211 protein-coding genes, 3 tRNA genes and 1 pseudogene (2 of these 215 only partly in view) are annotated in these 228,049 nt (G+C 73.0%); 81 read left to right on the forward strand and 134 right to left on the reverse strand.

Features of this window, described 5'->3' with window-relative positions; translation table 11 throughout:
* A protein-coding gene (gene mfd / locus MJ876_RS04925; protein WP_240234959.1) for a transcription-repair coupling factor crosses the window boundary here: on the reverse strand, positions 1–943 show its start. Its footprint begins 2,678 nt before the window's first position; only the first 943 of its 3,621 coding nucleotides appear in the window; the start codon lies at positions 941–943; the stop codon falls past the left edge of the window.
* Positions 944–1,064: 121 nt separating this feature from the next.
* Here mfd and MJ876_RS04930 point away from each other — a divergent pair, with 121 nt between their 5' ends.
* Positions 1,065–2,015: a lytic transglycosylase domain-containing protein gene (locus MJ876_RS04930; RefSeq protein ID WP_240234960.1), complete on the forward strand. Its 951-nt coding sequence runs from the start codon at positions 1,065–1,067 to the stop codon at positions 2,013–2,015.
* Between the two features lie 521 nt (positions 2,016–2,536).
* Here the strand turns inward: MJ876_RS04930 and MJ876_RS04935 are convergent.
* Together MJ876_RS04935 and MJ876_RS04940 are read right to left on the reverse strand one after the other, a co-directional pair.
* Complete coding sequence (locus MJ876_RS04935; RefSeq protein ID WP_240234961.1) at positions 2,537–3,304, reverse strand: 3'(2'),5'-bisphosphate nucleotidase CysQ; 768 nt, start codon at positions 3,302–3,304, stop codon at positions 2,537–2,539.
* Positions 3,305–3,338: 34 nt separating this feature from the next.
* Positions 3,339–4,193 carry a glycoside hydrolase family 16 protein gene (locus MJ876_RS04940; protein ID WP_240234962.1) on the reverse strand — a complete coding sequence of 285 codons (855 nt, stop codon included), beginning with the start codon at positions 4,191–4,193 and terminating at the stop codon, positions 3,339–3,341.
* Positions 4,194–4,312: 119 nt separating this feature from the next.
* Here MJ876_RS04940 and MJ876_RS22120 point away from each other — a divergent pair, with 119 nt between their 5' ends.
* Positions 4,313–5,530, forward strand: coding sequence for a phosphotransferase (locus MJ876_RS22120; RefSeq protein ID WP_240234963.1), 1,218 nt, complete (start codon positions 4,313–4,315; stop codon positions 5,528–5,530).
* A gap of 13 nt (positions 5,531–5,543) precedes the next feature.
* Here MJ876_RS22120 and MJ876_RS04950 read toward each other — a convergent pair whose 3' ends face one another.
* From MJ876_RS04950 to MJ876_RS04985, 8 genes are all read right to left on the reverse strand, one after another.
* On the reverse strand, positions 5,544–7,241 hold the full coding sequence (locus MJ876_RS04950; RefSeq protein WP_240234964.1) for a hypothetical protein: 1,698 nt from the start codon (positions 7,239–7,241) through the stop codon (positions 5,544–5,546).
* A 127-nt stretch (positions 7,242–7,368) separates the two neighbouring features.
* Positions 7,369–8,985 carry a WD40 repeat domain-containing protein gene (locus tag MJ876_RS04955; RefSeq protein ID WP_240234965.1) on the reverse strand — a complete coding sequence of 539 codons (1,617 nt, stop codon included), beginning with the start codon at positions 8,983–8,985 and terminating at the stop codon, positions 7,369–7,371.
* A gap of 202 nt (positions 8,986–9,187) precedes the next feature.
* Positions 9,188–10,804: a hypothetical protein gene (locus MJ876_RS04960; protein WP_240234966.1), complete on the reverse strand. Its 1,617-nt coding sequence runs from the start codon at positions 10,802–10,804 to the stop codon at positions 9,188–9,190.
* 121 nt (positions 10,805–10,925) lie between these two features.
* Positions 10,926–11,813, reverse strand: a complete 888-nt coding sequence (locus MJ876_RS04965; RefSeq protein ID WP_240234967.1) for a sulfotransferase domain-containing protein — start codon at positions 11,811–11,813, stop codon at positions 10,926–10,928.
* On the reverse strand, positions 11,810–13,381 hold the full coding sequence (locus MJ876_RS04970) for an oligosaccharide flippase family protein (RefSeq protein WP_240234968.1): 1,572 nt from the start codon (positions 13,379–13,381) through the stop codon (positions 11,810–11,812). Before MJ876_RS04970 ends, MJ876_RS04965 begins: the two co-directional genes overlap by 4 nt.
* A gap of 1 nt (position 13,382) precedes the next feature.
* A complete protein-coding gene (locus MJ876_RS04975; RefSeq protein ID WP_240234969.1) occupies positions 13,383–14,321 on the reverse strand; it encodes a glycosyltransferase family A protein in 939 nt (312 codons plus the stop codon).
* Complete coding sequence (locus MJ876_RS04980) at positions 14,318–15,454, reverse strand: hypothetical protein (RefSeq protein WP_240234970.1); 1,137 nt, start codon at positions 15,452–15,454, stop codon at positions 14,318–14,320. The genes MJ876_RS04975 and MJ876_RS04980 overlap by 4 nt, the downstream gene beginning before the upstream one ends.
* Positions 15,454–16,848, reverse strand: a complete 1,395-nt coding sequence (locus tag MJ876_RS04985) for an O-antigen ligase (RefSeq protein WP_240234971.1) — start codon at positions 16,846–16,848, stop codon at positions 15,454–15,456. Before MJ876_RS04985 ends, MJ876_RS04980 begins: the two co-directional genes overlap by 1 nt.
* 32 nt (positions 16,849–16,880) lie before the next feature.
* Here MJ876_RS04985 and MJ876_RS21535 point away from each other — a divergent pair, with 32 nt between their 5' ends.
* Positions 16,881–17,426 (forward strand): DapH/DapD/GlmU-related protein, encoded by a 546-nt coding sequence (locus MJ876_RS21535; protein WP_275694449.1) that lies wholly within the window; start codon positions 16,881–16,883, stop codon positions 17,424–17,426.
* 153 nt (positions 17,427–17,579) lie between these two features.
* Here the strand turns inward: MJ876_RS21535 and MJ876_RS22420 are convergent.
* The 3 genes and pseudogenes from MJ876_RS22420 to MJ876_RS05000 all read right to left on the reverse strand — a co-directional run.
* Positions 17,580–18,047, reverse strand: a pseudogene (locus tag MJ876_RS22420) (glycosyltransferase); the annotation flags it as partial.
* The gene (locus MJ876_RS04995; RefSeq protein WP_240234972.1) at positions 17,990–18,469 is read right to left on the reverse strand and encodes a UDP-N-acetylglucosamine transferase subunit ALG14; all 480 of its coding nucleotides are present in this window, start codon (positions 18,467–18,469) and stop codon (positions 17,990–17,992) included. The gene MJ876_RS04995 and the pseudogene MJ876_RS22420, both read right to left, overlap by 58 nt.
* Positions 18,469–19,986 (reverse strand): sugar transferase, encoded by a 1,518-nt coding sequence (locus MJ876_RS05000; RefSeq protein WP_240234973.1) that lies wholly within the window; start codon positions 19,984–19,986, stop codon positions 18,469–18,471. Before MJ876_RS05000 ends, MJ876_RS04995 begins: the two co-directional genes overlap by 1 nt.
* A gap of 294 nt (positions 19,987–20,280) precedes the next feature.
* Here MJ876_RS05000 and MJ876_RS05005 point away from each other — a divergent pair, with 294 nt between their 5' ends.
* Positions 20,281–21,021: a TetR/AcrR family transcriptional regulator gene (locus MJ876_RS05005; RefSeq protein WP_240234974.1), complete on the forward strand. Its 741-nt coding sequence runs from the start codon at positions 20,281–20,283 to the stop codon at positions 21,019–21,021.
* 15 nt (positions 21,022–21,036) lie between these two features.
* Here the strand turns inward: MJ876_RS05005 and pth are convergent, their stop codons facing one another.
* The 4 genes from pth to glmU form a co-directional block, all read right to left on the reverse strand.
* Positions 21,037–21,633 carry an aminoacyl-tRNA hydrolase gene (pth, locus tag MJ876_RS05010; RefSeq protein ID WP_240234975.1) on the reverse strand — a complete coding sequence of 199 codons (597 nt, stop codon included), beginning with the start codon at positions 21,631–21,633 and terminating at the stop codon, positions 21,037–21,039.
* A complete protein-coding gene (locus tag MJ876_RS05015) occupies positions 21,630–22,340 on the reverse strand; it encodes a 50S ribosomal protein L25/general stress protein Ctc (RefSeq protein ID WP_240234976.1) in 711 nt (236 codons plus the stop codon). The genes pth and MJ876_RS05015 overlap by 4 nt, the downstream gene beginning before the upstream one ends.
* Before the next feature lie 328 nt (positions 22,341–22,668).
* Positions 22,669–23,640 (reverse strand): ribose-phosphate diphosphokinase, encoded by a 972-nt coding sequence (locus MJ876_RS05020; RefSeq protein ID WP_240235471.1) that lies wholly within the window; start codon positions 23,638–23,640, stop codon positions 22,669–22,671.
* Between the two features lie 100 nt (positions 23,641–23,740).
* A complete protein-coding gene (gene glmU, locus MJ876_RS05025; RefSeq protein ID WP_240234977.1) occupies positions 23,741–25,189 on the reverse strand; it encodes a bifunctional UDP-N-acetylglucosamine diphosphorylase/glucosamine-1-phosphate N-acetyltransferase GlmU in 1,449 nt (482 codons plus the stop codon).
* 106 nt (positions 25,190–25,295) lie between these two features.
* Between glmU and MJ876_RS05030 the strand changes: the two genes are divergently transcribed.
* Both MJ876_RS05030 and MJ876_RS05035 read left to right on the forward strand, forming a co-directional pair.
* The gene (locus tag MJ876_RS05030; protein ID WP_308192562.1) at positions 25,296–26,816 is read left to right on the forward strand and encodes an FAD-dependent oxidoreductase; all 1,521 of its coding nucleotides are present in this window, start codon (positions 25,296–25,298) and stop codon (positions 26,814–26,816) included.
* Positions 26,813–28,888, forward strand: coding sequence for a neutral/alkaline ceramidase (locus tag MJ876_RS05035; RefSeq protein ID WP_240234978.1), 2,076 nt, complete (start codon positions 26,813–26,815; stop codon positions 28,886–28,888). The genes MJ876_RS05030 and MJ876_RS05035 overlap by 4 nt, the downstream gene beginning before the upstream one ends.
* Before the next feature lie 97 nt (positions 28,889–28,985).
* On the opposite strand, the gene ddaH is transcribed toward MJ876_RS05035, so the two are convergent.
* The 3 genes from ddaH to MJ876_RS05050 are packed head-to-tail and all read right to left on the reverse strand — an operon-like array spanning position 28,986 to position 31,606.
* A complete protein-coding gene (gene ddaH / locus MJ876_RS05040) occupies positions 28,986–29,774 on the reverse strand; it encodes a dimethylargininase (protein WP_240234979.1) in 789 nt (262 codons plus the stop codon).
* Positions 29,775–29,783: 9 nt separating this feature from the next.
* Positions 29,784–30,455, reverse strand: a complete 672-nt coding sequence (locus tag MJ876_RS05045; RefSeq protein ID WP_240234980.1) for a response regulator transcription factor — start codon at positions 30,453–30,455, stop codon at positions 29,784–29,786.
* Entirely contained in the window at positions 30,452–31,606 is a 1,155-nt protein-coding gene (locus MJ876_RS05050) for a sensor histidine kinase (RefSeq protein ID WP_240234981.1), read from the reverse strand. The genes MJ876_RS05045 and MJ876_RS05050 overlap by 4 nt, the downstream gene beginning before the upstream one ends.
* 173 nt (positions 31,607–31,779) lie before the next feature.
* Here MJ876_RS05050 and MJ876_RS05055 point away from each other — a divergent pair, with 173 nt between their 5' ends.
* Positions 31,780–32,442, forward strand: coding sequence for a hypothetical protein (locus MJ876_RS05055; RefSeq protein ID WP_240234982.1), 663 nt, complete (start codon positions 31,780–31,782; stop codon positions 32,440–32,442).
* A gap of 47 nt (positions 32,443–32,489) precedes the next feature.
* On the opposite strand, the gene MJ876_RS05060 is transcribed toward MJ876_RS05055, so the two are convergent.
* Positions 32,490–32,571: transfer RNA gene (locus MJ876_RS05060), tRNA-Gln, on the reverse strand.
* Positions 32,572–32,602: 31 nt separating this feature from the next.
* Entirely contained in the window at positions 32,603–34,756 is a 2,154-nt protein-coding gene (locus tag MJ876_RS05065; protein ID WP_240234983.1) for an acyltransferase family protein, read from the reverse strand.
* 72 nt (positions 34,757–34,828) lie between these two features.
* Here MJ876_RS05065 and MJ876_RS05070 point away from each other — a divergent pair, with 72 nt between their 5' ends.
* The 4 genes from MJ876_RS05070 to MJ876_RS05085 all read left to right on the forward strand — a co-directional run bounded on the left by MJ876_RS05070 (position 34,829) and on the right by MJ876_RS05085 (position 38,767).
* On the forward strand, positions 34,829–35,947 hold the full coding sequence (locus MJ876_RS05070) for an ATP-dependent DNA ligase (RefSeq protein ID WP_240234984.1): 1,119 nt from the start codon (positions 34,829–34,831) through the stop codon (positions 35,945–35,947).
* Positions 35,944–36,540, forward strand: a complete 597-nt coding sequence (locus MJ876_RS05075) for a hypothetical protein (RefSeq protein ID WP_240234985.1) — start codon at positions 35,944–35,946, stop codon at positions 36,538–36,540. Before MJ876_RS05070 ends, MJ876_RS05075 begins: the two co-directional genes overlap by 4 nt.
* Positions 36,541–36,623: 83 nt before the next feature.
* Positions 36,624–37,835: a sulfotransferase family protein gene (locus MJ876_RS05080; protein WP_240234986.1), complete on the forward strand. Its 1,212-nt coding sequence runs from the start codon at positions 36,624–36,626 to the stop codon at positions 37,833–37,835.
* On the forward strand, positions 37,832–38,767 hold the full coding sequence (locus tag MJ876_RS05085) for a hypothetical protein (protein WP_240234987.1): 936 nt from the start codon (positions 37,832–37,834) through the stop codon (positions 38,765–38,767). Before MJ876_RS05080 ends, MJ876_RS05085 begins: the two co-directional genes overlap by 4 nt.
* A gap of 160 nt (positions 38,768–38,927) precedes the next feature.
* Here the strand turns inward: MJ876_RS05085 and MJ876_RS05090 are convergent, their stop codons facing one another.
* Both MJ876_RS05090 and MJ876_RS05095 read right to left on the reverse strand, forming a co-directional pair.
* Positions 38,928–40,022: a DNA polymerase domain-containing protein gene (locus MJ876_RS05090; RefSeq protein ID WP_240234988.1), complete on the reverse strand. Its 1,095-nt coding sequence runs from the start codon at positions 40,020–40,022 to the stop codon at positions 38,928–38,930.
* A gap of 55 nt (positions 40,023–40,077) precedes the next feature.
* Complete coding sequence (locus tag MJ876_RS05095; RefSeq protein ID WP_240234989.1) at positions 40,078–40,929, reverse strand: sulfotransferase; 852 nt, start codon at positions 40,927–40,929, stop codon at positions 40,078–40,080.
* A gap of 92 nt (positions 40,930–41,021) precedes the next feature.
* On the opposite strand from MJ876_RS05095, the gene MJ876_RS05100 reads away from it, so the two are divergent.
* From MJ876_RS05100 to MJ876_RS05110, 3 genes are all read left to right on the forward strand, one after another.
* Positions 41,022–42,299: a GNAT family N-acetyltransferase gene (locus MJ876_RS05100; RefSeq protein WP_240234990.1), complete on the forward strand. Its 1,278-nt coding sequence runs from the start codon at positions 41,022–41,024 to the stop codon at positions 42,297–42,299.
* Between the two features lie 70 nt (positions 42,300–42,369).
* Complete coding sequence (gene msrB, locus MJ876_RS05105) at positions 42,370–42,774, forward strand: peptide-methionine (R)-S-oxide reductase MsrB (RefSeq protein WP_240234991.1); 405 nt, start codon at positions 42,370–42,372, stop codon at positions 42,772–42,774.
* Between the two features lie 36 nt (positions 42,775–42,810).
* Positions 42,811–43,455 (forward strand): sulfotransferase family 2 domain-containing protein, encoded by a 645-nt coding sequence (locus MJ876_RS05110; protein ID WP_240234992.1) that lies wholly within the window; start codon positions 42,811–42,813, stop codon positions 43,453–43,455.
* On the opposite strand, the gene MJ876_RS05115 is transcribed toward MJ876_RS05110, so the two are convergent.
* The gene (locus MJ876_RS05115) at positions 43,452–44,141 is read right to left on the reverse strand and encodes a uracil-DNA glycosylase (protein ID WP_240234993.1); all 690 of its coding nucleotides are present in this window, start codon (positions 44,139–44,141) and stop codon (positions 43,452–43,454) included. The genes MJ876_RS05110 and MJ876_RS05115 overlap by 4 nt on opposite strands.
* Positions 44,142–44,194: 53 nt before the next feature.
* On the opposite strand from MJ876_RS05115, the gene pdxY reads away from it, so the two are divergent.
* Genes pdxY through MJ876_RS05130 form a run of 3 tightly spaced genes read left to right on the forward strand, consistent with a single transcriptional unit; the run spans position 44,195 to position 46,662 of the window.
* Positions 44,195–45,076: a pyridoxal kinase PdxY gene (gene pdxY / locus MJ876_RS05120; RefSeq protein ID WP_240234994.1), complete on the forward strand. Its 882-nt coding sequence runs from the start codon at positions 44,195–44,197 to the stop codon at positions 45,074–45,076.
* 48 nt (positions 45,077–45,124) lie between these two features.
* Positions 45,125–45,754: an MOSC domain-containing protein gene (locus MJ876_RS05125; RefSeq protein ID WP_240234995.1), complete on the forward strand. Its 630-nt coding sequence runs from the start codon at positions 45,125–45,127 to the stop codon at positions 45,752–45,754.
* A complete protein-coding gene (locus MJ876_RS05130) occupies positions 45,751–46,662 on the forward strand; it encodes an AraC family transcriptional regulator (protein WP_240234996.1) in 912 nt (303 codons plus the stop codon). Before MJ876_RS05125 ends, MJ876_RS05130 begins: the two co-directional genes overlap by 4 nt.
* A 150-nt stretch (positions 46,663–46,812) precedes the next feature.
* On the opposite strand, the gene ppsA is transcribed toward MJ876_RS05130, so the two are convergent.
* The 3 genes from ppsA to MJ876_RS05145 all read right to left on the reverse strand — a co-directional run bounded on the left by ppsA (position 46,813) and on the right by MJ876_RS05145 (position 51,641).
* Complete coding sequence (gene ppsA / locus MJ876_RS05135; protein WP_240234998.1) at positions 46,813–49,221, reverse strand: phosphoenolpyruvate synthase; 2,409 nt, start codon at positions 49,219–49,221, stop codon at positions 46,813–46,815.
* Positions 49,214–50,131 carry a pyruvate, water dikinase regulatory protein gene (locus MJ876_RS05140; protein WP_240235000.1) on the reverse strand — a complete coding sequence of 306 codons (918 nt, stop codon included), beginning with the start codon at positions 50,129–50,131 and terminating at the stop codon, positions 49,214–49,216. The genes ppsA and MJ876_RS05140 overlap by 8 nt, the downstream gene beginning before the upstream one ends.
* Positions 50,132–50,225: 94 nt before the next feature.
* Positions 50,226–51,641 carry a M14 family zinc carboxypeptidase gene (locus MJ876_RS05145; RefSeq protein WP_240235002.1) on the reverse strand — a complete coding sequence of 472 codons (1,416 nt, stop codon included), beginning with the start codon at positions 51,639–51,641 and terminating at the stop codon, positions 50,226–50,228.
* Between the two features lie 141 nt (positions 51,642–51,782).
* Between MJ876_RS05145 and MJ876_RS22125 the strand changes: the two genes are divergently transcribed.
* Complete coding sequence (locus tag MJ876_RS22125) at positions 51,783–52,988, forward strand: MFS transporter (RefSeq protein ID WP_240235005.1); 1,206 nt, start codon at positions 51,783–51,785, stop codon at positions 52,986–52,988.
* A gap of 124 nt (positions 52,989–53,112) precedes the next feature.
* Here MJ876_RS22125 and MJ876_RS05155 read toward each other — a convergent pair.
* A tRNA-Thr gene (locus MJ876_RS05155) sits at positions 53,113–53,185 on the reverse strand.
* Between the two features lie 132 nt (positions 53,186–53,317).
* On the opposite strand from MJ876_RS05155, the gene soxR reads away from it, so the two are divergent.
* A complete protein-coding gene (soxR, locus tag MJ876_RS05160; protein ID WP_240235007.1) occupies positions 53,318–53,764 on the forward strand; it encodes a redox-sensitive transcriptional activator SoxR in 447 nt (148 codons plus the stop codon).
* A 67-nt stretch (positions 53,765–53,831) separates the two neighbouring features.
* On the opposite strand, the gene MJ876_RS05165 is transcribed toward soxR, so the two are convergent.
* Complete coding sequence (locus tag MJ876_RS05165) at positions 53,832–54,740, reverse strand: amidohydrolase family protein (protein ID WP_240235009.1); 909 nt, start codon at positions 54,738–54,740, stop codon at positions 53,832–53,834.
* A gap of 22 nt (positions 54,741–54,762) precedes the next feature.
* Here MJ876_RS05165 and MJ876_RS05170 point away from each other — a divergent pair, with 22 nt between their 5' ends.
* Positions 54,763–55,986 carry a DUF4032 domain-containing protein gene (locus MJ876_RS05170; protein ID WP_240235010.1) on the forward strand — a complete coding sequence of 408 codons (1,224 nt, stop codon included), beginning with the start codon at positions 54,763–54,765 and terminating at the stop codon, positions 55,984–55,986.
* A gap of 6 nt (positions 55,987–55,992) precedes the next feature.
* On the opposite strand, the gene MJ876_RS05175 is transcribed toward MJ876_RS05170, so the two are convergent.
* Positions 55,993–56,409, reverse strand: a complete 417-nt coding sequence (locus MJ876_RS05175; RefSeq protein WP_240235012.1) for a DUF3052 domain-containing protein — start codon at positions 56,407–56,409, stop codon at positions 55,993–55,995.
* 101 nt (positions 56,410–56,510) lie between these two features.
* On the reverse strand, positions 56,511–57,659 hold the full coding sequence (locus tag MJ876_RS05180; protein WP_308192563.1) for an acyl-CoA dehydrogenase family protein: 1,149 nt from the start codon (positions 57,657–57,659) through the stop codon (positions 56,511–56,513).
* Positions 57,660–57,723: 64 nt separating this feature from the next.
* On the opposite strand from MJ876_RS05180, the gene MJ876_RS05185 reads away from it, so the two are divergent.
* Entirely contained in the window at positions 57,724–59,424 is a 1,701-nt protein-coding gene (locus tag MJ876_RS05185) for a sulfatase (RefSeq protein ID WP_240235013.1), read from the forward strand.
* Here the strand turns inward: MJ876_RS05185 and MJ876_RS05190 are convergent.
* Genes MJ876_RS05190 through cysS form a run of 3 tightly spaced genes read right to left on the reverse strand, consistent with a single transcriptional unit; the run spans position 59,415 to position 63,453 of the window.
* Positions 59,415–61,067, reverse strand: a complete 1,653-nt coding sequence (locus MJ876_RS05190; protein WP_240235014.1) for a metallophosphoesterase — start codon at positions 61,065–61,067, stop codon at positions 59,415–59,417. The two genes, MJ876_RS05185 and MJ876_RS05190, sit on opposite strands and share 10 nt — an antisense overlap.
* A 32-nt stretch (positions 61,068–61,099) precedes the next feature.
* Entirely contained in the window at positions 61,100–62,050 is a 951-nt protein-coding gene (rlmB, locus tag MJ876_RS05195; RefSeq protein ID WP_240235015.1) for a 23S rRNA (guanosine(2251)-2'-O)-methyltransferase RlmB, read from the reverse strand.
* A complete protein-coding gene (gene cysS / locus MJ876_RS05200; protein WP_240235017.1) occupies positions 62,050–63,453 on the reverse strand; it encodes a cysteine--tRNA ligase in 1,404 nt (467 codons plus the stop codon). Before cysS ends, rlmB begins: the two co-directional genes overlap by 1 nt.
* A 103-nt stretch (positions 63,454–63,556) precedes the next feature.
* On the opposite strand from cysS, the gene MJ876_RS05205 reads away from it, so the two are divergent.
* Positions 63,557–64,867 carry a C39 family peptidase gene (locus MJ876_RS05205; protein WP_240235019.1) on the forward strand — a complete coding sequence of 437 codons (1,311 nt, stop codon included), beginning with the start codon at positions 63,557–63,559 and terminating at the stop codon, positions 64,865–64,867.
* Positions 64,868–64,946: 79 nt separating this feature from the next.
* On the opposite strand, the gene MJ876_RS05210 is transcribed toward MJ876_RS05205, so the two are convergent.
* Positions 64,947–66,554, reverse strand: a complete 1,608-nt coding sequence (locus MJ876_RS05210; RefSeq protein ID WP_240235022.1) for a molybdopterin-dependent oxidoreductase — start codon at positions 66,552–66,554, stop codon at positions 64,947–64,949.
* Between the two features lie 42 nt (positions 66,555–66,596).
* Between MJ876_RS05210 and ispF the strand changes: the two genes are divergently transcribed.
* Entirely contained in the window at positions 66,597–67,088 is a 492-nt protein-coding gene (ispF, locus tag MJ876_RS05215) for a 2-C-methyl-D-erythritol 2,4-cyclodiphosphate synthase (RefSeq protein WP_308192564.1), read from the forward strand.
* A 160-nt stretch (positions 67,089–67,248) separates the two neighbouring features.
* On the forward strand, positions 67,249–68,184 hold the full coding sequence (locus MJ876_RS05220; RefSeq protein ID WP_240235023.1) for an alpha/beta fold hydrolase: 936 nt from the start codon (positions 67,249–67,251) through the stop codon (positions 68,182–68,184).
* Here MJ876_RS05220 and nirD read toward each other — a convergent pair.
* From nirD to MJ876_RS05240, 4 genes are all read right to left on the reverse strand, one after another.
* Positions 68,181–68,534, reverse strand: coding sequence for a nitrite reductase small subunit NirD (gene nirD / locus MJ876_RS05225; RefSeq protein ID WP_240235025.1), 354 nt, complete (start codon positions 68,532–68,534; stop codon positions 68,181–68,183). The genes MJ876_RS05220 and nirD overlap by 4 nt on opposite strands.
* Before the next feature lie 130 nt (positions 68,535–68,664).
* Positions 68,665–69,768: a ring-opening amidohydrolase gene (locus MJ876_RS05230; protein ID WP_240235027.1), complete on the reverse strand. Its 1,104-nt coding sequence runs from the start codon at positions 69,766–69,768 to the stop codon at positions 68,665–68,667.
* A gap of 25 nt (positions 69,769–69,793) precedes the next feature.
* Entirely contained in the window at positions 69,794–70,732 is a 939-nt protein-coding gene (locus MJ876_RS05235) for a carbamate kinase (RefSeq protein ID WP_240235029.1), read from the reverse strand.
* Positions 70,733–70,817: 85 nt separating this feature from the next.
* On the reverse strand, positions 70,818–71,144 hold the full coding sequence (locus tag MJ876_RS05240; RefSeq protein ID WP_240235031.1) for a hypothetical protein: 327 nt from the start codon (positions 71,142–71,144) through the stop codon (positions 70,818–70,820).
* 62 nt (positions 71,145–71,206) lie between these two features.
* Here MJ876_RS05240 and MJ876_RS05245 point away from each other — a divergent pair, with 62 nt between their 5' ends.
* Positions 71,207–72,133, forward strand: coding sequence for an SMP-30/gluconolactonase/LRE family protein (locus tag MJ876_RS05245; RefSeq protein ID WP_240235032.1), 927 nt, complete (start codon positions 71,207–71,209; stop codon positions 72,131–72,133).
* Between the two features lie 180 nt (positions 72,134–72,313).
* On the opposite strand, the gene MJ876_RS05250 is transcribed toward MJ876_RS05245, so the two are convergent.
* From MJ876_RS05250 to MJ876_RS05260, 3 genes are read right to left on the reverse strand one after another with little or no spacing between them, the layout of a single operon-like run.
* Positions 72,314–73,006 (reverse strand): SDR family oxidoreductase, encoded by a 693-nt coding sequence (locus tag MJ876_RS05250; protein ID WP_240235038.1) that lies wholly within the window; start codon positions 73,004–73,006, stop codon positions 72,314–72,316.
* Positions 73,003–74,958, reverse strand: coding sequence for a hydantoinase B/oxoprolinase family protein (locus MJ876_RS05255; protein ID WP_240235040.1), 1,956 nt, complete (start codon positions 74,956–74,958; stop codon positions 73,003–73,005). Before MJ876_RS05255 ends, MJ876_RS05250 begins: the two co-directional genes overlap by 4 nt.
* Positions 74,955–77,054, reverse strand: coding sequence for a hydantoinase/oxoprolinase family protein (locus MJ876_RS05260; RefSeq protein WP_240235042.1), 2,100 nt, complete (start codon positions 77,052–77,054; stop codon positions 74,955–74,957). Before MJ876_RS05260 ends, MJ876_RS05255 begins: the two co-directional genes overlap by 4 nt.
* A gap of 174 nt (positions 77,055–77,228) precedes the next feature.
* Here MJ876_RS05260 and MJ876_RS05265 point away from each other — a divergent pair, with 174 nt between their 5' ends.
* Both MJ876_RS05265 and MJ876_RS05270 read left to right on the forward strand, forming a co-directional pair.
* Positions 77,229–77,462: a superinfection immunity protein gene (locus tag MJ876_RS05265; RefSeq protein WP_240235044.1), complete on the forward strand. Its 234-nt coding sequence runs from the start codon at positions 77,229–77,231 to the stop codon at positions 77,460–77,462.
* A 15-nt stretch (positions 77,463–77,477) separates the two neighbouring features.
* A complete protein-coding gene (locus tag MJ876_RS05270; protein ID WP_240235046.1) occupies positions 77,478–78,026 on the forward strand; it encodes a 2'-5' RNA ligase family protein in 549 nt (182 codons plus the stop codon).
* Positions 78,027–78,050: 24 nt separating this feature from the next.
* Here MJ876_RS05270 and MJ876_RS05275 read toward each other — a convergent pair whose 3' ends face one another.
* The 7 genes from MJ876_RS05275 to MJ876_RS22130 all read right to left on the reverse strand — a co-directional run bounded on the left by MJ876_RS05275 (position 78,051) and on the right by MJ876_RS22130 (position 86,673).
* Positions 78,051–79,433, reverse strand: coding sequence for an amidase (locus MJ876_RS05275; protein WP_240235047.1), 1,383 nt, complete (start codon positions 79,431–79,433; stop codon positions 78,051–78,053).
* Positions 79,430–80,065: a carbon monoxide dehydrogenase subunit G gene (locus MJ876_RS05280; protein ID WP_240235048.1), complete on the reverse strand. Its 636-nt coding sequence runs from the start codon at positions 80,063–80,065 to the stop codon at positions 79,430–79,432. The genes MJ876_RS05275 and MJ876_RS05280 overlap by 4 nt, the downstream gene beginning before the upstream one ends.
* A 13-nt stretch (positions 80,066–80,078) precedes the next feature.
* Positions 80,079–82,481, reverse strand: a complete 2,403-nt coding sequence (cutA, locus tag MJ876_RS05285) for an aerobic carbon-monoxide dehydrogenase large subunit (protein WP_240235049.1) — start codon at positions 82,479–82,481, stop codon at positions 80,079–80,081.
* Entirely contained in the window at positions 82,478–83,050 is a 573-nt protein-coding gene (locus tag MJ876_RS05290; RefSeq protein WP_240235051.1) for a (2Fe-2S)-binding protein, read from the reverse strand. The genes cutA and MJ876_RS05290 overlap by 4 nt, the downstream gene beginning before the upstream one ends.
* On the reverse strand, positions 83,047–83,877 hold the full coding sequence (locus tag MJ876_RS05295) for a xanthine dehydrogenase family protein subunit M (RefSeq protein WP_240235053.1): 831 nt from the start codon (positions 83,875–83,877) through the stop codon (positions 83,047–83,049). Before MJ876_RS05295 ends, MJ876_RS05290 begins: the two co-directional genes overlap by 4 nt.
* Complete coding sequence (locus MJ876_RS05300) at positions 83,874–85,232, reverse strand: uracil-xanthine permease family protein (protein ID WP_240235055.1); 1,359 nt, start codon at positions 85,230–85,232, stop codon at positions 83,874–83,876. The genes MJ876_RS05295 and MJ876_RS05300 overlap by 4 nt, the downstream gene beginning before the upstream one ends.
* Before the next feature lie 184 nt (positions 85,233–85,416).
* A complete protein-coding gene (locus MJ876_RS22130; protein WP_240235057.1) occupies positions 85,417–86,673 on the reverse strand; it encodes a CdaR family transcriptional regulator in 1,257 nt (418 codons plus the stop codon).
* 101 nt (positions 86,674–86,774) lie between these two features.
* Between MJ876_RS22130 and MJ876_RS05310 the strand changes: the two genes are divergently transcribed.
* The 4 genes from MJ876_RS05310 to MJ876_RS05325 are packed head-to-tail and all read left to right on the forward strand — an operon-like array spanning position 86,775 to position 91,012.
* Positions 86,775–87,452, forward strand: coding sequence for a DUF2877 domain-containing protein (locus tag MJ876_RS05310; protein ID WP_240235059.1), 678 nt, complete (start codon positions 86,775–86,777; stop codon positions 87,450–87,452).
* Positions 87,449–88,900: an FdrA family protein gene (locus tag MJ876_RS05315; RefSeq protein ID WP_240235060.1), complete on the forward strand. Its 1,452-nt coding sequence runs from the start codon at positions 87,449–87,451 to the stop codon at positions 88,898–88,900. Before MJ876_RS05310 ends, MJ876_RS05315 begins: the two co-directional genes overlap by 4 nt.
* Positions 88,897–90,285: a DUF1116 domain-containing protein gene (locus MJ876_RS05320; protein WP_240235061.1), complete on the forward strand. Its 1,389-nt coding sequence runs from the start codon at positions 88,897–88,899 to the stop codon at positions 90,283–90,285. Before MJ876_RS05315 ends, MJ876_RS05320 begins: the two co-directional genes overlap by 4 nt.
* Before the next feature lie 31 nt (positions 90,286–90,316).
* Entirely contained in the window at positions 90,317–91,012 is a 696-nt protein-coding gene (locus MJ876_RS05325) for a 2-C-methyl-D-erythritol 4-phosphate cytidylyltransferase (RefSeq protein ID WP_240235062.1), read from the forward strand.
* Here MJ876_RS05325 and MJ876_RS05330 read toward each other — a convergent pair.
* The gene (locus tag MJ876_RS05330) at positions 90,998–91,633 is read right to left on the reverse strand and encodes a 2-C-methyl-D-erythritol 4-phosphate cytidylyltransferase (protein ID WP_240235064.1); all 636 of its coding nucleotides are present in this window, start codon (positions 91,631–91,633) and stop codon (positions 90,998–91,000) included. The genes MJ876_RS05325 and MJ876_RS05330 overlap by 15 nt on opposite strands.
* A gap of 53 nt (positions 91,634–91,686) precedes the next feature.
* Positions 91,687–92,172: a CarD family transcriptional regulator gene (locus MJ876_RS05335; protein WP_240235067.1), complete on the reverse strand. Its 486-nt coding sequence runs from the start codon at positions 92,170–92,172 to the stop codon at positions 91,687–91,689.
* A gap of 258 nt (positions 92,173–92,430) precedes the next feature.
* Between MJ876_RS05335 and MJ876_RS05340 the strand changes: the two genes are divergently transcribed.
* From MJ876_RS05340 to MJ876_RS05350, 3 genes are read left to right on the forward strand one after another with little or no spacing between them, the layout of a single operon-like run.
* Positions 92,431–93,636, forward strand: coding sequence for a UbiA family prenyltransferase (locus MJ876_RS05340; protein WP_240235068.1), 1,206 nt, complete (start codon positions 92,431–92,433; stop codon positions 93,634–93,636).
* Between the two features lie 53 nt (positions 93,637–93,689).
* Positions 93,690–94,247: a hypothetical protein gene (locus tag MJ876_RS05345; RefSeq protein WP_240235070.1), complete on the forward strand. Its 558-nt coding sequence runs from the start codon at positions 93,690–93,692 to the stop codon at positions 94,245–94,247.
* The gene (locus tag MJ876_RS05350; RefSeq protein ID WP_240235072.1) at positions 94,244–95,011 is read left to right on the forward strand and encodes a phosphoglyceromutase; all 768 of its coding nucleotides are present in this window, start codon (positions 94,244–94,246) and stop codon (positions 95,009–95,011) included. Before MJ876_RS05345 ends, MJ876_RS05350 begins: the two co-directional genes overlap by 4 nt.
* A 277-nt stretch (positions 95,012–95,288) precedes the next feature.
* Here the strand turns inward: MJ876_RS05350 and phoU are convergent, their stop codons facing one another.
* Positions 95,289–95,939 carry a phosphate signaling complex protein PhoU gene (phoU, locus tag MJ876_RS05355; protein ID WP_240235073.1) on the reverse strand — a complete coding sequence of 217 codons (651 nt, stop codon included), beginning with the start codon at positions 95,937–95,939 and terminating at the stop codon, positions 95,289–95,291.
* Between the two features lie 143 nt (positions 95,940–96,082).
* On the opposite strand from phoU, the gene MJ876_RS05360 reads away from it, so the two are divergent.
* The 3 genes from MJ876_RS05360 to MJ876_RS05370 all read left to right on the forward strand — a co-directional run bounded on the left by MJ876_RS05360 (position 96,083) and on the right by MJ876_RS05370 (position 99,405).
* Positions 96,083–97,201 carry a cell wall metabolism sensor histidine kinase WalK gene (locus MJ876_RS05360; protein ID WP_240235074.1) on the forward strand — a complete coding sequence of 373 codons (1,119 nt, stop codon included), beginning with the start codon at positions 96,083–96,085 and terminating at the stop codon, positions 97,199–97,201.
* Between the two features lie 73 nt (positions 97,202–97,274).
* On the forward strand, positions 97,275–97,958 hold the full coding sequence (locus MJ876_RS05365) for a response regulator transcription factor (protein ID WP_240235076.1): 684 nt from the start codon (positions 97,275–97,277) through the stop codon (positions 97,956–97,958).
* Positions 97,959–98,448: 490 nt separating this feature from the next.
* Entirely contained in the window at positions 98,449–99,405 is a 957-nt protein-coding gene (locus tag MJ876_RS05370; protein ID WP_240235079.1) for a DMT family transporter, read from the forward strand.
* Here the strand turns inward: MJ876_RS05370 and MJ876_RS05375 are convergent.
* Genes MJ876_RS05375 through mshA form a run of 3 tightly spaced genes read right to left on the reverse strand, consistent with a single transcriptional unit; the run spans position 99,388 to position 101,895 of the window.
* Positions 99,388–100,047: a maleylpyruvate isomerase N-terminal domain-containing protein gene (locus MJ876_RS05375; RefSeq protein WP_240235081.1), complete on the reverse strand. Its 660-nt coding sequence runs from the start codon at positions 100,045–100,047 to the stop codon at positions 99,388–99,390. The two genes, MJ876_RS05370 and MJ876_RS05375, sit on opposite strands and share 18 nt — an antisense overlap.
* Before the next feature lie 21 nt (positions 100,048–100,068).
* Positions 100,069–100,614 carry a YbjN domain-containing protein gene (locus tag MJ876_RS05380; protein ID WP_240235082.1) on the reverse strand — a complete coding sequence of 182 codons (546 nt, stop codon included), beginning with the start codon at positions 100,612–100,614 and terminating at the stop codon, positions 100,069–100,071.
* Between the two features lie 18 nt (positions 100,615–100,632).
* Positions 100,633–101,895 carry a D-inositol-3-phosphate glycosyltransferase gene (gene mshA / locus MJ876_RS05385; protein ID WP_240235084.1) on the reverse strand — a complete coding sequence of 421 codons (1,263 nt, stop codon included), beginning with the start codon at positions 101,893–101,895 and terminating at the stop codon, positions 100,633–100,635.
* A gap of 147 nt (positions 101,896–102,042) precedes the next feature.
* Between mshA and MJ876_RS05390 the strand changes: the two genes are divergently transcribed.
* Both MJ876_RS05390 and MJ876_RS05395 read left to right on the forward strand, forming a co-directional pair.
* Entirely contained in the window at positions 102,043–102,804 is a 762-nt protein-coding gene (locus tag MJ876_RS05390) for an SDR family oxidoreductase (protein WP_240235085.1), read from the forward strand.
* Between the two features lie 217 nt (positions 102,805–103,021).
* Entirely contained in the window at positions 103,022–103,708 is a 687-nt protein-coding gene (locus MJ876_RS05395) for a hypothetical protein (protein WP_240235086.1), read from the forward strand.
* A 15-nt stretch (positions 103,709–103,723) separates the two neighbouring features.
* Here MJ876_RS05395 and MJ876_RS05400 read toward each other — a convergent pair whose 3' ends face one another.
* A complete protein-coding gene (locus tag MJ876_RS05400) occupies positions 103,724–105,106 on the reverse strand; it encodes a protealysin inhibitor emfourin (RefSeq protein ID WP_240235087.1) in 1,383 nt (460 codons plus the stop codon).
* Between the two features lie 41 nt (positions 105,107–105,147).
* Complete coding sequence (locus tag MJ876_RS05405) at positions 105,148–105,441, reverse strand: Dabb family protein (protein ID WP_240235089.1); 294 nt, start codon at positions 105,439–105,441, stop codon at positions 105,148–105,150.
* Between the two features lie 101 nt (positions 105,442–105,542).
* Between MJ876_RS05405 and typA the strand changes: the two genes are divergently transcribed.
* The 5 genes from typA (at position 105,543) to MJ876_RS05430 (ending at position 110,700) form a co-directional block, all read left to right on the forward strand.
* Positions 105,543–107,441: a translational GTPase TypA gene (gene typA, locus MJ876_RS05410; RefSeq protein ID WP_240235091.1), complete on the forward strand. Its 1,899-nt coding sequence runs from the start codon at positions 105,543–105,545 to the stop codon at positions 107,439–107,441.
* Positions 107,442–107,660: 219 nt separating this feature from the next.
* Positions 107,661–108,317, forward strand: coding sequence for a hypothetical protein (locus tag MJ876_RS05415; protein WP_240235093.1), 657 nt, complete (start codon positions 107,661–107,663; stop codon positions 108,315–108,317).
* A gap of 47 nt (positions 108,318–108,364) precedes the next feature.
* On the forward strand, positions 108,365–109,948 hold the full coding sequence (locus MJ876_RS05420) for a fatty acyl-CoA synthetase (RefSeq protein ID WP_240235094.1): 1,584 nt from the start codon (positions 108,365–108,367) through the stop codon (positions 109,946–109,948).
* Positions 109,949–109,970: 22 nt separating this feature from the next.
* Positions 109,971–110,288, forward strand: coding sequence for a hypothetical protein (locus MJ876_RS05425; protein ID WP_240235096.1), 318 nt, complete (start codon positions 109,971–109,973; stop codon positions 110,286–110,288).
* Between the two features lie 28 nt (positions 110,289–110,316).
* Entirely contained in the window at positions 110,317–110,700 is a 384-nt protein-coding gene (locus tag MJ876_RS05430; RefSeq protein ID WP_240235097.1) for a hypothetical protein, read from the forward strand.
* 9 nt (positions 110,701–110,709) lie between these two features.
* Here MJ876_RS05430 and MJ876_RS05435 read toward each other — a convergent pair whose 3' ends face one another.
* The 3 genes from MJ876_RS05435 to MJ876_RS05445 form a co-directional block, all read right to left on the reverse strand.
* Complete coding sequence (locus MJ876_RS05435; protein WP_240235099.1) at positions 110,710–113,919, reverse strand: M12 family metallo-peptidase; 3,210 nt, start codon at positions 113,917–113,919, stop codon at positions 110,710–110,712.
* 119 nt (positions 113,920–114,038) lie between these two features.
* Positions 114,039–115,052: a hypothetical protein gene (locus tag MJ876_RS05440; protein ID WP_240235100.1), complete on the reverse strand. Its 1,014-nt coding sequence runs from the start codon at positions 115,050–115,052 to the stop codon at positions 114,039–114,041.
* Positions 115,049–115,366 (reverse strand): hypothetical protein, encoded by a 318-nt coding sequence (locus MJ876_RS05445; RefSeq protein WP_240235101.1) that lies wholly within the window; start codon positions 115,364–115,366, stop codon positions 115,049–115,051. The genes MJ876_RS05440 and MJ876_RS05445 overlap by 4 nt, the downstream gene beginning before the upstream one ends.
* 105 nt (positions 115,367–115,471) lie before the next feature.
* On the opposite strand from MJ876_RS05445, the gene MJ876_RS05450 reads away from it, so the two are divergent.
* From MJ876_RS05450 to MJ876_RS05465, 4 genes are all read left to right on the forward strand, one after another.
* On the forward strand, positions 115,472–115,999 hold the full coding sequence (locus tag MJ876_RS05450; protein ID WP_240235103.1) for a MarR family winged helix-turn-helix transcriptional regulator: 528 nt from the start codon (positions 115,472–115,474) through the stop codon (positions 115,997–115,999).
* A gap of 248 nt (positions 116,000–116,247) precedes the next feature.
* On the forward strand, positions 116,248–119,448 hold the full coding sequence (gene icmF / locus MJ876_RS05455; protein ID WP_240235105.1) for a fused isobutyryl-CoA mutase/GTPase IcmF: 3,201 nt from the start codon (positions 116,248–116,250) through the stop codon (positions 119,446–119,448).
* Positions 119,449–119,560: 112 nt separating this feature from the next.
* Entirely contained in the window at positions 119,561–120,256 is a 696-nt protein-coding gene (locus MJ876_RS05460; protein WP_240235107.1) for a histidine phosphatase family protein, read from the forward strand.
* A complete protein-coding gene (locus MJ876_RS05465; RefSeq protein ID WP_240235109.1) occupies positions 120,256–121,005 on the forward strand; it encodes a helical backbone metal receptor in 750 nt (249 codons plus the stop codon). Before MJ876_RS05460 ends, MJ876_RS05465 begins: the two co-directional genes overlap by 1 nt.
* Positions 121,006–121,112: 107 nt before the next feature.
* Here MJ876_RS05465 and MJ876_RS05470 read toward each other — a convergent pair whose 3' ends face one another.
* From MJ876_RS05470 to MJ876_RS05500, 7 genes are read right to left on the reverse strand one after another with little or no spacing between them, the layout of a single operon-like run.
* Positions 121,113–121,727 (reverse strand): rhomboid family intramembrane serine protease, encoded by a 615-nt coding sequence (locus MJ876_RS05470; protein ID WP_240235110.1) that lies wholly within the window; start codon positions 121,725–121,727, stop codon positions 121,113–121,115.
* A 48-nt stretch (positions 121,728–121,775) separates the two neighbouring features.
* On the reverse strand, positions 121,776–122,543 hold the full coding sequence (locus MJ876_RS05475; protein WP_240235114.1) for an enoyl-CoA hydratase-related protein: 768 nt from the start codon (positions 122,541–122,543) through the stop codon (positions 121,776–121,778).
* Complete coding sequence (locus tag MJ876_RS05480) at positions 122,540–123,157, reverse strand: dihydrofolate reductase family protein (RefSeq protein ID WP_240235116.1); 618 nt, start codon at positions 123,155–123,157, stop codon at positions 122,540–122,542. The genes MJ876_RS05475 and MJ876_RS05480 overlap by 4 nt, the downstream gene beginning before the upstream one ends.
* Before the next feature lie 16 nt (positions 123,158–123,173).
* A complete protein-coding gene (locus MJ876_RS05485) occupies positions 123,174–123,746 on the reverse strand; it encodes a hypothetical protein (RefSeq protein WP_240235118.1) in 573 nt (190 codons plus the stop codon).
* Complete coding sequence (folP, locus tag MJ876_RS05490; RefSeq protein WP_240235119.1) at positions 123,743–124,603, reverse strand: dihydropteroate synthase; 861 nt, start codon at positions 124,601–124,603, stop codon at positions 123,743–123,745. Before folP ends, MJ876_RS05485 begins: the two co-directional genes overlap by 4 nt.
* A complete protein-coding gene (locus MJ876_RS05495) occupies positions 124,600–125,550 on the reverse strand; it encodes a glucosyl-3-phosphoglycerate synthase (RefSeq protein ID WP_240235121.1) in 951 nt (316 codons plus the stop codon). Before MJ876_RS05495 ends, folP begins: the two co-directional genes overlap by 4 nt.
* A gap of 10 nt (positions 125,551–125,560) precedes the next feature.
* Positions 125,561–127,081 (reverse strand): DHA2 family efflux MFS transporter permease subunit, encoded by a 1,521-nt coding sequence (locus MJ876_RS05500; protein WP_240235123.1) that lies wholly within the window; start codon positions 127,079–127,081, stop codon positions 125,561–125,563.
* A gap of 225 nt (positions 127,082–127,306) precedes the next feature.
* Between MJ876_RS05500 and MJ876_RS05505 the strand changes: the two genes are divergently transcribed.
* The 4 genes from MJ876_RS05505 (at position 127,307) to MJ876_RS05520 (ending at position 131,060) form a co-directional block, all read left to right on the forward strand.
* Complete coding sequence (locus MJ876_RS05505) at positions 127,307–129,487, forward strand: ATP-binding protein (RefSeq protein WP_240235124.1); 2,181 nt, start codon at positions 127,307–127,309, stop codon at positions 129,485–129,487.
* 66 nt (positions 129,488–129,553) lie between these two features.
* The gene (locus MJ876_RS05510) at positions 129,554–130,084 is read left to right on the forward strand and encodes a pyruvoyl-dependent arginine decarboxylase (protein WP_240235125.1); all 531 of its coding nucleotides are present in this window, start codon (positions 129,554–129,556) and stop codon (positions 130,082–130,084) included.
* Positions 130,081–130,674, forward strand: a complete 594-nt coding sequence (locus MJ876_RS05515) for a hypothetical protein (RefSeq protein ID WP_240235127.1) — start codon at positions 130,081–130,083, stop codon at positions 130,672–130,674. The genes MJ876_RS05510 and MJ876_RS05515 overlap by 4 nt, the downstream gene beginning before the upstream one ends.
* Positions 130,671–131,060 carry a response regulator gene (locus MJ876_RS05520; protein WP_240235129.1) on the forward strand — a complete coding sequence of 130 codons (390 nt, stop codon included), beginning with the start codon at positions 130,671–130,673 and terminating at the stop codon, positions 131,058–131,060. The genes MJ876_RS05515 and MJ876_RS05520 overlap by 4 nt, the downstream gene beginning before the upstream one ends.
* An 18-nt stretch (positions 131,061–131,078) precedes the next feature.
* On the opposite strand, the gene galE is transcribed toward MJ876_RS05520, so the two are convergent.
* From galE to MJ876_RS05560, 8 genes are all read right to left on the reverse strand, one after another.
* Positions 131,079–132,083: a UDP-glucose 4-epimerase GalE gene (galE, locus tag MJ876_RS05525; RefSeq protein ID WP_240235130.1), complete on the reverse strand. Its 1,005-nt coding sequence runs from the start codon at positions 132,081–132,083 to the stop codon at positions 131,079–131,081.
* Between the two features lie 192 nt (positions 132,084–132,275).
* The gene (locus MJ876_RS05530; protein ID WP_240235132.1) at positions 132,276–132,572 is read right to left on the reverse strand and encodes a DUF4235 domain-containing protein; all 297 of its coding nucleotides are present in this window, start codon (positions 132,570–132,572) and stop codon (positions 132,276–132,278) included.
* A gap of 12 nt (positions 132,573–132,584) precedes the next feature.
* The gene (locus tag MJ876_RS05535) at positions 132,585–133,682 is read right to left on the reverse strand and encodes a YihY/virulence factor BrkB family protein (protein WP_240235134.1); all 1,098 of its coding nucleotides are present in this window, start codon (positions 133,680–133,682) and stop codon (positions 132,585–132,587) included.
* Complete coding sequence (locus tag MJ876_RS05540; RefSeq protein WP_240235135.1) at positions 133,679–133,990, reverse strand: DUF3618 domain-containing protein; 312 nt, start codon at positions 133,988–133,990, stop codon at positions 133,679–133,681. The genes MJ876_RS05535 and MJ876_RS05540 overlap by 4 nt, the downstream gene beginning before the upstream one ends.
* A complete protein-coding gene (locus MJ876_RS05545; RefSeq protein WP_240235136.1) occupies positions 133,987–134,397 on the reverse strand; it encodes a phage holin family protein in 411 nt (136 codons plus the stop codon). Before MJ876_RS05545 ends, MJ876_RS05540 begins: the two co-directional genes overlap by 4 nt.
* 144 nt (positions 134,398–134,541) lie before the next feature.
* Positions 134,542–135,180: a hypothetical protein gene (locus tag MJ876_RS05550; protein ID WP_240235137.1), complete on the reverse strand. Its 639-nt coding sequence runs from the start codon at positions 135,178–135,180 to the stop codon at positions 134,542–134,544.
* Positions 135,181–135,238: 58 nt separating this feature from the next.
* A complete protein-coding gene (locus MJ876_RS05555; RefSeq protein ID WP_240235139.1) occupies positions 135,239–135,610 on the reverse strand; it encodes a phosphomannose isomerase type II C-terminal cupin domain in 372 nt (123 codons plus the stop codon).
* A 32-nt stretch (positions 135,611–135,642) separates the two neighbouring features.
* Entirely contained in the window at positions 135,643–137,505 is a 1,863-nt protein-coding gene (locus MJ876_RS05560; protein WP_308192565.1) for a nucleoside-diphosphate sugar epimerase/dehydratase, read from the reverse strand.
* Between the two features lie 204 nt (positions 137,506–137,709).
* Between MJ876_RS05560 and MJ876_RS05565 the strand changes: the two genes are divergently transcribed.
* Positions 137,710–139,179, forward strand: a complete 1,470-nt coding sequence (locus tag MJ876_RS05565; RefSeq protein ID WP_240235143.1) for a polysaccharide biosynthesis tyrosine autokinase — start codon at positions 137,710–137,712, stop codon at positions 139,177–139,179.
* Positions 139,180–139,185: 6 nt separating this feature from the next.
* Here MJ876_RS05565 and MJ876_RS05570 read toward each other — a convergent pair whose 3' ends face one another.
* The 4 genes from MJ876_RS05570 to MJ876_RS05585 form a co-directional block, all read right to left on the reverse strand.
* Positions 139,186–139,473 carry a DUF2516 family protein gene (locus MJ876_RS05570; protein ID WP_240235144.1) on the reverse strand — a complete coding sequence of 96 codons (288 nt, stop codon included), beginning with the start codon at positions 139,471–139,473 and terminating at the stop codon, positions 139,186–139,188.
* Between the two features lie 361 nt (positions 139,474–139,834).
* Positions 139,835–140,617: a hypothetical protein gene (locus MJ876_RS05575; protein ID WP_240235146.1), complete on the reverse strand. Its 783-nt coding sequence runs from the start codon at positions 140,615–140,617 to the stop codon at positions 139,835–139,837.
* Positions 140,618–140,664: 47 nt separating this feature from the next.
* On the reverse strand, positions 140,665–141,066 hold the full coding sequence (locus MJ876_RS05580; protein ID WP_240235148.1) for a helix-turn-helix domain-containing protein: 402 nt from the start codon (positions 141,064–141,066) through the stop codon (positions 140,665–140,667).
* A gap of 132 nt (positions 141,067–141,198) precedes the next feature.
* The gene (locus MJ876_RS05585; protein ID WP_240235150.1) at positions 141,199–142,173 is read right to left on the reverse strand and encodes an asparaginase; all 975 of its coding nucleotides are present in this window, start codon (positions 142,171–142,173) and stop codon (positions 141,199–141,201) included.
* A 243-nt stretch (positions 142,174–142,416) separates the two neighbouring features.
* Here MJ876_RS05585 and MJ876_RS05590 point away from each other — a divergent pair, with 243 nt between their 5' ends.
* The 5 genes from MJ876_RS05590 to MJ876_RS05610 all read left to right on the forward strand — a co-directional run bounded on the left by MJ876_RS05590 (position 142,417) and on the right by MJ876_RS05610 (position 145,786).
* Positions 142,417–142,767: a hypothetical protein gene (locus MJ876_RS05590; protein ID WP_240235152.1), complete on the forward strand. Its 351-nt coding sequence runs from the start codon at positions 142,417–142,419 to the stop codon at positions 142,765–142,767.
* On the forward strand, positions 142,764–143,954 hold the full coding sequence (gene cysC, locus MJ876_RS05595; protein ID WP_240235154.1) for an adenylyl-sulfate kinase: 1,191 nt from the start codon (positions 142,764–142,766) through the stop codon (positions 143,952–143,954). Before MJ876_RS05590 ends, cysC begins: the two co-directional genes overlap by 4 nt.
* Positions 143,955–143,958: 4 nt before the next feature.
* The gene (locus MJ876_RS05600) at positions 143,959–144,513 is read left to right on the forward strand and encodes a hypothetical protein (protein ID WP_240235156.1); all 555 of its coding nucleotides are present in this window, start codon (positions 143,959–143,961) and stop codon (positions 144,511–144,513) included.
* Positions 144,513–145,493 carry a sulfite exporter TauE/SafE family protein gene (locus MJ876_RS05605; protein ID WP_240235158.1) on the forward strand — a complete coding sequence of 327 codons (981 nt, stop codon included), beginning with the start codon at positions 144,513–144,515 and terminating at the stop codon, positions 145,491–145,493. Before MJ876_RS05600 ends, MJ876_RS05605 begins: the two co-directional genes overlap by 1 nt.
* Before the next feature lie 98 nt (positions 145,494–145,591).
* Positions 145,592–145,786 carry a hypothetical protein gene (locus MJ876_RS05610; RefSeq protein ID WP_240235166.1) on the forward strand — a complete coding sequence of 65 codons (195 nt, stop codon included), beginning with the start codon at positions 145,592–145,594 and terminating at the stop codon, positions 145,784–145,786.
* 470 nt (positions 145,787–146,256) lie between these two features.
* On the opposite strand, the gene MJ876_RS05615 is transcribed toward MJ876_RS05610, so the two are convergent.
* Positions 146,257–148,362 (reverse strand): acyltransferase family protein, encoded by a 2,106-nt coding sequence (locus MJ876_RS05615; RefSeq protein WP_240235168.1) that lies wholly within the window; start codon positions 148,360–148,362, stop codon positions 146,257–146,259.
* 146 nt (positions 148,363–148,508) lie between these two features.
* On the opposite strand from MJ876_RS05615, the gene cysD reads away from it, so the two are divergent.
* From cysD to MJ876_RS05630, 3 genes are all read left to right on the forward strand, one after another.
* Complete coding sequence (gene cysD / locus MJ876_RS05620) at positions 148,509–149,423, forward strand: sulfate adenylyltransferase subunit CysD (RefSeq protein ID WP_240235176.1); 915 nt, start codon at positions 148,509–148,511, stop codon at positions 149,421–149,423.
* A 56-nt stretch (positions 149,424–149,479) separates the two neighbouring features.
* On the forward strand, positions 149,480–150,730 hold the full coding sequence (locus MJ876_RS05625; RefSeq protein ID WP_308192573.1) for a GTP-binding protein: 1,251 nt from the start codon (positions 149,480–149,482) through the stop codon (positions 150,728–150,730).
* Between the two features lie 999 nt (positions 150,731–151,729).
* Positions 151,730–152,824 carry a glycosyltransferase family 2 protein gene (locus MJ876_RS05630; RefSeq protein ID WP_240235180.1) on the forward strand — a complete coding sequence of 365 codons (1,095 nt, stop codon included), beginning with the start codon at positions 151,730–151,732 and terminating at the stop codon, positions 152,822–152,824.
* A gap of 22 nt (positions 152,825–152,846) precedes the next feature.
* Here the strand turns inward: MJ876_RS05630 and MJ876_RS05635 are convergent, their stop codons facing one another.
* The 13 genes from MJ876_RS05635 to MJ876_RS05695 form a co-directional block, all read right to left on the reverse strand.
* Positions 152,847–154,370 carry a lipopolysaccharide biosynthesis protein gene (locus tag MJ876_RS05635; protein ID WP_240235181.1) on the reverse strand — a complete coding sequence of 508 codons (1,524 nt, stop codon included), beginning with the start codon at positions 154,368–154,370 and terminating at the stop codon, positions 152,847–152,849.
* Positions 154,367–156,538: a glycosyltransferase gene (locus MJ876_RS05640; protein ID WP_240235182.1), complete on the reverse strand. Its 2,172-nt coding sequence runs from the start codon at positions 156,536–156,538 to the stop codon at positions 154,367–154,369. The genes MJ876_RS05635 and MJ876_RS05640 overlap by 4 nt, the downstream gene beginning before the upstream one ends.
* On the reverse strand, positions 156,525–157,628 hold the full coding sequence (locus tag MJ876_RS05645) for a glycosyltransferase (RefSeq protein WP_308192566.1): 1,104 nt from the start codon (positions 157,626–157,628) through the stop codon (positions 156,525–156,527). The genes MJ876_RS05640 and MJ876_RS05645 overlap by 14 nt, the downstream gene beginning before the upstream one ends.
* A gap of 1 nt (position 157,629) precedes the next feature.
* Entirely contained in the window at positions 157,630–158,718 is a 1,089-nt protein-coding gene (locus MJ876_RS05650; protein ID WP_240235186.1) for an EpsG family protein, read from the reverse strand.
* Positions 158,715–159,503, reverse strand: coding sequence for a glycosyltransferase family 2 protein (locus MJ876_RS05655; RefSeq protein ID WP_240235187.1), 789 nt, complete (start codon positions 159,501–159,503; stop codon positions 158,715–158,717). The genes MJ876_RS05650 and MJ876_RS05655 overlap by 4 nt, the downstream gene beginning before the upstream one ends.
* A gap of 32 nt (positions 159,504–159,535) precedes the next feature.
* Positions 159,536–160,792 (reverse strand): glycosyltransferase, encoded by a 1,257-nt coding sequence (locus tag MJ876_RS05660; protein ID WP_308192567.1) that lies wholly within the window; start codon positions 160,790–160,792, stop codon positions 159,536–159,538.
* Positions 160,735–161,379, reverse strand: a complete 645-nt coding sequence (locus MJ876_RS05665; protein ID WP_240235190.1) for a NeuD/PglB/VioB family sugar acetyltransferase — start codon at positions 161,377–161,379, stop codon at positions 160,735–160,737. The genes MJ876_RS05660 and MJ876_RS05665 overlap by 58 nt, the downstream gene beginning before the upstream one ends.
* Entirely contained in the window at positions 161,372–162,016 is a 645-nt protein-coding gene (locus tag MJ876_RS05670; RefSeq protein WP_308192568.1) for a sugar transferase, read from the reverse strand. The genes MJ876_RS05665 and MJ876_RS05670 overlap by 8 nt, the downstream gene beginning before the upstream one ends.
* 12 nt (positions 162,017–162,028) lie before the next feature.
* Positions 162,029–163,165, reverse strand: coding sequence for an aminotransferase class I/II-fold pyridoxal phosphate-dependent enzyme (locus MJ876_RS05675; RefSeq protein WP_308192569.1), 1,137 nt, complete (start codon positions 163,163–163,165; stop codon positions 162,029–162,031).
* Between the two features lie 642 nt (positions 163,166–163,807).
* Complete coding sequence (locus MJ876_RS05680) at positions 163,808–165,505, reverse strand: DUF4012 domain-containing protein (RefSeq protein ID WP_240235196.1); 1,698 nt, start codon at positions 165,503–165,505, stop codon at positions 163,808–163,810.
* A 124-nt stretch (positions 165,506–165,629) separates the two neighbouring features.
* Positions 165,630–166,049: a hypothetical protein gene (locus tag MJ876_RS05685; protein WP_240235197.1), complete on the reverse strand. Its 420-nt coding sequence runs from the start codon at positions 166,047–166,049 to the stop codon at positions 165,630–165,632.
* Between the two features lie 207 nt (positions 166,050–166,256).
* Positions 166,257–167,216, reverse strand: coding sequence for a folate-binding protein YgfZ (locus MJ876_RS05690; RefSeq protein WP_240235198.1), 960 nt, complete (start codon positions 167,214–167,216; stop codon positions 166,257–166,259).
* A gap of 37 nt (positions 167,217–167,253) precedes the next feature.
* Positions 167,254–167,676: a Fur family transcriptional regulator gene (locus MJ876_RS05695; RefSeq protein ID WP_240235200.1), complete on the reverse strand. Its 423-nt coding sequence runs from the start codon at positions 167,674–167,676 to the stop codon at positions 167,254–167,256.
* 96 nt (positions 167,677–167,772) lie between these two features.
* Between MJ876_RS05695 and MJ876_RS05700 the strand changes: the two genes are divergently transcribed.
* The gene (locus tag MJ876_RS05700) at positions 167,773–169,068 is read left to right on the forward strand and encodes an FAD-dependent monooxygenase (protein ID WP_240235202.1); all 1,296 of its coding nucleotides are present in this window, start codon (positions 167,773–167,775) and stop codon (positions 169,066–169,068) included.
* Between the two features lie 117 nt (positions 169,069–169,185).
* Here the strand turns inward: MJ876_RS05700 and MJ876_RS05705 are convergent, their stop codons facing one another.
* From MJ876_RS05705 to MJ876_RS05715, 3 genes are all read right to left on the reverse strand, one after another.
* Positions 169,186–169,635, reverse strand: coding sequence for a VanZ family protein (locus tag MJ876_RS05705; protein ID WP_240235203.1), 450 nt, complete (start codon positions 169,633–169,635; stop codon positions 169,186–169,188).
* A 134-nt stretch (positions 169,636–169,769) separates the two neighbouring features.
* Positions 169,770–171,548, reverse strand: a complete 1,779-nt coding sequence (locus tag MJ876_RS05710) for a sulfatase-like hydrolase/transferase (protein ID WP_240235204.1) — start codon at positions 171,546–171,548, stop codon at positions 169,770–169,772.
* Positions 171,549–171,714: 166 nt separating this feature from the next.
* The gene (locus MJ876_RS05715) at positions 171,715–173,505 is read right to left on the reverse strand and encodes a sulfatase-like hydrolase/transferase (protein WP_240235206.1); all 1,791 of its coding nucleotides are present in this window, start codon (positions 173,503–173,505) and stop codon (positions 171,715–171,717) included.
* A 208-nt stretch (positions 173,506–173,713) separates the two neighbouring features.
* On the opposite strand from MJ876_RS05715, the gene MJ876_RS05720 reads away from it, so the two are divergent.
* The gene (locus MJ876_RS05720) at positions 173,714–174,499 is read left to right on the forward strand and encodes a DUF3626 domain-containing protein (RefSeq protein WP_240235208.1); all 786 of its coding nucleotides are present in this window, start codon (positions 173,714–173,716) and stop codon (positions 174,497–174,499) included.
* 13 nt (positions 174,500–174,512) lie between these two features.
* On the opposite strand, the gene MJ876_RS05725 is transcribed toward MJ876_RS05720, so the two are convergent.
* Genes MJ876_RS05725 through MJ876_RS05735 form a run of 3 tightly spaced genes read right to left on the reverse strand, consistent with a single transcriptional unit; the run spans position 174,513 to position 178,677 of the window.
* On the reverse strand, positions 174,513–175,715 hold the full coding sequence (locus MJ876_RS05725) for a glycerate kinase (protein WP_240235209.1): 1,203 nt from the start codon (positions 175,713–175,715) through the stop codon (positions 174,513–174,515).
* Positions 175,712–177,211, reverse strand: coding sequence for an ATP-binding protein (locus tag MJ876_RS05730; protein ID WP_240235210.1), 1,500 nt, complete (start codon positions 177,209–177,211; stop codon positions 175,712–175,714). Before MJ876_RS05730 ends, MJ876_RS05725 begins: the two co-directional genes overlap by 4 nt.
* Positions 177,208–178,677: an SLC13 family permease gene (locus tag MJ876_RS05735; protein WP_240235212.1), complete on the reverse strand. Its 1,470-nt coding sequence runs from the start codon at positions 178,675–178,677 to the stop codon at positions 177,208–177,210. Before MJ876_RS05735 ends, MJ876_RS05730 begins: the two co-directional genes overlap by 4 nt.
* A gap of 266 nt (positions 178,678–178,943) precedes the next feature.
* On the opposite strand from MJ876_RS05735, the gene MJ876_RS05740 reads away from it, so the two are divergent.
* The gene (locus MJ876_RS05740) at positions 178,944–179,993 is read left to right on the forward strand and encodes a serine protease (protein WP_240235213.1); all 1,050 of its coding nucleotides are present in this window, start codon (positions 178,944–178,946) and stop codon (positions 179,991–179,993) included.
* Between the two features lie 104 nt (positions 179,994–180,097).
* On the opposite strand, the gene MJ876_RS05745 is transcribed toward MJ876_RS05740, so the two are convergent.
* On the reverse strand, positions 180,098–180,604 hold the full coding sequence (locus tag MJ876_RS05745) for an FABP family protein (protein ID WP_240235214.1): 507 nt from the start codon (positions 180,602–180,604) through the stop codon (positions 180,098–180,100).
* Positions 180,605–180,627: 23 nt separating this feature from the next.
* On the opposite strand from MJ876_RS05745, the gene MJ876_RS05750 reads away from it, so the two are divergent.
* Both MJ876_RS05750 and dtd read left to right on the forward strand, forming a co-directional pair.
* Positions 180,628–180,990, forward strand: a complete 363-nt coding sequence (locus tag MJ876_RS05750; RefSeq protein WP_240235215.1) for a DsrE family protein — start codon at positions 180,628–180,630, stop codon at positions 180,988–180,990.
* 17 nt (positions 180,991–181,007) lie between these two features.
* The gene (dtd, locus tag MJ876_RS05755; RefSeq protein WP_240235216.1) at positions 181,008–181,436 is read left to right on the forward strand and encodes a D-aminoacyl-tRNA deacylase; all 429 of its coding nucleotides are present in this window, start codon (positions 181,008–181,010) and stop codon (positions 181,434–181,436) included.
* 55 nt (positions 181,437–181,491) lie between these two features.
* On the opposite strand, the gene MJ876_RS05760 is transcribed toward dtd, so the two are convergent.
* The 7 genes from MJ876_RS05760 to MJ876_RS05790 form a co-directional block, all read right to left on the reverse strand.
* On the reverse strand, positions 181,492–182,253 hold the full coding sequence (locus tag MJ876_RS05760) for a hypothetical protein (protein ID WP_240235218.1): 762 nt from the start codon (positions 182,251–182,253) through the stop codon (positions 181,492–181,494).
* A gap of 127 nt (positions 182,254–182,380) precedes the next feature.
* The gene (locus MJ876_RS05765) at positions 182,381–182,686 is read right to left on the reverse strand and encodes a DUF1416 domain-containing protein (RefSeq protein WP_240235220.1); all 306 of its coding nucleotides are present in this window, start codon (positions 182,684–182,686) and stop codon (positions 182,381–182,383) included.
* Positions 182,686–183,534 carry a sulfurtransferase gene (locus MJ876_RS05770; protein ID WP_240235222.1) on the reverse strand — a complete coding sequence of 283 codons (849 nt, stop codon included), beginning with the start codon at positions 183,532–183,534 and terminating at the stop codon, positions 182,686–182,688. Before MJ876_RS05770 ends, MJ876_RS05765 begins: the two co-directional genes overlap by 1 nt.
* Positions 183,535–183,598: 64 nt before the next feature.
* A complete protein-coding gene (locus MJ876_RS05775) occupies positions 183,599–184,069 on the reverse strand; it encodes a DUF4395 domain-containing protein (RefSeq protein ID WP_240235224.1) in 471 nt (156 codons plus the stop codon).
* A 218-nt stretch (positions 184,070–184,287) separates the two neighbouring features.
* Complete coding sequence (locus MJ876_RS05780) at positions 184,288–184,734, reverse strand: thioredoxin family protein (RefSeq protein WP_240235225.1); 447 nt, start codon at positions 184,732–184,734, stop codon at positions 184,288–184,290.
* Positions 184,735–184,811: 77 nt separating this feature from the next.
* A complete protein-coding gene (locus MJ876_RS05785) occupies positions 184,812–186,077 on the reverse strand; it encodes a metallophosphoesterase (protein WP_240235227.1) in 1,266 nt (421 codons plus the stop codon).
* Between the two features lie 68 nt (positions 186,078–186,145).
* Entirely contained in the window at positions 186,146–186,463 is a 318-nt protein-coding gene (locus tag MJ876_RS05790) for a MoaD/ThiS family protein (RefSeq protein WP_240235228.1), read from the reverse strand.
* Positions 186,464–186,531: 68 nt separating this feature from the next.
* On the opposite strand from MJ876_RS05790, the gene MJ876_RS05795 reads away from it, so the two are divergent.
* Genes MJ876_RS05795 through MJ876_RS05805 form a run of 3 tightly spaced genes read left to right on the forward strand, consistent with a single transcriptional unit; the run spans position 186,532 to position 188,606 of the window.
* A complete protein-coding gene (locus MJ876_RS05795) occupies positions 186,532–187,254 on the forward strand; it encodes a response regulator transcription factor (RefSeq protein WP_240235230.1) in 723 nt (240 codons plus the stop codon).
* A complete protein-coding gene (gene mshD / locus MJ876_RS05800) occupies positions 187,251–188,135 on the forward strand; it encodes a mycothiol synthase (RefSeq protein ID WP_240235232.1) in 885 nt (294 codons plus the stop codon). The genes MJ876_RS05795 and mshD overlap by 4 nt, the downstream gene beginning before the upstream one ends.
* A gap of 42 nt (positions 188,136–188,177) precedes the next feature.
* Positions 188,178–188,606 carry a hypothetical protein gene (locus MJ876_RS05805; protein ID WP_240235234.1) on the forward strand — a complete coding sequence of 143 codons (429 nt, stop codon included), beginning with the start codon at positions 188,178–188,180 and terminating at the stop codon, positions 188,604–188,606.
* A gap of 33 nt (positions 188,607–188,639) precedes the next feature.
* On the opposite strand, the gene MJ876_RS05810 is transcribed toward MJ876_RS05805, so the two are convergent.
* From MJ876_RS05810 to MJ876_RS05820, 3 genes are read right to left on the reverse strand one after another with little or no spacing between them, the layout of a single operon-like run.
* Positions 188,640–189,701, reverse strand: a complete 1,062-nt coding sequence (locus MJ876_RS05810; RefSeq protein ID WP_240235237.1) for an alpha/beta hydrolase — start codon at positions 189,699–189,701, stop codon at positions 188,640–188,642.
* Positions 189,702–189,735: 34 nt separating this feature from the next.
* Complete coding sequence (locus MJ876_RS05815) at positions 189,736–190,575, reverse strand: ABC transporter permease (RefSeq protein WP_240235238.1); 840 nt, start codon at positions 190,573–190,575, stop codon at positions 189,736–189,738.
* On the reverse strand, positions 190,572–191,561 hold the full coding sequence (locus MJ876_RS05820) for an ATP-binding cassette domain-containing protein (protein WP_240235239.1): 990 nt from the start codon (positions 191,559–191,561) through the stop codon (positions 190,572–190,574). Before MJ876_RS05820 ends, MJ876_RS05815 begins: the two co-directional genes overlap by 4 nt.
* Positions 191,562–191,691: 130 nt before the next feature.
* Here MJ876_RS05820 and MJ876_RS05825 point away from each other — a divergent pair, with 130 nt between their 5' ends.
* The 3 genes from MJ876_RS05825 (at position 191,692) to MJ876_RS05835 (ending at position 195,621) form a co-directional block, all read left to right on the forward strand.
* Positions 191,692–193,881, forward strand: coding sequence for an RNA degradosome polyphosphate kinase (locus tag MJ876_RS05825; protein ID WP_240235240.1), 2,190 nt, complete (start codon positions 191,692–191,694; stop codon positions 193,879–193,881).
* Between the two features lie 89 nt (positions 193,882–193,970).
* On the forward strand, positions 193,971–194,594 hold the full coding sequence (locus MJ876_RS05830; protein WP_240235242.1) for a DUF47 domain-containing protein: 624 nt from the start codon (positions 193,971–193,973) through the stop codon (positions 194,592–194,594).
* A 22-nt stretch (positions 194,595–194,616) separates the two neighbouring features.
* Positions 194,617–195,621: an inorganic phosphate transporter gene (locus tag MJ876_RS05835; RefSeq protein WP_240235243.1), complete on the forward strand. Its 1,005-nt coding sequence runs from the start codon at positions 194,617–194,619 to the stop codon at positions 195,619–195,621.
* A gap of 147 nt (positions 195,622–195,768) precedes the next feature.
* Here the strand turns inward: MJ876_RS05835 and MJ876_RS05840 are convergent, their stop codons facing one another.
* From MJ876_RS05840 to MJ876_RS05865, 6 genes are all read right to left on the reverse strand, one after another.
* Entirely contained in the window at positions 195,769–196,725 is a 957-nt protein-coding gene (locus MJ876_RS05840) for a hypothetical protein (RefSeq protein ID WP_240235245.1), read from the reverse strand.
* Positions 196,726–196,948: 223 nt separating this feature from the next.
* A complete protein-coding gene (pstB, locus tag MJ876_RS05845; RefSeq protein WP_240235247.1) occupies positions 196,949–197,728 on the reverse strand; it encodes a phosphate ABC transporter ATP-binding protein PstB in 780 nt (259 codons plus the stop codon).
* A gap of 48 nt (positions 197,729–197,776) precedes the next feature.
* Positions 197,777–198,856 carry a phosphate ABC transporter permease PstA gene (pstA, locus tag MJ876_RS05850; RefSeq protein ID WP_240235248.1) on the reverse strand — a complete coding sequence of 360 codons (1,080 nt, stop codon included), beginning with the start codon at positions 198,854–198,856 and terminating at the stop codon, positions 197,777–197,779.
* A complete protein-coding gene (gene pstC / locus MJ876_RS05855; RefSeq protein ID WP_240235250.1) occupies positions 198,853–199,782 on the reverse strand; it encodes a phosphate ABC transporter permease subunit PstC in 930 nt (309 codons plus the stop codon). The genes pstA and pstC overlap by 4 nt, the downstream gene beginning before the upstream one ends.
* 145 nt (positions 199,783–199,927) lie before the next feature.
* Entirely contained in the window at positions 199,928–201,031 is a 1,104-nt protein-coding gene (gene pstS, locus MJ876_RS05860) for a phosphate ABC transporter substrate-binding protein PstS (protein ID WP_240235251.1), read from the reverse strand.
* A 215-nt stretch (positions 201,032–201,246) separates the two neighbouring features.
* Entirely contained in the window at positions 201,247–202,143 is an 897-nt protein-coding gene (locus tag MJ876_RS05865; protein ID WP_240235253.1) for an NUDIX hydrolase, read from the reverse strand.
* Positions 202,144–202,187: 44 nt separating this feature from the next.
* On the opposite strand from MJ876_RS05865, the gene MJ876_RS05870 reads away from it, so the two are divergent.
* Positions 202,188–203,270: a hypothetical protein gene (locus MJ876_RS05870; protein WP_240235255.1), complete on the forward strand. Its 1,083-nt coding sequence runs from the start codon at positions 202,188–202,190 to the stop codon at positions 203,268–203,270.
* Between the two features lie 92 nt (positions 203,271–203,362).
* Here MJ876_RS05870 and MJ876_RS05875 read toward each other — a convergent pair whose 3' ends face one another.
* Positions 203,363–203,566 (reverse strand): cold-shock protein, encoded by a 204-nt coding sequence (locus tag MJ876_RS05875; protein WP_240235256.1) that lies wholly within the window; start codon positions 203,564–203,566, stop codon positions 203,363–203,365.
* Positions 203,567–203,864: 298 nt separating this feature from the next.
* On the opposite strand from MJ876_RS05875, the gene MJ876_RS05880 reads away from it, so the two are divergent.
* The gene (locus MJ876_RS05880; protein ID WP_240235258.1) at positions 203,865–204,437 is read left to right on the forward strand and encodes a MarR family winged helix-turn-helix transcriptional regulator; all 573 of its coding nucleotides are present in this window, start codon (positions 203,865–203,867) and stop codon (positions 204,435–204,437) included.
* Positions 204,434–206,161: an MDR family MFS transporter gene (locus MJ876_RS05885; RefSeq protein ID WP_240235259.1), complete on the forward strand. Its 1,728-nt coding sequence runs from the start codon at positions 204,434–204,436 to the stop codon at positions 206,159–206,161. Before MJ876_RS05880 ends, MJ876_RS05885 begins: the two co-directional genes overlap by 4 nt.
* A 427-nt stretch (positions 206,162–206,588) precedes the next feature.
* On the opposite strand, the gene MJ876_RS05890 is transcribed toward MJ876_RS05885, so the two are convergent.
* The 8 genes from MJ876_RS05890 to MJ876_RS05930 are packed head-to-tail and all read right to left on the reverse strand — an operon-like array spanning position 206,589 to position 216,451.
* A complete protein-coding gene (locus MJ876_RS05890; RefSeq protein ID WP_240235260.1) occupies positions 206,589–207,089 on the reverse strand; it encodes a sarcosine oxidase subunit gamma in 501 nt (166 codons plus the stop codon).
* Positions 207,076–209,670 (reverse strand): 2Fe-2S iron-sulfur cluster-binding protein, encoded by a 2,595-nt coding sequence (locus MJ876_RS21550; RefSeq protein WP_275694457.1) that lies wholly within the window; start codon positions 209,668–209,670, stop codon positions 207,076–207,078. The genes MJ876_RS05890 and MJ876_RS21550 overlap by 14 nt, the downstream gene beginning before the upstream one ends.
* Entirely contained in the window at positions 209,667–209,930 is a 264-nt protein-coding gene (locus MJ876_RS05905) for a sarcosine oxidase subunit delta (RefSeq protein WP_240235262.1), read from the reverse strand. Before MJ876_RS05905 ends, MJ876_RS21550 begins: the two co-directional genes overlap by 4 nt.
* Before the next feature lie 48 nt (positions 209,931–209,978).
* Positions 209,979–211,208, reverse strand: coding sequence for a sarcosine oxidase subunit beta family protein (locus tag MJ876_RS05910; protein WP_240235263.1), 1,230 nt, complete (start codon positions 211,206–211,208; stop codon positions 209,979–209,981).
* Positions 211,208–213,637 carry an FAD-dependent oxidoreductase gene (locus MJ876_RS05915; RefSeq protein ID WP_240235265.1) on the reverse strand — a complete coding sequence of 810 codons (2,430 nt, stop codon included), beginning with the start codon at positions 213,635–213,637 and terminating at the stop codon, positions 211,208–211,210. The genes MJ876_RS05910 and MJ876_RS05915 overlap by 1 nt, the downstream gene beginning before the upstream one ends.
* On the reverse strand, positions 213,634–214,884 hold the full coding sequence (locus MJ876_RS05920; protein ID WP_240235266.1) for an aromatic ring-hydroxylating dioxygenase subunit alpha: 1,251 nt from the start codon (positions 214,882–214,884) through the stop codon (positions 213,634–213,636). The genes MJ876_RS05915 and MJ876_RS05920 overlap by 4 nt, the downstream gene beginning before the upstream one ends.
* A complete protein-coding gene (locus MJ876_RS05925; RefSeq protein WP_240235268.1) occupies positions 214,881–216,089 on the reverse strand; it encodes an NAD(P)/FAD-dependent oxidoreductase in 1,209 nt (402 codons plus the stop codon). The genes MJ876_RS05920 and MJ876_RS05925 overlap by 4 nt, the downstream gene beginning before the upstream one ends.
* Complete coding sequence (locus MJ876_RS05930) at positions 216,086–216,451, reverse strand: bifunctional 3-phenylpropionate/cinnamic acid dioxygenase ferredoxin subunit (protein ID WP_240235270.1); 366 nt, start codon at positions 216,449–216,451, stop codon at positions 216,086–216,088. Before MJ876_RS05930 ends, MJ876_RS05925 begins: the two co-directional genes overlap by 4 nt.
* Positions 216,452–216,655: 204 nt before the next feature.
* Between MJ876_RS05930 and MJ876_RS05935 the strand changes: the two genes are divergently transcribed.
* Entirely contained in the window at positions 216,656–217,432 is a 777-nt protein-coding gene (locus MJ876_RS05935; protein WP_240235272.1) for an IclR family transcriptional regulator, read from the forward strand.
* A gap of 3 nt (positions 217,433–217,435) precedes the next feature.
* Here the strand turns inward: MJ876_RS05935 and MJ876_RS05940 are convergent, their stop codons facing one another.
* Positions 217,436–217,729 (reverse strand): hypothetical protein, encoded by a 294-nt coding sequence (locus MJ876_RS05940; protein ID WP_240235273.1) that lies wholly within the window; start codon positions 217,727–217,729, stop codon positions 217,436–217,438.
* 131 nt (positions 217,730–217,860) lie between these two features.
* Between MJ876_RS05940 and MJ876_RS05945 the strand changes: the two genes are divergently transcribed.
* Positions 217,861–217,933, forward strand: a tRNA-Lys gene (locus tag MJ876_RS05945).
* Between the two features lie 32 nt (positions 217,934–217,965).
* Here the strand turns inward: MJ876_RS05945 and MJ876_RS05950 are convergent.
* From MJ876_RS05950 to MJ876_RS05960, 3 genes are read right to left on the reverse strand one after another with little or no spacing between them, the layout of a single operon-like run.
* A complete protein-coding gene (locus tag MJ876_RS05950) occupies positions 217,966–219,306 on the reverse strand; it encodes an FGGY-family carbohydrate kinase (RefSeq protein WP_240235275.1) in 1,341 nt (446 codons plus the stop codon).
* 8 nt (positions 219,307–219,314) lie between these two features.
* Positions 219,315–220,805, reverse strand: a complete 1,491-nt coding sequence (locus MJ876_RS05955; protein WP_240235276.1) for an FAD-binding oxidoreductase — start codon at positions 220,803–220,805, stop codon at positions 219,315–219,317.
* 29 nt (positions 220,806–220,834) lie between these two features.
* Complete coding sequence (locus MJ876_RS05960; protein WP_240235278.1) at positions 220,835–221,605, reverse strand: SDR family oxidoreductase; 771 nt, start codon at positions 221,603–221,605, stop codon at positions 220,835–220,837.
* 67 nt (positions 221,606–221,672) lie between these two features.
* Between MJ876_RS05960 and MJ876_RS05965 the strand changes: the two genes are divergently transcribed.
* From MJ876_RS05965 to MJ876_RS05980, 4 genes are all read left to right on the forward strand, one after another.
* Complete coding sequence (locus tag MJ876_RS05965; RefSeq protein ID WP_240235280.1) at positions 221,673–222,023, forward strand: VOC family protein; 351 nt, start codon at positions 221,673–221,675, stop codon at positions 222,021–222,023.
* Between the two features lie 116 nt (positions 222,024–222,139).
* Positions 222,140–222,748 carry a TetR/AcrR family transcriptional regulator gene (locus MJ876_RS05970; RefSeq protein WP_240235281.1) on the forward strand — a complete coding sequence of 203 codons (609 nt, stop codon included), beginning with the start codon at positions 222,140–222,142 and terminating at the stop codon, positions 222,746–222,748.
* Positions 222,745–224,292, forward strand: a complete 1,548-nt coding sequence (locus MJ876_RS05975; protein WP_240235282.1) for an MFS transporter — start codon at positions 222,745–222,747, stop codon at positions 224,290–224,292. Before MJ876_RS05970 ends, MJ876_RS05975 begins: the two co-directional genes overlap by 4 nt.
* Positions 224,293–224,354: 62 nt before the next feature.
* Positions 224,355–224,693, forward strand: coding sequence for an HU family DNA-binding protein (locus MJ876_RS05980; RefSeq protein ID WP_275694458.1), 339 nt, complete (start codon positions 224,355–224,357; stop codon positions 224,691–224,693).
* 569 nt (positions 224,694–225,262) lie between these two features.
* Here the strand turns inward: MJ876_RS05980 and MJ876_RS05985 are convergent.
* The 3 genes from MJ876_RS05985 to MJ876_RS05995 form a co-directional block, all read right to left on the reverse strand.
* A complete protein-coding gene (locus tag MJ876_RS05985) occupies positions 225,263–226,693 on the reverse strand; it encodes a YibE/F family protein (RefSeq protein ID WP_240235286.1) in 1,431 nt (476 codons plus the stop codon).
* A gap of 174 nt (positions 226,694–226,867) precedes the next feature.
* Positions 226,868–227,419, reverse strand: a complete 552-nt coding sequence (locus MJ876_RS05990) for a GNAT family N-acetyltransferase (protein WP_240235288.1) — start codon at positions 227,417–227,419, stop codon at positions 226,868–226,870.
* A protein-coding gene (locus MJ876_RS05995) for an NAD(P)/FAD-dependent oxidoreductase (protein ID WP_240235289.1) crosses the window boundary here: on the reverse strand, positions 227,416–228,049 show its final stretch. Its footprint extends 854 nt past the window's final position; 634 of the gene's 1,488 nt are visible here — the last part of the coding sequence; the start codon falls outside the window, past its right edge; its stop codon occupies positions 227,416–227,418. The genes MJ876_RS05990 and MJ876_RS05995 overlap by 4 nt, the downstream gene beginning before the upstream one ends.

A 228,049-nucleotide genomic window follows, 5' to 3' on the forward strand; every position in this document is an offset into this window, starting at 1 on the left:
CCTCGCTCGTCGCGACGAGGTCGTGGGCACGGCGCCGGGCCCGCTCGGGGTCGAGGACGAGCACGTGGGAGTCCTGCGGCAGCAGGTCGACCAGCAGCTCCATCTCGTCGACCAGGGCCGGGGTCAGCGACTCCATGCCCTCGACGGCCACGCCCTCGGCGATCTTCTCCGTCATCTCGCGCAGGGGCGGGTGCTGCTCGCCGAGGGCGCGGGCCCGCTCCCGGACCTCGGTCGTCAGCAGCAGCTCGCGGCACGGCGGCGCCCACAGGTGCGGCACCGGCTCGAGAGCACGCTGGTCGGCGACGGAGAACGCGCGGATCTCCTCGACCTCGTCGCCCCAGAACTCCACCCGCAGCGGGTGCTCCTCGGTCGGCGGGAAGACGTCGACGATCCCGCCGCGGACCGCGAACTCCCCGCGCTTCTCGACCAGGTCGACCCGGGTGTAGGCCGCGGCGGCGAGCGACTCGACGACGTCCTCGAGGGCGCGCTCGACGCCCGCCGCCAGCTCGACCGGCACGAGGTCGGCCAGTCCCTTGACCTGCGGCTGCAGCAGGCTGCGGACGGGGGCGACGACGACGGCCAGCGGGCCGCTGCCCGGCTCCGTGCCGGGGTGGCGCAGGCGGCGCAGCACCGCGAGGCGTCGTCCGACGGTGTCGCTGCGGGGGCTGAGGCGCTCGTGCGGCAGCGTCTCCCAGCTCGGGTAGTGCGCGACCAGCTCGGGGTCGACCAGCGAGCCGAGGGCCTCGGTGAGCAGCTCCGCGTCGCGGGTCGTGGGGGTCACGGCGAGCACGGTGCGGCCCGCGCGACGCAGCCCGTCGACGAGGAACGGCCGCAGCGCGCCCGGGGCGGTGACGTCGAGCCCGGTGCCGTCGGCGGCCTGCTCGAGCAGGCCGGCGAGGGTGGGTTCGGCGAGGACGGCGTCGGCCAGGCCGGCGAGCGACACGGGTCTCCCTCGAGGATCACGAGCAGGGGTGCGGGCCCGGCGCGCGAGCGCGACGGGTGGGTCCCCAGTCTACGAGCGCGACCCCGCGGAGCCCTCACCAGCGACCTGCATCCTGGGAGGGATGGGTTCCACGACAGACAGGACGACCGGCCGGCGGCGTCTGCTCGCCTCCGCGGTGGCCGCCGGGACGTTGCTGACGACCGCGGCGTGCGTGACGGACGCGCCGCGCTCGGGCGGCCCCGACCGCTCGGCGGAGCGCCCGACGGCGGCGTCGTCCACCGGCCTGCCGGCCCTGCGTCCGGCCCGGGCCCCCTGGGAGGTCGTGCGGCAGGTCGCGGTGAGCGAGGCCGCGATCCGCGACCCCCGGACGGCGTCGGCCGACCTCGCCGCGGCCGGTCGGCTGGAGCAGCAGGCCTACCGCACGCTGGCCGAGCGGCCGGGGTGGGACGCCCGCGTCCGCGCGCTGCTCGCGCCCCGCTGGCGCAGCGTCGTCCGCGACAACGTCGCCGCCCGCCGGGAGATGCTGGCCCTCCAGGCCGAGTACCCGCCGAACGACACCCTCCCGGCGTGGCGGGTCGTCGAGCCGCGGCCCGCGGCCGAGCTGCGGTCGTACTACGAGGCGGCCGAGGCGGAGTTCGGCGTCGGCTGGGAGTACCTCGCCGCCATCAACCTGATCGAGACCGGCATGGGCCGCATCGAGGGTGACTCGGTGGCGGGCGCGAAGGGACCGATGCAGTTCATCGACCCGACCTGGGAGCAGTACGGCGAGGGGGACGTCACCGACTCCGAGGACGCCATCATGGCCGCGGGCCGCTACCTGTCCGCGCGCGGTTTCGACGCCGGTGACCCCCGCGCCGTCGACGACGCGGTCTACGCCTACAACAACGACGTGCGCTACGTCCGCGCCATCCGTCTACACGCCGAGCTGATGGAGCGCAACCCCCGCGCCTACCTCGGCTACCACGCCTGGGACGTCGTCTTCTCGACCGCCCGCGGCGACGTCACCCTGCCCGTCGGCTACGACGAGCCCCGCCCCGTCCCCGTCGACCGGTGGCTGCGGGAGAACGGCTGAGCCGAGTCGGCCCGAACGCACGCCCCACACCCGCCGAGTCGGCCCGAACGCACGCCCCACACCCGCCGAGTCGGCCCGAACGCACGCCCCACACCCGCCGAGTCGGCCCCAACGCACGCCCCACACCCGCCGAGTCGGCCCGAACGCACGCCCCACACCCGCCGAGTCGGCCCGAACGCACGCCCTACACCCGCCGAGTCGGCCCCAACGCATGCCCCGCGGACGCCGAGTCGGCCCTGATGCATGCCCCGCGGACGCCGAGTCGGCCCTGATGCGTTCCGACCGGATGGTCCCGCCGCTGAAAGCGGAGTATTCGGGACGACTCGGCGCCCGGCAGACGTGCGTTCGGGACCACTCGGCGTCTCACCGACGTGCGTTCGGGACGACTCGGCGTCTTACCGACGTGCGTTCGGGACGACTCGGCGTCCCGGAGACGTGCGTTCGGGACGACTCGGCGTCCCGCAGACGTGCGTTCGGGACGACTCGGCGTCTCTGCGACGTGCGTTCGGGACGACTCGGCGTCACTGGGTGCCGTGGCGCTCCACGAAGGCCAGGATGTCGGCGGCGAGCTCGGGGCGGCACACGATGAGGTCGGGCAGGGAGACGTCGGGCTGGTTGTAGACCAGCGCGGAGCCGTCGACGCGGGAGGTGTGGAGGCCGACCGCGCGGGCGACGGCCACGGGGGCGGCGGAGTCCCACTCGTACTGGCCACCGGCGTGGACGTAGGCGTCGGCGACGTCCCGGACCACCGACATCATCTTCACGCCGGCCGAGCCCATGGGCACCAGCTCGGCGTCCATCTCGGCGGCCATGGCCTCGACGAACGCGGGCGGGCGGGTGCGGGAGACGGCGATGCGCACCTTCTCCGAGGTGCGCGGGGCCAGCTCGACCGACTGCCCGGTCACGAAGGTCTCCCCCAGCGCCGGCTGCGCCACGGCTCCGGCCACGAGGTCGCCGCCGGCCCACAGGGCGACGTGCACGGCCCAGTCGTCGCGGGGCGGCTCCGAGAACTCCCGGGTGCCGTCGAGCGGGTCGATGATCCACACCCGCTCGGCGTCCAGGCGGGCCTTGTCGTCGGCCGCCTCCTCCGACAGCACGGCGTCGTCGGGACGGTGGGTGGCCAGCAGCTCGGCGATCAGCGCCTGCGCGGCGGCGTCCCCGGCGTCCTTGAGCTCACGACCCTCCAGGCCCTCACCACGGACGGCGAGCAGCCGCTGCCCGGCGAGCTCGGCCACCCAGGCGGCGAAGGCGTGGTCGTCGGACGGGGCGGTCTGCGGCGTCTCGGTCACCGGCCCAGGCTAGGACAGCAGCGCACCGCCCGGCTCAGCGGTTCTGCCGGTAGACCCGCACCCAGTCCACCTCGAGGGCGACGGAGCTGCGGCCGCGCGGCAGCGGCACGTAGCGGCCGTTCATCTTGTGCGCGTGGGTCTGGAAGCCGACCCACATCCGGCCCCGCGGGATGCGTGCGGGCGCCCGGTCGACCTTGATCCGGCGGCCGTCGAGGTAGTAGGCGACGCGGTCGCGGCGCCAGCGCACGCTCGCGGTGTGCCACCTCGTGAAGTCGCGCTTCACCACCCGGCGGCTCGACTCGTGGTGCCCGTCCTGCCGCCAGTGCGTCGTCACCGACATCTGCTTGCGGTCGCCCCACGACTCGAAGATCTCGTAGAAGTCGAGCTCCGGCGGCCAGCCGTCGTCCTTGGGCCACAGCAGCGCGGCGCCGGAGACGCCGGCGCCGCGGTCGAAGCGGATGCGGGCGTCGTAGCGGCCGTAGGTGCGGATCGCGGCGTCCCAGCCCCACCCGCCGACGCCGCCGGAGAGCCACCGGCCGTTGCGGGGCGCGGTGTGCAGCTGCAGCTTGCCGTGACGGACCTTCACCATCGACGGGTCCCACTCGGCGTCGTGGCAGCAGCCCGGGGTGCCGTCGAACCGGCCCCACCGACCCGCGTCGAACCGGGTGAAGTTCTCGGTGCTCACCCGCTTCCAGAACCGCTTGCGGCCCTGGGCCGCCGGGTCGGCGGTGTCGACGCTCTCGACGGCGCCGACCAGCTGGACGGCGGCGCCGTCGGCGGGCGCGCCGGCGGCGGCCGGCCCGAGGGCCGGCAGCAGGCTGGCGGCCAGGCCGGCGACGAGGGCCACGGCCAGGCGCGGGCGGCGGGTGCGAGGATGCGAGGCGTTCATCGACGGGTCCGTTCAGGGGAGCGGAGCGCGGGGGAAGCTCCGAGGGGGGTCTCAATGACTGTGGCAGAGGCGTCAGGCGCTGTCCGGCGTTCGGCGGATCCGGGGCGCGAGGCCCACCGGTGACCCGACGGGGCCCCCACACGGGACCAGCACGCTACCCGGCGCCGCTCGAGCGCCTGGCCCGGGTCCTGTGGCCCGAGGGTCCCGAGGGTCCGCTCGACCACCGGGTGCGGTGGGTCGAGGACCTGCCCGGGGGGCTCCCGGCCGGCACCGAGCGGTACGCCGCGATCCCCTCGCCGACCCACCCCGCGTTCCTGCTGCCGCTCGACGCGCCTCCCCGGGTGCGCGCCCGGCTGCTGCGGCACTACAACCACCTGCGGACCGACCGCCGGCGCGTGCAGCGACTGGCCCTCGCCGGTCTCGCCGCGGTGGGTCTCCCCCCGGCCCGGGGCCGCCTGCTGGTGGTCCCGCCGGGCCCCCGGGCGAGCCTGCGCGAGGTCGTCGCGGACGCGATCGGCGTCCCGGCCGGCGACCTCGTCCTGTCCGTCGCCGTACGACCGGGCACGGGCCCCCTGACCCCGACGGTGACCGTCGTGGACACCACCGGGACGCCGCGGGTCTTCGTCAAGGTGGCCGACACCCCCGAGACCCGCGCCGAGCTCCAGGCCGAGCACGACGTCCTGGTCGCGATGCGTCAGCCCGCCGGCTCCCCCGTGCTCGTGCCGGGCCCGGTGTTCCGCCTCGAGTGGGACGGCGCCCTCGTCGTCGGCATCGAGCCCCTCCCCCTCGACGTGCGGCGGGTGGAGGTCGACGAGCTGGACGCCGTCCAGCCCTTCCTCGACGCCCTCGTCGCCTCCCGGCCGGTCTCCGCGCTGGGGCTCGAGGAGTCACCGTGGACGGCGCGGCTCCGGTCGGTCGCGGCGTCGCTGCCGCCCGAGGCCGCGGCACCCCTCTCCGCGGCGGTCGACGCCGCCGTCGCGCGCCACGCGGGCACGACCTTCCCCCACGGGCTGCGGCACGGTGACTGGTCCTGCTGGAACATGGCGCGCTCGGCCGAGGCCGGCGGCCTGGCCGTGTGGGACTGGGAGTTCAGCGAGCCGTCCGCCCCACTCGGTCTCGACCGGTGCAACTGGCACTTCGCCTTCGACACGGGGGTCCGGGGACTCTCCACCGCGGAGTCCGCGGCGCGGCTGCGGGCGCTGCCCGCCGAGGTCGCCGACCCGCGGTTGCGCGAGCTCTACCTCCTCGACATGGCCGCCCGCCGCTCGGCGCTGGGCGCCGGGGGCGAGGAGGCCTCGGCCCGCTGGGCCCGCGAGCTCCTCGCCGAGCTGGCCTGAGGCGCGCGTCGCCTCAGGGGCGACCGACCGTGATCGTGGGCGTGCGGCCCGACATCAAGCGGTTGCCGGCCGGGTCGCTCACGCGGACGCGGTAACGGACCTTCTGGCCCCGCTTCACGCCCTTGTCCTGGAAGGCCACGGTGCGCTGGGTGTAGAAGAACGACTCCCGGGCCAGCGTGCGGATCCTCCGCTCCTTCTGCCCACGCACCGTCCGGAAGACCTCGTAGGTCAGGTCGATGTCGTCCCGGTCGAACCCGAGCCGGAAGGCCACCCGGACGCGGGCGCACCGCCGGCACGTGGTCGTCGACGGCACGGCCGCCTGCGAGGGACGGGCGGAGCCCCGGGCGAAGCGCACCAGGTTGTTCTGCAGCTGGTCGTTGACGCGGGTGTAGCCGCCTCCCATGACGAGCTGGCTGCGGTTGTTGGTCAGGGTGAAGGCCCGCGACAGCAGCCGCGTCTCGTCGGTCTGGCCCGAGGTGAGGACGAAGTAGGGCCGGACGACGCCGGTCTCGTTGTTCAGGGCGTGCACGGCGAGCCGGATCCGCGGGTTCTGCTCCGGCATCCCGCCCGCGGGCTCGCAGTTGTGCGCGTGCGACCCGACGTACACGTCGCGGCCGAACGGCTGGATGGCGTAGGTGTCGCCGTAGCAGTTGGCGTACCACTGGACCCGGCCGGTGGTGTCGTCCAGCCGGTAGACGCCCTCGGTCCGCTCCTTCAGGTCCCCGCGCGAGTCGGAGCGGGCGCCGACGTAGATGGTGCCGTCGTTGCCGGACTCGATGACGGTCGCCCAGGTGCGGTTGCCGCGCAGGTAGCCCTGCGACCAGGCACCGGGCAGCGTGCTGCCGTCCGCCGCGGACACCGCGACGAAGCCCTGCACGTCCTGGCCGTTGGCGATGCCGAAGGTGCCGCCGATGAGCACGTTCTCACCGTTCTCCGACACCCCGAGGGAGACGACCCGGATGTTCTCGTTCCGCCAGAGCTTGCCCTTCTCGGTCGGGTCGATCTGCGGGGCGAACGACGGGACCTCCTGGCCGGAGGCGGTGTCGAAGGCCGCGACGAAGCGCTGCGGGGCGGTCGAGCCGGCGCGGCGGAAGGTGCCGCCGACGTAGAGCCGCCCGCCGTCGGGCGAGACCGCCAGCGAGTGGACCGGGCCGTCGACGCCCAGGCGGTTGCCCGCCAGGCCGAAGGTGGGCAGCAGCTCGCCCGACGTGGTGTCGAAGCGGGCGAGGTAGTTGACCTGCTGCCCGTCCACCCGGTTGAAGTCGCCGCCGACGTACAGCACGCGACGGTCCGGCGAGAGCGCCGTGGCGCGGACGACGGGGCTCTCGACGTTCGGGCACCCGTTGGTGCACTCGAAGGTCAGCTCGTGGTCGAGGAAGTCCGTCGGCCGGCCGCTGACCTCGTCGAAGCTGGCCAGGTAGCCCTGGCCCGTCTCGCCGGTGCCCTCCGCGACGCCGCCCGGGCGGGTGGAGGTGAAGTTGCCACCCGCGATCACCTGGCCGTTCACGGTCTCGAGCGTCAGCACCGGCCCGTTGGTCTGTCCCATCCCCGGGTCACCGCGGTCCACGGCGCCCTTGAAGAGCGTGTGCACCGGGTCGTACGCCGACGCCGGGGCGCCGGCGGTGACCAGGAGGCCGGCGACGCCGGCCAGCAGTGCCAGGGCCGCCGCGGCCAGGGTGGTGCGGCGACGCCGGTCGTTGATCGTCCCCATGATCGACCTCCCGGGTCTGTGCTGCGGATGGCTTGGTGTCGGTGTGTCCGGTCGTCCCGTACCCAGGTCCCCGTCCCCGCCGGCGAGGGCCTCCCGGCGGGGACGGGGCGTCCGAGGTGGCGGTCCGTCAGCCGACCGTGACGTCCGGGGTCCGGACGCTCATGACCTGGTTCCCGGCGGGGTCGGAGACCCGCACGCGGTAGTACACCTTCTGTCCCGAGGTGACCCCGGTGTCGCGCCAGGTGAAGTTCTCCGTGCGCCACTTCACCGACTCGCGCGTGACGGTGTAGAGCGGGGTGTCGGTGCGCCAGCCGCGGAAGACCTCGTAGGTCAGGTCCACGTCGTCGCGGTCGAAGCCCAGCCGCACCCGCAGGTCGACGTACCCGGGCCCGGACGTCGCCGTCGGGTACGCCGCCCGGTCGGGCGCCGACGAGCCACGCAGGAAGCGGGTCAGGTTCTCCTGCGGGCTGCTGTTGACGGAGTTGAAGCCGCCGCCCATGACCAGCTGGTTGCCGTCGCTCGCCAGGGCGCGGGACAGCAGCAGGCTGCGCTGGTCCTGCTTGTTCCCGTCGGTCTGCACGAAGTAGGGCCGCAGCTGCCCGCTGACGCGGTCGAGGGCGTGGATGGCCAGGTAGGTCCGCGGGTTGAGCTCGGGCTGACCGCCGAGGGCCCCGCAGTTGTGGTTGTGCGACGCGACGTACACGTCGTTGCCGACAACCTGGAGGCCGAAGGTGTCGCCGTAGCAGTTGGCGTACCAGTTGCGCGCGCCGGTGGAGGCGTTGATGGAGTTGACGCCCTCGGTGCGGTCCGCCGACGGGGAGTAGTCGTCGCGGCTGCCGACGAAGACGTCGTCGCCGGAGACCTCGATCGCGGTGCCCCAGCTGTACGGCGGGGTCAGGTAGTTGTTGGCGAAGCCCGCCGCCAGCGAGCCGTCGGCGGCGTTGGTGGCGGCGAAGCCCTGCTCGGCCTGCCCGTTGACCTGCTGGAAGGGCCCGGCCAGGAAGACCCGCTGCGAGTCGGAGGACACCGCCAGCGCGGTCACGCGCAACGCCTCGTTCTGCGTCGGGGCCGACACGGCCGGAGCCCACGGCAGGGTCTGGTTCGTCACGAGGTTGATCGCGCCGACGTTCTTCCGCTTGGCGTTGCCCACGCGGCTGAACCGGCCACCGACGTAGAGCGAGCGGCCGTCGGGCGAGACGGCGAGGGCGCTGACGGGGCCGTCGACGCCGTTCTGGCCCACGCCGCCGAGAAAGCGTCCGCTGGACGCGTCGAAGCGCGCGACGTAGTCGGCGCGCTGGCCGTTCACGCGGTTGAAGTCACCGCCCACGATCAGCTGCGAGCCGTCCGGCGTCAGCACCGAGGCACGCACGACGCCCTGCTTGCCGTTGTAGGAGTTCGTCAGCTGCGGGGTGAACGAGGAGATCGGCGCTCCGGTGCTCGCGTCGAACGCGGCGAGGTTGGCGGCCTGGGTCTCCCCCGTGCCACGGGCTGCGCCGGAGGGGCGCGTCGAGGTGAAGTTGCCGCCGGCGTAGATCCGATCGCCCGCGATCTCGAGGGTCCACACCGCCCCGTTGGTCTGGCCCATCGTGGTGGGCGAGCCCTGCATGAGCGTGTGCACGGGGTCCCAGGCGTGCGCGGGCGCGGCCCCGAGGGACGCGACCACCCCCAGGGACGCCAGGACGGAACCGAGGATCGTCGCCGCCCGGCGGAAGCCGGTGCGACCCGAGATCGTGCGACGCGTCATGCTCAGGTGTTCTCTCTGTCGGGGAGGCCGTGCCAGGGCCATGGCGCTGCCGTTCCAGGGTAGGAAGGCCCCCTCAAGGCCCGCCATTCCGCGCTTCAGGGTTTCCTCAAGAGCCCGGGAGGACAGTGTCCTCCCGAGGCTCCTGGGGCTCGTGGTGCACGCGTGTTCCCCGAACGGCCCGACCCGGCGCCGGGGGCGGCGGTCAGCCGACGGTGATGTCCGGCGTCCGGACGCTCATCACCTGGTTACCGGCGGGGTCGGAGACCCGCACGCGGTAGTACACCTTCTGACCCGACGTGACGCCGGTGTCGCGCCAGGTGAAGCTCTCCGTGCGCCACTTCACCGACTCGCGGGTCACGGAGTACAGGGGGACGTCGGTGCGCCACCCGCGGAAGACCTCGTAGGTCAGGTCCACGTCGTCGCGGTCGAAGCCGAGCCGGACGTTCAGGTCGACGTAGCCGGGGCCCGCGGTGGCGGTCGGGTACGCCGCCCGCTCGGGCGCCGACGACCCGGCGAGGAACCGGGTCAGGTTCTCCTGCGCGCGGCTGTTGACGGAGTTGAAGCCGCCGCCCATGACGAGCTGGTTGCCGTCGCTCGCCAGGGCCCGCGACAGCAGGAGGCTGCGCTGGTCCTGCTTGTTCCCGTCGGTCTGCACGAAGTAGGGCCGCAGGGCGCCGGTCTCCTTGTTGATGGCGTGGATCGCCAGGTAGGTGCGCGGGTTCAGCTCGGGGTGGCCCCCGGCGCGCGAGCAGTCGTGGGCGTGGGACGCGACGTACACGTCCTGGCCGACGACCTGCAGGCCGAAGGTGTCGCCGTAGCAGTTCACGTACCAGTTGCGGTCGCCGGTCGCGGCGTCGATCGAGCTGACGCCCTCCGTGCGGGTGTCGCTGTAGAGGAAGTCGTCACGGCTGCCCACGAAGACGTCGTCGCCGGAGACCTCGATGGCGGTGCCCCAGCCGTGCGGGCCGGTGATGTAGCTCTGGGTGAACCCGGCGGCGAGGGAGCCGTCGGCGGCGTTCGTCGCCGCGAACCCCTGCCGAGCCTGGCCGTTGACCTGCTGGAACGGGCCACCGAGGAAGACGCGCTGGCTGTCGGAGGAGACGCCGAGGGCGGTGACCCGCAGCGCCTCGTTGCGGGTCGGGGTCGCGACCGTGGGCGCCCAGGCCGTGGTGCGACCGGTGACCAGGCTGATCGCGCCGGCGTTGCGCCGCGTGGCGTTGCCGACGCGGTTGAAGCGACCGCCGACGTACAGCGTCGTGCCGTCGGGCGACACCGCCAGCGCACTGACGGGGCCGTCGACGCCGTTCTGGCCGACGCCCCCGAGGAAGCGGCCGGTCGCGGCGTCGAAGCGGGCGATGTAGTCGGCGCGCTGGCCGTCGACGCGGTTGAACTCCCCGCCGACGATCACCGTCGAGCCGTCCGGGGTGACGACCGAGGCCCGGACGAGGCCCTGCTTGCCGGTGTAGGTGTTCGTGAGCTGCGGGGCGAACGAGGCGATCGGCGCACCGGTCGTGGCGTCGAAGGCCGCGAGGTTCGCGATCTGCGTCTCGTCGGTGCCACGCGCGGCGCCCGAGGGCCGCGTCGAGGTGAACTCACCGCCGGCGTAGATCCGACCGCCGGCGACCTCGAGCGTCCACACGGCGCCGTTGGTCTGGCCCATGGTGGTCGGGGAGCCCTGCATGACGGTGTGGCCCGGGTCGTACGCCGCCTGCGCGGGCGCGGCGCCCAGCGCGGCGACCACGCCGAGGGAGAGGAGCCCGGAGGCCAGGACCGCCGCGGCCCGGCGGAAGCCGGTGCGACCCGAGATCGTGCGACGCATGAGAGTGCTCTTCCTGCTCTGGACGTGCACGGCCCCCCCCGGCCGCGCACCGTGCGTCCAGGATGGGCGTCGGTCCTCAAGTGGTCCCGGGCGGGACCTCAGCCTTCGCTCAAGATCGCGCTCACCACCAGGTGGGTTCGCCCAGCAGCTCGGCGAGCGCCTCGTTGTGGGGCGCGTAGTGCGCGCGGAGCTCGGCCTCGAGCCCCGGGTCCATGGGGTCCTCGGGGCGACCCCGGTTGCGCTTCGCGCCGGCGAGGCCGACGCGGTCGATGCCGACGAAGTCCTCGATCCGGCCGAGCGTCGCGTCCGGGTCGGCGTAGAGGTCCTCGCTGCGCAGCACCAGCACCCGGTCGCGGCCGTAGGCGTCGAACCAGCGCTTCACCTGGGGGGCGTACTCGCCGCGCGTGCGGTACGAGAACCAGTCCCACGGCCGGCTGTAGTAGAGCGGCTCGTCGCGCATCCGCTCCACCTCCCCCGCGAGCCGCTCCGGCTCGGCCGCGAGGGCCTCCGCGAAGCCCAGCGTCTCCACGCCCGCGCGCGTGCGCTCCTGGTGGTGCGAGCGCGCGCGGACGACGGGGTCGCGCAGCAGCATGACGATGCGGGCGGCGGGCAGCAGCGCGCGGGCGCGCTCGGCGACCCGGGGGTCGAACAGGTAGAACGGGCTCGCCTCGAACGAGACGGCTGCGCCGTGCCGGGCGGCGTGACGTCGACGGGCCGCCCGGGTCGGGAAGTGCCCCAGGTACCAGTCGGGACCCCGGTCGTAGTGCCAGTAGAAGTAGTGCGGGCTCTTGAGGTTCTTCGCCGCCGGGACGGTGGTCATCACCTGCGGGTGGGTGATGAGCGTGGACCACGTGAAGGTGGTCCCGCCGCGCTTCGTGCCGACCACCAGGAAGTCGGGACCCTGCCGCAGCCCCGCGCTGGCGGTGGTCGCGGCGCGGATGCCCGACTCGGCGAGGTCCTTGGCCCCCTGCGGCAGCAGCCGCTTGGCGAGGGCGGTCGGGGAGGTCATCGACGGGCTCCGATCAGGGCGCGGACGTCGCCGAGGTGCAGCCGGTGCCGCAGCGGCACCAGCAGGGCGGCGTACAGGAGGAGGGACACGGGGACCTGGACGGCCAGGCCCACCAGGGTGGGGCCGAGCAGCAGGGTGACGGCCAGGGCGGGCAGCCCGAAGGCGACCAGGGCGACCCCGCCGGCCAGGGCGACCTCCGCCCACGGCAGGGCGACGTCGACCCGGCCACGGCGGCGCAGCACGCACAGGACGGAGTCGCCCGTCAGCGCCAGGCACCAGGCGACGGCCGCGCCCGGCAGACCCCAGGTGGGGATCAGGACGAGACCGAGACTGACGTTCAGGCCCAGCGAGACCACCGAGTTCGCGGCGGTGAGCCTGCTGAGGCCGGCCATGAGCAGCATCGAGTTCACGTTGCCCAGCGCGAGGTAGCCCAGGAGACCCAGGCACATCACCGTCAGGGCCGGGGCCGCCGCCGTGAACTCCGGGCCCACCAGCGACATCACCAACGGCGAGAAGGCCGCCAGGGTCAGGAACATCGGCCAGGACAGCAGCACCAGCCAGGTGGTGGCCATCGCGTGGATGTCGGCCGCCTCGTCCTCCTCGCCGCGGGCGAACGCGGAGGCCAGGAGCGGCGCGCTGACGATGCGCAGCGCCTCCATCGCCATGATCCCGGTGGTGACGAAGCGGCTCGCGGCCGCCCACACACCGGCCGCGGCGGGACCCAGCAGCAGGCCGACGAGCAGGACGTCGGCCCACTTGATGCCGATCTCGCACAGCGAGGCCAGCCCGCGGGGCAGGTTGAACGCCCACGCGTCACGCAGGACCTGGCGTCGGGGTCGGGGGGCGATCCCCGACGCCAGGCGTTCGCGGCGCAGCGTCCGGCGCAGCAGGCCGAACGCCACGAGGTCCATGAGGACCAGGGGGACGGTCCAGGTCCACAGCAGCAGCGCCGTCGGCCCGTCGGTCAGCCACAGCAGACCGAGCAGGAGCAGGCGGCCGGTGGGGAGCCAGACCTGGTAGAGCAGGACGAAGGTGCGGGCCCCGCCGAGGGACCGCGTGCCGTTGACGCTCGCCTGGCCGACCGCGGAGAACACCAGCGTCAGCGACAGCACGAGCAGGAACGACCGGCCGAGCGCGGCGTCGTCCGGCGTGAGGACCGCGGCGAGGGGTCCGGAGAGGGCGGCGAGCCCGCCGGCGACGACCAGGCTCCAGGCCAGCATCGGGGCCAGGATCGCGGAGGACACCGTCCACGCGTCCTCGTGCGCGCCGGTCGCGCGGTACGCCGCGACGCTGCGGACCAGGCCGCTGTCACCGCCGGCCATCGCCACGACGTTGAGGATCATGAACACCGCGACGGCCATGAAGTACAGGCCGGAGAGCTCCGCACCGAACCACCGGCCGACCAGGACGGTCAGCGCGAACCCCGCGAGGGCGGCGTACACCGAGCCGGCGAGGGTCAGCGCCCCGGAGCGCGCCATGCCGGTCCGGGCGGCGCCCGCACGGGCGGGCGTCTCGACGGGCCGGTCTGCGGGGCCGCTGGCGGAGGTGGGGTCGGTGCGGACGGTCACGTCAGATCCCCCGGCCGCGGGCGTGGAGGGCGCGCTGGAGGCGGTCCGCGGAGACGAGGCGCGACAGGACCAGCGTCGTCAGGAGGATGCGGGGCTCGCGGCGGTTGTCGGCGCGAGCGGCCCTCAGCCAGCGACGGGCCTCGGCGCGCTCACCGAGCGCGGCGTGCGCGAAGGCGATCTGGGCCTCGATCCGGGCCCGGCCGGCGCGCTGTCGCTCGAACTCGGGGTAGCGGCGCAGCATCTCCGTCAGCGCGTCGGCGATCATCCGCCACCGGCTGAAGAAGTAGGACCCGCCGTTCCACTCGATGTCGGCGACGACCTCGGGCACGAGCCGGATCGTGCCCAGCCTGGCGAGCTTGAGCAGCTGGTCGTAGTCCTCGGCGAAGCCGCCCGGCAGGGAGGCGTCCCAGCCGTCCACCTTCTCCAGCGGCTCGCGGCGGTAGAGCATCGCCGAGGAGTGCAGCTCCATCACCCGGTCGGCGAGCAGCTCGTCGAGCCCGACCTCGGCGTACGGCGCGCGGCGCAGCGTCACGCTGTCGCCGCGGACGATGCGGATGCTGCCGCCGACCGCCACGGCCTCGGGGTGGGCGTGCAGCTCGGCGATCCCCAGCGCCAGCCGGTCCGGCGTCCAGACGTCGTCGTCGTCGCAGAGGGCGAGGAACTCCTCGTCCAGCACCTCCATGCCGGTGTTGCGGGCGCCGCACTGGCCCGGCTCGCGCTGGTTCACCAGCACCGTCAGGCTCTGTCGGTCCGGCTGGGGCGGCTCGGGCAGGTCCAGGGTGTCGGGCACGTCGCCGTCGATGACCACGGCGACGTTGACCGGGCCGGTGTAGCTCTGCGTCCACACGGCCTCCAGGGCGCGCGCCAGCAGGCCGAACCGGTCGCGGGTCGCGATGACGACCCCGACCGCCGGCTGCGGCGTGCCCCCGTGGACGGTCATGCCGTGGCCGCCCACCTGCGGCCACCGGCCGTCGCGATGCCGAAGCAGGGGGCGTCGACGAAGTCCAGGCGCGCCACCGTCTGGTCGATCTCGTCGACGCGGGTGATGCCTTCCACGCCGATCAGGACGATCCCGTCGCAGGACGCCGCCTCGTCGAGGCCGTCGACCGTCTCGAGGTCGATGGGGACGACGCGCACCTCCAGGTCGGGCGCGGCCTCCGCGAGCTGGCGGCGCACGACGCCGACGAGGTCGTCACGGCCCTTGGCCATGACGTCGACGCCGAGACGCACGTGGCGGCCCTCGTCGCCGTCGCCGCCGCCGAGGCGGCGACCGACGCCGAGCATGGCCGCGACGCCGGCGATGCCGACGCTGGCGCGGCCCTCGAGCGCCCCGAGGTCCCGCACGCCGGGCACGGAGACGGCGCCCCGGCGGCGCAGGCGCGGCGAGCGCGCCTCGAGCAGGTACGCCGCGACCACGGCGAGCAGCAGGCCGGCGAGGCCGCCGGCGAGGGGCAGGACACCCGTGGGCAGCGAGCTCTCCTCGGCGGTGTCCTCGGCCGGCTGGGCGATCTGCCCGACGTCCACGATCGTGGAGTTGAGGCTCTGGCTCTGCTGGCGCAGCCGGGCCGTCTGGGTGGCCGGCGAGGTCTCGATGAGGGTGTAGACCTTCTGCTTCTGACGCTGCCAGCGCTCGAACGCGTCGGCCTGCGCGGCCTCCAGGTAGGCCACGGCGGCGGCGTCGGCACCGGCTTCGGCGTCGGCGGCCGTGGGCGCGGTGTACTGGAAGTCGAGGAACGACGTGGCGTCGCGGGCGGCGACGGTCAGGCTCTCCTCGACCTCGTCGACGTCGGTCCCGAGCTCCTCGGCGATCGCGGCGTGCACGGGCCGGGTGTCGGCCAGCGCCACCGAGTCCTCGGCGGAGGCGGGTGCGGGCGCGAGCTCCAGGATCCTCACGAGACCCGGGCCGACCTGCACCGTGGCGGTGGCCGTGGCGGAGACCGGGGCGAGCGGGATGGCCGCGACCCCCAGGCCGACGCCCGCGAGGGTGCAGACGAGGAGCAGCAGCCAGCGGTCCCGCGCGGCGGGGAGGATCCCCGTGACGGGACGCAGGGGCTCGGGCGAGTGGGCGCTCATCAGGCGTACTTCCTCTCGGGGCTCCGGCCCGGGTGGGGGCCGAAACCGTGCTCGGGTGCGGTGCGGGGGTCGGCGGACCGGTCGGTCCCCTCGCCCCTCCTGCCCGTCGCGCAGACCGCGAGCGCGAAGAGCGTCACGGCCAGCGGGACGGGGAGGATGTCGTAGAACGCGGTCTGGACCACGAGGACGACGCCCGTGGCGTGCAGCCACAGGTCCGGTGAGCTCGCGCTCCCGGGACGTGAGTGCCACCAGACGGCGGCGACGGTGCCCAGCAGCAGGGCGGCGCCGACGAGGCCGTGCGAGACCATCGTCGTCCACAGCTGGCCGTGGGTGCCGATCGAGACGTCGTTGCTGTCGGCGAGGCCCTCCGACGACTGCGGGGCGCCGTAGCCGAAGAAGGGCGAGCGCAGCGCGAGCTGCCAGGAGGCCTGGTAGAGGGTCTCCCGGGTGCTGACGTTGCTGTACTCGAAGCGGCTGGTCAGGGTGTCGAGCAGACCGGGAACCACCGCGATGGTGGTCGCGACCAGCCCGGCTCCCCCGAGGACGCCGACGAGCACCTTGGGGCGGCCGGCGGCGACCCGGACCACCATCACGTAGGCGACGGCCACGGTGATGCTCACCCAGGCGCCGCGGTTGACGGAGATGAGGATCGGCACGGCCGAGACCGCCAGCAGCAGGGCGACCAGCACCCGCCGCCGGCGCGTCGACGCCGTCAGCGCGCCGTGGATCGCGACCGGGGTCAGGATGCCCATCGCCGCGGCCCAGTCGTTGGTGTACGGGAAGAGCGCGGCCGGGCGTGCCGTCTGGTACAGCTGGTCGAACTCGGTGAACCGGGCCCGGGTCATCGCCACGACGTAGGGGTTGTTGATGCCCGCGGTCCGCAGCGCCGTCCCGAACGGGGTCGGGACCTCGAGGGGCGCGACCAGCAGCCCGGGCAGCGCGAGGACGACGGCGAACGCCCACAGCGCGAGCAGCCAGCCCAGCACGCGGCGGCGGTCGAGCCCGCGGTGCAGCGCGTTCCACACGAAGAACGCCATGATCGCGACGGTCAGGTAGAGCACCGTGCGCAGCCCGTACGCCGCGGCGTAGCGCGCGGAGGTCAGCATCAGCGCCGAGATCAGCACCCAGCCCAGGAAGACCAGCAGGACGCCGTACCCGGGCGGCAGGACGACCTGCCGGCGGTTGGTGACGAGCCAGGCCAGCAGGGGCAGGGCGGCGACGGGCCACAGCGGGATCTGGATCCCCAGCACCCACCAGAGCGGGTAGCCGAGCAGCAGCACCGCGAGCGGGCGCGCGGCGGCGGCGACGGCCGCACGGCCGTCCGGGCGTCGCTCCTCACGGGGCGCGACGCGCCGGCCGCCGGGGCGGCTCCGGGCGAGGTCGGTGACGGTCATCGGTCGTCCGCCCCGTGCTCTAGGGTCGGGCCATGCTCGCCGCCGGAGTCCGGGCCCTGCGTCTCGACGGCGCCATCGCCGTGCGCCACGTCGTGCTCACGCTGCTCGCCGGCTCGGCCCTCGTGCCGCGCCCCGTCCGCTGGGCGGTCTACCGGCTCGTCGGCCTCGACGTCCGCACGCCGAACATCTTCAGCGGCACCCGGATCACCGGCACCGACCTGAGCATCGGGCGCGGGACCTTCCTCAACCACGACTGCTACCTCGACGTCGCCCGCGGTCGGATCGCCATCGGCGAGCGGTGCCACCTCGGTCCGCAGGTCATGATCCTCACCGCGACCCACGACCGCGACGGCGCCGGCGGCGCCGCCAGCGCGTCCCGCTACCTGACCACCGTGGTCGGCGACCGGGTGTGGCTGGGCGCCCGGGCGACCGTGCTGCCGGGGGTGCGCATCGGTGACGGGTGCGTCGTGGCCGCCGGGGCCGTCGTGGCCGCCGACTGCGACCCCGGCGGGGTGTACGGCGGCGTCCCGGCGCGTCGTCTCCGCGAGGTCGGCGACGCGGCGTCCGTGGACGCGTGAGCGCCACGTCCGCACCAGGCTGGAGCGGCGACGCGGACGGGTGCCGACCAGGGCGTCGAGCTCGTCGGCGAGACGGCGCAACGACGCCTCGGTGACGGGGTCGAGGACCTCGCCGACCTCGCCCGGCGGACGGACCCGGCCCTCCTCGCGGGCGGCGTCCACCTCCCGCTCGAGCTCCTCGGCGTCCAGGGCGAGACGCACCAGCCCGGCGCGGTCCGCGGCGGCGGCGAACCGCATCTGGTGGGAGTCGACGTGCTCGCCGCGGGCCGGGTCGCGCGGCACGCAGACCGGGCGGTGACCGAGCACCCGGGCGTCGCTGATCAGGCCCGGGCCTCCGTGGCAGACCACGGCCGAGGCCTGGGCGATCAGCGAGCGCAGCTCGGCGTACGACAGGTGCGCGCGGCCCTCCGCGTGGCGGGGCGGGCGGGACGTGCCGTGCTGGACGACGACCCGCACGTCGGGGCCCTGCCGCCCGCTCCAGCCGTCGGCGAGGTCCACCAGCCGGTCGAACGGGTGGTGGTCGGTGCCCGCGAGGAAGAGGACGGGCCCGTCGAGGAGCGCGCTCACAGCAGCGGCCCCACCAGGCGTGCGTCCGGGTAGACGTCGAGCTGGCTGTCCCACTGCGCGATGCGCCGGGTGGTGAAGGGCCCGACGAGGCGGCCGGTCATCGTCGCGGAGTCGATGCGGTCGTAGACCTCGATGAAGACCGTCGGCACGCGCATCAGCCAGGCGAGCACGAAGAAGGGCACGGCGACGCCGGCGCCGGTCGACAGCACGAGCGAGGGGCGCTCCGCCCGCAGCACCCTGAGGGCCAGGCGCAGGTTGCGCAGCAGGTTCGGCACGTGGCGCGTGGTCGGCGAGTACGACGTCACGACCCGCTCGTCGGCGAGCTTGTCGCGCACGTCGGCGGTGTCCGGGCAGACCCACAGGCGGTCACGGTCGGCCCACCAGGGTCGGAGGGCCAGGAGCTGGGCCAGGTGGCCCCCCTGCGTGCTGACCAGGAGCACCGGACCGCCTCCCGAGTCGCGGTCGGTGGAGTGCATCAGTAGGCACCGTCCCGGCGCAGCACCGCGCGCAGGGTCCGCAGGCAGATGGCGAGGTCGCCGCCGACGGTGATGTTGTCGGTGTAGTGCAGGTCGAGCGCGACGGCCCGCTCCCACGCGAGGTCCGAGCGGCCGCTGACCTGCCACAGCCCGGTCAGGCCGGGCTTGACCGCGAGACGCCGGCGGGTGGCCTCGTCGTACAGGGCCACCTCCTCGGGCAGCGCGGGGCGCGGCCCGACGAGCGACATGTCGCCCTTCACCACGTTGATGAGCTGGGGCAGCTCGTCGAGGGAGGTGATGCGGAGCAGGCGTCCGACCCGGGTGACCCGCGGGTCGCGGCGGATCTTGAACAGCACGGCGTCGGACTCGTTGGAGTGCGCCAGCAACGTCCGGCGGTCCTCGGCGTCGTCGGTCATGGTGCGGAGCTTGTAGATCGTGAAGGGACGCCCGTAGCGCCCGATGCGGGTCTGCGTGAACAGCGCCGGACCGCGGGAGTCGAGCCGGATCGCGAGCGCGGCGACGCCCATGACGGGCAGGGCGATCGCGAGCAGCACGAGACCGGCCACGCGGTCGAAGAGGATCTTCGCGACGGCCGCCAGCATGCGCGGGCGCGGCGGGGCGACGGAGAGCACGGTGCTGTCGGCGACGCCGGACACCGAGATGCGGTGCGGGGCGAGCGCACCGGACTCGTCGAGGACGCCGAGGTCGGCCCCCGTGTGCTCGAGGTGCCAGCCGAGCTTGCGGAAGGTGTCCGTGCCGATGCCGGCGCCGCTGGTCGCCAGCACGAGGTCGACCTTCCACGCGGCCACGGCCTCGGCGATGTCGCTGTGGCCCTCCTCGATCGGGGCGCCGGGGTAGCGGTGCACGTAGCCGGGGTCGCCGTCCACGGTGATGTCGCACAGACCCACCACGATGGCGTCGCGACGGTCCGACCAGCGGCGGAAGGCCGCGGCGGTCACCTCGGGCTCGCCGACCACGAGGACCCGCACCGGGCCCCGCCGCCAGGCGCGGAGGCCGGCGAGCAGCAGCGCGGTGGCGGTGGCCAGCGTGGCGACCAGCATCACGTCGAGGACGACGGCGCGAGGGGTCCCGGCGAGCACGGCGACGATCGCCGCGGCGGAGGTCACGTAGAAGCCCGCTCGCAGCGGCACGTCCCAGGCCACCGACGGACCGGGCTTGCCCGCCCGGAACGCGACGCACGCGACGAGCCAGCCGCCGAGCGTGGACAGCGTGAGCGCGACGGGGGCGCCGGCGAGCACCGACCCACCGATCACGGCGGCGACGAGGACGACGACCTCGGCCGCGCTGCGGAGCACGCCGGTGCCGGCGCTGCGGGGCGGGCGTGCGTAGTCGGGGCCCGTCGGTGCCGGCGGGACGGAGGCGACGTTGCGCGGGACGGACGGCTCCCGAGGAGTGACAGACTGGTCGTCGACGACGCCGGGGTCACCAGCAGCCGCCGTCGGCGGCACACGGCCCGCCACGGACAGCTGGGTACCCAGCGCTCGTTGCTTCGTCAACTCGAGGCCCCCCCTCGATAAAGACCGGTCCCCCGGCCGTGCCACCGCTGACGGGTGGCTCCAGGTCAGCCCGCGTCAGACGCGAGACTGCCCCACTTCGCCTTCATTCACAGAACACTGTCCACAAGGTCGAACAGCGTTGTCAATCGGATCGTTTATTCCTGGCGGAAACCCTGAACAACCCTTGATCCGGCCACGTACCGATAGGCTCGGAGGGTCGGATCGGGCCGTGGGGGCACGGTCCAGGTGGTGCTCGGGGGCGTGCTCGCGCCCGCGTGGAGGAGGCGGCGACTGATGGGCTCGGGCCCGACCCCGGAGATCGACGACGAGTCCGACGGTCCCGTCGAGACCCGCCGCGAACGGGTCCGCCGCGAGACGGTCGAGGAGATCAAGGCCACCGCGCGCGAGCACCTCACGCTGGCGTCGTCGTCCCAGTTCTCGCTGCGCGCCGTCGCGCGGGACGTCGGCCTGACGCCCTCGGCGATCTACCGCTACTTCGGGTCCCAGCAGGAGCTGGTCGGGGCCGTGGCGAAGGACGCCTACGAGTCGGTGACGCACGTCTTCCGTGCGGTCGCCGCCGAGACCGAGGGCGAGGCCGCGGGCGCCCGGTTGCGCGCGCTGGGCCGCGCCTACCGGCGCTGGGGACACGACCACAAGGCCGAGTTCAACCTCATCTTCGGCTCCGACGTCGACGACCTCGTGGAGGGTCCGAGCGCCGTCGGCCCCGACACGCTGGTCGACTTCTTCGCCACGCCGCTGGCGATGTACACCGACGGGGTCGCGCGCGGCGAGATCGCCTCGCGGCCCGCCGACGCGGGGCCGAACCCGCTGTCGGCGCGGACCCTGGGCTTCCTGACCACCGCCGGGCTCGACGTCGAGGACCACGACCTCAACCTGCTCGTCACGAGCTGGGCGGCGATCCACGGGTTCGTGGCGCTCGAGCTGTTCGGCCACCTCGCCCGGTTCTTCGACGACGCGGACGCCGCCTTCGACCGCCAGCTGTCGCTCATCACGGTGGCGCTCGGCGCACGCTGAGCGCCCCGCCGCACCTCAGGAGTTGAAGCGCTGCTGGGTCCGCTCGAGGCCGTCGGTCACGAGGGACTCCACGGCGTCCGCGGCGAGGGCCACCTGCAGCTCGAGCTCGGGTCGCTCGCGGCGGGAGTAGTCGGACAGCACGAAGTCGGAGACCTCCTGGCGACCCGGGGGCCGGCCGATGCCGACCCGGACGCGGTGGAAGTCACCGGTCCCCAGGGAACCGCGCATCGACCGCAGCCCGTTGTGCCCGTTGTCGCCGCCGCCGAGCTTGCACCGCAGGCTGCCGAACGGCAGGTCGAGCTCGTCGTGGACCGCCACGACGCGCACGGGGTCGACACCGTAGAACCCGGCGAGCGCCTTGACCGGGCCGCCGACCTCGTTCATGAAGGTGCGGGGCCGGGCGAGCACGACCCGCGGGGCGTCGGGCCCGATCGGGCCGAGGCGCTCCTCGGCGACGTCCGCGCGGCCCGACTTGTGGGCCCGCAGACGACCGCCGAGGCGCCTCAGCAGCTCGTCGACGACGAGGTAGCCGACGTTGTGGCGGTGGCCGGCGTACGACGGACCGGGGTTGCCGAGCCCGACGACCAGCCAGCCGCCGTCCGACGCGGTCACTCCTTCTCGGCGTCCCCGTCGTCGCCCGCGTCGCCCTCGGACGCGTCGGCGTCGCCCTCGGCCTCGGCCTCGGCAGCAGCGGCCTCGAGCTCCTCGTCGGACTCGTCGCGCTCGATGCCGGCCTCGGCCTCGGCCTCCTCCAGCTCCGCCTCGACCTCCTCGGCGGTCGGCGCGTTGGTCACGTTGACGACGAGGGCCTCGCCGTCGGTGAGCAGCTCGGCGCCCTCGGGGAGCTCGAGCTCGGAGGCCGGGATCTGGGTGCCGACCTCGGCGCCCTCGACCGAGACCTCGATCTGCTCGGGGATCCTGGTGGCCTCGACCTCGAGGGAGATCGTGCCGCTCTCGGTGACGACCAGCGTCTCCGGGCCGGCCTCGCCGACGACCACGACGGGCACGTCGACGGTGACCTTCTCGCCACGGCGGACGGCGACGAAGTCGACGTGCTCGAGGGTGCGGCGGATCGGGTCGGTCTGGATCTGCTTGGTCAGCGCCAGCTGGGTGCTGCCCTCGACGTCGATCTCCAGCAGCGCGTTCGCGCCGCCGTTCTTCAGCGCCAGCCAGGTCGCGTGACCGGGCAGGGTGATGTGGACCGGGTCGTTGCCGTGCCCGTAGATCACGGCGGGCACCTTGTCCGCGCGGCGGATGCGGCGCGCGGCGCCCTTGCCGAACTCGGTGCGGGTCTCGGCGGTGATCTTCTCAGCGGCCATGGGTGGTGCGCTCCTCGTACGTCTGCTTCTCGGCTGGTGAGCCCGGCGGAGGGACTCGACGCCGGGCACGCGGAGCGCCCACCGCGTCGATCACGGAGGCGTCTCCGGGCCGGACCCGGGTCGCGCTCTCCCTCGCCGAGGCAACCCCGTAACTGTAGTCGCCGCCCTCGCGGGGGTCCAAGTCGGGCGGGGTGGGGATGGGGGCGGGGTCGGGTTTCGTGGGCCCGGTCGGGGTTCTACCAGCCGGCTGGTGAAACCCACTGACGGACGAGACCCGTGGGACCCCACCGCGCGGGGTGCGCGCGGGCCGGGACGGCGGGCCGTCGGCTCAGGTGGCCCCGCCGAAGAGCGAGGTGACGGAGCCGTCCTCGAAGACCTCGCGGATGGCGCGGGAGATGAGGGGGGCGATGGAGAGGCAGGTGAGCTTGTCGAACTGCCGGTCGGCGGGGATCGGCAGGGTGTTGCAGACGACGACCTCGGTGGCCGGGGAGTTCTTGAGGCGGTCGACGGCGGGGTCCGAGAGGATCGCGTGGGTGGCGGCGATGATGACGCCCTTGGCGCCCTCGGCCATCAGGGCGTCGGCGGCCTTCACGACGGTGCCGCCGGTGTCGATCATGTCGTCGACGAGCACGCACATGCGGCCCTCGACCTCACCGACCACGCGGTTGGCCACGGTCTCGTTGGGCCGGTCGGTACGACGGCTCTTGTGGATGAACGCCAGCGGGGCGCCGTCCAGCCGCGCCGACCAGCGCTCGGCGACCTTGATGCGGCCGGCGTCCGGCGAGACCACGGCCAGGGGCTCGTGGCCGTAGCGGGCCTTGACGTGGTCGGCGAGCACCGGCAGCGCCATCAGGTGGTCGACGGGGCCGTCGAAGAAGCCCTGGATCTGGTCCGCGTGCAGGTCGACCGCGATGAGGCGGTCGGCTCCGGCGGTCTTGAACAGGTCCGCCATCAGCCGCGCCGAGATCGGCTCGCGACCGCGGTGCTTCTTGTCCTGGCGGGCGTAGCCGTAGAACGGGAGCACCACCGTGATCCGCTTCGCCGAGGCGCGCTTCAACGCGTCGACCATGATCAGGTGCTCCATCACCCACTCGTTGATGGGGGCGGTGTGGCTCTGGATCACGAAGGCGTCGCAGCCCCGGACCGACTCCTCGTAGCGGACGTAGATCTCCGAGTTCGCGAACTCGTACGCCGACTGCGGGACGAGGCCGGTGCCGAGCAGGTCGGCGACCTCCTCGGCCAGCTCGGGGTGGGCCCGGCCGGAGAAGACCATCAGGTTCTTCTCGGTGGTGCGCTTCATTCCGCTCACGCGCGATGGCTCCTCGGGGAGGTGGGGCGAGTCGGTGCTCGATTCTGACCCACCGGCCCGCTCCCCCGCAGCCCGGGTCGGTCCGTGGACCTCAGGAGGCCCCGTCGGCCCCGTCGGGGCGGGCCGCGCGCGCCGCCTCGGCCTGCTTCGTGCCCGGACGACGCCGCTCGGCCCAGCCCTCGATGGTGCGCTGCGGCCCCGCGGAGACGGCGAGCGCTCCCGGCGGGACGTCCTCGCGGACCGTCGTCCCCGCCCCGGTGCCGGCCCCGTCGGCGATCGTCACGGGGGCGACGAACGTGTTGTTGGAGCCGGTGCGGACGTGGGCGCCGACGACGGTGCGGTGCTTCGCGACGCCGTCGTAGTTGGCGACGATCGTGCCGGCACCGATGTTGGTGCCCTCGCCGATGTCGGCGTCGCCGACGTACGACAGGTGCGGCACCTTCGCCCCGGGCCCGATCGTGGAGTTCTTGGTCTCGACGAACGTCCCGACCTTGCCCGCCTCGGACACCGTCGAGCCGGGGCGCAGGTACGCGAACGGCCCGACCTGGGCGCGGGGGCCGATGACCGCGAGCTGCGCGTGGGCGCGGGCGACGCGGGCGCCGGCGCCGACCTCGCAGTCCTCGAGCGTGCAGTCGGGCCCGACGACGGCGTCCTCCGCGACGTGGGTGGCCCCCAGCAGCTGGACGCCGGGCAGCAGCGTGGCGTCGGGCTCCAGCACGACGTCGTCCTCGACCCACGTGGTGGCGGGGTCCATGACGGTGACGCCGCGGCGCATCCAGCCGTCGAGGATGCGGGCGTTCATGACCCGGCCGGCCTCGGCGAGCTGGGCCCGGTCGTTGACACCCTGGGTCTCGGCCGGGTCGGCGACGGGGTGGGCCCCGACGCTGAGGCCCGCCTCGCGGGCGAGGGCCACCGCGTCGGTGAGGTAGTACTCCCCCTTGGCGTTGTCGTTGCCGATGCGCGGCACGACGTCCAGCAGGAACTCCGGGGAGAAGACCAGGATGCCGGAGTTGATCTCCCGCAGGGTGCGCTGCTCGGCGGTCGCCTCCTTCTCCTCCACGATCGCCTCGACCGTGCCGTCGCCCGCGCGGACCACGCGCCCGTAGCCGGAGGGGTCGTCGAGCAGCCCGGACAGGATGCTCAGGACGTGGCCCGAGGAGCGGTGCTCCTCCAGGAACACCCGCAGGCTCTCGCCGCGCAGCAGCGGGGTGTCGCCGAGGGCGACCAGGACCGGGCCCGTCGGGACGTGGCCCGCGTCGGCCATGGCGTCGAGGGCGACCCGGACGGCGTGCCCGGTGCCCTCCTGGGTCTCCTGCACCGCCAGCAGCGCCTCGGGGCGGATCTCCGCGAGGTGGGCCTCGACCTGCTCGCGCTGGTGCCCCACCACGGCCACGACCCGGTCGGGGCCGCAGACCTCGACGGCCGCGAGGACGTGACCGAGCATGCTGCGGCCGGCGACGCGGTGCAGCATCTTCATGGTCTTCGACCGCATGCGGGTGCCGCCGCCGGCGGCCAGGACGATCACGGTCACGTCGGACATGAGCGGCACCCTAGACGCCCCGGGTGGGCCCCCGACGACCGTGACCTCGTCGTCGGAGTGCCGTTGGGCACGGCAACCGAGCCGAACCGGAGTGTCGATGTCGCCCGTGCCTTCCGTGCCGCTGTCCCGCCGCCTCCTGCTGGGCGGCGCCGCCGCCGGTGCGCTGGTCGCCACGAGGCCGCCCGCCGCCGCGGCGGTGAGCGGCAGGAGGGGCGGCCTGCCGCGCCGGGTCGACGTCCTCGTCGTCGGCGCCGGCATCTCCGGCCTCGTCGCCGCCCGGCGCGCCCGTGCCGCCGGGCTCGACGTCCTGGTGTGCGAGGCCCGCGACCGGGTGGGCGGGCGCGTCGAGAACCACCGCCTGCGCTCGCGGGCCGCGGGCGGCGAGGTGGTGGAGGCGGGCGGGGCGTTCGTCGGCCCCACCCAGGGCCGGATCCTCGCGCTGGCCCGCGAGCTGAGGGTGCCGACGTTCGACCAGCACGTCGAGGGCCGCAGCGTCTACCGCTCCTCGCGCCTCGGCCGCACCGAGTACGTCGGCACCATCCCGCCCGACCCCGTCCTGCTCCCGGGCGCCGCGGTGGTGCTCGCCCAGGTCGACGCGTACGCCGCCGAGATCGACGTCGCCGCCCCCTGGGACCACCCCCGGGCCGCCGAGTGGGACGCCACCACCCTGGGTGCCTTCGTCGAGCGCAACGGGGGCCTCGACGGGCCGGGGCTCGTGCGCCTGCTGCAGTCGTGGACCCAGCCGACCTTCGGCGCGGACCCGCACGACCTGTCGCTGCTCTTCGCGCTCTGGTACGTCGCGACCGCCGGAGACGAGGACAACCCTGGCACCTTCTCCCGCAGCTCCGACACCAGCGGAGGCGCCCAGGAGCGCCGGTTCGTCGGCGGCTCCGGGCGGATCCCGCTGCGGCTGGCGCGCGACCTCGGCGACGACGTGGCGCTCGCCGCACCGGTGCGCCGGGTCGACCAGACCCGCGACCGCGTCCGCGTGACCACCGACCGCGGGGTGGTCGAGGCACGACGCGTCGTGGTCGCCGTCCCGCCGCCGACGGCGCTCGAGATCGACTGGGCGCCCGGGCTCCCGGACCGTCGACGCCGGCTGCTGCGCTCGGGGACGATGGGCGACCTCATGAAGGTCGACGCGGTCTACCGGCGTCCGTTCTGGCGCGACGCCGGGCTGAACGGCTTCGGGATCTCCGAGTCGGGCGCCGGCCGGGTGGTGTTCGACAACTCCCCGCCCGACGGCTCCCCCGGGGTGCTGCTCGCGTTCCTCGGCGGCTCCACCTGGCGGCGCTTCGGCAGGCTGCCCCGCGACGAGAGGCGCCGTGCGGTGCTGGCCGGGTTCGCCGGGCTGTTCGGCGACGAGGCGCTGCGCCCGGTCGAGTACACCGAGGCCGACTGGACCCGTGAGCGCTGGACCGGCGGTGGTCCGACCGCGATCCACGCCGCCGACGGCTCGTTCTCGGCCTTCGGCCCCGCGGTCCGCCGGCGGTTCGGTCGCGTGCACTGGGCCGGCACCGAGACCTCGACGTACTGGTCCGGCTACATGGACGGCGCCGTGCGGGCCGGGGAGCGCGCGGCCGACGAGGTCGTCACCGCCCTCGGACGCCGGGCGGGCGCCCGATGAGGCGCCGCCTGCTCGGCCGGCTCGCACTCGGCCTCTCCCTCGTCGCCGGGCCCCTGACCGCCTCGCCGACCCTCTCCCCCGCCGGCACGGCCGAGGCGGCACCGGTGGCCGTGCAGGACGAGCGCGGCGGCCGCTACCTGGTCGGACGCGGCATCGCCGACGTCACCGGCCCGGTCGCCGACGTCCAGCTCATGGGGTACGCCGACACCTCCCAGCTCGGCGCGGGCCTGCAGCAGCGCCAGTGGTCGCGGGCGTTCGTGGTCGTCGACCGGCGCACCGGCGAGCGCGTCGTCCACGTCACCGCCGACCTCGGGCTGATGTTCCAGAGCATCCGCGACGGGGTCCTCGAGCGCCTGCGCGCCGCCCACGTCGGGCTGTACGGCGAGCGCAACGTGATGCTCACCGTCACCCACACCCACGCGGGGGTCGGCGGCCAGTCGCACCACGCGCTGTATGACCTGCCCTACGGCCACCAGCCGCAGGCCCTCGGCGCCGCGGTCGACGGCATCGTCGCGTCGGTCGAGCGCGCCCACGACGACCTGGCGCCGTCCACCCTCGGGCTGGCGACCACGACGCTGGTGGACGCCAGCGCGAACCGCTCCCGCGAGGCGTTCCGCCTGAACCCCCGCAGCGACCGGCGCCACTTCCCCGGAGGGATCGACCCGCGGTCGACGACGCTGACCGTGCGCCGCGGCGGCGCGCTGGTCGGGGCGCTGAACTGGTTCGCCGTGCACGCCACGAGCCTGACGACGCAGAACCGTCTCGTCAGCGGCGACAACAAGGGCTACGCGGCGTACGCCTGGGAGCGCCTGGGTCGCGGCGTCGACCGCCGCGACATCGACCCCGACCTGGTCACGGCCTTCGCGCAGACGAACGCCGGCGACATGTCACCGAACCTGCGGCTGCGGCCGGGGACCGGGCCGACCACCGACGAGTTCCGCAACGCCGCCGTCATCGGGCGCCGCCAGCAGGAGGCGGCGCGGTCGTCGTCCCTGGGCCGGACCGAGCCGGTGACCGGCGGCGTCGACTCCCGCCTCGTGTACGTCGACCTGTCCGACGTGCGCGTGTCCGGGCGGTTCACGCCAGACGGCGAGCCCGGGCGCACATGCCCGGCGGCGCTGGGGGCCGCGTTCGCCGCGGGCAGTCAGGAGGACGGCGGCGGCGCCCCGCCCGGTTTCACCGAGGGCGACGGCGAGGGTGAGTTCGCGGTCAACCCGGTCGTCGGGCTCATCTCCGACGCGCTCTACACGGCGTCACCGGAGCTCCGCGCCTGCCAGGCGCCGAAGGACGTCCTCGCCCCCGTCGGGCCGCTCGACGTCGTGCAGCAACGGCTGCCCGTCCAGCTGGTGCGGATCGGCCCGCTGTACCTCGTCGGCGTGCCCGTCGAGCCGACGATCGTGTCGGGGCTGCGGCTGCGGCAGGCCGTCGCGCGCGTCGTCGACGCCCCGCTGCGCCACGTCCTGACGCAGGGCTACGCGAACGCGTTCGCCCACTACCTGACGACGCCGGAGGAGTACGACGCCCAGCAGTACGAGGGCGCCTCGACCATGTTCGGCCGCCTCGAGCTGCCGGCCCTCACGCAGGTCGCCGACCGCCTGGCGCGGTCGATGCGCGACGGCACGCGACTGCCTCTCGGTCAGAAGGAGCGGGACCGCTCCGACGAGGTGGTCCCGCCGCTGACCGGGCAGAACCTTCTGGACACCGCCCCGCCCGGCACCGACCTCGGCGACGTGGTGACGCAGCCGCGCTCGTCGTACACCGCCGGCTCGACGGCGTCCGCCGTGTTCGTGGGAGCCCACCACAACAACGACCTCCGCGCCGGCGGCACCTACCTGCTCGTCGAGCGCCGCACGGGCGGGCGGTGGGTGCGCGTCGCCACCGACGACGACTGGACGACACGGTTCGGGTGGTCCCACACGGGCCCCACGTCGTCCGAGGTGACGGTCGGCTGGGACGTCGCGCCCTCCGCCCGCCCGGGTCGCTACCGCCTGCGCTACCTCGGCGACGCGAAGGGCCCCGACGGGTCGCTGACGCCGGTGCGCGGCACGTCGCGGACGTTCGCGGTGCGCTGACCGGCGGTCTCGACGCGGTCGCTCGCCAGGGCTCGCTCCCTGCTCGACCACCTCTCGACCCAGGTGGTCGCGGCCGTCGAGACCCGGTGAGACCGTCCTACGGCGTGTGACGCAGGCGCACCGAGAGACAGGTGACGCACCCCTCGAGCTTCTCGAACTCGCTGATGTCGACGGCGACGACCCGCAGGCCGCGGGCCTCGTACGACGCCGCGGTCAGCGGGGCCGCGGTCGACATCAGGACCGTGGCGTCGTCGAGCAGCACGACGTGGGCGCCGGGCTCCTCCGGCACCGGCTCGTACGACGGCCACACCCCGGGGTCGTCGACGACCGGGTCCCAGCCGACGACGGTCCCGTCGGGCAGGGCGGTGACCGCGGACTTCAGGTGCAGCGCCTTGCTCAGGGGCACCGTCTCCACCCGGGCGCCCCACGGCGCCAGGTGGTCCGCGAGCTGGGCGATCCCCTCGCCGTTGGTCCGGCCCCCCGGGCCGCCGTTGAGGCCGACCCAGACGACGCCGTCGTGCTTGAGGACGTCCCCGCCGTCGAGCGTGCCGGGCTCGGTGATCGCGACGACCCGGTAACCGAGGTCGCGCAGCACCCCCTCGGTGCCGGCGACCTCGCCCTGCCGCTCCGGCGCCCCGGGCCGGGCCAGCACCGCGACCTCGCCGTACATCACCACGGTGTCCTCGACGAACGCCGAGTCCGGGTGCTCGGGCGCCGGCGGCACCTCGACCGTCTCCCAGCCCTCGGCGTGGAGCGCGTCGACGTAGCCCTGCCACTGCGCGAGGGCGAGCTCGACGTCGACCGGGGTCCGCTCGAGGTGGGTGAGCAGGCCGTCGGCCAGGTGCGGCGAGGGGCGGCGGACCAGGGCCCGGCGGGCGGTGACCATGGCGCGAGCCTAGGCAGGGTCGGTGGCCGCGTCACCGGGACGCACCAGCCCGCTCTCGTAGGCGCGGACGACGAGCTGCGCCCGGTCGCGCAGGTCGTGGGCGAGCAGCACGTCGCTGACGTAGCCCTTCACGGTCGCGGGGGCCAGGTGGAGCCGTCGGGCGATGTCGGGGTTCGACAGCCCGGCGGCGACCAGACGCACCACGTCGCGCTGGCGCCCGGTCAGCCGGAGCGGCGGCGCGGAGGCGACTCCTGCCGCGACCACGCTCTCGATCAGGCGCCGCGTCACGCTCGGCGCGAGCAGCGCCTCGCCGGCGGCGACCGCACGGATCCCGGCGTACAGCTGGTCGCGCGGGGCGCTCTTCAGCAGGAACCCGCTCGCGCCGGCCCGCAGCGCGGCGACGACCACCTCGTCGGACTCGACGGTGGTGAGCACGAGGACCCGGGCGGCGGCGCCGGCCAGCCGCCGGGTTGCCTCGATCCCGTCGACGCCGGGCATCCGGACGTCCATCAGGACGACGTCCGCGTCGGTCCGCCGGGCCGCCGCGACGGCCTGCGCCCCGTCCGCCGCCGTGGCCACGACGCGCAGACCGGGCTCGGCGCCCACGATGGCGGCGAGGCCCTCGCGGACGATCTCCTCGTCGTCCGCCACCACCACCGTGACCACCCCCGGGTCGCTCACCCCCGACCGCCCGCCGCCGTCGGCAGGCGCGCACCGAGCTCGAACCCGTCGCCGATCGGCCCGGACCACAGGTGCCCGCCGAGCGTCTCGACCCGCTCGCGCAGACCCTGCAGGCCGCGGCCGGCACCGCCGTACGCGCTGAGGTGGGCACGACGCCCCGTGCTGAGGACGACGACCTCGACCGCGGCGTCCGAGTGAGCGACGCGGAGCTCGGCGCCGGGCTCGCCGGCGTGGCGCAGGACGTTCGTCACCCCCTCCTGCAGCACCCGGAAGGCACAGCGGTCGACGTCCTCCGGCAGCGGGCGGGCGACGCCGGTGGTGCTCACCGCCAGGGCGAGCCCCGCGGCGCGGGCGCCCTCCACCAGGCCGGGCAGGCGGGCGAGGCCGCCGACCTCGGGACTGTCGTCCAGCAGACCCAGCATCCGGTGGAGCTTGGTGAGGGCGTCGCGGCTCGCGGCGCCGATCGCGGTCAGCGCGCGTCGGGCTGCGGCCGGGTCGGTGTCGAGGACGGCCTGACCGGCCTCGGCCTGGACGGCGACCAGGGTCACCGCGTGCGACACCACGTCGTGCAGCTCCCGGGCGATGCGCTGCCGCTCGGCCGCGGCGGCGGTGGCGGCCGCAGTCGCCGCCTCCCGCTCGATGACCAGCCGCTCGCGCTCGAGCAGACGGATGCGCTCGCTGCGCGCGCGGACCCCCCAGCCCAGGCCGCAGGGGACGACGAAGAACAGCAGCAGGGTGGCGAGCAGGTCGTCCTCGGTGCCCGAGGAGTCCAGCGCGACGGAGGTCAGCGCGGACGCCGCGAGCACCGCCACCGCGGGCAGCGCCCTGCGCACGGGGGCGTGGGCGAAGCCGGAGTAGGCCGCGACGATGACGGCCAGCAGCACGCCCACGACGTCCGGCGAGTCGACCACCAGGGTCTCCGCCATCACCCCGACGGCGATCCACACGCAGGTGAGGCCCGGGTACGTCGTCCGCACGGCCAGGCCGAGCACGGTCGCGGCGGCCATGGCCGCACGCAGCCCGGGGGCGGTGTCGCTGGTGGCGAGCGTCTCGGCGACGGCGAGCACCGCCAGGGCGACCGCCAGGGCGGCGGCCAGGGCGGCATCGGAGGTGCTGACGGCGGCGCGGAGCCGGTCACCTGCCCGGGGCATGCCCGCAACCTAGACCCGGCGGCGGCCCGGCGACACCGACCCGGGTCGGTGCCCACGGGCCCTGTCGTGCGCCTGACGTGGGTGCGGGTCGGGCCGCCCGTCGGTGGTCCGCGCCGCCCGTCGGCGACGAGGTTGGACGGCACCAGGCACCCACCCGACCCACGGAGGACCCGATGTCCCGCACCACCGCGCTCCCGACCACCCGCCCTCAGCTCGACGAGCCCCGCCGCGGCGTCGGCCGCGCCGCCGTCGTCCTGGCCGGGCCGGTGCTGCTCGTGGCCGCCGAGCTGATCGCCCCCCGCTTCCCGGACGCCCTCGACACCGCCGGCGAGGGCGCCTTCCTCGTCGCGCACCGCGGGCTGTTCACCGCGGCCTCGCTGCTGGGCGCGGCCGCCGGCGTCCTGCTGGCGGTCGCGGCCGTCGTCGTGGCTCTCGGCACCACGGGCCGCGGACGCCGGCTGCTCCGGGTCGCCGCCGGGTTCGCCGTCCTCGGCGGCACCGGCCTGACCATGCACCACGCCGCCACCCTCGGTGGTCTCGACGCCATGGCCGGCGGCGCCTCCCCGTCCTCGCTCGTGGCGATGGCCGAGGGCCCGGGGGCAGCGTCCTCGATCCTGGCCCTCCTCCTCGGGACGACGCTCGCGGCCCTCCTGCTCGCCCTGGCCGCCCACCGCACCGGACGCACCCCGGGCCGCGCCGGTTGGTGGCCGCTCGGCGTCGCGGTGCTCGGCGTCGCCGCGAACATGTCGGGCATCGCGTTCGGGACGGTCGTCTTCGTCGTCGCGATCGGCGTCCTGCTGGCGGTGCACCTGCGGCCCGCCGTCGACGGCGGCTGACCGGGCGCTCGCCCCTCGTTGCGGAGCACCTGGACCACCGAGAGCGGTGGCTCCCCGGGTAGGAGTCGAACCTACGTCGCTAGTCCTGATTCAAAGTCAGGCGGGCCCTGCCGGCAGACCAACCGGGGATCGAGCCCTCACCCTAGGAGGCGGGGTCCGCTCAGGGCAGGTCGAGGGTGATGCTCGCGGGGTCCTCGTCGGTCCAGCCGAGACGGGCGAGCTCGCGGTGCAGCATCGGCAGCATCGTGTAGACGTAGGTCTGCGTCAGGTGGCTGCTCTGGCGGTAGACGAGCACACCGCCGATGGCCGGGGCGCAGCGCGGGCGGCTCTCGGGGCAGATGAACTCGTTGAGGTCGACCAGCGGGGCGCCGGACTCCTCCGCCGCCTCCTGCATGATGCCCAGGCCGCTCTCGGCGTAGCCGCGCTGGGCGTCGAAGCCGCAGCTCTGGTACTCGGCGTTGCGGTCCACGCACTGGTAGACGCGCTTGCCGGACGGCGGCCCGGGGTTGTCGGCGAGCAGGACGACGTCGATGCCGAGGTCCTGCATCTCCTCGACGGCCTCGGCGAACCCGCGCCCGGAGTCGTCGTACGCCCCGCGCACCGAGATGATCACCCGGTCCGGGGCGTCGCCCTCGGCGAACGAGTCGAGCACGTTGTTGGAGTACTCGTCGCACTTCTGCTCGGGCTTGCCCGTGCGGCTCGGCACGCAGCCCGCCTTGCCGAGGGTACGGATCCGCCAGCCCTCGAGCTCGCCGAGGCGGTCGAGCGCCGGGTACCACTGCACCATCTTCGAGTCGCCCATCATCGCGACCTCGATGTCGCCGTCGACGTCGCCGAAGGTGCAGCGCTCCGGGGGCAGCTCCGCGATCGGCCCGCGGACCTGGCACTCGTCGACGAGGGGCTGGTCCTGGGTGGCGACCGACGGGTCGGGGACGACCCGGCCGGACATGGTGAACGCCTCGCGCGGGTCGCTCACGACCGTCCAGTCCGCGCCGTCCGGGTCGGCGACGAGCGCACGGGCGCCGGGCTCGGAGATGTCGTCGTACGACGCGAGCGACGGGACGCTGAGCGCCACCGCAACACCGACGGCACAGGTGGTCGCCATGGCGACCAGCGCCACCAGCAGCGACCGCAGCGGGCGGGCGACGAGCGCCGGGTGGAAGCGGACGGGCCGCTCGACGAGCCTGCCGGTGAGCCAGGCCAGCCCGATCGAGGCCGCCGCGAGCACCGGGGCCTGCAGGAGGCCGGGCTTCCCGAAGACCTCCTTGCTGAGGATGATCAACGGCCAGTGCCACAGGTACGTCGCGTAGGAGATGCCACCGATCCAGACGAGCGGCCTCCACGACAGCGCCCGTCCCGGCAGCGTCGAGTGACCGGCGCCGCCCGCGGCGATGAGCGCCGCCGTGCCCAGCACCGGCAGGGCGGCGGCGTACCCCGGCCAGGGCGTCGCGCCGGAGAAGAGGGTGACGCCGAGGACGATCCCGACCACGCCCAGCCAGGCGAGCACCTGCACCGCGGCCCGGCTCGCCAGGGCGAGCCGGTTGGCGGCGATCGCCAGGCCGGCGCCGACGGCGAGCTCCCAGACCCGGGTGGTGGTGACGAAGTAGGCCGTGGCCGGCTCGGTCGCGGTGGCGTGGACCGACCAGGCGAACGACGCGAGACCCACGCCGCCGATCGCGACGATCAGCGTGGGCCGCAGCCGCAGGCCGAAGCGGCGCACGAGCACCAGGCAGAGCAGGATCAGCAGCGGCCAGACGACGTAGAACTGCTCCTCCACCGACAGCGACCAGTAGTGCTGCAGCGCCGACGGTGCGGCGTCCTCGGCGAGGTAGTCCACGGAGCGGGCGGCCAGCTCCCAGTTCAGGACGTACAGCGTCGAGGCGACGGTGTCGCGACCCAGGTTGACGTGCGTCGACCCCGGCAGCAGCCACCAGCCCGCCACCGCCGTCACGACGAGCACCAGGCTGGCCGCCGGCAGGAGGCGTCGGGCGCGGCGGGCGTAGAAGTCGAGCATCGAGACGCGACCGGTGCGCTCGGCCTCCCGGATGAGCAGGCCCGTGATCAGGAAGCCCGAGATGACGAAGAAGATGTCGACGCCCGCGAAGCCGCTGGACAGGACCGGGGCGCCCAGGTGGTAGAGCAGCACCGTCAGGACGGCGATGCCGCGCAGGCCCTCGATGTCGAGGCGCAGACCCGCGCCGTGCCCGCCCGTGGAGGCCTTCGTCGCCGCCGCCCCGCCGGCCCCGACGGGTCCCCGCGCGTCGCGACGCGGTGCCGTGACCGTGCCGCGGGAGGAGCGGTGGGTCCCGGACATCGGAAGGAGTGTAGGTGCCGGGAGTGCCCCGTCCGGGAATCCGCGCCGGGGCGCCGGGCATAGGGTCGACACGTGGACCTGCCCGTGATGCCGCCGGTGCGCCCGATGCTGGCGAAGTCGGTCAGCGGGATCCCGGACCCCGCCAAGCACGGCGGGGGCCTGAGCTTCGAGCCGAAGTGGGACGGCTTCCGCTGCCTCGTCTTCCGTGACGGCGACGAGGTCGAGCTCGCCAGCCGCAACACCAAGCCGCTGACCCGCTACTTCCCGGAGGTCGTGGCCGCGGTCCTCGAGCAGCTGCCGGAGCGCTGCGTGCTCGACGGCGAGATCTTCGTGGCGAGCACGGGCGAGGAGGGCTCGCGGCTCGAGTTCGAGGTGCTCCAGGAACGGATCCACCCCGCGGGCTCCCGCGTGCGGATGCTCGCCGAGACCACCCCGGCCGGCTTCGTCGCCTTCGACCTGCTGGCGCTCGGCGACACCTCGTACGTCGACCGCCCGTTCTCCGAGCGCCGGGCCGCGCTGGTCGAGGCCCTCGCCGGCCTGCTGGACGACGGCCCGTGCCACCTGACCCGCACCACCACCGACCCCGTGGTCGCCCAGGAGTGGTTCGGCACCTTCGAGGGCGCCGGCCTCGACGGCGTGGTCGCGAAACCCCTCGACGCGCCGTACACCGAGAACGGGCGCACGATGCTGAAGATCAAGCACGAGCGCACCGCGGACGTCGTCCTCGCCGGGCTGCGCGAGCACAAGACGAGCACCCCGGAGCGACCGCTGCTGGGCAGCCTCCTGCTCGGCCTGTACGACGACGAGGGGTCGCTGCAGCACATCGGCGTCAGCGCGTCCTTCACGGAGGTCAGGCGGGCCGCGCTGATGGAGGAGCTGGCGCCGCTGGTCTGCGACGTCTCCGAGCACCCGTGGGGTGCCTGGAGGGAGTGGGCCATCGCCAACCCCGACCGCGTCCCCGGCACCCAGAGCCGCTGGAGCGCCGGCAAGGACCTGTCCTTCACCCCGCTGCGGCCCGAGCGGGTGCTGGAGGTCAAGTACGACCACATGGAGGGCCGCCGCTTCCGCCACACCGCGCACTTCAAGCGCTGGCGGCCCGACCGCGACCCCACGTCCTGCGGCTACGACCAGCTCGACGAGCCCGCGGGCTACGACCTGTCCGAGATCCTGAGGCCCGAGGAGGCCCCGTGAGCGACGCCCCCCAGACCGATGTCCCGACGACCGGCACCGCCGAGGGCGAGGAGCCGCCGTACGACGTCGTCGTGCTCGTCGAGCAGGAGCTGTCCGCCGGTGACGCGGAGCGCATCGCCGCCCTGCACCGCGGCATCACCGAGGAGACCGGCGCCGTCGTGCGCTACCACCTGCTGCTGCCCGTCGACGACGCCGCCGCGGCGGTGCACGCCGCGATGGGGTCGATGGCCTCGCAGGACGCGCTCGCCGCCCCCGCTCCCCCGCCCCAGGACCTCGCCGAGGTCGACGGGGCGCTCCGCGAGGAGGCGCAGCGTCGCCTCGGCGCCTCGCTCGACGCCATGGCCGGCGCCGGCGCCCAGGCCGCGGGTGCCACGGTGCCCGGGCCGCCGGTCGACGCGCTGCGCAGCACCGTCTCGGCCGTGGGCGCCCGCGAGGCGGTCGTCATCACCGAGCGCCACGTCGTGGCCGAGTTCCTCTCCGTCGACTGGGCCTCGCGGGCGCAGCGGCACCTCGGCATCCCGGTGCTCCACCTCGTCGAGCACGAGACCTTCGCGGAGCAGGCCGGCGACCCGGGCGGGGTCACCGGGCTCTGAGACGGGCCCGGGGGGCTCGTCCGGGGCGATCGGCGCGGAGGGTCGGGGAGGCAGGTCCCGCCGAAGTCTCATAAGGTCGCGGGGTGAGCGACAGCCAGGACCGGCCGCAGCAGCCCGCCGCCGACCCCGCCGCGGCGCCCCCCGCCGCCGGCGTCGCCGCCGACACGGTGGGCGAGGTCGCGGGTGACGCCGAGGCCACCGCCTCCCTCGGCAGGCGTCTCCGCTATCCGCGGCGCGTCGTCCTGGTGGCCGGAGCCGGCCGCAGCGGCACCAGCACGCTGGCCGGCGTCCTGCAGCGCCTGCACCTGTACGTGCCGCAGCCGGAGGTCGACGCCGACACCACCAACCCCCGCGGGTTCGGGGAGTCCGCATGGGTGGTGCGCCACCACGACCGGATGCTGCGCCGCGCGAACGTCAACATGGCCGACGCGCGGCCCGACGCCTGGCTCGACGCCGCCCGCATCGCGGCGATGCCCAACTGCCGGGTCCCCACCAGCAAGTTCCTCGAGGAGCAGTTCGGCTTCGGCAGCGAGGTCGTCATCAAGGACCCGCGCCTGAGCTGGTTCCTCGGCCTGTGGCAGGCCGCCGCCGTCCGCACCGAGTCGACGGCCGTGGTCGTGACCATGCTGCGCCCGCCGGCCGAGGTCATCGGCAGCAAGCAGGACCACTACGCCAACCGGCTGGGCGCCCCGCACCTGGCCGCGTCGTGGCTGAACATGATGCTCCACACCGAGCGCGCCGGGCGCGACCTGCAGGAGGGCGCGGGCCGGTCGTTCGTCCGCTACACCGACCTGCTCGGCGACTGGACCTCGACGATCATGCGGCTCGGCGAGGAGCTGCAGCTGCAGAACGTCCTGCACGCGGGGACGACGGCGGTCACCGACGTCGACACGTTCATCGACCCGGCGCTGCGTCGTACCGAGCGGACTCTCGCGGACATGCCGATCTCCTCGCGGATGCGCGAGCTGGTCGAGGAGACGGACGCCGCGCTGAACTCGATGGCCGACCCCGGCGGTGACACCGCCGAGGTCCGGGCGACGCTCGACCAGCTGCGCACGGCGTACGTCGACCTCTACGCCGACGCCGAGGCCGTCACCCGCTCCACCGCCCTCGCCGCGGTCGAGAGGGGCCGCCGCGAGGGTCGTGAGGCCGCCCGCGCCGAGTCCGCCCCGGACGGGTCCGGCGACGAGGCCGGGGGCGCCGCGGACGCCGCGACCGGGCTGGCGCGCCGCGCCGCCCGTCGTCTGCCCGAGCCGGTCAAGGGCCGCCTGCGCGACCTGCGGGGCCGCGGGTGAGCCGCGTGCCCGCCGACGGGCTGAGGAACCTCCAGGGCGAGCACGAGTACGACATCGTCTGGCCCTGGACGAAGCCCGGCGGCCTGCGCACCGGCTCGACGGCCGTGCTGCGCGTCAAGAACGAGGCCCGCTCGCTGCCCTTCGTGCTGCCGGGCCTGCTGCGCGTCTGCGACAAGGTCCTCGTCGTCGACAACCAGTCGGACGACCAGACGCCGGAGGTGGCGAAGCAGGCGGCCGTCGACATGGGCCGCGGTGACCAGCTGGAGGTCCTCGAGTACCCCTTCCGCGTCGCCCGTGCCGGCGCCGAGCACCTCGCCGAGCCCGAGCTGTCGGTGCACTCGCTGAGCTACTTCTACAACTGGTCGTTCGCCCAGTGCGACACCACGTTCAGCTGGAAGTGGGACGGCGACATGGTGCTGACCGCCGAGGGCGAGCTGGCCATGGCCGAGTTCGGCTGGCGGTCGTTCCGCAAGGACGTCATCCTCAAGTTCCCGCGCCACGGCCTGTACGTCGAGTCCGAGAGCCGCGCCTACCTCGACCTCTCCCTGCACAACGCCGAGGGCTGGGGCTTTCCGATCGGTCCCGAGTGGACCTACACGAAGTCGTTCGAGTGGGAGGTCCGCCGCCGCCCGGAGGACACGGTCGACGCGATCCTGCCGCGCGGTCTGTGCGTGGAGCTGAAGTGGCTGGACGGCGACGAGTTCGGCCACTGGACCGACCCCGAGTCGTTCGCGACCAGCGCCCGCAACGCCCGCAAGCGCTACGAGTGGTCGGTGTTCAACGCGCTCAGCGCCGGCGAGGTGCCGCCCGAGCTCATCCAGATCGACTCCCCCGAGGGCACCCACGTCATCGACTACGTGACGAAGACCTGGCTCCCCACCGCTCCCCGCCCCCTGCGCCCCCCGAACCGCGAGCCGCAGCCGACGGACTGAGCCCGTCCGGGGGTCGCCAGCCGGAGGTCGAGCCGCGCGATCCGGCGGGGTCTGGACACGCCCGACCCAGGACGGCTGAGCACACCGGCTGCTCACCCGGGGGTCGAGGTTGTCGAGCAGGGAGCGAGCCCTGGCGAGCGACCGCGTCGAGACCGCCCGGCTAGTCCGTGATGCGGTTGCCCTGGTCGTCCCAGTGGGCGGCGACCTTCTTCGAGGGCTGCACCCGCGGAGGCTCGCCGGGCATCTTGGGGTGGTCGGGCGGGTAGTTGAGCTCCCCCTCGGGCTGCGCGTCGTACAGCGCGATCAGAGGGCCCAGGTCGTGGGCGACGTCGTCGATCGTCGCCCACGGGTCGCCGTCGGCGAGGCGCTCCGGGACCGTGAAGAGGTTGAGCGTGGACGGGTCGGTGACGTCGGCGAGGTCGTCCCACGCCAGGGGCGTCGAGACGGGCGCCCCGGGCAGCGGTCGCAGGGAGTACGCCGAGGCGATGGTGCGGTCGCGGCAGTTCTGGTTGTAGTCCACGAAGATCCGCTCGCCGCGCTCCTCCTTCCACCACGCCGTCGTCACCTGGTCGTCGCGGGAGGCGAGCTCGCGCCCGAAGCCGATGGCGGCGTGGCGGACGTCGACGAAGTCCCAGCGCGGCTCGATGCGGACGTAGACGTGGACGCCCCGGTTGCCCGAGGTCTTGGCGTAGCCGGTGATCCCGTGCTCGGCGAGCAGCTCCCGGGCGACGCCGGCGACGCGCACCGCGTCGGAGAACGTCGTCCCCGGCTGCGGGTCGAGGTCGATGCGGAGCTCGTCGGGGTGGTCGAGGCTCGCGGGGTCGTCGGTGCGGCGCACGGGCCACGGGTGGAAGGTCAGCGTCCCCATCTGCGCGCACCACGTCGGCACGGCGATCTCGGTCGGGCAGATCTCGTCGGCGGTGCGGCCGGACGGGAAGGTGATGCGGGCCGTCTCCAGGTAGTCGGGGGCGCCCTTCGGCACCCGCTTCTGGTAGAACGCGTCGGCCTCGCGGTCGGTCGGGCCGGTCGCCAGCCGCATGCCCTCGCGGACGCCGGACGGCCAGCGTTCCAGTGCCGTCGGCCGGTCACGCAGCGCCCGCATGAGGCCGTCCTCGACGGCCACGACGTACCCGGCGACCATCAGCTTGGTGACCTCGGGCGTCGAGCCCGTGGCCTCGTAGACGACCCGGTCGGGGCTCGAGACGCGCACCGACCGGTCCCCTGCGGCGACCTCCGCGGCCGGCGTACGAGCCATGGCGCGAGCCTAGGGCAGCGCGTCGACACCGAGGAGGGGCCCGGGACCCCACGGCTCAGGGCCGCAGGACCAGGCCCGCCTTCTTGTTCAGCCGCTCCGCGACGTCGGCGGGGGCGAGCTCGCCGGCGAGCACCCGGCTCGTCGTCCACATGCTGATGTCGAAGCCGGTCAGCTCGACGAACGCCGGCAGCTCGTCGACGTACGACGACGCCAGCAGCTCGATGTCGGCTGCGGTGACGGGGGCGGCGTCGAGGCCACCCGGGGACGACCAGCGCGGCTTGTCGGCGGTCTCCGGCTCGAACGGGCGCAGGCCGATGAACTGCGCGACCTCGTTCACGGCCGTCGTCGGGTCCTTGACGATCTGCTCGAAGGTCATCAGCAGCCACTGCTCCCGCGGATAGACCTCGAGGCCGCGGGACAGCTGCTGGGCGTAGAGACCGCGGGCGACGAGGTCCCACTTCGCGGAGCCGATGCGCTTCCAGGTGCTCTCCGGCGGCACCTTCGACAGCTGCCCGTCGCGGACGGCCTGCCCGAACGACGGCCAGGTGTCGCGGCGGGCGAACTCCATGTTCCACGCCGAGAACGCCCGGTCGATCGGGTCGCGGAAGGCCGCGATCAGCTTCATCTCCGGGCGGTAGTCGTGCATCCGCCGCAGGGCGTTCGGGATGAAGATGTACGACGGCGTCGAGTCGAGGGCGACCCGCTCGCGGGGGCGCTTGGCGCGCTTGGCGTACTCGCTGTAGTCGGGGTCCGACCAGTCGACGTTCTCGTCGTCGAAGAAGTGGATCTCCTTCGGGTTGCGCCGCGCGAAGCCGGGGTGCTCGCGCAGGATCCCGTGCAGCGTGGTGGTCGCCGCCTTCTGCACGCCGACCAGGGAGGCCGTGTACTCGATCATCTTGGGCGGCACGACGCTCCTCTGCGCTCGCGGTCTCCTGCTGTCGCGGCTCGGCCCGGAAACCCGGTCGAGGACGACCCTCCGGTGCTTCTAGCCTGCGGAGTGTGACCCTAGACCACCTCCCCGTGACCACCGTCGACCCCGAGTCCGAGGAGGGCCTGCGCTGGCTGGCCGCCGTCCTCGCCGGGTTCGGGGAGGGCACGGTGCCCGACGAGCTGGTCCCGCTGTGGCGCGAGGACGCCCGCGTCGACGGTCACACCCTGTACGCCGTGTGGCCGGAGCGGTCGTGGGCGAGCGACCCGGTCCCGGTGGCGACGTACGCGAGCTGGGCGCAGAGCCTCAACGTCGGCGGCGGGCGCACCCTGCCGCTGCACATGGTCACCGCGGTCACGACGGCCGTCTCCCACCGCCGCCGCGGCCTGCTGCGCGCGATGATGACCGGCGACCTCGCCACCGCCGCGCGGGCGGGCCTGCCGCTGGCCGCCCTGACCGCGACGGAGGGGTCGATCTACGGCCGTTTCGGCTTCGGCCCGGCCGTGCGCGAGCGGCGCCTCGAGGTGCAGGTCACCTCCCGCTTCGCGCTCCGCCGCGAGCCCGGCGAGGACCCGGGCCGCTTCGAGGTCCTGCCCGCGCCGCAGGCGTGGCCGGCGATCCAGGAGGTCTTCGCGGCCCACCTCGCCACGACGCGCGGCGCCGTCGAGCGGCCCCACGAGTACCGCGCCTCCCTGACCGGGCTCTTCGACATCGGCGACCGCGCCGCGGACCCGAAGCGCCGCGTCCTGCTGCACCTCGACGCCGACGGGCGCCCCGACGGGTACGCCGTGTGGCGCCCGACGGGTCGCGTGGACGGGGTCGGCACCGCCGACGTGCACGACGTCCTCGCGACCTCCCCGGACGTCGAGCTGCGAGTCTGGCGCCGTCTCGCGGACCTCGACCTCACCGAGCGCCTGCGCGTGCAGACCGCGCCGGTGACCACGACGCTCGAGTGGTCGCTGCGCGAGCCCCGGGTGGTGCGGACGACGAGCCTGCACGACCACCTGTGGCTGCGTGTCCTCGACGTCCCGGCGGCGCTCGGGGCCCGGCCGTGGTCCGCCGACGGGACCGTCGTCCTCGGGGTCGACGACCCGCTCGGTCACGCCGCGGGGTCCTGGCGGGTGCAGACCTCCGGCGGGCGCGCGGAGGTCACGGCCACCGAGGAGGCCCCCGAGGTGGTCCTGGACGTCGAGGCGCTGGGCGCGTCGTACCTCGGCGACGTGGCGGTCGCGACGCTCGCCGGGGCGGGCCGGGCCACCGTCCCGGCGGGCGGCGACCCCGAGGCGCTCCAGCGGTGGGCGGCGATGGCCGACGGCGGGCCGGCGCCGTACTGCGCCACCCACTTCTGAGCCTGGCGGCCTCCGGCGGGCCCGGGCGCTCGACGGCTGCGGGGCTGGCCCGCCCGACTATCCTGGTCCCGTGGCGTACAACGTGGAGAAGACCGACGACCAGTGGCGCGAGGAGCTGTCGCCGCAGGAGTACCAGGTGCTCCGCCAGGCGGGCACCGAGCGGCCCTTCGTCGGGGAGTACACCGACACCGAGACCATCGGCGTCTACAAGTGCAAGGCGTGCGAGGCGAAGCTGTTCGAGTCGGACACCAAGTTCCACTCCGGCTGCGGCTGGCCGTCGTTCTACCAGCCGATCAGCGACACCATCGAGTACATCGAGGACAACTCGCTCGGCATGCGTCGCACCGAGGTCCGCTGCGCCAACTGCGGCTCACACCTCGGTCACGTGTTCCCGGACGGATACGGCACCCCGACGGGTGACCGCTACTGCATCAACTCGATCTCGCTGACGCTGGAGCCCGCCGACCGCTCCTGAGGTCCGCTCACCCGGCGCGGGTGCTTGGATGACCGGGTGTTCGTGTCGGATCAGCACCGGTTCCTGTTCATCCACGTGCAGAAGACCGGTGGGGTCACCGTGGAGCGGCGCCTCCAGCAGCTGATGCCGGAGGGCCGGACGGCCCGGGACACCGACGTCCAGCGGCACTCGCGGCTCTCGACCGTGCTCGGGCGCTACCCCGAGCTCACGCCGTACTTCATCTTCGGCGTGGTGCGGAACCCGTGGTCGCGGATGGTGTCGTGGTGGCGGATGGTCGAGCGCACCCGCGAGAGGGCCGCGAACGGCGACCCGTGGGCCGTCGCCCGCCTCCACGGCCCCGACCCGCACCCCTTCTGGTCGGCGCTGGACCGCACCTGCCCGGACTTCCGCACCTTCGTGCACGAGGGCACCGAGGACTGGACGCGGCTGAGCCGGCCGCAGGTCGACTTCCTCGTCACCGACGGCCGCTTCCCTGACTTCGTCGGCCGCCAGGAGTCGCTCGAGGCCGACCTGCGGGCGGTCGCCGCCCGCTACGACCTGCCGTGGACGCCCCTGCCCCCGCCCGAGAACGCGGACCCGAACCCGCCGCCGTCGTACCGCGAGTACTACGACGACGCGACGCGCGAGCGGGTCGGCGAGGTCTTCGCGAAGGACGTGGCCTACTTCGGCTACGACTTCTAGGCGGGCAGCCGCCAGTCGACCGGCTCGGCCCCCTGCTCGCGCAGCAGCGCGTCGACGCGGCTGAAGGGCCGCGAGCCGAGGAAGCCGCGGTGGGCCGACAGCGGCGACGGGTGCGCCGACGCGACCACCGGGACGTCGCCCAGGACGGACGTCAGGCCCTGCGCCTTCGAGCCCCACAGGATGGCCACCAGCGGTCCACCACGGGCGGCGAGCGCCTCGATGGCGCGCTCGGTGACCTCCTCCCACCCCTTGCCCTGGTGGGAGTTCGAGTCGCCGGGGCGGACCGTCAGGCACCGGTTGAGCAGCATGACCCCCTGGTCCGCCCAGGCGGACAGGTCGCCGTGGGCCGGCGGGTCCACGCCGAGGTCGTCGCGCAGCTCGGCGTAGATGTTGCGCAGGCTGCCGGGCAGGGGCCGCACGTGCGCCTCGACCGCGAAGCTCAGGCCGATCGGGTGCGCCGGGTTCGGGTAGGGGTCCTGCCCGACGACGAGGACGCGGACGTCGGCCAGCGGCCGCTCGAACGCGCGGAAGACCCGCTCCCCCGCCGGCTGGTAGCCGCGGCCGGCCGCCACCTCGGCGCGCAGGAACTCGCCCATCGCGCCGATGCGCTCGTCGACCGGCGCGAGGGCCTCGGCCCAGTCGGGGGCCATGAGGCCCTTCTCCACGAGTCCCGCGAGCGCACCCATCCGGCCATCATGCCGAGCGCCCCCACGCCCGCCGCCCGTGGGACCATCACGGCGTGAGGATCCTGTCCGTCCAGTCGTCCGTCGCCTACGGCCACGTGGGCAACTCCGCCGCCGTCTTCCCGCTCCAGCGCCTCGGCCACGAGGTGTGGCCGGTCATCACGGTGCACTTCTCGAACCACACGGGCTACGGCGAGTGGCGCGGCCCGCTGCTCGCGGCGAGCGACGTCGCCGAGGTGATCACGGGCATCGGCGAGCGCCGGGTGGCGGGTCCGGACGGCAGCCAGGTGAGCGTGCTCGCCACCGCGGACGCCGTCCTCACCGGCTACCAGGGCGCCGAGGACGTCGGGCAGGTCGTCCTCGACGCCGTCGCCCGCGTGAAGGAGCTGAACCCCTCCGCCGTGTACTGCTGCGACCCCGTGATGGGCGACGTCGGACGCGGCATGTTCGTGCGGCCCGGCATCCCCGAGTTCATGCGGGACTCCGTCGTCCCCGCCGCGGACCTGATCACGCCGAACCACTTCGAGCTCGACTTCCTCGCCGGCCGCGAGACGCGCACGATGACCGAGGTGCTCGACGCCGTGGACGCCGTCCGCGAGCGCGGCCCGCGCACCGTCCTGGTCACCAGCCTGCTGCACGACGAGGTGCCCGAGGGTCACCTCGACGTCCTCGCCGTCACCGACGAGGGCGCCTGGACCGTCACCACCCCGCAGCTGCCCATCAGCCCCAACGGTGCCGGTGACCTGACCTCCGCGCTGTGGCTCGCGCACCTCACCACCGCCGACTCCGTCCCGGCCGCGCTGTCGGCGACGACGTCCGCGGTGTACGGCGTCCTGCGCGCCACCCTCGAGTCGGGCCACCGCGAGCTGCGGCTCGTCCCCGCGCAGGACGAGATCGTCCACCCCTCCGAGCTGTTCGAGGCGCGTCGGGTCCGGTAGCGCAAGACCGATCAAGCGCGGTGGCCCGTCGGCGCGCATCCTGGGGACATGGAACCCCGGGTGCTCGCCGTCACCGTCCTGGGCGAGGTGCGCGCCGGCCACCGGGGACCCTCGGGGATCGACAAGCGCCCGGTCACGGGACCGGTGGCGGTCACCGCCGACGGCCTGGAGGGTGACCGGCGGATGGGCCGCTCGCACCGCGGCGCGGACACCGCCGTGCACGCCTACGCGGAGGAGGACGCCGCCCACTGGGTGGACCGGCTCGGACGGCACGTCGAGGCCGGTGGGTTCGGCGAGAACCTGCGGACCGAGGGTCTCGACGTCTGCGGCGCCGAGATCGGGGAGCGCTGGCGCATCGGGGAGCTGCTGCTCGAGGTGCGGCTGCCCCGCACGCCGTGCGAGAACCTCTCGCTGCGGCTCGGGGTCGAGGGCTTCCACCGCGACTTCCGTGCGAGCGGCAGGGTCGGCGCGATGTTGCGCGTCCTCGAGCCCGGAACGGTCGCGGCGGGCGACGCGGTGGTCGTCGAGCACCGGCCCGGGCACGGTGTCGGCGTCACCGAGCTGAACGGCCGGCTCGACGCCGACCGGGCGACCTGCCTCCTCGACTCGGGGGTGCCGCTGGCCCGCAGGGTGCGGGAGCGCGCCCGCCGCGCCGTACGACGGGGGTCCTCCCGGTGAGCCGTCCGGACGCCTTCCGCGACTTCGTCGCCACGCTGGCCGACCACCTCGACGACCCCGACGTCCGCGGCGAACGGCTCGCCGCCCTGGCACACCTGTCGCGGTTCCACCACGACCGTCTCGTCAGCGCCACCGCCGGTGAGCCACCCGGGCGGTTCCGGCGTCGGGTGCTGCTGGAGCGGGCCGCCCACCGGCTGCTCACCACGGACGCGGGCGTCCTCGACGTCGCTCTCGAGGCGGGTTTCGCCTCGCACGAGGGGTTCACCCGCGCGTTCCGGGCGGCGTACGGCGTGCCGCCCACCACGTGGCGTCGCTCCCCCACCCAGATCCGCCTCGCCGCGCCCAGCGGCGTCCACTTCCACCCCCCGGGCGGCCTGCGGCTGCCGTCACGCCAGGAGACCGCCATGGACCTCGCCGGCGACATGGTCGACCACCACGTGCACCTGCTCGGCGAGATGCTCGAGAGGGCCGGGCGCTGCCCCGACGTCGACCTCGACGCCGCAGTGGGCGCGCTCGTCCCCGGCATCGACGACGACCCCACTCTGCGCTCGGTCCTGTCCAGGCTGGTCGGCCAGCTGGGGATGTGGAACGCAGCGCTGGACGACCGCACCTACGACTGGTCGGTCGAGGAGCACGAGACGGTGGACTCGATGCGGCGGCGGCTGGACGTCGAGGGGCCGGCGTTCGCCGGCCGGGTGCGCGCGGCGTCGTCCGAGGGGCGGCTCGACGAGACGTTCGTCGACGCCACCTGCCGCCCCGCCCGCGTCTTCACCGTCGGCGGGATGGTCGCCCACGTCCTCACCTTCGCCGCCCACCGCCGCGTCGTCGCCCTGGGCGCCCTCGCCCGCGCTGGGCACGGCGATCTGGAGTGGGGCGACCCCGTGCTCGCCGTGGGCGGGCCCGGCTGAGTCGCCGAGCGGGACCTGCGGGGGGGGGGGGGGGGGCGCCGGGCGGGGGCGGGGGCGGCCGGGGCCCGCGGGGGGCGGCGGCCCCGGGGGCGCCGCGCGGCCGCCCCCCCCCCCTCCTGGGGGGCCCCCCCCCCCCCCGCGGAGCCGGGTTCAGGACTTCGCGAGACCCCCGAGGCGCTCCCAGGTGGCCACGACGGTGTCGGGGTTCAGCGACATCGACTCGATGCCCTGCTCCATCAGCCACTGGGCGAGGTCGGGGTGGTCCGAGGGGCCCTGGCCGCAGATGCCGACGTACTTGCCGCGTTCCTTGCAGGCGGTGATGGCCATCGACAGCATGTGCTTGACGGCGGGGTCGCGCTCGTCGAACCCGTCGGCCACCAGCGAGGAGTCCCGGTCGAGACCGAGGGTGAGCTGCGTGAGGTCGTTCGACCCGATCGAGAAGCCGTCGAAGTGGTCGAGGAACTTGTCGGCCAGGACCGCGTTGGACGGGACCTCGCACATCATCACGACCTTGAGGTCGTTCTCGCCGCGCACCAGGCCGTGCTGCCCGAGCAGGTCGATGACGCCCTCGGCCTCCTTGATGGTCCTCACGAACGGGATCATGATCCAGACGTTCGTCAGGCCCATCTCGTCGCGCACGTGCTTCATCGCCTCGCACTCCAGCGCGAAGCACTCGGCGAAGTCCTCGGACAGGTACCGCGACGCGCCGCGGTAGCCGATCATCGGGTTCTCCTCGTCGGGCTCGTAGGCCTCGCCGCCGATGAGGTTCGCGTACTCGTTCGACTTGAAGTCGCTCATCCGGACGATCACCGGGTTCGGCGCGAACGCGGCGCCCAGCATCGAGACGCCCTCGGCGACGCGGCGGACGAAGAACTCCCGCGGGCCGGGGTGGGCGGCGATGATCTCCTCGATCTCCTCGCGCAGGTCGGCGTCGAGGGAGTCGGGGTCGCGCTCGAGGTCGAGCAGCGCCTTCGGGTGGACGCCGATCTGCCGGTTGATGATGAACTCCAGCCGCGCCAGGCCCACGCCGGCGTTCGGCAGCTGCGCGAAGGAGAACGCCTGGTCGGGCGTGCCGACGTTCATCATGATCTTCACGTCGAGCTCGGGCAGGGCGTCGAGCTCGGTGGTCTCGACGTCGTAGTCGATGACGCCGTCGTACACGAAGCCGGTGTCGCCCTCGGCGCACGAGATCGTGACCTCACGACCGTCCTCGAGGGTCTTGGTGCCGGTACCGGTGCCGACGATCGCGGGGATGCCGAGCTCGCGGGCGATGATCGCGGCGTGGCAGGTGCGGCCGCCGCGGTTGGTGACGATCGCCGAGGCGCGCTTCATGATCGGCTCCCAGTCGGGGTCGGTCATGTCGGCGACCAGGACCTGGCCGGGGTCGAAGTCGTGCATCTCGTCGATCGACTTCATGACCTTGACGGGCCCGGCGCCGATCTTCTGGCCGATCGCACGGCCCTCGACGAGGACGGTCGAGGCCTTCGAGACCTTGGACGTCACGCTGAACCGCTCGATGACCCCGGTACGACGCGACTGCACCGTCTCGGGGCGGGCCTGGAGCACGTACAGCTTCCCGTCGACGCCGTCACGGGCCCACTCGATGTCCATCGGCCGGCCGTAGTGCTCCTCGATGGTCAGCGCGTGCCTCGCGAGCTCGGTGACCTCGTCGTCCGACAGCGACAGCAGGCGGGAGTCGGCGTCGTCGACGTCCACGAACTCGGTGGTGCGGCCGACCGTCGCGTCGTCGGTGTAGACCATCTTCGTCAGCTTGCCGCCGACGTTGCGCTTGAGGATGGCGGGCTTCCCGGCCCGCAGCGCGGGCTTGTAGACGTAGAACTCGTCGGGGTTGACCGCGCCCTGGACGACGCCCTCGCCGAGGCCGTACGCCGAGGTCACGAACACGGCGTCGGTGAAGCCGGACTCGGTGTCCATCGTGAACATGACGCCGGCGGCGCCGATGTCGGAGCGGACCATCTTCTGCACGCCGGCGGACAGCCCCACGTCGCCGTGCTCGAAGCCGTGGTGCACGCGGTAGGAGATGGCGCGGTCGTTGTAGAGGGACGCGAAGACCTCGCGGATCGCGTCGAGGACGGCGTCGATGCCCTTGACGTTGAGGAACGTCTCCTGCTGCCCCGCGAACGACGCGTCGGGCAGGTCCTCCGCCGTCGCCGAGGAGCGGACGGCGAACGACGCCTCGTCGCCGGAGCCCTCGACGAGGGTCTCGTACGCCGAGCGGATGTCGGCCTCGAGGTCGTCGGGGAACTCCTGGGCCACGACGAGCCCCCGGATCTCCTTGCCGACCTCGGCGAGCCGGCGCACGTCGTCGGTGTCGAGGCCGTCCAGCAGGCCGGAGATCTGCTCGGCGAGCCCGGTCTCCCCGATGAAGCGGTGGTACGCCGAGGAGGTCGTCGCGAACCCGTCGGGCACCCGCACGCCCAGGTCGGCGAGGTTCGAGACCATCTCGCCCAGCGAGGCGTTCTTGCCGCCGACCTGGTCGATGTCGTCCATGCCGAGCTCGGAGAACCAGCGGATGTTGTCGGCGGTCTCTTCAGTCATCGGTGTGTGCCTTCCGGTCCGGGGAGTGACGGGCCTTGCTTCGCTCGCGGCTGGGGACGCCGCCGTTGCGCTTGAGGGTCTGCAGCACGAGGGCCGCCATCTCCTCCACGGACTTCGTGGCGGAGTCGATGACGGGCACGCCGTACTCGCTGAAGAGCTGCTGCGCGCGGCGCAGCTCCCAGCGGCACTGTCCCGCCGAGGCGTACTTCGAGCCGGCGCGGCGCTCGTTGCGCACGCGGGAGAGCCGCTCGGCGGTGGTGGTGATCCCGAAGCAGCGGTCGAGGTGGTCCCGGACGGGCGCGGGCAGCTCGGTCGCGTCGAGGTCCTCCTCGACGAGCGGGTAGTTCGCGACGAACAGCCCGTGCTGGAGCGCGAGGTACATGGACGTCGGCGTCTTCCCGCAGCGCGACGGCGCCAGCAGGATCACGTCGGCGCGGTCGAGGGCACGCACGCTCTGGCCGTCGTCGTGCTCGATGGTGAACTCCACCGCCGCCATGCGGGTGTTGTAGCGCTTGACGTCGTGGACGCCGTGCAACCGGGAGGGCAGGCGGACGCCGCGACGGTCGAGGATCGCCTCGACCCGCTCCATGTGCATGTCGAAGAAGTCGATCAGCGGCGCCCGCGTCTCGCGCAGGGTCAGCCGGATGTGGTCCTCGGCGGCGGTGGTGAACGCCAGCGGGGTCACCGGGCCGTCCATCGCCTCGTCGAGCTGGCGGACGACGTCCTGGGCCGCCTCGACGGTGGTGATGAACGGGATCGTGGTGCGCTCGAAGACCGTGTCGGGGAACTGCATGAGCAGGGCGTTGCCCATGGTCTCGGCGCTGATGCCGGTCGAGTCCGAGAGGAAGTAGACCGGCACCACGGCGTCGTCGTCCACCACGCTGACCTCCTCGTGCCACCAGGCGGCCACGACGCGGCTCGCCGTCGTGCCGTGGGGGAAACCTAGCCCTCCCGCCTCGCGGACGGGAGGGCCAGGTCGAAGCGCGGTCGCCCGGGGTCGGCTCCTAGCAGTCGGTGACGGGCGTCGCGTCCGCGATGCCGTACTCCGAGCGCGCGTCGAGCAGCAGCGGGACGACCGGCTGGTCCTCCTGCGCCATCGACACGTACGGCGACCCGCCACGGGTGGTCACCTCGACGCCGTGCAGGCGCAGCGTCGGGGCGACCTGCTGCCGCTGCTCTGGGGTCAGGGTGTAGCCGCACATCGGGTTCGGCTCGACGTCGTCGTCCTCCAGCGGCAGCCGGTCGTCCTGGCCGGCGAAGTAGACGACGCCGCTGCGGCTCGCGCCCTCCTCGGCGACCCGCTCGCGGGCGGCCTCGGTCTCGCGCAGCAGCGTCTCGCGGTTCTCCAGCGCGAACTGCGCGCTGCCCACCGCGGCGAGGTAGTTGACGCGGACGCGACGGCGGTTGAGCAGCGCCGGGTCCTCCTCCTCGGCCGCGTCCAGCGGGGCGTTGGCGGTCTCGCTGAGCATGCCGACGACGTGCTGGGTGCCGGCGTAGTTGCGCAGGATCCGGGCCTGCTCGTCGCCGGCGACCTGCTGGAACGGCTCGCCGTCCTTGACGAGGATCCCGTACTCGCCGGAGGTGTAGCCCTCGGCGGTGACGGCGTCGGCGGCGTACGACTCGCTCATGGTGCGGGCGAGGTCGTGGAGGGTGCCGTCGACCTGGCGGTTGCGCGGCCAGAGCTGGAGCAGGTCGGTCTCGTAGAACTCTCCGGGGCCGTACTCGTGCAGGTCGTTGAGGACGTCGGGCCGCCAGTCGCGGATCGTGCGGACGACGGCCTTCGACTCCGGGGCGCTGACGGCGAGGTAGTCGCGGTTGACGTCGAGACCCGTCGCGTTCCCGCGGGTGTCGGCCACCCAGCCGTCGGGGTTGGGAAGGACGAACAGGACCGTGGTGCTGCGCAGCAGCCGCTGCCAGGCCGGGTCCGTCGTGGTCGACAGGTCGCGGGCCATCGTCAGGCACGCCTCGCGGCCGGACGGCTCGTCGCCGTGCACCGAGCAGACGTACATCAGCACCGAGCCCTCGGCCGCCTGGGCGCGGGTGGCCGGGGCGGGGTCGCCGACGGCGACGAGCGGGATGGGGCGCCGCTCGGTGCTGCGGCCGACCCGGGTGACCGTGACCCGGTCGCTGGCCTCGTCGAGCTCGCGCAGGAAGCGGCGGCTCTCGGGCTCGGTGGTGAACCGCTCGCCGTCGCTCGCCTCGAAGGGGGTCTGCAGCGCGTCGTCCGCGGCGGCGAGGCTGTCCGCCGGGTCGAGGGCGGCGACGCCGGGGCTGGCCTGGCCGGAGCCGGCGGCGGTCAGCCAGAGGGTGGCACCGACGACGGCGGCCGCGGCCGTCGCCGCGGCGGGCCGGAGCCGGCGAGCGGCCCCGGTGGTCCGGGCGGCCCGGCTGGCTCGTGTGGACTGGTGTGACTGGGTCATGGACGCTCCGAGTAGCGCGCCGCGACCTGGCCCCGGTGCTGCTGGTGCCCGAGTCGCAGCTGGTGGGTAGGACCCGCTCACCCTCCACCCCGGGGCCCTCCGGCGGCAAGGGACGCCGGAGGCTCCCCTAGCGTGCGGAGGGTGCCCCGTTCCCGTCCGACCCCGCGGCGGGCACGGGTGGGCGTCGCGCTGCTGTTCCTCACCAACGGGGTCATCCTCAGCTCGCTGCTGCCGCGCTACCCCGAGATCAAGGCGGGGTTCGGGCTCGACAACGCCGAGTTCGGGCTGCTGGTCGTGGCGTTCCCCCTCGGCGCGATCCTCGCCGCCCCGGTCGCAGGGGTCGTGATCCGGCGGTGCGGGGCGCTCACGGTGTGCGCCGCGGGGTCAGCGCTGCTGGCCGCCTCGATCGCGGTCGCCGGGTGGAGCGCCTCGGTGCCGCTGTTCGTCCTGGCGATGGCCGCGGGCGGCGCGCTGGACGCGGTCGTGGACGCCGCCCAGAACGTCCAGGGCGTGGTCGTCGAGCAGTGGCGCGGCCGGTCGGTCATCAACTCGCTGCACGCGACCTGGAGCGTCGGCGCGGCCCTCGGCGGTCTGATCGGCGCGGCCGGCGCCGCCCTCTCGCTCGACCTCGGCCTGCAGATGACCGTCAGCGGTGCCGTCTGGGCCGCCGTGGCGGTGGGGGCGGCGCGGCTCGCCGTCGTCCCCGCGGACGTGCGGGCGGGGCTGGTGGCGCCGGTGCCCGACCCCGGCCCCGGCGCCCTCGGCGGGTCCCCGGGGTCCGGCGCACGACGCAGGGCGTGGCGGCTGCTGCTGCCCCTGGTGGTGGTCGCGGTGTGCGGGACGCTGGTCGAGGACGTAGCCAACAACTGGGCGGTGCTCTACCTCGGCGGCGAGGCCGGCGCCCCCGCCGGCGTCGCGGCGCTCGGCCTGACCGTCGTCCTCGGGGCGCAGTTCGTCGGGCGGCTCGTCGGCGACCCGCTGACCGACCGGTTCGGTCGCGACGCCGTCGCCCGCGCGGGTGGTCTGCTGATCGCGCTGGGTGCCGCGCTGGCCGCCCTGTCGCCGGCGTACCCGGTGGCCTTCGCCGGCTTCGCCCTGGCCGGGTTCGGCTGCGCGACCCTCGTCCCTGCGGCGTTCGCGGCCGCCGGGCGGATCCCCGGCCTCGCCGAGGGGACCGGCATCGCGATCATCGGCTGGCTGATGCGGCTCGGCTTCCTGCTCACCTCGCCCGCGATCGGGGTGATCTCGGAGTCGACGAGCCTCCGCACGGCGCTCGTCGTCCCGCTCGTCGCGGGCCTGGTCGCGGCGCTGCTGGCGCACCGGATGGCGATCGCTGCCCGGCGGTGATCGTCGTCCGGCACCGGCACTCGGCGATGCTCACCACGCCAGGCCGGCGAGCCCTCGGGTAGCGCAGCGGGCTCGCCGCGCTACCCCGGTGCTCACCTGCCTAGCGTGGTGAGCCGCACGGCGGAGCCGGTGACAGGAGTCGAACCCGCGACATCCTCATTACAAGTGAGGCGCTCTACCAACTGAGCTACACCGGCGTGGCGGCGCCGATCGGATCGCCCGCCGCGGCCCCAGGGTAGAGGGCGGCGCGCGGTCCCCGGCCGTCCAGGTCGGCCCGCGGGACCGCCGCCGTCCTTGAACCTCGCTCGAGGTCCGGGCAGGCTGCGCCCATGAAGCAGCTCACCATCGGGCAGGTGGCCGAGCGCTCGGGGGTGAGCACGTCCGCGATCCGGTTCTACGAGTCCCGCGGGCTCGTCGAGGCGACACGGACGTCGGGCAACCAGCGACGCTACGACGCCCACACGTTGCGGCGCATCGCCTTCGTGCGGGCGGCCCAGCGGGTGGGGCTGACGCTGGAGGAGATCCGCGACGCCCTGGCGACGCTGCCCGCCTCCCGCACCCCGACCAAGGCCGACTGGGCCCGCCTGTCGGCGTCCTGGCGCAGCCGCCTCGACGCCCAGATCGAGCGCATCGAGCGGCTGCGCGACAACCTCGACGACTGCATCGGCTGCGGCTGCCTCAGCCTGCGCACCTGCGCCCTCAACAACCCCCACGACGAGGCCGCCGTCCGCGGCCCGGGCGCGGTCTTCCTCGAGCCTGACGACGGGGCGGCCTAGCTCGGCCCGGACCTCTCGCTCGGTCTCAGCCGACCACGGCCCGCACCCGACGCCGCCGGGCCGGGGTTCACCCCGGGGCGTCGACCCGCAGCAGCCGCGCCCCGTTGTCGTGCAGGACGGCGCGGAGCCAGTCGTCGCCGAGGCCGAGACCGACGATCGCCTCCAGCTGGTGCAGGTAGGGGTGCGGGATCGTCGGGAAGTCGGTGCCGAGCACGACCTTCTCCCCCGCGTCCGCGAGACGGCCGAGCAACGCGTCGGGGAACGGGTGGCGGTCGGCGATGAAGTCGGTGAACGCCATCGTGGTGTCGAGGTGGACGCCGGGGTGGCGCTCCGCGAGCGTCAGGAACTCGTCGTACTCGGGCATGCCGAGGTGGGCGATCACCAGGGGCAGCCGGGGGTGCCGCCCGAGCACCTCGGCGACCGGCCCCGGACCGGTGAAGCGTCCCGGGTGGGGGCCGGACCCGGCGTGGATGACGGTGGGGACGCCGGCCTCGGCGAGCAGTCCCCACACGGGGTCCAGCAGGGGGTCGGCGGGGTCGTACTCCCCGACCTGCACGTGGGCCTTGAACACCCGCGCCCCGCGCTCGAGCGCCGCGGCGACGTACGCCGGGGCGTCGGGCTCGGGGTAGAGGGTCGCGGACGGCACGCAGCCCGGCGCCCCGGCGGCGAAGTCGGCCGTCCAGTCGTTGAGCCAGGCCGCCATGCCGGGCTTGTGCGGGTAGTTCAGCGCCGTGTACGCCCGGACGCCGAGGTCGGCGAGGCGCCGTACCCGCTCGTCGTCGGGCAGGCGGTAGGCGATCGGCCACGCCGTGCCGACGTGCTCCTCGAGGGCGTCGAAGAACGCCCACACCTTCTGCTGCACCCGGTCGGGCATGAAGTGGGTGTGGACGTCCACCAGCCCCGGCAGGCCGAGTCCCTCCCACACGGCGCGGACGCGGGCGGGCTCGTCGGCAGGAAGGTCGACCTCAGGGGGCACGCGCGGCACCATACTGAGGACCATGCCGTCCACCTCTCCCCCGGCGCTGCGCATCGTGGCGAGCCGGCCCGACCCGGCGATCGTCACGCTGCCGTGGTCGACGCCGCTGGAGGAGTGGGGCGACCAGCACCTCGTGAACCTGCCGCGGGGCCTGTCGCGGCACGTCGTGCGGATCGTCCGGCTCGGCGCGCGGACCTACGCGGTCAAGGAGACCCAGGAGCCGATCGCGTTCCGCGAGTACCGGACGCTGCGCGACCTGCACCGGCTCGGCCTGCCGGCGGTCGTCCCCCAGGGCGTCGTGGCCGGGCGCACGGACGCGGCCGGCGAGGAGCTGCCGGCTGCGCTCATCACCGAGCACCTCCGTTTCTCGCTGCCCTACCGCAGCCTGTTCAGCCACGGCCTGCGCGCCGACAACCTGCCCGCGCTCGTCGACGCGCTCGTCGTCCTGCTCGTGCGGCTGCACCTGTCGGACTTCTTCTGGGGCGACGTGTCGCTGTCGAACGTGCTGTTCCGGCGCAACGCCGGCTCGTTCTCGGCCTACCTCGTGGACGCCGAGACCGGCGAGCTGCGCCCGACGCTGTCGGACGGGATGCGCGAGCACGACGTCACCGTCGGGTGCGAGAACGTGTTCGCCGAGCTGCTCGACCTCCAGGCCGCGCAGACCGTGGAGGGCGAGCTGCGGGCGCACGAGGTCGTCGACCTGATCCGCGACCGGTACGACGCGCTGTGGACCGAGCTGACCGGCGAGGAGCGGTTCGGCGCCGACGAGATGTGGCGCATCGAGCAGCGCATCGAGCGCCTCAACGACCTCGGCTTCGACGTCGAGGAGCTCGACATCGTCACCGACCTCGGCGGCGAGGAGATCCGCATCCAGCCGAAGGTCGTCGAGCTCGGGCACCACTGCCGCGAGCTGCAGGCGCTGACCGGCATGAACGTGGAGGACGGCCAGGCCCGTCGCCTGCTGAACGACCTCGCGGCCTTCACCGCCCACTTCGACCTCGGCCGCGAGGACCGCTCCGTCGTCGCCAACCGCTGGATGACCCAGGTCTACGAGCCGATCATGGCCATGATCCCGCCGGAGGGGCGCGGCAAGCTCGAGCAGGCCGAGATCTTCCACGAGATCCTCGAGCACCGCTGGTACCTCTCCGAGCGCGCAGGCCGGGGCATCGACATCTTCGACGCGGCCCGCGACTACCTCGAGACCGAGCTGGTCAACCGACCCGACGAGGCCCTGACCACCGAGTAGCGGGTCTCAGCGCTGCCAGGGCAGCGTGCCGTGGCTGTTCGCGTAGACCTTCCCGGGTTTGGGGTGGGTGAGCTTGAGGCCGGCCCAGGTGTCGTCGACCCGGAGGCAGGTGCTCTCGACCATCCCGCCGTCGTACGCGATCTCGATGACGCGCGGCAGGGTCAGGTCGGAGCCGAGACGGCGCCCCTTGGGCCACGACACCCAGAGCATCCCGCCGGGGGCGAGGGCGTCGACCTGGGCGGGCAGGGCGTCCCTCAGGGCCTCCGCGGTGGTGGCGGCGAGGTGGAGGTAGTCCGCGGGCCCGTCGGCCACCCAGGCGAGGCTCGGCAGCCCGAGGGTGGTGACGACCGGGCCGGGCAGGCCGGTGATGCGGGCACGGGAGCCGGCGCGGACCCCCATCTTCTGGGCGACGGTACGAGTCATGGACCCAGCGTCGCGCTCGTTGCGGTCAGGTCCTGACCGCAGGACGACGTCGTCGGGGCTCCTGACGGACCGCTCGGCCTGCGCACACGTCCCGACCCGGCTCACCTCAGGAGGGAGCGGCCGATCACCATGCGTTGGATCTGGTTGGTGCCCTCGAAGATCTGGGTCACCTTGGCGTCGCGGAAGAGGCGCTCGGCCGCGAAGTCGGTGGTGTAGCCCGCGCCGCCGAGCACCTGGACGGCGTCGGTGGTGACCTTCATGGCCGCGTCGGTCGCGGTGAGCTTCGCGATGCTCGCCTCGGGACCGAAGGGCCTGCCGGCGTCCTTCAGCCGCGCGGCGTGCAGGTACGTCGCCCGCGCGGCGCCGACGGCCGCGGCCATGTCGGCGAGGAGGAACTGCATGCCCTGGAAGTCGCCGATGCGCCGGCCGAACTGCTCCCGCTGCCCGGCGTACGACGTGGCGAGGGCGAGCGCCCCCTGCGCGATGCCGGTCGCGACGGCCGCGATGCCGAGGCGTCCGGCGTCGAGCGCGGAGAGGGCGACCGCCATGCCCCGGCCCTCGTCGGAGATGCGCTGGGCGGCCGGCACACGGGTGCCGTCGAAGGTGACGGTGCTCGTCGGGTCGCAGTGCAGGCCCATCTTCCGCTCGGGCACGCCGGGCGTGATGCCGCCCGAGTCGGCCGGCACCAGGAAGGCCGAGAGGCCGGAGCGGCCGTCGTCCGAGGTGCGCGCGAAGAGCACGTAGTAGTCGGCGTGGGGGCCGTTGCTGATCCACTGCTTGGTGCCGGTGACGACGTAGGCGTCGCCCTCGCGGACCGCCCTCGTGCGGATGCCGGAGACGTCCGAGCCCGCCTGCGCCTCGGACAGGCAGTAGGCACCGAGCCACTCCCCGCCCAGCATCCGCGGCAGCCAGGTCTCGCGCTGCTCCTCGGTGCCGTTCCTGTCGAGCACCGTCGCGGTCAGCGCGTGGACGGAGGTGCCGACGGCGACGCTCGGCCACACGGTCGCGAGCTCCTCGACGACCTGGAGGTAGACCTCGTACGGCTGGCCCCCGCCGCCCCACCGCTCGTCGAAGGGCAGGCTCATCAGCCCGGACTTGCCCAGGAGCGCGTAGGCGTCCGCGGGGAACTCCGAGGCGGCCTCGGCGGCGTCCACCTGCGGCGCGAGCTCCTCGCGCGCGATCTCACGGACCAGGCCCAGCAGGTCGTCGGCCTCGGGGGTCGGGAGAATTCTTTGGACGTCCAAGGGCATGCCTTCCATCGTAGGCGGCGTGGCGGCCTTCCCCCAGAGCACTTCGCGGTGTCCAGTTCTCCCCATGACCAGCATCGGGCGCGCGAGGAGGGCGGCTCCCGCCGCCCTCCTCGCCCTCGCCCTGACCCTCGGGCTCACCGCGCTCTCCCCGACCGACGACGGCTCGCGTGCGAGCGCGGTGTCGAGCGCACCCGGGACGCCGGCTCGGCCCCCGGGGATGCCGCGGAAGCCGAACCTGGTGGTGGTCATGGCCGACGACATGCGGTTCGACGACCTGCGCTTCGCGCCCGCGATCCGCCGCCTGGTGGCGCGCGACGGCCTGACCTTCCGCAACGCGTTCTCCAACTACCCGCTGTGCTGCCCCGCCCGGGCGTCGTTCCTCACCGGGCGCCTGGCCCACAACCACAAGGTGTGGAGCCACGACAAGCCCTGGGGCTACCAGGCCTTCGACGACTCCCGCACCCTCGCCACCGCCCTGCGCGGCGCGGGCTACCGGACCGGGTTCGTGGGCAAGTACCTCAACGGGTACGGCGTCGACACCGCGAAGGTCAGCGGCGGCCCGTCGTACCGCTACGTCCCGCGCGGCTGGGACCAGTGGCACGGCGCCATCGAGAACCCGGGCCGCGACGGCATCCACGGCGGGACGTACTACTACTTCGACACGCCGTACAACCGCAACGGCCGGATCGACAACAGCTACCGCGGCCGCTACCAGACCAACGTCATCGGCGACCTGTCGATCAGCACGATGCGGTCCGTGGCCGGCCGCAAGCCGTTCTTCCTCTACCTCAACTACGTCGCCCCGCACCACGGCGGACCCGACGAGCCCGACGACCCCGGCCGACAGCGCGACAGCAAGGGCCGCACGTACGCGATGGTGACCCCCGCCCGGCCGCGGGAGGTGAGGGGACGGTTCGACGACGTCATCACCCACCCACCGGGCCGTCCCCGCGCCGGGGGGCCGTCGGAGCGCGACATCTCCGACAAGCCGCTGCGGATGCAGACCCTCACCGAGCCGACGCCCCGCGAGTGGGCCGCGGTGAAGGAGGCCGCCCGGCAGCGCGCCGAGTCGATCCTCGTGATGGACCGCCAGGTCGGCCGTCTCGTCGCCGCGCTCAAGAAGCGCGGCGAGTGGCGCGACACCGTGCTCGCCTTCACCTCGGACAACGGCTACTTCCTCGGCGAGCACCGGATGCGTCAGGGCAAGGTGTGGCCGCACGACCCGTCGCTGCGCATGCCCCTGGTGATGACGGGCCCCGGCATGCGCTCCGGCGAGACGCGCTTCGACCCGGTGTCGACGGTGGACCTGTCCGCCACCCTGCTGGACCTGGCCGGGGCCTCGCTGCCGTGGGCGCTGGACGGCACGAGCCGCGTCGACACCCTCACCGCCGACCAGGGGTGGACGCAGGCGGTGCCCACCGAGGCCGTCCGCACCTCGAAGCTGGGATCGAAGGAGGGCTTCGCCGGGCCGCGGACCTCGATCGGGGTGCGGACGTCGCGGTGGGCCTACTTCCGCAACCGCGTCGGCCCCGACGAGCTGTACGACCTCGAGCGGGACCCCTTCCAGCTCGACAGCGTCGTCGGCGACCCGGCGTACGCCGAGCAGCAGCGGCTGCTGCGCGGTGTCTGGGACGACCTCCGCGGCTGCCGGGGTCCGGCCTGCCGGGTCCCCCTGCCGCCCGGCCTGCGCGCCGACGCCGCGGAGAACCGCACCCGCGGCGTCGAGTTCGCCCGCCGCTTCGACGAGGTCTACGGCTACCGCTGAGAGGCGCCGCCCGACGGCGCGGGCGTCCCCGACGTCCCGGACGGCTCCGCGGGGCCGGGCTCGGCCGACCCGGGACCGTCGGGGCCGAGGCGGGGCTCGGTCTCGGTCGGCTCGGCCGGGACGCCGGACAGCGGGTCCTCCGCGACCTCGACGTCCGCGAGGTCGACGTACTCGCCCACGGAGAACTCGCCGGTCGTCTGCAGCGTCACCCACTGCAGCCCGACCGCCGCGCCGTCGCGGTAGGTCAGCAGCGTCACGCTCGCCTCCCGGCGGGGCTTGCTGCCCACCGCGATCGAGTACGCCGCGCCGCCGGTCGTGCCCGTCGTGTAGCGGACGCCGCGCTCGCCGTTGCTGCCCTCGAAGGCCTCCGGCCCGATCCGGGAGTGCACGTGGCCGCCGAGCACCAGGTCGACGCAGCCGCGGGCCAGCGCCGCGTTGCCCAGGTTCGCGTCGTGGACCAGCAGGGTGTCGACCCGCTCGCCGTCCTCGTCGAGCGCGCAGACCTGGTCGGCCAGGTCGGTGCGGACCTCGTCGAAGGAGGGCCCGACCGCCGAGCGGTCGGGGGTGTAGCCGCTCGAGCGGGGGTCGGGGACGCCGAGCAGCCGCGCTCCGCCGGGCCCGTCGACGACCTCGCCGTCGAGGACGTCCCAGCCCTTGTCGGCCAGGTAGCCCGGCACGAACGGGCCGGCGTCGTGGTTGCCGGTGACCGCCCAGCGGTCGTGGTCGCGGAACGCGGCGTCCAGGGAGTCGAGGCTGAACGCCTCCCACGACCTGCCCGACGAGGTGTCGTCGCCGGCGTCGTACACGCCGGTCGCGCCGCCGGCGTCGGCGACCGCACGCGCGACGGGGTCCATGCCGATGTTGTCGTGACGGTCCGAGACGAGGACGACGACGGTCTCGTCGTCCTCGGGCTGCCGCAGCTCGTCGGCGAGGTCGGCGGCGTCGTCGCGGGCCTCCTCGTACCAGCCCTGCGCCTGCTCGTAGGTGTCGACGGCGCCCTGGATCAGCCCGCGGGTCTGGGTGGTCGTAACGTCGGCGCGGACCTCGACCTCCGCGACACCGTCGGGCACGGTCACGGCGTCGCCGACGAAGTCCTGCAGACCCTCCCAGCGCTCGTCGTCGGTGAGCTCCTGCGGCACCCCGGCCCACGGCTGCCAGACCAGGAGCACGGCCAGCGCGACCCCCGACCCGACCACGAGCCCACCGGGCGTGCGGGAGCGCCTGAGCAGCTCGGCGCGCCGAGCCCGCCCGACCAGCAGCCACACCAGCACCGGCACGGCGCCCGCGACGGCCCCGCGCAGGCCGGCGGCGACCGCCATGTCGACGACCACGCCGCGCAGGATGTCGACCTGGCCCTCGGGCTGGCTGGCGATGAAGGCGTAGCGGTCGACGAGCTCCTGGGTGGTCGAGGCCTCGGTCTTGCCGAGCGTGACGTCCAGGCCGACCGGCTGCGGCGACGGCACCCGGACGTCGGGCAGCACGGGCCCGCTGTGCACCGTCACCCAGGGCTCGTGGGTCGGGCTGACGACGACGTCGTGGCTGGCCAGCTCGACCTCCCGGCTCCCGCCGAGGAAGGCGGTGACGGCGACCGGCACCGCGACCACCGCCCAGAGCAGCGTCAGCAGCAGGACGCTGCGGCCCACCCGTCCCGCCGAGCGAGAGCCCGACGGGTCGCTCACCCGCGGGTCCGCGCGATCTCGTAGAGCGCCACGCCCGCGGCCACGCCGGCGTTCAGCGACTCCACACCCGGGGCCATGGGGATCGACACGAGCTGGTCACAGGTCTCACGGGTCAGCCGCGCGAGGCCGTCGTCCTCGGCGCCGACGACCAGCACCAGCGGACCGTCGGCGAGCTCGAGGCCGGGCAGCGACACGTCGCCGTCGCCGGCGAGGCCGACGACCATGCAGCCGGCGTCGGCGTACGCCTTGAGCTGGCGCACGAGGTTGGTCGCCCGGGCGACCGGGACGCGGGCGGCGGCGCCGGCGGAGGTCTTCCACGCCGAGGCGGTCATGCCCGCCGCGCGCCGCTCGGGGACGAGGACGCCGTGGGCGCCGAACGCCGCCGCCGAGCGCACCACGGCGCCCAGGTTGCGGGGGTCGGTCACGGAGTCGAGCGCCACGATCAGCGCCGGCTCCCCGGCGTCCGCGGCACGCTCGAGCAGCTCATCGGGGTGGGCGTACTCGTAGGGGGGAAGCCGGGCGGCGAGGCCCTGGTGGACCGCCCCGCCGGTGAGCCGGTCCAGGTCGGCCCGCGAGGCCGAGGTCAGCATCAGCCCGCGGTCGGCGGCCAGCGCGAACGCCTCCCGCATCCGACCGTCGCGCTCCGCGCCCTCGGCGACGTACAGCGCGGTCAGCGGCAGGTCCGCGCGCAGGGCCTCGACCACCGGGTTGCGCCCGGCGACCCACTCGGCCTCCTCGCCGGCGCGGCGCTTCGCGGGAGGACGGCGCGGGCCGCCCTTGCCCGCGGGCTTGTTCGCGGTCTTGTACGCCTTGTGGTTCGGGCGGTCCTTCGCCTTCGGCGTCGGGCCCTTGCCCTCGAGGCCGCGGCGCACGCGGCCGCCGGAGCCCACGGTCGGGCCCTTGGTGCTCTTGCGGATCGCGCCGCGGCGCTGGGAGTTGCCGGCCATCAGGTGCTCCAGGTGGGGCCGTCGGGGGTGTCGGTGATCTCGACGCCGGCGGCCTTGAGCCGGTCGCGGATCTCGTCGGCTCGGGCCCAGTCCTTGTCGGCGCGCGCCTGCGCACGCTCGTCGAGGAGGCCACGGACGAGGGCGTCGACGACGCCCACCAGGTGGTCGTCGGTGCCGGTCGAGCCCCAGGCGGGGTCGTCGGGGTCGACGCCGAGCACGCCCAGCATCGCCCGGACGGCGGTGACCTGGGCGGCGACGTCGTCACCCGCGTCGAGGCGGCGGTTGCCCTCGCGCACCGTGTCGTGGAGGACGGCGACCGCGGCCGGCGTCCCCAGGTCGTCGTCCATGGCGTCGACGAAGGCGGCGGGCAGCACCTCGAGCAGGTCGCCGGTCGCCGCCGCCCCGCCCCGGTCGGCCCGCTCCAGGAAGCCCTCGATCCGCCGGTACGCCGCCGCGGCCTCCTCGAGCGCCTCGAAGGAGAACTCGACGTGGGAGCGGTAGTGCGACGCGACGAGGTAGTAGCGCAGCTCGACGCCGCGGACCCGCTCGAGCACGTTGGGCACGAGCAGCGAGTTGCCGAGCGACTTGCTCATCTTCTCGCCCGAGGTGGTGATCCACGCGTTGTGCATCCAGTAGGACGCGAAGTCCTGCCCGGCGGCCCGCGACTGGGCCTGCTCGTTCTCGTGGTGCGGGAAGCGCAGGTCGACGCCGCCGCCGTGGATGTCGAAGGCGTCGCCGAGGTACTTGCCCGCCATCGCGGAGCACTCGATGTGCCAGCCGGGGCGACCCCGCCCCCACGGGCTCGGCCACGACGCGGTGCGGGGCTCGGACGCCTTCGCGCCCTTCCACAGCGCGAAGTCGCGGGGGTCGCGCTTTCCGCGCGGGTCGGCGTCCTCGGCCGCCTCCATGTCCTCGACGCGCTGGCGCGTCAGCTCGCCGTACGACGGCCAGGAGGCGACGTCGAAGTAGACGTCGCCCGAGCCGTCGGTCGCGGGGTAGGCGTGACCGCGCTCGATCAGCAGCCCGATGAGCTCGAGCATCTCCGGCACGTGGCCCGTCGCGGCGGGCTCGTAGGTCGGGGGCAGGACGTTGAGCAGCGCGTACGCCTCGTCGAGGAGACGCTTGTTCACGGCGGTGAGCGCCCACCACTCCAGGTCCTGCTCGGCGCCCTTGGCGAGGATCTTGTCGTCGATGTCGGTGACGTTGCGGATGAACGTGACCGTGTGGCCACGGACCCCCAGCCAGCGTCGCAGCACGTCGAAGCAGACGCCGCTGCGCACGTGGCCCACGTGCGGCGCCGACTGCACGGTCAGCCCGCAGAGGTAGATCCCCGCGTGCCCCGGGCGCAGGGGCACGAAGTCGCGGACCTCCCTGGTCGCGGTGTCGTGCAGTCGCAGTGGCATCCCCCGAGTCTATTGACGCCGGGCACGCGCTGCCCTACGGGTTCCGCCACGCCCGAGCCTGTGACTGCAGTGACTGGAGTGACGAACGCTCTACCCTGGACCCATGCCGTCCTTCCCCACGGCGCGAGGTGTCTCGGCCCTCCTCGGCCCTGCCCTGGCCGCCACCCTGGTCCTGCCCACCGCCACCGTCCCGCCCGCGTCCGGCGCGCCCCTCGGCACCCTCGACGCGGCCACGCCGACCCGCGCCGAGCCGGCTGGTCGCCTCATCACCTACAAGCAGTGGGCCAGCGGCAGGCAGCTCGCGCAGGGCAAGCGGACCGACACCTACGTGTCGAAGGGCGCCGTGCGCCTGCGCACCCAGGCCCCCGTCCGCCAGGTCGGTGACCGCCGCTACCAGGCGGGCACCTGGACCTCTCCCTGGACCTGGCCCGGCTACGGCCTCACCGAGATGGTCGCGTCGTGGGACGCCCGCACCCCCGGGGACAGCTGGATCCGGGTCGAGGCCCGTGGCCGCTCCGCCGGCCGCATGTCGTCCTGGGACACCCTCGGCGAGTGGACGTCGGGCGAGGCCCGCGAGCGCACCACGATCAGCGGGCAGGACGACGACCTCGCCCGCGTCAACGTCGACACCCTCGAGGCCACCACGGCGGCCGGCCTGCACTCCTGGCAGCTGCGGGTGACGCTGCTGAAGCGGGAGGGCGCGCGGACCGGCGTCCCGTCGCTCGAGACCGTCGGCGCCATGGTGAGCCGCCTGCCCGAGACCTCCCGCGTCCCGACGTCCCGGACGGGCCCCGCCCGCGGGAAGATCCTCGACGTCCCCAGCTACTCGCAGATGGTCCACCGCGGCCACTCCCCGCAGTGGGGCGGCGGCGGCGAGGCGTGGTGCAGCCCCACCTCGGTGTCGATGGTGCTGGGCTACCACCAGGCCCTCCCGAGGCCCGCGGCGTACGCCTGGACCGGCTCCGGCCACACCGCCGGCTTCGTCGACCACGCCGCCCGCATGAGCTACGACCACGGGTACGACGGCGCCGGCAACTGGCCGTTCAGCACGGCGTACGCGAGCCAGCACGTCTCCGACGCGTTCGTCACCCGGCTGCGGGACCTGCGGGAGGCCGAGCGCTTCATCGCGGCCGGCATTCCCCTGGTGACGTCGATACGGTTCTCGGCGGGCCAGCTGAGCGGCGCGCCGATCTCGTCGTCCAACGGCCACCTGCTGGTCGTCGTCGGGTTCACCCGCTCGGGCGACGTCGTGGTGAACGACCCGGCCGCCTCGTCGGCCGGCGGCGTGCGCCGCGTCTACGACCGGGGCCAGTTCGAGAACGTCTGGATCCCGACCTCCGGCGGCCTGACCTACGTCATCCGCGACGACCAGCGCCTCCCCGACCGCGTGCAGGGCTCCACCCGCAACTGGTGAGCCCGGGTGACCCGACGAGGAGCTCGTCGGGTCACCACCACGGGGCCACCGTCGAGCGAGCCCGCGGCCCGCCCGGGGCTCAGCCCTCCGTGACGGTGAAGTCCACCTCGTGCCAGCCCGTGGCGCCGTCGGGGACGGTGTCGGCGACGACGCCGGTCTGCGGGGTGCCGTCGGGGTCGAGCGCGCGGACGCGGAGGACGTGCTCGCCCGTCGGGACGTCCGGCAGCACCGCCCGCCACTGGAACCACGAGTCGATGCGACGGGAGTCGGCGACCTCGCCCGGCGTCCACGCGCCGCCGTCCAGCGAGACCTCGACCCCGCTGATGCCGGTGTGCTGGAACCAGGCCATGCCGCCGGCGATCACGTCGCCCGCGGGCAGCTCCTCGCCCGAGCGGGGGACGTCGATCCGCGAGCCCATCTTGACCGGGCCCTGCTCGGCCCAGCCGTTCTCGGTCCAGTACGCCGAGAACCGGTCGAAGCGGGTCACCTCCCAGTCGACGACCCACTTGCACGCCGAGACGTAGCCGTAGAGCCCGGGAACGAGGGTGCGGACCGGGAAGCCGTGCTCGACGGGGAGCGGCTGGCCGTTCATGGCGACGGCGAGCATGGCCTGGCGGTCGTCGGTCAGCGCCTCGAGGGGGGTGCCGCAGGTCCAGCCGTCCTCGGAGGTCTGCAGCACGGCGTCGGCGCCGTCCTGCACGCCCGCCAGGGACAGCACCTGCTGGGTCAGCGTCCCGCTCCACCACGCGTTGCCGATGAGGTCGCCGCCGATCTCGTTCGACACGCAGTTGAGCGTCGTCCACCGCTCGGTGAGCCGGCCCGAGAACAGGTCGTCGAAGCTGAGCACCAGCTCGCGGTCCACCATCCCGTGGATGCGCAGGCGCCAGTCGGCAGGGTCGATCGTCGGGACCGCGAACGCGGTGTGGATGACGTAGAAGTCCGGGTTCGGGGTCTCCCAGGAGGTGACGCCCTCGAGGCCGATGCGGGCGGCGGGCGGGACCGTGGGGCGGGTGACCTGCAGACCCAGCAGGGAGCGTGCCCGCTCGACGCCCTGCCGGCGCCGCGCGAGCACCTCGCCGCCGAGCCCCGCCAGGACGGCGACCGCCCCGACCGCCCCCATCCGCACCAGCAGGCTGCGCCGGTTCGGGGCGCTCAGCCCGGTCTCGGCGTCGACCTCGGTCCCGTCCCCGGTCCCGTCCTCGCTCCCGCCCCGGGCCGGCGCCGCGCCCGGGCCGGCGGCGGCTCGCCCGTCCTGGACCCGCAGGGGGACGCTCAGCAGCGCGGTGGCCACCACCCAGGTCAGCAGCCCGGCGAGCACCGGCAGCAGGTCGGTCGACGGGGTGGAGCCGGGGACCACCAGCACGGCGACGGCGCCGATGCCGGCGAGGACGCCGTACGGCAGGAGGGTCAGCCACCACGACCGGCGCCCGAGGTGGCCGGCCCAGGCGAAGACGGCGCTGAGGGCCACCAGGATGACGAGGACCAGCACGGCCTTGTCGAAGACGCCGAAGGCCTCGATCCCCCACTCCACCAGGCCGGGCGGGGTGAGCCGGACGGCGAGCTCGGCGACGGCGACGACCGGCGTCGAGCGCACGTGCAGCAGCGCCGCGACCAGGTGCGACGCCGCGAGACCCGCCAGGCCGCCGAGCAGCCCGGCGAGCGACCAGGCGCCGCGCGGAGAACGCATGTCCCGATTCTTCCCCACGGGCCTCGCGGCATCATCTGCGGTGTGAACGACGCCCAACCGACGCCCCGGCCGCCACGCACCGGGATCGGCACCGACGTGCACCGTCTCGCCGAGGGCGTGCCGATGCACCTGGCCGGCCTCGCGTGGCCCGACGAGCCGCGGGGTCTGGCCGGCCACTCCGACGGGGACGTCGCCGCGCACGCGGCCTGCGACGCCCTGCTGTCCGCCGCGGGCCTGGGCGACCTGGGCCAGCGCTTCGGCACCTCGCGCCCCGAGTGGGCCGGTGCCGCGGGCACGGCGCTGCTCGCGGAGACCGCCCGGCTCGTCCGCGAGGCGGGCTTCACGGTCGGGCACGTCGCCGTCCAGGTCATCGGCGAGCGCCCCCGAATCGCCGGTCGCCGCGACGAGGCGGAGGCCGCGCTCGCGGCCGCCACCGGCGGCACCGTCTCCCTCTCGGCCACCACCACCGACGGCCTGGGCCTCACCGGTCGCGGCGAGGGCGTCGCCGCCATCGCCACCGCGACGGTGCTCTGAAGGCCCTCGCCCCGAGGTGGTCGAGCAGCCGAGCCGCGCCGGCGGCTCCGCGTCGTCGGGACCGCCGTCGGCGCCCGGTGGTCGGCCCCGGCGTCCGGTGGTCACCGGTTGTGGTGGCCGTCACGCTGAAGTGACCGCGACTCTCTGTCACAGTAATCCGGTGCCCGTCACCGCCACGCCCGCGCCCCACGAGCTGCGGACCCACGACGGGCTGCGGCTCGCCGTCCGCGTCGACGGGCCCGCCGACGCCCCGCTGACCGTCGCACTGGCCCACTGCTGGACCGCGGACCGCGAGGACTGGCACCACCAGGTCCACGACCTGCTCGCGGCGTACGGCGGTCGCATCCGGCTCGTCACGTGGGACGCGCGGGGCCACGGCGACTCCGACGCGGCGCCGGTCGACGCCTGCACGATCGAGAACCTGGGCCGCGACATGGCGGCGATCCTCGACGCCTTCGCCCCGAGCGGCCCCCTGGTGCTCGCGGGACACTCCATCGGCGGCATGACGCTGATGGCGCTGGCCGAGCAGCGACCCGACCTGGCGGCCCGCGCGGACGGGGTCCTGTTCTGCGCCACCGCCTGCGGCGGTCTCGACGCGATCACCCTCGGGATCCCGGGGGCCGGCGGCCAGCGGATCCGCGCGCAGATCCCGCGGATGCTCGCCACCCGCGCCCGGCTGCTGTCGCGCTCCAAGCGCCGCCGCACGCCGCTCACCGAGGGGGCGGTCGTCCGCCGCTTCCTGTTCGGCGACCTCAAGCCGCCGCGCGACGTCGGCCTGGTGATCGACCAGATCATCAACTGCCCGCCGGCCACGATGGAGGGCTTCTACCGCGACCTCATGCGCCACGACCGCGCCGCGGCCTGCGGGGTGTACGCCGGGATCCCGGTCACCGTCGTCGTCGGCTCGGCCGACCGGCTGACGCCGCGCCGCTTCGCCCGCGCGATCGCCGAGGCCAGCCCGGGCTCGCGGCTGCTCGTCGTCCCCGGGGCCGGCCACATGCTGCCGCTGGAGCGTCCCCGCGTCGTCAGTGACCTGCTCGGAGAGCTCGTGGACGGCGCGCTCGCCCGCGCCGGGCAGGCCCCGGCGAGCTCCTAGGCCGCGTCGAGCAGCCGCCGACCCACGTGGACGACGCCGTCCACGACCTGCACGGCGTACGCCGGGACGGCGACGTGCTCGTCGTCCAGGCAGCGTCCGGTGCGCAGGTCGAAGGCGTGACCGTGACGCGGCGAGCCGACGAACGGCACGCCGTCGCGGACGCCGACCACCCCGCGGTTCATCGTGGGCGCGTGGTCGAACGGGTCGTGGTTGCCGACGGCGTAGACGACGTCGGGGCCCATCCGGAACAGGGCGAGCGCCTGCCCGTGCGCGAGCGCGACCGCGCCGCACCCCAGACGCAGCTCCTCGAGCCTGCACACCGGTTGCCACTCCGCGACCCGAGAGCTCACTCCCGTGACGCTAGAGCCGCACGAGGTCGCTGAGGTCACCAAGGAGTTTCGTCGTGTAACAACGATGCAACAGGACCCGGGCACCCCTCTCGGGAGGCCCGGGTCCCGGCCGGGAGTCGCACCCCGGCGATCAGCCCAGGTCGACGATCGCGGCCACCGGGCCGCCGCCCTCGGGGCCCTGGTGGGCCGCGGAGACGGACACGAAGCAGGCCGGGTCGCCGGTGACCGCGGCGGTCACGCCACCGACCGCGGCCTTGATCTGGCGGTGCCAGTGCACGTCGGAGTCGTCGAGCATGGCGTTGCGGCGGCCGCGGACCTTGCCGTCGGACGACGTCTCGCACTTGAGGAAGACGTTGACGAGCCGGTCCGAGAGGTCGGAGGTGTGGGGGCGCTCGGGCAGCTCGAGGCCGGCGTCGCGGATGGCGTCCCAGATCCCGTCGGCGTCGAGGGCGTCGTCCATGACGGAGTGGCCGATCCGGTAGCGACCGCCGACGCCGTGGGCGTTGCCGACCACGACGACCTGGGCGCGGTCCAGCTCGACGCCCGAGGAGCAGGAGGCCACGCTCGAGAAGAGCGTGCGGTCCTTGAGCACGTCGGCGTCGTCCGGCATCTCGATCTCGCCGAGCGCGACCGCGATGCCGAGCGCGGTGCCGCCGTTGGAGACGTCCATCGAGTGCAGCGTGTCCTCGGTGAACACCGTCTCGCCGCGGGACTTGGCGTCCGCGATCGTCGACAGGGTCAGCAGCGGGGTCTTGGTCTGCACGTAGTGGACGTCGGCGACGTCGGTGATGCCGGCCCGCTCCATCGCGACCTTCACGGCGTCGGCGACCTTGGTGATCATCCCGGCACGACCGATGTCCTCGGGAAGCAGCACCTCGCTCATCGCGTACCCGACCGAGAGGCGCTTGTCGTCGCTCGGGGTCACGTCCTCGGGCGGGACGGTCGCGAAGATCGTCGCGTGCGGGCTGATCACGCCGTCCGTGCCGCCCGACCACACGATCGGGATGTCCTTGACCTTCTCGGGCGCGGCGCCCTTCTCGACGAGCACCTCGCGGAACGCGCGGTCGGCGATGATGCGGGTGTAGTCGTTGACGCCGCCGTTGCCCTCGGTCTTGCCGATGATCGCGACGACGCGGTCGGCGTGGAGGACGCCGTCGTCGATGAGCGTCGCGAGCTCGCTGGCGTCCGCGACGGAGTGGATCGGGACCTTGCGTACTTCGATGGCGTCGGGCATGGGTTCCTCTCGGTGGACTGCTGGGTCAGGGGTTCGGGACGACGACCGTGCCGGCCCCGCCGTGGGCGGCGGGGACGAGGTGGTCGAGGTCGGTGATGACGGCGCGGTCGCCGCCGGCCTCCACGAAGCGGCAGGCCGCCTCGACCTTCGGCCCCATCGACCCGGCGGCGAACTGCCCGTCGGCGGCGTGGCCGCGGAGCTTGGCCACGGTGACGGTGTGCAGGTCGCGGGCGTCGGCGGTGCCGTGGTCGAGGACGGCGTGGGGGACGTCGGTGCCGATGACGAGGACGTCGGCGGCGACGGTGCGGCCCAGCAGGGCGGCGCCGAGGTCCTTGTCGATGACGGCCTCGACGCCGCTGACGGTGCCGTCGGCGGCGCGGACGACGGGGATCCCGCCGCCGCCGTTGGCGACGACGACGTACCCGGCGGCCATCAGCGCGGCGGCGGCCGGGGCGTCGAGGACCTCGAGCGGCTCCGGTGACGCCACGACGCGGCGCCACCCCTTCTCGCCGCGGTCCTGCCAGGTCTCCCCGTGCTCGATCAGGACCCGCGCCTGGTCGGCGGGCAGGTAGCGCCCGACCGGCTTCGTCGGGTGGTCGAATCCGGGGTCGTCGCCGTCGACGAGCGTGCGGGTCACCAGCGCCGCGACCGGGCGTCGTACGTCGTGGCGGGCGAGGGCGGCCTCGAGGGCGCCGACGAGGACGAACCCGAGCGTCGCCTGCGTCTGCGCGCCGCACCAGTCGAGCGGCACGGGCGGGACGACGTGGGCGGCCAGCGCGTTCTTGACCAGCAGGTTGCCGACCTGGGGGCCGTTGCCGTGGGTGAGGACGACGTCGACCCCGGCGGCGACGAGAGCGGCGACGGACTCGGTGGCGCGGGTGGCGGCGGCGACCTGGTCCTCGGGTCGCGCGCTGCCGTCGGGCCCCGTCATGGCGTTGCCGCCGAGTGCCACCAAGACCCGCATGCCTGGACCGTAGTGAGCCGGGGCACGCCCGGTCGTCGTGGCGGCAGACGACCCGGAGGGTGGTCCGTCGTCAGGTTGTGCCAACTCAGGCGGGCACGAGGGAGGCGCCTGAGTGGTTCACCTCGTACCGCAGGCCCAGCGGCCCCTCCCCCGGGGGCAGCAGCGTGCTGGCGCCCTGGAGGCCGTCCTGCATCCCGACGCCGACGTGCACCGACCGGTCGGCCGGGACCTCGACGTGGACCTGCCCCCAGTAGACGAGGTACTGGCGCCCGTCGACGAACAGGCCGGGCGCGATCCGGGCCCGGGCCATGCCGCCCCCGAAGGCGGCGGTGATCTCGAGGTGGACCGTGAGGACCCGCTTCGGGCCCTGGTGGAACTCGACGTACGGGATGACGCCGGGAGGGGTGCTCATGGCGCCAGCCTCCCCCGCGGCGGGGCCTCCCACACCCCGCGGCGCGGTGCCAGGATGCTGCGATGACCGAGACCTCCTCCGACCGCCCCGTCCGCACCGTCGTGTCCGGCATGTCCTTCACGGAGTGCCCCCGGTGGCGCCCGGACGCCGGTGACGGGGCGGGGCGGTTGTGGTTCGCGGACTTCTACACCCACGCCTACTACTCGGTGGCCGAGGACGGCTCGGACCTGAGGACCGAGATCGAGGTGCCCGGCCAGCCGTCGGGCATCGGGTGGCTGCCCGACGGGCGGGTGGTCTTCGTGTCGATGCGGGACGCCGCCGTGATGCGACGCGAGCACGACGGGTCGGTCGTCGTCCACGCCGACGTGTCGTCGTACGTCGGGGGCCACCCCAACGACATGGTCGTCGACGACGAGGGCCGCTGCTGGCTCGGCGACTTCGGCTTCGACCTCATGGGCGGCGCGGACCTGGCCACGACCGGTCTGCTGCGCGTCGACCCCGACGGCACGGTCGCACGCGTGGCCGAGGACCTGTGGTTCCCCAACGGCAGCGTGATCACCGACGACGGCACGCTGCTGGTCGACGAGACCTTCGGCAACCGCGTCAGCGCCTTCGACGTCGGCGCGGACGGCACCCTCGGCCCGCGGCGTGACTGGGCGGTGTTCGGCGCCGTCCCGACCGAGCGCGCCGTCGGTCCGGCGATCGGGCAGCTGGACGTCGCCCCGGACGGCTGCGGCCTGGACGCCGAGGGGTGCCTGTGGGTCGCGGACGCCGTCGGCGGTCGCGCCATCCGCGTCCGCGAGGGCGGCGAGGTCGTCGACGCCGTCTCCCCCGGCACCGGCGTCTACGCCTGCACGCTCGGCGGCGCCGACGGTCGCACCCTCTTCCTCTGCTGCGCCCCCGACTTCGACGAGCACGCCCGCAGCGCCGCCCGCGAGGGCGAGATCCGCGCCGTGGTCGTCGACGTCCCCCACGCCGGGCGCCCCTGAGGGTCGCGGGTCCTGGTCCTGGTCGTGGTCCTGGTCCTGGTCCTGGCCCTGGGGCCGGGGGGTCGAAACCCCACGGTAGGTCCCTGTCTTGTCGCTTCTCACGACGAATTCGTCGTGGGGAGCGCCAAGCTGCCTACTTACCGTGGGGATTCGACCCGAGGACGAACCACCGGAACCGCCTCAGCGCCCCAGCAGCATGTCGAGCACGCGCGTGCCGACGGGGAGGCCGTGGGCGTCGTAGGAGGCGAACATCGCGCGCAGCCAGTCGGCCTCTCGCGGGTCGAGCGCGGAGAGGTCGGGCGCCCCGCGACGGGCGGTCACCCCGGCCTCGCGCGCGAGGTCCGCGACGGTCGCGACCCGCGTCGCGAGCTCGTACGTCGCGCCGACGTGGCCGTCCTCGGTCAGCACGACCGCGGCGGCCTCCCCCACCTCGGCGAGGTCGGCGAAGCCGAAGACCGCGTCCACGTCGTACGGCACGACGAGGTCGGCGGTCAGGTCGAGGTTCTGCAGGTAGGGGCCCGGCTGCAGGACGGTCCACGCGAGGCCCGAGCGGCGGACGAGGTCCTCCGCGGCCGCCTTGCCGACGTGGTGCGGCATCGCGGGCGCGTACGGCGACGCCACCGAGTGGTAGACCACCCGACCCACGCCGGCGGTGCGCAGCGCGTCGAGCGCCGCGGCGGCGTACGCCGGCTCGGCCGGGTGCAGGTTCGGCGCGATCACGTACGCCGCGTCGCAGCCCGCCGTCTCCTCGGCGACGACCGAGCCGCGGCCGAGCGGGACGACGTCCACCCCGCGGCGGGCGAGCGCAGCCCCGACCGCGCGGCCGGTCTTGCCCCGACCGGCCAGGACGGCGACGCGCCTGGTCGGCGTCACAGCACGTCGACGGCCGCGTGAGACGCCCCCTCGGCGAGCCGGGCGTAACCGGGGCCGCGGTCGAAGAACGCCTCGCCCGGCCCGGCACGACCGGCGCGCTCGGCGGCGGTCGCGTCGGCGTCGTGCGCCAGGTCCCCTCCCTCCGAGGACCCGGTCAGCACGACGCCGTACGACGACAGCGCGGCCTCGGGCGACACCTTGCGCCACAGGACGTCCCGGACCACGGAGGCGGGGTCGCGTCGCAGCGGGTCGCCCCAGCCTCCGCCCCCGGTGGTGCGGATGCGGATGACCTCGCCTGCCGTCACGGGCTCGGCGTCGGCGAGGGCGTCGACGACGCGCTCGTTCGGCCCGCCGGGGTCGACCACCACCTCGAACGGCGCCCCCGCCAGGCCGCCCTTCACGCCCCAGCAGGCGAGGATGGAGCGGTCGGCGATGGACATGAAGTGGCCGTCCTTGAGCATCCGGACGTGCTTCTCGTAGCCGAGCCCGCCGCGGAACTCCCCGGCCCCGCCGGAGTCGACGGCCAGACCCAGCGCCTCGACGCGGAACGGGAAGCGGGCCTCGGTGAACTCGGTGGGCAGGTTCCGCGAGTCGGGGACGACGTGGATCGTGTCCTCGCCGTCCGCGTAGTAGCGCCCGCCGGAGCCGCCGCCGAGCACCTCGCGCATGAGGTAGGGCCGGCCGTCGTGGTCCTCGCCGTAGACGCCGGTGTAGCGGATCGTCTCCTGGTCGGCGGGCATCCGCCCGTCGACGGCCTTGGCGACGACGCCGGCGAGGACGCCGAGCAGCCGCAGGATCACGAACGTGCGGGCGTTCGTGGGCGCGGGGAAGACCGGCGTCAGCAGCGTGCCGGGCTCGGGGAACCGCAGCTCGAGCAGCGGGACGACGCCCTCGTTGACGTCGAGCTCCGCCATCCGCTCGGGGGTGTCGGCGAGGTTGCGGAGGATGGGCGCGAGCCACTTGGCGAGGAAGACGCCGTCGCTGTAGTCACCGCAGTGGTTGATCGGGCCCTTCGCCTGCGGCGAGGTGCCGTCGAAGTCCAGGACGAGCCGCTCGCCGTCCGGGTCGTCGTCCGGCGTGCGGGTCAGGGTGATCCGCTGGGTGTGGAGCCGGGGCTCGTCGACGCCGTCGTGCTCGGCGTAGTCCTCCCACGTCCACGACCCGACGGGGATCTTCGACAGGATCTCGCAGCGGTAGGTCCGGGTGGAGCCGTCGATGATCGCGTCGAAGCACGCCTCGACGGCGGCGACGCCGTACCGGTCGAACAGCTCGCCGAGCCTCCGCGCGCCCATGAGGCAGGCCGAGCACTCGGCGTCCAGGTCGGCGGCCAGCGACTCCGGCATGCGGGAGTTGCGGGTCATGATCGTCAGCGCCGCGCGGTTGGGCACCCCGGCGTCCCACAGCCGGATCGGCGGGACCATCAGGCCCTCCGAGAACACGCTCGTCGCGCCCGACGGCATCGAGCCGGGGACGGCGCCGCCGATGTCGTCGTGGTGGCCGAAGGCCTGCACGAACGCGACGACCTGCCGCTCCCCCTCGGGGCCCGGGCTGTGCCCACCGTCCGCTCCGTTCCGCGTCGCGAACACCGGGACGGTGACGCACAGGTCCGGCAGGTGCCCGATGCCGCCCTCGGAGCGGTAGACGTCGTTGTGGAAGAAGACGTCACCCTCGCGCATCTCGGCGATGGGGAAGTCGCGGGCGACGGGGTGGACGAGAGCGGAGTACGAGCGGCCGGTGAGCTTGCGCAGCAGCCGGTCGTGGATGCCCGCGCGGAAGTCGTGGGCGTCGCGGATCATCGGGCTGCGGCTGGTGCGGGCGATGGCGGTCTCGACCTCCCGCTCGACCGCGGCGAGGCTGCCCTGGACGATCTCGGTCAGCACCGGGTCGGCGCTCGCGCCGTGGTCGTCGGTGAGGAAGCCGAACGGGAACTGGGTCGGTGCTCGACGGCTCATGCGTGGTCCCTCTCGGTGCTCTGCCGTTCGACGACGAGGTTGCGGTAGGCGTCCACCCGGGCGGTGAAGCCGGGGTGCAGGGGCACGGTCGAGCCGAACTCCTCGATGATCGCGGGGCCGGTCACCGTGGTGCCCGGGGTGAGGTCGGGGCGCCACAGCACCGGGACCTCGACGTACCCCGCCTCGGGGTCGAAGCAGACGGCGCGGCGACCGGTCTCGACGGGCTCGGACGGCGCGAGGTCGTACGACGCGATCTCGGGGCGCTGGATCGGCCCGATGCCGGAGACCCGCAGGTTCACCCACTCGACCTGCTGGCCGGGGTCGTCGGCGAAGTCGTAGCCGTACAGCCCGCGGTGCGCGGCGTGGAACGCGTCGGCGACGTCGGCGAGCGCGGCCTCGTCGAGCTCGCCCGGCAGCGGCACCGGCACGCGGACCTCGAAGGCCTGACCGAAGTAGCGCAGGTCGGCGGTGCACTGGTGGACGCGGACATCGGGGGCGAACCCCTCCTTCTCCAGCGCCTCGTCGGCCCGGGCGACGAGCCCGGCGTACGCCGTGGCCACCTGCGCGGCGTCGAGGTCGTCGGCGAGGGCGACGTGGGTCTGGACGACGTCGTTGCGCACGTCGACGGTCAGCAGGCCGAACGCGGAGACGTTGCCCGGGTCCGGAGGCACGAGGACTCGGCGCAGCCCGAGCACGTCGACGAGGCGGCACAGCAGCAGCGACCCGGAGCCGCCGAAGGTGACGAGGGTGAAGTCGCGGACGTCGAGGCCACGCTTGACGGTGACCTCGCGCAGCGCGTTCGCCTGGTTCCACGCGGAGATCTCGAGGACACCGGTCGCGGCCGCCTCCGGGGTCATGCCGAGGTCGCCGGCGAGCTGCTCGACGCCCTTGCGGGCGGTCTCGACGTCGAGCGGGATCTCGCCGCCGAGCAGGTGCGGGGGGATCCGGCCGAGGACGACGTGGGCGTCGGTGATGGTGACGTCTGCGCCGCCCCTGCCGTAGCACAGCGGGCCGGGGTCGGCGCCGGCCGAGTGGGGGCCGACCTTGAGGGTGCCCTCGGGGCTGAGCCAGGCGACCGAGCCGCCACCCGCGCCGACGGTGACGACGTCGATCATGGGGATCTTCGAGGGGAACGCGCCGACCGAGCCCTCGGTGGTCAGCGTCGGGTCGCCGTCCACGACGACGGAGACGTCGGTCGACGTCCCGCCGCCGTCGGAGGTGAGGACCTTGTCGAAGCCCGCCGTCCGCGCGATCAGGGCGGCGCCGAGGGCGCCGGCGGCGGGGCCGGACAGCACGGTGGTGATCGGCTGGTGCACGACCTCCTCCGCGCTCAGCACGCCGCCGTTCGACTTCATGACGTAGAACGGCACCGGGCGCCCGGCGTAGCTCCCGAGGCGCTCGGAGATGGTGCGGACGTAGCGGCCCAGCCGGGGCTTGACGGCGGCGTCGACCAGCGTGGTCATGGCGCGTTCGTACTCGCGGTACTCCCGCAGCACCTCGCTGCTCACCGACACCACGGCGTCGGGGTGCTCCTCGGCGAGGACCTGGCGCATCCGCTCCTCGTGGGCGTCGTTCGCGTAGGAGTGCAGGAAGCAGACGCCGAGGGTGTCGACGCCCTGGTCGCGGAACCAGCGCGCCGCGCGGCGGGCGCCGTCCTCGTCGAACGGCCTGACCTCGGCGCCGGTGTGGTCGAGCCGACCGCCGACCTCGAGCACGAGGTCGCGCGGCACGATCCGCGGCGGCTTGACCCAGAAGTAGGAGTTGCCGTAGCCGTCGGGCACCGACTGGCGCGCGATCTCGAGCATCGCGCCGTACCCCTCGGTGGTGAGGAACCCGAGCCGGTCGACCTTGCCCTCGAGGAGCTGGTTGGTGGCGACGGTCGTGCCGTGGCTGACCGCGGCGATCGGGCTGCCGTCGCCGGGCGGGAGGCCGAGGATGCCGAGCACCTTCTCGATGCCGGCCATGAACCCGTCGGCCGGGTTGCTCGGCGTCGAGGGGGTCTTCGTGGTGACGAGCTCACCACTGTCCTCGTCGAGGGCGACGACGTCGGTGAACGTCCCCCCGGTGTCGATCCCGATCCTGATGCGTCGCGGCATGCCACCGATCCAACCGGCCGCGTCGCCGGGGGCCTATGTCAGAGGTTGCCGACCACCCGCCCGCTGCGGCTCAACCTCTGCCAGCCGACACCGCGACCCGACCGCGACCCGCACCGGCGCCGGTCGAGCTCGTCGGGACCCAGCGCCCAGGGACCGCTCGCTACGCTCGACGCCATGAGCGGCTTCGTGACAGACCAGCGCAACCGGCCCGTCAGCGCGGTCGTGGCGGTGATCGTGGCGATCGTGACCGGCGGCTACATGCTGCCGTGGGCGATCGCCGCCCTGCGGGGCAAGGCGAACCACTGGACGATCTTCTGGGTCAACCTGCTCGCCGGCTGGACGGTGATCGGCTGGATCATCGCGCTCGTCATGTCGCTGACCTCCCACAGGCCGGTCGGCCGCTTCTAGGCGCACGACGGGCCGGTGGCCGCCTCCTCGGTCGATCTCGGCCTGGACGACGTCCTCGACGCCGAGGTCCGTCGCCAGTGGTGGCTCCTCGCCGACGCCGGCCTGCCCAGCCTCGCCGAGCACCCGGGACCCTCGAACGCCCCGCACGTCACGCTCGCGCAGCGGCGACGGCTCCCCGCGCCGGACGTCGTGCAGCCGGCGACGCACCGTCTGCCGGTCGCGCTGAGCCTCACCGGACTGCTCGTCCTGCCCACGCGGCGCGGGCTCGTCCTGGCCCGGGCCGTCACCGCGGACGACGTCCTGCTCGACCTCCACGCCGAGGTGGTCGGCCTGCTCGACCGGGCCGCCGAGGGCACGCCGTGGCCGCCCGCCGCACACACCACGCCGGGGGCGTGGACCCCGCACGTCACCCTCGCCACCGGGCTCGGGCCCGACCAGGTCGCGCGGGCGCTCGACGTCCTGCCGCTCGGCGCGCTGACCGGCGCGGGCGTCGTCCTGCGCCACTGGGACGCCAGGGCGCAGCAGCTGACGGCCTGCGCAGACGTGCCGACTCGACCCCTGTGAGCTGCGCAGACGTGCCGACTCGACCTAGACGAGGGACTCCAGGGCCGCGGCGCACTCCAGCAGGAAGCGGTCGCGGCCGTGGGCGGCGACGAGCTGCAGGCCGACGGGGAGGCCGTCGGCGGTGCGGCCGAACGGCACCGAGATGGCCGGGCACCCGGTGACGGTGATGAGGTAGTTCGACCGCATCCAGTCCAGGTACGTCCGCATCGGCTCGCCGTTGATGGCCGTCGGGAACTCCTGGTCCGCGGGGAACGGCGGGACCTGCGAGGCGGGCAGCACGAGCAGGTCGTGGTCGTCGAAGTACTCCCGCATGCGGTGGGCCAGCGTGGTGCGGCCGGCGTACGCGCGGGCGACGTCGGCGCCGGTCAGCGTCTCCCCCGCCCGGATGTTGTCGGCGAGCGACGCCTTGAAGGCGTCCGGGTGGGCGGCGAGGCGCTCGGCGAACGTCGCCTGGAAGTGCCAGGCGCGCAGGGTGCGGAAGACGTCCTCGCCCTCGCGCAGGTCGGGGACGTCGTCGGTGACGTGCGCGCCCGCCGCCGCGAAGGTCCCGGTCGAGCCGGTGACGACGGAGGCCACCTCGCGGTCGCAGACGAACGCGCCGCCGAGGTCCGGCGTGACGGCGACCCGCAGCCCGGCCAGCGACCCCGACAGCGGGGGCGCGAACGCCGAGCCCGGCTCGCCGAGGGCCTGCGGGGCCCGGGGGTCGGGGCCCGCCATGACCGACAGCAGCAGGGCGACGTCGTCCGCGGTGCGTGCCATGGGCCCGCCGACCGACGTCGTCTCCCAGTGGTTCGACGCGGGCCACTGCGGCACCCGGCCGAGCGTGGGCCGCAGGCCGACGACGCCGCAGAAGGACGCCGGGTTGCGCAGCGAGCCCCCCATGTCGGACCCGTCCGCGAGCGGGACCATGCCCGACGCCAGCGCACACGCCGCTCCCCCGCTCGACCCGCCGGCCGAGCGTGACGGGTCGTGCGGGTTCAGGGTCGTGCCGAAGACGCGGTTGAAGGTGTGGGACCCGGCGGCGAACTCCGGCACGTTCGTCCTCCCGAGGACGACGACGCCCGCGCGGCGCACACGCTCGACGAGCAGCTCGTCGGTGCTCGGCACGTGGTCGGCGTGGAGCACCGAGCCGTACGTCGTCGTCCACCCGGCGACCTCGTGGGTGTCCTTGAAGGCGAACGGCAGGCCGTGCAGAGGGCCGACCTCGGCGCCGGACACGAGCGCCTCGTCGGCCGCGGCGGCTCCCTGGCGGGCGCGCTCGACGTCCATCGACACGATCGCGTTGAGCTCGGGGTTGCGCGCCCCGATCCGGTCCAGGTGGGCCTCGAGGAGCTCGCGGGCGCTGATCTCCTTCGCGCGGACGGCGGCCGCCTGCGCGCGGGCGGTCGAGTCGACCGTGACGGTCATGCCCGACGTCCGAAGACGCCGCCGAGGACGACGCCCAGGGCGACCAGGCCGGCGCCGACGGCGACGCCGCGCAGGAAGTCGGCCGGGGACGACGCTGCAGCCACGGGGGTGACGGTCGGGGCGGCGTACACCGCGCCGGCGGTCTCGACGCTCGATCGGAGCCGGGGCGGCTGCTCGGCCACCTGGAGCGCCGGCGGGGTCTCGATCGCCCTGGCGACGTTGCCGAAGAACTCGCCCGCCATGCGCTTCGAGACGCTCGAGAGCATCCGCTGGCCGACCCCGCCGACCATCCCGCCGACGGTGGCGTCGGCGTCGTAGGCGATGCGGGTGCGCCCGCCGAGGTCCTCGAAGCGGACGGCGACCGTCGCGTCGACGGTGCCGGGCGCGCCGGCGCCGGTGAGGCGCATCGTCAGCGAGTCGTGCGGTGCCAGGTCGGACAGCGCGCAGGAGCCGTCGTACGTGCCCTTGATGGCGGCGACGCCGGCGGTGACGGTCATGTCGTAGGCGTGCTCACCGGTCGACTCCAGGCGCGAGCAGCCCGGGATGGCGGCGACCAGGACGAGCGGGTCGAGGATCGCGTCCCACACGACCTGGGGCGGGTGCGCGACGTCGTTGGCGCCGGAGATCTTCACGCTGCTCCTCGGGTCACGGGTTCTGGTGCGCCAGCCGCAGCTCGAAGAGCTCCGACGGCGAGATGGGCATGGCGGTGATCGCCAATCCGTCCTCACGCAGCCCTTCGGCGTCCTCGATGGCGGCGGCGAAGACCGCGGCCGACGGGATGACGCCGGCCTCGCCGGCACCCTTGATGCCGAGGGGGTTGAGCGGGGACGGCGTCTCGAGGTGGTCGACGTCGATGCCGTCGGGGACCTCGCTCACGTAGGGCATGAGGAAGTCCATGAACGACGCGTTGAGCAGCTGGCCGGAGGAGTCGTAGGCCATCCGCTCGTACAGCGCCCCGCCCACGCCCTGCGCCACGCCGCCGTGGATCTGGCCCTCGACGATCATCGGGTTGATCAGCGTGCCGCAGTCGTGGACGACGGCGTACTGGAGGATCCGGATCTCGGCCGTCTCCGGGTCGGTCTCGACGATCACGGCGTGCATCCCGGAGGCGAACGTCGCCCGCTCGGGCGAGTAGAAGTCGCGGCCCTCGAGGCCGGGTTCGTCGTCCTCGGCGACCGGCGGCTTGCCCGGGTCGCCGACCTGGAACTGCGTGGCCCGCTTCGAGGCCTCGTCGAAGGCGTACCGCAGCGGGTTCGACAGCACCGAGATCGTGCCGAGGTCGAGGCTCACCTCGGGGGCTCCCTTGACGGAGACCACGCCGTCGACGATCTGCAGGTCGTCCTCGGACGCCTCGAGCGCGTCGGCGGCGATCCGCAGCGCCTTCTCCTTGGCCCGCCTCGCGGCGAGGTGGACGGCGGAGCCGCTCATCACCGCCGCGCGGGAGGCGAACGTGCCGACGGCGTACGGCATGCGCCGGGTGTCGCCGGTGACCACCTCGACGTCGGAGAAGCGACACCCGAGCTCGTCCGCGACCAGCTGCGCGAACACGGTCTGGTGGCCCTGGCCCTGGCTGGTCAGGCCGGTCGCGACCTTGACCTTGCCGGTGGTCTCGACGTGCACGTGCGCGCCCTCGTAGGGCCCGACGCCGGTGCCCTCGACGTAGCAGGCGAGGCCGAGGCCGATCCGTCGTCCCTCGGCGGCGGCCTGACGCTGGCGCTCACCGAAGGTGTCCCAGTCGACGAGCGCCTTGATCTTGTCGAGCATGGCCGGGTAGTCGCCGGAGTCGTAGGTCAGCGGTCGGCCGTCCTGGAACACCAGGCCGTGCTCGTAGGGGAACTCGTCGGGCTGGATGAGGTTGACGCGGCGGACCTCGGCGCGGTCCTTGCCGAGGTGCTGCGCGATCGCGTCCATCGTCCGCTCCATCGCGTAGCAGCCCTGGGGCCGCCCGGCGCCGCGGTACGGCGTGACGATGACGGTGTTCGTGTAGAGCGAGTGGAAGACAACGCGGTAGGCGCCCGGCTTGTACGGCCCGAGCAGCTGCGTGGAGGTGATGATCGGGACGATCAGCCCGTACGGCGTGTAGGCGCCGTGGTCGTGCCAGAGCTCGACGTCCAGGCCGAGCAGGCGGCCGTCGTCGTCGAAGCCGACCTCGACGTGCTGGACCTGCCCGCGCTCGTGCGCGGAGGAGATGAAGTGCTCGCGGCGGTCCTCGACGAACTTCACCGGCCTGCCCAGCGCGCGGGCGGCGTACGGCACGAGGAGCTCCTCGGGCCACGGGTGGTTGATCTTGACGCCGAAGCCGCCGCCGACGTCGGGGGTGATGACGTCGACCTGGCCGAGGTCGAGGCCGAGCTTGACCGCGACGGCGGCGCGGACGCCGGTCGAGGACTGGGTGGAGGTCCACAGCTGGAGCCGGTCCAGCGCCGGCTCCCAGCGGGCCACGGTGCCGCGGCCCTCGAGCGGCATGCAGGCGCTGCGCTCGATGTCGAGGTCCAGCGACAGCCGGTGCGGGGCCGCGGCGACGACGGCGGGCGCGTCGCCCCCGGTCTGCTGCTCGAGGCGGGCGCCGAGGTTGCCGGGCACGTCGTCGTGGACGAGGTGCTCGGCGGCGCGGGCGGCCTCGATGCCGACCACGGCGGGCAGGACGTCGTAGGTGACCTTCACCTTGCCGACGGCGTCCTCGGCGACGTAGCGGTCGGTGGCGACGACGAAGGCGACGGCCTCGCCGACGTAGTTCACCTCGTCCTTCGCCAGCGCGTACTGCGTGCGGCCGTGGGTGAGCGCCGGGTGCGGGATGAGCAGCGGCAGCGGTTCGGCCATCGGGCCGGTGAGGTCGTCGTAGGTGAGGACGGCGTGGACGCCCTCGACGTCGAGGACGGCGTCGAGGTCGATGTCGACGATCCGCGCGTGCGCGTGGGGCGAGCGGACGACGGCGGCGTGCAGCAGGCCCGGCCCGACGTCGATGTCGTCGGTGTAGGCGCCCTGCCCGCGCAGCAGGCGCTGGTCCTCGACGCGCTGGACGCCCTGCCCCATGAGCTTGATGGTCACGAGGGACCACCCGCCTCGGTGATCGAGGCGTGAGGGCCCCCCGGGCCCGGGCCTCGAGATCCCCCGCGCCGCAGCACCGCCGCGCACTCCACGGCGGCGACGATGTTCTGGTAGCCGGTGCAGCGGCAGAGGTTGCCGCCGATCATGTCCCTGGCCTCCTCGTGGGTGGGGTCGGGGTTCTCCTCGAGCCCGGCGGTGATCGTGGTGAGGAAGCCGGGGGTGCAGAAGCCGCACTGCAGGCCGTGGCACTCGCTGAACGCCTGCTGCACCGGGCCGAGCGACCCGTCGGGGCGGGTGAGGCCCTCGACGGTGGTGATGTCGACCTCGACGGCGGCGACCGCGAACATCAGGCACGCGCGGGCGGATCTGCCGTCCACGAGCACGGTGCACGCGCCGCACACGCCGTGCTCGCAGCCGACGTGCGTGCCGGTCAGCCCGAGGTCGTGGCGCAGCGCGTCGCTCAGCAGCCGTCGGGCGGGCACGCGGAGGTCGTGGACGACGCCGTTCACGCGGAGGCGGACGTCGTGGACGGCCTCGCCGGTCTCGCCGGTCTGCGCGGAGACGGTCATGCGGCTCCCCTTCCCTGTCGGTCCTCGTGCGCCTCGCGGAGCACACGGGCGGTGAGGACGCGGACGAGCTGGGCCCGGTACGCCGCGGAGGCGTGCACGTCGCCCCCGGGCTCGAGGTGCGCGAGCGCCGCCTCGCCGGCGTCCGCCGCGTCGACGCCGGTGACGTCGACGACGGTGGGGACGTCGTTGACGGAGAGGTACCCGACGCGGGCCGAGGAGGCGTCCACGTGGGCGGCGACGCCGACCATCGCGTAGTCGCCGTGGCGCCGCGCGAGCTCGGCGAACCCGACGCCGGCGTCGTCCGCGAGCGCGGGGAACCACGCCGACGTGGCGACCTCGTCGGGCGCCAGCGACGACTCGAGCGGACCGACGAACAGGTCGGCGGCCGCGATCGTGCGGCGGCCGGCGCCGCCCACGACCTCGACCGTGCCGCCGAGGACGGCGAGCACCACCGGCATCTCCGCGGCGGCGTCGGCATGGACGATCGAGCCCACCGTCGTGCCGCGGTTGCGGATCGTCGGGTGCGCCACGTGCGACAGCGCGGCCGTCACCAGCGGCTGCACCCGTCGTACGTCGGGGCTGGCGAGGACGTCGGCGTGCCGCACCATCGCCCCGATCCGCACGCCCCCGTCGTCCGCGGTGAGGGTGTCGAGCCCCTCGACGGCCGAGATGTCGACGATCGTCGCCGGCGCCGCCAGCCGCATGGTCAGCAGCGGGACCAGGCTCTGCCCCCCGGCCATCACCTTCGCGTCGGGCTCGGAGCCGAGCAGCGCGACGGCCTCGTCGAGGGTCCGCGGACGGTGGTAGGCGAAGGGGGCGGGCTTCATAGCGCCTTCGTCACCTCGCCGGAGGTGCTCGACCGCCCGGTGCGGGCCAGGTGGAAGTAGACGATGACGAGCAGCGTGCCGAACGCGATGCCGGAGAGCTGGAAGTCGTCGGTGATCACCAGCGTCACGTTGCCGACGCCGACGATGATGCCCGCGGCGAGCCCGACCAGGTTGACGGGGTTGCCGAAGTCGACCTTGTTCTCGACCCAGATCTTGGCGCCCACCAGACCGATCATCCCGTACAGCACCACGGTGATCCCGCCGAGCACGCCGCCCGGGGTGGCGTTGACGATGGCGCCGAACTTGGGGCACAGGCCGAGGAGGATCGCGACGGCCGCGGCGACGTAGTAGGCCGCCGTCGAGTAGACCTTCGTGGCGCTCATGACGCCGATGTTCTCGGCGTACGTCGTGGTCGGGGAGCCACCGAACGCGCTGGCGAAGGCGGTGGCGAGGCCGTCGGCACCGATGGCGCGGCCCATGTAGGGATCGAGGTCCTCGCCGGTCATGTCGGCGACGGCCTTCACGTGGCCCAGGTTCTCGGCGATGAGCGCGACGACGCCGGGCAGCACGAGCAGCACGAAGGTGAGCGAGACGCTGGGGCCGTGGACGACGGGGACGCCGTCGGCCAGCGTGCCGCTGGGTAGGCCGATCCAGTCGGCGGCCGCGACGCCGGACAGGTCGACCCGGTCGTGCTCGACCGGGTCGGGCCCCGTCGGCAGCACCGAGGTGATGGGACCGAAGATGCCGTCGAAGGCCCACGACAGCAGGTAGCCGAAGATCAGCGACAGGAAGACGGCGATGCGGGACCAGAAGCCCGGCAGCAGCACGGCGCCGGCGACGAGGAAGGTCGCGGTCAGCAGCGCCACCCACTGGTCCTGGGGCCAGTAGGTCTGCGCGACGACGGGCGCGAGGTTGAAGCCGATCAGCATGACCACGGCACCGGTGACGGCGGGCGGAAGGACCCGGTGGATCAGCCCCACGCCCGCGAAGTGCACGAGGACGCCGACCAGCGCTAGCACGATGCCGGCGACCATGATCGCCCCGGTCACGTCGGCCGAGTCGCCGCCCTGGAGACGGATCGCGGCGACGCCGCCGACGAACGCGGCCGAGGTGCCGAGGTAGCTCGGCACGCGGTTCGAGCAGATCAGCAGGAACAGCACCGTGCAGATGCCGCTGAACATGATCGCCAGGTTGGCGTCGAGGCCCATGACCAGCGGGAAGACGAACGTCGCCCCGAACATCGCGACGACGTGCTGGGCGCCCAGGCCGATCGTCTTGCCCCAGGGCAGTCGCTGTCGGGGCCCGACCGCCTCGCCGGGGGCCGGGTCGACCACGTCCCACTTGAACATCGACATCAGGCGCACGCCCCTTCACTGGTCCACGGAGCCCGAGAGTCCCGCCAACGTAGTGAGCCGGATCTGGACCGCTCGACGGCAGGGTCTGCCAGAGGAACGAGGGTGCGGTTGGCAACGTGCGCCGGTCAAGGCGCGAAGTCGGGCCGGCGGCTCCGCGTCGTCGAGACCGCCGTGGGCAGCGGGACTACGCCACCACGTCCAGCACGCGCAGGGCCACCGCGACGTCGAGTCGGAGGTGGGGGTCGCCGGCGACGGGGCCGAGCAGGCGCTCGAGCTTCGAGACCCGGTAGCGCATCGTGTTGTAGTGGAAGAACTGCTTCCGCGCGGCCTCGGCGACGTTGAAGTTGGTGTCGATGAGGACCTGGAGGGTCTCCCGGAGGTCGGCCGCCTCCTCCGTGCGCTCGGCGAGCGGGCCGAGGACGTCGGCGACGAACGACTCCAGCTCCCGCTGCTCAGGCACGAGCGCGATCAGCCGGTGCAGGCCCAGCCGGTCGAAGAACGCGAGCGCGCCGATGCCCTGCACCCGTCGTCCGACCTCGACGGCACGGCGGGCCTGCAGGTAGGCCTCCGGCAGGTCGTCGACGGTCCCGGCGACCCTGCTGACGCCGACCGAGAACGGACGGCGGCCGCCACCGCGGTCGCCGCGCACGGCGGTCACGGCCCGGTGGACCAACGACTCCCCGGGCAGGCCCTCCTCGTCCGCGGACGCCGGCAGCAGCGTGACCACCTCCGAGGAGAAGTCCACGCTGGGGATGCCGTCGCCGAGCTCGGCGCCGACCTGGCGCCAGGCGGCGGCGAACCGCTCCTGCCACTGCCGCCGCCGCGCGCTCGAGACGGGCGCGTCGTCGTCCGGCCGGTCGAGCTGGGCCGAGACCACCACCACCGGGCGGCGCAGGTCCCAGCCGAAGCCCTCCGCGTGCTCCGCGACGTAGGCCGGGTCGGGGGCGCGGCGCATCAGCAGGTCACGCAGGAAGTCGCCCTGGTACTTGTTCTCGACCGCCGTCACCGCGGCCTCGCGGGTGATGAGGAGGGCGGCCACGGCGGCGGCGCGCTCCAGCGACTGGACGTCGTCGTGCCCGAACGGCCGCGTCGTCCGCACGCACACCAGCCGCGCGAGGTCGGCTCCCCCGGCACCGACGAGCATCAGCCGCGCCTCGCCGTCCCCGACCGGGATGCCCCGCGGGCCGATCCGCTCGACCCGGACGCGGCCGGTCGGGTCGAGCAGCTGGTGCTCGGCCAGGACGCCCCGGACGCGGTCGCTCACCGCCGCGGCCCGCTCCCGGCCGTCGGAGGACGTCACGAGCAGCGCGATGTCGAGCACCCGGCCGACCTCGGCCGCGATGCCGGCCAGGTCGCCGCCCTCGAGCACGATCTGCGTCAGCGCGGTGTGCAGCGCGTCGATCCGTGCCAGGGCCTCGGGTCCTGCCGTGGTCTCGCTCACCAACCGCTCCTCGTCGTCAGCAGGATCTGCCTACTCCCCGGCGGCCCTTCGGCACAACCTCACGTCGAGAGAGGCTAGCGGGGCGCGTTAGCGTCCCGGTGATGCTCCCCGTCGCCGCCCCGCCCCGCGTCCGGGACCTGCTGCGCGCCGCCCCGGACGGCCCGGTCCCCGTCCTGCACCGCGGCCCTGTCGCGACGTACGTCGAGGTGTCCGGCCGCTGCGTCGGCCTGCTGGCCCGCGACGCCGTCGCCGTGCCGTGCGGCCTGCGTTCCGACCTGCCGCGACTCGACCACCTGAGCCCCCTCGCGGCGATGCGCGGCGGGGTCCTCCACGTGGGCGGGACCCCGCTGCGGATCGGCCGGCTCGTCGACGTCCGGGTGCCGGTCGTGCCCTCGCGGGCCACCGCCCCCGCGCCGCTGCCGACGTCGCTGCGGGTCGGGCGGGGTGGTGGTCTCACGCCGTACGACGACGACGTCCTGGCGGGCTGGCTCGTCACGCACCGCGCGGCCGGCGTGGCCACCGACGACGTGGACCACCTCGTGCGCGCCCTGTTCCGGCGCACCACCCTGCTCTCCGCCACGCTGCTCGACTGCGCCATGCACGGCGAGGCCCTCCCCGAGCTGGCCGACTGGCTCGCCGCCGCCGGGACCCCCGCCGAGGACGACGCCACGCGGGCGCTGCTCGCGGTCGGCCACTCCTCCGGCCGCGGGATGCTGCACGGCGCGACCACCGCGCTGAGCCACCTGAGCCCCGCCCGACGGATCGGAACCGCCGCATGAGCACCACCCACGTCGAGCTGCGCCCCGGCGCCTACGCCGACTCCGTCGCGCTCCTCCAGGTCAGCCGCGCGGTGCAGGCGCTGCCGGGGGTCGCCTCGGCCCAGGTCGCGATGGCGACCGGCCTCAACGTCGAGGTCCTCTCCGGCATGGGCTTCGAGGTCCCCGCGCACGCCGGGCCGAACGACATGGTCGTCGCGCTGCGGCTCGACGGGGACGGCGACCTGGACGCCGCGCTCGCCGGCGTCGCCGCGGCCCTGGCCGACGCGGGCCGGCGCGGCAGCACCTCCGCCGAGCTCGCGCCGCACCGGACGACGGCCGCCGCGCTGCGGGAGGTCCCGCCCGGCGAGGACGCCGTCGTGCTCGTGTCGGTCCCCGGCCCCAGCGCCGTCGTCGAGGCGGTCGACGCGATCGAGGCCGGCTGCGACGTCATGGTCTTCAGCGACAACGTGCCGCTCGCCGACGAGGTCGCGCTGAAGCGCGCCGCCGCCGAGCGCGGCGTCCTCGTGATGGGCCCGGACTGCGGCACCGCCGTCGTCGGCGGCGTGGGTCTGGGCTTCGCCAACGTCGTCGCGCCGGGGCCGGTCGGCGTCGTCGCGGCGTCCGGCACCGGCGCCCAGCAGGTGCTCGCCCTGCTCGACCACGCCGGCGTCGGCGTCACCCACGCCTACGGCGTCGGCGGGCGCGACCTGTCGGCCGAGGTCGGCGCCCTCGCCACCCGGGAGGCCCTGCGCCGGTTGGACGCCGAGCCCGGCGTCGAGCGCGTGCTCCTGGTCTCGAAGCCGCCCGCCGAGGCGGTCGCGGCCGACGTGGGCGCCCTCGCGGACTCCCTGGCGACCCCCGTCGCGACCGCCTTCCTCGGCGCGGGACACCCCGACCTCACCGCGGCCACCGAGACGCTCCTCGGCGACCTCGGCGTCGCCGTCCCCGACTGGCCGGTCGCCGGCACCGCGCGACCGCCTCACCCGGGGCGTGGTCGAGCGGTCCGCGGACTGTTCGTCGGCGGCACCCTGTGCACCGAGGCCCGCCTCGTCGTCGAGGGCCTCCTCGGCGCCGACGGGGGCCACCTCTTCACCGACTTCGGCGACGACGAGTACACCTCCGGGCGCGCCCACCCGATGATCGACCCCACGCTGCGCACCGAGGAGGTCGTGCGCGCGGCGGCCGACCCGGCGATCGGCGTCCTGCTGCTGGACGTCGTCCTCGGTCACGGCGCCGAGCCCGATCCCGCGGCGTCGCTCGCCCCGGTGCTGGCCGGGCTCGAGGTCCCCGTCGTGGTCACGGTCGTCGGCACCGCCGGCGACCCCCAGGACCACGCCCACCAGGTCCGCGCGCTCACGGAGACCGGCGCCGAGGTGCACCTGTCCAACGCGGGCGCCGCCCGTCGTGCCGCCGAGCTCGCCGGCGCCGCCGACCACCCCACCCGCCTCACCCAGGAGTCCGCTCGATGAGGGTCGTCACCACCGGCACCGAGCTGCTCGCGGACGCCCTCGGCGCGCAGGCCGTCGCCACCGAGCGGGTCGACTGGCGGCCCCCCGTCACGGCGACCTCCGACGTCACCGCCGATCTGGCCCGGGTGGCCCTGGACCCCCGGCGGGCCGAGGCGAACCGTCGCGCGGTCGAGGCCGTGCTCGGCGTCACCGCCCACCTGGTCGACGTCGGTCCCGCCTCGGAGGTCCTCGGCCTCGAGCGGGGGCAGTTCCTGCACGCGGGCCCGCCGATCGGCTGGGACCGCGCGTCCGGGCCGCTCCGCGGCGCCCTGATGGGCGGCGCCGCGCTCGAGGGCCTCGTCGACGACGCGGAGGAGGCCCCCGCCCTGTTCGAGGCCGGCGCGTTCGACCTCGAGCCGTGCCACCACCGGGGTGCGGTCGGCCCGATGGCCGGCGTGGTCACCCCGAGCATGTGGATGTGGGTGCTGGAGGACCTCGAGACCGGGCGTCGTACCCACTGCACGCTCAACGAGGGCCTCGGCAAAGTCCTGCGGTACGGCGCCTACTCGCCGGAGGTCCTCACCCGTCTGCGGTGGATGGGCGACGTCCTCGGGCCGCTCCTGCGCTCCGCCGTCCGGCGGGTGCGCGACGAGTCGGGACCCGTCGACGTGACCGGGATCCTCACCCAGATGCTGCAGATGGGCGACGAGGCCCACAACCGCAACCGCGCCGGCACGCTGATGACGCTGCGCGACCTCGGACCCGCCCTCGTGCACTCCGGGGAGCCCACCGACGTCGCCGACGTCCTGCGCTTCGTCGGCGGCAACGACCACTTCTTCCTCAACCTCGCGATGCCCACCTGCAAGCTCGCGCTCGACGCGGCCCGCGGGATCGACGGCTCCACCATGGTGGTCGCGATGGCCCGCAACGGCACCGACTTCGGGATCCAGGTCGCCGGCACCGGGGACGAGTGGTTCACCGGCCCCGCGCAGGTCGCCGAGGGTCTGTTCCTGGGCGACTACGGCCCGGACGACGCCAACCCCGACATCGGCGACTCCGCCATCACCGAGACCGCCGGCATCGGCGGCTTCGCGATGGCCACCGCGCCCGCCATCGTGCGCCTGGTGGGCGGCACGGTGCCCGACGCGCTCGCGGCCACGCGGCGCATGCACGAGATCGCGCTGGCCGAGAACCCGCGCTGGACAGTGCCCGTCCTCGACTTCCAGGGGACCCCGACCGGCATCGACGTCGCCCGGGTCTGCCGGACGGGGATCCTGCCGCAGATCAACACCGGCATGGCCGGCGCGGTCGCCGGGGTGGGCCAGGTCGGCGCGGGGCTCGTCACGCCCCCGGCGGAGATCTTCCCCGCCGCGCTGGCGCGGCTGGCCGAGCTCGTCCCGCGGTGAGGCGTCCGGCCGCGCCTGCCACGATCGTCCCGTGACGGAGGAGAACGCCGGCGCCGCGGTCGTCGTCCTGGGCGCCGGCTCGGGCAGCCGCAGCGGCGCGAGGGTCAACAAGGTGCTCCTTCCCCTGGCGGGCGTCCCCGTCCTCGCCCGCTCCGTCGTCGACGCCCTGGACACCCCGGGCGTCGTGCGGGTGGTGGTGGTCGTCCGTGACGGCGAGACCGCCACCGTGTCGGACGCGCTCGCACCCCACCTCGCCGACGACCGGACGGTGGACCTCGTGGTCGGCGGCGCGGACCGGCACGCGTCGGAGGAGCGGGCCCTCGCCGTCCTGGCCGACGACGTGGCCGACGGCCGGGTGGACGTCGTCGCGATCCACGACGGCGCGCGCCCCCTGGCCGGTGCGGACCTGCTGTCCCGCGTCCTCGACGCCGCCCGCGCCCACGGCGGGGCCGTCCCGGTCGTCCCGGCTCCCGCGCTGGTCAGCCGCGACGGCGCGCCGGTCGCCACCGGTCTCGTCGCCATGCAGACGCCGCAGGCCTTCCGGGCCCGCGACCTCCTCGCCGCCTACGAGGCCGCGGCCGCGAGGGGCCACCGCGCCACCGACACCGCGGGGACGGTCGCCGCCCACGGCGCCGAGGACGTCGCGGTGGTCGCGGTCCCCGGCGACCCGGCGAACCTCAAGATCACCTGGCCGGGCGACCTCGACGTGGCCTCACGCCTGGTCTGAGGCCGCCTCGGCGACCGCTTCCGAGACCGCCTCGAGCACCCGCAGGTCGTCCTCGCCGGTGACCCGGCGACCGACGGCCGGGGCCTCGAGCAGGACCGGTGTCCCCCGCTGCCGCAGGGAGGCGACGAGCTCGACGGGGTCGGTGGGCGGCCACCCGTCGTACGACGCGACGACGGAGGCGGGCAGCACGACCGGGGAGGCGACGGCGACGAGCCCGTCGCGGTCCACCAGCTCCCCCAGCCGGGGCGGGTCGCCCGGGGCGAGGGTGCGGACGGTGTCCGTGACCGGTCGGACGGCGACGACGGCGGCGTCCTGCTCCCGCGCCGCCTCCAGGCAGCCCACGAGGAAGGCCGGCGGCGTCAGGGGGCAGAGAGCGTCGTGGAGCACGACGTCCGCACCGGTGGCCCTGACCCTCGCCCACGGCGTCCCGGCGTCCACGGCGTCGACGCCCGCCGCCGCGAGGGCCTCGGCCGCGCAGGCGACGAGCGCGGTCCCGTGGACGACGGCGTACGGCAGGGTGCCGCGTCCCTCGTCCAGCACCACCCCGAGGGCCGGGTCCGACCCGGCGGGACCGGTGGCGTCGGGCTCGTCGTCCCAGCCGCCGATCGGCCCCGGGGACACGACAGGGCCCCCGGGTTCGTCCCGGGGGCCCTGGTCGTGTGCGTGGGTGTCGCTCAGGAGGCCAGCACCTCGTCGAGGATGCCCTCGGCCTTGTCCTCGTTGGTGCTCTCGGCGAGCGCGAGCTCGGAGACGAGGATCTGGCGAGCCTTGGCGAGCATGCGCTTCTCGCCCGCGGACAGGCCGCGGTCGCGCTCGCGGCGCCACAGGTCGCGGACGACCTCGGCCACCTTCATGACGTCGCCGCTGTGCAGCTTCTCGAGGTTCGCCTTGTAGCGGCGCGACCAGTTGGTCGGCTCCTCCACCTGCGAGGCGCGGAGCACGTCGAAGACGCGGTCCAGGCCCTCCTTGTCGACGACGTCCCGGACGCCGACCAGGTCGAGGTTGCATGCGGGGACTCGAACGACGAGGTCCTGCTGGGCGACGATGCGGAGGACCAGGTACTGCCGGTCCTCGCCCTTGATGGTCCGGTTCTCGATGTCCTCGATGACCGCGGCCCCGTGATTGGGGTACACAACCGTTTCGCCGACGGTGAATGTCATATGTACGTTTCCCCTTCCGAAGGACCCCCATCATACCACGGCGTAAGGGGTGCTTCCTCAACGTTTCCGCAGGTCAGAGGCTTGCGCGGGGCTTGACAGACGGCAGGATTCGTGTCTCGACCCGCGTGGCGGGCCCAACGGACGGACCGCTCCCGGCGCCGTCCACCAGGGTCTCACGGAGCCCCTGATGGACGTCGCGGCGACCTGGTTCCGGGGTTGCCCTCCCGCGGAGCGACGGTTGCGCGGATACTTCCGCGCATGGGTGGAGAGCGTGACCGGGGGGCCGACGCCCGTGAGGGCGCGGGGGTGCCGGCGGCCGACCCGGCGGCCGCCGCCAAGGCGCAGAAGAAGGCCGAGAAGCAGCGCCGGGCCGAGGAGCGGCGTCGCCGCTGGGCACGGCCCGAGGCGGCCGCCGTGGAGAACTCGTCCGGCGACGAGACCGACGACCCCGTCGGCGACACCGCCGTCCTGACGCGGTCGGAGCCGGACGACGCGCCCGCGGACGAGGTCACCGACGAGGTGGTGGGCAGCGCCGCCACCCCGAAGCAGACCAGGGCCGAGAAGAAGGCGGCCAAGGCGCAGCAGAAGGCCGAGCAGGAGGCCGGGCGCGGGTCCGCGAAGGACTCCGGACAGGGCTCGCAGACCCCGACGCAGGCCGCGCCCGAGGCGGAGAAGCGGGACGACGGCGACGCCGCCCCGACCACGGCGGCTCCGGTGGTCCCGGCCCGCGGTCCGAAGGCCCTCTGGTTCCTCCTGCTCGCGGCCCACCCCCGGCAGGCGGTCGTCACGGCCGCCGCCCTCGCGGGCGCGGCGGCCCTGGCCGGCCGCCCGCCGGAGCAGGTCGGCCTGCTCGCGGCGATGGCCCTGGTCGGCCAGGCCATGCTGGGCTGGCACAACGACCTCGTCGACCGCGACCGGGACGCCGCCGTCCTCGCCCGCAACCGCGACGCCGAGACACCGCGACGCCTGGCCCGCAAGCCCCTCGCCGAGGGCCGGCTCGAGCCCGGGTCGGTCTGGTACGCCTTCGCGATCGCCGGGCTGCTCCTGGTTCCGCTGTCGGTGTCCAACGGCGTGACGGCCGGCGTGACGTTCCTCGTCGTGGTGGCGATCGGGATGATCGCGAACATCTCGCTGCGGCACGGCTGGTTCTCGCCCGTGCCGTGGGCGGCCTCGTTCGCGCTCTACCCCGCCGTGCTGTCGTACGCCGGGCCGATCGGCGGCCCCGAGGGCCTGGCGCCGAACCCGGTGCTGGTCGCACTTTCCGCCGCCCTGGGCGTCGTCGTCCACGTGCTGCGGTCGCTGCCCGGGCTGGTCGACGACCACCGCGACGGTCTCAAGCACCTGCCGCTGCGGCTCGCCCTGAAGGTCGGGGCCCCCCGTCTGCTCGCCCTCGGGTCGGTCCTCGCGGCCGGCCTCGTCATCGCGCTGGTCACGGTGGCCGCGCAGCAGGGCCTCGTGCAGTAGTCGGGCCGGGGACGGGCGCCACGCGGGCGCCGGCGCGCCGGTACGCTTGGCCCGTGCCTCAGCCCCAGCGTTCCCTGCTCCGGCGTGCCGCCGTCATCGGCGCGGCCACCCTGGCCCTCCCGGCCCTCGCGTCGTGCGGCTTCGACGAGAACACGAACATCGTCTACACCCCCGCGGAGGGGACCTTCGACCGCAGCGCGTCGGTCGACGTCCTCGGTGCCGCGATCGTGTCGACGGACGGCAACGGCGAGGGCACCTTCGTCGCCGGGTTCTCGAACGAGACGTCCGAGACGGCGGCCGTGACCGCGATCGGCGGTGACGTCACCGCCGAGCTGGACGAGCCGATCGAGCTCGCGCCGCAGGGCTTCGTGCAGCTCGCCGAGGAGGGCGGCGTCCCCGTCACCGGTGACTTCGAGATCGGCGACTTCCTCGTCGTCGAGATCAGCTACTCGACCGGGCAGGACGTGACCTTCGACGTGTCCGTCGTCCCGAACGCCGGCTACTACGAGGGCATCGACGGTCCGATCCCGACCGAGATGGACGAGTACGACACCGAGGACCTCTACACGCCGGCCGACGAGGTCGTCCCTGGCGAGGGCGAGGGCGAGTGAGCACCGACGGCGGCCCCGACGGCGCACGCACCCTGATCCTGCTCCGCCACGGCGAGAGCGACTGGAACGCGAAGAACCTCTTCACCGGGTGGGTCGACGTCGACCTCACCGAGAAGGGCCGCGCCGAGGCCGTCGCCGGCGGACGCCTGATCAAGGAGTCCGGCCTGCTGCCGGACGTCGTCCACACCTCGCTGCTGCGCCGCGCCATCACGACGTCCGCGCTCGCGCTGGACGCCGCGGACCGCCACTGGATCCCCGTCCGGCGCACCTGGCGCCTGAACGAGCGCCACTACGGTGCGCTGCAGGGCAAGGACAAGAAGCAGACCCTCGCGGAGTACGGCGAGGAGCAGTTCATGCAGTGGCGGCGGAGCTTCGACGTCCCCCCGCCGCCGATCGACGCCGACGACGAGTACTCCCAGGACGGCGACCCCCGCTACGCCGACCTCGGCGACGAGATGCCCCGCACCGAGTGCCTCGCGGACGTCATCACCCGGCTGATGCCCTGGTGGGAGGGTGACGCCGCCGCCGACCTGCAGCCCGGCCGCACGGTGCTGGTCGCCGCGCACGGCAACAGCCTCCGCGCGATCGTCAAGCACCTCGACGGCATCAGCGACGACGAGATCGCCGGCCTCAACATCCCCACCGGCCAGCCGCTGGTCTACCGCCTCGACGACTCCCTCGCCCCGCTCACCCGCGGCGGCGAGTACCTCGACCCCGAGGCGGCCGCCGCCGCCGCGGAGGCCGTCGCCAACCAGGGTCGCTGACGCGGAACGCGACGGGCCACGACTCGCGTCGTGGTCGCCGGCGGGGTCGAGGCGCATCGTGACCCGCTGAGCCGACGGACCGGTCGTGGTCCGGCGGTCTCGAGGCGGACGCTCGCTCCCGGTCGGACCATGCGAGCCGGGGCTCGACCGGTCACGTCGCGACCGGGCTGCCGATGTGCCGACTTGGCTGACGATGTTTCGTCCGCCCGGTCGGGGTTTCACCAGCCGGCTGGTGAAACCTGAGACAGGTGAGACAGACGGGACGACGGCGAGCGGGTCAGGTGGAGACCGGGAAGTCCCCGGTGACCACGAAGACGACGCGGTTGGCGATGCCGACGGCGTGGTCGGCGATGCGCTCGTAGTAGCGGCCGAGGAGGGCGACGTCGACCGCGGCCTCGACGCCGTGGGTCCAGTCCTTGCGCAGCAGCTCGGTGAAGTTGAGGCGGCGGAGCTTGTCCATCTCCTCGTCGATCTCGGCGAGCCGCGCGGCGGTCTCGACGTCCCGCTCGGTGATGACCACGCGCAGCCGGCCGACCATCTCGAGGGCAATCGTCGACATGCGGGTCATGGTGGGACGCAGGTCCTCGGGCACCGCCAGCCCGGGCACGCGCAGGCGCGCGACCTTCGCGACGTGCTCGGCGAGGTCACCCATCCGCTCGAGCTCGCTGACGATCCGCAGGGCGGCGACGATCTGGCGCAGGTCGCCGGCGACCGGCTGCTGCAGCGACAGCAGGTTGAAGGCGTCGTTCTCGACCTTCTCCCGGCGGAGGTCGATCTCCGCGTCGGCGCTGATGACGCGCTCGGCGGTCTCGGCGTCCCCCGTGAGCAGCGCCTGGGTCGCCGTCTGCACCGCGACCTCGACGAGTCGGGTCATCTCGGACAGGTCGGCGAACACGCCCTCGAGCTCGTCGTAGTAGGCCTCACGCATGACGACCAGCCTAGGCGGGTGCGCGGCGGGCTTCTGGCCTGCGGCGATCCGGTCCGTGAACGGGCAGTGAAATCTGGGTCGCGCACACGTCGGCCCGCCCGGCCGCGCGGTAGGCCGCGGGCGTCGTCCGTACGATCCACCCCGTGGATCCCACCGTCCAGGCGTTCCTGGCCGCGATCGTCGGTGCGATCGTGGCCGGTGTCACCGTGCTCGCCTGGCACCTGTCCGACAAGCAGCAGAACCGTCGCCCGGAGGTCGTCGAGCCCGCGGTGCCCCCCGGCGTGGCCACCGTCCTGTCGGTCCTGCGCAGCAGCGCGGTCGTGGTCGACGAGAACGAGTCGGTGCTGAAGGCATCGGCGCCGGCGTACGCCCTCGGCCTCGTCCGCGGCAACGAGCTGGTCGCCGACGAGCTGGCCGACCTGGTGCGCGCCGTCAGACGCGACGGGCAGATCCGCGAGATCGAGATGCAGATGTCGCGCCCGGGCGGGACGCCGGACCGCCACGTCACCGCCCGCGTCGCACCGCTGGGCTCGCGGATGGTGCTGGCGCTCGTCGAGGACCGCACCCGCGAGCGCCGCGTCGAGGCCGTACGACGGGACTTCGTCGCCAACGTCAGCCACGAGCTCAAGACCCCGGTGGGCGCCATCCGCCTCCTGGCCGAGGCCGTCTCCGACGCGGCCGACGACCCGGAGGCCGTCAAGCGGTTCGCGGGCCGGATGAACCACGAGTCCGAGCGTCTCGGCACGCTGGTCCAGCAGATCATCGAGCTGTCGCGCCTGCAGGGCGACGAGCCGCTGGAGACCCCCTCGCGGGTGTCGGTCGACGAGGTCGTCGCGACCGCGATCGACACCTCCGCGATCGACGCCGCCGCGCGACGCATCAACCTCGTCGCGGGAGGCGAGGAGGGCCTGGAGGTCCTCGGGAACGCCGACCAGGTGGCCGTCGCGGTCGGCAACCTGGTGGCGAACGCGGTCGCGTACTCCCGGGAGGGCTCCTCGGTGCTGGTGAGCGCACGCGCCGACGAGGACACCGTCGACCTGTCCATCACCGACCAGGGCATCGGCATCCCGGCCGGGGAGATCGACCGCATCTTCGAACGCTTCTACCGGGTCGACCCGGCACGGCACCGCTCCACCGGCGGCACCGGTCTCGGGCTGTCGATCGTCAAGCACGTCGCGGCCACCCACGGGGGCGACGTCCGCGTCTGGTCCGTGGAGGGCCAGGGCTCCACCTTCACGCTGACGCTCCCCCGGGCGTCCTGATCAGCAACTACCGTTGACCACGGCACGACGTGCCGCCGAGCCGCAGCAGAGCCGCAGCAAGAGAGGGACCCCCGTGACCAAGGTGCTCGTCGTCGAGGACGAGGAGAGCTACAGCGACGCGCTGGCCTACATGCTCCGCAAGGAGGGGTACGAGGTCGCCATCGCCGCGACCGGCGACGACGCGCTCACCGAGTTCGACCGCAACGGCGCGGACATCGTGCTGCTCGACCTCATGCTCCCGGGCATCCCGGGCACCGAGGTCTGCCGCCGCATCCGCCAGACCTCCAGCGTCCCGGTGATCATGGTCAGCGCGAAGGACGACGAGGTCGACAAGGTGGTGGGCCTCGAGCTCGGCGCCGACGACTACGTCACCAAGCCCTACTCCCCCCGCGAGCTGGTCGCCCGCATCCGCGCGGTCCTCCGTCGTGGCCACGACAGCGGCGGCGACGTCGCCAGCCCCACCCTCGAGGCGGGGTCGGTCCGCATGGACGTCGAGCGCCACGTCGTCACCGTCGACGGCACCGAGCAGCGGCTCCCGCTGAAGGAGTTCGAGCTGCTCGAGATGTTCCTGCGCAACCCCGGCCGCGTGCTGACCCGCGGGCAGCTCATCGACCGCGTCTGGGGCTCGGACTACGTGGGCGACACCAAGACCCTCGACGTCCACGTGAAGCGCCTGCGCGCCAAGCTCGAGAAGGACCCCGGCGACCCCTCGTTCCTCGTCACGGTGCGCGGGCTGGGCTACAAGCTGGACGTGTGACTCCCCGCGACTGAGGGACGAGGTCGCTGGGAGTCACACGTGTCAACCCGTGGGGTGGTGCCCCCCCCCGCGTGGGTGGGGCGGGGGGGCTGCCCCACCCACGCCCAGCGCAGCCCCGACGCCACGGCCGAGCCTGCGAGGCCGTGACGCGTCGGGGATCGAGCGAGCGCGCGACCGAGGGACGAGGTCGCGACCGCGGGTCGAGATCTCGGTGGGCCGACGTGCGCCCAGCACCGGGCGTCGTACCACCGCCCCAGCCTGAGGACGTCGAGTCGGCACGTCTGCGCACCGTCGGCGGGCGGAAGCGGTGGACGAGCGGGGTCCTCGCGACACGGGCCGTGCCGACTCGACCCCGTACGGCTGCGCAGACGTGCCGACTCGACGCCGTACAGCTGCGCAGACGTGCCGACTCGACGCCACGGCAGCATCTCGACGTACGACGTCCGGAACCCGCGCGACGGGGCGCCGCCGGGGGTCCTAGCGTCGTGGCGTGACCACGGTTCCCCCGGCCGAGCCCGGCCTGCCTCCCGAGGAGGTCCTGACCCCCGGACGACGACCCGCGACGGCCTGGCTGCCGCTGGCCGCGGTGGCGTTCACGCTGCTCGCGTGGGCCTCGGCGTTCGTCGGGATCCGGCACCTCGGCGAGACGGTGCCGCCGGGCTCGCTGGCCCTGGGCCGGCTCGTGGTCGCCACCGTCGCGCTCGGGGTCCTGCTGCTCCTCCAGCGCCGGCGGATCCGCGTGCCCCCGCGTCGCACCTGGGGGCTGCTGGCCCTCGGCGGGGTGTCCTGGATCGGCGTCTACAACGTCGCCCTCAACGCCGGGGAGCAGCGGGTGGACGCCGGGACGGCCGCCCTCGTCGTCCAGGTCGGTCCGCTCATCGTGGCGCTGCTCGCGACCACCCTGCTCGGGGAGCGCCTCACCCGCTGGCTGGTGGCGGGGCTGGCCGTGGGCTTCGCGGGCGTCGTCCTCATCGCCCAGGCCTCCTCGGCGGGCCCGAGCGGCGACCTCGTCGGCGTGCTGCTCGTCCTCGTCGCCGCCCTCGGGTTCGCCGTGGGTGTGCTCACCCAGAAGAAGCTGCTCGCCGACCTGGGCGCGCTCGAGGTGACGTTCTGGTTCTACGTCGCCGGCACCGTCGCCTGCCTGCCCTGGACCCTCGAGACGGTGGACGTCGTCGGCAGCACCTCCGCGGTCGACCTCGGCTGGTGGTTCTACCTCGGGCTGGTGCCGTCCGCGCTCGCCTTCACGACCTGGGCCTACGCCCTCTCCTCGGCCGACGCGGGCGGGTTCGCGATGCTCACCTTCCTCGTCCCGTTCCTCACGGCGCTGATGGCGTGGCTGACGCTCGGCGAGGTGCCCCCGCCCCTGGCGTTCGTCGGTGGGGCGCTGTGCATCGCCGGGGTGCTGCTGACGCGGCGGCGCCCGCGTCCCTCAACCCAGGAGGGGTAGCGGGCGGCCGGCGTCGCCCAGCGCCTCCCCCTCGGCGGCGTCGGGCCGCACCCGACCGGTGCCGAGCAGCGCGACCCGCTCGTCACCCCAGGCCTCGGGGAAGCGGACCCCGCGCAGGACGTCGAGGACCCGCCGCGTCTCGGCCAGGCCCTCCACGGGCGGGCCGGGGGCGTCCGGCAGGTCGACCACGAGGTCGAGGTGGTGCACCGTCGCCTCGACGACGAGCGTCGAGGCCAGGTCGGCGACGGTGAGCACGTGGCCCTGGGTGGCGACGAGGTCGGCCTGGTCCGCCAGGGTCACCGCGTGCGACGCGGCGGGCGCCGTGTCGCGCCACAGCGCGAGGAGCGCCCGCTCGCCGTACGCCGCCGCCACCCGCCGCACCAGCGCCGCGTGCCCGGCACCGCCGTCCCCCTGCTCGGGGTGGAAGTCGCGCCAGTAGTCGAAGCGGTCGCGGTCGGGGGCCCGCTCCCCCGGGCTGGCCAGCGTGACCAGGGCTCGCTGGGCGTCGAGCAGCAGGTGGAAGGTCAGGTCCCGGACCGACCAGCCCTCCGCGCGCGTGGGCCGCTCCCAGTCGGCGTCCACGAGGCCGTCGAGGACCCCGCTCAGCGCGTCGTACGACGCGACGAGGACGCCGGGGCTCACGGCCGCCTCACGGCTGCTGGCTCACGGCTGGGGGTCCGGGTCGTCGCCGGCCTCCAGCCAGCCCCGGAACGCCTCAAGGTTGTGCGTCGGCTCGCCGCGCAGTCGTCGCCACTCCCACTCCTTGCGGATCGAGGTGGCGAACCCGAGCTCCAGGATGGAGTTGAACGACTCGTCGGCCCAGGCGAGGACGGAGCCGAGCAGCGTGTCGAGCTCCTCCGGTGCCGTGGCCAGCAGCGGCAGCCTGCCGTCGAGGTAGATGTCGCCGGTGCGATCGACCGCGAACCCGACGCCGTACGTCTTGAGGTTGCGCTCCAGCAGCCAGCGGTAGACCCGCTCGTGGTTCTCGTCGGGGTTGCGGCACACGAAGGCGTGGACGCCGAGCGCGTGCGTGCCGACGTCGAGGCGCACGGGCGTCTGCAGCTTCTTCTCGCCCGGCAGGGTGATCGAGAAGACGCCGGGCCGGAGCTCGGTGTGCTCGACCTCGTTGTCCGCCAGCCACTGCCGTACGGCGGCCACCGCGGCCTCGTCGGGGAGGTCGCCGGTGATCTCGCCGTCGATGTCGCTCATCGGCCGCTCACCAGCCGTTCATCGGCCGACCAGCGTGGCCGGGCCCGGCTCAAGCTCGCGGCGGCGCAGCTGTGCGGCGCGGGCGTACACCTCGAGGGTCCGCTCGGCGGTCTGCTCCCACCCGAACCCCGCCGTCCAGCGCACCGCGCCGGCGGCCAGCCGCTCACGCAGTCCCTCCTCCACGAGGACCCGCCGGATCGCCGCGGCCCAGTCGTCGACGTCGTGACCCTCGACCAGCAGGCCGCTGCGCTCGTGCGAGACGGCGGTGGTGAGCCCGCCGACGGCCGCGGCGACCACGGGCGTCCCGCTCGCCTGCGCCTCGACGGCCACCAGGCCGAAGGACTCGTTGTACGACGGCACCGCGACCAGCGTGGCCGCGGCGTACCAGCGGGCGAGGTCGCTCTGCGCCATCGGCGGCACGAAGCGCACGACGTCCGACAGGCCGAGCTCGTCCGCCAGCCGCCCGAGGGCCTCGGGCTTCTCCAGGCCCGAGCCGGAGGGCCCCCCGACGACGGGGACGACCATCCGGTCGGCGAGCTCCGGCGAGTCGGCGAGGAGCCGGGCGACCGCCCGCAGCAGGACCTCGGGCCCCTTCAGTGCCTGGATCCGCCCGGCGAAGAGCACCACGTGGGCGTCTTGCGGGAGCCCCAGCGCCTCGCGCGCCGGACCGCGGCCCGTGGGGCGGAACACCCCGAGGTCGACCCCGGGGTGGACGACCTCGACCCGTCCGGGGTCGGCGTCGTAGCACTCGATGAGCTGCTTGGCCTCCTGGTCGGTGTTCGCGACGAGCATGTCGGCGGCGGCCACGACCTGCTCCTCGCCCAGCACCCGTGCGGCGGGCTCGGGCACGTCACCGGCCGCCAGGGCGGCGTTCTTGACCTTCGCCATGGTGTGCATGGAGTGGACGAGCGGCACCCGCCAGCGGTCCCGGGCGAGCGCCCCGACCTGGCCGGACAGCCAGTAGTGGCTGTGGACGACGTCGTAGTGGCCCACCTCCTCCGCGGCCTCGGCGCGCAGCACCTCGCGGGCGAACGTGCACAGCTGCGCCGGCAGCTCGGTCTTGTCCAGGCCCTGGAAGGGCCCGGCCACCACGTGGCGCACGCGGACGCCGTCCCCGCAGTCGACGACCGCGGGCAAGCGGGAGGAGGTGGCGCGGGTGAAGACGTCGACCTCGGTGCCGCGCGCGGCCAGGCGCCGGGCCAGCTCGATCACGTAGACGTTCATGCCGCCCGCGTCGCCCGTGCCCGGCTGGTCGAGCGGCGAGGTGTGCAGGCTGATCATGGCCACGCGCCTCGGCTGCGACCGCATCCGACCTCCGTCTCCACCGTGCTTCCGCTGAAGTGCTGCAGGGGCTCGAGGCCCGACCTGGCACAACCTCCCCCTCGTGCCCAGGATTCCCGCCGAGCACGCCCGAGGCAGAATCGGGCCATGACCACATCCTCGTCCTCGCGTCCCCAGGCCGTCGTCACGGGTGCCAGCAGCGGGATCGGTGCCGCCACGGCCCGTCACCTCGCGGCCGCCGGCTTCCACGTGTTCTGCGCCGCCCGGCGCGCCGACCGCATCGCCGACCTCGCCTCCGAGATCGACGGCACCGCGGTGACCTGCGATGTCACGGACGCCGGGCAGGTCGCAGCCCTGGCCGAGCAGGTGGGGGGCTCGCTCGACGTCCTGGTCAACAACGCCGGCGGCGCCTTCGGGTCGACCCCGGTCGCCGAGGCGGACGCCGAGCAGTGGCGGGCGATGTACGAGGTCAACGTCATCGGGCTGATGCAGGTCACGAAGGCGCTCCTCCCGGCCCTCAAGGCGTCCGGCGCCGGCATCATCTGCAACGTCGGCTCGACCGCCGGACGCATCGCCTACGAGGGCGGCGCCGGCTACACCGCCGCCAAGCACGGCACCCAGGTGGTCACCGAGACGCTGCGGCTCGAGCTGTGGGACCAGCCGGTCCGCGTCACCGAGATCGCCCCCGGCATGGTGCAGACCGACGAGTTCTCCCTCGTGCGGTTCGGCGGCGACCAGGACAAGGCCGACGCCGTCTACGCCGGGGTGAAGGAGCCGCTCGTCGCGGACGACGTCGCCGAGGCCATCACGTGGATGGTCACCCGACCCGCCCACGTGAACGTCGACGAGCTGGTCATCCGCCCGCGCGCCCAGGCCGCCCAGCACAAGGTGTTCCGCGAGAGCGACTGAGTCGGGGCGGGCTCGACCGGGGCGACCGATCCCTGCCGACCCGCGTACCGGGGTCGTGCGGCTCAGCTCGCGCTACCCGGGGCCCACCGGACGCCACCGCGAGACCCGCGGCGCCCAGGACTGCTCGACGCTGGACGACAGCCGCACCCGCTGCGCCTCGACGAACGGCGGCTGGGCCTCGGGGCAACCGAACGAGGTCGGGCCGCGTCATGGGGATATGAAGACCACCCTCGGCCTCGCCACCCTCGTCGTCCCCACCCTGCTCGGCGCGCTGCTCGGCGCCGCGACCCCAGCGGTCGCGGCGCCGGCGGACGCACCGCCGCCGCGCACCAGCGCGACCGTCACCGACCCGCTCTACGACACGACGGGCACCGACCCGAACCGCCGCTCGCGGGCCGACGTGCGGCGGGTCGACTACACGATGCCGCTGCCGCGGAACCGGCGCACCCTGACCATCGACACCGCGCTGCGGCGGGTGGGCGCGACCTTCCTGAACGGCGCCCCGACCCAGCAGGTCAAGACCTTCATCGACGGCCCGGGCCGCCAGGACTACGCCGTGACGACGTACAACAGCTCGCGCTCGCCCCGGGTGGTGTCCCTGGCCGGTGACCGACCCCGACGCATCGAGCCGGCTGGCGCCGGGTGGGGCGGCAGCCTCGGCCGCGACGGAGAGCTGGTCGTCACGCTCACGACGGAGTGGCTGCGAGCCGGCGACCGGGCGGACTTCCAGGCCTTCGGCATCTCCCGCCGTGCCACGGACCGCACCCGCACCGCGCCGCGGCTGAACGTGAAGTACACCGCCCGGAACGCCCCGAACGCCGCGGAGGGCGCCGGCACCTACGACGAGCCGACGTGCAGCAAGGACGCCGCGGGCACGCTGACCTGCTCCTACGGCGCGCTCTGACCGGCCCCGACGATCTCAGACCGGGCCGCCGCCGTCACGGTGGCGGCCCGGGAGGATCAACCCGGCGAGGCTGCGCAGGTCGTCGGTGAGCGCCTGCTCGGGCAGCTCGACCCGCTGGCCGGTCGGGTCGGTGAAGGCGTAGACGAAGCCGTCCGGCACCGCGCTCGCCGGCGCCTGGGCCTGCGCGGCGGCGAGGTCGACGCGGTCCCAGAGGGCGCGGACCTCCTCGACGCGTGGATCGTCGCCCGCGCCGAGGTCGAGCTCGCCCTGCTCGACCATGCCCGCGAAGCCGCCGGAGCGGGTCACCGTCAGGGCGCCCCGCGGCCGCTGCCCCCCGCCACCGCGCGGCCCGTCGCCGCCCGGGGCCACACCGACCTGGCGCCACGCCTCGCGGACGGCGTCCTCGTGGCGCCCCGCCGCCGCGACGGTGGCCGCGGCGAACCCGGCGAAGTCGGTGCGCGGACCCACGCCGCTGCCGGTCAGCGCGGCGTACCAGATCGCCCCGGCGCCCTCGGCGCTCGACCCACCGATCGCGGTGGCGGCGAGGTGGAAGGCGCGGTTCGGGATGCCGGAGTTGAGGTGGACGCCACCGTTGTCGTCCTGCGTGACGACGAAGTCGTCCATGTGCCCGACCTGCGGGTCCCGGCCCAGCGCCGGGTCGTCGTACGCCGTGCCCGGCCGCGCCATGTCGCGCAGCGCCCGCGCCTGCACACCCGGCAGGAAGAGGTCGCGACCGATCAGCCAGTCGGCCTGCTCAGCGGTCTCGCCACGCTCGCGCTGGTCCAGGCAGGCGGCGAACACGTCGCAGACGGACTCGTTCAGCGCGCCCGGCTGGTCGGCGTACACGAGGTCGGCGGTGTACTGCACGACCGCGTGGGAGAACTCGTGGGCCACGACGTCGAGCGAGCGGGTGAACCGGGCGAACACCTCGCCGTCGCCGTCGCCGAACACGAGCTGGGTTCCGTCCCAGAAGGCGTTCACGTAGTCCTCGCCGTAGTGGACGGTCGCCACCACGGGTGCGCCCCGCCCGTCGAAGGAGTCCCGTGCGTAGGCGGTGCGGAAGAGGTCGAGGCTCTGCTCGAGCCCGCGGGCGGCCTCGTCGACGGCGTCGTCACCGGTCGCCGGCTCGCCCGCGCGGCGGACGGCCCGCCCGGGCAGCTCGGTGCCGTTGCGGGCGTCGTGGACCGTCCACGCCGCGCCGGGCGCCAGGCGCAGGGCGGTCTGCACGGCGTCCCCGACGGGCGTCTCGCGGCGTCTCGTCCGGATGCGGTCGTCGACCACCAGCGCGGCCTCGAGGAGCGCCGAGGTCTCGGGCCGGTTGGCGGCGAGCCGCCGCAGGAGCTGCGGCGGGACGAAGGAGCAGACGTGGGGGCGGTCCTGGGTGTCGTCGGTGGCCATGCCCCACCATCCCGCCGAGCACCGACAGTGTCGAGGTCCCCTCAGGGCAGGCGGAACTGGATGCGCCGGATCTCGCTCGAGATCGGCGCGAAGAGCTCGCGGCGGATCCGGTTGTGCTCCTCGTCGAGGTCGTAGCGGCGGTAGGCGTCCTCGTCGGCGAAGTCGACGGTCAGCGAGTACGACGCGTTGCCCTCCCGCAGGCCCAGGTCACGGCCGGCGACGATGCCGAGCGGCTCGCCGTCCAGCGTGAGGTCGCGCAGCGCCTGCAGCGCCACCTCCACCTGCTCCGACGGCACCCCGTCCTTCACCACGCCCACCACCACGTTGCGGATCACAGCCCCATCCTCCCCTCTCGAATGGGGCCCGGCGGGGTCGGCGACCTAGGGTGGACGGGGCCCGGACGGGTCCTCGCACCTTTCGAAGGAGAACGACCCGGATGAGCACCACCCGCCCCGACCTGCGCAACGTCGCGATCGTGGCCCACGTCGACCACGGCAAGACGACGCTGGTCGACGCCATGCTCAAGCAGGCCGGCGCCTTCACCGCGCACCAGGCCGAGAGCGTCGCCGAGCGGGTCATGGACTCCGGCGACCTCGAGCGCGAGAAGGGGATCACGATCCTCGCGAAGAACACCGCGGTCCACTACACCGGTCCGTCGGCGAAGGAGCTCGCCGACGGCGAGATGACCATCAACATCATCGACACCCCGGGCCACGCCGACTTCGGCGGCGAGGTCGAGCGCGGCCTGTCGATGGTCGACGGCATCGTCCTGCTCGTCGACGCCAGCGAGGGCCCGCTGCCCCAGACGCGCTTCGTGCTGCGCAAGGCGCTGAACGCCGACATGCCCGTCGTCCTCGTCGTCAACAAGGTCGACCGCTCCGACTCCCGCATCGCCGAGGTCGTCGACGAGACCTACGAGCTGTTCCTCGACCTCCTCGACGACACCCACTCCCAGGACGCCCTCGACTTCCCGGTCGTCTACGCCTCCGCCCGCGCGGGCCGCGCGTCGACCGACCAGCCCGAGGACGGCGGCCTGCCGGACTCCCCCGACCTCGAGCCGTTGTTCCGCACCATCCTCGAGACCATCCCCGCCCCGACGTACGACGAGGGCGCGCCGCTGCAGGCGCACGTCACGAACCTCGACGCGTCCCCGTTCCTGGGGCGCCTCGCGCTGCTGCGGATCAAGCAGGGCGAGCTGCGCAAGGGCCAGCAGGTGGCGTGGATGCGCCGCGACGGCACCACCAAGAACCTCCGCATCACCGAGCTCCTCGTCACCGAGGGCCTGGAGCGCAAGCCCGGCGAGAAGGCCGGCCCCGGCGACATCTGCGCGGTCGCGGGCATCCCCGACATCACGATCGGCGAGACGCTGGCCGACCCGGAGAACCCGGTCGCGCTGCCGCTGATCCACGTCGACGAGCCGGCCATCTCGATGACGATCGGCACCAACACCTCGCCGCTGGTCGGCCGGGTCAAGGGCAGCAAGGTCACCGCCCGCCTCGTGAAGGACCGCCTCGACTCCGAGCTCGTCGGCAACGTGAGCCTGCGGGTGCTGCCGACCGACCGTCCCGACGCGTGGGAGGTCCAGGGCCGCGGTGAGCTGGCGCTGGCGATCCTGGTGGAGCAGATGCGCCGCGAGGGCTTCGAGATGACCGTCGGCAAGCCGCAGGTGGTCACGAAGGAGGTCGACGGCAAGGTCCACGAGCCGTTCGAGCGCCTCACCATCGACGCCCCCGAGGAGCACCTCGGCACCGTCACCGAGCTCCTCGCCGCCCGGAAGGGCCGCATGGAGCAGATGACCAACCACGGCACCGGCTGGGTGCGGATGGAGTTCATCGTCCCCGCCCGCGGCCTGATCGGCTTCCGCACCGAGTTCCTCACCGAGACCCGCGGCACCGGCATCGCCCACCACATCTCCGAGGGCTACGAGCCGTGGGCGGGCGAGATCCGCTCCCGCAACTCCGGCTCCCTGGTGGCCGACCGGAAGGGCGCCGCGACGGCGTACGCCATGACGTCGCTGCAGGAGCGCGGCGTGCTGTTCGTCGACCCCGCGACCGAGGTCTACGAGGGCATGATCGTCGGCGAGAACTCCCGCGCCGACGACATGGACGTCAACATCACCAAGGAGAAGCAGCAGACCAACATCCGGTCCGCCACCTCCGACAACTTCGAGAAGCTGATCCCGCCGAAGAAGCTGTCGCTGGAGCAGTGCCTGGAGTTCTGCCGCGAGGACGAGTGCGTCGAGGTCACCCCCGACGCCAACCGCATCCGCAAGGTCGAGCTCGACGCGAACGCCCGCGCGAAGACCGCCTCCCGGGCCCGCAAGGCCAACAGGTAGTCCGTCCGCGTCCCTGCTCGGGGCCCGGGCGGATCACCTCCTGGGCGAATCCCCACGGTAGGTCGGTGTCTTGTCACTTCTCACGGCGAATTCGTCGTGAGGAGTGACAAAGCCGCTGCTTACCGTGGGGATTCGCCGACCGGTTCGCCAGCCGGGCCTGGCCATCGCAGCCCGCCCGACCCGAGCCCCGTCCGCGGTCCCCGCGCTAGGTTGCGGGGCATGGCCGAGGCACCCGACACGGACGCCGCCGACCGGGCGGAACGGCTCGCCCACTGGCTGGAGGGGCTGGGGCTGGCCGAGCAGCTGGGCGAGGCCGGCCTGCCGACGTACACGCGCGGTGACGACGGGCGGGCGCGGTGGACCGACCCGGGCACCGGCGAGCCGCTGACCGACGCGCAGCTGGCCGAGCTCGACGCGCTGCTCCACCAGGAGGGTGACGACCCGGGGCACGCCGTCCCGGTCGCGCTCGTGCAGCTGCGGCGCCGGGCCGAGGTGCGCGAGCAGCTGCTCGCCGACGGCTGGCACACCTACGCCTCGCTGGGCGAGCTGCGGGGCACGTCGGAGGACGCGACCCGCTTCGCCGTCCACCAGGCCGCCAACCGGGGTGCGCTGCTGGTGGTGCCGCACCGCTCGCAGTCCATCGTGCCGGCCTTCCAGCTGGACGACACCGGGCAGCTGCGCGCCGAGCTCGGGCCCGTGATCGAGCCGCTCCTGACGGCCCGGATGGACCCGTGGACGGCGTGGGCCTGGCTCACCCGACCCGTCGCCCTGCTGAGCGGCACCGTGCCGGAGGTCGCCGCCCGCGACCCGAAGGAGGCGCTCATCGTGCGGCACGCGGCGCTGCGCCTGGCCGAGCGGGTCCGCCGCACGGCCTGAGCCGGGCCACTGGGCCTGGGGCCACGGGCCGGTTAGGTTCCTGTGACATGGACCACGTCCCGCCGCCCACCGTCGCCCTGGCCCGGCAGCACGCGCTCGGCGACCTGCCCCGCCGCTCGGCCCGTCGTACGCCGGGGAAGACGGCCGTCGTCGACCCCGCCCACGGCGTCTCGCTGACGTACGCCGACCTCGACGCCTGCATCGACCGCACGGCCGCCGCGCTGCAGGCCGCGGGCCTCGCGAAGGGCGACCGGTTGGCACTGCTGGCCCGCAACTCGTGGGCGTACGTCGTCCTGAACTTCGCCTGCGCCCGCGCGGGCGTCGTCCTCGTGCCGCTCAACTTCATGCTCGGCCCCGCCGAGGTCGCGTTCATCCTCGACCACTCCGAGGCCCGCGCGCTCGTCTGCGACGCCGAGCACGTCGCGGTCGCGGAGGCCGCGATGGAGCGACAGGAGACGGCGTCCCCGACCCTGCTCGCGGCCATCGGCGGGGAGCAGGGCCGCTGGCTCGACGCGCAGGCCTGGTTCGACCACGAGGGTGCGCCCGAGCCCGTCGCGATGGCCGACGAAGACCCGGTGCGGCTGATGTACACCTCCGGCACCGAGTCACGCCCCAAGGGCGCGGTGATGACCAGCCGGGCCCTGATGTGGCAGTACGTCTCGTGCGCGCTCGAGGCCGACTACTCCCCCGACGACGTCGAGCTGCACACCCTGCCGCTCTACCACTGCGCCCAGCTCGACGTGTTCCTCGGACCCGACATCTGGATGGGCGCGACCAGCATCGTGCTGCCCGCCCCGGAGCCGGAGAAGGTGCTCGCCGCGATCGCGGAGCACCGGGTCACGAAGTTCTTCGCGCCGCCCACCGTCTGGATCTCGCTGCTGCGCTGCCCGGCCTTCGGGTCCACCGACCTGTCGTCGCTGCAGAAGGGGTACTACGGCGCCTCGCCGATGCCCGTCGAGATCCGCAAGGAGATGTCGTCGCGGCTGCCCGACGTCCGGCTGTTCAACCTGTACGGCCAGACCGAGATGTCGCCGCTCGCCACCTTCCTCGGTCCCGACGAGCAGCTGTCCCACGCCGGCTCCGCGGGCCGCCCGGCACTCAACGTCGAGACCCGCATCGTGGACGACGACGGCGTCGACGTGCCGCAGGGCGAGGTCGGGGAGATCGTCCACCGCTCCCCGCACGCCACCCTCGGCTACTACCGCGACGAGGTGAAGACCGCGGAGGCGTTCGCCGGCGGCTGGTTCCACTCCGGCGACCTCGGCTACCTCGACGAGGGCGGCCGGTTGTACGTCGTCGACCGCAAGAAGGACATGATCAAGACCGGCGGCGAGAACGTGGCCTCCCGCGAGGTCGAGGAGGCGATCTACGAGCTCGAGGGCGTCGCTGAGGTGGCGGTCTTCGGGGTCGCCCACCCCCGCTGGGTCGAGGCGGTCACCGCGGTCGTCGTCCCGAAGGCCGGGGCAGAGGTCACCCCCGAGGACGTCGGCGCCCACGCCCGCTCGGTGCTCGCCGGCTACAAGGCGCCGAAGTACGTCGTGGTCGCCGACTCCCTGCCGAAGAACCCGTCCGGCAAGATCCTCAAGCGACAGCTGCGCGACGAGCACGCGGACATCGCCACGGACGGCTGAGTCCGACCCCTAGGGTCGGGGGGTGGAGCAGGCGTCGGAGAAGGTCTTCGCCGCGACCACCGTCGTGCAGCTCCTCGCGCTCGGCTTCCTCGTCGTGTTCTGCCTACGACGGCGCCGCGGCGCCTGGGCCCTGGCCGGCGGGGTGGGCGGCGTGCTGTGCCTGCTGGTCGAGGCGGCGTACCTCGTCGCCGCCGGGCTGGCCGAGCTCACCGGGGACTTCCGGTTCCTGCGCGCACTCGCGACGCCGTGGGGAGACATCGCCCGTGACACCGGGTTCACCGTCGGCATGGTCCTGCTGGTCGCTGCGGTGACGCTGGGTCGTCCGCGCTACCGGGATTAGGCGGTGGGCCGCGGGGCAGGATGCGCCCATGGACGCCGTCGGCCAGTACTCGTTCCTCGTCGCCTCCGGGCTCCAGGTCCTCGCGTTCCTGGGGCTCGCCGGGTTCGCCCTGACGCGCCTGGGGCAGCGCTGGGCGGTGGTCGCCCTGTCCGGGGCGGTGGTGTCGCTGGTTCCCACGCTGTGGTTCGCGGTGGCGAACCTGGCGATCCAGTCGTCCACCGCGGGGCTGGAGTCGGTCGAGTTCTTCTACTCCCCGCCCGCCCAGCTCCTGATGCAGTTCCTGACGGTGGTCGGCCTCGCCCTCGTGGTCGCCGCCGTCGTCATGGGTCGCGGACCGCGGAAGGAGGCGCCGGTCGAGGGTCCGACCGGCACCACCTTCCGGCAGCTGCCCAGCAACATCGAGTGGAGGTAGGACCCGCTCTCAGCGCTTCAGGATGCCGAGGCCCTCGACCCGGACGGGCTTGCCGCCGTCCAGCGTCCTGACCGTGACCGCCCCCGAGCGGACGCCGTCCAGCCGGGGCAGGGTCAGCAGGACCCGCTCCTGCGTGCCGTCCGCCGCGAGGTTCCGGGTCGCCACCCGCTGACCGCCGACGAGCACGGCGACCCGCCCCGCGTTCGCGGCCCTCCCCACGACGAGTCCGACGCGCTGCACACCGGAGGCCCGGCGCGTCAGCGTCGCGCCCTGGTTCCGGGTGCGCAGGAACGCGCCGCGGTAGGCGTCGTCGTCGGAGACCCGCGTCCAGCCGCCGGCCCTGGTCAGCGACCGCGCCGGGTACGGCGTCCCCCACCGCAGCACGGCGGGGCTCGGGTCGGCGTTGCCCTCCGAGTCCACCGCGGTGACGGTGAACTCGTGGGTGCCGGCCACCAGGCCGCGGAAGACGTAACCCTCGGTGCCGTTGCAGTCGACCGCCTCGCCGTCCAGGGTGCACCGGTACGTCGACCCGGGCTGGCTGGACTCGAACCGGATCCGGCCCTGGGGCGCCAGGCGGAACCCGCCGGCCGGCGGGCCCTTGGTGATGGTCGTGTCGGGCGCCTCCGGTCCGGCGTCGATCGTGACGTCGCCGCCGTTGACCGCGAAGAAGTAGTTGCGGACCGCCTCGACCTTGATCCGCGCCTCGTCGGTCGGCTCCGCGGGCACGCTCACGCGCGCCCGCCCGTCGTTCGCGGTGGACTGCGCCAGCGTGATCGGGAAGGTCTCACCGCCGTCGGTCGACATCGTGATGCGGACCTGTGCCGCGAGGTCCTCGGTGCCGTTGACCGCCCAGGTGACCAGGCGGCCCTCGCCGCTGCGCAGCGTCGAGCCCGCGGGCTGCGAGGTGACCTCGAAGGGCCCGGCGGTGCGGTCCAGGGTCAGTCGGACGTCGTCGTGAGCGGTGCCACCACCCCCGGCGAAGCCGTCCCGGGCGGTGACGCGGAAGTTCATCGCCCCGGTCGGGCCCTCCGCTCCGCCGAGGTACGCGGCGGTCGGGAGGAACTCCGAGAAGCACTCCCGGACCCGGTCGCTCACCTCGCCGTCGGCGCCCGGCGTCGGGCAGGAGCCGGTGGCGGCGTTCGTGTTGCCGGCGAGGACCTGACGCATGTCGGGGAAGACCCGCGTCGGGGAGCCGTCGGCGATGTTCTGCCCCGGTGACGGCGTCTCGAGGGAGTCCTCGAGCGAGACGTCCGCCGCGCGGCCGAACACCCGGAACAGCGGGCCGTTCGTCTTGGTGTTGCTGATCAGCGCCGTCCCGGTCGGGCCACCGCGGTCGTTCTGCTCCCACAGGAAGGTGACGTCGTCACCGTCGGCGTCGCGACCGGAGGCGGTCAGCGCGAACGGGGTCCGCACCGGCAGCGTGCGGTCCTGCGGGGCGACCACCCGGGGCGCGGTGTTGACGCCGGCGTTGACGGTGTCGCCGCCGTTGGCCGGCGGGCCACCCTGCGTCGCGGTGCCGACGAAGCCCTCGGCGGCGGACGGCACTCTCAGCTGCGGGACGTCGACGCGCTCGGCGGTCGGGTCGTCGGGCTGGGCGGTCGCCGAGAACCAGACCTGGAACCCGCGCTCGTCGAGCGGGCCCGGCAGCTCCGACGGGTCGCCGATGCCCTGGTAGTCGTACCGCGTGATCGTGACCGTGCGGCCGGTCAGCTCGGTGACCGCCGCGTCCACGGACGCCCGGTTGTAGTCGTCACGGCCGATGGTCGCCGTCCGACCCTGGAAGGCCAGGGTGACCTCGTCGCCCGGCTCCTCGAACCCCCGCAGCGAGACGGTCTGCACCTCGACGAGGTCGTCGACGGCGCCGCTCGTGTACGCCGTGACGTTGTCGATGGTCTCCTGCGAGAAGTACGGGTCGGTGTGGGGCTGCAGGTCGTCGGTGGCGCAGATGCCGGCGTACGCCATCACGGAGGAGCCGGAGCCCGGCTCGACCGACGTCCGCGCGGTGCGGTTGCCTCCCGCGCAGTTGCCCTGGGTGCCGTTGAAGGTGTGCGGCCCGTCGAACTGGTGACCCATCTCGTGCGCCACGTAGTCGATCGCGAAGAAGTCGCCCTCCGGGAACGGCAGGCCGGTGCAGCCGCCGCCCTTCAGCTCGGCGCCGACGACGCCGAGGAAGGCGATGCCGCCACCGTTCTTGCCGAGGACGATGTGGCCGATGTCGTAGTTGTCGGCGCCGATGAGCTGACCGAGGACGAGGCGGTTCTTCGCGAGCAGGTCGACGCCGCAGCCGGCCAGCTCGCCGGTGCCGGCCCCGTTGGCCGGGGGCTCGTAGCAGGGAGCGTTGCCGCAGGGGCCGTCGGCGCCGATCGCCTTGGCCCGGGTGTCGAGGTTCGTCTTCTCGGAGTCCTCGACGAGGACCATCGTGATCGCCAGGTCGTCGTTGTAGACCTGGTTCACGCGGTTCATCAGCGTGACCTTCTCGGCCAGGACGTTCTCGGTGCCGAAGTACTTCGCGTAGGACGGGTCGTTCATCAGCGCGACGCGGTAGACGCGCTGGTCGACCGGCCCACCGCCGGCGCGCTGCGGGGCGACGTCGCGACCCGCGGCGCGGGAGGCCTCGCCGGGCGAGAACTCGGTGGGGATCGCCTCGGGCTCGACGAGGCCCTGCACGGGCTCCTCGACGGCCGCGCCGTAGTAGGCGAGGTGCTCGGTCGTGCCGCGCTCGTTGACCACGGGGTCGACGAACCAGGCACGCCCCGCGGACGGTGAGCGGACCGCCGCGTGGAAGCCCATCGGCGTCACGTCGAGCACCACGGTGAGGCTGGAGTCGTCGACGCCGCGACCGGCGTACGTCGTGATGTCGGGGTTCGCCGCGGCCAGCGCCGGCTCCATCACCTGGGTGCGCTGCACCGAGAAGGTCTGGGTGCCGCCGGCCGGCGTCGGCACCTCGACGCTCAGGCCGGCGCCCTCGACACCGCGACCCTGGGCGCGGGGCGCCGCGGAGAGCTCGTCACGCAGGTCGCCGAGGTCGACGTCGAGCGCCGCGAAGGACGTCGGGTCGACGCGCGGGTCGGCCACGTCGCCGAGGTCGAAGTCGCCCAGCGGGGTGTACGGCGACTCCTCCGCCGAGGCCTCACCTCCGCCGACCCCGGCGGGGTCCAGACCGGCCACCACGAGGGCGGCGACGGCGAGCAGGCCGAGACGTTGGGCGAGACGAGACATGCGACTCCCGAGGTCGGGCGCGACCCGGGCGGTCGTGCACCGTCAGCACACTAACCACCCGCGCCGACGGCGATGGCACCCCTCGAGCCCGATCGTGGCCGGACCGTGACCGCCACCGGTCAGTCCGGACGGCGTCCCGGCTCCGCGACCGGACGCTCCCCCGGCCCCCCGGCCGGCCGCTCGCCCGGCTCGGCCCACGGGAGCCGCCGTCCGGGCTCGGCGACCGGGACCTCGCCGGGCTCGCGCAGCAGCGGGTCCTCCCACCGGGGCCGGCCCGGCTCCTCCACCCAGCGTGGCCGGCCCCGGGGTGGGTGCGGCGTCGGCGGGGCTCCCGGCCCCGGCACCCAGCGGGGCTCCCCCTCGCCCCAGCGAGCCGGGCCGCCCGGGCCGTGCCCGCCCCCCGCCCCGACGCCGCCGCTCCCGCCCGCGCCTCCCCCCGGTCCCGCCAGGGTCCCGCCCCCGGCACCTGCCCCGGCACCTGCCCCGGCACCACCCCCGGGGGAGTCCACGTCGCCGAGCACCGGGACCTCGACACCCCCCGGCTCGGGGACCGCTCGGCCCGGGGCCGGGCCTCCGAGACGACGACGCAGCACCTCGACGTCCCCCTCCGCCGCCCGCTCGCCCGCCCGCGCGAGGTGGGACGTGATCCAGTCCTCGCTCCGGTTCCGCGCGGCGTCCGCCCTCCGCTCGAGCCGCTCGTACGTCGCTCGCCGCACCGTGGGGCTCGGGTCGCCGGACGGGTCCGGCAGCACACCCCGGACGCCGTCCGGGCCGACGTCGACCGGGAGCGTGACGCGTCGGTCCGTGACCAGCAGCCCCGCCCCGCGCGCCTCGGCCCGGATCCCCCGCATGGTGTCGCGCAGGTCGTCCATCCGGTCGGCGACCGCGTCGACGTCGTCGGCGGCCCTGCCGACCCGTGCGGCGTGGGCGTCGGTGGCGGCGAGGGCGACGGCACCGACGTCGCGGTACGCCTCGCAGGAGACTCCCTCCCACCCCGCGGCGGCGTCGCGGCGAGCCTCCGCCTGTCGCGCGGCGGCGTCACCGAGATCGGTCCGCAGCGTGCCGCGCAGCCAGCGGGCGCAGTCGCGCAGCGAGACCGGGTCGCCGTCCACCGCGGTGTCGAAGCTGCTCACGGAGCCACCGCGCCGGCGGCGTGGGCGAAGGTGCCGGCCACACGGTCGTCGGCGGCCCCCATCCCCCGGGCCGCGTCGCGGACGCCCTCGGCGAGCATCCGGTTCACCGTGCCGAGCTCGCCGCAGGTCGCGGCGAGGGAGTCGAGCAGCGCCTCGACGGCCCCGGTGGCCGGCCCGGCGTCCACCGCGGGTCGCGCCCCCCGGGCGGGGACGTCGAGCCTCCGGGCCGCGGCGTCGTGGGCCCGCGCCACGGCGTCCACGACGGGGTCGGCGAGCCGGATCGTGGGGCTGCCCGGGGGCGGTGCGATCTCCATGCGTCCACGGTCCTCGGCGTCGGCGGGGCCCGCAAACGTCTCTCCACAGGCGGCCTGCCGCGGTCCCGTCACCACGAGAGGGCTCCCCGTCGTACGTTGACCGTCATGGACGGCGGCGAGCCCGGCAGCGAGCGCACCGGGGACCCCATCCGCGAGGCCCACCGCCAGTGGGTCGCCCACGGGTGGGCGGACGCCGCCGACGGGATGGCGATGGTGACCTCGCTGGTCCGTGCCCTGCAGCTCGTGACCGAGCGCATCGACGCCGTGCTGCGGCCGCTCGACCTGACCTTCGCGCGCTACGAGGTGCTGCAGCTGCTGTCGTTCTCGTCGGCCGGCCGGATGCCGATGACACGGCTCGGCTCGTTCCTGCAGGTCCACCCGGCGTCCGTGACGAGCGCGGTGGACCGTCTCGAGCGCCAGGGGTTCGTCCGGCGCGAGCCCGGGCCCGCCGACCGCCGCGTCAAGCTCGCCGTGCTCACCGACGACGGCCGCGCCGCCGCCCAGCGGGCCACCCTCGGGCTGAACGCGCTCTTCGAGGACCCCGGCCTCCCGCCCGCCGAGGTCGCGCAGCTCACCGGCCTGCTCCGGCGGCTGCGCGCCGGGGCGGGCGACGAGGTGGACACGTCGTCCTGACCCACGCGGGGTGTCGGCAGGGCGCCCGGCCCGGACGCCCCGTCACGCGCCACCCCGTCGTCCACAGGTCCGGCGCGGTCACCCGGGTAGTCCCCTGACCTCCTGTCGCCCAGCGGGCCCGCGGGCGACCGTTCCTCAGGGGACTACCCGGGAGCACCTCACTGCCTGTGGATCGCGCGGTGGAGTTCGGTGACCCAGGCCACTACCATGAGATAGTTGGACGTCCAAGTATCTGAGAAGAGGCCTCGATGACCGACGAGCAGAGCCTGCACAAGCCCGAGAACCCCGTCCGCCTGGTGACGGCCTCGGCGCTGTTCGACGGGCACGACGCCTCGATCAACATCATGCGGCGGATCTTTCAGACCCGCGGCTGCGAGGTCGTGCACCTCGGGCACAACCGGTCGGTCAAGGACGTCGTCGACGCGGCGCTCGAGGAGGACGTGCAGGGCGTCGCCGTGTCGTCGTACCAGGGCGGGCACGTCGAGTACTTCACCTACCTCGCCGAGTCCCTGCAGGAGAAGGGCCTGGGCCACGTCCAGATCGTCGGCGGGGGCGGCGGCGTGATCGTCGCCGACGAGATCGCCCGGCTGCGCGAGGCCGGCGTGACGATCTTCAGCCCCGAGGACGGCCAGCGCCTCGGCCTCGTCGGGATGATCGACCAGGTCGTCCGCGCCTGCGACGTCGACCTCCTCGGGGTCGGCGCCCCGGACGCCGACGCGCTCGTCTCCGGCGACCGCACCGCACTGGCCCGCGCCATCACCGCCGCGGAGCTCGGCCGACTGGACGACGAGGTCCTGCGCCGCGCCACCGAGGCCGCGGAGCGCCGCACGGTGCCGACGCTGGGCCTGACCGGTACCGGCGGCTCGGGCAAGTCCTCGCTGACCGACGAGCTCGTCCGCCGGGTCCGCGTCGACCAGCAGGACAAGCTGCGTGTCGCCGTCCTCGCCGTCGACCCCACCCGCCGCAAGGGCGGCGGGGCGCTGCTGGGCGACCGCATCCGCATGAACTCCCTGGACGGCGACCGCGTCTACTTCCGCTCGCTGGCCACCCGCGGCGCCCACGAGCTGCCCGACTGCCTGCCCGACGTGATCACCCTGCTGAAGGCCGCCGGCTACGACCTCGTCGTCGTCGAGACCCCCGGCATCGGCCAGGGCGACGCGGCGATCGTGCCGTTCGTCGACGTCTCGATGTACGTCATGACGCCCGAGTTCGGCGCCGCCAGCCAGCTCGAGAAGATCGACATGCTGGACTTCGCCGACGTCGTCGTCATCAACAAGTTCGAGCGTCGCGGCGCCGAGGACGCGCTGCGCGACGTCGGCCGGCAGCTCGTCCGCAACCGCGAGGCCTTCGGGAAGAAGCCGGAGGACATGCCCGTCTTCGGCACCTCCGCCGCCAGCTTCGACGACGACGGGGTCACCTCGCTCTACCAGCACCTGCTCCCGATGCTCGTCGAGCACGGCCTGCACGCCGAGGACGGCGTCCTCCCGCGGGTCGACGTCAAGCACTCCTCCGGCATCCGCCAGGTGCTGCCCAACGACCGGGCGACGTACCTGGCCGAGGTCGCGGACGCCGTCCGCGGCCACCACGCCGAGACCGAGCGCCTCGCGGAGATGGCGCAGCGCGCCCAGCGGCTGGCCCTGGTCGCCGACGAGCTCGAGGACGGCACGGAGGCCCGCACCGAGGTCGCCCGCCGCGCCGAGGAGGCCGAGCGCGACCTGCCCCGCGACCTCGCCGAGCAGATCGAGGGCTGGCCCGCCGTCGTCGAGGCCTACTCCGGTGAGGAGCAGGTCGTCACGATCCGCGACAAGGAGATCCGCTACGCCCTGACCCGGGAGTCGCTGAGCGGCACGAAGGTGCGCCGCGTCAGCCTCCCGAGGTACGACGACCACGGCGAGCTGGTCCGCTTCTGGCGGCGCGAGAACCTCCCCGGCGCCTTCCCCTTCACCGCCGGCGTCTTCCCCTTCAAGCGGGACGGCGAGGACCCGGCGCGCATGTTCGCCGGCGAGGGCGACCCGTTCCGCACGAATCGGCGCTTCAAGCTCCTCTCCGAGGGCAACGAGGCCACGCGCCTGTCGACGGCGTTCGACTCGGTGACGCTCTACGGCCGCGACCCCGACCCCCGCCCCGACGTCTACGGCAAGGTCGGCACGTCCGGCGTCTCGGTGGCGACGCTCGACGACATGAAGGTGCTGTACGACGGCTTCGACCTGCTGGCGCCGTCCACCTCGGTGTCGATGACCATCAACGGCCCCGCGCCGTGCGTGCTCGCGTTCTTCCTCAACACGGTCCTCGACCAGGCCGCCGAGCGCGGCGTCGACGCGGCCACCGCGCTGGCGACGGTGCGCGGCACGGTGCAGGCCGACATCCTCAAGGAGGACCAGGGCCAGAACACCTGCTTGTTCTCCACCGAGTTCAGCCTGCGGATGATGGCCGACATCCAGGAGTGGTTCATCGAGCACAGGGTCCGCAACTTCTACTCGGTCTCGATCTCCGGCTACCACATCGCCGAGGCCGGGGCGAACCCCATCAGCCAGCTCGCGTTCACCCTCGCCAACGGCTTCACCTACGTCGAGGCCTACCTCGCCCGCGGCATGGCGATCGACGACTTCGCGCCCAACCTGTCCTTCTTCTTCTCCAACGGGATGGACCCCGAGTACTCCGTCATCGGCCGCGTCGCCCGCCGCATCTGGGCGGTCGCGATGCGCGACGTGTACGGCGCCGGCGAGCGGTCGCAGAAGCTGAAGTACCACGTGCAGACCTCGGGCCGGTCCCTGCACGCGCAGGAGATGGACTTCAACGACATCCGCACCACGCTGCAGGCGCTCATCGCGATCTACGACAACGCCAACAGCCTCCACACCAACGCGTACGACGAGGCCGTCACCACGCCGTCCACCGAGTCCGTGCGCCGGGCCCTGGCGATCCAGATGATCATCAACAAGGAGTGGGGCCTCGCGATGAACGAGAACCCGCTCCAGGGCTCCTTCGTGATCGACGAGCTCACCGACCTCGTCGAGGAGGCGGTGCTGCGGGAGTTCGAGGCCATCAACGAGCGCGGCGGCGTGCTCGGCGCGATGGAGACCGGCTACCAGCGCGGCCGCATCCAGGACGAGTCGATGCTCTACGAGCACCGCAAGCACGACGGCTCGCTGCCCATCATCGGCGTCAACACGTTCCTCAAGCCCGACGGCCCGGACGACGCGACCCCCCAGCACGTCGAGCTCGCCCGCGCGACCGAGTCGGAGAAGGAGGGCCAGCTGCAGCGGGTCACCGACTTCCGGCGCGACCACGCCGAGGAGGCGAACCTCGCCCTCGACCGCCTGAAGGCCGCCGCCCGCGACGGCGACAACGTCTTCGCCGCCCTCATGGACGCCGCCCGCGTCTGCACCCTGCAGCAGACCACCGACGCGTTCTTCGAGGTGGGCGGCCAGTACCGGAGGAACGTCTGACCCCGCGACCGACGAGGGAGGTCGCGACCGCGGGTCGAGACCGGGTGAGACGGACGGTCGCCCCGACCGCGGCGGTTCGGTCGGACGCACTCCCCCTCGGTACCGTCGGCCCGTGGCCGCCTCACGACTCCTCCTCATCCGGCACGGCCAGACCTTCAGCAACGTGTCGGGCTCGCTCGACACCGCGATCCCGGGCGCGGACCTGACCCCGCTCGGCGTCCGCCAGGCGGAGGCGCTGCCCGCGGCCCTCGCCGACGCGCGGATCGACCGGCTGCACGTCTCCCGGCTCGTGCGCACGCAGCAGACCGCTGCGCCGCTCGCGACGGCGCGGGGCCTCGAGGCCGCGGTGACGCCGGACCTCGAGGAGATCTCGGCGGGTGACCTCGAGATGCGGTCCGACGAGGAGGCCGTCACGGAGTGGCACCACACGCTGGTCGCCTGGTTCAAGGGCGACCTCGAGGCCAAGGTCACCGGCAGCGAGACCGGCCACGAGTTCCTCGCCCGCTACGACGCCGCGATCGGCTCCGTCATGGACGCCGCCCCGGACGGCTCCCACGTCGCGGTCGTGAGCCACGGCGCCGCCATCCGTCTGTGGACCCACCTGCGGGTCGACGAGGCCGACGACGCGGTCATGCCTCCGCTCGAGGAGCGGATCGAGAACACCGGCCGCTTCGTCCTCGACCTCCCGGCCGGCGCCGCCGCCGGTGAGCGTCGCTGGCGGCTCGTGGAGCACCACCTCGCCCCCGCCGGCGGCGAGGCGGTCTCCGACCACGACACCACCCCGGACCCCACCGGCGACATCGACTGATGCGCGACGACCTCGGTGCCGAGGTCCCCGACGGTCCTGTCCGCCGGGTCGTCTCGCTCGTCCCGTCCTTGACCGAGGCGCTCGCCGACACCGGTCTCCTCGTCGGCGCCACCGACTGGTGCACCCGCCCCGACGACCTCGAGCAACGCGGCGTACGACGGGTCCGGGGCACCAAGAACCCCGACCTCGCCGCGATCCGTGACCTCTCCCCCGACCTGGTCGTCGCCAACAAGGAGGAGAACCGCGAGCTCGACGTGCGTCGCCTGCGCGAGAGCGGCGTCGCCGTGTGGGTGACCGACATCGAGACCGTGCCCCAGGCCGTGGACGCGATGGCGCGGCTGCTCACCGAGCCGCTCGGCCTCGACGTGCCGGACTGGCTCGTCCGGGCCCGCGAGCTCTGGTGCGGCGAGGTTCCGCCCGCACGTCGCCGCGTCGCCCTGCCCATCTGGCGCGACCCCTGGATGGTCGTCGGCTCCCGCACCTTCACCGGCGACCTGCTCGCCCGTGCCGGCCTGGAGAACGTCTTCGGCGACCACGCCGAGCGCTACCCCGCGGTCGACCTCGAGCAGATCGACGCGGCCGGCGCGGACGTCGTCCTGCTGCCGGACGAGCCGTACGTCTTCACCGCGTCCGACGGTCCCGAGGCCTTCACCCGCACCCCCACCGAGCTGGTCTCGGGGCGGCTGCTGACCTGGTACGGGCCGTCGCTCGTGGAGGCCGCCGAGGTCTTCGGACTGCGCGGGGGCTAGCGACCTCCGCTACGCCGGCGGCGGCGCGGAGGACAGGAGAGATGCGCTCGGGGACCCCGCTGAGTGCCCGGTCGGACGAATCTCTCCTGTCCTCCGTGCACCCAGCGTCAGGGAGCCGGGCTCAGCCGCTTCGTCGCGTCGTCGCGGGAGAGCAGGTACGCCGCGAGCGCCCCGCCGACCGCGCCGAACAGGTGTCCCTGCCAGGAGATGCCGGGCTGGCCGGGCAGCACGCCCCACAACGCACCGCCGTAGACGAGCAGGACGACGACGCCGAGCGCGATCTGCCCCGGCCGGCGGGAGAAGAAGCCGCGCACGATGAGGTAGACGAGCCAACCGAACACGAGGCTGGAGGCCCCGAGGTGCAGGGTCCCGAGGCCGCCGAGCAACCAGGTGCCGAGGCCGGCGACGATCCAGACGATCGCGGTGACGGCGAGCCAGCGACCGACGCCGGACAGCAGGATGAGGAACCCGAGCACCAGCAGGGGGACCGAGTTGGCGACCAGGTGACCGAAGCCGCCGTGCAGCAGCGGGGCGAAGACGATCCCGGTGAGGCCCTCGCCGGTGTCGAGCGGGCGGATGCCGTAGCCGTCGAGGCGCTGGCGGAACAGCACCTGGTCGAGGATCTCCAGCACCCACAGCAGCCCGACGAACCCGCCCGACCAGACCAGCGCGGTCAGCCACGTGCTCCGCTCGGGGGTGCGCATCGGGGTGCGGTTCGCCATGTCAGCAAGGATGCCAGGGCGGCCCCCACCCGGGAGCCCGCATGCGTCTCAGGCGAAGCGTGGCTTCTCCTTCGCGAGGAAGGCCCGCACGCCCTCGGCGAAGTCGGGCCCTCCGTAGACCTCGGCGAGGCGGAGGTCGTCGTCGGCGGGCGGGCGCTCGACGCCGTCGGCGCGGGCCAGCAGCTGCGCCTTCGTCGCGCGCAGGGTGACCCCGGATGCCCGCAGGACGCCGCCCACGAGGTCGTCGACCGCGGCCGACAGGTTCTCGGCGGGGACGACGTCCATCACGGCGCCGACGGCGTGCGCACGGTCGGCGCCGACCAGGCGGGAGGCGAGGAGCATCTCGCGGGTCAGCGACTCCCCGAAGACCGCCACGCAGCGGTAGAGGACGGCGGCGGGCAGGACGTTGCCGAGCGTCCGCGCGATCGGGTAGCCGAATCGGGAGCCCTCCGTCGCGAGGCGCAGGTCGCAGTGGGTGGCGATCGCGAGGCCACCTCCGACGCAGACGCCCTCCACCGCCGCGACGGTGACCTGCGACAGCTCCGCGAGCCCGCGCAGCAGGGCGCGGATGCCGGCCTCGTGGGCGACGGGGTCGGCGTCGTCCGCGGCGAAGTCGGCGATCTCGTTGCCGGCGGCGAAGGCGCGTCCGCCGGCCCCGCGCAGCACCAGCACCGCCACCGAGTCGTCGTCGCGCAGGCCGGAGACGAGGTCGGCCAGCTCGGCGTACATCGCCTTCGTCAGCGCGTTGTGGCGTGCCGGCCGGTTGAGCAGCACCCGGACGACGGCGCCGTCGCGGACGACCTCGAGGTCGCTCACCGCCGCACCTCCCAGCGGCCCAGCAGGGTGCCGTCGTGCTCGAGCAGCAGCGTGGGCGAGAGAGCGAGGTCGACGTCGGTGCCCGCGGTGATCCGTCCGGCGTCGCCGCCGAGCAGGCGTGGCACGGTCGTCAGGCACAGCTCGTCCACGACGCCCGCGGCGAGCAGGGTGGCGAGGACGCTCGGGCCGCCCTCGACGGTCACCGACATCAGGCCCCGCTCGGAGAGCTCGGCGCGCAGCGCGGCGGGGTCGTCCATCGAGCGCAGCAGGACCGTCCCGTCCGGGGCGTCGGCCAGGGACGGCGGGACCTCGGCGCCGCGCGTCAGGCAGACGATGGGGACGTCGGCCGGGCCGTACTCCTCGGCGCGGACCGTGCCGGCGCCGACCACGATCGCATCGGCGTGGGCCCGCAGGGCGGCGAAGACCCGGCCGTCGGGGGCGTTGTTGATCGACCCGGACAGCCCGTCGGGACCGCTCGCGGCGCCGTCCGTGGTGGCGACCATCGAGGCGCGCCACCAGTCGGGCCGGGGCGGGGCGTAGAGCCGGGCGAGCGCGTCGTCGTCCACGTCCTCGCGGTCGAGAGAGGCGTCGTCGGGTCCGATCAGGATCCTCACGGGGCCCCAGCCTGCCCTACGGCGACACGGTCCACCGGGTCACCCAGTAGGCGACGCCGTAGGGGTCGTCGGCGTACGTCGTCCGCGCCTCGCCGACCGTCCGGCCCCCCAGCAGTCCCCCCAGGGCCGCGAGGGTGGGCGCGCCCGCGGCGAGGAGCTCGGCGCCGAGGCCCAGGTCGAGCGCGGCCAGGGCCGCGAAGTCGCCGTCGGCCAGGGCGCGGCCGATGGCCTCGTCGTACGGCGCGGCACGCTCGTCGAGGTGTCCCGGGGCCTTCTCGCTGCGGCGGGCCGTGCCGTCGGCGACGACCAGCAGCGCGTCGAGCTCACCGGCGGCGGGGGTGTCCGGCAGGGCGAGCGCCTGCACCGGTCCGGTGTGCGTGGTGGACAGCAGGTGGCGCCCGACCCGTAGCGCGAGGTCGTCGGCACCGAGCACGACGACGGGCGCCTGGGCGGCGGCGAGCCACCGGCAGGCGTCGAGCGCGGCGGCGCGGACCTCGGCGACGGGGTCGGTGAGGCCGGCGTGCTCGGGCAGCAGGGCGGGCGCCGACGGGACGACGACGACCCGGATCGGTGAGGCGGGGCGGGTCACGCGAGCCCCCGGATCGCCCGCGCCGGCGGGCGTCGGCCCTGGATCGACGCCACCATGTCGAGGGTCTGGCGGGTCGGGACGACCTCGTGGACGCGGTAGATCCGCGCGCCGGCCATCGCGCAGACCGCGGTGGCGGCCAGCGTGCCCGTCAGGCGCTCCTCGAGAGCGACGCCCAGGGTCTCCCCGACGAAGTCCTTGTTCGACAGCGACACCAGCACCGGGTAGCCGGTCGCCACCATCTCGGGCAGCCGGCGGGTCACCTCGAGCGAGTGGACGGTGTTCTTGCCGAAGTCGTGGGCCGGGTCGATGACCACCGACTCGGGGGCGACACCGGCGGCGATCGCGCGGTCGGCGTACGACAACGTCGCCTCGAGCACGTCGGCCATCACGTCGTCGTAGGCGATCCGGTGCGGGCGCGTGCGGGGCGTGACGCCGCCGGTGTGGGTGCAGACGACCGCGGCGTCGTACTTGGCGGCGACGTCGACGAGTGCGGGGTCCGCGCCGCCCCAGGCGTCGTTGAGGACGTCGGCGCCGGCCTCGCACACCGCCTCCCCGACGCTGGCGCGCCAGGTGTCGACGCTGATGACGAGGTGGGGGTACGCCGTCCGCACCCGCTCCACGAACGAGACGACGCGGCGCCGCTCCTCGTCCTCGTCGACGACCCCACCCGGGGCGGCCTTCACGCCGCCGATGTCGACGATCTCCGCGCCCTCGTCGGCGACCTGGGCGACCCGGTCGAAGGCGCTGTCCTCGGCCCAGGTGGCGCCGCGGTCGTAGAAGGAGTCCGGGGTCCGGTTGACGATGGCCATCACCAGCGACGCGTCGTCGAAGCGGTGGCGGCCGAGCCGTAGCGTCACGAGGCGCGCTCCTCGGCGGCCACGCCTGCGGCGGGCGGGCGCTCGTCGAGCAGGACGTCGCGGTCCCGGGCCTGCGGCTCCCCGTCGGCGTCGCGACCGAACTGGCGCAACGTCACCCCCGTCGGCAGCGACGGGTGCGGCCCCCGCGGGCAGCGGGCGTGCACCGCCGCCATCACCTGGGTCGCCATCGCGCCGAGGTCGGCCAACGGCTGGTGGGCGTGGGCGCGCACACCCAGGTCGACCTGCGCGATCGCGTCGACCCCCGCGACCCGCGCCGTGTCGAGCAGGACGGCGACCTCGACGCCGTACCCGGTGGGCAGCGGCAGCGAGGCGAGGTGGTCGGCCCGCACCGCCCACTCCCCCGCCAGCGGCTGGACGACGCCCGCCAGCTCCGGGGCGAGCAGCGCCAGCAGCGGCCGGGCGACCAGCTCGGTCACCCGTCCGCCCTCCGCAGGCCCCCCGGCGGCGGACGGGTCGGTGAGGGGACGGTCGTAGAAGCCCTTGACGAGCTGGACGGCGTCGTCGGTGAGCAGCGGGCCGAGCAGCCCGGGCACCAGGCCGGGCTCCCACGCCGTCAGGTCGGCGTCCACCATGACGAGGAGGTCGCCGGTGGTGACCAGCTGCGACTTCCAGATCGCCTCGCCCTTGCCCGGGCGGCCGCCGAGGTCGGGCCGGATCGCCCGTGCCGCGTGGACGACGGCGCCCGCGGCGCGCGCCGCGGCGGCGGTGTCGTCGACCGAGTCGGAGTCGACGACGACCACCTCGTCGACCAGCGGCACCCGCTCGACCCACTGCTCACGCAGCAGCCGGACGACGTCCCCGACGGTGGCCGCCTCGTCCTTGGCGGGGACGACGACGCTCACGCGCCGGCCGGCCTTCGCGGCCACGAGGGCCTCCGGCGAATAGTCCGTCCACCGGTGGGTACGCCTCGCGAACCACGTGGTCATGGCCCAGAGTTTAGGTGGCGGCCGTCACGGGCTCGTCGTCGTGCCGTGGGACAGGCTGCCCCGCATGCTCGTCGTGGGCGGCCCCGCCCTCGGTGGGCCGCTTCACGAACGGCACCGCGAGCACGAGCACCAGCGCGATCGACCCGGCCACCATGAAGGCGGTGGACACGCCGTCCGCGATGCCCTCGGCGGACTCGACGCCGCCCGGGCTGCGGGTGGCGACGACGGTCATGACGGTGACGAACAGTGCCGTCCCGGCCGCGCCGGCGACCTGCTGCAGCGTGCTCAGCACGGCGCTGCCGTGCGAGTAGAGCCTCGCGGGCACCGAGCCGAGCGCGACGGTCATCAGCGGCGTCATCAGGGTGGCCAGGCCGGCGCTGAGCATGAGGAACACGCCGGCGAGCGTGGCGAAGCCGGTGTCGACGGTCACGGTGCTCATCAGCCAGAGAGCACCGGCGACGAGGACCGAGCCGGGCAGCAGCAGGACACGCGGGCCGCGGGCGTCGTAGATGCGGCCGACGACCGGGCCCAGGGCGCCCATGAGCAGCCCGCCGGGCAGGGTCAGCAGGCCGGTCGTCAGCGGGTCCATCGCGAGCGCCTGCTGCGCGAAGTACGGCACCAGGATGAAGGTGCCGAGCATGGTCAGCATCGCGATGAGCGAGGCGCCCAGGGCGATCGCGAAGCCCGGGGCGGTGAAGACGCGCAGGTCCAGCAGGGCGCGGTCCTCGCGCTGCAGCCGCAGCTGGCGCCACACGAACAGGCCGAGCGCCACGGCGCCGACCACGAACGGCAGCCAGACCGGCACGGCGTGCCCGCCCTCGGCGGACTCGCCGATGCTGGACAGCCCGTAGACCAGCGCGCCGAACCCGAGGACGGCGAGCGGCACGGACGCGAAGTCGATCCGTGTCGGCTTCGACTCGGCCACCGGGACGACGTACCGGGCGCCGAGGGCGGTCACGAGCAGCGCGATCGGGAGCATGACGCCGAAGATCCAGCGCCAGCCGAGGGTGTCGAGCACCAGGCCGGACAGCGTCGGGCCGAGCGCCGGCGCCACGGCGATGACGACGGTGATGTTGCCCATCATCTGGCCGCGGCGGGCGACCGGGACGACCTCCATCACGGTGGTCATGAGCAGCGGGACCATGATCGCGGTGCCGCTGGCCTGCACGATCCGGGCGAGGAGCAGGACCCCGAAGACGGGGGCGACGGCGGCGAGCAGGGTGCCGGCGGCGAAGAGCCCCATGGCGACGAGGAACAGCGTCCTCGTCGGGATCCGCTGGATCAGGAAGCCGGTCAGCGGGATGACGGAGCCCATGGTCAGCAGGAAGGCGGTGGTCAGCCACTGACCGGTGGCGGCCCCGACGCCGAAGGAGCTCTGGAGCACCGGCAGGGCGACGCTCATGGTCGTCTCGTTGAGGATGACCACGAAGGTCCCGACCAGCAGGCTGCCGAGCAGCAGCACCTGCTCACGGGTCAGCCGCGGCGCCGCGTCGAGCGGCGTACGGGTCTCGTCGGTGCTGGGCGCAGGCATCGGCGCGGTCCTTCCGGGGGTCGTCCAGGCGTGTGGCCGGCTCGGGGTCGCGGCCGGTCGAGAGGTGGTGACCGACGCAGGGGGCCCAACTCATCGCCCCCGCGACGCTATTCCGTGTCAGGACCACAGTTCGCCCGTTGCCAGTTCCGGGGCGTCTGCGGACTGGGAGCGATCCAGTCTTGGCGTTCTTTACCCTGCGGGCTGCGGAGCCGCGAGAATGGCGTCATGACCGCCCCTTCCCCGGTGGCTCCCCCGGCTCCCGGTGAGCGGACCGCGGAGTCGACACGCATCCGTCCCGGTCGGGCGCGGCTCGTCGGCCTGGCCGTGATCCTGGCCGGGTGCGGGGGCACCGCCGCGGTGCTGCTCTCCCCCCTCCCGGCCGACCTGCGCAGCAGCGTGTCCGGGCTCGCCCTTCTCGCCGCGGGCCTCACCGTCGGTGTCAGCTGCACCTTCACCGCGCGGCGCTCTCAGGGCCTGCGCAAGCGTGGATGGCAGCTGATCGCCCTCGCGGCGCTGGTGGCCATCACCGGCAACCTGCTGGCGCAGTCGGGCATGGCCGCGGACGAACGGTCGGGGGTGCAGGTCGTCGGCGACCTGTTGCTCGCGCTGGCCGTGGCACTGGTGACGACGGGGGCGATCTGCCTGCCGCAGGCGCGCTGGCGCGGTCGGGACCTCGCCACCGTGCTGCTCGACGGCGTGCTGGCCGTCGCCGCCGTCCTGGTGATCGCGAGCTCGCTGGTCTTCTCCGACATCCTCTCCGCCAGCCCGGAGTCAGGCGTGGCACGGGCCACCACCCTGCTCATCCCGGTGCTCGACGTCCTGCTGGGCACCGTGGCGACCGTCCTGTTCCTGGGCGCCCGCTCGGTGGACCGCGCCGTCATGGCGCTGATCGCGGCGGGCTCGGTGTCGTACGTGCTGAGCGACCTGCACTACGCGGTGGTGTTCGCCCGTGGCGGCTACGCGTTCGGCAGCGGCGCCGACCTCGGCTGGATCCTCGGCTACGGGCTCCTGGCGACCGCCGCGATCCTGGCGCCGGACGCCTCCGACGACCGGCAGGTCCCCCTGATGTCGGCCAGCCACGAGGTCCGCGACACCGCGGTCGTGTACGTCGCCCTGCTGTCCGCCGGCGTCGTCCAGGTCCTGGTGCCAGTGCCCGCCGAGGTCCGCAACGGCCAGGCGCTGCTCTGGCTCGTGCTGATCATCGCGGCCTCCTCCCGCCAGATCCTGCTCGGGTGGGAGAACGCGGCCCTCCGCCGCGGGCTCCAGCGGCAGGTCGCCAACCAGACCACCGACCTGCGTCGCATGGTCCGACAGACCAACGTGCTGCTGGACAGCGTCGGCGACGGCATCTACGGCGTGGACCAGGACGGCCGCGTCACCTTCATGAACCCCTCCGGGCTCCGCCTGCTCGGGCTCGACGACCTGGAGCACTCGTCGGGCGAGCACGCCCACGACGCCTTCCACGCCCCGCGGCCGGACGGGACGCCGTACCCACGCTCAGGCTGCTACGTCACCGAGGCGATCGAGCAGGGCGTCCTCACGGTCGCCGAGGACGACGAGTACCTCCGCGCCGACGGGTCCCACCTCGCGGTGGAGATCACGGCCAGCCCGATGGTCGACGAGACCACCGGCGAGGTCGGGGGCGCGGTGGTCGTCTTCCGTGACGCCACCGCGCGGCGCGAGATGGAGAAGATCAAGGAGGAGTTCCTCTCCGTGGTCAGCCACGAGCTGCGCACCCCGCTGACCTCCATTCGCGGCAGCCTGGGCCTGCTCAGCGGCGGCGCGCTCGGTCTGCTTCCCGAGCGGGCGGCGACGGTCGCGAAGCTCGCCGAGGACAGCTCCCAGCGCCTCGCCCGGTTGATCAACGACATGCTCGACATGGAGCGCCTGACCAGCGGGACGGTGGTCCTGCAGTCCGAGGACCAGGCCTGCTCCGACCTGCTGACGGTCGTCGAGGCCGAGCTGTCCGGTCTGTCGCGCGTGCACGACGTCGAGCTCGTCGTCGACCGTGCCGATGGCGTGGCCTTCGTGGACCGCGACCGTTTCGTGCAGGTCATGACCAACCTCGTCGGAAACGCCATGAAGTTCTCTGCGCGGGGTCAGCAGGTGCACGTCTCGACGTCCGAGTCCGGGGGCGAGATCCTCGTCATGGTCCGGGACGAGGGCCGCGGGATCCCCGCCGACCAGCTGGAGCGGATCTTCGACCGCTTCCACCAGGTCGACTCCTCTGACAGCCGCCTCCAGGGCGGCACCGGCCTGGGCCTCGCGATCAGCCGCGGCCTCATCGAGCAGATGGACGGGCGCGTCTGGGCGGAGAGCACGGTCGGTGTGGGGACGACGTTCTGGTTCACTCTGCCCGTGGGTGCGACCGCGCGTCGCGTCGCGGAGGTCGACCTCGAGGCCTGAGGATCGACTGTGCACACGCCAGTGACATGACGACCCGGCATGGGGGCCGGTTAAGGAGCGCCGTTCGTGAGCCCAGACCGCCCTTCCGGTGCCCACACGCGCGCGGCCACGGGGATCGCCACCGGCCGAATCTCGGTCCGCGCCGCACGCGGCTCCGGCCGCACCCCACTCTCCGCCTTCGACGACGCCCTGCACCAGGCCGGGGTGTCGAACGTGAACCTGCTCGTGCTGTCCTCGGTCGTCCCGCCGGGCGTGGCCGTCGAGGTGGACGACGCCCCGCCGCCCCTCGACGCCGGCCACGGCGACCGCCTCTACTGCGTGCTGTCCGTCGCCCATGCCGAGCTCCGTGGTCAGACGGCCTGGGCCGGCCTGGGCTGGGTCAACGACCCCGACCGCGGCGGCCTGTTCGTCGAGCACCACGGCGGGGCGGAGGAGTCGGTGCGCGAGCTGATCGACCTGACCCTCGCCGACATGGCGGAGCGGCGCGGGACGACGTACTCGGAGACCGAGGCCTGCGTGATCGACGCCCACTGCGACGACCGGCCGGTGTGCGCTCTCGTCGTGGCAACGTACGACGTGGCACGGTGGGATTCGTGACCCACGCCGCCGCGGACCACGTCGGCGCCTCCGACGTGCCCGCGTGGCGTGTCGAGCGGCACGACGTCCTCCCTCAGGATCTGCTGGGACCTCTGCGCGCGCTCTACATCAGATCCTTCGACCCGCTGCGCTCCCTCGCCGCCGCTCGCCACGTGCTGACCGAGGCGGAGTTCGCCGAGGAGATGGCCGACGAGGCGGTCAGCAAGTACGTCGCCCTGGGGGACGACGGTGAGCCCGTGGGTCTGACGACGTTCACCCTGGACCTGTCCACCGTCACCTGGGTCAGCGCCGACTTCTACGCCCGGCGCTGGCCCGAGCAGGCCGCGACGGGTCGTCTCTACTACCTGGGCTACACCCTCGCCGACCCGGCCTACCACCGCCGTGGCGTGTTCGACGCGATGCTCACGGTGGTCACGGACCGCGCCATTGCCGACGACGCGATCATCGCCTGGGACATGTGCTCGTTCAACGTCGACACCGCCCGCCTCGCGGACGGCATCGCGGCTCTCCTCAGCGGTCGCAGCACCCCACCCGAGGTGGTCGACACCCAGCGCTACTACGCAGCCGACTTCAGCAGGAGCACCCGGTGAACGACGACAACTCAGGACGACGTCTGGCGCTCGTCGTGGACGACGACGACGACATCCGCTTCCTCACCACGATCGCGCTGGAGACGACCGCCGGCTGGGAGGTCGTGAACGCCTCCGACGGCACGGAGGCCGTGGCGGTCGCGGCGCAGCGGCGGCCGGACGTCGTCCTGCTCGACCTGATGATGCCGGGGATGGACGGCCTCGCGACCACCGACGCCCTGCGCGCGCAGCCCGAGACCGCCGACGTCCCGATCATCCTGCTGACCGCGAAGGCGGCGGCGGGCGGCACCGTGCCGTGGGAGGGCGCCCCCATCTCCGGGGCCCTGACCAAGCCGTTCGACCCGATGAGCCTGGCGGCACAGGTCAGCGAGATCCTCGGCTGGTGAGCGCCCGGTGAGGGCGGCTCACTCGTAGCCCAGGACCTCCTGGCGCCGCTCGCCCCACGCGAGCGCGGACCCGATGGCGTCGTCCAGCGTCAGCTCCGTCGACCAGTCGAGCAGGCGACGGGAGGCGTCGACGTTGGCGAACGCGCCGACGGCGTCGCCCGGCCGCGGCGGGGCCTCGCGCACGGGCACCTCGGAACCGAAGACCCGCTCGAAGGAGGCGACGAGCTCGCGGACGGTCACGCCGTCCCCGGTGCCGACGTTGATGACGACGCTGGTGGCGTCCTCGGTCGCGAGGACGTCGTCGAACCGCTCGACCGCGCGGACGTGGGCCTTGGCGAGGTCCCAGACGTGGACGTAGTCGCGGATGCCGGTGCCGTCGCGGGTGGGGTGCTCGGTGCCGGTGATGGTGAACGCGTCCTTCTGCCCGCGGGCGGCCATGACCAGCTGGCCGAGCACGTGCGACGGCTCCTTGGCGTAGATCCCGGACTCGAGGTCGGGGTCGGAGCCGATCGGGTTGAAGTAGCGCAGGATGACCGCGCGCAGGTCGGTGGCGGCCGCCATGTCCTGGAGCGCCATCTCCATCATCAGCTTGGTCCGCGCGTACGGCGAGCCCGGCGCGAGACCGTCGTCCTCGGTGACCTCGAACTCGTCCTTGAGCGCGTACAGCGACGCCGACGAGCTGAACAGCACCCGCGTCATCCCCAGCGCCGTGAGCTCGTCGAACATCTCGAGGCTCTTCGCGACGTTGTCGCGGTAGTACTCGTACGGCATCTGCACCGACTCGGGCACGACGATCCGCGCCGCCATGTGGATCGTGGCGTGGATGTCGGGGTGCTCGTCGTGGATCCGGCGCAACAGGTCGCGGTCGGCGATGTCGCCCTCGTAGAAGATCCGGTCCTTCACGAACACCCGCGGCCCGGTCAGGAGCGAGTCCAGGACGACGGGCGTGTGCCCGGCCTCCTCGAGCGCCTTGCAGGTGGTCGATCCGATGTAGCCGGCGCCGCCGGTGACGAGAACCTTCATGCGGGTCACCCTAGGAGAGCCCCCGCCGCCCGGCCCAGCTGATTGCGGGCGCGGCGTGGCCGGGGGTCGAATCCCCACGGTAGGTCCCTGTCTTGCCGCTTCCCACGACGAATTCGCCGTGTGAAGTGACAGGACGTCGTTCTACCGTGGGGATTTGCCCACCCGGCGCCGCGAGGCGCCCGGCCGGCGCCGTCAGTCGCCCGGCCACTCCCCCGTCCAGCGCTGGAAGGCGCGGGCGCCGCCGCGGTTGATGGCGGCGCGGACGACGAAGAAGATCGCGCCCTGGACGGCGGCCGCCGCCAGGACCTCCTTCAGGTCGTACTCGGACTCGAGCGGCTTGGGCGGGTCGCCCTCCTGGCCGGCGCGCAGCCGACCCCAGACGAGCTGGAAGATCTTGCCGGCGACCATGCCGCCGACGACGCTGCTGAGGATCCCCCACGGGCGGTAGAGGATCTTGGCGGACCTGCTGGTGGTCTCCTCGACGGGCACGTCAGGACTCCTTCATCCGGGTTCGGGCCGTTCTTCGGCACTGTCGTCGGTCGAGCCGTGGCTCTCCCGCAGGGCGCGGGCACGCTCGACGTCCTTCTCCTCCTTCGCGTCGGCCTTGTCCGACGCGCGGGTGTCGCGGGGCGGCAGCTGCACCGACCGCTCGGCGGCGATGCCGGCCTGCAGCTCGCGGCCGCGCTCGAGCTCGGCGTCGAGCTCGGCTCCGAACAGCAGGGCCAGGTTGGTGATCCACAGCCACAGCAGGAAGACGATGACGCCGGCCAGCGCGCCGTACGTCGCGTTGTAGCTGGAGAAGTTCGCGACGTAGAACCCGAACAGCACCGAGGCGACGACCCAGGTGACGATCGCGAAGGCGGCGCCGACGCTGATCCAGCGGAACTTCGGCTGCTTCACGTTCGGCGTCGCCCAGTAGAGGATCGCCACGATCGCCATCACCACGACCAGCAGCACCGGCCACTTGACGATGCCCCACACGGTCACCGCGGTCGAGCCGAGCCCGACGGCGTCACCGACCGCCTGGGCGGCGGGGCCGGTGAGGACCAGCGCGAGCAGCACGAGGGCGGCGAGGACGACGCCGACCAGCGTCACCAGGATCATCGCGGGCCGCAGCTTCCAGACCGGACGGCCCTCGCGGACCTCGTACACCCGGTTCATGGCCCGGCCGAACGACCCGACGTACCCGGAGGCGGAGAACAGCGCCGTCGCCAGGCCCACGACGAGGGCGATGCCGCCGCCCTGGCTGGTGCTGAGCTCGATCAGCGTGGGCTCGAGCGTGTCCGCGACGGAGCCGGCGCCGACGTCGCGCAGGATCTGGGTGAGGGTGTCGACGGTCTGCCGACCCTGGCCGGCCAGGCTGACGAGGCTGAGCAGCGCGATGATCGCGGGGAACAGCGCGAGGACGGCGTAGTACGTCAGCGCCGCGGCCAGGTCGGTGCACTGGTCCTTCGAGAACTCCCGCACCACCCGGCGGACGACGTTCGTCCACGACGGCCGGGTGAGGTCCCCCGGCGAGTCGGGCTTGGTCTCGGCCTCGGGGTCAGGTGCTGTGCGCTCCTTCTCCGCCGTGGCCGAGCGTGAGGAGTGCCCACTCACCCTCGACGCCTCCTGATGCGGAGGACGACGAAACCGACGACGGCGGCAGCGACCACACCCAGAGCGGCGTACGTCTGGGGGGTCGGCCGGCCGGCGTCGTCGGTGGCCCTGTCGATCGCCCGGTCCTTGGCGTCCCGGGCGCGGGACTTCACGTCCATCTTCTGGCTGAGCTGGTCCACGGTCTCGCCGAGCCGGCGCCGCTGCTCGGCCAGCTCGGCCTCGAGCTGCTCGACGGACGGCTGGGCCTGGTCCTGCTGGTCCTGCTGACCCCGGTCCGTGGAGCCTCCGGTGTTGTCGCTGGTGCTCACGAGCGCGCCTCCTTGACGGTCTCGACGTCGCGCTTGACGTTCTCGACGGCGTGCTCCGGGGCGACCGGGGTCGCCTGCTGCACCTGGCCCTTGCCGACGAGCGCGGCGACACCCGCGACGACGAAGAGGACGACGGTGACGATGAGCGCCGACAACCACAGGTCGAGGACCAGGGCGAGCGCGATGATGATCGTGGCGATGGCGGCACCGACGCCGTACAAGGCGATGACGCCGGCGGCGCCGAACAGCCCGGCGCCGATCCCGGCGCGCTTGGCCTTCTGGGTCATCTCCGCCTGCGCGAGCCGCATCTCGCTGCGGATCAGCGCGGAGGTCTGCTCGGACAGCCGGCTCAGCAGCTCACCGGTGGTGGGCTCGGCCTCGGCGGACCGGGTGGTCGGGTCGGACAAGGATCGCTCCTCGGTGGGGGACGGGCAAGTACCGACCGTTACCCGTCCCACCTGCGGCGATGCAGGGACCACCTCGACCTGGCGACGTCGCAGGCGGCCGTGAGCACCGCGGGTCGAGCCTGTCGAGACCCCTCGCAGGGGCGCTCAGGCCCCGAGCGACCCCATGCCCGGGAAGCCACCGCGGGTGTCCATCTGCTCCAGGAACGCACCCAGCTGCTGCACGAGGGTGCGCGCCTGCGCGCCGTACTCGCCGTCGAGCGCGCCGTCGTGGACGTCGGCGAGCGCGGTCAGACGCTGGCCGGCGTCGCCGTTGCCGGCGGCCTCGACGACAGCCTGGCGCAGGGCGGCGGGGATCTCGATCGGCAGCGCCCCGAGGTGGGTGTCCATCAGCTGCTGCAGCTGCGCCTCGGTCGGGAGCTGCGCCTCGAGGGCGTCGACCTTCTCCCGGACGTCGGCGCCGTACTCACCGGCGGCGGCCTGGTCGTGGACCTCGGCCAGCGCGCGGAGGACGTCGCCGGGGTCGCCCGCCTGCGCGGCGTCCTCGAGGTCCGAGCGGAGTGCGGCCGGGACGGCGGCCATGAGCTCGCCCAGGTCGCCGAAGCTCCCGCCGAGGGGCAGGCCGGCGTGCGGGTCGTCGACGTCGGACCCCTGGCTGGCCGGCGCGGAGACCACGGTGCCGGAGGCGGTCGGAGCGTCGGCGGACGCCGCGGTGACGCCGACGAGCGACACGACTCCGATAGCGAGCGCCGCGACAGTGCCGGTCAGGACGAGCTTGGCGGACATGACGTGCTCCTCGGGTCGACGGACGGGCCGCTCCCCCTAGTGTGCACGCCGGTGGTGATCAGGCCGGGGAGATGAGCTCCGCTTGGTGACGGCCGTAGTCGTCCTCGAGCCGCTCGATGTCGTCCTCACCGGTGTACGCACCGTGCTGGACCTCGATGATGACCAACTCCTCATCGTGAGCGTTCGTGATGCGGTGCGCCTGGCCGCAGTCGACGTCCACGGACTCCCCCGGGCCAGCGACGATGGTCTCGCCGTCGACGACGCAGGTGGCGATCCCGAAGATCACCACCCAGTGCTCGGAGCGGTGGCGGTGGGTCTGGTACGACAACCGCTGGCCGGGATGCACGTGGATGCGCTTGACCTTATAACCGTTGGCGTCGTCAATCACGTGCCAGGAGCCCCAGGGGCGCTCCGCGGACTCAAGGGGCATGACCCCGAGCGTACTCGGGGCCGCCCAGCGTCTCAGCCGACCCGAGAGGACAGGTCCTTCGCGGCGCTCATCGCGGCGATGGCGTCGCGCACGTGGTCACGCGACCCCGTGGTCGGGAGGTCCTCGGTGGTCGCCTGGCTGATCGGCGGGACCGGCACGTGGGAGACAAGCGGGTGCTCCGGGCGGGAGTTGTCGCTCTCGTCCTCGCCGAACAGGTCCTCGTGCATCTTCTCGCCCGGGCGCAGACCGGTGTACTCGATCTCGACCGTGGTCTTGCCGGAGTGGGCGATCATCTGCCGCGCGACGTCCTGGATGCGGATGGGCTCGCCCATGTCCAGGACCAGCGCCTCGCCGGGCCGGCCGATGGCAGCGGCCTGGACGACGAGCTGGCAAGCCTCCTCCACCGTCATGAAGAAGCGGGTCACGTCGGGGTCGGTCACGGTGACGGGGCCGCCGGCGGCGATCTGCTTGGCGAACGCGGTGAGCACGGAGCCGCGGCTGCCGAGCACGTTGCCGAAGCGGACCGACAGGTAGGCCTTGCCGGTGATGCGGGCGCGCTCGGCGGTGAGGCGCTCGGACAGGCGCTTGGACCAGCCGAGGACGCTGCACGGGTCGGCGGCCTTGTCGGTGGAGATGTTCACGAAGCGCTCGACGCCCGCGGCCTCGGCAGCGTCGAGGACGTTGCGGGTGCCCCACACGTTCGTCTTGACGGCCTCGGCCGGGTACTGCTCGAGCATCGGCAGGTGCTTCAGCGCGGCGGCGTGGAAGACCACGTCGGGGCGACGCTCGAGCATCACACGGTGGAGCGCGAGGGTGTCTCGGATGTCGCAGAGGATGACGTCCTCGGAGTCGAGCAGCGCCTGCCCGGTCAGGCTGAGCTGCACGGCGTGCAGGGCCGACTCGTCGCGGTCGAGCATCATCAGCTCGGCCGGCTCGAAGCGGCTGATCTGGCGGCACAGCTCGGACCCGATGGAGCCACCCGCGCCGGTGACGAGGATCCGCTGGCCGGTCAGGTACTCGGCAATCGAGTCCATGTCGGTGTCCAGCTGGCTGCGCCCGAGGTAGTCGGTGAGGTTGATGTCGCGGATGTCGCGGATGTCGACCTTGTCGGTGAGCAGCTGGGCCGTCGAGGGCAGCACCTTGACGTCGACGACGCGGTCGGCGGACGCCGCAGCACGGCGGATGTCGGTGATCAACTCGGTGGACGCGCTTGGGATCGCCACGACCACCGCGTCGGCGTCGGCTCGCTCGATGGTGTCGGCCAGGTCGGCGAGAGGCCCGGTGACCGCCACTCCCCGGAGGCGGAGGTACCGCTTGCGGGGGTCGTCGTCCAGGAGAGCGACCGGGATCCAGGTGCTGTCGGGGTCACGCTGCATCGAGCGCAGGAGGTCGTTCGCGGCGTCGCCCGCGCCGACCACCACGACCCGGCTCAGCCCGTCGGGGCGGCGGTGACCCGGCACCTGCAGAGCAAGACGCCACGCTGCGCGGACGCCGACCATGAGCGCCAGCGCGGTCAGAGCGGCTAAGGCCGGCGCGCTGCGCGGCACCCAGATCGGGAGCAAGTTCACCAGGAAGACCCCGAACCCGAGACCAAGGGTTACTAGGCCCAGCGTCGCCACCTCTTCGAGGCTGGCGGTCCGCTGACGGCCCTCGTGCAGGCGGAGACCGCGGCACACAGCCAGGTGCAGCAGACCGGTGACAATGCCCACAACAGCCACTTGCGCCCAGGGAACCTCCGACGACTCTGCGAAGCGGAGCGCCGCGAAGAAAAGGAAGCCCGCGAGCCACGCGGCCACGTCGAATGCCCCCATCAGAGCGGTTCGGTGCTGCCGGACCCACCGGACCAGCGTCTTTTCCCGTGCTACGAGCAGGCTGCGCATCTGCCTCATCCCCATGTCGGCTGTCCCCATGTCGGGCGTCGCACCCGTGACGAGTCCGAGCACCCCTTCGAGCGGGGACCTTACGGGCCCTGTCTCAAGATCCCATCAATCCAGGCTCGACCGCGGCACCACGTCCGGGCGCCATGACGCCGACAGCATGGTGGGGGGCACGCACAGGTACGGTGTGCGCGCACACTGGCAGCGCGGAGATGGGGCGACGTGGAGCTCAGGGACTACTGGCAGACGATCCGCCGCCGGTGGAAGGCCATCGTCGCGACCCTTGTCCTGGCCCTGACCACTGCCGGAGTACTCACCTGGCAAGCCACGCCCCAGTTTGCTTCGTCCTCCCAGCTGTTCATCTCAACCAGTCCCTCGGACACGGCAGACGCCTACCAAGGAAGTCTTTTCGCATCCCAACGCCTGACCTCCTATGCAGACCTCGTGACCGGACGAGAGCTCGCCGAACGCGTCGCGGACTCCTTGGGCAACGGAGCAACAGCCGAGGGTCTGCTCGGGTCCGTCGAAGCTGAGCCTGTCCCGGAAACAGTCATCATCGAAATAACTGCCCGCGACCCTGACCCGATCGAGGCTCGCGATATTGCTCAGGCTTACGCCGAAGCCTTGACGGATCTGGTCGAGGATCTGGAGGCCATCGAAGGGCGCCCAGAAGGTGCGCTGCGCGCGTTCGTGGTCGAAGATGCCGAGGTGACCGACACCCCGGTCTCGCCCCGCCCACTGAGAAACCTGGGCATTGCGGTGATCGTGGGCCTCCTCCTGGGTCTAGCACTAGCAGTTGCCCGAGAGCTCTTGGACACCACAGTGACGTCGCAGGAGGGTGTGTCCGCCGTGACGGACGCGCCGATTCTGGGGAACATCCAGTCGGACAAGGATGCCGCTGACAGCGAGCCCGAGGCGGTGCTGGAGGACATCACGCCGTGGGCGGAGACCTTTCGCGTCCTTCGAACCAACATGCAGTACGTGCAAGTGGATAGCGAAACCAAGACGGTCGTCGTCTCCAGCTCGCTACCGGGTGAGGGCAAGTCCACTGTCGCAACGAATCTCGCGGTCACCTTAGCGCTGGCGGGTCAAAAGGTATGCCTGGTTGACGCGGACCTGCGTCGGCCCCAGGTCGCCGGGCGGCTCGGTCTAGACGATGCCGTCGGAACAACCCGGGTCCTGGTGGGGCAACTAAGCCTGGAGGACTCCCTTCAGGCGTACGGCGCGACCGGACTGCAGGTACTTACGAGCGGCCCCATTCCGCCGAACCCGTCCGAATTGCTGCAATCGCACTCGATGGCGGAATTGCTTGCGCAACTTCACAAACGCTTTGAGGTCGTGATTGTCGACGCGCCACCCCTGCTCCCGGTAACCGACGCCGCGCTTCTGGCGGCACAGGCCGACGGAGTAGTGATCGTCGTGAAGCACGGCAAGACAACACGCGACCAGCTCACTCATGCCATCGAACGCCTGGAAGCCGTCGAAGCCGCCACTCTGGGCGTTGTCATCAATCTAACACCGCAGAGGAGGTCGAGCAGGGGATACGGATACGGATACGGATACGGATACGGATACGGATACGCCCCGCAGGACGCCCCGGCCCCGTCGAAGCGGGAGCTCAAGAAGGAGCGCAAGAAGGTGAGCGCCGAGGCCGCGCGATCGCACCCCCCAGGAGCTCGCCGCAAGGCGTGAGCCCGGTCAAGAGCGCCGCAGGCCTCGGATCGCCGGGCGGACGTCAACGAGAAACACGATCGCGGCAATCGTGAAGACAATGTTGAGGATCGCCAGCAGACCAAGCAGCTCGACGACTAGGCCGATGCCAAGGATCGCCAGCCAGGCCGGCTTGGTGAGCTTGTCGGCAGCGATATACCCCTCGGCCGGGAACGTCAGGGCGAGGATGAACGCGTATGCCTTCAACGTGATGAGGGCGACGGTAACGGCGAGCATCACGCCGCCCTGGGCGTAGTAGAAGAGCTCGAGGTTCACAGGCAGAGCCTATCCGGGCCAACCCCGCACCCTGGCGGTTGAACGACGTGAGCCTGGAGCTGCTCTGCTCCCGGGTCGCCGAATATCGGGGCTCCTCTCAGCGGCTCGTCACACCTCGACCACCGCCTTGCACCAGCCGGCACTACCGCCGATCAAGCCTGTCGAGATCCCTCGCGGACCGACACGGTCCCAATCAGCCCGGCCACCCGGATGTCGAGCCGATCGAGACCCTGGCCAATTGCCACGAACGAGCCGTCAGAACCGCCGCTCCCCATGCACAGCGGTTCCGACGGCTTCGTGAAGACAACGACCCGCCACCGGGAGGGTGACGGGTCGTTGTGTTCAGCAGACGGCTGAGGGGTCAGTCGCCGACCTTGGCGGCCGCCTCGGTCACGGCCTCAGCGGCGCTCTCGGCGGTCTTGCGGGCCGAGGTCTGGGTCGCCTTGGCGCTGCTGCGCGCCGGGGACTTCTTGGCGGTGTCCGCAGTCTTCTTGGCCGCGGTCTTCGCCGTGTTGGTCGTCTTGGTCGCGCCGCTCTTGGCGGTCGTGCGGGTGTTGGTCGCACCCTTCTTCGCGGCGGTGCGCGTCGACTTGGCCGCGGTCTTCGCGGTCTTCTGGGTCTGCTCGGCGCCGCGCTCGGCGACCTCCTCGACCTTCTCGGCGGTCTTCTTGGCCTGGGTGCGAGTGGTCTTCGCCTTGGCCTGGGTGGTCTTGGCGTTGCGGACGGTGTCCTGGGTCGACTCCTGGCGGCGGATGCGGTTCACCAGGCTCTCGCCCCGCTTGGCCAGACCCACGTAGGTCTCGGTGGCCGCCTCGACACCCTCGCTGACGAGACCGGTCACCCGGCGGGGGAACGACTTGACCTCGTCGCGCACCTCGGCGACACGCTGCTCAGCGGCCTCCTGGGCCCCCTCGGCAGCCTTCCCGAACGCCTCGACGCGCTCGTTGACGCGCCGGGTGGCCTGCTCGCGCACCTCGGCGGCGTCCAGGTTCTCGATGCGCTTCTGCGCCTTCTCGGCGCGAGCGTGGACGTCGCCCACGAGCCCGCGGACCCGCTCGACGGCGAGGTCGGTCACGCCGACACCGACGTACAGCGGACGGGTGAGGACGAGCTGGTTGGTGCTCTCGAGCTTGGTCTTGGCCATGCTGATCACTCCTCGTGACGGGTTGAGGCCTGGAAGTTGCTGAAGGGTCAGGACGCGACGTCAGCCGCGTGCGGGTCGGCAATCTCGCCGGTGGCCAGGTTGGTGGCCACGAACGACGCGTAGACGTCGAGCAGCGACTGCTTCTGCCGCTCCGTCAGCGCCGGGTCGCCGAGGATCGAGAGCTCGACCGAACCACCCATGCCGTTCGCGGGATCAACGATCCCCGCCCGGACGTAGAGCTGCTCGGCGCTGATCCGCAGCGCCTTGGCGATCTGCTGGAGAACCTCCGCCGAAGGACGGCGCAGTCCCCTCTCGATCTGGCTGAGGTATGGGTTGGACACCCCAGCCTGCTCTGCGAGCTGGCGCAGCGAGAGCTGCGCAGTGACCCGCTGGTCCCTCAGGTAGTCGCCGAGGGACTCGACGGTCTTGCCTACCTTTCCCTTCGCCATGCCTCCATGATGCTAGCTGTTGCTAGCGCAAGCAAGCCGCTAGCGCGTGAGGTGGCCCACAGAACGGCCTGGAATAGCCGCGCAGCGGGTGATCAGGGCGCTAGCGGAGTTTGCAGATCCCCTGCAGTGCTGTCAGAAGGCAGCGCGGATGGCGCCCACTGGCGCGCCACCGCCCAGGAGGGGCGCCTCCCCTGTCGCCCGGAGCGCCGGCCCGTCGACGCCGGCCTCTGCGTCGAGGCCGGAGCGCACCAGGGCCGCAACCAGCACCACGGGGCGTGCCCGCGGGGCGCCGTCGTCCACCTTGAGGGCGAACGCCCGCCCGTCGGGCAGTGCCATGGCGTGGCAGGACTCCGCCCCGGCCTTGCCGATCGCTCCTGGCACCGCCCGCAGCAGGGTGGCCTCGTCGCGGCGTGAGCCGGACACCATCTCCGGGTGGCTGCGGATCGCCTCCGCGACGCGGTGCTCCGGCGTGCCGGGCTCGGCGACGGCAAGCGAACGGAAAGCCCGGGCCAGGCCGACGAGGGAGGTCGACAACAGCGGGGCACCGCACCCGTCGACCGCGGTCGTGCTCACGGGCTCCCCGGTCAGGTCGGCGAACATCTCGGCGATGGCGACCTGCAGCGGGTGGTCGGCGTCGCGGTAGGTCCCGGTGTCCCAGCCGTTCAGGACGGAGGTGGCGAGCATGGCGGCGTGCTTGCCGGAGCAGTTCATGAGGACCGGCGCCTTCGCGCCCCCGGCGCGGATGACCTCGTCGCGGGCGACGTCGTCGATGGGCCAGTCCGGTGGCGTCTGCAGGGCCGACTCGTCGAGGCCGGCGCCGGCCAGGATCCGCCGTACGCCGTCGACGTGCATCGGCTCCCCGGAGTGCGACGCCGACGCCAGCGCCAGCAGGTCGGGCGGGAGGTCGAGGCCGCACCGCAGCATGCCCAGCGCCTGCACCGGCTTGTTGCAGGAGCGCGGCAGGACCGGGGAGGACACGTCACCGACGCTCCAGTCGACCGCCCCGGACGCGTCGAGCGCGACCACGGAGCCGCGGTGATGGCCCTCGACGAACCCGGAGCGGACGATCTCGGCGACGATCACTGGAGAGACCTCATGACTCGGCATGCTCGGACCCTACGAGTGGCGGGTTAGGCTGCGCCGGTCGCCCGGCACCGCCGGGTCCGTCCGCCACGCCCCAGTCCACAGGAGCTCCCCGTGTCACGACGACCCCGGGCGGCGGCCCGCCTCGCAGCCGCACTCGCCCTCGCCCTGAGCCTCGGGGCCTGCTCGTCCTCCGACGAGGACGAATCTGCACCTGAGGCCGAGCAGCCGTCCTCGACCGCGAGTGAGAACACGGATCCCGGTGTCGTGACCGAGGACGACGGTCAGACGGTGACGACGTACCAGGGAGTGCCGCCGGGATACCCCCTCGACGAGGTTCCCCTGCTGGACGAGGAGAACGTGGTCAGCGGCAGCGTCTCCGAGGAGAAGGGTCGCACCAGCTACTCGGTGATCGTCGCCTCCGGCGAGGCGGCGCTCGACGCCCAGGCCGCGGCCGTGGAGCAGCTCGACGGCGCCGGCCTCGAGCTCGTCGGCGAGGTGCCCACGACCGAGAACGAGCCGGTCGTCTACACCGGGGACGGCGGCCTCTTCGTCGTCCTGCTCGTGGCACCGGACGACGAGGGCTCCGAGCTGACCTACAGCGTCGAGACCCGATGAGCGCACCGCTTCCCCAGCACTGCCCCTCGCCGACGGAGCTCGACGACCTGGAGCTGCTGCTCTCCGGAGCCGCGGCCCCGGCCGAGACCTTCGGCGGGCCGCTGGCTCTCGACCTCCCGGAAGACGTCGCCACGGCTCGGGCCGAGGCCGGCGCCCTCGAGCTGGTCGACCCCGAGGGACTGCCCCTGGCGCGCCTCGCTGCCGACGGCTCCCTCTCCGCGCTGTCCCGGCCCGCGTACGGCGCCTTCCGCCGCCTGTACCTCACGCCCGCCGAGACCCGGGCCGACCACGCGGGGCGCACCGTCGTCCCGGTCGAGGGTCCGCTCGGCGACGCCCAGATCGATGAGCTGGCCGCGGTCGGGGGTCCGGTGCTCCTGCTCGCTCTCGCGGGCGCGAGCCGCTCCTGCCTGTCCACCCCCGGACTCGTCAGGGCGACCCTCGCCGCCGCGGACCGGCTGCCGGACGCGGTGGTCGTCGTGGTCCCGCTCGCCGGACACGCCGGCGATCCCGACGGTGACGCGGTCCTGCGCCGCACGGTGGTGCAGAACTACGCGGGCAACGACCCCCTGCTGGAGCTCGGCGCTCCGGGGGCGATCTCCGGACGCATCGCCGAGATCGTGACCGCGGACCGGCCGCCGGCGGCGAAGCAGGGCCTCGTCCTGTTCTTCACCGGCCTGTCCGGCAGCGGCAAGTCGACCATCGCCCGAGCCCTGATGGACCGACTCCTCGAGTCCACGGACCGCACCGTCACCAGCCTCGACGGCGACGTCGTCCGCCGCAACCTCAGCGCCGGACTGACGTTCTCCCGCGCCGACCGCGAGACGAACATCCGCCGCATCGGCTGGGTGGCGGCCGAGATCAGCCGACACGGCGGGCTCGCGGTCTGCAGTCCCATCGCCCCGTTCGCGGAGACCCGCGCCCAGGTGCGCGCGATGGTCGAGGACGCTCGGGGCGCCTTCGTGCTGGTCCACGTCGCCACACCCTTGGAGGAGTGCGAGCGTCGCGACCGCAAGGGGTTGTACGCGAAGGCCCGCCGAGGTGAGATCCCGGAGTTCACGGGCATCTCCTCGCCGTACGAGGAGCCCGACGACGCCGCCGTCCGGGTCGACACCACCGGACGCAGCATCGGCGAGTGCGTGGACGAGGTCTGGGCTGCACTGGTCGCCGCCGGCTACCTGGAGGGCTGAGACCGTGGACGTGTTGTTCGTCTGCACCGCCAACATCTGCCGCTCGGCCTTCATGGAGCGATGGGCCGCCCACGCGGCCCGCGGGACGGGGCTGCGGTTCGCCAGCGCGGGCACCCACGGGGTCCGTGACTCCACCATGGACGAGGAGATGTTGCAGGCCCTGCAACGGAGGGGTGTGGACGGTTCGACGTTCCGCAGCCGACGACTGAACCCCCGCATGGTGGCCGACGCCGACCTCGTGCTGACCGCGTCCCGCGAGCACCGCGACTTCGCCCTCGAGGACTCGCCCGGCGCGTTCCGCAAGGTGCTCACCCTCGGCCAGGCCGTGGACGCAGCCCGACAGCTGCCCGCGGACGTCGAGCCCCAGAACGTCCTCGCCGAGCTCGCCCGCCATCGCGGCGGCGCCGACGCCTCGTCGGACGTGGCGGACCCCTACCGGCGGGGCCCTGAGGCGGCAGAGGCCTGCGCCACTACCGTCGTCGACATGCTCGACGCCCTCCTGCCCGTGCTCGCCGGCCGCCCGGCGGCGGCGGCCGACCGCTCGATCGTGGAGCCCTGATGGACGACCTCTTCACCACCGCCGCCCTGGCCGTGCTCGCGGTCAGCTTCGGCGTCGGCATCGTCGTCGGGCTCACCGGCATGGGCGGCGGCGCCCTGATGACCCCGGCTCTCATCTTCCTCGGCATCCCGCCCACGGCGGCCGTGGCGAACGACCTGGTCGCTGCGGCGGCGAACAAGACGGTGGGGGCCGCCGTCCACTGGAAGCACGGCAAGCCCAACCTGCGACTCGCCGGCCTGCTGATCGCCGGCTCTGTCCCGTTCGCGGCAGCCGGCGGCTTCCTCGTGCAGTACCTCGGCGGCGAGTCCACCGAGGAGTTCCTCCTCCACGCCATCGGCGTCGCGCTGCTCTTCGCCGCCGCCAGCTACGCCCTGCGGATGTACCTGCAGCTGCGTGCCGTCACCTCCGGGAACGAGGCCCCGAAGGACGAGGTCGCCGTCCGGGTCGTCCCGACCCTGCTCGTCGGAGCGGTCGGCGGTCTGCTCGTCGGCATCACCTCGGTGGGCTCCGGCTCGCTGATCATGGTCGCGCTGCTGCTGCTCTACCCGACCCTGTCGGCGCTGCGTCTGGTCGGCACCGACCTGCTGCAGGCCGTCCCACTGGTCATCGCCGCCGCGATCGGGCACGTCGTCGTGTCGGGCGTGGACTGGGGCGTGCTGATCCCGCTGATCCTGGGCGGCACACCCGGCACCTTCCTCGGCGCCCGGATGGCCGCGTGGGTGAGCCAGTCCGTCATCCGCCGCGGGATCGTCATCGTCCTGTCGCTGACCGGGCTGAAGATGCTGGGGCTCTCCCCCGAGGCCGTCGGCATCATCGGCGCCGGGATGCTGCTGCTCGGGCCCCTGGCGTGGGGTTTCGTCCGACAGACGCGCGGCCTGCCCGCCTTCGACAACAACGCCGCCGCCTGGCGCGTGCCTGGGCGCGAGCGCGGGCTCGGGTCGTCGGGCGACGAGAAGTCGCGCACCGACCCCGTGCGTTGACCCTCAGACGATCTTCACAGTCGGCGATGAGGAACTCTTGATCCGGTCAGCCCATACTGGTCCGGTACGAGTGTTCCGACGCGGAATGGGGTCCGCCGATGAGTCCGATCACGAAGGTCAAAAAGGCGCTGAGGCCGACCTCGAAGTTGCGCGAGGTCGAGGGCGGTGTCGTCGAGCACGACGGCCAGGTCACCGCATCCTGCGGCTGCGGCCTCGAGCGTCACTGGCTCCAGGGGCCGCGGGCTCTCGGCTCGGCCGAGCGCTGGCTGGCCCGCCACGCCCACGCGGCGTAGGGGCGAGCTGAGGGCACGCTCCGCCGGCGGTCTCGACGGCCGCTCCCTCGCTGGCGCTCGGTCACTGCTCGACCACCTCAGACCATCGCGGTCCCTGGTCGTCGAGCAGGGAGCGAGCCCCGGCGAGCGACCACCCCCCTGAGGTGGTCGAGCAGGGAGCGAGCCCCGACGAGCGACCACACCCTCTGAGGTGGTCGAGCAGGGAGCGAGCCCCGGCGAGCGACCGCGTCGAGACCGCCCACCCGCCCGGGGGTCTCGACGGACCTCCCCCGCTGGTGCTCGGGCCACTGCTCGACCACCTCAGACCATCGCCGTCCCAGGGTGGTCGAGCAGGGAGCGAGCCCCGGCGAGCGACCGCGTCGAGACCGCCCACCCGCCCGGGGGTCTCGACGGACCTCCCCCGCTGGTGCTCGGGCCACTGCTCGACCACCTGAGAGGCCCGAGGGCCTGAGGCGGCCGAGCAGGAGCGATCAGTGACTCCGCAACGCTCGTGCCAACGCCCCCGCCAGGTGCTCGGCGTACGCCGTGCTGATGTGCCCCTGGTCCCGCATGGGGATGAAGTCGCCGATCACCGCCGGGCAACGCCCGTCGGCACAGAACCACGGCTCGGTGTCCACGAACCGGGCGCCGGTCCCCAGGGTCGCGCGTCGGCTCTCCTCCGTCACCGTGGCCGCTCGCTCCGCGGGCGACGTCAGGCACCCCTGCAGGCTCGCGCCGGACCGGCCGAGGCAGGCCACCGGGTCGTCCTGCCGACGCGGGACGTCGCCCAGCATGACGACCTCGCCGGCGTGCGGGACGACGTCGTCGACGAGCTCGCGGTAGCCGTCGTACATCGCCCGGCGGGTCACCTCGGGATCCTGCGTGAACTCACCGTCCACGAACATGCCCCGCGGGGCCGAGCCGGCGATCACGACGACGTCCGGCTCGAGCTCCTCCACCTGCTGCTGCGCCCAGGTGTTGAACGCGGTGCACTCGCCCCACGGCCGGTCGGCGTTGCGGGCGACCGAGACCACCCGGGCGGGCGTGCAGGCGGCCTTCACCAGGTAGTGGGTGCGGTAGCCCTCCCGCTGGGCGAGCCTCTCGAAGGCCGGGATCCAGTGCCGTCCGTGGGAGTTGCCGAGCAGCACGATCGACTTCTCGGCGCCACGATCGCCGCGGGTGCAGAGCTCCCAGGGGCCGGCGTCGTCGTAGTCGCACGCGCCGAGAGGCGCCTTGTCGTCCTGGAGCTCGAGCAACGTGGGGCGCAGGTCGGCGGGGATGTCGGCGCCCTGACGGGCGGCGACGAGGGACGCCTCCACGAGGGCGACCGCGTCGTCGTCGCTCAGCGCCTTCCCGCCCGGCGCGCGGTCGAAGCGAGCGGTGGTGATCGGAGCGCCGTCCTCGACCCCGTCGCCGACCACGGCCATGCCCGCGCCGGCTCCGGTGACGACGAGCACGAGTGACGCCGGGTAGAGGACGAGCTGTCGCCAGTACGTCGGTTGAGCTTGTCGAGACCCCGGGGCGTACGACCGGAACGGTGTCTCCACGTACCGATAGGTCAGCCACGACAGCGCGAACGCCAGCCCCACCACAGGCCCCGTCTCGAAGAGCGTGAGCGGCCGCCCGACGTACCCCGCGGCGACGACCAGCATGGGCCAGTGCCACAGGTAGAGGGAGTACGACATGTCCCCCACCAGGCGCAGCGGCGCCACCCCGAGGGCCCGCTGCATCACTGGCGGTCGCCCGGTGACGCCGGTGCCGGCCACCATCACCGCTCCCGTGCCGAGCACCGGCAGCAGCGCGGCGTACCCCGGGAACGGCGTTCGTTCCGTGACGACGAAGCAGGCGACAGCGATGGCGAGCAGTCCCCCCGTCGCCAGCAGGTTGCGCGCGAGGGCGCCCAGTCGCCCGAAGACGGGTGCCGCCAGCGCGAGGAGGGCACCGGCGCCGAACTCCCAGGTGCGCGTTAGCGTCGAGAAGTACGCCATCTCCGGGCTCGCCGTCGACGCGTGCATCGACCACGCGAGGCTGACGGCGGTCATCACCGACAGGGCCACGCCGATGACCAACCGCGGGCGGAAGGAACGCCGGGCCGCCAGCCACACGCAGGCCACGAGGAGGACCGGGAGAAGCAGGTAGAACTGCTCCTCCACCGCCAGGGACCAGTAGTGCTGCATCGGGGACGGCGGCGCCTCGTCGGCGAAGTAGTCCGTCCCGACGAGCGCGAACCGGACGTTGGCAGCGAAGAACGCCGACCAGATGGCGTCGACGGCGGTCTCCCGGGCGCGCACGACGTCCAGCCACAGCGCCGAGGCCGCCACCACCGCGACGGCGACCACGCTGGCCGCCGGGAGGATGCGTCGGGCGCGCCGGGCGTAGAAGCGGCGCAGCGACACCGTCCCGTCCCTCTCCACCTCGCGCAGGAGGAGCAGCGTGATGAGGAAGCCCGAGAGGACGAAGAAGACGTCGAGCGTCACGAACCCGCCGGGATACGGGCTGAGGCCGGCGTGGAACAGGATGATCGCGAGCACCGCAAGGGCGCGCATGCCCTGGATGTCGTCGCGGAAGCCGGAGCGCACGGGCGCGGGGTCTGACACAGCGTCTCCCGGGCCGCACGGCCTGGTGGGGGGCAAGGCAAAGCCTCGAACGTAACAGGGGGTCCACGGCCCGCGTCGATACCGGGGCCGGGCCCGGGCGTGGCTACGATGTCCGTTGCTCCCGACGAGAGGTCTTGCGTACACCCATGCCTGAAACCCACGCCGACTACCGGCTGAGCCAGCTCGACCAGCTGGAGGCGGAGTCGATCCACATCTTCCGGGAAGTGGCGGCGGAGTTCGAGAAGCCGGTGCTGATGTTCTCCGGCGGCAAGGACTCGATCGTCATGCTCCGCCTGGCCGAGAAGGCCTTCTACCCGGCGAAGATCCCGTTCCCCGTCCTGCAGGTCGACACCGGCTACGACTTCCCCGAGGTCCTCGCGTGCCGTGACTCCTGGGTCGACCGGCTGGGCGTCCGCCTGATCGTCGCCTCCGTCGAGCAGGCCATCGCCGACGGCGTCGTGGTGGACGACGGCAAGACCAGCCGCAACCGCCTCCAGATCGGCACCCTGCTGAACGCCATCGAGACCGAGGCGTTCACCGCCGCCTTCGGTGGCGGCCGCCGCGACGAGGAGAAGGCCCGCGCCAAGGAGCGCGTCTACTCCCACCGCGACGAGTTCGGCCAGTGGGACCCGAAGAACCAGCGTCCCGAGCTGTGGAGCCTCTACAACGGTCGCCTGCACGAGGGCGAGCACATGCGGATCTTCCCGATCAGCAACTGGACCGAGCTCGACATCTGGGACTACATCGGTCGCGAGGGCATCGAGATCCCCTCCATCTACTACTCCCACCAGCGCCGCGTCTTCCAGCGCGACGGCATGCTGCTCAGCGAGTCGGACTTCAACCCCACCCGCGAGGGCGAGACCGTCGAGGAGCGCACCGTGCGCTTCCGCACCGTCGGCGACCTGACCCTGACGGGCTGCGTCGAGTCGACCGCGTCCACGATCCCCGAGATCATCGCCGAGGTCGCCATGTCCACGGTCACCGAGCGCGGCGCCACCCGTGGCGACGACCGGTTCTCCGAGGCCGCCATGGAGGACCGCAAGAAGGAGGGCTACTTCTGATGAGCACCGCCCAGGAGAGCACCGAGACCCCCGGCGGGGAGAGCACCGCCACCAACATGGACCTGCTGCGGTTCGCCACCGCCGGCTCCGTGGACGACGGCAAGTCGACCCTCATCGGTCGTCTGCTGCTCGACTCCAAGTCGATCTTCTCGGACCAGATGGAGGCCGTCGAGGCCACCAGCCAGTCCAAGGGCTACGACTACACCGACCTCGCGCTGCTGACCGACGGTCTGCGCTCCGAGCGTGAGCAGGGCATCACGATCGACGTGGCCTACCGCTACTTCGCGACGCCGCAGCGCAAGTTCATCATCGCCGACACCCCGGGCCACGTGCAGTACACGCGCAACATGGTCACGGGCGCCTCGACGTCCGACCTCGGCCTCGTGCTGGTCGACGCCCGCCAGGGCCTCACCGAGCAGTCGCGTCGGCACGCGGTCATCCTCTCGCTGCTGCGGGTCCCCCACCTCGTGCTCGCGGTCAACAAGATGGACCTCGTCGACTTCGACCAGGCCACCTACCAGCGAATCCACGACGAGTTCACCCAGTTCGCGACCAAGCTGAACATCCCGGACCTCGAGGTCATCCCGATCTCGGCGCTGCAGGGTGACAACGTCGTGAACCGCTCCGAGAACATGAGCTGGTACTCCGGGCCGACGCTCATGCACCACCTCGAGAACGTGCACGTCGCCTCCGATCGCGACCTGATCGACGCCCGCTTCCCGGTGCAGTACGTCGTCCGCCCGAAGTCGGACGCCCACCACGACTACCGCGGCTTCGGCGGCCAGGTCGCCGGCGGCGTCCTCAAGCCGGGCGACGAGGTCGTCGTCCTGCCCTCGGGCATGACGTCGACCATCGAGGGCATCGACCTGTTCGACACCGAGGTTGCCGAGGCGTTCCCGCCCATGTCGGTCACGGTGCGCCTGGCCGACGACGTCGACGTCTCGCGCGGCGACATGATCGCCCGGGTCAACAACGCACCGAAGCCGAGCCAGGACATCGACGCGATGGTCTGCTGGATGACCACAGCCCCGCTCAAGCCGCGTCAGAAGCTCGCGATCAAGCACACGACGCGCACGGGACGGGCGCTGGTCAAGGACATCCAGTACCGCTTGGACGTCAACACCCTGCACCGCGACCAAGAGACCAAGGAGCTCGGCGTCAACGAGATCGGCCGCGTCCAGCTGCGCACCACGGTGCCGCTGCTGGCCGACCCGTACTCGAAGAACCGGACCACCGGCTCCTTCATCCTCATCGACGAGGCCACGGGCGTCACGGTGGGCGCGGGGATGATCAATTCCGGGTCCTGATCCTGCACCGAGTGAACGACCGGTCCGAGCCGTGAGGTTCTGGATCATCGCCGACAGCGACCGGCGGCCGCCCTCCGACGAGGAGGCGGCCTCCGGTTGACGATGGCGCCACCGCGTCGACCCCACCCTCGACGTAACCGACCCGCTAGTCGCGGTGTCGTCGACTGCGCCCAAGGAGATCATGCGGCCGTGCTCAACACCCGCCGAGGCGCTCTCCGCGAGGTGGGCCAACTTCTCGCCTATGGCGGCCAGCGGCCTAAGCCGCGGCCGCGCCGAGCGGCCACCAATGAGCGCGACTTGGAGGGCCGGGTGCTCGCCTAGGCGCGCCGCCTCCTCGGGCGGCACTTGGGTCCTACGAGCGGGACCTCCCCCACCGTATGAGGGCGGTGACAGCTAGGTCCTCGTCCTCCCGCCCTCCTATGTCCTTCGCCGGCTGCCGTCATGTTCTGGGTTAAGGCGGCATCGCACTCCACGCGACACGCCTGACGCAGGAGGCTTTTCGCGCCCAGTTCGACCGCGTCGGCGACGCCCTGACCGGCGAGCTGCCCAAGGTCGCAGGCCACCTCACGACACCCGCCACGAAATCGCGCCTTCACAAATTCTCCGCCCTAGATGTGGCGCCGGATCTGGCCGGACAACCCCCAACGGTGGCCTCAACAAGCAGATTCGCCGAAGCACTGAGGACAACGACCGCCACAGCCAGTCGCTCCAGTCTCCTAATTCATCGCCGCCGGTGACGGCGCACGGTCATCCGCCCTCAGTTCTCAGCCCGCGCAAGCGAATCCGGTGTGGCGGCTCGGTTGACGAATGGCACGAACCCTCGATCGGGCCCACCATGAGTCCTAGGGCCTTCCATGAAGACACGGGGACGCGAGGCGGGTCCTCCACTTGCGCCGCAAGCCCGCTTAAACTGGGAAACTGCTGCCACCCCCGCGAGCCTTCCCGCCGACGCTGGAGGCGCTCTGCGCAGCCGCCGTCCTCCCACTGAAGGGGATTCCCGTGACCTCCGCCCCCCTCGATCCCGCGCCCGAGCTATCGGTCATTGTTCCGGCGTACAACATCGCGGACTATCTCGCCGAGTGCCTGGACAGCCTACTGGCCCAAACGGCCCGATCGTTCGAGATCATTGTCGTCGACGACTGTTCGACAGACAGCACTCGCGAGATCGCCATGGCCTATGAAGCGCGAGAACATCGCATCACTCTCGTCTCGCATGACCACAATCAAGGATTGGCCACTACTCGGAACACTGGAATGGAGGCGGCACGCGGCGTCGTCATCTTCTTTGTTGATGGCGACGACTATGTCGAGCCCGACATGCTCTCGACGATGTCGGCTTTCGCCACTCCAGCGACACCGGTGGTCGGCTGCGGGGTGGTCGTTCACAGCGGAGGCACCTCGACCACGCAATTCATCGGCCTTCCCAGCGCACGAGACCTGGACGCCCACGAACTCCGCACTCTGCTGCGGGAAGCGCACACACGCCGATTCTATTGGTACTCTCAGCGATTCTGCTTCCATCGGTCTTTCCTCGATCACGAGGGCCTGCGCTTCCGTCCCGAGATCCGCCTCGGGGAGGATTCGGTCTTCAACTGTTCGGCCCTGAACACAACGACAGCATTGCGCGTCGTCGACCAAGGCCTTTACCACATCCGGCACAGGCCCAACAGTCTCACCAGCACCAAGGGCCAGCGCGGTTTCGCTGATCGGATCAGCAGCCAATATGTCGCGCTGAGAGAGATTTACTCTTCTTCACCCGCCGAAAACGAACGCTTGAACGACTACTTCCGTTACATTCTTGCGTTCCAGCTCCCCCAAGCTGTGAACAATGCTCTGCTGATAGAGGGCGCCGGCGAGGCAGTGCTTGATGAGTTGGCCGCGATCCGCCGGTCCCCGTGGTTCCGAGCCGCGTCTCGCGATGTCGCCGCCGTCCGCAGCTCGACCCTCAAGACGCGACTCTTGGTTGCGATGGTTAAGCGCGGTCACAACCGGCTCCTGCGAACTGCTTATGGACTGACCGATCAAGGGCGCGAGATTCTCTCACGCCTGGGTAGATCGCGGCGGAGCTTCGCTAGCCGACCAGCCGCACGCTGACCTCGCGGCCCGGGCAAGAGCACTACCTCCGCAGCCGCAGCGAGACGGCACGAGAACGGATGCTCCGCCCCTCGGTGGTCCGCCAGAAGATCAAGGCGGTGCCCAACGTAACCAAGACCATGACTAGGAAGGCGTTCAGGACCACCTTGACCAGGACACCGTCATCGCCTCCACGGGGCACTGTCCACCATAGACATGCGCCGATCAAGCCGACGAACACCGTGTACAGAAATTGTCGGATGAAATAACGTCGGAGCGAGCCTTCGACATAATTCCTGAAGAGCAAGAGAGGTTCGAACCAGTAGTTGGTCAGTAGGCGGGCCAGCAGCGTCGCCACGAGGACACCGGTTACGCCAAAGTGCTGGCCCAGCAGGTACGAAAGTAGCAGATTGGTCAGCGCCGTACCTGCGAGCACAAATTTTGCACGCCGAAATGCGCCAGTCAGTTCACGAAAGGTCAGCACAGCCATCGTGCTGCCATAGAGATAGATGTTCAGGGCTGCGGCGACGAGCACGCTCAGCGGCAGCAGCAGGTCCTCACCGAGCCAAACGGCAATCAGATCGGGCACACAGAGCAGAACACCAAGGCCCATGACGGCTGCGAGCCACAGTGAAACGACGTTCAACTCGTTCAAAGCAAGCCCCGAATGCTCCGGTGAGCCACGAGCATACAGATCTCCCAGACCGGCGGAAACGCCGCGGAAGAATGTCTCGGCGAGGATGATGAGAGACCCCGTGATGAGCAGGTAATTCGAATAGAGACCCAGGACCGCCGCACCGCTCACCACGGAAATGATAATGGGATCAGTGTTGTTGATCATTACCCCGCTCACGCGATACACAACCATGGCTCTCATCGACGCCACAATCTCACTTCGCTCTGACTCCGCCAACCAGGTGGGCTCACGAAGGAACGGGTAGCGGCGGCCCACAACCACGTAGAGGGCAAGGTTATAGGCCACAGTGGCCATGGCCTGAATGATGACGAAGCCCAGATAGCTCTGATACAAGACGAGCACTGCGATCTGCCCACCAATTCTCGCCGTCTCGGCCCCGAGAAAGTACAGACGAGTAATGTCGTACCTCTGGTCGGCAGTCAAGAGAACGACGCGATGTGCCATGAGGAACGTGAGCGACACATTGCCCAAAAGAATGATGTAGTAGACCTCCAGGCCTCTCACCGGGTGGACCGTGTTGCTCAGTTCAGCAAGGAACGGGACGAGCAACAAGCCAAGACAGAAAACTATCAACGAGACTCGACGATAGATACGTCCCGCGTACCTGACGATGGCAGTCACCGAACCCACGTCACCGGCGGCCAGGGGCCGATAAAGTGCGTAGGTTAATGCACTCGAGAGCCCGAGGTCAGCAATGGAGAGGACCGCAAAAATGCTGAGGAAGAGCGTGTTAAGTCCGAGAAAATCGATGGGGAGGGTAGCAACAAAGACTGCTCTTGCAAGAACGTTCGCCCCGAGCAACAGCACCTGCACGAGCAGCCCAACAACGACGTTACGGGCGGCGCGAGCTGATCGACCACCACCCTTCATCCCCTCGTCCTCTTGGCGAAACCGACTGCCTCAGTCAGTTGTTGCGAGAAGTGTTCGCAGAGCGACCGGACGTCGTGCTCGGTCACCGTGATTGTGGTCAGCCGATCCAGAAGGCCGCGCAGGTCGTCGGGTTCAGCCGGATCGAAGAGTGAGACATAAGGAACGTCCTCGAGCCAGGTCCGGTAAAAATGACCGACCTTGCCGGTCTTGCTGTCAAGCGCCAAGCAGGGCGTACCAGTGATAACGGCGAAGATCATTCCGTGCAACCGGTCGGTGATGACGACGCGAGCCGCGTGATACCGTGCCAAGAATTCAGAAAGAATGCGCTCCCTTTGTTCTGGTTCCCATTCTCGCCCGTGAATGTGCGTGTCGGTCGTTTCGATCGCGAGCCCGGCTCCGGTGACTGTCTCTAGGACGAGTTGTCGCGGCGAGTCAATCGAACGCTCTTGGTCGTCCCTGAGTACGGCGAGGACCCCCGCCCGAGGTCCACTATCGATCCCCGACAAACGCGCCTCCGTCAGAACCACGTCGGGACCGAGCGCGGCCGGAACTCGCGGGAACTGGCGGGCGACCAGGCCTGAGGAGCGCTCGTCTCGCGCTACGAGGAGTAACCGCCCGTGCCGGCGGTAGAGGCGTGCGGCCTGACGGCGGGTGATTTGGCCAAAGGCCGTTGAGGAAAAATCGATAGTCTGCGGGAAAGAGATCACGCGTGCCCGGCGGCTGGCGGCCACCACCTTCTGCCGCAGGAATTGAATGTCGTCGTACATGTCACCGGTGTTGCCACCACCGATCAAGGTCACGACATCCTCGGGGCCGAGGGCCTTGAGATCGCTAAGCGCCTCAAGCGTCTCAGAAATGGGGATCTCAACCACCTCATGATCCGGGAGTGAGCCCGCTAGGAATCGGACCTGTGCACGTGTGATGGCAAGGTCACCGAGATTGCCGTAGTCAGCGGCGAGCGCGACGACCGCAACGGGCCGGGAAACCTCCAACAGCGGGGAAGGTCGCGAGCGAACCCGCCTGAGGCGTTGTTGTAGACGGCCGCGGACCCAAAGCTTCCGCGCTACCCTTGCCTGCGACTCGACCACCGAGAGGGCTCTGACGCGGTGTGTGGCCTTACGGACCCATGGTCGATAGCGAAATGCCAGCGTCGGCACCATTGAGGTTCCTGGACCCAGAGCCGCCGCAGTGATCCTAAGTCTCAGTGGAACGCCGGCTCCTGCTGTCACCACCGCGCCACGCGTCGTCCTGACATAGGGGGACCGCGCGAAAGCGCGGGTCGCGGCGACGGCCGAAGACAGTCGCCCGCGGTTCGACCGCTGGTGGATCTCGTACGCGAGACGGTTCCCCCGAATGCGGAGAAGGGCTTGCTGACGCTGCGAGACCCCGATGGGCCACAGACTAAGGAGTTCCTGAACCGCTTCGTCCGCCAGACCCAACAGGCGCGAGATATCCGGGCGGTTTTGTCGTCCAAGCGAGACTCCGGGGCGCTGAACGTAGTGCACCCCTGCAGAATGCTCCCACGTGATCGCAACCCTCGGGAGCACCGAGGCGTTGAAGACAACGTCTTCGACGAGAGCAACGGTCTCGTCGAACCGACACCCCCCTTCGAGGAGCAGATCGGCCGCGTACAACTTGTTCCAGGCATAACCGAGCATGCCGACCGCCCGCTCTAGGTCGTCGACCGACATTCGAGCGGAGAGTGGTGAGAACCCGGCCGCCGGAGGCGGCATCACGCGACTAGAGGTGACCAACTGTCCTCGGCTGTCGTGATGATCAACGGTGTAGCCGCAAACCACCACCTGCGCGTTGGTCTCCTGTGCCCTGGCGACCAGCTTGGTCAAGGTGTACGGCTCGATCCAATCGTCGGCATCGAGAAAATAGACGTATTGGCCGCGCGCGTGGTCGATACCCGTATTTCGCGCCGCCGACAGCCCGCCATTGGCGCGACCGATGACCCTAACGCGCTCGTCGCCGCTTCTCTGCGCACATGCGCGGGTCCCGTCCGTCGAGCCGTCGTCCACGACGATCACCTCGATCGCCCTCTCAGATTGGTGGAGGACCGAGTCCAACGTGCGTTCGACGGTCAGCTCACCGTTGTAGACCGGGATGACGACGGAGACAACCGGACAAGGTTGGTCTGGCTCACGCGCGTCATGCGAAGTCATAGAGAGCCACCATTCCCCTCGCCGCCGCTTTTGCTGTGTAGCCACCCGCGTCGAGGACCTTGCGCCGCTCATCCACCGCGGGAGCAACTAACTCGGACTGCGCAACGATCTGCTCGGCCCACCGAGCGGCCCCCTGCTCGAGTCCGAGGAAGGCGACGAGCCCGAGCCCGAGGTCTATCTGTGGATTGATGGTGTCGGAGGCGACGACCGGCGTCCCGGCGGCCTGCGCCTCCACCAGCGCTACTGGCATACCTTCGAACAGCGACGGCTGCACTACAACATCAGCACAACGGAGCAGTTCGTCGATGTCGCGGCGCAGACCCAAGAACTGCACCGCGTGATCGATCCCGAGCGACCGGATGCGTTGTCTCAAATCTTCCTCGCAGCTCCCTATACCGGCAAGCAGCAATCTGGCGCGCGGATGTTTACGCACGATCTCAGCGACGACATCGATGAGGAACGCGTGATTCTTGACCGGCTCCAGACGAGAGACAGCGAGGAGAACGAGCGCCTGCTCGTCAACGTCGACCACGTCGCGACACGTTCGCTGCGTTCGCAGGAAAGTGTCCACATCAATGCCGTTCCGCAGGACCGACCCATGCCGGTCGAACCGTCGCCGCCCGAACAGATAGCGACCGGACTCTGCGTCGCAGGCCACCAGCACCGTCGCGCACAGGAAAATGAGCAAGCGTGCGATTGCTTCGTAAACCCGTCGTGGGCCGCCTGGGCGGTCACGAGTGTTGTGCGAGTGAGCAACTCGGACCTTGATTCCTGCCAGTCGACCGGCCAGCAGGGCGAAACCGGACGCGAACAGGACGTGCGAATGCACGGCGTCGTAGGGCCCATGGCTCACGAGAGCGTCGCGCATTTCCCTGACCGTCGCGAAGGGTCCTATTGATCGCAGGTCCGGGACGCGGGCGACCCGCCCTCCCAGCCTTTCGACTTCTGCCTCAAGAGCGCCGCGCTTCGTTCCCACCACGAGAAAGTCAAACTGCACGTGCTCGCGATCGATCTCTCGGTAGGCAGTCATGAGGGCCGACTCTGCCCCGCCTACATCGAGACCGCCCACGACATGCATCACTCGTTTCATCTCACCTGTCCCAGTAGCTCTTGTAACTTGCGACGCTTGGGTCGGAGCGGAGTTCGAAGACCCAGAAGACGGCGTAGACCAGCAGGAGCAGGCCCGCCCACAGCGCGCGCGCCCGCCGATCTTCCATCGTCAACAAGTAAGGGATCAACACGGGCAGGTACACAACCGTGAAGATTGCGAAGCGCGCGATGTACGCACTATTGAGCGCGGCGACATAGATTGCGGTGTGGACTACCACCATGTTCAGATAGAAGTGGCCCTCGACGGCCATCGTGCGCTGTTTGCTAATCAGTAGGTAGAACACGAGTGGGCCGGCAGCCAGTGCAACCCGCAGCGGATTGATCCGCTCTTGGAAGTAGGCATTTTGAAGGAGCGTCTCTGTCGAGGAGTCCCGGAAGATAACAATCGCGTCGGCCAGCGCCTCGTATAGTGTCAGCGCGAGAACGCTCGCGGCGCCCACCGCTAAGAACCGAGCCAACCCGAGGCGCGTTCGCGGCACGAAATAAAAACCAACCGCCACGAGCGCGCTGACGTGAAAGAGGGTCGCCACACCGACAACCGCCAAGTACGGCCCCAGCCTTCGCTCGACGATGAGCCGGTGGCCTGCAAAGAGCACTGCGCACGCCAGCCACTGGCGAATGCCGTTGAACGACGAGTGCCACGCCCCGACCAGTACGTACAGGGCGAGGCTGGTGCCGAACATCGGCGAGTTCTTATAGTATGTCCAAACAATCAGCGAAATAGTCACTGCTGAAGCCGTGAAGAACATTGAGGCCGGATCATCCCTGACGTATGCCGCTATCCGGACCAGGACGTTAAGGCCCGGCTCGCCGAGAAGCCCAACGTCGCTCAGTGACTGGTCGCGGTACCTCGGGTAGTCAAGTGCGTACTGGACGTAGTCAGTCCCCGTCCGCCAGCGTAGGCCTGCGACCAGGATCAGAAGCAGCGCGATGAAGCCGACCGCGAGCCGGGGCACCCCAGCAAATATTTCATGGCGCCCCTGACTACTGGTGAGTGCCGCTTGCTGCTGTAGGCGGACGATCAGGATGACCATGAAGACAACGGCAAGGGTGGCAACGTAGATCGTCAAGGCCGAGCCTCACGCCGCCGCATCGCAATGACAACAGGAGCGGGCACTAGGACCTTCGAAAAGGCGAGAGTAGCCCTCAGATAGAACCTAGGCGAATAATCTAGTAACCGACCGCCGCGCAGCATCACGCGAAGCAGATTCCACCTGTTCCGGACCGTGCGTCTCCGAACGGCTTCCGCGTCCTCCCGAACGAGGTAGAGATCTTGGTCGATGTTGGCGCCGGTGAAACCGGCCTGGAAGAATCGAAACCACAGGTCAATGTCCTCAACTCGGTGGCAGATCGCCTCCTCCGAGTAGCCCAGGCTGGCGAAGACGAACTGTCTGGCCATCACCGTCGCGTGGCAGAACGGCACGTGAGTCCGTAGTGTGTTCTTGTCGGGGCGTGCGGGCGGGATCACCCGTCCCCCTTGTCCCCGCTCGCTGAACCGTCGCATGGACGAACCGACTAGATCGACCGAGGGGTTCGCGTCGAAGAATTCTGTCAGTACCTGCATACGATGCGGATCAGAGACATCGTCGGCGTCCATCCGCATCAGAAAAGTCCCCGACGCCGCCTCGATCGCGCTATTCAGAGAGGCGGCCAACCCCCGGTTGCGATCGTTCGTGATAATCGTGACGCGTTCTGCCAACAGATTCTGCCACCGAGCAAGAATTCGAGATGTCCCGTCGACAGATCCGTCATCACAAATGACGATCTCCCAGTCCTGCATTGTCTGACCACGTATCGATTCGAGAGCCTCGTCAAGGGTGGCCGCTGAGTTGTAGGCCCCCATGATCACGCTCACCCGTGGCTTGTGAGTCCGCGCCGTCGCATCCATCACTTGCGCATCCCCCGACCTAATGGCCCGCCCCGATTTTTGCGACGCTCTCCGAAGCGATCAATGAGGAAACTGTCCCAAGCTGGCCAGACGGCGGACGGCCCGAACAAATCATCGACACGCGAGTTTGCCGCGAAGCCCATCGAACGCCGACGCTGAGGATCGGTCAGCAAAGATTGCACCGAGTTGGCCACCGTCACCGTGTCACCGGGCCGGCACAACAAACCCGTCGTGCCGTCGACGATGGTGTCGACGACCCCGGTGACCCTGTAGGCGACGGTCGGGACTCCGCAAGCCGCGGCCTCCAGCACTACAACACCCAAGCCCTCGCGGTTTGAGAGGAGGACAAGAACATCGATGGCCTTCAAGGCGGTCTCCACCCGTTCCAGGTGACCTCGTCTCACGGTCGAAGCCAACGAATCTAAGGCGTCGAGGGCTGCGCGGTCGTCGGCATCGACAGGCTCGGGGGTCCCTACCAACAGGAGGGTCGCCCGCGGGCTACTTTGGTGGATGAGAGACCAAGTCCGAGGCAGCGCAGGTAGACCTTTGTCGCGAGTGAGGCGCCCGATGAATCCGACCACAGGGGCGTCCCTATCCAGCCCGAGTTCTTCCCGGACCCGGGCCCGCTCGGACGTCGACGGCACACGAAACCGCTTGGTGTCGACCGCAAGAGTCGCGGCACCACGAGGCAGCCGCTGAATCTTCTCGGCCTTTACTATCCTCTCGCTTGTTAGAAGCTGACCGAGCCCCTCGCTCACCGGCACCACCTCGGTCGCTGCCGCGCAGGCCAGCCGGTCCAACCAGCTCATCACCCAGCGCCGTGGCCCCGACAGACCCTCCGCACGGTGACCGAGGATGAAGTAGACACGTGTGGGCACGCCTGCCATTGCCGCCGCAAGGGACCCGAGAACACCCATCTTCGGTGTGCTCATGACGACGACATCAGGCCGGATCCTCCTTAGCCGCCGCCAGAGAAGGAGCAGGGAGACTAGGTCCGAGGGGGCTGGCTGCCGAGCCGTCCGAACTGTCTGCAGCGTCGCGCCCTCGGCCTCTGCAAACTCCTCCAAGCCATCCGTGCCGCACAGGAGCTGAACGTCCCACCCGACCTGGACGAGGTGTCGCAGCTGGCCTCGGAGAAAACTGGTCGCGCTCACCGGCACGGTCACCCCGAAGACCACTACCCCTCGGTTCGACTCCGTCATCGGGCCGGCACGCCCTTTACAGTGGCTCCTGGTGGGACGTCTCTCACCACACATGCGGCCGCGCCCACCACCGCGTGCTCACCCACCTTCAGACGGTTAAGCACCACGGCGTTTGCGCCGACCAGCACGCCGTCGCCGAAGACGGAATCACCTGAGATGACGGCGCACGGGTTGAGGCTGACGAAGTCACCCAACACCGTGTCGTGCCCGACGGTCGCATTGGGATTGAGGTGTGCGTGACGACCAACGCGGACATTCGTGGTGATCCGGGCCCCCGCGCATAGAACCGCCCCCTCGCCCAGTTGGACCTGACTCCCCACACTTGCGTGTGGATGAATCAGGGATGCGGCACGCCTCCCGGCACGGTCAAGCCTATCGACGATGCGCCGCCGAGCATCCGGGGAGCCCACCCCTACCACGTATTCGGCATGGTCCGCGAGGGCCAGCCACTCCTCCACGGTCCCGAGCAGATCTACTTCCTGTGCCTGCATCCGGAAACGGTTTGCTTCCGAGGCCGCGTCATCAACGACGCCGATGATTTCCCAGCGCGGCGTTCCGTCGGTGTTGATCATCGACCTAGCAACGTCCAGGGTCTCACGACCAAATCCGCCTGCGCCGACAATGACCAACGGATCAGGCATGACCCGGCCTCCTTTGCTCACCCGCGGACCCGTGACCGAGGAACCTGCTCATGGAGACACCCCCCTCATCGACAACCCCATCTCGGGCCAACACACGACCGAGGGTCCGTAGCAGGATCGCGATGTCCAGTCGAAGGCCCCGCCGCTCCACGTACTCGACGTCGAGCGCGAACTTCTTCTCCCAACTCAAGGCGTTACGGCCACTTACCTGCGCCAGACCGGTGACACCGGGCCGTACTTCGTGGCGGCGGGCCTGCTCCGGCGTATACAAAGGCAGGTACTCGACCAGCAGCGGTCGCGGCCCGACCAAACTCATGTCCCCGCGCAAGACATTCCAGAGCGTTGGCAGCTCATCCATGCTCGTCGCGCGTAGACGCCTGCCAAAGTCTGACAGGCGGGACTCGTCGGAGCCCTCCTCGGAGCCCGCTTCCAAGGTCTCCATCGACCGGAACTTGACAAGCTCAAAGACCACAGCATCTCGTCCGGGTCTTGGCTGCCGGAACAGTATCGGTGGTCCCAGATTGCGGCGGACCATCAGGGCAACGAGGGCACTGACTGGGCTCGTTATCAGCAGCAGAATTGCGGCACCTGCAACGTCGATTAGACGTTTCACCACATCAGACCCTCGTCTGCTCACGTCGAGCCTCCCTCACGCCTTAAGTGCTTTGCCGAGCACGGCAATGACCTGGTCGAACTGGGGCTCCGTCATCCCCGAGCCCGACGGCAAGGAGAGTCCCCTCCTAAAGAGTCGTTCGGCGTTCCCATTGAGGGCAGCAGGCGAACTCGCGAAGACCGGTTGCAGGTGCATCGGCTTCCACAGAGGTCTGCTCTCAATGCCCTCGGAGAAGAGAGCCCGGGCTACTCGTTCAGCCGTCGTCCCAGCTTCGCCGGGCTCGATAATGAGCGCAGTCAGCCAACAATTGTCTCGATAGTCGTCGCTCACGTCGGAGGATCCGAGTACTCGGACCCCATGCACGCCGCGCACCAACTCGCGGTAACGAGAACGCCACTCCCTGCGGCGGGCGATCATCTCATCAAGCCGCGACAACTGCGCACGTCCGAGGGCGGCGAGAATGTTAGAAAGACGGTAGTTGAACCCGATCTCTACGTGCTCGTAATGGGGCACCGGTTCGCGGGCCTGGGTCGACAGTTTGCGAACGTGGGCCGCCAAGACTCCATCGTCCGTCAGCAACATTCCGCCGCCTGACGTCGTCATGATTTTGTTGCCGTTGAACGACAGGACTGACGCGTCACCCCATGAGCCTGCAGCCCTTCCGCGATAGGTGGCTCCAAACGATTCAGCACTGTCGCACAGGAGCCTCGCCCCCGCGTCTTTCGCAATCTCCGCGACGGCATCGAGCGCCGCACACCGACCCAATAGGTCGACCGGGACAATCGCCGGGACCCTACGACCCTCGCTGATCAACCGCCTGACCGTGCGAGCAAGGATGCCGACGTCCATGTTGCCGTCGTCGTCACGGCAATCGATAAAACAGGGCTCGGCGCCAACATAGCGGATGGCGTTTGCCGTCGCCGCGAAGGTCAGGGTCGAGACCGGCACTATGTCCCCGGGGCCGACTCCCCATGAGACGAGCGCAAGATGCAGAGCCGCAGTGCCGGAGGAAAGTGCAACGGCGTGCTTCGCACCGACCCGGCCTGCCACCTCGCTCTCGAACGCCAGGAGGTCGGGCCCCGCCGGAGCAACCCAGCCAGACTGCATCGCCTGCATGACCGCTCGCTGCTCGAGATCGCCGACATCGGGAGGGGACAGTAGCGTAGACAGCACTGCTGACCTCCAATACCTGGTCCGCCGACCAGCCCCATGTTTGCGCGATCGGAGTCTAGGTGACGCCGGCCTCAGGAACGAGGGCGCCCGCCTTGGCCTGGACAAAAGTTGATAAACGTCCCGGCGCCGCACGAGGATGCGGTCGAGCGTCGGCTCACCGCTGCTGCGCCAGCATGAGCGAGCAACCACACCTATGGCCAAGACCCCCGCAGTGTACCGCTCCGGAGCAGTAGCTCAACGTATTCAACTACTCATCATGGCCTGCGCGGTCGCCGGCCACTAGCCGCATCGTCGCCGCCCCCCAAGATGCGGACTGGGCGAAGGCACCCGAGGACGGAGCGGCTTGCGCAAGTTCAGGCCAACAGAATGTGCACGGAGCCTGGCGAGGAAGTCCGCCGCCGTGAGCGGCGGGGGCACCCGGCGATCCTCCGAATCTTTCCCGCCTTCGACTTAAAGGGGGACACGTCGCTGACCGCCATGCCCGGTCTCGATCCTGCCCGGATGCTGGAGCAGTAGCTCGAGTGCGATCCTGAACTGACATACCAGCCTAGGCATGTCCAGCCCCCTTGAGTTCGAAGCCCTTGAGACCACCGCCAAGCTCACCACACCACCACTGAGCGAGAGTTGGGTCCAACTCCCCCTTCAACAGGCACTGCGGCTGGTGAAGTTCTTGTTCCCTGGCACGATGCTCGGGGTAACACCAACTTGCACTCCGCCCGTCTCCCCCGGTGCTGTCGTCATCTGCCAGTCCACGTCGACTGGTGTGGTGGAGTCCAATAGCGCGCCTGCAATGACGACGGGCCTCCCGTTGAACGGGATCGTGGCTGACGGGACCAACTCGCGGTCGACACGAAGACGCTCGATGGTGCCCCCGTAAGGCCCAATCACAGTAAGAGAGACCAGCTGACTGCCGGGCTCTGTCCCGTAAAGACCCCCACCTGTGACGGACACGGGAAGCTCCGCCGCAGCCTCCGATTCGATGGTCGACCGCAGCCTCATCGATCCGGTCAAGATCTGCACGCCGTCGCGGCATCCCTCGGAGTCCACCTCGACCCCGTAGCGAAGGTAGTAGGACATCTTCGACCCGGTCGCGTCGTTCAGGGCGACGTCGAGGTGGGGGGTAGCGCCATCGTCCCCGGTGAGCTCGCCTGCTACCCGCGTGTCCGTCAGACGCTCTTGCTCAGCGTCGTCGAACGAGTGCAGGAGGAAGCGGCCCTCGCGCCCGGCCCGGGCTGCCCCTCGCAAGAAGTCGACGGGCGACGTCAGGTCGGTCACCGCGGTCTCCAAGATGGCGCGGGCGGACTGTTCGAACAGCGCGTCCTGGGCCTCGGGCTCGAGCTCGAGATATGGACGACTGAGGAGCTCCTCCAGGAGGTTGTCCTGAGTCAGGGTCACGCCGTCGACCTCGACCGGACCCAGGGCAGGCAGCAAGTAGCTCAGCGCCACGGGGTCGATGGACATGACGGCATCGAGCTGGTCCGGACTGCCTGAGCTCTCCCAATGGGCGTTGACGAGCTCGGCGGTGCGCGGGAAGTCGGGAGTGAAGTTGGCGTCCTGGAAGAACGTGCCGAGATTCTCGCTGAAGATGGCGTCCTCGGCGTCGGTGAGGGGAAGGATCGGCGCGTCCAGGTCGCCCTCGAAGTCACGGGGCCCGCCCTGACGGGTGATCTCGATGCGGCCCTCGTCGGCGCGCAGCAGGACGAAGGCGCCGGGAAGGCCCCCGGTGGCACGGATCTCCGCATTGTTCTGGATCAGCACGAGCACGTTGCGGGGGCCTTCCCCTCCCGCCAATGTCGGCAGCAGGTCGGTGGCGACGTCGGCCGCACCGAGACCGGACTCGAGGCCCGTGACTGTGTCGACGTACTGGTCGTAGGGCTCGCGAAGGCGTCCGACGAAGCCGGAACTGTCGACGGCCTGCACCTGCTCCGCGGCATCTCGCGTGGCGGCATACCCCTGACCGACGGGCGCTCCGAGCTCCTCCACCACGCCGAGGTCGACGCCGCCGTCGCCGGCCAGGCCGTCGAGGTCGCCTGTCGCGTCGGCGAGCGGGAGCACCGCGTCCGCCGCCAGGGTGTGCAGCGACGAGCTCAGAGCTCGCAGACCGGCCGCGTCGTCCCCCACCCCAGGCACGACGGTGAGTGCGGCCCAGTCCCAACCGTCGGTCCGGTCCATGGCGGAGCGCGCAGACCGCTCGAGAGCCCGGCCGGCCTCGCGCGCGCCAGCGGCGTCACCACTCGACAGCGACGACGTCAGCCGGGATGCCTCGGACTGGGCGTCGGTCAGGTCGCCGTACGTCTGATAGCCGACCCAGCCGAACCACGCCAGCGCCGCGGCGACCATCAGGCCCAAGGGCGCGAGAACCCAGAGTGCAAGTCGTCCTCGACTGCGAGGAGGGCTCTGCGCGTGACGATGCCCCGCCGCGGAGCGACGAGGCATCAGTCGTGAGTCAGCGTCGGTCGCGCGGTCAGCCGCGCGGACGGTTGCGAACGAACTGGTTCGCGGTGTCCGAGCAGCTCTTGAAGACCGAGTTGGCGCCCGGGTTGTAGCGGATCACGACGTAGTAGCGACCCGGACGACGCAGAGCCGGGAAGCTGTAGACGGTCGGGCCGTTGTAACCGCGGGTGTAGGACACGCGCTTGCCACCCTCGCGGCGCACGTAGTTCACCGTCACGGTGCCACGGGGGGAGCGGTTCGTCCCCCGCGGGCGCACGTTCACCCGGAGGCTCGGACGCTCGAAGCGGTTGACGGAGCCCTGGGAGGTCGCGTTGCAGCTCGTCTCGAACCGCGGCGGGTAGGGCGCGGCGGAAGCCGTCGTCGACGAGGCGGCCACGAGGCCAGCAGACATGAGCAGCGCAACGATGACGCTGGCGGCAAACTTCTTCACTTCAGGCTCCCCATGATGGTGGTGTTGCGAGAACAGTAGGGCACGACAGACCGATGTCCACCATTTGTCTCGTCTTGTCGCGCGCTGTTTGCCTGGAGGCCTTGTCAGATGGGCCTGTCGCCCCGCGACTTCAGGAAATCTTGCGGTTCGGACCGACCCTGAGAGCACGCACGCCCGGAGGGCCTGAGAGCACGCACGCTCAGAGTGTCAGCGCAGCTTCGGACGCACGTGGAGGCCGACCTCGGGGTCGACCACCGTCTCCTGCGCCGCGGGCATGCCGTCGGCGTCCAGCGTGGCGCCGAGGTCGACGTTGCGCTTGACCAGAGCGAGAGCGATGGGCCCCAGCTCGTGGTGGCGGGCGGAGGTGCCGACCGTGCCGACAGTCTTGTCGCCGGCGAGCAGCGGGGCGCCCCGCGCGGGGAGGCGGTTCTCGGAGCCGTCCAGGTGGAGCAACGTGAGCCGGCGGGGCGGGCGGCCCAGCGTGTGCACGCGGGCGACCGTCTCCTGGCCGCGGTAGCAGCCCTTGTCGAGGTGGACGGCGGGTCCGACCCAGCCGACCTCGTTCGGGATGGTGCGGTGGTCGGTGTCGAGGCCGTGACGGGGCTCCCCACGGGCGATGCGGAGGGCCTCGAAGGCCCACAGCCCGGCGGCGGGGCCGGCGGCGTCGGCGTACGTCGCGAGCGCCTCGCGCGGGACGAGCTCGTAGGCGGCGTACCAGTCGTCCTCCGGGGCGCCGGACCTCGCGGCGGCCGCGGGGCGCCAGACCACCGCCTGGTCGGCGGTCACGTCGGCGACCTCGACGCGCGACATGAAGCGCATGGAGTCCAGCCAGCCCACGAGCGCCGCGGCGGCGCCGGGCTCGGTGTGGGCCCAGAAGGTCTCGCCGTCGTCGTAGCCCGTCATCGCGTGCTCGACGTGGCCGTGCGGCGAGAGCACCAGGACGCCGGTCCATCGCTTGGGCGGGAGGTCCAGCAGGTGCTGGGTGGTGAGGGCGTGCAGCCAGGTGAGGCGGTCCGGCCCGGTGACGCGCAGGACGTCGCGGTGCGACAGGTCCACGAAGCCCTCCCCCGCCTCGAGCGCGCGCTGCTCGGTGTTGAACGAGCCGTAGTGGGCGGCGACGCCCGCGTCGGGGGCGTCGCCGGCGACGGCGCCGGGAAGGTCGAGCATCAGTGGTGCCTCCTGGGATCGGTGGCGGCCCGGGCTCCTAGCCGCAGTCGGCGCAGTGGCCGTGCAGCGCAAGGTGCCCGATGTCGGGCACGAAGCCGAGGTCCGCGGTGAGCCTCTCGACCAGGCCCCGGGCCACGTCCGCGTCAACGGAGGTGACCTTGCCGCAATTCCGGCAGACCAGGTGGAAGTGCTCGTGGTCGGACACCGAGTGGTACGTCGGCGCGCGGTCCGAGAGGTGGGTGTGGCGCACCAGCCCGAGCTCCTGGAGGACCTCGAGGGTGCGGTAGACCGTCGACACGTTCACCGCCGACGAGTGCTTGCGGACCTCCGCGTGCACCTCGTCGGGAGTGGCGTGCCCGAGCGCGTCGACGGCGGCGAGGATCAGCTCGCGCTGCGGCGTGAGCCGGTAGCCCTGTCCGCGCAGGCGCTCGCGCCAGTCGTCCTGCGGGCTCGCGGTCATCTCTCGATCGTAGTGCGGGGCCCGGCCGGCCCGGTGTGACGCACTCGTCGCACTCGTCCGCGACTGCATCGGGCCGTTCGGGGAACGGGTCGCGACGTGCACGTGGTGGTCGTCGGCGCCGGGATCGGCGGTCTCGCCCTCGCTCAAGGACTCCTGGCGTCGGGGATCCGGGCGACGGTGCTGGAGCGCGGCACAGACCTGCGCGCCACCGGCGGGTACAGCCTGCACCTCAGCCCGGAGGCCGTCACCGGGCTGCGGGCGCTGCTGCCGCCGGACCGGCTCGGCCAGCTGCTCGGGGTGGAGCGGGCCTCCGAGGTCGCCCGGGACCACGCGGTCCGCGACCACCGCGGACGCCTCGTCGTCGTGGACCGCTCCCCGAGGGCCGACGGGACCCTCGACGTCGACCGGATCACCCTGCGCCTCCTGCTCGCTCACGGGCTCGGCGAGCACCTCCGGCTGGGGGTCAGCGGGGTCGGTTACGACCAGCAGGACGACGGAACGGTCGTCGTGCGGACCGCCGCCGAGGACGGGACGACGGGCGAGGTGCGCTGCGACGTCCTCGTCGCGGCCGACGGCGTCGGCTCCGCCGTGGCCACGCAGCTCGCGGGCGGGCCGACGTCCACGCCGGTCGGCCTGATGGGTGTCGCGGGGCGGACGGCGCAGTCGTCGGTCCCGCCCGGGACCCGTGACCTGCTGCGGTCACGCTCCACGCTGGCCGTGGGGCCCGGCGGCTCCGGCCTGTACGTCGGCAACCACGCCGCGCTGGACCAGGTCGCCGTGAGCAGGTTCGTCGCGCCGCCTCCCTGGGGCGTCGGGGAGAGCTACGTGTGGGGCGCGATCCTGCTGGACTGGGCGAGCACCCGGTCGCTGGCGCGCCTGGCCGGTCGGCCGCTGGTGGCCGCGGCCGCAGCGCAGCTGCGCGACCGGTCCTGGGACGGGCCGATCCTGGACGTCGTCGAGCACACCGACCCCGTGACGGCGTCCGCGTTCCGCTTCCACGCCGCCGCGCGCTACCCGGCGGGCCTGGCCCCGTGGGCGCCGGGCCCGGTGACCGCCCTGGGGGACGCCGTCCACGCCATGCCCCCGACGGGCGGGCAGGGGGCGAGCACCGCCCTGCGCGACGCGCACCTGCTGCGGGACGCGCTGGTGGAGGTCGAGACCGGGCGCCGGCCGCTGGTCTCCGCGGTGGACGACTACCACCGCGCGATGCGTCCGTACGCCGCCGCGGCGGTGGCGGCCTCGTTGCAGCCGGTCGGCTGGACCCGCACCAGCCGCAAGCCGCTGGGCACCGCGGTCGCGCAGGCCGGCATGCCCGCCGCCGCGGCGGTGTCGTGGGCCGTGCGGGCAGGGCGACGAGGGGACGCGGCGGGGGTGCTGGTCGGCGACCGTTGAGGTCTCGACAGGCTCGACCGCCGGGGGTGCTGCGGTCGCTCGGCGCACCGGGTTTCGAGGCTCGCTCCGCTCACTCCTCAACCAGCGGTGCTGCTCGACCGGCGAGGGTGCCGTCGCTCAGGCGGAGCGGCCGTCGCGCCGGACGATGAACCACCGCATCAGAGATCCGATGACCGCGCCCACGGCGACCCCGGTCGTGTTGGCGACCACGTCGAGCGCGCTCGCGGACCGATCCGGCAGGAACAACCCCTGGAACAGCTCGACCCCGGTGGCCATCACGAACCCGACCGCCGTCCAGTCACGCCACGAGTAGCCCCGCCGCACCAGGCGCCCGAGCAGCGCGAGCGGGACCATGATCAGGACGTTGCTGATCACCTCGACCCGGCTCGAGGTCACGAGCACCGGGTCCGCACCCAGACGCTGCACCAGGTCGGTCAGCACGCTCACCGAGGTGCTCGGCAGCTCGCCGCGAGGGAAGAGCAGCACCGTCGCGAGGAACAGGACGTACACGACCAGCAGGGTCAGGAGGACCGGTCGTCGACGGGCGTCCTCGACGGTGGTGGTCACCTACGGAGCCTAGGCAGGCACGGTGGGACCCCGGCCACCGGCGGGGGTGGAGGCCGACCGGCGGCTCGCCGGGGTCTCGACGACGCACGCTCGCTGCGCTCGCGGGCTGCTCGACCACCTGAGTGTGACGGCGGTCAGCGGACGACGAGGGGGACCTCGTCGCCGGCCCGGAGGCGGAGGGTGCGGGCGCGGCGGTGGCGGGTGAGGACGCCGTCGGCGTAGGTCACGGTGCCCGGGCGCACGTCGATGCGCAGGGGCGCGGCCTTGGCGAGCAGCGTCGGGAGCGGGGTGGTGGTCCGTTCGAGCTCGGTGGCCATCGCCACCCCGAGCCGGCGGACGACGCCGGGGTCGGCCCGGGCGCGGTCCACGGTCTCCGACGGCCGCGCACCGACCGCGAACAGACGCAGGGTGCGGGCCTCGTAGTCGTAGCGGGCCTTCCAGTCCCCCGACCGGAGCACGGTCGCCGGGCGCTGGTCGCGCCCGCGGCCGAGGCTGTAGCCGGGGTAGTGCAGCAGCAGCGACTCGCGGCCCACCTCGCCCCCTGTGAGCGCGGGGGCGATGGAGAAGCCGTCGAGGCCGCGCCGGTCGCGGGCGCGGACGCGGGCGGCGTCCGCGAGGGTGGCGGCGAGGTCGGTCATGTGGACCAGGCCACGGTTGACCACTCCCGGTCGCACGAGGGACGCAGTCCCGCTCCACGCGGCGGTGGGGACGCGGATGCCCCCCTCCCACAGCGTCATCTTCTCCCCGCGCAGCGGCCCGTTGTCGGCGCCGAAGCCGTCGGGGTCGCGGCGGTTGCGGCTCAGCCGCCCGCCGTTGTCGGAGGTCAGCAGCACGATCGTGTTGTCCGCGAGGGTCTGCCCGGGCGAACGGGGGTCGGGGCGCTCGCGGAGCTCGGCGAGCAGCCGGCCGACGGTCTGGTCGACGCCCTCGACGAGCGCGGCGTACGCCGGGACGCGGCCCTCGCCGCGCGGGCGGCGCCGCTCGTACTTCGCCAGCAGGTCGGGGCGTGCCTGGGCCGGGCCGACGGGGTCGTGGACGCCGAACTGGTTGACGGCGACGAAGAAGGGGTCCCTCGTGCGGGCGCCGCGGCGCACGGCGTGGACGGCGGCGTCGCCGACGGCGTCGGTGAGGTGCTTGCGCTCCCCCGCCAGGCCGAGGACGGCGTCGCGGGGCACCCCGGTGGTGAACGGCAGGACGTTCTCCCGCAGGTACTCGCGCGTGTACGGCGCCGCGAAGCGGTCCAGCGTCCGGTCCACCTTCGCGCCGAAGACGGGTGTGCCGTCGGCGCGCCGGGTGGCGGTGTACGAGCCGGGGTTGCCCGCGCGGCTGCCGCCGTAGTTCACGTCGTACCCGTGGTTGCGCGTGATCTGGTCGGTGCCGGCGGTGACGTGGAACTTGCCCACGTGGGCGTTCCAGTAGCCGGCGTCGTCGAGCATCTCGGGCACCGTCGTCGCCGAGGCGGGCAGCCGCGAGGCGCCGGTGGGGTTCTGGTTGTCGATCCCCCGCAGCGTGGGTGGCCTGCCGTCGTAGAAGGGCGGGACGGAGTTCGGGTTGACCCCGCCGTACACACCGTTGTCGGGGCCCTGGGCGTACTGCCCGGTCAGCAGGCTCATCCGGCTCGGCGCGCAGCTGAGTGCCCCGTAGGCGTTCGGGAAGGTCGTGCCCTCCTCCGCCAGGCGCGCCATGGCGGGGGTGTCGACGAAACCGTTGGGGTGGCCGTCGTTGAACAGGCCGCTGGCGACGTCGCCCCAGCCCAGGTCGTCCACGACGACGAGTACCACGTTGGGCCGGGTGTCGGCGGGGGCGGCCCTGCTCGCGCCCGGCTCCGCGGCGCCGGGCGGCGCCGTCAGGGCGCACGTCGAGGCCACCGCGGCACCGATCGCCGCGCACGCCAGTCGTCTCCGAGACCTCATCCGTGCTGCTCTCCCCATGTCGTGATGGGACGTCCCGGCTGGATCATCCCCTCCCCCGGGCTCGGCAGGGGCATTCGTGCACGCCGACGTGTCGTCGGCGAACAGGTCGGCGCGCGGGGGCTCGCCGTCGTCGGCACCTCAGCCAGCGGAACCAGCGGAGGGAGGTTCAGTCCACGACGAGGGGCATCTCGTCGCCGGCGCGGACCCGGAGGACGGTGCGCCGGTCGTAGCGGCGCAGGCGGCCGTCGGCGTACGTCGTGGCGCCCGGGCCGAGAACGATCCGCACCGGCGCGCTCTCCGCGCGCAACCGGGCGAGCGGGGTGTTGAGCCGGTCGAGCTCCTCGGCCATCGCGCGGCCGAGGCGTCGTACGAGGCGAGGCCGGGCCCGGGCGAGGTCGGTGCGCTGCGACGGCTGCCGGGCGACGTCGTAGAGGCCGAGGCGCAGCGACTCGTAGTCGAAGCGGACGACGTACGAGCCGATCCGCATCACGGTGGCGGGGCGCTGGTCGCGGCCCTTGCCGAGGCTGTAGCCGGGGTAGTGCTGCAGCAGCGGCCGGCTCACCTCCGCGTTCCGCGCGAACGCTTCCCGCAGCGACTGCCCGTCGAGCCCGCGGCGGACCCGGCCGGGCACCTCGGCGTAGTCGGCGAAGGTGGCCGCGACGTCGGTGACGTGCACGATCGAGCGGTTCACGACCCCGCTCCGGACCAGCGCCTCGGAGCCGCTCCACACGGCGGTCGGGACGCGGATCCCGCCCTCCCACAGCTGCAGCTTCTCGCCGCGCAGCGGGCCGTTGTCGCCGCCGATGCGCCGCTGGTCCCGGCCGTTGTAGCGGATCCGTCCGCCGTTGTCGGACATCAGGACCACCACGGTGTTCTCCGCGAGCACCTCCCCCGGGTTCCGCGGGTCCTCGCGCGTCTGGAGCAGGTCGACGATCCGCCCGACGGTCTGGTCGACGTTCTCGACCATCGCGGCGTACGCCGGGACGCGGCCGTCGCCGGGGCGGGAGCGGTCCTCGTACTTCGCCAGCAGGTCCGGGCGCGCCTCCGCGGGCCCGACCGGGCTGTGGACCGCGAACTCGTTCACCTGGACGGCGAAGGGACCGCCGGTGGCGGCGCCCTGCTCGATCGAGGTCAGTGCGGCGTCGCCGACGGCGTCCGTGAGGTTCTTCGGCTCACCGTCGAGGGCGAGGACGTCGGCCGTGTCGACGCCGGTGGCGTGGGGCAGCACGTCCCGCTCGAGGTACTCCGTGGAGTACGGCTCCGCGAACGCCTCCATCGTCTCGTCGACGCGGGCCCCCCACGTCCAGCCGCCGCCGTCCTTCGGGCGGGCGGTGTAGGTCGCGGGGCTGCCGAAGGGCCCGCCGCCGTAGCTGACGTCGTACCCGTGCTGCTCCGTGATCTGGCCGGCGCCGGCGGTGACGTCGAACTTGCCGACGTGGGCGTTCCAGTAGCCCGCCTCGGCCATGCGCTCGGGGATCGTCACGGACCTCGACGACAGCCACGACCCGCCCGACCGGCTGCGGTTGTCGATGCCCCGCAGGCGCGGTTCGGGGCCGTCGTACCGCGGGGCCATGGCGTTGAGGTCGATACCGCCGTACACGCCGTTGTCGCGGCCCTGGGGGTACTGCCCGGTGAGCAGCGCCATCCGGCTCGGAGCGCAGCTGAGGGCCCCGTAGCCGTTGGGGAACGCCATGCCGTCGCGCACGAGACGGTCGATGGCGGGGGTGTCGACGAACCGGTTCGGGTTGCCCTCGTCGAGGCGGCCGGAGCCCAGGTCGCCCCAGCCGAGGTCGTCGACGAGGACCATGACGACGTTGGGCCGCTCGTCGTCCAGCCGGGGCGTGACCGCCTCGGTGGTGGGGTCGGTGGGGTCGGCGGGGTCGGCGGGTCCCGGACCGCTGGACGTGCAGGACGTCAGCACCAGCGCGCCGCACACCGACGCCACCGCCGTGCGCACGACGGCGCGTGGCAGCCTCCGCCCCAGCACCATGGGCCCTCCCCCCGGGGTTCCGACCGTCGATCATCCCCGGGGGGCCAAACGAGGAGACCTGCGGGCCGAGCGTCTAGGGTCGCCGCAGGACGCCCGCTCCCGTCGGCCGTCCGTCCCGGGAGGGCCCATGACGGAGGGCGGCGACACCACCGGGGGCCTGCGACCCGCCCGTCGCATGCATGCCATCACCATGCACTTCCACCCGGACTGGCCGGGCCCGCGTGGCACGGTCGTCGACTCGATGGTGGCCGACGACCGGTACCTCTCGCAGTTCGTCACCGGCACCTCCAACGGCGGTCTGACCGCCGTCCAGGGCGGCGACCGGTGGCTGTGGGAGAGCCGGCTCTTCGAGGGCCGGTACGACGACGGGCCGGCGCGGGCGCGACCGACGTACGGCGCGTGGAACCGCGCCGAGAGCCCGTACGGCGCGAGCCCGCGGTTCGGGTCGTCGTACGTGCGGCTGCGCCCGGAGCTGATCGGACGGACGACCTTCTGCTACCCCGACTCCGCGCACTCGCCCACCCGGGTCGTCGACTCCGGGCGCCTCGGCGAGCTCGTCCGGGAGGCCGACGCAGCCGCCGAGCGGGGCATCGACGTGCTCGACGACTACGTCGAGGCGCACGTGCACGGGCCGGTCATGTTCACCGTCGACGTGGCGGCGGTCGTGCTCGACCCGTGCTTCGCGGGGACCGTCACCGAGACCGCCGCACGGCGCCTCGGGTGCCCGATCGAGTTCCACCCCGGCTACCGGGTCGCCACCGCCGACCTCGACGAGGGCTACCGGGGGCCGGCGTCCGTCGCGGCCGCTCGCGCCGTCGGCGACGAGCTGACCCCCGCCGTCCTCGGGGAGGTGGCCCGGACCGCCGACCTCCCGGGCCAGACCCTCAAGCACCTGTGGCACCACCTGGCGCACTCCGGGCGGGTCGGGGGCCCCGCCGCGCAGCCGCCGCGGGAGGGCTGAGGCCCCCGTCGGGTCACACCGAGCGCGCCTCGGCCTGCTGCCAGGCGAGACGCCGGCCGACCAGCAGCAGCCGCATCGTCTGCTCGGCGGAGGTGGTGAGCGAGTCCCGGACCTCCCGCAGCGCCTGCTCCAGGGTCTGCGGCCGCGTCAGGATCGAGGCGAAGGCGTCGAGACCGGCGTCCAGAGCGGCCTGGACGCCCTCCCCCACCGTCCCGGTCAGGGCGATGATCGGGATGTCGCGCTCGCCGGCGTGACGCGCGACCTCCGCGGGGACCTTGCCGCGGGCGCTCTGCCGGTCGATGGCGCCCTCGGCGGTGATCACGAGGTCGACCCGCCCGAGGAGCGCGTCGAAGTCGAGGTAGCGGGTGATGACGTCGAAGCGCGGGTGCAGCGTCGCCCCGAGCAGCGCCTGGGCACCCGCCCCGAGCCCACCGGAGGCCCCGGACCCCGGGGAGCTCCGGACGTCGTGGCCGGTGTCGCGGTCGAGCACGTCGGCGTACGTGTCGAGGGCGTCCTCGAGGGCGCGGACCGTCTCCTCGTCGGCCCCCTTCTGCGGGCCGAAGACCCGTGCCACGCCGCGGGGGCCGGTCAGCACGTTGTCCCAGTTGCAGGCGACCTCGATCTCGGTCGCCGTCAGACGCGGGTCGAGCCCGGAGAGGTCGACGGACGCCAGGCGCGAGAGCTCGCCGCCACCGCGGCCGAGCTCGGTCCCGTCGGCGTCGAGCAGCCGTGCGCCCAGGGCCTGGGCCATGCCGGCACCCCCGTCGTTGGTGCCGGAGTCGCCGCACCCGAGCAGGATGCGCCGGGCGCCGGCGTCCAGCGCGGCGGTGATCAGCTCGCCCACCCCGTACGTCGTGGTGCCCAGCAGGTCCCGCTGGTCGCGCGGCACGTGGCGCAGGCCGGCGGCGGCCGCCATCTCGAGGACGGCGGTCGGCGGGGGCACCTGCCCGTCGTCCCCGGGGGTCGGCTCCAGCAGGCCGAAGTAGGAGTCGACCGGCTCACCGACCGGGCCGGTGACCGTGACGTCGTGGAGCGTGCCGCCGACGGCGTTGACCAGGGTGCGGGCGAAGCCCTCGCCCCCGTCGGGGACGGGGGTCTTGAGGATGAGCGCGTCGGGGACGGCGCGACGGACCCCGGAGGCGACGCAGTCGGCGACCTCCTCGGCACTGAGGCTCTCCTTGAAGCCGGAGGGGGCGATGAGCACGCGGAGTCTCATGGGGTGGTCCTTCCTTCACGGGGGCGGCGGGGGCGAGGGCCGGGGCGGGCCCGGCCCGGGTCGGTGGGCAGCAGCACCCGGGCGGTCGTGCCGCGCCCGTCGGGCCCGGTGCGCAGGCTGAGTCGGCCGCCGTGCTGCTCGACGACGGCGGTGGCGAGGCGGAGGCCGACACCTCGGGTGTCGTCGGGGCGCGGGGTGCCGTCGTGCAGCCACGCGACGTCCGCCCGGCGGAAGCCCGGCCCGTCGTCGCTGACCTCGAGGGCGATCCCGCCCTCCGCGTCGGAGGCGGAGAGGCGGAGCGACCCGCCGCGCTCCGGCAACGCGTCGAGGGCGTTGCGGACGAGCTCGGACAGCGTCTCGCGGAGGCGGGCCCGGTCGGCGACCAGCGGTGAGGACAGGCCGGCGGCGTCGATGCCGAGGGCGACCGCGCGTCGGACCAGCTCGTCGGCGACCCGGCCCACGACGTCGTGCAGCAGGGCCGCCGGGTCGACGACCACCAGGTCCAGGTCGACGGGGTGGCCGATCGAGCCGAGCCGGTCGACGGCCAGGCGGGCGGCGGCGACGCGGACCGTCAGCGTCGCGGCCCGTTCCGGCTCGAGCGCGGGAGCGGCGGCGGTCACCTCGTCCGCGAGGCCGTCGACGACGCGGCTCAGGACGAGGCGGGCGTCGTCGCCGCCGTCGGTCCCCATCGAAGCCGGCCTGTCGTCGGCGTCCTCCACCCGCTGGGCGAGCTGGTTGAAGTCCCGGCTCAGCAGGCCGATCTCGTCGTCGGAGCCCTCCGGCAGGCGCACGCCGGTGCGGCCCGCGGCGAGCTCGGACAGCCCGCGGTGCAGCTCACGGACGGGTCGGAAGACGCCCCCGGCCAGGAACGCGCCGATGAGGAGCAGGAGCGAGACGACGCCGAGGCCGGCGACGACGAGCGCGATGCTCGCCGTGCGGCGGGCCGCCGAGGCACCCTCCCGCACCTCCTCGCGCTTCACCTCGTCGCTGGCGACCGCGGCGTCGGTGACCGCGTCGAAGGGCTCGAAACCCTCCTCCTCGACGCGCTCCAGCTCGCCCCGCGCGTCGCCCCGGCGGCCCTGCTCGACGAGGTCGAACACCCTGTCCGCCCGGTCGTCGAGCACCGCCGCGGCAGCACGGACCTGCTCGACCTCGCGCTCCTCGGCGGCGTCCTCGGCGAGCGAGGCCCAGTCGTCGAGGACGGACGCGATGCCCGCGGTCCGCTCCTCGTAGTCCTGCCGCGCGTCGGGGTCGCCGCCGAGCGTGGCGTCGGGCACCTCCTTGAACGCCTCGAACGTCAGCGCACGGGCCTCCATGAGCCGCAGGCTGCGCAGGTAGTGCCGCTCCTGCTCCTCCTCCGAGGCACGCCACTGGGTCAGGGTGTAGCCGTTCACGCCGACGACCAGCACACCGATCGCGCCCAGCGCGGTGAAGGTGGCGGCGAGGCGGCGCGAGAGGCTGCGGCGGGGCGCCGGGCGGCCGGAGTCGTCGCTCACAGGGCCAGCCCCGTCCACTGCCACCAGCCGAGGTAGAAGACGACGACGAGGACGACGTGGACCGGCAGGAGGACCGCCGAGAGCCGCATCAGGTCCGCCGGCTCGAAGGTCTCCTCGTCGAGCTCGGCGTACAGCAGCAGCGCCTTGCTGCTCACGGCCATCGTCAGGCAGTAGTCCATGCCCACGGTGCCGATGAAGACCACCGCGACCGGGTCGAGGTCGAGCGAGGCGGCGAGCGAGAGGACGGCGGGCACGAGCGCCGCGGCCCGGGCGGCGTGCGAGGTCATGTAGAGGTGCGAGGTCAGCGTCAGCAGCGCGAGGACGACCAGGACGAGCAGCACCGACCTGGTCTGGCTGATGCCGGAGAAGGTGAAGAGGCGGTCGACGACCCAGGCGGCGGCGCCGGTGTCGACGAGGGCCTCGCCGAGCACGAGGGCGGCGCCGACGAACACGACGAGGTTCCAGGAGACCGCGGCGACGCCGTCCTTCCAGGCCATGACGCCGACGCCGGGCGCGGTGAGGACGACGGCCCCCGCGAGGGCGACGAAGGCGACCTCGAGCCCGTGCAGGGCCTCGGTGGACCACAGCGCCACCATCACGGCGGTCACGACCAGGGTCCGCCGCTCGGACGGGCTCAACGGACGCCGTTCGCCGCGCGGCAGGGTGAGCGGCGTCCGGCGGAGCTCGGCGCTGAGGAACATCCGGCCCACCACCCAGCAGGACACGGCGCTGGCCGCGACGCCGAAGGGCGCGCCCCACAGCAGCCACTGGCCGAACGAGATGGACGAGCCGGTGGCGTCGTCGAGCAGGTCGACCGCGATGAGGTGCGAGCCGGCGCCGACGAGGGTGCAGATCGTCGACACCAGGACGACGACGGGGACGAGCACGGACAGTGCGCGGGTCACCGACCGGTCGTCGACGGCGCGGGTCAGGCTGCGGTGGACCGGCAGCATCACGGCCGCCCGGCCCGAGGTCGACGGGATCAGCACCGAGAGCGGGACGAGCATGGTGGTGACGGCCCAGGTCGCCCCGCCGACGGTCCGGACCCGGCGACCGACCACCGACGTCAACCGGCCCGCGAGCCCGGTCGACCGGATCGCGCCGCCGAGCACGAAGGCCCCGACCATCAGCCACACCACGTCCGCGGCGAGGGCCTCGAAGAGGTCCTCCTGCTCCGCGCCGCCCAGTGCGGTCAGCCCCACGGCGCAGGCCAGGGCGACCCACGCGGCCGGCAGACGGGTCGTCGACCACAGGACGACGGCCACCCCGAAGGCGAGGAGCGCAGCCCGGGCGTCGGCCTCCAGGGTCCGCGGGAGCTGCACCAGGACGACGACGCCCAGGACGCTCGCGAGGGGCACCACGGCGCCGTCCAGGCGACGACGGACCCCGCCGCCCACCGGGGGTGGCGGCGTCGGGACCGACGGTCGACCCGCCGCGGTCAGCTCGATGAACTCCGAGTTGCGCATCCGGGAACGCTAGGTGCCGGGCGGCCTCGAGACCCGCTTCCCGAGCCAACATGAGAGGACTCTCAGACGGGCGTCATCCCGCTCTCATCGACCGGACCGGGACCGGGAGCGAACGCCCCGGCTAATTCCGTGGACGACCTCGGCGCACCGCTGCCAGTGTCGGCCTCACCGACGGTGCGGAAGCAGTCCGCACGGACCGGGCGTCGGTCTCTCCCGTCGCGACCCCCTCGGGTCGCGCCCATTCCTGTGCACGGAGGAACAGTTCCATGAAGCACCGCACCCTCACCCGACTCGCTCTCCCGGCTGCGGCGCTCAGCGTCCTGGCCGGTCTCGCCCCCGCGGCCACCGCGGCGCCGGCCGGCAGCGTCGGCACCGTCGTCGGCGCCTCCGGGGCCGGCTCCGGCGGCGACGCGATCGCCGCCCACGAGATGGGGCTCAGCGAGGGGCTCGTCGACCGGGCCGGACGGACCTCGTCCGCCCGCGCGCTGCGCGACTACTGGACGCCGGCCCGCATGCGGGCGGCCCAGCCGGTCGAGGCCCCGTCGTACACGCCGGCCGACCTCCGGGCGGCCGCCGAGGAGGTCGAGCCGACCCCGCTGCGCGAGGTCACCCAGCCGGCCCCCGCGCCGACCCGTCGCGCCACTCCGCCCTTCTCGTACGTCGCGGGCAAGGTCTTCTTCTCCAACAGCGACGGCGACTTCATCTGCTCGGCCGCCGCGATCAACTCGAAGTCCAAGAGCATCGTCTCCACGGCCGGCCACTGCCTGCACGGCGGTGGCGCGGACGGCGAGTGGGCGTCCAACTGGGTCTTCGTGCCCGGGTACAACCGCGGCAAGAAGCCGAAGGGCATGTTCGCCGCGACCGACGGCTTCGCCATGCAGGACTGGGTCGACAACGGCGCCTCGCCGACCGGCTTCAACCGTGACTTCGCGTTCGCCCGCCTGGGCAGGAACGCCAAGCGCCAGACCGTCGTCGGCGCCGTCGGCGGCAACGGCCTGACCGTCGGCGGGGCCTACCGCCTCGACCTGCGGATCTTCGGCTACCCCGGCAACATCGCGAACGGCGAGGTCCAGAAGACCTGCGCGAAGAAGTCGCAGAAGGTCGACTGGGAGGGCTTCTCCTTCCGCGCGGTCGCCGGCTGCGGCTTCGGCGGCGGCTCGTCCGGCGGCCCCTGGGTCACCGGCTACAACGCGAGGACCGACGTCGGGCAGCTGCGGGGCATCACCTCGTTCGGCCCGGCCGACAACTCCTTCATCGCCACGCCGTACTTCGACAAGAACGTGCCGAACCTGCTGAAGGCGGCCGACGCCGGCTGACGCTCGCACCACGCCACGAGCCTCGAGACCCGATGAGCGGCCCTGGAGCCGGTCACCGGGTCTCGAGCTCGTCGCGCTCGCGCCCCCGGCCACCGGCGGGCCGCTCAGGCGCGCTGGAGGCGGGCCCAGATGTGGGGCTGCAGCTCCTGGCCGACGGCGTTCATGTCGAACGCGTAGAGCAGGTCGCCCTCGACGTTGCCGTACAGGCGTGAGCCACCGGCGTACTCCTTGGCGGTGGCGGTCCGCATGACGCCGTCGGTGGTGAGGTCGAGCTTGCCGCCGGACGCCTCGCCGTACCAGATCTCGGCGAAGCCGGTGTTGTGGGCGAGGACCATCTCGACCTGCGCGGTGCCCTTGCCGTCGGCCTTGCCGCGCAGGAAGCCGGTCTCGATGGCGGCGTCGCGGACCTTCTCGCCGTCCGCGTCGACGATCCAGGCGCGCGACATGTAGTGGAGGAACGGCCGCCCGTCGTGGGTGAAGATCAGCTCCTGGCCGAACTCGAACCTCTCGATCGTCGGGTAGTCGCCGTGACCGTTGCCGCGCCAGGTGCCGAGCAACCAGGCGAGGGGGGCGACGTCCGGGTGCAGGTCGGACGGGAGCTCGAAGGCCATGGGACGAAGTCTAGGGTCGAGCCATGTCGCGCCCGCTGGTCGTCAAGGTCACCTGCGGCGCGGAGGACCCCGAGCGCTGCAACCAGGGCTTCACCGTCGCCGCGACCGCCCTCGCGGCCGGCGCGGAGGTGTCCTTGTGGCTCACCGGTGAGGCGGCGTGGTTCGGCGTCCCCGGTCGCGCCGAGGCGTTCGAGCTGCCGCTGGCGACACCGCTGGCGGACCTCCTCGCCGCCGTCGTCGCGGGCGGCACCGTCACCGTGTGCACGCAGTGCGCCGACCGCCGCGGCATCACCCCCGAGGGGGTCCTGGACGGCGTCCGCGTGGCCGGGTCCGCGACGTTCGTCGAGGAGGCGCTGCGCGAGGGGGCGCAGGCGCTCGTCTACTGACTTGGTTGGATGACCGGGTGCGAGCCGTCGTCCAACGCGTCACGTCCGCCTCGGTCACCGTCGACGGCGCGGTCGTCGGCGCGATCGACACCCCCGGGCTGCTGGTCCTGCTCGGGGTGACGCACGACGACGGGCGCGCCCAGGTCGAGTGGATGGCGCGCAAGCTGTGGGGCGTGCGGGTCCTGCGCGACGAGCAGAGCGTTTCCGACGTCGACGCGCCCCTGCTCGTGGTCAGCCAGTTCACGCTGTACGGCGACGCCCGGAAGGGGCGCCGTCCGACCTGGAGCGCCGCCGCGCCGGGAGCCGTCAGCGAGCCGCTGTACGACGCGGTCTGCAGCGAGCTCGAGACGCTCGGCGCCACCGTCGCCCGCGGGGTGTTCGGCGCGGACATGGCCGTCGCGTCGGTCAACGACGGCCCCGTGACGCTGGTGCTCGACACGCCCTGAGCCCCGGTCCGCGGGGTCGATCGGTCTGTGGGCCGCTGGGTCGCTGGGTCGGCGGTCAGGCGCGCCCGAGCGACTGCCGGAGGACCGGGTCGGCCGCCGCACGCCGCACGAGGTCGGCGAGCTCGGGGGCGGACGGCGCCAGCCCCTCCAGCTCGAGGCCCAGGACGCCCGCCGGGCCGCGGTCGTCCAGCCGGACCCCACCGCGCCACGCACGGCCCGGCGGGCCGAAGCGCTCCTCCCCGTGGACGGCACCGGGGTCGGTGAGGAGCAGGAGGCGGTCCGTGTCCGCCGGACCGCCGCCCGGGGTGTCGACGACGTCGCGCAGCTCTTCCCACCCGAGGGTCCATCGGCGCCCGCGGTAGGAGTGCGCGATCCGGGTGGGGGTCAGCCAGACACCCCCGGCGAGGTCGCGTCGGTGCGGCGAGCCCGACCACACGCAGCAGCCGCCCGCGAGCGCCAGCAGGACAGCGAGCACCCACTCCCCCGCCAGGACGGCGGGCACGGCGCCGAGCAGCACCGCCAGACCCAGCAGGGCGAGTCCCCAGGACGAGACCTGCGTCGGTCGCGGGTCGCGTCCCAGGACGAGGGCCGGCTCGCCGTCCCACCGCCCCGGCGCGGCCGCGGGTGCTGCGGGCCGGACGTCGACCACCAGGCGCGCGAGACCGCAGACCCCGCAGGCGAGGAGCCCGCCGGCGACGAGCGCGCTGGCCTGGCCGGAGGCGTCGGGCAGCCGGACCGCCGCGTGGAGGGCGAACACGGCCGCCACGAGCAGGAGGACGACGACGCCGAGGGCGCGCAGGAGCCGTGACCTCAGCACGGCTCACCCGTGGCGTCCACGAGACCCACCATGAGGGCTGTCTTCCCCGGCAGCGGGCCCCGGAAACGCCCCGGCCCGCCGTCCACGGGGGACGACGGGCCGGGTCGCGAGACCAGCGAGTGGTGCCTCAGATCGCGACGACGGCCTCGGCGACGACGCCGGTCCTCGCGGCGATCCTCACGTCGACGGGGTCGGCCTTGGGGGCCAGGGTGCGCAGCGTCCACTCGCCGTCGCCGGCGAAGAACCGGAAGTGGCCGGACGCGGACGTCGGGACCTCCGCGGTGAACTCACCGGTGCGGTCGAGCAGGCGCACGTAGGCGTTGCCCACGGGCTCGCCGCCCTCACCGCCGCGGAGCACCTGGCCCTGGATGATGGCCTCCTTGGCGACGTCGATCCCGTCGAGGGACAGACCGCCCTTGGTCGCGCCGCACATCAGGCCTCACCGCGCTCGTCGCCGAGGGTGACGGGGACGCCGACGAGCGAGCCGTACTCGGTCCACGACCCGTCGTAGTTCTTGACGTTCTCCTGGCCGAGGAGCTCGTGCAGCACGAACCAGGTGTGGCTCGAGCGCTCGCCGATGCGGCAGTACGCGATGGTGTCCTTGTCCCAGTCGACGCCGGCCTCGGTGTAGATCTCCTTCAGCTCCTCGTCGGACTTGAAGGTGCCGTCGTCGTTGGCCGCCTTGGACCACGGGACGTTCGCCGCGGTCGGGATGTGGCCGGCGCGCTGCGCCTGCTCCTGCGGGAGGTGCGCCGGGGCCATGAGACGGCCGGCGTACTCGTCGGGGCTGCGGACGTCGACGAGGTTCTTCACGCCGATCGCCTCGACGGTCTCGTCGCGGAAGGCGCGGATGTCGTTGTTCGCCGGCTTGGCGGTGTACGACGTGCGCTCGCGGGTGACCTCGTCGGAGACGAGCTCGCGGGAGTCGAGCTCCCACTTCTTGCGGCCGCCGTCGAGCAGCTTGACGTCGTCGTGGCCGTACAGCTTGAAGTACCAGTAGGCGTACGCGGCGAACCAGTTGTTGTTGCCGCCGTACAGGACGACGGTGTCGTCGTTGGAGACGCCCTTGGCGGACAGGAGCTCGCCGAACTGCTCGGCGTTGACGAAGTCGCGGCGGACCTGGTCCTGCAGGTCGGTGGTCCAGTCGAGCTTGATGGCGCCCTTGATGTGGCCCTTGTCGTAGGCGGCGGTGTCCTCGTCCACCTCCACCAGGACGACGTTCGGGGTGTCGAGGTTGTCCTCGACCCACTGGGCGGTGACGAGGGCGGACTCGCGGCTCATGTGCGACCTTTCGTTGGGGATCTGGTGTCGTGCTGTGTCTGGTGCTGTGCCTGTGGTGCTGGTGTCAGGCGGTGCGGGCGCCGTGGTCCTTCAGGCGGCGCGCCACGAGGTACATCTCGCAGCCGAGGCAGAGGCCCGCGGCGGCGTTGAGCAGGGCGGCCACGAGGGCGAGGCCGACGAACAGGTGGCCGACGAACGTCGCCCCGAGCAGCACGAACACGAGCGCGACGCCGGTGAAGGCAAGGCCGACGGCCTGGGCGAAACGCTGCGGCGCGCCGGCGTGGTGGTCGGGCTCGGCCGGCGGCGCGAGGCGGGGGCGGACGACGGTGCGGAACAGCGCGGCGTACGGCGTCGCGGGCGGGCCGGCGAGGGCGCCGACAGCGAAGACGGCGGTCTGCAGCGCGAGCAGCGCCGTCCCGACGATGCTCTCGCCGAGCAGCAGGACCACGACCAGCACGAGGCTGGTCAGTGCCGCCGCGAAGCGCGCGGCGCGCGGGTCGGCCGCGCGACTCGGCGCGGCGGTGGGGCTCGACATGGTTCTCCTGAGGGTGTCCGGACGGGGGGTGGGGCAGCCGTACGGCGCTTCCCGTGGCTCAGGACGGTGCTGAGGGCAGGGGTCGGCGACGGCTCAGCGCATGCGACACAGCGCCGAGCGGACGCGGCAGTGGTCCACCGCGCGTCGGCGGGTCAGCATGGTCGTGGACACAGGGCCACCGTAGGCGGCTGGCGGCGCCTCGTCGCATCGGGGTCTCATCATCTGGACTCGGTGTCCGACATCTGGGACAGAGCGCCGAGCACCTGGTCGCGCGTGGGGGCCCCGGAGGCCCGCGTGGTCTCGGCGCCGTCGGCGTCCAGGACGAGCGTGGTGGGGGTGCGCATGACGTTCAGCCGCCGCACGAGGTCGAGGTGCTGCTCGGCGTCCACCTCGACGTGGGCGACCCCGGGGACCAGCCCCGCGACCTCACCGAGGGTCACCCGGGTGGCGCGGCAGGGGGCGCAGAAGGCGGAGGAGAACTGCAGCAGCGTCGCCCGCTCCCCGGGCTCGGCACCGAGCGCCGCCCAGGTCTGCGGGTCGATCGCGGGCTCCACGGCCTTCTCCTCGGGGTGGGTGCCGATCGCCTCGCTGAAGCGGCCGTCGACGCTGCGGTGCCACACCGCCAGGACGGCGGTGAGCGCCAGAGCCCCGAGGACGATCCACACACCGGTCACGGTGGGCCCAACGTCGCCGGCGTGGCCGTTATGCCGCGCCCCGGGGTGACTGGGCCGTGAGGAGCCCCTCAGTCCAGGTCGGGGTTGAGGGCGAGGTGGCCCGAGCTCTCGGTGACCCGGCCGCTCGGGCTCAGCGTCAGGGTGCCGGTCTCGGTCGAGAACGGGTCGAGCACGACCTTCCACGGCATGGTCTTGTTCGTGCTCCACAGCCGCCGGCCCCGGGGGTCGGTGGGCACGACGGACTGCTTGCGGATCTGGCGGCTGACGAGCGAAACGGTGCCGTCCGCGGCGACGCTGCCGGTGAGGAAGCGGATGGTGCCGAACTTCGCGAGGCCCCCGTGGGAGACCTGGAGCGGGTCGCCGGGGGCACGCTGGACGGCGGTGTCGGCGTGGACCTCCCCCGACAGGTACAGGTCGACGTCGCGGGCTCGCAGCAGCCTCCAGAAGGGGCTGTCCTCCCCGCCCCGCAGGCGGATCGCACTGGTGGCGAAGCGCCGTACTGGGCCGAGGACGGGCACGTGACCCTGCACGATGACGGTGTCGGACGCCCTCGTCCGCGCGAGCACGCGGCGCACCCACGCGAGCTGCTCGCCCTCCACGGTCGCGGCGATGCCCGCCTTCTGCGACGCGAACACGTCGACCGTGACCAGCAGGACGCCGGGCGCGAGCCAGGTGGCGTAGGCCGTGTCGGCGTGCTGGCCCTTCCGCGGGTGCATGCGGTAGCGGTGCTCGCCGCCCGGGACGGTGAAGTGACGGGCGAAGACCCGCTTGTACCGGGGGAACAGGCGGTACTGGCGGCCCCGGGCGCGGGCCAGGTTGTCGCCCACCTCGTGGTCCCCGACCGCCTCGTGCACGCGAGCCGGGTCCACCCCGGCGGCGCGCCAGAACGACTTCCAGCGGGGGTAGTAGACGTTGCCGGCCCGGGTGACGGTGGCGTCGCCGGTGCCGAAGACCCGGTCGTCCCGCTTGTCGAGGTGCCACTGCCCCTCGACGAGGTCCCCGGCGACCAGGTAGTCGTCCGCGTCGAAGGCGGCGAGCTGGCCGAAGATGTTCTCGACGTTCTTCGCCCAGTGGCCGTTCCAGGAGTTCGGCATCCCCGGCCGCCAGGTCGGCGCCGAGCGGACGTCCCCGAGGTCGCCGTTGAAGAGGTCCGGCGACGAGACGAAGGTGTACGCCGGCCGCTCGGCGTCCCGGCCGGACGCGTCGGGTCCGGCGCCCGCGACCGTCCCGGCCGCGGAGCTCGACGGCCCCGGACCGCTCAGCACCACGACGAGGGCGAGCACCGCGGCGCACACGACCGCGGCGGGGCCCGCCGCGCGTCGCGTCGTCGTCATCGGTCCCCCAGGGCGGCCCGGCTCGGTCGGCCGGGGCGGGGTCACCCTACGCGGGGCGGCGGTGGTCCTCAGCCGCCCGCGAAGGGCGGGAGGTACTGCACCGACTGCCCGGGCTCGACCCGGACGGCGGCCGGGTCCCCCGTGCCCGCGGGCCGGTCGTCGACCAGCACGGAGCACACGCCGAGCACCTGCCGCAGCCGCGCGTCGTCCCCGTGGGACTCCAGGACGGCGGCGGTCACCGCGGCGAGGGTGGTGGGACCGTCGACGGGCAGCTGCGCCTCGGCCGCTCCGGCGGCCGCCCGGGCAGCCGCCCAGAAGTGCACCGTCACCACGCCGGGGGTGGCGTGGGCGGCGTCACGGGCCTCGGTGGTGCTGTCCGGGTGCATGGCTCCAGTATCCTCAGTCCCTCCACGGTTTCCCGGGCCGACCGCCACCAGGACCAGCGAGGACCAGCATGAGCACCCTGTTGCTGCTGACCAGCGCGCTGCAGCCCTCTGCCGAGGTCATCCCCGGGCTGGCCCTGCTGCGCCACACCGTGAAGGTCCTGCCCGCCGAGGGCAGCGCCCTGCTCGAGGCGCCGGCCGCCGACCTGATCCTCGTCGACGGCCGCCAGGAGCTGGCCGCGAGCCGCGACCTGTGCCGCCTGATCCGGACCACCGGCACCCAGGTCCCGGTCATCCTCGTCGTCACCGAGGGCGGCCTGTCCGTGGTCGCCGCCGACTGGGCGATGGACGACGTCGTGCTCACCACCTGCTCACCCGCCGAGCTCGAGGCCCGCATCCGGCTCGCGACCGACCGGGTCACGGCGGCGCGGGACGCCGAGGACCCCGACTCCCACGTCATCCGTACCGGCGAGGTCGTCGTGGACGACGCGACGTACACCGCGAAGGTGGGCAAGCGGTCGCTCGACCTCACGTTCAAGGAGTTCGAGCTGCTGAAGTTCCTGGCGCAGCACCCGGGTCGGGTGTTCAGCCGCCAGCAGCTGCTGCAGGAGGTGTGGGGCTACGACTACTTCGGCGGCACCCGCACCGTCGACGTCCACGTGCGGCGCCTGCGCGCCAAGCTCGGGCCCGAGAACGAGACCCTCATCGGCACCGTGCGCAACGTCGGCTACCGCTTCGTGCTGCCGACCAAGGAGCACGAGGCCAGCGAGACACGTCACGGCGCCGACGCGTGACGTCCACCCCCGCCACGGGGCTGGACGCCGACGTCCTCGCCCGGGTCGAGCAGGTCGCGCGGGCCTGCGCCGAGGCCGACGGCGCGCAGCCGTTCGACGAGGCGACCTGGCGGGCGCTGCGGCACCGGCCCGCCACCGACCTCGGCTGGTGGTCGGCCGAGGACGCCGTCGCACTGCTCGTGGACGGTGAGCTCGGGCTGGCCGTCGACCCGGCGGCGCGGGGCCGCGGCCGGGGCCGCGACCTGCTCGAGGAGGTGCTCGCGGTCGCCGACGGCGAGCCGCTGCGGGCCTGGTCGCACGCCGACCACCCGGCGGCGCGCGTGCTCGCCGACGCCCACGGCTTCGACGTCGTGCGCGAGCTGTGGGTGATGCGCCGTCCCACCGGCAAGCCGCTCCCGCCCGTCGTCCTGCCCGACGGCGTCCGGGTGGACACCTGGACCGACGCGGACGCCGACGAGCTCGTCGCGGTCAACGCGGCCGCGTTCGCGGCACACCCCGAGCAGGGGGCGATGGATCGCGAGGACCTCGCCGAGCGCATGGAGCAGGACTGGTTCGACCCCGCCGGGCTCTTCCTCGCCCGCGACACCGCCACCGGGGAGCTGCTGGGCTTCCACTGGACGAAGCGCACCTCGGAGCGCCTCGGGGAGGTGTACGTCCTCGGGATCTCGCCGGCGGCCCAGGGCCGGGGCCTCGGCACGGTCCTCACCCTCGTCGGGCTGCACCACCTCGTGGACGGCGGGCCCACCGGCCGCGGCGTCGACGAGGCCGAGCTGTACGTCGAGGCGGACAACGACGCGGCCGTCGCCGTCTACGCCCGCCACGGGTTCACCCACGCCGGCGTCGACACCCACGTGATGTACGCCCGCGGCCCGTCGTCCTGAATCCCTGGACCCTCGACGCCGGGCGTCCCTGGCGTCCGCGCCGTGAACACCCGATCCCGCGCGACCGCCGTCGCCGTCGTGGCCACCCTCGCCCTCGCCCCCCTGATGTCCGCGTCCCCCGCCCAGGCCGCGACGGACCGCGTCGTCGACACGGCGGGCGACCCCGACACCCTCGAGCTCCGCGACGACCTGCACGACCCCGCCCGCACCACCAACCCGCGGTCGGCGGACATCCGCTCGGCGCGCATCGACCACGACCGGGTCGTCACCCTGAGCGTGGTGCTGGACGACGTCCGCCCCGCCGACGAGGTGAAGGTCCAGGGCCTCTTCCGCAAGGTGGGCCGGGCGAGCGCCTTCGGCGTCGACGCGCTGTACGCCCCGGAGACGTTCGTCGTGGACGACGGGCGCCGCGACGACACCGCTGGGGGTCCCTCGCTGACCAGGATCGCCGGGAACGTCCGCTTCCGCTGACCGCCGACAGGGGCCGATGCGGCCCGGCCGGCCTCAGCCCAGCGCCACCCGCAGCGCCGACGCGAGCTCCCGGGTCGCGAGGCGGGAGGTCGGGGCGACGCCGACGAAGTTCAGGAAGCCGTGGATCTGGCTGGGGTGCCGTCGCACCTCGGCGCGGACGCCGGCCCGCTGCAGCACGAAGCCGAGGTCCTCGCCCTCGTCGCGCAGCGGGTCCCACCCCGCCGTCGCGACGTGGGCGGGCGCCATCCCCGCGGGGACCTCGTCGGCGAGCAGCGGCGAGATGCGCGGGTCGGTGCGGGTCGCGGGGTCCGGGGTGTAGTGGTCCGTGACCTGCTCGATGAAGCGTCGGGTCAGCAGGTAGCCCTCGGCGTACGTGTCGCGGCTGCCGCCGGTGCGGGTGGCGTCGGTGACCGGGTAGGCGAGCAGCTGGAAGGCCAGCGGCGTCCCCTCCTGGGCGGCCCGGCGGGCGACGTGGGTCGCGAGGTTGGCGCCGGCGGAGTCGCCGCCGACGGCGAGCCGGTCGACGTCCGCACCGACCAGGTCGGGGTGCTCGAGGACCCAGCGGTACGCCGTCCACGCGTCGTCGTGGGCCGCGGGGAACGGGTGCTCGGGGGCGAGGCGGTACTCCACCGACAGCACGCGGACGCCCGCCTCCTCGGCGAGGAAGCGGCAGGGTCCGTCGTGGCTCTCGAGGTCACCGGAGACGAAGCCACCGCCGTGGAAGAAGACCAGCATCGGCGCCCGCTGCTCGAGCAGGCGGGCGCGCGGGACGTAGAGCCGGGCACGGAGGCCGCCCGGGTCGTCGGGGCCCTCGCCCAGCACCAGGTCGCGCACCGAGGCCACCCGACGGCGTCCGCCGGCGGCTGCGGCCTGCCGGTCCAGGGCGACCCGGGTGCCGGGGACGTCGAGGTCGCCCAGCTGCGGCTCCCCCGCCAGGCGCGACAGCCCCAGCATCAGGCGCAGGTCGTTGGCCAGCCACTGGCCCTGCCTCACCTGCGGCGAGGTCAGCCGGCGCCGCACAGCGCCGGGCAGCGCCAGGATCGTCTTCAGTGCTGCTGCCTGCGCGAGCTCGCCCGCACCCCGACGTCTGACCATGGCCAGCGACTTTATCGAGGCGCGGGCACGCTCCTCAGGAGGCCCGGTTGTAGAGCCGCAGCGCGATCGGCGAGAACACCGCGGTGATCGCCACGGCCAGCACGAGCACGAGCGTGATGTCACCGGCGTCGGGGACGCCGTCCATCAGCCCGCGGGCCGCCTCGACGAGCAACGAGACCGGGTTGACCTCGACGAAGGCGCGCAGCCAGCCCGGCATCGTCTCCGGCGGCGCGAACACCGACGAGACGAAGGTCAGCGGGAACAGGATCATCATCGCCGCGCCCATCACGGCGTTCGGGGTGCGCAGCTTCAGCCCCAGGATCAGCCACAGCCAGCTCATCGAGAAGCAGAACGCCACCAGGACGGCGACCGCGGCGACGATGCCGAGCAGCCCGCCGGGGGCGCGGTAGCCGATCGCCACCCCGACGACCACGACGACGGTCGAGGCCATGAGGTAGCGCAGCGAGTCCCCGAGCAGGGCGCCGACCAGGAGGGAGGGCCGCCACACCGGCAGCGAGCGGATGCGGTCGAAGACGCCCTTCTCGATGTCGGTGTTGATCGTCATCGCGGTGTACATCGTGATGAAGACGACCGTCTGCACGAGGATCCCGGGCAGCGCGTACTGCAGGTACTCCCCCGGCGTCCCCGAGATCGCGCCGCCGAAGACGAACGTGAACATGACGGTGAACATCACCGGGAACATCGTGACGTCGAACAGCTGCTCCGGGACGTGCTTGATCTTCAGCAGCGCCCGCCAGCCGAACGTCAGCGACGAGCTCAGCGGCCCGGCGGGCGCCGGGCGCTCGGAGGACCCGAGGGCGGCGAGGACCTTGTCGGTCTCGGTGCGGGGCGGGGCGGCCTGGACGGTGCTCACGCGACGGTCTCCTTCTGCTGGTCCTGGTGGTCCTGGTCGTCGGCCGGACGGCCGGTGAGGGCGAGGAAGACCTCGTCCAGGCTGGGCTGGCCGAGCGCGTACTCGCTGATGCGGACGCCGTGGTCCCCGACGCGGGCGAGCGCCCCGGCCACCGCCGTGGGGTCGTCGACCCGCATCGACAGCGACGCCGGGTCGGACCCGAGGTCGGCGGGGGCGCCGAGGCTCTCGGTGAGCAGGGCGGCGACCTCGGTGCGGCGTGCCGGGTCGGCCACCCTCACCGTCAGGGCGCCGGAGCCGACCGAGGCCTTCAGCTCACCGCTGGTGCCCTCGGCGATGACGCGGCCGTGGTCGATGACCGAGATCCGGTCGGCGAGCTGGTCGGCCTCCTCGAGGTACTGGGTCGTCAGTAGGATCGTCGTCCCCGCCCCGACCAGCGCCCGCACGATCGCCCACACCTGGTTGCGGCTGCGGGGGTCCAGGCCCGTGGTGGGCTCGTCGAGGAACATCAGCTCGGGGCGGACGACGATGCTGCCGGCGATGTCGATGCGCCGTCGCATGCCGCCCGAGTAGGCCTTGACCTGCTTGCCCGCCGAGGCGCTCAGGTCGAAGGCCTCGAGCAGCTCGGCGGCGCGGTCGCGGGCCGCCGTCCGCGAGTAGCCGTACAGCCGCGCGAGGAGCACCAGGTTCTCGAAGCCGGTGAGGTCCTCGTCGAGGGAGGCGAACTGGCCCGTCATCGCGACCCGCGCCCGCACCTCGGGGGCCTCGCGGACGACGTCGTACCCGAGCACGCGGGCCTCGCCCGCGGTCGGGACCGTGAGCGTCGCCAGCATGCGGATCGTGGTGGTCTTGCCGGCGCCGTTGGGCCCCAGCACGCCGTGGATGCCGCCGGAACCGACCGCCAGGTCGACACCGTCCACGGCGCGGTTCTCCGTCTGTCCGGACCGGTAGACCTTCACCAGGTCCGTGGTCTCGATGGCCAGGCTCACGAGGTGTCCTCCTGCTCGACGCGGGGTGTGCGTGCTGGGTCGACCGCGGCGTGGCGCAGAACTCATCGGTCGCCCCCCGAGGCCGTGGCGAGGACACCATCCGTTCACCCGGCGGTGGGAGGATGAGGGCATGACCACCGACTCCTCCTCGCTGGCCGCCCACGTCGCCGGGTCGGTCGAGGACGGCCCCGTGGACGTCGGCCCCGCCGCGGTCGGGTCGGACAGCTTCGACGTGGAGCCGCCGTACGTGCCGGACCTCGAGGCCGTCGGCGCCGTCCAGAAGTACGACGACCGGTTCCTCGACCGTGAGCTGTCGTGGCTGGCGTTCAACCAGCGCGTCCTGGAGCTCGCGGAGGACCCCGACCTGCCGCTGCTCGAGCGGGTGCGCTTCGCCGCGATCTTCGCGAGCAACCTGGACGAGTTCTTCATGGTCCGCGTCGCCGGCCTGAAGCGTCGCATCGCCGCCGGCGTCGCCGTCCGCGCCGCCTCGGGGCTGCTGCCGCGCGAGGTGCTCAACGCGATCCATGCCAAGACCGGGGAGCTCGCCGAGCGCCACTCGGGGCTGTTCGTCGACACCCTGATCCCCGAGCTGGAGTCGGCGGGCATCGAGCTGCTCCGCTGGGAGGAGCTCGACCGCGACGAGCAGAAGCACTGCAAGCGGCTGTTCAAGGACCGGGTCTTCCCGGTGCTGACCCCGCTCGCCGTCGACCCCGCGCACCCGTTCCCCTACATCTCCGGGCTGTCGCTGAACCTCGCGGTGATGGTGCGGCACCCGAAGACGGGCAAGGAGCACTTCGCCCGCGTGAAGGTGCCGCCGATCTTCGACCGGTTCGTCTCGCTGGGCAACCAGCGCTTCGTGCCCCTCGAGGACGTCATCCGCGAGCACCTCAAGCGGCTGTTCCCGGGCATGGAGATCGTCAAGGTCCACTCGTTCCGCGTCACCCGCAACGAGGACCTCGAGGTCGAGGAGGACGACGCCGAGAACCTGCTCGCCGCGCTCGAGAAGGAGCTGCTGCGCCGCAAGTTCGGCCCCGCCGTCCGTCTCGAGGTCGAGGAGTCGATCGACCCCGACGTCCTCGGGCTGCTGAAGTCGGAGCTCGACGTCACCGACGACGAGGTCTTCCGCCTCCGCGGTCCGCTCGACCTGCGGGGCCTCGGCGACATCGCCGACCTGCCGCGCGAGGAGCTGAAGTACCCGACCTTCGTCCCGACGACCCACACCCACCTCGCGGAGGTCGAGTCGTCGTCCCCGGTGGACGTGTTCAAGTCGGTACGCCGCCGCGACGTGCTGCTGCACCACCCGTACGACTCGTTCGCGACCTCGGTGCAGCGGTTCATCGAGCAGGCCGCGGCGGACCCGCAGGTGCTGGCGATCAAGCAGACGCTCTACCGCACCTCGGGCGACAGCCCGATCATCGACGCCCTCATCGACGCCGCCGAGGCCGGCAAGCAGGTGCTGGTGATCGTCGAGATCAAGGCGCGCTTCGACGAGCAGGCGAACATCCGGTGGGCCCGCAAGCTGGAGCACGCCGGCTGCCACGTGGTCTACGGCCTCGTCGGGCTGAAGACCCACTGCAAGCTGGCGATGGTCGTCCGCGACGAGCCGGACGGCATCCGGCGCTACACCCACATCGGCACCGGCAACTACAACCCCAAGACCGCCCGCCACTACGAGGACCTCGGCCTGCTGACCGCCGACGAGGTCATCGGCGAGGACGTCGCGCACCTGTTCAACAACCTGTCGGGCTACTCGCGGCAGAGCACCTACCAGCGGCTGCTGGTCGCACCGGACTCCATCCGGGACGGGCTCGTCGCGCAGATCCACGCCGAGATCGCCCACCACAAGGCCGGGCGGCCCGCGCGCATCCGCATCAAGGCCAACTCGATCGTCGACGAGGCCGTGATCGACGCGCTCTACCTCGCCTCGCAGGCCGGCGTACCGGTGCAGCTGTGGGTGCGGGGCATCTGCGCGCTGCGGCCCGGCGTACCGGGGCTGTCGGAGACCGTCGAGGTCCGCTCGGTGCTCGGTCGCTACCTCGAGCACTCCCGGATCACGTGGTTCGAGAACGGCGGCGAGCCCGCGGTGTGGATCGGCTCCGCCGACCTGATGCACCGCAACCTGGACCGGCGGGTCGAGGTGCTCGTGCGTCTGCCCAGCGAGGCCTCGATCATGGAGGTCGGCCGCCTGCTGGACCTGGGGCTCGGCGACGACGCCGACACGTGGCACCTCGACAGCGACGGCGGGTGGACCCGCCACCGCGGCCCGGTGCACGTGCAGGACGAGCTGATCGCCCGCCAGCGCGCGCGGCGACGGGGCTGAGGGGACCGACGCACCGGGCGGGTTGTCCGGTCCGGCGGGCGCGGTCCTAGAGTGGGTCGCCGTCCGTCCCCCACCCATCGAGGTCCGCAGTGGCATTCCGGTTCCGTCCGGTCGACGCGTCCTTCTTCGACCTCTTCTCCGAGTCGGCCAAGCACCTCGTCGTCGGTGCCGGCCTCCTCGCCGAGATGCTCGCCGAGGGCGCCGACCACGCCGACGTGGCGCGACGCATGCGCGACGCCGAGCACGCCGCCGACGAGACGACCCACAGGATCATCCGTGAGGTGAACTCGACGTTCGTGACGCCCTTCGACCGCGAGGACATCTACCGTCTGGCGTCCGGGCTCGACGACGTCATGGACCTGATGGACGAGGCCGTCGACTTCATCCTCCTCTACGAGGTGAAGGAGCTGCCCGCCGAGCTCTCGACCCAGGTCGAGGTCCTGCAGCAGTGCGCCGAGGTCACCGCCGCGGCCATGCCGAAGCTGCGGTCGATGAAGGACGACGAGCTGTCGGAGTACTGGATCGAGATCAACCGGCTCGAGAACGCCGGCGACAAGCAGCACCGCCGCATCCTCGCCGCCCTGTTCGGCGGGAAGTTCAAGGCGATCGAGGTCCTCAAGCTGAAGGACATCGTGGAGACCCTCGAGGAGGCCGTCGACGCCTTCGAGAAGGTCGCGAACACGGTCGAGACCATCGCGGTCAAGGAGTCCTGAACGCTGCGATGAGCACCCGCTGATGAGCGCCGAGCTCGCGATCGTCATCACGGTCGTCGTCGTCGCCCTGGTCTTCGACTACACCAACGGCTTCCACGACGCCGCCAACGCGATCGCCACCTCCGTCTCGACGCGCGCGCTGACGCCGCGCATCGCGCTGGCCATGGCCGCGGTCATGAACTTCCTCGGCGCGTTCCTGGGCCAGAAGGTCGCGAACACCGTGTCGGAGGTGATCAGCCCACCCCCCGACGCCCACGGCCTGGTGATCGTGCTCGCCGGCCTGCTCGGGGCGATCGCCTGGAACATGGTGACCTGGTACTTCGGCCTGCCCTCGTCGTCCTCGCACGCGCTGATCGGCGGCCTCGTGGGCTCCGCCGTCGCCGCCGGGACGGTCGTCAAGTGGGACACCGTGATCGACAAGGTCCTGATCCCCATGATCTTCTCGCCGCTGTTCGCCTTCGCGGCCGGCGGCCTGGTGATGCTCGCGATCATGTGGATCTTCCGCCGCGCCAACCCCGGCCGCGCCAACCGCCGCTTCCGCGCCGCCCAGACCGTCTCCGCCGCGGCGATGGCCCTCGGCCACGGCCTGCAGGACGCCCAGAAGACGATGGGCGTGATCTTCCTGGCGCTGCTGACCGGCGGGTACGCCTCCGCCGGCGACGACCTCCCCTTCTGGGTGATCTTCTCCGCGGCCGCCGCGATCTCGCTGGGCACCTGGTCGGGCGGCTGGCGCATCATGCGCACCCTCGGCCGCCGCATCATCGACCTCGACCCCGCCCGCGGCTTCGCCGCCGAGTCCGTCGCCGCCTCGGTGCTGTACACCACGGCGTACGTCTACGAGGCCCCCATCTCCACCACCCACACCATCACCTCCGCGGTGATGGGCGTCGGCGCCACCAAGCGCCTGTCCGCCGTCCGCTGGGGCGTGGCCCGCTCGATCCTGACCGCCTGGGTCCTCACGTTCCCCGCCGCCGGCCTCGTCGCCGCCGGCTCCTACCTCGCGCTCTACGCCGCGCTGGGGATCTAGCGGCGCCGTTCCGCTCGTCGTCCACAGGCTCGGAGCGGCGATCCGGGTAGTCCCCTGACCTTCTGTCGCCGGCGGGCCCCTTTGACGACCGATGCTCAGGGGACTACCGCAAGAGAGGGCGTGACCTGTGGATCAGCGGCGACCGGGTCAGCTGGCGCGGCGATCGGCGACGGTGAGTCGGGGGTGCCAGCCGCGGGGCGGGGTGAGTGTCCATGCCCTGGCGGAGGGGTCCTCCCAGCGGGCCCGGGCCCGGGTCCGCCGCATGCGCGCCGCGAGGGCCTCGCGCGAGGCCACCTGCCCGGCGACGACGGTGAACGTCTCGAGCCCGGCACCGCGCAGGTGGTCCTCCCGCCGGACGTCACGGCGGCGGTTGGTCGGTCCGAGATGCCAGGCGGCGCCGTCGTACTCACCCGCCACGCCGGCGACGGGGTCCAGGAGGTCCGGGGTTCCCAGGTGCCGGCCGCGACGGTCGAACACCGGTTGGTTGCACAACACCATTGGTAGGTGGGCGTCGAGGAGCCAGACCAGTCGCATGCGGGTCTCGGGAGGGGACCAGGAGTTCTCGGAGATGAGCGGGAGAGCGTCGCGCACCCGCTGCACGCCGGTCCAGCCCGACAGGTACGGGAGGTAGGCGTCGATCTCGGAACGGGACACGAGGTTCGCGAACGCCGCCATGTCGGCCGCGACGATGCCCTCGCGGTCGCCCACCGGGTAGCGCAGCTCGAAACAGACACTGCGTACCGGGACGGTCACCGGGACGCCGTCGACGACCACCACGTCGGCGGGACTGAGTCGCTCGGCGGAGAACGCGTGGCCGGGGAACGGCCGGAGGTCGGCGTTCATGGCGAGAAGGACGACGTCCCGCTCCTCGCGCCCGTCCGGTGTGCGCCCGTCGAGCCAGCCGGCGCCCAGCCACCGCAGTCCGGCCCACCCGGTGATCGCCCCCCGCTCGGGCAACCGTGCGGCCGCCTCGACGATGCGTTGCTCGGGCGTGTGGGCGTCCACCCACGACGGCACGTAGAGACCGGGCCCGCTGCGGCGCCACCCGGGACCCCGGGCCTTCCCCGGGGTCGGCCCCACCTCACCGGCAGGGTCGATCCGCACCGGCCACACCAAGCCGGGTCGCAGGTCGGAGGGCGCTGGTCGCACCCGGCGATCGTGGACCGATCAGCGGCTCGCGCGTGGTGGTCTGTCCTCAGGCCCTGAGGACGGTGCGGGTAGTCCCCTGAGCAACGGTCGCCTCGAGGGGTCCGGGACGACAGAACCTCAGGGGACTACCCGGCGGAGGGACTCCCGCTGTGGAGAACTCCGTCCTGGGACGGGCTGTTCAGCCGAAGCGGCCGGAGATGTACGCCTCGGTGGCGGGCTCGTCGGGGTTGGAGAAGACCTTCTTGGTCGGGTTGAACTCGACGAGCTGGCCGGGCTGGCCGGTGGCCTTGAGGTTGAAGAAGCCGGTCTCGTCGGAGACGCGCGCGGCCTGCTGCATGTTGTGGGTGACGATGACGATCGTGTAGTCGGACTTCAGCTCGTGGATGAGGTCCTCGATCGCGGACGTCGAGATCGGGTCGAGGGCGGAGCAGGGCTCGTCCATGAGGAGCACCTGGGGCTCGACGGCGATCGCGCGGGCGATGCACAGGCGCTGCTGCTGGCCGCCGGAGAGACCCATGCCGGGCTTGTTGAGGCGGTCCTTGACCTCGTTCCAGAGGTTGGCGCCCTTGAGGGAGCGCTCGACGATCGAGTCGGCCTCGGACTTCTTCATCCGGCGGGAGTTCAGGCGGTTGCCGGCGAGGACGTTGTCGTAGATCGACATCGTCGGGAACGGGTTCGGGCGCTGGAAGACCATGCCGATCTGGCGGCGTACGGCGACCGGGTCGATCGACGGGTCGTAGAGCGACTGCCCGTCGACGACGACCTTGCCCTCCACGCGCGCGCCGGGGATCACCTCGTGCATGCGGTTCAGGGAGCGCAGGAAGGTCGACTTCCCGCAGCCCGACGGACCGATGAAGGCGGTGACCGAGCGGGCCTTGATCGTCATGTTGACGCCCTGCACGGCGAGGAAGTCCCCGTAGTAGATGTTCAGGTCGGAGACGTCGATGCTCTTGGCCATGGTTCCAGTGTGTCCTTCTCTGGGTGGTGCCCGGTGCAGGTCGGCGCGTCAGCGCCCGGTCTTGGGGGCGAAGACCTTGCCGACGACGCGCGCCAGCAGGTTCAGCAGCATGACGATCGCGATCAGCACGAGCGCCGCGCCCCAGGCGCGCTCGATGCTCGGGTCCGGCGGCACGCCCGGCTGGGTGTAGGCGTAGTAGATGAAGACCGGCAGGGTCTGCATGCGGTCGGCGAACAGGTTGAAGTTCACCGAGTCCGTGCTGCCGGCGATGATCAGCAGCGGGGCGGTCTCGCCGATGACGCGGGCGATCGCCAGCGTGACGCCGGTGAGGATGCCGCTCAGCGAGGTCGGCAGGACCACCTTCACGATCGTGCGCCACTTCGGCACGCCCAGCGCGTACGACGCCTCGCGGAGCTCGTCCGGGACGAGCTTCAGCATCTCCTCGGTCGCGCGGACGACGACGGGGATCATCAGCAGGCTCAGCGCCACCGAGCCACCGAAGCCCAGGCGGACGCCGGGTCCGAAGATGAGGACGAACAGGGCGTAGGCGAACAGGCCGGCGACGATCGACGGGATGCCGGTCATGACGTCGACCAGGAAGGTGATGGCCTTCGCGAGCCGGGCCGTGCGGCCGTACTCGACGATGTAGATCGCCGTCATGATGCCGACCGGGACCGAGATCACGGTCGCGCCGAGCGTGATGAGCAGCGTGCCGATGAGGGCGTGGTAGATCCCGCCCGGCTCGTCGCCGATCACGCCGCGCATCGAGTAGGTGAAGAACTCGGCGGACAGGGCCGGGATGCCGTTCGACAGCACCGTCCACACCAGCGACGCCAGCGGGACGAGGGCGACAGCGAAGGCCGCCCACACCACGGACATGACGAGCCGGTCGACGCCGCTGCGACGGCCCTCCAGCGCCCACGCCCACACCGTGATGCCCACGATGAAGGTCAGGCCGGCCAGGATCGCCATCGCGATCAGGCCGCCACCCAGGATCATGCCCAGGCCGACACCGACGGCCAGGGCCGCTGCGGCGACGAGGTACGGCGCGGAGCCCGGCATGCGGGGGCCCGACAGCGGCATCGCGTCCCGCGACGGCGCCGGCTTCTTCTCCAGCGTCTGGCTCATCGGCTCATCCTCCGGGCGGAGCTCCCCGCGATGTAGCGGGCGGCGAAGTTGACGGCGAAGGTGATCGCGAAGAGCACCAGGCCGCTGGCGATCAGCAGGTTCACCGCGAGACCCGTCGCCTCGGGGAAGCGCAGCGCGATGTTCGCGGCGATCGTCGACGGGTTGGTGCTCGAGATGAAGTTCAGGGTGATGACGCCGCTGGCGGACAGCACGAGCGCGACGGCCATCGTCTCGCCGAGGGCGCGGCCCAGGCCGAGCATGGTCGCCGAGATCATGCCGGAGCGGGCGTACGGGAACACCGCCATCCGGATCATCTCCCAGCGGGTGGCGCCCAGGGCCAGGGCGGCCTCCTGGTGCAGCGTCGGCGTCTGGGCGAAGATCTCGCGGCAGATCGCGGTGATGATCGGCAGGATCATGATCGCCAGCACGACGCCGGCGGTGAAGATGGTGCGGCCGGTGGTGGACGCCGGGCCCGCGAAGAACGGGATCCACGGCACCGTGTCGGCGAGCCACCGGTAGAGCGGGACGAGCTGCGGGCCGAGGACCGTGATCCCCCAGACGCCGTACACGACGCTGGGGACGGCGGCCAGCAGGTCGACGACGTACCCCAGCGGCTTGGCGATCCGCTTCGGGGCGTAGTGGGAGATGACCAGCGCCATGCCCACCGCGAAGGGGGTGGCGATGACCAGGGCGATGAGCGCCGCCACGAGGGTGCCGTAGACCAGCGGCCACACGTAGGAGACGAAGGAGGCGTCGGTCTCCTCCCTGGCCCCGAGGATGCCGGGGATGCCCTCGTACAGCAGGAAGACGGCCACACCGGCCAGGGCCAGCAGGATGACCAGGGCCGCGGCGATGGCCGTGCCCTTGAAGATCGCGTCGCCCGGCCGGCGTCCGCCCGCCCGCGTCTCGTCGATCGTCGTACTCACTCGTGCTCCTCGTGCTCGCCCTGCCGTCCCGGTCCTCCGGACACGGCGCGGTCGTCAGTCTGGCCGGACCCCCCGCTCACCGCGCAAGGTCCCGGGACCGCGACGAGCGCGGTCCCGGGACCCGAGTGCACGGTGCTCAGCGGATTCAGCTGATCTTGTCGACGATCTCGGTCGCCTCGCTGCTGACGTCGTCCGACAGCGGGGCGGAACCGGCGGTCTCGGCGGCCGCCTGCTGGCCGTCGGGGCTGACGACGTACGACAGGTAGGCCTTCACCAGCTCGGCCTCGTCGGCGTCCTCGTAGGTCTCGCACGCGATCATGTAGGACGCGAGGACGACGGGGTAGACGCCGGCCTCCTCGGTCTCGCGGTCGATGTCGACGGCCATCGAGTTGGCCTCGCGGCCCTCGACGCGCGGGGAGGCGTTGATGATCTCGGCCGCGGCCTCGGGGCTCGGCGCGACGAACTCGTCGCCGACCTGGACCGACGCGGCGGACAGGTCGCCGGCCTGGCTGGCGTCGGCGTACCCGATGGTGCCGTCACCGCCGCCGACGGCCTCGACCACGCCGGAGGTGCCCGTCGCGGCCTCGCCGCCCTGGATCGGCCAGACGTCGCTGGGCTCCTCGCTCCAGCCGCCGGCGGCCGCGAGGTACTCGGTGAAGTTCTCGGTGGTGCCCGAGTCGTCACCGCGGTGGACCGGGGTGATGTCGGTGGAGGGCAGCTCGACGCCGTCGTTGGTGGCGGCGATCGCGGGGTCGTCCCACGTGGTGATGTCGCCCTCGAAGATGCCGGTGATGGTCTCCGGGTCGAGCTGGAGCTCGTCGACGCCCTCGAGGTTGAAGATGACCGCGATCGGGCTCACGTACGCCGGGACCTCGATGGGGTCGGTGCCGCCGCAGCGCTCGGTGGCGGCGGCCAGCTCCTCGTCGTCCATGTAGGCGTCGGAGCCGGCGAAGGCGACGCCGCCGTCGATGAACTGCTCACGACCGCCGCTGGAGCCGATGGGGTCGTAGTTGACGGTCACGTCGGGGTTGGCGTCCAGGAAGCCGGACTGCCACGCGCCCTGGGCGGCCTCCTGCGAGGACGCGCCGGCACCGGCGATGGTGCCGGACAGGCCCGTCTCCTCGGCGCCGCCGCCGCCGCCGGAGCCCTCCTCGTTGCCCGCGCCGCAGCCGGCGAGGACGGCGGTCAGGGCGACGGCCGCGATGCCGGGCACGACGACCCGCTTGGACCGCTGGGAAGTGATGCGCACTTCGTACTCCTGGTTCGTGTTCACTGCAGGGGGATCTCGTTGACGTGTCAGAAGGTAGGGAGCCGAGGTGACACGCCCGGCCGTCAGCGGTGAACGAGCGGTGAACGGGGGCGGGAGACTCGGCGCCGACAGGGCAAAAGCGGAGACGTGGATCACGTCGGTGGGCTGGAGTTCGCCCCCGCGTGACGCGGCCGTGACCTCGGACCCGCGGCGCCCTAGCGGCCGAAGGGCGCCGCGACGGTCCCCGACGCGAGCACGAGGCCGTGGCGGTGGTGGGCGACCAGCACGCCGCCCGGCTCGAGACGCGGCTCCGCCGAGCCGAGCGCGGCGTACACCAGCGGCAGCACGGGGCGGTGGGTGCACAGGACGACGGCGCGGCCCAGGTCGCGGGCCTCCTCGACGACCTCACGGACGCCGGCCGCGGTGGCGCCCTCCTCGCTCAGGGCGTCGCGGGTGCGAAGCTTCTTGGCGAGCGTCGCCGCGAACGGCTCGACGGTCTGCGTGCAGCGCCTGCTGGGCGAGGAGACGACCCGGTCCGCGCCGTACGACGACAGCACGGGCACGAGCCGCTCGGCCTGGCGCACGCCGGCGGCGGTGAGCGGCCGGAGCCGGTCGTCCTTTCGCCACGCCTTGCGCGAGCGCGCCTCGCCGTGCCGAAGGACCAGGACGGCGTCCGAGCGCCGCTGCAGCGCGGCGGCCTCCCGCACCGTCGCGCGGTCGCGGGAGTAGGTGAGCCGGTCGAGCGCCTCGACCCAGCCGAGCCAGACGACCTCGTCGATCTCGTCGCCGCGGCGGTAGCCGGCGACGTCGTCGTCGCCGTCGACCGTGGCGGTCCAGTAGTGGACGGTCTTGCTGCGCCGCGAGCGCCCCGTGCCCACGGTGTAGCGCTGCTCGCCCAGCGCCGCGCCGAGGACGACGTCGAGGCCGGTCTCCTCGGCGACCTCGCGGCGCGCGGCCACGGTGGCGTGCTCACCCCGGTCGAGCTTGCCCTTCGGCAGCGACCAGTCGTCGTACCGGGGTCGGTGGACGAGGAGGACCTCCGGCGGGACCGAGGAGGAGCGACGCCTCGTCACCACCGCGCCGGCGGCGACCACGTGCCTGCGCTGAGCCATGGCCGTTAGTCTCACAGCACCCGCGGCCCAGGAGGACCCACCCCATGCAGAGACGGCTCGTGTCCGTCGTCGCCGGCGCGGTCGTCGTCGCGCTGGTCGTGGCCGGCGGGGTCGCCGCCTACCGGTTCCTCACCGCCCCGGAGGGGCAGCTCGTGCGGGCCGCCGAGGTCTCCCCGGCCTCGTCGCAGCGGCTGTCGTACACCGACTGGGCCGGCGTCCGCGACGAGCTCGACGCCGACGTCGACGCACGGTCGCCCGGCAGCGCCGTCCGCCGCTTCCTCGACGAGGGCTTCTCCTCCGACCTCACCTCCACCTCGGCGATGGTCTCCTCGGCGAGCGGCCTGCAGGACGCGCTGGGCCTCTCCCCCGCCACCGTCGAGTGGGAGGGCTTCAGCCAGTCGGCCGACGGGCAGGTCGTCGCCATGGCCATGCCCGCCGACGACGTCGAGGCCCTCGCGGACCGGCTGGAGGAACAGGGCTTCACCGCCCCGTCCGCCGACGACGGCACCTGGGACGGCGGCGCCGACCTGCTGGCCTCGATCGACCCGACCATCGACGCGGTGTTCGGCTACGTCGTCCTGCTGGCCGACGAGGGCCTCGTCCTCGCCTCCAACGCACGGTCGTACGTCGGCGCCGCGGCGGCGGTGGTCGCCGGCGACGAGCCGTCGATGCTCGACGCGGTCGGTGACGTCGTCCGGGCGGTCTCCGCCGACGAGGTGCCGCTGTCCGCGGCGGTGTCGACGGCGGAGTGGACCTGCGTCGAGCTCGGCTTCTCGCGGGCCGCCCCGGAGGCGGAGGTCGCCGCCGACCGCCTCGTGGACGCCGCCGAGGCCGAGGGCGGGGACGTCGACCCGATCACGGCGTTCGCGATGGCCAAGGTTCCCGGCGGGGCGGTGCGGACGGCCCTGTCGTTCGAGACCGACGAGCAGGCCGAGGACAACGCCGACCCGCGGGCCCGGCTGGCGTCCGGCCCGGCACCCGGCCAGGGCGGGACCTTCCGCACCCGCTTCCGTCTCCGCTCCGTCGTCGCCGACGGCAACGTCGTCGTCCTCGACATGGAGCCGCGGGCCCGTCAGCAGCTGCTGAGCGACCTGACCTCGGGCCCGCTGCTCTTCGCGATCTGCTGAACTGCTGAGCGCGGCGCCCCCGGACAGCACGAGGCCCCGCCCGGCAGTGTGCCGGGCGGGGCCTCGCTCAGAAAGTCCTGGGTGTGGCCAGGTCAGACGGGACGGACGTTCTCCGCCTGCGGGCCCTTCGGGCCCTGGGTGACGTCGAACTCGACCTTCTGGTTCTCGTCGAGGGACTTGTAGCCCTGGACCTGGATGGCCGAGTAGTGCACGAAGACGTCGTCGCCGCCGTCCTCCTGCGCGATGAAGCCGAAGCCCTTCTCAGCGTTGAACCACTTCACGGTGCCTTGAGCCATGGTGCCTTGTACTCCTCAATCAAGTGTGAGCCGCCACCTCGGCGACCCGCCCCAGGTGCGGGTGACACGTCGCTCCCACCCGCACACCCGAGAAGTACACGGAAAGAAACGCCGTTGGACACGAACTCCGCGGGCGTTGGACCAGCAAAGAAACATGCACCTGTTGCAGTTGTGACAGTACCAACTTGGCCGCCCCCTCACGCCATCCCCGCGTCCGAACTGTGGATGACCACCTCGGGAACAAACACCTGTTGCCCTCGGTTACCATTGCCGAAAGCAATGATTGTGGGAGGAACGGATGTCAGCCAGCACCGCGGACGTCGGCAGCCGAGCCAGTCGCGAGATCGTCGAGGCCCTGCGCCTCATCGGTCCGCTGCGTCGTGAGATCGCCCGGCTGGTGCCCGACGAGGTCGGGCCCGGGGGCCTCACGGCGTTGCGGGTCATCTCCGAGTCGCACGCCGCCGGGGGCGCGGCCCGGGTCAGCGACGTCGCGGCCGCGCAGCACATCGGGCTGCCCGTGGCGAGCCGTCAGGTCCGCCAGCTCGAGGACGACGGGCTCGTGACCCGCGAGGTCTCCCCCGCGGACCGCCGGGCGCACCGGCTCACGCTCACCGACAGCGGCCGCGGGCTGCTGGAGCGGGTCCACGCCGACCTCATCGCGTCGATCGACGCGGTCCTCGACGACTGGGACGCCGAGGACGCCGTCCAGCTCGCGCGCCTCATGGCCCGGCTGCACGAGGGCATCTCCCGACTCCCGGACGCCGTCCGGCACGACCACGCCGGGCGCGCCGCTCCCACCGAGAACACCGAGACCACACAGACCACCCAGGCCACGAAGACCGCACGCACCCTGCAGGAGAGCGCCGTATGACCACTGCACCACCCGACCCCACCACCCGCGCCGAGAGCGAACCCGCAGCCGGCGACGCGAGCCCCGCGCCGATGACCCCGCGCGAGATCATCACCGCGCTGTCGGGCCTGATGATGGGGATGCTCGTCGCGATCCTGTCGAGCACCGTCGTGTCGACCTCGCTGCCGCGGATCTTCGCCGACCTCGGCGGCGGCCAGTCGTCGTACACCTGGGTCGTCACCGCCACCCTGCTCGCCATGACCGTGTCGACGCCGGTCTGGGGCAAGCTCGCCGACATCTTCGACCGCAAGCTGCTGCTGCAGCTGTCGCTCGGGCTCTTCACGGTCGGCTCGGTCCTGGCGGCGTTCAGCCAGAGCGCCGGTCAGCTGATCGCCTGCCGCGGCGTCCAGGGCCTCGGCGTCGGCGGCCTGATGTCGCTGGCGATCATCGTGATCTCGGACATCATCAGCCCGCGTGAGCGCGGCAAGTACATGGGCGTCCTCGGCGGCGTCATGTCCATCGGCACCATCGGCGGCCCGCTGCTCGGCGGCCTGGTCACGGACGCCATCGGGTGGCGCGCGAACTTCTTCCTCGTCGTCCCGCTGTCGCTCGGCGCGCTGATCGTCATCCAGAAGACGCTGCACCTGCCGAAGCGCGCCCGCGGCCCGGTCCGCCTCGACTACCTCGGCGCCGTGCTCGTGACCGCCGCCGTGTCGACCCTGCTGATCTGGGTGACCCTCGCCGGCTCGGAGTTCGACTGGGCCTCCACGACGTCGTACGTCATGGTCGGCGGGTCGCTGCTCGCCGCGGTGCTGTTCGTGCTCGTCGAGCGCCGGGCGGCCTCGCCGCTGCTGCCGATGTGGCTGTTCGGCAACCGCACCGTCGTCCTCACCGTCATCGCGAGCATCGCGGTCGGCGTGGCGATGTTCGGCACCACCGTCTTCCTGTCGCAGTACATGCAGCTCGCCCGTGGCGAGACCCCGACGACCTCGGGGCTGCTGACGCTGCCGATGGTCCTCGGGTCGGTGGTCTCCTCGATCATCATCGGCCAGCTGATCAGCCGGACCGGCGTCTGGAAGCGCTACATGGTCACCGGCACGCTGTTCCTCACCGTGGGCCTCGCGCTCATGGGGACCATCCACTACGACACGCCCTTCTGGCACCTCGTGATCTTCATGGCGATCGTCGGTGTCGGCATCGGCGCCGTGATGCAGAACCTGATGCTGGTCACGCAGAACGTCCTGCCCGTCACGCAGATGGGTGCCGGCTCGTCGTCGGTGACCTTCTTCCGCAGCCTCGGCGGCGCGGTCGGCGTGTCCGCGATGGGCGCGCTGCTCGGCAGCCAGGCCTCCGACCGGATCGTCGACGGCCTCACCCGCCTCGGCGTGCCCGCGTCGGCGATGGGCTCCGGCGGCAGCGGGCAGATCCCCGACCTGTCGCAGCTGCCCGGCCCGGTGCGCCTCGTGGTCGAGGAGGCGTACGGCGAGGCCGTCGCCCACGTGTTCCTCGCCGCCGTCCCGCTGGCGATCGTCGCCTTCGTCGCGGTCGCGCTGCTGCCGAACCTCCCGCTGGGCACCAAGACCGGTATCGAGCAGATGGCGGAGGAGCGTGCGCTCAGCGAGGGCGCGACGGAGCCGAGGCCGGAGACGGGTGCGGAGGCCGAGGAGCTCGAGGTCACCCGCATCGAGGAGCCTCACGAGCCCGGCGCCCACAAGGCGGAGGCGGTCGGCACCCACCGCCGCTGACCCTGAGGCGTCACCAGTGCGGGCGTCCTGACGCAGATGCGTCGGGACGCCCGCGCTGTCATGTCACCGAGAGAGCCCCGACGCGCTCCACAGACCCCGAGTCGGCCCGAACGCCCACCTCAGCAACACCGAGTCGGCCCGAACGCTCACCTCAGCAACACCGAGTCGGCCCCAGTTGCACGATCACCTGGCTTCGACGTGCTCGACGAGCATCGGGTGCCTGAGCAACCAGGGCCACCGGCACGCCCCGGCTCGGGCCGACTCGGCGTCCTACAGCGGCCCGTTCGGGCCGACTCGGCGTCGTACAGCGGCCCGTTCGGGCCGACTCGGCGTCGTACAGCGGCCCGTTCGGGCCGACTCGGCGTCGTACAGCGGCCCGTTCGGGCCGACTCGGCGTCGTACAGCGGCCCGTTCGGGCCGACTCGCGCTACCGGTACGGCGTCGCGGCGTCGGTGAGCCAGGCGGCGAGGTGGCGGGCGTACGACGCGCGGACGTAGCAGCGCCAGCCGTCGTCGGCGACGCGACCGAGGACGACCTGGCAGCCGGCGAGGACGCCCTGCACGGCGTCGCCGACCGCGACGACCTCGAGGTCGACCGGGCAGCCGTGAGCCAGGACCGTCAGGGCGTGCGCGCCCGTCAGCGTGACGACGGTGCGCTGGCCGGAGACGTCCACGCCGCGGTTCCCGGGGGCGAGCGGGGCCTCGAGGGCGACCACCTCGGACGGCGGCCCGTCGACCAGCCACCACCCCGGGCCGAGGCCCCACACGTGGCCGCGGTCGACGTCGGCGGGACGCTCGCCCCGCACCTCGACCAGCTGGCGGAACGGGTCCTCGACCATCGTCAGGCCGGGTGACGACAGGCCGAACGCCGAGCCCGCGAGGGGCGAGCGGCGCAGCTCCAGCAGGGCGGTGGACTCAGGCACCGTCACGGCGGGCCCCCTCCGGGTCGTAGCTGACCGGGGCGGTCACCCGCACCGGCGTGCCGACGAGGTCGTCGACGGCGTCGAGGACCTCGCCGATGCGGTCGCGTCCGCCGTCCAGCAGCGCGAGGGCGAAGGGTCCCTCGACGCCCGCGGCGTACGCACTGGTCACGTGCCCGAGCATCGGCACGGGCGTCGCGCTGAGGTCGGCGCCGTGGGCGACGAGCTGCGAGCCCTCGGCGATCAGGCTGGTGCCGTCGACCGGCGCCAGGCCGACGAGGTGGCGGCGGTCGGGGCGCTGAGCGTCGGGACGGGCGTGGGAACGCTTGCCGACGTAGTCCGTCTTCTTCCTCGACAGCGCCCACCCAAGCCCCAGGTCGGCGGGGGTGACGGTGCCGTCGGTGTCCTGCCCGACGATCGGGAACGCCTTCTCGGCGCGCAGCACGTGCATCGTCTCGGTCCCGTACGGCGTGATCCCGTGCGGCGCCCCGGCCTGCGCGACGGCGTCCCAGAGGGCGGCGCCGTACCAGGCGGGCACGGAGACCTCGAAGGCCAGCTCGCCGGAGAACGACACCCGGGCGAGACGTGCCGGCATCCCCGCGACCACCGCCTCGCGGTGCGTCATGAAGCCGAAGCCCTCGGCGCTGACGTCCTCGTCGGGCGCCAGGGCGGCGACGACGTCGCGCGACAGCGGCCCGGCGATCGCGACGGTCGACCAGTGGTCGGTCTGCGAGGTGCAGACGACGTCGAGGTGCGGCCACTCGGTGAGCAGCCACTCCTCGAGGGTGTCGAGGACGGCGGCGGCGTTGCCGGTCGTGGTCGACATCAGCCAGTCGGTCTCCGACAGCCGCATCGTGGTGCCGTCGTCGACGACCATGCCGTCGGGGCCGCACATGACGCCGTACCGGACCTTGCCGACGGCGAGCGTCGAGAAGAGGTTCGTGTAGACCATGTCGAGCAGGACGCCGACGTCCGCGCCGCGCAGGTGGATGGCGCCGAGGGTGGAGGCGTCCATCATCCCGACGCCGGTGCGCACCGCCCGGCACTCGCGGACGACGGCCTCGTCGAGGGACTCGTCGACCGACGGGAACGCGTAGGGCCGCTTCCACTGCCCGACGTCCTCCATCGGGGCGTGGGCGACGCGGTCGTGGATGGGCGTCACGCGCACCGGGTCGGAGAGCACGCCGCGGTTGCGGGCCGCGAGCAGCCCGAACGGCACGGGCACGAGCGGCGGCCGGGCCCCCGTCGCGCCGACGCGGCCGAGCGGCTCGCCGAGCAGCTGCGCGAGGACGCCGGCGGCGAGGACGCCGGAGCAGCGGCCCTGGTCGGCGCCGGTGCCGATCGTCGTGTGGCGCTTGACGTGCTCGACGCTGCGCAGCCCCGCCTCGACGGCGTGGCGGACGTCGGCGAGCGTGGCGTCGCGGTGCAGGTCGAGGTAGGTCCCGGCCGCCTGCTCGTCGGTGAGGTCGGTGGCGCAGAACCAGGCCGCGGGTGCGCGCCCCCCCGTGTCGGCCGCGGTGCGCTCCGTCCCCGCCCACGAGAACCGGCCGCCCTGCGGCGGGGCGTCGGGGACGAACCCGGCGACGTCGTCGGACCAGCGGGTGGTGCCGCCGGCGTGGGTCCACAGGCGGGTCTCGGGGGTGACGGCACCGGACACGGCGAGCAGGTCGACCTCGACGGTGCCGGACGTGGTGTGGACGGCGGTGACCCTCCCGGTGTCGGAGCCGCCGTCGGTCCCCGTCACGACGTCGCCGTCGCGGACGTCGAGCACGGCCACGACGTCGACGCCGGCCTCGGCGAGGGCGGCCGCGGCGGCGTGGCCGCCGTCGTGGGCGGTCCACACGACCGCGCGGCGCCCGGGCAGGACGCCGTAGCGCTCGACGTACGCCGCGGCGGCGCCGGCGAGCATGACGCCCGGGCGGTCGTTGCCGGGGAAGGCCATCGGCCGCTCCTCCGAGCCGGTCGCGAGGACGACGCGCCGCGCCTGCACCTGCAGGAGGCGGCGGGCGCCGCCACCGTCGGCGGAGTCGAGACGCTGCACCGCGACGAGCCGGCCGTGGGCGTGCGCGCCGACCACGGTCGTGTCCGGCAGGCAGCGGGCGCCGTCGACGACCGGCGCGGTCGGGGCGTCGTCCAGGACGATCACGCGTCCCTCCCCCGCCGCGACGGCGGCACGGGCCGCGGCGACGCCGGCCTCCCCGCCGCCGACGACCGCGACCTCGCAGTGCAGGTGGAGGACGTCGTACCGCGTCTCGTCGGTGTGGGGCAGCAGCCGGCCGCGGCCGGCGAGGCGCTCGACCGTCAGGCCGTCGTACGCCGGCTGGGTGGTGGCCTGGACCATCGGCTCGCCGGTGCCCGGCCCCCCGTGATCCAGCACCTGGACCCACGCGTTCGGCTCCTCGCGCCCGATGCCGACGAGGCCGCGGGGGCGTCCGGTGTAGATGCCGGCGCCGACGACGTCGAGGTCGTTCGCGAGCATCGCGGAGGCCAGGGTGTCGCCGGCGTACGCCGTGAGCTCGACGCCGTCCACGGTCACGGTGAGCGGACGGGTGCGGTCGATCCGGCTGCCGCCGGTGGGGAGCCTGCTCATGCGCGCACCCCCTCCGAGACCGGACGGAACTCGTCGGACACGGTGTGGCGGTCGATCGTGAACCACTGCCGGCACGCGGCGACGTGGCACCAGCGCTCGGTGAACCAGCCGGCGGGGTCGGCGCGGACGAAGAGGTACTCCGCCCAGGCGACGTCGTCCAGCGCGGACGGGTCGGCGGGGTAGTCGACGCCGGCCTCGCCCCCGTAGTGGAACTCGGTCTCGTCTCGCTCCCCGCAGTGCGGGCAGGGGATCCTCAGCACGGTCGTCCTCCAGGTGCCGGGTCGGTCAGCAGTGGTGCAGACAGGGGGTCAGTGGGCGACGGCGGCGGCGCCGTGCTCGTCGATCAGGCGGCCGGTGGTGAACCGCTCGAGCGCGTACGGCTCGACCAGCGGGTGGGCGCGGCCGTGGGCGACGGAGTCGGCGAAGACGTGGCCGATGCCGGGGGTGGCCTTGAAGCCGCCGGTCCCCCAGCCGCAGTTGATCCACACGTTGTCGCCGGCGGCCGCCAGCGGCCCCACGATGGGCGAGGCGTCGGGGGTGACGTCGACGATCCCGGCCCAGGTCCGCAGCACGTGGGCGCGGGCGAAGATCGGGAAGAGCTCGACGGCCGCGGCCATCTGCTCCTCGACGACGTGGAACGAGCCGCGCCGTCCGTAGCCGATGTGCGCGTCGACGCCGGCGCCCATCACCAGCTCGCCCTTGTGGGCCTGGCTGACGTAGACGTGGACGGCGTTGCTCATCACGACGGTGTCGAGGACCTGCTCGAGCAGCTCGGAGACCAGCGCCTGCAGCGGGTGCGACTGCACCGGCAGGCGGACGCCGAGCTCCTCGGCCAGGACGGCGGAGTGCCCTGCGGCGCACAGCACGACCGTGCCCGCGGAGATCTCGCCGCGCGTCGTGGACACCGAGGTGACCCGGCCGCCGGCCTGGGTGAAGCCGGTGACCTCGCAGTCGCTGACGAGGTCGACGCCCATCTCGTACGCCGCCCGCGCGTAGCCCCACGCGACGTAGTCGTGCTTCGCGATGCCGGCCCGCGGCTGGAAGGTCGCCCCGTGCACCGGGTGCCGCGGGCGCTCACTCACGTCGAGGACCGGCGCGAGCTTGCCGACCTCGGCGGGGGTGAGCCAGTGCGCGTCGATGCCGTTGAGCTGGTTGGCGTTGACCCGCCGCTTGCCCTCGCGGACGTCGGACAGGTTGTGCGCCAGGTTGAGCACGCCGCGCTGGTCGAACATCACCGTCGTGCCGAGCCGCTCCTCGAGGGTCTCCCAGAGCCCGAGTGCGTGCTCGTAGATGCCGGCGGAGGCGTCCCAGAGGTAGTTCGACCGGATGATCGTGGTGTTGCGGGCCATGTTCCCGCCGGCGAGCCACCCCTTCTCGAGCACGGCGACGTTCGTGATGCCGTGGTCGGCCGCGAGGTGGTACGCCGTGGCGAGGCCATGCCCGCCACCGCCGACGACGACGACGTCGTAGGCCTTCTTCGGCTCGGCGTCCTTCCAGAGGCGGGGCGGGTGCTCCGGCAGGCGCGGCGCGGGCTTCATCAGGAGTTCCTCACCCTCGCCATGTCGGCGTCGTACAGCGGCTCGGCGGTCACGGTGTAGGGCAGCGCCTCGCCGAACGAGCCGACGGACAGCTCGGTGCCGACCTCGGCCAGCTGGGGCGGCACCCAGGCGTAGGCGATCGCCCTGCCGACGGTGAAGCCCCAGGCGCCGATGGTCGTGTACCCGACGCACTCGCCGCCGGCGTGGACCGGCTCGTGCCCGAGGACGACGGCCCGCGGGTCGGGCGAGGTCAGGCAGACGAGGCGCTGGCGGGGCTCGCCGACGACCTCGGGCGCCGGGCCGCGCCCGCCGCGGACGGCCCAGGCGAGGCCGGCCTCCTCGGCGGTGTGGTCGGAGGTCATCTCCGAGCCGTAGGCGCGGTAGCCCTTCTCCAGGCGCATCGAGGTGAACGACGTGCGGCCCGCGGCGACGATGCCGTGCTCGCGGCCCGCCTCCATCAGCGTGTCCCACAGACGGCGACCGAGGTCGGCGGTGCACGACAGCTCGTAGCCGAGCTCCCCGACGTACGAGACGCGCAGGGCGGTCACGGGGACCATCCCGACGTGCGCCTCGGTGCCGCGGAAGTAGCGCAGCGCCTCGTTGCTCCAGTCGTCGGTGCTGACCGACTCGATCACCGCGCGTGCCTTCGGGCCCCACAGGCCGATGCAGCAGGTGCCGGGCGTCAGGTCGGTGACGGTGACGTCGTCGGGCGCGAGGCGCGTCAGCAGGTCGACGTCGCGGGGACCGTTCACGCCGAGGAGGAACCGGTCGCGGCCGTAGCGCGGCGCGAGCCGCGCGACGGTGACGTCGGAGAGCACCCGGCCGCGCTCGTCGAGGATCAGGCAGTACGTCACCCGGCCCACCGGGGTGTCCATCTTCGCGGTCACCAGGCCGTCGAGGAAGGCGACCGCGCCGCGGCCGGCGACCTCGACGCGGGTCAACGACGACAGGTCGTGCAGCGCGACGCCCTCGCGGGTGGCGCGGACCTCGGCGCCGGCGATCGGCGACCAGTAGCGCGCCGCCCACTCGCCCGGCCGGGCGGCCTCGTCGGCCTCGGTGACCAGCGACGCGTTGGCGCCGTACCAGAGCGGGCGCTCCCAGCCGGACGCCGACTCGCAGACGGCGTCAAGCTCGCGCTGGCGGTCGGCGAACGGGGGCAGCCGCAGCGGTCGCGGGTCGTCCATCGACTGGTGCGGGTGGATGATGTCGTAGACCTCGACGAAGCCCTGCTGGCCCCGGGCGGAGACGAACTCGGGCCCGTCGCCGTGGGGCGGGAAGCGGTGCACGTCGGCACCCGCCGGGTCGATCGTGGAGACGCCGTCGACGAGCAGCTCGGCGACCATGCGGCCGACGCCCGCGGAGTGCGTCACCCAGACCGCCTCGGCCACCCAGAAGCCGGGCACGTCGCGGCTCTCGCCGACGAGCGGGCCGCCGTCGGAGGTGAACGAGAACATGCCGTTGATGCCGTGCTCGACCTCGACCTCCCGCAGGCCGGGCAGGAGCTCCTGCGACGCCTTCCACGGGCCCTCGAAGTCCGCCGGCGTCCACGGCCGGACCGACGGCATGACGTCGCCGCCCCAGTCGTCGAAGTCGTGCACCGACACCGGCATCGGCCGGTGGGCGTAGGAGCCGATCATCTGCTTCTCGCCGGCGTCGCGGTAGTAGAGGTCCTCACCCTGGTGGCGCAGGATCGGGCGGACGGCCTCGGCGGTCTGGCCGGCCTGGGCGGGCAGCGCGGTGGTGGTCGCGAGCTGGTGCTCGAGCGGCACGAGCGGCAGGCGCATCCCGGCCATCGCGGCGACCTTCTGGCCCCAGATGCCGGCGCAGCAGACGACGACGTCGGCGTCGATCTCGCCGGCGGTGGTCTCGACGCCGGCGACCCGGCCGTCCTCGCCGCGCAGCAGGCCGGTGACCTCGACGCCGGACCGCAGCGTGGCGCCGCGGGACTCCGCCCGCCTCGTCTGGGCGTCGACCGCGCGGACGGCCTTCGCCAGGCCGTCGCCGGGCGTGTGGAGACCGCCGAGGACGGCGTCGGGGTCGAGCAGGTCGTGCAGGCGCACGCACTCCTCGGGGCCGACGACACGCGCCTCGATGCCGTGGGTGGCGAGCCAGCCGGCGCGGCGGTGCAGCTCGGCGAGGCGCTCCGGGGTGGTCGCGACCTCGAGCCCGCCGACGGGCAGGAAGCAGGGCCCCTCGTCGGTCGAGAGGGTGTTCAGCTTGTCGACCGTGTACGCCGCGAGGTCGGTCATCATCCGCGACCCGCTGGCCCGGAAGACCAGGCCGGGGGCGTGGGTGGTCGACCCGCCCGGCGTCGGGATGGGGCCCGCGTCGAGGACCGTGACGTCGGTCCAGCCGCGCTCGGTCAGCTCGTCGGCCACGGCGGCGCCGACGACGCCGGCGCCGATGACGACCACTCTCTTCTGGGTCATGACGTTCCCTCCACACGGTCCCGCACCCAGGCGTGGAACGCCTCGATGTGGTGCTCCGACGGCACGAGGACCCCGCCGTCGGCGTACAGGCGCGAGCCCATCGCGGGCTGGCACCGCTCGCAGGCCTCGAAGTCCTGCGCGTTGACCCGGTGGAACAGCTCGACGGACGCGTCGAGGCGCGCCGCCAGCTCCGGGTCGGCGTCGTCACCCGTCGCGGCCTCGACCACGCCGGGGGCGTAGAGCCAGTCGCACTCGACGACCGTGCGGTCCGGGCCCATCGGGTACATCCGGTGCCAGATCACGTGGTCGGGCACGAGGTTTACGAACACCTGCGGGCGCACGGTGATCGCGTAGTAGCGGCGGTCCTGGTCGTCGGTCATGCCCGGCAGCGGGTCGAAGCCGGCCGTGCCGTCGACGGTGAACCCGGCGACCTCCTCACCGAACTCCGCGCCGTGGCCCACGTAGTACTGCGCCGCGAGCCCGTCCGCGAACTCCGGCAGCACCTCGGTGAGCTCGGGGTGGATCGTCGCGCAGTGGTAGCACTCCATGAAGTTCTCGACGATGAGCTTCCAGTTCGCCGCGACGTCGTAGGTGATGCGGCGACCGAGGCTCAGCGAGCCCACGTCGTACGCCGCGAGCGGCTCGAGGCTGCCGAGGCGCTCGGCGAGGTCGGCCTGGACGGTGTCGGCGAACGACGGCGGCTCCTCGCCGGCGAGGGGCGCGAGGCTGACCCAGACGTAGCCGAGCCAGGAGTGGACGGCGACCCGCTTGAGACCGAACTCGATGCGGTCGACGTCCGGCATCGACGTGAGGTTCGGGGCGGCGATGAGCTTGCCCTCGAAGTCGTAGGTCCAGGCGTGGTAGGGGCACTGGAAGTTGCGGCGCCTCTCCCCCGCGTCCTCGGTGCAGATCCGGGCGCCGCGGTGGCGGCACACGTTGAGGAACGCGCGGACCTCGCCGCGGCGGGTGCGGGTCAGCAGGACCGACTCCCGCCCGACGGTGACGGTGCGGAACGACCCGGCGTTCGGCAGGTCGTCCTCGCGGACCGCGCAGAACCAGTCGTGCTCGAAGATCCGCTCGCACTCGGCGTCGAACCAGGCGCGGTCGACGTACGTGTGGCCGGGCAGGGTCGGCAGCAGGCTGGACGGCGTGACGCCGCGGGCCTTCTGCTCGTCGGTCGTGGTGACCGGGGGCTCGTCGTGGCTCTGCGGGAGCCCCTGGTCGACGCCGGGGTCGAGGGTCGTCACGCGGCGACGCTCGCGACGCCGAGGCTGCGCTTCCAGCGGTTGAACAGCTTGGGCTGGCCCATGCCGAGGACGGCGACGGCGGTCGCGCCGTGCCACCAGACGACGAGGGCGTCGCCGCCCTCGAGGCTGCCCGACTCGACGGTGAGCACCTCCCCGCCGGTGCGACGGCCGGCGAACTGCAGGCGCACGCCGTACTGGTCGGACCAGAAGTACGGCGCGGCGGCGACCGCGGCGGGGGCCTGGCCGAGGACCGAGGCGGCGACCGCACGCGGGCGGGTCAGGGCGTCGTTCCAGTGCTCGGTGCGGTGGTGGGCGGCGCGCTCGACGTCCCACCAGGCCGAGCAGTCGCCGACCGCCCAGACGCCCGGGACGGCGGTCGCACCGGTCGCGTCGGTCGCGACGGCACCCGCGTCGGTCAGCGGGACGCCGGAGCCGGCCAGCCAGTCGGTGGCAGGCACGGAGCCGATGCCGGCGACGACCACGTCGGCGGGCAGGTGCGTGCCGTCGTCGAGCAGGACGCCGTCCACCTGGGTCGTGCCGGTGAGACGGGCGACGGGGACGCCGCAGTAGAGGGGCACGCCGTGCGCGGTGTGCAGGCCGGCGACGGCGGCGCCGACCTCCTCGCCGAGCGGGCCGGCGAGCGGCGTCGTGGAGGCCTCGACCAGCGACACCTCGACGCCGAGCTTGTGGGCCGTGGCCGCGATCTCGGCGCCGACGAAGCCGGCGCCGACCAGCACGAGGCGGCTGCCGGCGACGAGCTCGGTGCGCAGCGCCAGGGCGTCGTCCAGCGTGCGGAGCACGTGGACGCCGGCCAGGTCGCCACCGAGGTGGGCGGGAAGGCGACGGGCGCGCGCGCCGGTGGCGAGCACGACCGCGTCGGCGACCAGCACCGTGCCGTCGTCCAGGGTCACGCAGTGGGTGGGCTCGACGCCCGCGGCGCCGAGGCCGACGTCCAGGCCGACGGCGCGACGCCCGACCAGCCAGGTGGCGGCGAGGTCGGTGTCGTCGGCGTCCTCCAGGGCGAGGTCCTCCGGCGAGAGCGACCCGTCCAGGAAGCCCTTCGACAGCGGCGGCCGGTCGTAGGGACGGTGCTGCTCGTCGCCCACGACCGTCAGCGCGCCGTCGTACCCCGCGTCACGGAGGGCACGGGCGGTGGCGTGGCCGGCGAGCGAGGCGCCGACGACGACCACGTGGCGGGGGCTCACGACGGCGCTCCGCCCGCGACGCCGGCGGCCACGCCGGGGGGCAGGTTCGGCGCGTCGGTCGAGAGCTCGGCCCAGACCTGGCCGTCGACGACCTTCGCCGCGTGGGTGCGCACCGGCTTCTTCGCCGGGGGCTGGTCGACGGCGCCGGTGCGCAGGTCGAAGCGGGACTCGTGCAGCGGGCACTCCACCCAGCACCCCTCGAGGTAGCCGTCGGCGAGCGAGGCGTCCTGGTGGGTGCAGGTGTCGTCGACGACGTACACGTCGTCGTCCTCGGTGCGGAACACCGCCACCGGCGGGGAGGTCGTCGTGACCCTCAACCCCTCGCCGGGGACGACGTCGTCGAGTGCGCACAGGTGGTGCATGGGCTCTCCCGGGATCGTGCTGTCTTACCCGCAGCCTGAGTCCCCTCGAGGCGCCGTGTCAATCACCCTGGCCTGAGAAACACGGATGAAATCTCGGTGTTGCCTACCGGACCTCAAGGAACGTTCAAAACCCGCGCTGACCTGCAAGAACTCCGGGTGGACAAGTGTTTGCGCTGTTCCGCTGAGTGCAACTACTGTTGCGACATGCGGAACACTGCTGAGCAGACGTCATCAGCTCCCGGCGTCATCGACAGAGCAGCCCAGCTGCTCGCCCTGGTGGTGCGTGCCGAGCGCGGCCCGACGTTCACCCAGCTGGTCGCCGAGACCGGCATGACGAAGGCGACGGTCTCGCGCACGATGGCCGCCCTGGAGCGCAACGACCTCGTCGAGCGCACCGAGGAGGGCACCTTCCGCGGCGGCGCGCTGTTCGTCGAGTACGCCGCCCGCTTCGACCGCACCGAGGCGCTCATCGCGCAGGCGCGCCCGCTGATGCAGACGCTGATGCAGCGCACGGGCGAGACCGTGCACCTCGCGGTCGCGCTGGGCGACACCGTGACCATCGTCGAGCAGGTCGACGGCCCCCACATCGTCGGGGCGGTGAGCTGGGTCGGGTACGACGTCCCGCCCCACTGCTCGGCGCTCGGCAAGGTCCTCATCGCCTGGGGCGTCGTCCGCTTCCCGTTCGGTCGCCTGTCCATGCCGACCTCCCAGACCATCTCGACCCACGCGGAGCTGCGCGAGCACCTCGAGGCCTGCCGCGACCGCGGCTGGGCGACCACCCTCAGCGAGCTGGAGGAGGACCTCGACGGCATCGCCGTGCCCGTGCGCGGGACCGGCGACCGTGTCGTGGCCGCCCTCGGCGTCTCGGGGCCGACGTACCGCTTCGGGGACCGGCTCGAGGAGGTCGCCGACCTGCTCGGCTCGGCCGCCGACGACCTGCATCGGGCGCTGGTGCGTCAGTCGCGACGCACGATCCGCTGAGCCTCAGCGGGTAGGGCGCTGCCCGGGCCCCCGGTCGCGGACCATCCGCCGGACGAGCTGGTACTCCCGCTGGGCGCGCCCCGCGTGCTCCCAGGCCTCGTCGTACCGCCCGTGGCGAGCCGCGGTGTCCGAGAGGAAGGCCGCGTCGTCGGCGGCGATGGCGTGCTTGCCGAGGTCGGCGTACGCCAGCTCGCCCCACACCTGCGTCGACAGCCGCAGCGCCCGGTCGGCACGGCTCCGCGCCAGCGCGGACGCGATCCTGCTCGAGAAGGCCCGCAACCCCCGTGGCGTGCTCACCCGTCGTTTGTACCCCGCAGGTGTCGATCGTGCAGGTGGATGGCCGATTCGGGTCGTTGCGGAGGTAATGGACGTTGCGGTCACGCCCCTCTCGCCGACCTCGGTCGCCCGTCTAGGCTCGGCGGGCACCCGGGCCTCTAGCTCAACCGGCAGAGCAGCGGACTTTTAATCCGCGGGTTGTGGGTTCGATCCCCACGGGGCCCACGCGCGACCGGGGTCGGGGCCCGACCCGGCGCCTACGGACGCAGGACCCCGTCGAGGGCGGCGACGAGGGCGGCGTGACGGGCACGGACGTCGGCGTAGGCGGTGACCCACGCGGGGTCCGGGTGGGCGGCCTCGCCGAGGTGGACCATCGCGTCGACGGCGTCCGGCCAGGTCGGGTGGAGACCGACACCGACCGCGGCCGAGACCGCGGCGCCGAGGCCGGCGGCCGAGGGCGCGGTGGGCGCCCGGACGGGAGCCTGGAGGCAGGCCGCGACCATGGCGAGGACGAGAGGCGAGCGTCCCCCTCCTCCGGAGACGACGACGGTGGTGACGTCGAGACCGACCTCGTCGGCCATGGCGCGGGCGTGGCCGGTCACGGTCAGCACGAGGCCCTCCAGGACGGCCCGGTACAGGTGGGCGGGGCCGTGGCGGCCGTCGAACCCGACGAAGGCCCCACGCCGCCAGGGTGCGTCGGGCGGGGCGAGCCAGTCCGGGACGCACAGCAGCCCGTCCGCACCGACGTCCAGCGCCGCCGCGGCCTCGCCGAGGGCGACCTCGTCGCCCGCGCGCCCGTCGACGGCGAGGTGGTGGCCGACGAGGTCGCGGACCCAGGAGACGGTCCACATGCCGCGGCGCACCCCGGTGCTCTCGAGCAGCACCGCGCCCGGCACCGCCGCCGGGTTGGCCCAGTACGACGTCCCGGACGCCTCGGCCCCGGGGGGCCCCACCGCCATCGACGCGACGAACGTGCCGAGCGAGACCAGCAGCGGTCCGGGCTGCAGCAGGCCGCAGCCGAGCGCCTCGACCGCCTTGTCGTTCGCGGTCGCGACCACGGGCACCCCCGCGGGCAGCCCGGTGGCCGCGGCGGCGGCCACCGTGACCTCCCCGAGCACCTCCCCCGGCTCGACGACGTCCTCGGGCGGCTCCTGCCACAGCGCGTAGGCCGCCGTGGAGTCGCGGACGACGCCGGTCAGCCGGGCCGTCAGGTACGCCGACGACGCGACGACGTGGACCGTCCCCGGGGGCGGGTCGTCGGCGCCGCGGACGTCCATCCAGGAGCGAACCGGGGCCGCGAGCGAGCCGTCGGCACGCAGCAGGGCGGTGCAGAAGCGGATGCCGCACAGGCCCACCGCCCGCACGTCGGCCACCCTCGGGCCCAGCGCCGCCACCGCCTCGGTGGAGGCCGCCGCGAGTGAGTCCCACAGGTCGTCCCCGGGGTGCTCGACCTGCCCCGGGGCGGGCGCCACGGTCGGCGCCAGCGGCCGCTGCGCCGAGGCCACGACTCCCCCGGCGAGGTCGTGGACGACGACCTTCGCGCTCTGCGAGCCGAGGTCGATGCCGACGACCAGGGCGCCGTCCGCACGGGCCACCACCGGGGCGCCTAGAGGTCGTCGCCGAGCGGGAAGATCGTGCCCGCGTTCATCGTGCCGTTCGGGTCGAACGTCCGCTTCAGCCCGGCCAGGATCGGGTAGGCGCTGCCGTGCTCCTCGCGCGTCCACTCGGTGCGGTACTTGCCGATCCCGTGGTGGTGCACCATCGACCCGCCGACGGCCAGCGCCTCCTCGACCACGATCGCGTTCAGCGGCCGGTGGTAGAGGTCGATCTCCTCCCGCGGCTCGCAGGTGATGTCGTAGTCGTAGACGAAGTAGAGGTTCGTGCCGGTCTGGTAGCTGTGCGAGGAGTGCGCGCCGAGCATCGTGAGGTCACCGGCGCGGGGGAACTCCTCGCGGACGCGACGCATGACGTTGTCGTAGAGCGCCGGGACGGCCGACCAGCTGGCCGAGACCTCGGTCGTGTAGCCGAGGTGGGCCTCGCGCAGCATCGCGGCCTTCTCCGCCTCGATCTTGTCCGGGCCCCAGTTGAGGTGGGTGAACCACTCCTCGACGAGGCCCTGCTCGACCGGGGTGACGCGGTGCTCCTCGGCACACCGGGCGACGGCGTCGTCGATGCCGGCGGCGGTGGCCTCGACGAGCCGGCGCGGACCCTCCGCGACGAGGACGACGACGCTGGTGCGCTCGGCGTCGAAGCCGGGCAGGTGGCTGAAGTGCTGCTGCGCGTCGCCGGGCGAGTAGGCGCGGGCGACCGACGGCCGGTAGCCCCCGACGACGACCTCGCGGAGGATCTCGATGCCGGCGGCGAAGTCGTCGATCAGGTAGCCGCGGAACTCGAGGGCCTCGGGGGCGCGGAAGACCTTCACGGTGACCTCGGTGACGACGCACAGCGCGCCCTCGTTGCCGATGACGACGTGGCGCAGGTCGGGGCCGGCGGCCCGGCGGGGGACGTTCTTGATCCGGGCGACCGTGCCGTCGGGGAACACCGCCTCGAGCCCGACGACCATGTCCTCGATGCCGCCGTACAGGGTGGACAGCTGCCCGATCGAGCGCGTCGCGACGAGTCCGCCCATCTGCGCGATGGGCTTCGACTGCGGCGAGTGGCCGGTGGTGAGGCCCTGGGCCCGCAGCTCGTCCTCGAGCCGCTGGAGGCCGACCCCGCACTGCACGGTGGCCTGCATGTCGACCGGGTCGATCGAGAGGATCGCGTCCATCGGCGAGCAGTCAAGGACGATCGAGTCCGCGACCGCGGTCTCGAGGCCGCCCTCCGTCGCCGTACCGCCGGTGCGCGGGACGACGTTCAGGCCGTGGGCGTCGGCGTAGGTCAGCACCGCCCGGACGTCGTCCGTCGAGCGGGCGCGGACGATCGCGGCGGGGAACGGGCCGTCGAAGATGCCGTGGACGGCCGTGTACTTCTTGAACCGGTCGACGCTGGCGGCGCGGATCGCGTCGGGGTCGACCTCGACCTGCGACTCGCCGAGGAGGTCGACGAGGTCGGCGACGATGCCGGCGGTGGCGGGGGTGGTGAGCTCTGCGGTCATTCCGGGGTGCTCCGGTTCACGAGTCGGGGTCAGCGGACGAGGTAGCCGCCGTCGACGGCCAGGACGTGGCCGTGGACGTAGTCGGAGGCGCGGCTGGCGAGGAAGACGACGGCGCCCATGAGGTCCTCCGGCTCGCCCCAGCGGCCGGCCGGGACGTGGTCGACGACGACCTGGCTCGCCGCGGGGTCGGCGCGGCGGGCGGCGGTCATGGGGGTGGCCATGTAGCCGGGGGCGATGGCGTTGACGCAGATGCCGTCGGCGGCGAGCTCGTCGGCGTACGCCTTGGTGAGGCCGGCGATGCCGTGCTTGGTGGCGGCGTACGCCGGGGACCCCCGGCCCCCGAGGACGCTGAACAGCGACGCGACGTTGATGATCTTGCCGCCGCCCTGGGCGCGCATCGTGGGCACGCACTCCTGGGAGAGCTCGAAGGCGGCGGTGAGGTTGAGCGCCACCATGGCGTCCCAGCGCGCCCGCCCGAACGACTCGACGTCGCCGATCAGGCTGATCCCGGCGGAGTTCACGAGCACGTCGAGGCGCCCGTACGTCGCGAGGCAGCGCTCCACCACCTGCCGCGGCGCGCCGGGGGCGGTGAGGTCGATCGTCAGCTCGTCGTACGACGCCCCACGGGCCTCGACCAGCGCGCGCGTCTCGCCGCCGTCGTCCGCGACGGTGGGCACGAGGACGTCGGCGCCCGCCGCGGCGAGCGCGAGGGTGAAGGCCCGGCCCAGGCCGCCGTTGCCACCGGTCACCACCGCGACGCGCCCGGCCAGGGAGAACGCGTCGAGCGAGAACTGCTCCACGGAACCGCACACTAGGACCATCCGCCGCGAGCGATGAGTCAGGTCCGTCCCGCGGGTCCTCCCGACCATGACGTTCACCGGAGTGATGGCCAACCTGACCGTCGGCGACCTGGACCGCAGCCGTGCCTGGTACGCGGCCGTGGTCGGGCGCGAGCCCGACGAGTCACCGATGGAGGGACTGCTGGCCTGGTACCTGGGCGAGGCCTCCCACCGGGTCGGTCTCCAGGTCCACGAGGAGCCCGACCGTGCCGGGCGCGGTGGGGTCGTGCTCCACACCGAGGACCTGGCCGCCACCGTCGCCCGCCTCGACGCGGCCGGCGTCGCGCACGACGAGCCGTTCGACGCCACGCACACCCAGGTCATGGTGATGAGCGACCCGGACGGCAACCGCGTCGTCGTCACCGCCCCGTTCGCCTGAGGGCGGGCCCGGGGGTCGAGGCGCTCGCAGGGACGCCGCTCCGCGCGAGTTGCCCCTCGTGAGACGGCGTGGTTCCATATGAGACATCAATGTCTCATATGGAACGAGAGTGACCCATGTCCACGCGTGAGCAGGTGCTGGACGCCGCGCTGCGCACCCTGAACGCCGACCCCACCGCCAGCCTCGCGACGATCGCCGAGGCCGCCGGGGTGGGCCGGGCGACGCTGCACCGCCACTTCCCCGGCCGCGACGACCTCGTGCGCGAGCTCGGCGACCGCTCGCTCGACCGGTGGGAGCAGACCCAGGACGCCAGCGGGATGGCCGACGCCATCGCCGACGGCGGCGCCGAGGCGGTCACGGCCTGCCTGCACTCGATGTTCCCGCGCCTCGTCGTCGACGCCGAGGACCACGGCTTCGCCCTGACCGACTCCTTCCTCGTCTGCGACCCCGAGCTCGCCGCACGCACCGCCGCGCTCGAGGAGCGCGAGGTCGGTCTGTGGCGCACCGCCCAGGCCGCGGGCGTCGTGCGACCCGAGCTGCCGGCGCGCTGGTACCTCCACGCGGGCTACGGCCTGCTCGTCGCCGCGCGCGACGCGCTGCGCGCCGGGGACGTCGCCCGCCGCGACGTCGCCGACCTCGTCCTGGACACGCTCCTGCACGGCATCGGCACGAGCACCCCGACCACCACGAGCACCACCACGACCCCGGAGGGAGGGGCCCGATGACCACCCTCACGCCCGACACCCACCCGCACGACACCCCGGCCCACCCCCGACGCTGGGCCGGGCTCGCCGTCCTGTCCGCCAGCCTGCTGCTGGTCGTCATGGACGTGACGATCCTCAACGTCGCGCTGCCCGCCATCACCGCGGACCTGCGGCCCGACTCGGTGCAGCTGCTGTGGATGGTCGACGCCTACCCGCTGGTGCTGGCCGGCCTGCTCGTCACGGTGAGCGCGCTCGGGGACCGGTGGGGCCGCAAGCGGATGCTCCTCGCGGGCTTCTCCGTCTTCGGTCTCGCGAGCACCCTCGTGCTGCTCGCCGACTCGCCGGAGGCCGTCATCGCCGTCCGAGCGCTGCTCGGCGTCGGCGGGGCGATGATCATGCCGTCGACCCTGTCGATGATCCGCACCCTGTTCGCCGACCCCCGCGAGCGCGCCACCGCGCTCGGCGTCTGGGGCGCCATGGCCGCCGTCGGAGGTGCGCTCGGCCCGATCGTGGGCGGCGCGCTGCTGGAGTTCTTCGACTGGCACGCCGCGTTCCTCGTCAACGTGCCGGTCATGGCCGTGGCGCTCGTCGCGGGCGTCGTCCTGCTGCCCGAGGGCCGTTCGGCCCGCCCGCCGCGCATCGACGCGCTCGCCGCCGTGCTGTCGGTCGTCGGCATGGTGAGCCTCGTCCACGCCGTCAAGAACGGCGGCAAGGACGGCCTCGAGCCGGACGTCGCGCTGACCGGCGTGGTCGCCGTCGTGGCGCTCGTGTGGTTCGTGCGGCGCTGCCTCGCGGCGAGCGACCCGATGCTCGAGGTCCGGCTGTTCCGCGGCCGCGCCTTCACCGCGGGCGTCCTGGCCGCGCTGGCGTCGGCGATCGCCATGGCGGCGATGCTGCTGCTCGGCGCCCAGTGGCTGCAGCTGGTCGAGGGCTTCTCGCCCCTGCAGACCGGCCTCGCGCTGCTGCCGATGGCCGTCGGCGGCGTGCTGGGGTCGCCGTACGCGCCGACGCTGGCGGAGCGGGTGGGCGCCCGGACGGTCCTCGCCGGCGGCCTCCTCGTCGGGGGCACCGGCTTCTCGCTGCTCTTCGTGGCCCCGGCCCCGCTCACCTACCCGTGGCTGGCCGCCGGCCTGACCCTCGTGGGCATCGGCATGGCGTCCCTCGCGGTCGCCTCCGCGGTGATCATGGCGGGGGCGCCGAGCCACCAGGCCGGCAGCGCCGCGGCGGTCGAGGAGACGTCGTACGAGGTCGGCAGCGTGCTCGGCGTCGCCGTCCTCGGCAGCCTGGCCGCCGCCGTCTACCGCTCGGGGGTGCCCGCCGACGAGCTCGCCGCCCGCGGCGTGGACGCCGACTCCGCGGCCGCCGCCCGGGAGTCGCTAGGCGGGGCGCTGGAGGTGGCCTCCACCACGCCCGCCGGCGGCTGGCTGGCCGAGGCGGCCACGTCGTCCTTCACCGCGTCGCTCGCCGACTTCGGCCTCGTCGGGGGCGCGCTGATGATCGTGACCGGCGTCGTCGTGTGGTGGCTGACGCCGGCCGACCTCGACCTCGCCCACGCGAGTCACTGACCACTCAGCGGGCGGGCCTTTACCCGCGAAACGCCCCCGCAGAGGGCCGATCACCGCGCCGCATGGCTAGGGTGCGGGGGAACCCCCGGTTGCTCCGCGCGACCACCACCGACGAGAGTGAGCACATGAACAAGAAGGAACTGAGCGACGCCATCGCGTCCAGCACCGACCTGAACGGCTCGCAGGCCACCGCCGCGCTGGACGCCGCCGTCGAGACCATCAGCGCCGCCCTGAAGAAGGGTGACAAGGTCACGATCGCCGGCTTCGGCACCTTCGAGACGCGTCAGCGCTCCGCCCGCACGGGTCGCAACCCGCAGACCGGCGAGACGATGCAGATCGCGGCGAGCACCACCCCGGCCTTCAAGCCGGCCGCGGGCCTGAAGCGCGCCGTCGACAGCTGAGCCGACGGCCGGGCCAGGGGTCCGGCCGGACCGCAGCACTCCGAGGATCCGTCCCGCCGAAACGGCGGGGCGGATCTTCGTCGTTCGGGCCTCCCCGGTGGCGTCGTCGCTCTACCGTGGCCTCATGTCGATCTCGGACGACAGCACGACGACGGGCGTGGGCGGACCGCCCCACGTCGAGCCCGGGCTGCTGGCGGTGCACCGCTTCGCCCGGCCCGCCGGCATCCGGCGGTTGCAGGCGGCGACGGCGCTCGGCGTCGTCGCCCTCACGGCGTTCCTCGGTCTGTGGGCACGTCTCGACGAGCGGGCCCTGGCCGGCCTGCCCATCCTCATGCTGGCGCTCAGCGTCGCCCTGGTGCTGGCGTGGTTCGGCCGGCCCGTGAGCGAGGTGCGGGTGGAGTACGGCACCCTCGTCGTCTCCACCGGGGACAGCGAGCAGCGGCTCGACGTCGCCGGGGTGGAGCTCGACGTGGTCGGCTCACCCGAGCAGCGTGGCTGGCGGGTGAGGTTCCGCCGGCCCGGACGCCGGGCGCTCGTGGTCGACGCCTCGATGGTCGACCCGCGCGAGTTCACCGAGGTGATGGGTCGCTGGCGGCCCGACCTGGCGTCACCCGTCGACCCGACCCGGGAGGGGTCGCGGTCCCGGTGGGCGGGGCGTCGGACGGCGGCTCCGGCGCGGGGCTCGTCCGGGCGCGGCGTCCGGGGCGCGGTCGCTCCGGACGCACCGTGAGCGCCGCGATCCCCGTCGTCACCGGCACCGCCAGGACCAGCCCGATCGCCGAGGCCAGCGTGCGCACGATCTCCTCGGCGACCACCTCGTCGGTGAGCACCTCGGTCAGCGGCCGCTCGTAGAGCGACGTCAGCATCAGCACGGCCAGCGCGGAGCCGACGTACACGAAGACGATCGTGTAGATCGTCGAGGCGATGTGGTCGCGCCCGATGCGCATGCCGCTCGCGAACAGCCGCGTGCGCGACATCTCGGGCGCCGCGGAGCGCAGCTCCCAGACCGCCGACGACTGCGTGATGGTCACGTCGTTCAGGACCCCGAGGCCCGCGATGATGATGGCCGACGTCAGCAGGCCCTGGTAGTCCAACCCGTCGGCGTACAGCAGGAGCAGCTCGCCGGTGTCGTCGGAGACCCCGGACAGTCGCGCCGAGTCGACGCCCCACAGGGCGATGACCGTGGTGATGGCGATGCCGACGAGCGTCCCGGCGAGCGCCGTCGACGTCCGCACCGACAGGCCGTGGGCGAGGTACAGGACGACGAACATGATCACCGACGAGCCGACCAGCGCCACCGCGAGGCCGTTGCCGCCGGCGAGCAGCGCGGGGAGCATGAAGAAGGCGACCACCAGTCCGGCGAACCCCAGCCCCACCATCGCCAGCACGCCGCGGAGGCGGGCGACGGCGACGACCACGACGAGGAACGCGATGCCCAGCGCGAGCAGCGGCGGGTCGCGCTCGACCTTCGACCAGCCGTACGACGCGTCGCCGTCCGGGCTCAGGCCCGAGCCGGTGGCCGGGCCGTCCTGGCCCGACCCGGCGCCCGCGTCCGGGGCGCCGCCCGGGGTCGGGATCCGGATCAGCTGGACGTCGTCGCCCGGGACCAGCCCGGCGCGCGTGACGTAGGGCGGCACCTGCAGCGACACGTCGTCGCCCGCGCCGTCCCCGTCGGCGACGGTGACCTCGAGGACGTTGCAGCCCTCCGGGAACGGCTCGTCGCCGCCCTCCTCCCCCGCCGGCGGCGGGGCGTTGGGGTCCGCGCGGACCACCGGGCACGGCTCCCCCACCGAGCGCACCTCGGCGGTCGGGAAGGTCACCCCCTCCTGCGCGAACTCCACGGGCTCGGGGGCGTCCGCCGCGGAGGGCCACAGCAGGGCCATGCCGACCACCGACGCGAGGCCGGCGAGGGCGAGGGCGACGACCAGGACGGTCCGGGCCAGCCCGGAGACCTCGACGTCGTCGTCGTGCGTGCTCCCGTGCGCGTGCGACCCGCCCATGGGCGTTGATCCTCCCATCGGCACCTCCGTGACCGCCCGGGCCCCGCGCCACGGGCGGTCGAGCCCGTCGAGACCACGACCCCCGTCCCACCGGGTCTCGACACGCGCCGTCGCGACCTCGCGGTTCCTGAGCCTGTCGAAGGGCGGTCGCGGTCGCTGCTCGACCTCCCGCCGCTACGCCGGACTCGCGGGCTCGCCCGGCTGCGGCGTGACCCAGTAGCGGCGCTTGACGCCGCGGACGTCCTCGAGGACCCCGCCGTTGCGCTCGATGGTGCGGGCACTGGCGACGTTGTCGTCGTCGCAGGTCACCAGGACCCGGTCGATGCCGAGGCGGGCGCACATCGGCAGCGCCAGGGCGAGGGCGCGGCCGGCGTGGCCCTCCCGCCGGCGGGAGGGGCGGACGGCGTAGCCGACGTGGCCACCCTGCTCGAGCAGAAAGTCGTTGAGGCGGTGGCGGATCGCCAGGAACCCGAGGACGTCAGGCGAACCGGGCCCCTCGACGATCCACGCGAACGAGCAGGGCACCCGACCCTCCGGCGGCTCCCAGGCCGGGTCGGCCATGAGGAGCCGCTCCGCGACGTACGACGCGAAGCCCTCGCGCGAGGTGTCGGCGGGCGGGCCGTGATAGCCGGAGCCGTCCATGTGGGCGGCCCCGAAGTCGGCGACGCAGGCCGCCCACCCGTCGTACCGGTCGAGCGACGGGGGGACGAGCGCCGTCGTCGTCACCCGGCGCGCTGCTCCACCGGCACGCCGCGCTCACCGGCGTCGGTGAGGCGGGCCTCCTCACGGGCACGCTCCTCGAGCTCCTCGCGGCGCACCCGCTCCAGCTCCGAGGGGTCGCGCGGCACCGTGTCGGGCTCGGAGACCAGGTCCGACGCCCCGCCCGCGAGCTGCTTCAGGGCGTTGCGGGCGAAGATCTGCTGCTCGGTCGACGTCCGCTCCGAGCGGCCGCGGCCCAGGAACGACACGAACCAGTGCAGGACGGCCGTCACCCGGTTCTTGAACCCCGTGATGTAGACGAGGTGCACCGCCAGCCACATGAGCCAGGCGATCACGCCGGTCAGGCGCAGCTTGCCGACCATCGCGACCGCGCGGAAGCGGCTGATGATCGCCATCGAGCCCTTGTCGAAGTAGTGGAACGGCTCCTGCGGCGGCTTGTTCTTCAGGCGGCCGTCGATCTCCTTCGCGGCGTACTTCGCCCCCTGGATCGCGACCTGCGCCACACCGGGCAGGTGGTCGAGGTTGATCATGTCGCCGACGACGAAGACCTCGGGGTGACCGGGCAGCGTCAGGTCGGGGTTGACGGCGATCCGGCCGGCGCGGTCGAGCGGGGCGCCGGTCTGCTGCGACAGGGTC

Origin of the sequence: Nocardioides sp. CFH 31398 (genome assembly GCF_022436705.1) — a bacterium.
Lineage (GTDB): Bacteria > Actinomycetota > Actinomycetes > Propionibacteriales > Nocardioidaceae > Nocardioides.

Coding starts and splice junctions, on each gene's coding strand:
- MJ876_RS04930 (WP_240234960.1), top strand. CDS start 1,065: ATGGGTTCCACGACAGACAGGACGACCGGCCGGCGGCGTCTGCTCGCC.
- MJ876_RS04940 (WP_240234962.1), bottom strand. CDS start 4,193: ATGAACGCCTCGCATCCTCGCACCCGCCGCCCGCGCCTGGCCGTGGCC.
- MJ876_RS04950 (WP_240234964.1), bottom strand. CDS start 7,241: ATGGGGACGATCAACGACCGGCGTCGCCGCACCACCCTGGCCGCGGCG.
- MJ876_RS04955 (WP_240234965.1), bottom strand. CDS start 8,985: ATGACGCGTCGCACGATCTCGGGTCGCACCGGCTTCCGCCGGGCGGCG.
- MJ876_RS04960 (WP_240234966.1), bottom strand. CDS start 10,804: ATGCGTCGCACGATCTCGGGTCGCACCGGCTTCCGCCGGGCCGCGGCG.
- MJ876_RS04965 (WP_240234967.1), bottom strand. CDS start 11,813: ATGACCTCCCCGACCGCCCTCGCCAAGCGGCTGCTGCCGCAGGGGGCC.
- MJ876_RS04975 (WP_240234969.1), bottom strand. CDS start 14,321: ATGACCGTCCACGGGGGCACGCCGCAGCCGGCGGTCGGGGTCGTCATC.
- MJ876_RS04980 (WP_240234970.1), bottom strand. CDS start 15,454: ATGAGCGCCCACTCGCCCGAGCCCCTGCGTCCCGTCACGGGGATCCTC.
- MJ876_RS04985 (WP_240234971.1), bottom strand. CDS start 16,848: ATGACCGTCACCGACCTCGCCCGGAGCCGCCCCGGCGGCCGGCGCGTC.
- MJ876_RS21535 (WP_275694449.1), top strand. CDS start 16,881: ATGCTCGCCGCCGGAGTCCGGGCCCTGCGTCTCGACGGCGCCATCGCC.
- MJ876_RS04995 (WP_240234972.1), bottom strand. CDS start 18,469: ATGCACTCCACCGACCGCGACTCGGGAGGCGGTCCGGTGCTCCTGGTC.
- MJ876_RS05005 (WP_240234974.1), top strand. CDS start 20,281: ATGGGCTCGGGCCCGACCCCGGAGATCGACGACGAGTCCGACGGTCCC.
- MJ876_RS05015 (WP_240234976.1), bottom strand. CDS start 22,340: ATGGCCGCTGAGAAGATCACCGCCGAGACCCGCACCGAGTTCGGCAAG.
- MJ876_RS05020 (WP_240235471.1), bottom strand. CDS start 23,640: ATGAAGCGCACCACCGAGAAGAACCTGATGGTCTTCTCCGGCCGGGCC.
- glmU (WP_240234977.1), bottom strand. CDS start 25,189: ATGTCCGACGTGACCGTGATCGTCCTGGCCGCCGGCGGCGGCACCCGC.
- MJ876_RS05035 (WP_240234978.1), top strand. CDS start 26,813: ATGAGGCGCCGCCTGCTCGGCCGGCTCGCACTCGGCCTCTCCCTCGTC.
- ddaH (WP_240234979.1), bottom strand. CDS start 29,774: ATGGTCACCGCCCGCCGGGCCCTGGTCCGCCGCCCCTCGCCGCACCTG.
- MJ876_RS05050 (WP_240234981.1), bottom strand. CDS start 31,606: ATGCCCCGGGCAGGTGACCGGCTCCGCGCCGCCGTCAGCACCTCCGAT.
- MJ876_RS05055 (WP_240234982.1), top strand. CDS start 31,780: ATGTCCCGCACCACCGCGCTCCCGACCACCCGCCCTCAGCTCGACGAG.
- MJ876_RS05065 (WP_240234983.1), bottom strand. CDS start 34,756: ATGTCCGGGACCCACCGCTCCTCCCGCGGCACGGTCACGGCACCGCGT.
- MJ876_RS05090 (WP_240234988.1), bottom strand. CDS start 40,022: ATGGCTCGTACGCCGGCCGCGGAGGTCGCCGCAGGGGACCGGTCGGTG.
- MJ876_RS05115 (WP_240234993.1), bottom strand. CDS start 44,141: ATGGGTGCGCTCGCGGGACTCGTGGAGAAGGGCCTCATGGCCCCCGAC.
- MJ876_RS05125 (WP_240234995.1), top strand. CDS start 45,125: ATGGAACCCCGGGTGCTCGCCGTCACCGTCCTGGGCGAGGTGCGCGCC.
- ppsA (WP_240234998.1), bottom strand. CDS start 49,221: ATGACTGAAGAGACCGCCGACAACATCCGCTGGTTCTCCGAGCTCGGC.
- MJ876_RS05145 (WP_240235002.1), bottom strand. CDS start 51,641: ATGACCCAGTCACACCAGTCCACACGAGCCAGCCGGGCCGCCCGGACC.
- soxR (WP_240235007.1), top strand. CDS start 53,318: ATGAAGCAGCTCACCATCGGGCAGGTGGCCGAGCGCTCGGGGGTGAGC.
- MJ876_RS05170 (WP_240235010.1), top strand. CDS start 54,763: ATGCCGTCCACCTCTCCCCCGGCGCTGCGCATCGTGGCGAGCCGGCCC.
- MJ876_RS05175 (WP_240235012.1), bottom strand. CDS start 56,409: ATGACTCGTACCGTCGCCCAGAAGATGGGGGTCCGCGCCGGCTCCCGT.
- MJ876_RS05180 (WP_308192563.1), bottom strand. CDS start 57,659: ATGCCCTTGGACGTCCAAAGAATTCTCCCGACCCCCGAGGCCGACGAC.
- MJ876_RS05185 (WP_240235013.1), top strand. CDS start 57,724: ATGACCAGCATCGGGCGCGCGAGGAGGGCGGCTCCCGCCGCCCTCCTC.
- rlmB (WP_240235015.1), bottom strand. CDS start 62,050: ATGGCCGGCAACTCCCAGCGCCGCGGCGCGATCCGCAAGAGCACCAAG.
- cysS (WP_240235017.1), bottom strand. CDS start 63,453: ATGCCACTGCGACTGCACGACACCGCGACCAGGGAGGTCCGCGACTTC.
- MJ876_RS05205 (WP_240235019.1), top strand. CDS start 63,557: ATGCCGTCCTTCCCCACGGCGCGAGGTGTCTCGGCCCTCCTCGGCCCT.
- MJ876_RS05210 (WP_240235022.1), bottom strand. CDS start 66,554: ATGCGTTCTCCGCGCGGCGCCTGGTCGCTCGCCGGGCTGCTCGGCGGC.
- MJ876_RS05230 (WP_240235027.1), bottom strand. CDS start 69,768: ATGCCCGACGCCATCGAAGTACGCAAGGTCCCGATCCACTCCGTCGCG.
- MJ876_RS05235 (WP_240235029.1), bottom strand. CDS start 70,732: ATGCGGGTCTTGGTGGCACTCGGCGGCAACGCCATGACGGGGCCCGAC.
- MJ876_RS05240 (WP_240235031.1), bottom strand. CDS start 71,144: ATGAGCACCCCTCCCGGCGTCATCCCGTACGTCGAGTTCCACCAGGGC.
- MJ876_RS05245 (WP_240235032.1), top strand. CDS start 71,207: ATGACCGAGACCTCCTCCGACCGCCCCGTCCGCACCGTCGTGTCCGGC.
- MJ876_RS05255 (WP_240235040.1), bottom strand. CDS start 74,958: ATGAGCCGTCGAGCACCGACCCAGTTCCCGTTCGGCTTCCTCACCGAC.
- MJ876_RS05260 (WP_240235042.1), bottom strand. CDS start 77,054: ATGCCGCGACGCATCAGGATCGGGATCGACACCGGGGGGACGTTCACC.
- MJ876_RS05265 (WP_240235044.1), top strand. CDS start 77,229: ATGAGCGGCTTCGTGACAGACCAGCGCAACCGGCCCGTCAGCGCGGTC.
- MJ876_RS05275 (WP_240235047.1), bottom strand. CDS start 79,433: ATGACCGTCACGGTCGACTCGACCGCCCGCGCGCAGGCGGCCGCCGTC.
- MJ876_RS05290 (WP_240235051.1), bottom strand. CDS start 83,050: ATGACCGTCTCCGCGCAGACCGGCGAGACCGGCGAGGCCGTCCACGAC.
- MJ876_RS05295 (WP_240235053.1), bottom strand. CDS start 83,877: ATGAAGCCCGCCCCCTTCGCCTACCACCGTCCGCGGACCCTCGACGAG.
- MJ876_RS05300 (WP_240235055.1), bottom strand. CDS start 85,232: ATGTCGATGTTCAAGTGGGACGTGGTCGACCCGGCCCCCGGCGAGGCG.
- MJ876_RS05310 (WP_240235059.1), top strand. CDS start 86,775: ATGCTCCCCGTCGCCGCCCCGCCCCGCGTCCGGGACCTGCTGCGCGCC.
- MJ876_RS05315 (WP_240235060.1), top strand. CDS start 87,449: ATGAGCACCACCCACGTCGAGCTGCGCCCCGGCGCCTACGCCGACTCC.
- MJ876_RS05320 (WP_240235061.1), top strand. CDS start 88,897: ATGAGGGTCGTCACCACCGGCACCGAGCTGCTCGCGGACGCCCTCGGC.
- MJ876_RS05335 (WP_240235067.1), bottom strand. CDS start 92,172: ATGACATTCACCGTCGGCGAAACGGTTGTGTACCCCAATCACGGGGCC.
- MJ876_RS05340 (WP_240235068.1), top strand. CDS start 92,431: ATGGGTGGAGAGCGTGACCGGGGGGCCGACGCCCGTGAGGGCGCGGGG.
- phoU (WP_240235073.1), bottom strand. CDS start 95,939: ATGCGTGAGGCCTACTACGACGAGCTCGAGGGCGTGTTCGCCGACCTG.
- MJ876_RS05380 (WP_240235082.1), bottom strand. CDS start 100,614: ATGAGCGACATCGACGGCGAGATCACCGGCGACCTCCCCGACGAGGCC.
- mshA (WP_240235084.1), bottom strand. CDS start 101,895: ATGATCAGCCTGCACACCTCGCCGCTCGACCAGCCGGGCACGGGCGAC.
- MJ876_RS05390 (WP_240235085.1), top strand. CDS start 102,043: ATGACCACATCCTCGTCCTCGCGTCCCCAGGCCGTCGTCACGGGTGCC.
- MJ876_RS05395 (WP_240235086.1), top strand. CDS start 103,022: ATGAAGACCACCCTCGGCCTCGCCACCCTCGTCGTCCCCACCCTGCTC.
- MJ876_RS05400 (WP_240235087.1), bottom strand. CDS start 105,106: ATGGCCACCGACGACACCCAGGACCGCCCCCACGTCTGCTCCTTCGTC.
- typA (WP_240235091.1), top strand. CDS start 105,543: ATGAGCACCACCCGCCCCGACCTGCGCAACGTCGCGATCGTGGCCCAC.
- MJ876_RS05415 (WP_240235093.1), top strand. CDS start 107,661: ATGGCCGAGGCACCCGACACGGACGCCGCCGACCGGGCGGAACGGCTC.
- MJ876_RS05420 (WP_240235094.1), top strand. CDS start 108,365: ATGGACCACGTCCCGCCGCCCACCGTCGCCCTGGCCCGGCAGCACGCG.
- MJ876_RS05430 (WP_240235097.1), top strand. CDS start 110,317: ATGGACGCCGTCGGCCAGTACTCGTTCCTCGTCGCCTCCGGGCTCCAG.
- MJ876_RS05435 (WP_240235099.1), bottom strand. CDS start 113,919: ATGTCTCGTCTCGCCCAACGTCTCGGCCTGCTCGCCGTCGCCGCCCTC.
- MJ876_RS05445 (WP_240235101.1), bottom strand. CDS start 115,366: ATGGAGATCGCACCGCCCCCGGGCAGCCCCACGATCCGGCTCGCCGAC.
- MJ876_RS05450 (WP_240235103.1), top strand. CDS start 115,472: ATGGACGGCGGCGAGCCCGGCAGCGAGCGCACCGGGGACCCCATCCGC.
- icmF (WP_240235105.1), top strand. CDS start 116,248: ATGACCGACGAGCAGAGCCTGCACAAGCCCGAGAACCCCGTCCGCCTG.
- MJ876_RS05465 (WP_240235109.1), top strand. CDS start 120,256: ATGCGCGACGACCTCGGTGCCGAGGTCCCCGACGGTCCTGTCCGCCGG.
- MJ876_RS05470 (WP_240235110.1), bottom strand. CDS start 121,727: ATGGCGAACCGCACCCCGATGCGCACCCCCGAGCGGAGCACGTGGCTG.
- MJ876_RS05495 (WP_240235121.1), bottom strand. CDS start 125,550: ATGACCACGTGGTTCGCGAGGCGTACCCACCGGTGGACGGACTATTCG.
- MJ876_RS05500 (WP_240235123.1), bottom strand. CDS start 127,081: ATGCCTGCGCCCAGCACCGACGAGACCCGTACGCCGCTCGACGCGGCG.
- MJ876_RS05505 (WP_240235124.1), top strand. CDS start 127,307: ATGACCGCCCCTTCCCCGGTGGCTCCCCCGGCTCCCGGTGAGCGGACC.
- galE (WP_240235130.1), bottom strand. CDS start 132,083: ATGAAGGTTCTCGTCACCGGCGGCGCCGGCTACATCGGATCGACCACC.
- MJ876_RS05550 (WP_240235137.1), bottom strand. CDS start 135,180: ATGTCCGCCAAGCTCGTCCTGACCGGCACTGTCGCGGCGCTCGCTATC.
- MJ876_RS05555 (WP_240235139.1), bottom strand. CDS start 135,610: ATGCCCCTTGAGTCCGCGGAGCGCCCCTGGGGCTCCTGGCACGTGATT.
- MJ876_RS05560 (WP_308192565.1), bottom strand. CDS start 137,505: ATGGGGATGAGGCAGATGCGCAGCCTGCTCGTAGCACGGGAAAAGACG.
- MJ876_RS05575 (WP_240235146.1), bottom strand. CDS start 140,617: ATGGCCAAGACCAAGCTCGAGAGCACCAACCAGCTCGTCCTCACCCGT.
- MJ876_RS05580 (WP_240235148.1), bottom strand. CDS start 141,066: ATGGCGAAGGGAAAGGTAGGCAAGACCGTCGAGTCCCTCGGCGACTAC.
- MJ876_RS05585 (WP_240235150.1), bottom strand. CDS start 142,173: ATGCCGAGTCATGAGGTCTCTCCAGTGATCGTCGCCGAGATCGTCCGC.
- cysC (WP_240235154.1), top strand. CDS start 142,764: ATGAGCGCACCGCTTCCCCAGCACTGCCCCTCGCCGACGGAGCTCGAC.
- MJ876_RS05605 (WP_240235158.1), top strand. CDS start 144,513: ATGGACGACCTCTTCACCACCGCCGCCCTGGCCGTGCTCGCGGTCAGC.
- MJ876_RS05610 (WP_240235166.1), top strand. CDS start 145,592: ATGAGTCCGATCACGAAGGTCAAAAAGGCGCTGAGGCCGACCTCGAAG.
- cysD (WP_240235176.1), top strand. CDS start 148,509: ATGCCTGAAACCCACGCCGACTACCGGCTGAGCCAGCTCGACCAGCTG.
- MJ876_RS05625 (WP_308192573.1), top strand. CDS start 149,480: ATGGACCTGCTGCGGTTCGCCACCGCCGGCTCCGTGGACGACGGCAAG.
- MJ876_RS05635 (WP_240235181.1), bottom strand. CDS start 154,370: ATGAAGGGTGGTGGTCGATCAGCTCGCGCCGCCCGTAACGTCGTTGTT.
- MJ876_RS05640 (WP_240235182.1), bottom strand. CDS start 156,538: ATGACTTCGCATGACGCGCGTGAGCCAGACCAACCTTGTCCGGTTGTC.
- MJ876_RS05645 (WP_308192566.1), bottom strand. CDS start 157,628: ATGAAACGAGTGATGCATGTCGTGGGCGGTCTCGATGTAGGCGGGGCA.
- MJ876_RS05660 (WP_308192567.1), bottom strand. CDS start 160,792: ATGTGTGGTGAGAGACGTCCCACCAGGAGCCACTGTAAAGGGCGTGCC.
- MJ876_RS05665 (WP_240235190.1), bottom strand. CDS start 161,379: ATGCCTGATCCGTTGGTCATTGTCGGCGCAGGCGGATTTGGTCGTGAG.
- MJ876_RS05680 (WP_240235196.1), bottom strand. CDS start 165,505: ATGGTCGCCGCGGCGCTGGCGTGGTTCGGCTGGGTCGGCTATCAGACG.
- MJ876_RS05690 (WP_240235198.1), bottom strand. CDS start 167,216: ATGCTCGACCTTCCCGGCGCCGTCGCCGGCGACGCCCCCGACGCGGGC.
- MJ876_RS05695 (WP_240235200.1), bottom strand. CDS start 167,676: ATGACCGCGAGCCCGCAGGACGACTGGCGCGAGCGCCTGCGCGGACAG.
- MJ876_RS05710 (WP_240235204.1), bottom strand. CDS start 171,548: ATGAGGTCTCGGAGACGACTGGCGTGCGCGGCGATCGGTGCCGCGGTG.
- MJ876_RS05720 (WP_240235208.1), top strand. CDS start 173,714: ATGCATGCCATCACCATGCACTTCCACCCGGACTGGCCGGGCCCGCGT.
- MJ876_RS05725 (WP_240235209.1), bottom strand. CDS start 175,715: ATGAGACTCCGCGTGCTCATCGCCCCCTCCGGCTTCAAGGAGAGCCTC.
- MJ876_RS05735 (WP_240235212.1), bottom strand. CDS start 178,677: ATGCGCAACTCGGAGTTCATCGAGCTGACCGCGGCGGGTCGACCGTCG.
- MJ876_RS05740 (WP_240235213.1), top strand. CDS start 178,944: ATGAAGCACCGCACCCTCACCCGACTCGCTCTCCCGGCTGCGGCGCTC.
- MJ876_RS05745 (WP_240235214.1), bottom strand. CDS start 180,604: ATGGCCTTCGAGCTCCCGTCCGACCTGCACCCGGACGTCGCCCCCCTC.
- MJ876_RS05750 (WP_240235215.1), top strand. CDS start 180,628: ATGTCGCGCCCGCTGGTCGTCAAGGTCACCTGCGGCGCGGAGGACCCC.
- MJ876_RS05765 (WP_240235220.1), bottom strand. CDS start 182,686: ATGTGCGGCGCGACCAAGGGCGGTCTGTCCCTCGACGGGATCGACGTC.
- MJ876_RS05770 (WP_240235222.1), bottom strand. CDS start 183,534: ATGAGCCGCGAGTCCGCCCTCGTCACCGCCCAGTGGGTCGAGGACAAC.
- MJ876_RS05775 (WP_240235224.1), bottom strand. CDS start 184,069: ATGTCGAGCCCCACCGCCGCGCCGAGTCGCGCGGCCGACCCGCGCGCC.
- MJ876_RS05785 (WP_240235227.1), bottom strand. CDS start 186,077: ATGACGACGACGCGACGCGCGGCGGGCCCCGCCGCGGTCGTGTGCGCC.
- MJ876_RS05790 (WP_240235228.1), bottom strand. CDS start 186,463: ATGCACCCGGACAGCACCACCGAGGCCCGTGACGCCGCCCACGCCACC.
- MJ876_RS05795 (WP_240235230.1), top strand. CDS start 186,532: ATGAGCACCCTGTTGCTGCTGACCAGCGCGCTGCAGCCCTCTGCCGAG.
- MJ876_RS05810 (WP_240235237.1), bottom strand. CDS start 189,701: ATGGTCAGACGTCGGGGTGCGGGCGAGCTCGCGCAGGCAGCAGCACTG.
- MJ876_RS05825 (WP_240235240.1), top strand. CDS start 191,692: ATGACCACCGACTCCTCCTCGCTGGCCGCCCACGTCGCCGGGTCGGTC.
- MJ876_RS05835 (WP_240235243.1), top strand. CDS start 194,617: ATGAGCGCCGAGCTCGCGATCGTCATCACGGTCGTCGTCGTCGCCCTG.
- pstB (WP_240235247.1), bottom strand. CDS start 197,728: ATGGCCAAGAGCATCGACGTCTCCGACCTGAACATCTACTACGGGGAC.
- pstA (WP_240235248.1), bottom strand. CDS start 198,856: ATGAGCCAGACGCTGGAGAAGAAGCCGGCGCCGTCGCGGGACGCGATG.
- MJ876_RS05865 (WP_240235253.1), bottom strand. CDS start 202,143: ATGGCTCAGCGCAGGCACGTGGTCGCCGCCGGCGCGGTGGTGACGAGG.
- MJ876_RS05870 (WP_240235255.1), top strand. CDS start 202,188: ATGCAGAGACGGCTCGTGTCCGTCGTCGCCGGCGCGGTCGTCGTCGCG.
- MJ876_RS05875 (WP_240235256.1), bottom strand. CDS start 203,566: ATGGCTCAAGGCACCGTGAAGTGGTTCAACGCTGAGAAGGGCTTCGGC.
- MJ876_RS05880 (WP_240235258.1), top strand. CDS start 203,865: ATGTCAGCCAGCACCGCGGACGTCGGCAGCCGAGCCAGTCGCGAGATC.
- MJ876_RS05885 (WP_240235259.1), top strand. CDS start 204,434: ATGACCACTGCACCACCCGACCCCACCACCCGCGCCGAGAGCGAACCC.
- MJ876_RS21550 (WP_275694457.1), bottom strand. CDS start 209,670: ATGAGCAGGCTCCCCACCGGCGGCAGCCGGATCGACCGCACCCGTCCG.
- MJ876_RS05910 (WP_240235263.1), bottom strand. CDS start 211,208: ATGAAGCCCGCGCCGCGCCTGCCGGAGCACCCGCCCCGCCTCTGGAAG.
- MJ876_RS05915 (WP_240235265.1), bottom strand. CDS start 213,637: ATGACCCAGAAGAGAGTGGTCGTCATCGGCGCCGGCGTCGTCGGCGCC.
- MJ876_RS05930 (WP_240235270.1), bottom strand. CDS start 216,451: ATGCACCACCTGTGCGCACTCGACGACGTCGTCCCCGGCGAGGGGTTG.
- MJ876_RS05935 (WP_240235272.1), top strand. CDS start 216,656: ATGCGGAACACTGCTGAGCAGACGTCATCAGCTCCCGGCGTCATCGAC.
- MJ876_RS05955 (WP_240235276.1), bottom strand. CDS start 220,805: ATGACCGCAGAGCTCACCACCCCCGCCACCGCCGGCATCGTCGCCGAC.
- MJ876_RS05965 (WP_240235280.1), top strand. CDS start 221,673: ATGACGTTCACCGGAGTGATGGCCAACCTGACCGTCGGCGACCTGGAC.
- MJ876_RS05970 (WP_240235281.1), top strand. CDS start 222,140: ATGTCCACGCGTGAGCAGGTGCTGGACGCCGCGCTGCGCACCCTGAAC.
- MJ876_RS05975 (WP_240235282.1), top strand. CDS start 222,745: ATGACCACCCTCACGCCCGACACCCACCCGCACGACACCCCGGCCCAC.
- MJ876_RS05980 (WP_275694458.1), top strand. CDS start 224,355: ATGGCTAGGGTGCGGGGGAACCCCCGGTTGCTCCGCGCGACCACCACC.
- MJ876_RS05985 (WP_240235286.1), bottom strand. CDS start 226,693: ATGGGCGGGTCGCACGCGCACGGGAGCACGCACGACGACGACGTCGAG.